The organism is Rahnella laticis (assembly GCF_015644585.1).
Classification (GTDB): domain Bacteria; phylum Pseudomonadota; class Gammaproteobacteria; order Enterobacterales; family Enterobacteriaceae; genus Rahnella; species Rahnella laticis.
The window spans coordinates 55921-286606 of the sequence record NZ_JADOBI010000002.1 but is presented as its reverse complement, the minus strand read 5'-3'; the positions used below and the strand labels follow the sequence as shown (position 1 = coordinate 286606).

At 52.9% G+C, this 230686-nt stretch carries 227 protein-coding genes and 3 pseudogenes (1 of these 230 cut by a window edge); 105 read left to right on the top strand and 125 right to left on the bottom strand.

What is annotated here, in order from left to right; all coding sequences use genetic code 11:
• Nucleotides 1-5: 5 nt before the first annotated feature.
• The 4 genes from IV433_RS04625 to IV433_RS04610 all read right to left on the bottom strand — a co-directional run bounded on the left by IV433_RS04625 (nt 6) and on the right by IV433_RS04610 (nt 4325).
• Nucleotides 6-1736: a tannase/feruloyl esterase family alpha/beta hydrolase gene (locus IV433_RS04625; protein WP_229893209.1), complete on the bottom strand. Its 1731-nt coding sequence runs from the start codon at nt 1734-1736 to the stop codon at nt 6-8.
• 238 nt (nt 1737-1974) lie between these two features.
• Nucleotides 1975-2787 carry a siderophore-interacting protein gene (locus IV433_RS04620; RefSeq protein ID WP_195813213.1) on the bottom strand — a complete coding sequence of 271 codons (813 nt, stop codon included), beginning with the start codon at nt 2785-2787 and terminating at the stop codon, nt 1975-1977.
• 57 nt (nt 2788-2844) lie between these two features.
• Nucleotides 2845-3570 (bottom strand): SDR family oxidoreductase, encoded by a 726-nt coding sequence (locus IV433_RS04615; protein WP_195813212.1) that lies wholly within the window; start codon nt 3568-3570, stop codon nt 2845-2847.
• Nucleotides 3571-3713: 143 nt separating this feature from the next.
• Entirely contained in the window at nt 3714-4325 is a 612-nt protein-coding gene (locus IV433_RS04610) for a TetR/AcrR family transcriptional regulator (RefSeq protein WP_195813211.1), read from the bottom strand.
• A 425-nt stretch (nt 4326-4750) separates the two neighbouring features.
• Here IV433_RS04610 and IV433_RS04605 point away from each other — a divergent pair, with 425 nt between their 5' ends.
• Both IV433_RS04605 and IV433_RS04600 read left to right on the top strand, forming a co-directional pair.
• Nucleotides 4751-7123 (top strand): TonB-dependent receptor domain-containing protein, encoded by a 2373-nt coding sequence (locus IV433_RS04605; protein WP_370530245.1) that lies wholly within the window; start codon nt 4751-4753, stop codon nt 7121-7123.
• Nucleotides 7124-7357: 234 nt separating this feature from the next.
• Complete coding sequence (locus tag IV433_RS04600) at nt 7358-8344, top strand: aldo/keto reductase (protein ID WP_195813209.1); 987 nt, start codon at nt 7358-7360, stop codon at nt 8342-8344.
• Between the two features lie 14 nt (nt 8345-8358).
• Here IV433_RS04600 and IV433_RS04595 read toward each other — a convergent pair whose 3' ends face one another.
• Together IV433_RS04595 and IV433_RS26120 are read right to left on the bottom strand one after the other, a co-directional pair.
• Nucleotides 8359-9114: a substrate binding domain-containing protein gene (locus IV433_RS04595; protein ID WP_229893208.1), complete on the bottom strand. Its 756-nt coding sequence runs from the start codon at nt 9112-9114 to the stop codon at nt 8359-8361.
• Nucleotides 9107-9265, bottom strand: a complete 159-nt coding sequence (locus tag IV433_RS26120; protein WP_229893207.1) for a helix-turn-helix domain-containing protein — start codon at nt 9263-9265, stop codon at nt 9107-9109. The genes IV433_RS04595 and IV433_RS26120 overlap by 8 nt, the downstream gene beginning before the upstream one ends.
• A gap of 132 nt (nt 9266-9397) precedes the next feature.
• On the opposite strand from IV433_RS26120, the gene IV433_RS04590 reads away from it, so the two are divergent.
• The 3 genes from IV433_RS04590 (at nt 9398) to IV433_RS04580 (ending at nt 12308) form a co-directional block, all read left to right on the top strand.
• A complete protein-coding gene (locus IV433_RS04590) occupies nt 9398-10225 on the top strand; it encodes an SDR family oxidoreductase (protein WP_195813208.1) in 828 nt (275 codons plus the stop codon).
• 147 nt (nt 10226-10372) lie between these two features.
• Nucleotides 10373-11410, top strand: coding sequence for a TRAP transporter substrate-binding protein DctP (gene dctP, locus IV433_RS04585; protein WP_195813207.1), 1038 nt, complete (start codon nt 10373-10375; stop codon nt 11408-11410).
• Nucleotides 11411-11648: 238 nt separating this feature from the next.
• Entirely contained in the window at nt 11649-12308 is a 660-nt protein-coding gene (locus IV433_RS04580) for a hypothetical protein (RefSeq protein ID WP_195813206.1), read from the top strand.
• Nucleotides 12309-12499: 191 nt separating this feature from the next.
• On the opposite strand, the gene IV433_RS04575 is transcribed toward IV433_RS04580, so the two are convergent.
• A complete protein-coding gene (locus IV433_RS04575; protein WP_195813205.1) occupies nt 12500-13423 on the bottom strand; it encodes a hypothetical protein in 924 nt (307 codons plus the stop codon).
• Between the two features lie 515 nt (nt 13424-13938).
• On the opposite strand from IV433_RS04575, the gene IV433_RS04570 reads away from it, so the two are divergent.
• The 9 genes from IV433_RS04570 (at nt 13939) to IV433_RS04530 (ending at nt 24528) form a co-directional block, all read left to right on the top strand.
• Complete coding sequence (locus IV433_RS04570) at nt 13939-14601, top strand: DUF3313 domain-containing protein (protein ID WP_195813204.1); 663 nt, start codon at nt 13939-13941, stop codon at nt 14599-14601.
• Between the two features lie 25 nt (nt 14602-14626).
• On the top strand, nt 14627-15244 hold the full coding sequence (locus IV433_RS04565) for a paraquat-inducible protein A (protein ID WP_195813203.1): 618 nt from the start codon (nt 14627-14629) through the stop codon (nt 15242-15244).
• Entirely contained in the window at nt 15208-15861 is a 654-nt protein-coding gene (locus IV433_RS04560) for a paraquat-inducible protein A (protein WP_195813202.1), read from the top strand. Before IV433_RS04565 ends, IV433_RS04560 begins: the two co-directional genes overlap by 37 nt.
• Nucleotides 15854-17452, top strand: a complete 1599-nt coding sequence (locus IV433_RS04555; protein WP_195813201.1) for a PqiB family protein — start codon at nt 15854-15856, stop codon at nt 17450-17452. The genes IV433_RS04560 and IV433_RS04555 overlap by 8 nt, the downstream gene beginning before the upstream one ends.
• The gene (locus IV433_RS04550) at nt 17449-18030 is read left to right on the top strand and encodes a PqiC family protein (protein WP_195813200.1); all 582 of its coding nucleotides are present in this window, start codon (nt 17449-17451) and stop codon (nt 18028-18030) included. The genes IV433_RS04555 and IV433_RS04550 overlap by 4 nt, the downstream gene beginning before the upstream one ends.
• A gap of 264 nt (nt 18031-18294) precedes the next feature.
• Complete coding sequence (locus IV433_RS04545) at nt 18295-18786, top strand: PadR family transcriptional regulator (RefSeq protein WP_195813199.1); 492 nt, start codon at nt 18295-18297, stop codon at nt 18784-18786.
• Between the two features lie 113 nt (nt 18787-18899).
• Nucleotides 18900-20042, top strand: coding sequence for an efflux RND transporter periplasmic adaptor subunit (locus IV433_RS04540; RefSeq protein ID WP_195813198.1), 1143 nt, complete (start codon nt 18900-18902; stop codon nt 20040-20042).
• The gene (locus IV433_RS04535; RefSeq protein ID WP_195813197.1) at nt 20042-23152 is read left to right on the top strand and encodes an efflux RND transporter permease subunit; all 3111 of its coding nucleotides are present in this window, start codon (nt 20042-20044) and stop codon (nt 23150-23152) included. The genes IV433_RS04540 and IV433_RS04535 overlap by 1 nt, the downstream gene beginning before the upstream one ends.
• 5 nt (nt 23153-23157) lie before the next feature.
• Entirely contained in the window at nt 23158-24528 is a 1371-nt protein-coding gene (locus IV433_RS04530; RefSeq protein WP_195813513.1) for an efflux transporter outer membrane subunit, read from the top strand.
• A 284-nt stretch (nt 24529-24812) separates the two neighbouring features.
• Here IV433_RS04530 and bamA read toward each other — a convergent pair whose 3' ends face one another.
• Nucleotides 24813-27233, bottom strand: coding sequence for an outer membrane protein assembly factor BamA (bamA, locus tag IV433_RS04525; RefSeq protein WP_195813196.1), 2421 nt, complete (start codon nt 27231-27233; stop codon nt 24813-24815).
• 336 nt (nt 27234-27569) lie between these two features.
• Between bamA and IV433_RS04520 the strand changes: the two genes are divergently transcribed.
• From IV433_RS04520 to IV433_RS04495, 6 genes are all read left to right on the top strand, one after another.
• A complete protein-coding gene (locus IV433_RS04520) occupies nt 27570-28388 on the top strand; it encodes an ATP-binding cassette domain-containing protein (RefSeq protein WP_195813195.1) in 819 nt (272 codons plus the stop codon).
• Nucleotides 28388-29209 carry an ABC transporter ATP-binding protein gene (locus IV433_RS04515; RefSeq protein WP_195813194.1) on the top strand — a complete coding sequence of 274 codons (822 nt, stop codon included), beginning with the start codon at nt 28388-28390 and terminating at the stop codon, nt 29207-29209. The genes IV433_RS04520 and IV433_RS04515 overlap by 1 nt, the downstream gene beginning before the upstream one ends.
• Nucleotides 29210-29213: 4 nt before the next feature.
• The gene (locus IV433_RS04510; RefSeq protein ID WP_195813193.1) at nt 29214-30452 is read left to right on the top strand and encodes an MFS transporter; all 1239 of its coding nucleotides are present in this window, start codon (nt 29214-29216) and stop codon (nt 30450-30452) included.
• A gap of 13 nt (nt 30453-30465) precedes the next feature.
• Nucleotides 30466-31974 carry an ABC transporter substrate-binding protein gene (locus IV433_RS04505; protein WP_195813192.1) on the top strand — a complete coding sequence of 503 codons (1509 nt, stop codon included), beginning with the start codon at nt 30466-30468 and terminating at the stop codon, nt 31972-31974.
• Nucleotides 31974-33758: an ABC transporter permease subunit gene (locus IV433_RS04500; RefSeq protein WP_195813191.1), complete on the top strand. Its 1785-nt coding sequence runs from the start codon at nt 31974-31976 to the stop codon at nt 33756-33758. Before IV433_RS04505 ends, IV433_RS04500 begins: the two co-directional genes overlap by 1 nt.
• A gap of 64 nt (nt 33759-33822) precedes the next feature.
• The gene (locus IV433_RS04495) at nt 33823-34752 is read left to right on the top strand and encodes a DMT family transporter (RefSeq protein WP_195813190.1); all 930 of its coding nucleotides are present in this window, start codon (nt 33823-33825) and stop codon (nt 34750-34752) included.
• A 13-nt stretch (nt 34753-34765) separates the two neighbouring features.
• On the opposite strand, the gene IV433_RS04490 is transcribed toward IV433_RS04495, so the two are convergent.
• From IV433_RS04490 to IV433_RS04445, 10 genes and pseudogenes are all read right to left on the bottom strand, one after another.
• Nucleotides 34766-35302: a GNAT family N-acetyltransferase gene (locus tag IV433_RS04490; protein WP_195813189.1), complete on the bottom strand. Its 537-nt coding sequence runs from the start codon at nt 35300-35302 to the stop codon at nt 34766-34768.
• A complete protein-coding gene (locus tag IV433_RS04485; RefSeq protein WP_195813188.1) occupies nt 35283-35591 on the bottom strand; it encodes a type II toxin-antitoxin system TacA family antitoxin in 309 nt (102 codons plus the stop codon). Before IV433_RS04485 ends, IV433_RS04490 begins: the two co-directional genes overlap by 20 nt.
• 115 nt (nt 35592-35706) lie before the next feature.
• Nucleotides 35707-36477 (bottom strand): ABC transporter ATP-binding protein, encoded by a 771-nt coding sequence (locus tag IV433_RS04480; protein WP_195813512.1) that lies wholly within the window; start codon nt 36475-36477, stop codon nt 35707-35709.
• 25 nt (nt 36478-36502) lie between these two features.
• Nucleotides 36503-37369 carry an ABC transporter ATP-binding protein gene (locus IV433_RS04475; protein ID WP_195813187.1) on the bottom strand — a complete coding sequence of 289 codons (867 nt, stop codon included), beginning with the start codon at nt 37367-37369 and terminating at the stop codon, nt 36503-36505.
• Entirely contained in the window at nt 37341-38246 is a 906-nt protein-coding gene (locus IV433_RS04470) for an ABC transporter permease (RefSeq protein WP_101078017.1), read from the bottom strand. The genes IV433_RS04475 and IV433_RS04470 overlap by 29 nt, the downstream gene beginning before the upstream one ends.
• On the bottom strand, nt 38243-39331 hold the full coding sequence (locus IV433_RS04465; RefSeq protein ID WP_229893204.1) for an ABC transporter permease: 1089 nt from the start codon (nt 39329-39331) through the stop codon (nt 38243-38245). Before IV433_RS04465 ends, IV433_RS04470 begins: the two co-directional genes overlap by 4 nt.
• Nucleotides 39328-40866, bottom strand: coding sequence for an ABC transporter substrate-binding protein (locus IV433_RS04460; RefSeq protein ID WP_229893246.1), 1539 nt, complete (start codon nt 40864-40866; stop codon nt 39328-39330). Before IV433_RS04460 ends, IV433_RS04465 begins: the two co-directional genes overlap by 4 nt.
• Before the next feature lie 156 nt (nt 40867-41022).
• A pseudogene (locus IV433_RS04455) lies at nt 41023-41562 on the bottom strand (enolase C-terminal domain-like protein); the annotation flags it as partial.
• 375 nt (nt 41563-41937) lie between these two features.
• Nucleotides 41938-42330 carry a HumD family translesion DNA polymerase gene (locus tag IV433_RS04450; RefSeq protein WP_195813185.1) on the bottom strand — a complete coding sequence of 131 codons (393 nt, stop codon included), beginning with the start codon at nt 42328-42330 and terminating at the stop codon, nt 41938-41940.
• A gap of 2 nt (nt 42331-42332) precedes the next feature.
• The gene (locus IV433_RS04445; protein ID WP_195813184.1) at nt 42333-42572 is read right to left on the bottom strand and encodes a DNA polymerase V; all 240 of its coding nucleotides are present in this window, start codon (nt 42570-42572) and stop codon (nt 42333-42335) included.
• Between the two features lie 945 nt (nt 42573-43517).
• Between IV433_RS04445 and IV433_RS04440 the strand changes: the two genes are divergently transcribed.
• Genes IV433_RS04440 through IV433_RS04430 form a run of 3 tightly spaced genes read left to right on the top strand, consistent with a single transcriptional unit; the run spans nt 43518 to nt 46925 of the window.
• Nucleotides 43518-43886, top strand: coding sequence for a GtrA family protein (locus tag IV433_RS04440; protein WP_195813183.1), 369 nt, complete (start codon nt 43518-43520; stop codon nt 43884-43886).
• Nucleotides 43883-45766 (top strand): hypothetical protein, encoded by a 1884-nt coding sequence (locus tag IV433_RS04435; protein WP_195813182.1) that lies wholly within the window; start codon nt 43883-43885, stop codon nt 45764-45766. Before IV433_RS04440 ends, IV433_RS04435 begins: the two co-directional genes overlap by 4 nt.
• 1 nt (nt 45767) lies before the next feature.
• Entirely contained in the window at nt 45768-46925 is a 1158-nt protein-coding gene (locus tag IV433_RS04430) for a glycosyltransferase family 2 protein (RefSeq protein ID WP_229893203.1), read from the top strand.
• Nucleotides 46926-47311: 386 nt separating this feature from the next.
• On the opposite strand, the gene IV433_RS04425 is transcribed toward IV433_RS04430, so the two are convergent.
• From IV433_RS04425 to IV433_RS04230, 41 genes are all read right to left on the bottom strand, one after another.
• Nucleotides 47312-48277 carry a hypothetical protein gene (locus tag IV433_RS04425; RefSeq protein ID WP_195813181.1) on the bottom strand — a complete coding sequence of 322 codons (966 nt, stop codon included), beginning with the start codon at nt 48275-48277 and terminating at the stop codon, nt 47312-47314.
• A gap of 51 nt (nt 48278-48328) precedes the next feature.
• On the bottom strand, nt 48329-48925 hold the full coding sequence (locus IV433_RS04420; protein WP_195813180.1) for a YmfQ family protein: 597 nt from the start codon (nt 48923-48925) through the stop codon (nt 48329-48331).
• The gene (locus IV433_RS04415; RefSeq protein ID WP_195813179.1) at nt 48922-50067 is read right to left on the bottom strand and encodes a baseplate J/gp47 family protein; all 1146 of its coding nucleotides are present in this window, start codon (nt 50065-50067) and stop codon (nt 48922-48924) included. Before IV433_RS04415 ends, IV433_RS04420 begins: the two co-directional genes overlap by 4 nt.
• Nucleotides 50068-50070: 3 nt before the next feature.
• Nucleotides 50071-50505: a phage GP46 family protein gene (locus IV433_RS04410; protein WP_195813178.1), complete on the bottom strand. Its 435-nt coding sequence runs from the start codon at nt 50503-50505 to the stop codon at nt 50071-50073.
• Entirely contained in the window at nt 50502-51086 is a 585-nt protein-coding gene (locus IV433_RS04405) for a phage baseplate assembly protein domain-containing protein (RefSeq protein ID WP_195813177.1), read from the bottom strand. Before IV433_RS04405 ends, IV433_RS04410 begins: the two co-directional genes overlap by 4 nt.
• A complete protein-coding gene (locus IV433_RS04400; RefSeq protein ID WP_195813176.1) occupies nt 51083-52144 on the bottom strand; it encodes a phage baseplate assembly protein in 1062 nt (353 codons plus the stop codon). The genes IV433_RS04405 and IV433_RS04400 overlap by 4 nt, the downstream gene beginning before the upstream one ends.
• Nucleotides 52141-53547, bottom strand: a complete 1407-nt coding sequence (locus IV433_RS04395) for a DNA circularization protein (protein ID WP_195813175.1) — start codon at nt 53545-53547, stop codon at nt 52141-52143. Before IV433_RS04395 ends, IV433_RS04400 begins: the two co-directional genes overlap by 4 nt.
• Before the next feature lie 49 nt (nt 53548-53596).
• Nucleotides 53597-55357 (bottom strand): hypothetical protein, encoded by a 1761-nt coding sequence (locus IV433_RS04390; RefSeq protein WP_195813174.1) that lies wholly within the window; start codon nt 55355-55357, stop codon nt 53597-53599.
• A 184-nt stretch (nt 55358-55541) separates the two neighbouring features.
• Nucleotides 55542-56135, bottom strand: coding sequence for a phage tail assembly protein (locus tag IV433_RS04385; protein WP_195813173.1), 594 nt, complete (start codon nt 56133-56135; stop codon nt 55542-55544).
• A 2-nt stretch (nt 56136-56137) separates the two neighbouring features.
• The gene (locus IV433_RS04380) at nt 56138-56506 is read right to left on the bottom strand and encodes a phage tail tube protein (protein WP_095921538.1); all 369 of its coding nucleotides are present in this window, start codon (nt 56504-56506) and stop codon (nt 56138-56140) included.
• 9 nt (nt 56507-56515) lie between these two features.
• Entirely contained in the window at nt 56516-58000 is a 1485-nt protein-coding gene (locus tag IV433_RS04375) for a phage tail sheath subtilisin-like domain-containing protein (RefSeq protein WP_195813172.1), read from the bottom strand.
• Nucleotides 58000-58242 (bottom strand): DUF2635 domain-containing protein, encoded by a 243-nt coding sequence (locus IV433_RS26375; RefSeq protein ID WP_195813171.1) that lies wholly within the window; start codon nt 58240-58242, stop codon nt 58000-58002. The genes IV433_RS04375 and IV433_RS26375 overlap by 1 nt, the downstream gene beginning before the upstream one ends.
• 16 nt (nt 58243-58258) lie before the next feature.
• Entirely contained in the window at nt 58259-58804 is a 546-nt protein-coding gene (locus tag IV433_RS04365) for an ATP-binding protein (protein WP_195813170.1), read from the bottom strand.
• Nucleotides 58801-59145: a head-tail joining protein gene (locus IV433_RS04360; RefSeq protein ID WP_195813169.1), complete on the bottom strand. Its 345-nt coding sequence runs from the start codon at nt 59143-59145 to the stop codon at nt 58801-58803. Before IV433_RS04360 ends, IV433_RS04365 begins: the two co-directional genes overlap by 4 nt.
• Nucleotides 59145-59447 (bottom strand): hypothetical protein, encoded by a 303-nt coding sequence (locus IV433_RS04355; RefSeq protein WP_195813168.1) that lies wholly within the window; start codon nt 59445-59447, stop codon nt 59145-59147. The genes IV433_RS04360 and IV433_RS04355 overlap by 1 nt, the downstream gene beginning before the upstream one ends.
• A 2-nt stretch (nt 59448-59449) precedes the next feature.
• Nucleotides 59450-60502 carry a major capsid protein gene (locus IV433_RS04350; RefSeq protein WP_195813167.1) on the bottom strand — a complete coding sequence of 351 codons (1053 nt, stop codon included), beginning with the start codon at nt 60500-60502 and terminating at the stop codon, nt 59450-59452.
• 109 nt (nt 60503-60611) lie between these two features.
• The gene (locus IV433_RS04345) at nt 60612-61025 is read right to left on the bottom strand and encodes a head decoration protein (RefSeq protein ID WP_195813166.1); all 414 of its coding nucleotides are present in this window, start codon (nt 61023-61025) and stop codon (nt 60612-60614) included.
• On the bottom strand, nt 61022-61666 hold the full coding sequence (locus IV433_RS04340; RefSeq protein WP_195813165.1) for a DNA primase: 645 nt from the start codon (nt 61664-61666) through the stop codon (nt 61022-61024). Before IV433_RS04340 ends, IV433_RS04345 begins: the two co-directional genes overlap by 4 nt.
• Before the next feature lie 2 nt (nt 61667-61668).
• Complete coding sequence (locus IV433_RS04335; RefSeq protein ID WP_104922366.1) at nt 61669-62520, bottom strand: S49 family peptidase; 852 nt, start codon at nt 62518-62520, stop codon at nt 61669-61671.
• A complete protein-coding gene (locus tag IV433_RS04330) occupies nt 62517-64082 on the bottom strand; it encodes a phage portal protein (RefSeq protein WP_195813164.1) in 1566 nt (521 codons plus the stop codon). Before IV433_RS04330 ends, IV433_RS04335 begins: the two co-directional genes overlap by 4 nt.
• Before the next feature lie 71 nt (nt 64083-64153).
• Nucleotides 64154-64417 (bottom strand): gpW family head-tail joining protein, encoded by a 264-nt coding sequence (gpW, locus tag IV433_RS04325; protein ID WP_095921526.1) that lies wholly within the window; start codon nt 64415-64417, stop codon nt 64154-64156.
• An 8-nt stretch (nt 64418-64425) separates the two neighbouring features.
• Nucleotides 64426-66531 carry a phage terminase large subunit family protein gene (locus tag IV433_RS04320; RefSeq protein WP_195813163.1) on the bottom strand — a complete coding sequence of 702 codons (2106 nt, stop codon included), beginning with the start codon at nt 66529-66531 and terminating at the stop codon, nt 64426-64428.
• Nucleotides 66473-67042: a hypothetical protein gene (locus IV433_RS04315; protein WP_195813162.1), complete on the bottom strand. Its 570-nt coding sequence runs from the start codon at nt 67040-67042 to the stop codon at nt 66473-66475. The genes IV433_RS04320 and IV433_RS04315 overlap by 59 nt, the downstream gene beginning before the upstream one ends.
• 262 nt (nt 67043-67304) lie before the next feature.
• Complete coding sequence (locus IV433_RS04310) at nt 67305-67949, bottom strand: hypothetical protein (RefSeq protein ID WP_195813161.1); 645 nt, start codon at nt 67947-67949, stop codon at nt 67305-67307.
• Between the two features lie 69 nt (nt 67950-68018).
• The gene (locus IV433_RS04305; protein WP_195813160.1) at nt 68019-68603 is read right to left on the bottom strand and encodes an Ig-like domain-containing protein; all 585 of its coding nucleotides are present in this window, start codon (nt 68601-68603) and stop codon (nt 68019-68021) included.
• A gap of 32 nt (nt 68604-68635) precedes the next feature.
• Nucleotides 68636-68860, bottom strand: coding sequence for a hypothetical protein (locus tag IV433_RS04300; RefSeq protein WP_195813159.1), 225 nt, complete (start codon nt 68858-68860; stop codon nt 68636-68638).
• 2 nt (nt 68861-68862) lie between these two features.
• On the bottom strand, nt 68863-69084 hold the full coding sequence (gene lysC, locus IV433_RS26450; protein WP_452598353.1) for an Rz1-like lysis system protein LysC: 222 nt from the start codon (nt 69082-69084) through the stop codon (nt 68863-68865).
• On the bottom strand, nt 68981-69400 hold the full coding sequence (locus tag IV433_RS04295) for a hypothetical protein (protein WP_195813158.1): 420 nt from the start codon (nt 69398-69400) through the stop codon (nt 68981-68983). Before IV433_RS04295 ends, lysC begins: the two co-directional genes overlap by 104 nt.
• 2 nt (nt 69401-69402) lie before the next feature.
• Nucleotides 69403-69951 carry a lysozyme gene (locus IV433_RS04290; protein WP_195813157.1) on the bottom strand — a complete coding sequence of 183 codons (549 nt, stop codon included), beginning with the start codon at nt 69949-69951 and terminating at the stop codon, nt 69403-69405.
• A 2-nt stretch (nt 69952-69953) separates the two neighbouring features.
• On the bottom strand, nt 69954-70283 hold the full coding sequence (locus IV433_RS04285) for a hypothetical protein (RefSeq protein ID WP_195813156.1): 330 nt from the start codon (nt 70281-70283) through the stop codon (nt 69954-69956).
• Nucleotides 70284-70793: 510 nt separating this feature from the next.
• Nucleotides 70794-71192, bottom strand: a complete 399-nt coding sequence (locus tag IV433_RS04280) for an antiterminator Q family protein (protein ID WP_195813155.1) — start codon at nt 71190-71192, stop codon at nt 70794-70796.
• A 14-nt stretch (nt 71193-71206) separates the two neighbouring features.
• Nucleotides 71207-72220, bottom strand: a complete 1014-nt coding sequence (locus tag IV433_RS04275) for a DUF968 domain-containing protein (RefSeq protein ID WP_195813154.1) — start codon at nt 72218-72220, stop codon at nt 71207-71209.
• 10 nt (nt 72221-72230) lie between these two features.
• Nucleotides 72231-73058 (bottom strand): KilA-N domain-containing protein, encoded by an 828-nt coding sequence (locus tag IV433_RS04270; RefSeq protein ID WP_195813153.1) that lies wholly within the window; start codon nt 73056-73058, stop codon nt 72231-72233.
• A 117-nt stretch (nt 73059-73175) separates the two neighbouring features.
• On the bottom strand, nt 73176-73541 hold the full coding sequence (locus tag IV433_RS04265; RefSeq protein WP_195813152.1) for a RusA family crossover junction endodeoxyribonuclease: 366 nt from the start codon (nt 73539-73541) through the stop codon (nt 73176-73178).
• Complete coding sequence (locus tag IV433_RS04260) at nt 73532-73693, bottom strand: hypothetical protein (RefSeq protein ID WP_195813151.1); 162 nt, start codon at nt 73691-73693, stop codon at nt 73532-73534. The genes IV433_RS04265 and IV433_RS04260 overlap by 10 nt, the downstream gene beginning before the upstream one ends.
• Nucleotides 73690-74232, bottom strand: coding sequence for a phage N-6-adenine-methyltransferase (locus IV433_RS04255; protein WP_195813150.1), 543 nt, complete (start codon nt 74230-74232; stop codon nt 73690-73692). Before IV433_RS04255 ends, IV433_RS04260 begins: the two co-directional genes overlap by 4 nt.
• Nucleotides 74229-74933, bottom strand: coding sequence for a replication protein P (locus tag IV433_RS04250; RefSeq protein ID WP_195813149.1), 705 nt, complete (start codon nt 74931-74933; stop codon nt 74229-74231). Before IV433_RS04250 ends, IV433_RS04255 begins: the two co-directional genes overlap by 4 nt.
• Nucleotides 74915-75850: a hypothetical protein gene (locus IV433_RS26110; protein ID WP_229893202.1), complete on the bottom strand. Its 936-nt coding sequence runs from the start codon at nt 75848-75850 to the stop codon at nt 74915-74917. The genes IV433_RS04250 and IV433_RS26110 overlap by 19 nt, the downstream gene beginning before the upstream one ends.
• Complete coding sequence (locus IV433_RS04240) at nt 75807-76025, bottom strand: DUF4222 domain-containing protein (RefSeq protein WP_195813148.1); 219 nt, start codon at nt 76023-76025, stop codon at nt 75807-75809. Before IV433_RS04240 ends, IV433_RS26110 begins: the two co-directional genes overlap by 44 nt.
• Before the next feature lie 183 nt (nt 76026-76208).
• Nucleotides 76209-76730, bottom strand: a complete 522-nt coding sequence (locus IV433_RS04235; RefSeq protein WP_195813147.1) for a YmfL family putative regulatory protein — start codon at nt 76728-76730, stop codon at nt 76209-76211.
• A gap of 19 nt (nt 76731-76749) precedes the next feature.
• Nucleotides 76750-76953, bottom strand: a complete 204-nt coding sequence (locus tag IV433_RS04230; protein WP_195813146.1) for a Cro/CI family transcriptional regulator — start codon at nt 76951-76953, stop codon at nt 76750-76752.
• 91 nt (nt 76954-77044) lie between these two features.
• Here IV433_RS04230 and IV433_RS04225 point away from each other — a divergent pair, with 91 nt between their 5' ends.
• Nucleotides 77045-77704, top strand: coding sequence for a LexA family protein (locus IV433_RS04225; protein ID WP_195813145.1), 660 nt, complete (start codon nt 77045-77047; stop codon nt 77702-77704).
• Nucleotides 77705-78046: 342 nt separating this feature from the next.
• Here IV433_RS04225 and IV433_RS04220 read toward each other — a convergent pair whose 3' ends face one another.
• Nucleotides 78047-78307 (bottom strand): hypothetical protein, encoded by a 261-nt coding sequence (locus IV433_RS04220; protein ID WP_195813144.1) that lies wholly within the window; start codon nt 78305-78307, stop codon nt 78047-78049.
• Between the two features lie 461 nt (nt 78308-78768).
• On the opposite strand from IV433_RS04220, the gene rdgC reads away from it, so the two are divergent.
• The 9 genes from rdgC to IV433_RS04175 all read left to right on the top strand — a co-directional run bounded on the left by rdgC (nt 78769) and on the right by IV433_RS04175 (nt 84858).
• The gene (gene rdgC / locus IV433_RS04215; protein ID WP_326838641.1) at nt 78769-79689 is read left to right on the top strand and encodes a recombination-associated protein RdgC; all 921 of its coding nucleotides are present in this window, start codon (nt 78769-78771) and stop codon (nt 79687-79689) included.
• 484 nt (nt 79690-80173) lie between these two features.
• Nucleotides 80174-80665: a hypothetical protein gene (locus IV433_RS04210; protein ID WP_195813143.1), complete on the top strand. Its 492-nt coding sequence runs from the start codon at nt 80174-80176 to the stop codon at nt 80663-80665.
• A gap of 2 nt (nt 80666-80667) precedes the next feature.
• Nucleotides 80668-81315, top strand: coding sequence for an ASCH domain-containing protein (locus IV433_RS04205; protein WP_195813142.1), 648 nt, complete (start codon nt 80668-80670; stop codon nt 81313-81315).
• Entirely contained in the window at nt 81312-81608 is a 297-nt protein-coding gene (locus IV433_RS04200) for a DUF4406 domain-containing protein (RefSeq protein WP_195813141.1), read from the top strand. The genes IV433_RS04205 and IV433_RS04200 overlap by 4 nt, the downstream gene beginning before the upstream one ends.
• The gene (locus tag IV433_RS04195) at nt 81601-82104 is read left to right on the top strand and encodes a hypothetical protein (RefSeq protein ID WP_195813140.1); all 504 of its coding nucleotides are present in this window, start codon (nt 81601-81603) and stop codon (nt 82102-82104) included. Before IV433_RS04200 ends, IV433_RS04195 begins: the two co-directional genes overlap by 8 nt.
• Nucleotides 82101-82589: a class I SAM-dependent methyltransferase gene (locus IV433_RS04190; RefSeq protein ID WP_195813139.1), complete on the top strand. Its 489-nt coding sequence runs from the start codon at nt 82101-82103 to the stop codon at nt 82587-82589. Before IV433_RS04195 ends, IV433_RS04190 begins: the two co-directional genes overlap by 4 nt.
• Nucleotides 82586-83218, top strand: coding sequence for a hypothetical protein (locus IV433_RS04185; RefSeq protein ID WP_195813138.1), 633 nt, complete (start codon nt 82586-82588; stop codon nt 83216-83218). Before IV433_RS04190 ends, IV433_RS04185 begins: the two co-directional genes overlap by 4 nt.
• A 289-nt stretch (nt 83219-83507) precedes the next feature.
• On the top strand, nt 83508-83750 hold the full coding sequence (locus IV433_RS04180; protein WP_159282929.1) for an excisionase: 243 nt from the start codon (nt 83508-83510) through the stop codon (nt 83748-83750).
• On the top strand, nt 83734-84858 hold the full coding sequence (locus IV433_RS04175) for a phage integrase Arm DNA-binding domain-containing protein (protein ID WP_195813137.1): 1125 nt from the start codon (nt 83734-83736) through the stop codon (nt 84856-84858). Before IV433_RS04180 ends, IV433_RS04175 begins: the two co-directional genes overlap by 17 nt.
• An 83-nt stretch (nt 84859-84941) precedes the next feature.
• Here the strand turns inward: IV433_RS04175 and IV433_RS04170 are convergent.
• A pseudogene (locus IV433_RS04170) lies at nt 84942-85583 on the bottom strand (enolase C-terminal domain-like protein); the annotation flags it as partial.
• 398 nt (nt 85584-85981) lie between these two features.
• Between IV433_RS04170 and exoX the strand changes: the two are divergent.
• On the top strand, nt 85982-86644 hold the full coding sequence (exoX, locus tag IV433_RS04165; protein ID WP_195813136.1) for an exodeoxyribonuclease X: 663 nt from the start codon (nt 85982-85984) through the stop codon (nt 86642-86644).
• Nucleotides 86645-86667: 23 nt separating this feature from the next.
• Here exoX and IV433_RS04160 read toward each other — a convergent pair whose 3' ends face one another.
• Nucleotides 86668-87615 (bottom strand): LysR family transcriptional regulator, encoded by a 948-nt coding sequence (locus IV433_RS04160; protein WP_195813135.1) that lies wholly within the window; start codon nt 87613-87615, stop codon nt 86668-86670.
• Between the two features lie 92 nt (nt 87616-87707).
• Here IV433_RS04160 and IV433_RS04155 point away from each other — a divergent pair, with 92 nt between their 5' ends.
• Both IV433_RS04155 and IV433_RS04150 read left to right on the top strand, forming a co-directional pair.
• A complete protein-coding gene (locus tag IV433_RS04155) occupies nt 87708-88547 on the top strand; it encodes an MBL fold metallo-hydrolase (protein WP_229893201.1) in 840 nt (279 codons plus the stop codon).
• Between the two features lies 1 nt (nt 88548).
• Nucleotides 88549-89925 (top strand): amidase, encoded by a 1377-nt coding sequence (locus IV433_RS04150; RefSeq protein ID WP_195813134.1) that lies wholly within the window; start codon nt 88549-88551, stop codon nt 89923-89925.
• 9 nt (nt 89926-89934) lie between these two features.
• On the opposite strand, the gene IV433_RS04145 is transcribed toward IV433_RS04150, so the two are convergent.
• Nucleotides 89935-90840 carry a LysR family transcriptional regulator gene (locus tag IV433_RS04145; protein ID WP_195813507.1) on the bottom strand — a complete coding sequence of 302 codons (906 nt, stop codon included), beginning with the start codon at nt 90838-90840 and terminating at the stop codon, nt 89935-89937.
• A gap of 136 nt (nt 90841-90976) precedes the next feature.
• Here IV433_RS04145 and IV433_RS04140 point away from each other — a divergent pair, with 136 nt between their 5' ends.
• Nucleotides 90977-92398, top strand: a complete 1422-nt coding sequence (locus IV433_RS04140; RefSeq protein WP_195813133.1) for an MFS transporter — start codon at nt 90977-90979, stop codon at nt 92396-92398.
• 52 nt (nt 92399-92450) lie between these two features.
• Here the strand turns inward: IV433_RS04140 and IV433_RS04135 are convergent, their stop codons facing one another.
• Nucleotides 92451-92846, bottom strand: a complete 396-nt coding sequence (locus tag IV433_RS04135; protein ID WP_195813132.1) for a VOC family protein — start codon at nt 92844-92846, stop codon at nt 92451-92453.
• A gap of 153 nt (nt 92847-92999) precedes the next feature.
• Between IV433_RS04135 and IV433_RS04130 the strand changes: the two genes are divergently transcribed.
• From IV433_RS04130 to IV433_RS04115, 4 genes are all read left to right on the top strand, one after another.
• Entirely contained in the window at nt 93000-93245 is a 246-nt protein-coding gene (locus tag IV433_RS04130; RefSeq protein ID WP_195813131.1) for a DUF1272 domain-containing protein, read from the top strand.
• A 369-nt stretch (nt 93246-93614) separates the two neighbouring features.
• On the top strand, nt 93615-94598 hold the full coding sequence (locus IV433_RS04125; protein WP_195813130.1) for a DUF1852 domain-containing protein: 984 nt from the start codon (nt 93615-93617) through the stop codon (nt 94596-94598).
• A gap of 26 nt (nt 94599-94624) precedes the next feature.
• Nucleotides 94625-95656 carry a methionine synthase gene (locus IV433_RS04120; protein WP_195813129.1) on the top strand — a complete coding sequence of 344 codons (1032 nt, stop codon included), beginning with the start codon at nt 94625-94627 and terminating at the stop codon, nt 95654-95656.
• Nucleotides 95657-95807: 151 nt separating this feature from the next.
• On the top strand, nt 95808-96077 hold the full coding sequence (locus IV433_RS04115; RefSeq protein WP_195813128.1) for a hypothetical protein: 270 nt from the start codon (nt 95808-95810) through the stop codon (nt 96075-96077).
• A 118-nt stretch (nt 96078-96195) separates the two neighbouring features.
• On the opposite strand, the gene IV433_RS04110 is transcribed toward IV433_RS04115, so the two are convergent.
• Entirely contained in the window at nt 96196-96999 is an 804-nt protein-coding gene (locus IV433_RS04110; RefSeq protein ID WP_195813127.1) for a hypothetical protein, read from the bottom strand.
• 165 nt (nt 97000-97164) lie between these two features.
• Here IV433_RS04110 and IV433_RS04105 point away from each other — a divergent pair, with 165 nt between their 5' ends.
• Nucleotides 97165-97623, top strand: a complete 459-nt coding sequence (locus tag IV433_RS04105; RefSeq protein ID WP_229893200.1) for an acyltransferase — start codon at nt 97165-97167, stop codon at nt 97621-97623.
• A gap of 60 nt (nt 97624-97683) precedes the next feature.
• On the opposite strand, the gene IV433_RS04100 is transcribed toward IV433_RS04105, so the two are convergent.
• Together IV433_RS04100 and pqqU are read right to left on the bottom strand one after the other, a co-directional pair.
• Nucleotides 97684-100077, bottom strand: a complete 2394-nt coding sequence (locus tag IV433_RS04100; RefSeq protein WP_195813125.1) for a glucose/quinate/shikimate family membrane-bound PQQ-dependent dehydrogenase — start codon at nt 100075-100077, stop codon at nt 97684-97686.
• A 191-nt stretch (nt 100078-100268) separates the two neighbouring features.
• On the bottom strand, nt 100269-102422 hold the full coding sequence (pqqU, locus tag IV433_RS04095; protein ID WP_195813124.1) for a TonB-dependent receptor PqqU: 2154 nt from the start codon (nt 102420-102422) through the stop codon (nt 100269-100271).
• Between the two features lie 753 nt (nt 102423-103175).
• Here pqqU and IV433_RS04090 point away from each other — a divergent pair.
• Nucleotides 103176-103934 carry an alpha/beta hydrolase gene (locus tag IV433_RS04090; protein ID WP_195813123.1) on the top strand — a complete coding sequence of 253 codons (759 nt, stop codon included), beginning with the start codon at nt 103176-103178 and terminating at the stop codon, nt 103932-103934.
• Nucleotides 103935-103970: 36 nt separating this feature from the next.
• Here IV433_RS04090 and IV433_RS04085 read toward each other — a convergent pair whose 3' ends face one another.
• From IV433_RS04085 to rhaS (IV433_RS04075), 3 genes are all read right to left on the bottom strand, one after another.
• Nucleotides 103971-105062 carry a coiled-coil domain-containing protein gene (locus IV433_RS04085; RefSeq protein WP_195813122.1) on the bottom strand — a complete coding sequence of 364 codons (1092 nt, stop codon included), beginning with the start codon at nt 105060-105062 and terminating at the stop codon, nt 103971-103973.
• Between the two features lie 210 nt (nt 105063-105272).
• Nucleotides 105273-106712, bottom strand: coding sequence for an aldehyde dehydrogenase (aldA, locus tag IV433_RS04080; protein WP_195813121.1), 1440 nt, complete (start codon nt 106710-106712; stop codon nt 105273-105275).
• 213 nt (nt 106713-106925) lie between these two features.
• Nucleotides 106926-107744, bottom strand: coding sequence for an HTH-type transcriptional activator RhaS (gene rhaS / locus IV433_RS04075; protein ID WP_195813120.1), 819 nt, complete (start codon nt 107742-107744; stop codon nt 106926-106928).
• Nucleotides 107745-108144: 400 nt separating this feature from the next.
• On the opposite strand from rhaS (IV433_RS04075), the gene rhaS (IV433_RS04070) reads away from it, so the two are divergent.
• From rhaS (IV433_RS04070) to IV433_RS04055, 4 genes are all read left to right on the top strand, one after another.
• Nucleotides 108145-109137, top strand: coding sequence for a rhamnose ABC transporter substrate-binding protein (gene rhaS / locus IV433_RS04070; RefSeq protein ID WP_195813119.1), 993 nt, complete (start codon nt 108145-108147; stop codon nt 109135-109137).
• Between the two features lie 67 nt (nt 109138-109204).
• Nucleotides 109205-110719, top strand: a complete 1515-nt coding sequence (locus IV433_RS04065) for a sugar ABC transporter ATP-binding protein (RefSeq protein WP_195813118.1) — start codon at nt 109205-109207, stop codon at nt 110717-110719.
• Entirely contained in the window at nt 110716-111729 is a 1014-nt protein-coding gene (locus IV433_RS04060; RefSeq protein ID WP_195813117.1) for an ABC transporter permease, read from the top strand. The genes IV433_RS04065 and IV433_RS04060 overlap by 4 nt, the downstream gene beginning before the upstream one ends.
• Entirely contained in the window at nt 111726-112739 is a 1014-nt protein-coding gene (locus IV433_RS04055; protein ID WP_195813116.1) for an ABC transporter permease, read from the top strand. The genes IV433_RS04060 and IV433_RS04055 overlap by 4 nt, the downstream gene beginning before the upstream one ends.
• Before the next feature lie 48 nt (nt 112740-112787).
• Here IV433_RS04055 and IV433_RS04050 read toward each other — a convergent pair.
• A pseudogene (locus tag IV433_RS04050) lies at nt 112788-113549 on the bottom strand (Fic family protein); the annotation flags it as partial.
• Between the two features lie 183 nt (nt 113550-113732).
• Here IV433_RS04050 and panE point away from each other — a divergent pair.
• Complete coding sequence (gene panE, locus IV433_RS04045) at nt 113733-114650, top strand: 2-dehydropantoate 2-reductase (RefSeq protein ID WP_195813114.1); 918 nt, start codon at nt 113733-113735, stop codon at nt 114648-114650.
• 342 nt (nt 114651-114992) lie between these two features.
• Here panE and IV433_RS04040 read toward each other — a convergent pair whose 3' ends face one another.
• The 3 genes from IV433_RS04040 to ptrR form a co-directional block, all read right to left on the bottom strand.
• Nucleotides 114993-115526 (bottom strand): cytochrome b, encoded by a 534-nt coding sequence (locus IV433_RS04040; RefSeq protein ID WP_195813113.1) that lies wholly within the window; start codon nt 115524-115526, stop codon nt 114993-114995.
• A 216-nt stretch (nt 115527-115742) separates the two neighbouring features.
• Nucleotides 115743-116150, bottom strand: a complete 408-nt coding sequence (locus tag IV433_RS04035; protein WP_152326686.1) for an H-NS family histone-like protein — start codon at nt 116148-116150, stop codon at nt 115743-115745.
• A 536-nt stretch (nt 116151-116686) separates the two neighbouring features.
• Nucleotides 116687-117571: a putrescine utilization regulator PtrR gene (gene ptrR, locus IV433_RS04030; protein WP_195813112.1), complete on the bottom strand. Its 885-nt coding sequence runs from the start codon at nt 117569-117571 to the stop codon at nt 116687-116689.
• A 100-nt stretch (nt 117572-117671) separates the two neighbouring features.
• On the opposite strand from ptrR, the gene IV433_RS04025 reads away from it, so the two are divergent.
• A complete protein-coding gene (locus tag IV433_RS04025; RefSeq protein WP_195813111.1) occupies nt 117672-119063 on the top strand; it encodes an aldehyde dehydrogenase family protein in 1392 nt (463 codons plus the stop codon).
• A 62-nt stretch (nt 119064-119125) separates the two neighbouring features.
• Here IV433_RS04025 and IV433_RS04020 read toward each other — a convergent pair whose 3' ends face one another.
• Entirely contained in the window at nt 119126-120457 is a 1332-nt protein-coding gene (locus IV433_RS04020; RefSeq protein WP_229893199.1) for an ABC transporter substrate-binding protein, read from the bottom strand.
• Nucleotides 120458-120476: 19 nt separating this feature from the next.
• Nucleotides 120477-122120 (bottom strand): methyl-accepting chemotaxis protein, encoded by a 1644-nt coding sequence (locus IV433_RS04015; RefSeq protein ID WP_195813110.1) that lies wholly within the window; start codon nt 122118-122120, stop codon nt 120477-120479.
• A gap of 411 nt (nt 122121-122531) precedes the next feature.
• Here IV433_RS04015 and fhuE point away from each other — a divergent pair, with 411 nt between their 5' ends.
• Together fhuE and IV433_RS04005 are read left to right on the top strand one after the other, a co-directional pair.
• Entirely contained in the window at nt 122532-124730 is a 2199-nt protein-coding gene (gene fhuE / locus IV433_RS04010; RefSeq protein WP_195813109.1) for a ferric-rhodotorulic acid/ferric-coprogen receptor FhuE, read from the top strand.
• Nucleotides 124731-124879: 149 nt separating this feature from the next.
• Nucleotides 124880-125224, top strand: a complete 345-nt coding sequence (locus IV433_RS04005) for a nitrous oxide-stimulated promoter family protein (protein WP_195813108.1) — start codon at nt 124880-124882, stop codon at nt 125222-125224.
• Nucleotides 125225-125419: 195 nt separating this feature from the next.
• Here the strand turns inward: IV433_RS04005 and IV433_RS04000 are convergent, their stop codons facing one another.
• On the bottom strand, nt 125420-125935 hold the full coding sequence (locus IV433_RS04000; protein WP_195813505.1) for a ferritin-like domain-containing protein: 516 nt from the start codon (nt 125933-125935) through the stop codon (nt 125420-125422).
• 49 nt (nt 125936-125984) lie between these two features.
• Complete coding sequence (locus IV433_RS03995; RefSeq protein ID WP_195813107.1) at nt 125985-126482, bottom strand: YciE/YciF ferroxidase family protein; 498 nt, start codon at nt 126480-126482, stop codon at nt 125985-125987.
• A 743-nt stretch (nt 126483-127225) separates the two neighbouring features.
• Between IV433_RS03995 and IV433_RS03985 the strand changes: the two genes are divergently transcribed.
• The 3 genes from IV433_RS03985 to IV433_RS03975 all read left to right on the top strand — a co-directional run bounded on the left by IV433_RS03985 (nt 127226) and on the right by IV433_RS03975 (nt 128590).
• Complete coding sequence (locus IV433_RS03985; RefSeq protein ID WP_195813106.1) at nt 127226-127486, top strand: helix-turn-helix domain-containing protein; 261 nt, start codon at nt 127226-127228, stop codon at nt 127484-127486.
• 297 nt (nt 127487-127783) lie between these two features.
• Entirely contained in the window at nt 127784-128089 is a 306-nt protein-coding gene (locus IV433_RS03980; protein WP_101078070.1) for a YdgH/BhsA/McbA family protein, read from the top strand.
• A gap of 198 nt (nt 128090-128287) precedes the next feature.
• Nucleotides 128288-128590 (top strand): TM2 domain-containing protein, encoded by a 303-nt coding sequence (locus IV433_RS03975; RefSeq protein WP_195813105.1) that lies wholly within the window; start codon nt 128288-128290, stop codon nt 128588-128590.
• A gap of 85 nt (nt 128591-128675) precedes the next feature.
• On the opposite strand, the gene gltS is transcribed toward IV433_RS03975, so the two are convergent.
• Entirely contained in the window at nt 128676-129878 is a 1203-nt protein-coding gene (gltS, locus tag IV433_RS03970; RefSeq protein ID WP_195813104.1) for a sodium/glutamate symporter, read from the bottom strand.
• A gap of 859 nt (nt 129879-130737) precedes the next feature.
• Here gltS and IV433_RS03965 point away from each other — a divergent pair.
• Genes IV433_RS03965 through IV433_RS26340 form a run of 3 tightly spaced genes read left to right on the top strand, consistent with a single transcriptional unit; the run spans nt 130738 to nt 134242 of the window.
• A complete protein-coding gene (locus IV433_RS03965) occupies nt 130738-131946 on the top strand; it encodes an ABC-three component system protein (protein ID WP_195813103.1) in 1209 nt (402 codons plus the stop codon).
• Nucleotides 131931-132395 (top strand): three component ABC system middle component, encoded by a 465-nt coding sequence (locus IV433_RS03960; RefSeq protein WP_195813102.1) that lies wholly within the window; start codon nt 131931-131933, stop codon nt 132393-132395. Before IV433_RS03965 ends, IV433_RS03960 begins: the two co-directional genes overlap by 16 nt.
• Nucleotides 132392-134242 carry a DUF3732 domain-containing protein gene (locus IV433_RS26340; RefSeq protein ID WP_195813101.1) on the top strand — a complete coding sequence of 617 codons (1851 nt, stop codon included), beginning with the start codon at nt 132392-132394 and terminating at the stop codon, nt 134240-134242. The genes IV433_RS03960 and IV433_RS26340 overlap by 4 nt, the downstream gene beginning before the upstream one ends.
• A 273-nt stretch (nt 134243-134515) precedes the next feature.
• On the opposite strand, the gene fabV is transcribed toward IV433_RS26340, so the two are convergent.
• A complete protein-coding gene (gene fabV / locus IV433_RS03950) occupies nt 134516-135712 on the bottom strand; it encodes an enoyl-ACP reductase FabV (RefSeq protein ID WP_152326696.1) in 1197 nt (398 codons plus the stop codon).
• A gap of 345 nt (nt 135713-136057) precedes the next feature.
• Here fabV and IV433_RS03945 point away from each other — a divergent pair, with 345 nt between their 5' ends.
• A complete protein-coding gene (locus tag IV433_RS03945) occupies nt 136058-137530 on the top strand; it encodes a sugar porter family MFS transporter (RefSeq protein WP_195813503.1) in 1473 nt (490 codons plus the stop codon).
• A gap of 33 nt (nt 137531-137563) precedes the next feature.
• Here the strand turns inward: IV433_RS03945 and IV433_RS03940 are convergent, their stop codons facing one another.
• Genes IV433_RS03940 through IV433_RS03925 form a run of 4 tightly spaced genes read right to left on the bottom strand, consistent with a single transcriptional unit; the run spans nt 137564 to nt 142285 of the window.
• On the bottom strand, nt 137564-138436 hold the full coding sequence (locus IV433_RS03940) for a 4Fe-4S binding protein (RefSeq protein ID WP_195813100.1): 873 nt from the start codon (nt 138434-138436) through the stop codon (nt 137564-137566).
• Nucleotides 138436-139284, bottom strand: a complete 849-nt coding sequence (locus IV433_RS03935) for a dimethyl sulfoxide reductase anchor subunit family protein (RefSeq protein WP_195813099.1) — start codon at nt 139282-139284, stop codon at nt 138436-138438. Before IV433_RS03935 ends, IV433_RS03940 begins: the two co-directional genes overlap by 1 nt.
• Nucleotides 139285-139286: 2 nt before the next feature.
• Nucleotides 139287-139907 carry a DMSO/selenate family reductase complex B subunit gene (locus tag IV433_RS03930; protein ID WP_195813098.1) on the bottom strand — a complete coding sequence of 207 codons (621 nt, stop codon included), beginning with the start codon at nt 139905-139907 and terminating at the stop codon, nt 139287-139289.
• A complete protein-coding gene (locus tag IV433_RS03925; RefSeq protein ID WP_195813097.1) occupies nt 139904-142285 on the bottom strand; it encodes a DMSO/selenate family reductase complex A subunit in 2382 nt (793 codons plus the stop codon). The genes IV433_RS03930 and IV433_RS03925 overlap by 4 nt, the downstream gene beginning before the upstream one ends.
• 292 nt (nt 142286-142577) lie before the next feature.
• On the opposite strand from IV433_RS03925, the gene IV433_RS03920 reads away from it, so the two are divergent.
• Entirely contained in the window at nt 142578-143249 is a 672-nt protein-coding gene (locus IV433_RS03920; RefSeq protein WP_195813096.1) for a GntR family transcriptional regulator, read from the top strand.
• Between the two features lie 2 nt (nt 143250-143251).
• On the opposite strand, the gene IV433_RS03915 is transcribed toward IV433_RS03920, so the two are convergent.
• The 8 genes from IV433_RS03915 to IV433_RS03880 form a co-directional block, all read right to left on the bottom strand.
• Entirely contained in the window at nt 143252-144511 is a 1260-nt protein-coding gene (locus IV433_RS03915) for an aspartate aminotransferase family protein (RefSeq protein WP_195813095.1), read from the bottom strand.
• An 11-nt stretch (nt 144512-144522) separates the two neighbouring features.
• A complete protein-coding gene (locus IV433_RS03910) occupies nt 144523-145572 on the bottom strand; it encodes a phosphotransferase (protein ID WP_195813094.1) in 1050 nt (349 codons plus the stop codon).
• Nucleotides 145565-146299, bottom strand: a complete 735-nt coding sequence (locus IV433_RS03905) for an SDR family NAD(P)-dependent oxidoreductase (RefSeq protein WP_104925205.1) — start codon at nt 146297-146299, stop codon at nt 145565-145567. Before IV433_RS03905 ends, IV433_RS03910 begins: the two co-directional genes overlap by 8 nt.
• Before the next feature lie 87 nt (nt 146300-146386).
• Entirely contained in the window at nt 146387-147226 is an 840-nt protein-coding gene (locus IV433_RS03900; RefSeq protein ID WP_370530238.1) for an ABC transporter permease, read from the bottom strand.
• A 12-nt stretch (nt 147227-147238) separates the two neighbouring features.
• Nucleotides 147239-148504, bottom strand: a complete 1266-nt coding sequence (locus IV433_RS03895; RefSeq protein ID WP_195813093.1) for an ABC transporter permease — start codon at nt 148502-148504, stop codon at nt 147239-147241.
• Nucleotides 148505-148671: 167 nt separating this feature from the next.
• The gene (locus IV433_RS03890; RefSeq protein ID WP_195813092.1) at nt 148672-149700 is read right to left on the bottom strand and encodes an ABC transporter substrate-binding protein; all 1029 of its coding nucleotides are present in this window, start codon (nt 149698-149700) and stop codon (nt 148672-148674) included.
• A gap of 268 nt (nt 149701-149968) precedes the next feature.
• The gene (locus tag IV433_RS03885; protein ID WP_195813091.1) at nt 149969-151423 is read right to left on the bottom strand and encodes an NAD-dependent succinate-semialdehyde dehydrogenase; all 1455 of its coding nucleotides are present in this window, start codon (nt 151421-151423) and stop codon (nt 149969-149971) included.
• An 8-nt stretch (nt 151424-151431) separates the two neighbouring features.
• Nucleotides 151432-152700, bottom strand: a complete 1269-nt coding sequence (locus IV433_RS03880) for a 4-aminobutyrate--2-oxoglutarate transaminase (protein WP_195813090.1) — start codon at nt 152698-152700, stop codon at nt 151432-151434.
• Between the two features lie 145 nt (nt 152701-152845).
• On the opposite strand from IV433_RS03880, the gene pdxR reads away from it, so the two are divergent.
• The 11 genes from pdxR to IV433_RS03825 all read left to right on the top strand — a co-directional run bounded on the left by pdxR (nt 152846) and on the right by IV433_RS03825 (nt 166357).
• On the top strand, nt 152846-154402 hold the full coding sequence (gene pdxR, locus IV433_RS03875) for a MocR-like pyridoxine biosynthesis transcription factor PdxR (RefSeq protein ID WP_229893197.1): 1557 nt from the start codon (nt 152846-152848) through the stop codon (nt 154400-154402).
• Nucleotides 154403-154651: 249 nt separating this feature from the next.
• Nucleotides 154652-155737, top strand: a complete 1086-nt coding sequence (locus IV433_RS03870) for an ABC transporter ATP-binding protein (protein ID WP_165059893.1) — start codon at nt 154652-154654, stop codon at nt 155735-155737.
• Between the two features lie 1466 nt (nt 155738-157203).
• On the top strand, nt 157204-157830 hold the full coding sequence (gene parA, locus IV433_RS03865) for a ParA family partition ATPase (RefSeq protein ID WP_014341720.1): 627 nt from the start codon (nt 157204-157206) through the stop codon (nt 157828-157830).
• On the top strand, nt 157827-158036 hold the full coding sequence (locus IV433_RS03860) for a plasmid partition protein ParG (RefSeq protein WP_101078106.1): 210 nt from the start codon (nt 157827-157829) through the stop codon (nt 158034-158036). The genes parA and IV433_RS03860 overlap by 4 nt, the downstream gene beginning before the upstream one ends.
• Nucleotides 158037-158632: 596 nt before the next feature.
• On the top strand, nt 158633-158803 hold the full coding sequence (locus IV433_RS03855; protein ID WP_195813089.1) for a hypothetical protein: 171 nt from the start codon (nt 158633-158635) through the stop codon (nt 158801-158803).
• Nucleotides 158804-159405: 602 nt separating this feature from the next.
• Complete coding sequence (locus tag IV433_RS03850; RefSeq protein ID WP_104925214.1) at nt 159406-160392, top strand: replication initiation protein; 987 nt, start codon at nt 159406-159408, stop codon at nt 160390-160392.
• Nucleotides 160393-160798: 406 nt separating this feature from the next.
• Nucleotides 160799-162418 (top strand): ABC transporter substrate-binding protein, encoded by a 1620-nt coding sequence (locus IV433_RS03845; protein ID WP_229893241.1) that lies wholly within the window; start codon nt 160799-160801, stop codon nt 162416-162418.
• Between the two features lie 51 nt (nt 162419-162469).
• The gene (locus IV433_RS03840; RefSeq protein ID WP_152326710.1) at nt 162470-163429 is read left to right on the top strand and encodes an ABC transporter permease; all 960 of its coding nucleotides are present in this window, start codon (nt 162470-162472) and stop codon (nt 163427-163429) included.
• Nucleotides 163429-164376 carry an oligopeptide ABC transporter permease gene (opp4C, locus tag IV433_RS03835; RefSeq protein ID WP_195813087.1) on the top strand — a complete coding sequence of 316 codons (948 nt, stop codon included), beginning with the start codon at nt 163429-163431 and terminating at the stop codon, nt 164374-164376. The genes IV433_RS03840 and opp4C overlap by 1 nt, the downstream gene beginning before the upstream one ends.
• A complete protein-coding gene (locus tag IV433_RS03830; RefSeq protein WP_195813086.1) occupies nt 164373-165377 on the top strand; it encodes an ABC transporter ATP-binding protein in 1005 nt (334 codons plus the stop codon). Before opp4C ends, IV433_RS03830 begins: the two co-directional genes overlap by 4 nt.
• 14 nt (nt 165378-165391) lie before the next feature.
• Nucleotides 165392-166357 (top strand): ABC transporter ATP-binding protein, encoded by a 966-nt coding sequence (locus tag IV433_RS03825; protein ID WP_195813501.1) that lies wholly within the window; start codon nt 165392-165394, stop codon nt 166355-166357.
• Between the two features lie 29 nt (nt 166358-166386).
• Here IV433_RS03825 and IV433_RS03820 read toward each other — a convergent pair whose 3' ends face one another.
• Nucleotides 166387-167310: a LysR family transcriptional regulator gene (locus IV433_RS03820; protein WP_195813085.1), complete on the bottom strand. Its 924-nt coding sequence runs from the start codon at nt 167308-167310 to the stop codon at nt 166387-166389.
• A 158-nt stretch (nt 167311-167468) separates the two neighbouring features.
• On the opposite strand from IV433_RS03820, the gene IV433_RS03815 reads away from it, so the two are divergent.
• On the top strand, nt 167469-168320 hold the full coding sequence (locus IV433_RS03815; RefSeq protein WP_195813084.1) for a fumarylacetoacetate hydrolase family protein: 852 nt from the start codon (nt 167469-167471) through the stop codon (nt 168318-168320).
• Nucleotides 168321-168322: 2 nt separating this feature from the next.
• Here IV433_RS03815 and IV433_RS03810 read toward each other — a convergent pair whose 3' ends face one another.
• Complete coding sequence (locus IV433_RS03810) at nt 168323-169711, bottom strand: PTS transporter subunit EIIC (protein WP_195813500.1); 1389 nt, start codon at nt 169709-169711, stop codon at nt 168323-168325.
• Between the two features lie 322 nt (nt 169712-170033).
• Here IV433_RS03810 and IV433_RS03805 point away from each other — a divergent pair, with 322 nt between their 5' ends.
• Nucleotides 170034-171233 carry an enolase C-terminal domain-like protein gene (locus tag IV433_RS03805; RefSeq protein ID WP_195813083.1) on the top strand — a complete coding sequence of 400 codons (1200 nt, stop codon included), beginning with the start codon at nt 170034-170036 and terminating at the stop codon, nt 171231-171233.
• Here the strand turns inward: IV433_RS03805 and IV433_RS03800 are convergent.
• Complete coding sequence (locus IV433_RS03800) at nt 171230-171940, bottom strand: GntR family transcriptional regulator (RefSeq protein WP_104925221.1); 711 nt, start codon at nt 171938-171940, stop codon at nt 171230-171232. The genes IV433_RS03805 and IV433_RS03800 overlap by 4 nt on opposite strands.
• A 201-nt stretch (nt 171941-172141) precedes the next feature.
• Here IV433_RS03800 and IV433_RS03795 point away from each other — a divergent pair, with 201 nt between their 5' ends.
• Together IV433_RS03795 and IV433_RS03790 are read left to right on the top strand one after the other, a co-directional pair.
• Nucleotides 172142-172438, top strand: coding sequence for a helix-turn-helix domain-containing protein (locus IV433_RS03795; protein WP_195813082.1), 297 nt, complete (start codon nt 172142-172144; stop codon nt 172436-172438).
• A gap of 4 nt (nt 172439-172442) precedes the next feature.
• Nucleotides 172443-173768 carry a type II toxin-antitoxin system HipA family toxin gene (locus tag IV433_RS03790; protein ID WP_195813081.1) on the top strand — a complete coding sequence of 442 codons (1326 nt, stop codon included), beginning with the start codon at nt 172443-172445 and terminating at the stop codon, nt 173766-173768.
• Between the two features lie 186 nt (nt 173769-173954).
• Here the strand turns inward: IV433_RS03790 and IV433_RS03785 are convergent, their stop codons facing one another.
• The 5 genes from IV433_RS03785 to IV433_RS03765 form a co-directional block, all read right to left on the bottom strand.
• Complete coding sequence (locus tag IV433_RS03785) at nt 173955-174719, bottom strand: hypothetical protein (protein WP_195813080.1); 765 nt, start codon at nt 174717-174719, stop codon at nt 173955-173957.
• A gap of 37 nt (nt 174720-174756) precedes the next feature.
• Entirely contained in the window at nt 174757-175524 is a 768-nt protein-coding gene (locus tag IV433_RS03780; protein WP_195813079.1) for a hypothetical protein, read from the bottom strand.
• Nucleotides 175508-177604, bottom strand: coding sequence for a lipase family protein (locus IV433_RS03775; protein ID WP_195813078.1), 2097 nt, complete (start codon nt 177602-177604; stop codon nt 175508-175510). The genes IV433_RS03780 and IV433_RS03775 overlap by 17 nt, the downstream gene beginning before the upstream one ends.
• A 183-nt stretch (nt 177605-177787) precedes the next feature.
• Nucleotides 177788-180274, bottom strand: coding sequence for a membrane-bound PQQ-dependent dehydrogenase, glucose/quinate/shikimate family (locus IV433_RS03770; protein ID WP_195813077.1), 2487 nt, complete (start codon nt 180272-180274; stop codon nt 177788-177790).
• Between the two features lie 421 nt (nt 180275-180695).
• Nucleotides 180696-181583 carry a LysR family transcriptional regulator gene (locus IV433_RS03765; RefSeq protein ID WP_195813076.1) on the bottom strand — a complete coding sequence of 296 codons (888 nt, stop codon included), beginning with the start codon at nt 181581-181583 and terminating at the stop codon, nt 180696-180698.
• A gap of 141 nt (nt 181584-181724) precedes the next feature.
• Here IV433_RS03765 and IV433_RS03760 point away from each other — a divergent pair, with 141 nt between their 5' ends.
• The 7 genes from IV433_RS03760 to IV433_RS03730 all read left to right on the top strand — a co-directional run bounded on the left by IV433_RS03760 (nt 181725) and on the right by IV433_RS03730 (nt 189862).
• Nucleotides 181725-183287: an ABC transporter substrate-binding protein gene (locus IV433_RS03760; RefSeq protein WP_195813075.1), complete on the top strand. Its 1563-nt coding sequence runs from the start codon at nt 181725-181727 to the stop codon at nt 183285-183287.
• 98 nt (nt 183288-183385) lie between these two features.
• Nucleotides 183386-184270: a dihydrodipicolinate synthase family protein gene (locus IV433_RS03755; protein ID WP_195813074.1), complete on the top strand. Its 885-nt coding sequence runs from the start codon at nt 183386-183388 to the stop codon at nt 184268-184270.
• The gene (locus IV433_RS03750) at nt 184267-185217 is read left to right on the top strand and encodes a nucleoside hydrolase (protein WP_195813073.1); all 951 of its coding nucleotides are present in this window, start codon (nt 184267-184269) and stop codon (nt 185215-185217) included. Before IV433_RS03755 ends, IV433_RS03750 begins: the two co-directional genes overlap by 4 nt.
• 4 nt (nt 185218-185221) lie before the next feature.
• Nucleotides 185222-186172 carry a nucleoside hydrolase gene (locus IV433_RS03745; RefSeq protein ID WP_195813072.1) on the top strand — a complete coding sequence of 317 codons (951 nt, stop codon included), beginning with the start codon at nt 185222-185224 and terminating at the stop codon, nt 186170-186172.
• Complete coding sequence (locus tag IV433_RS03740) at nt 186169-187143, top strand: ABC transporter permease (RefSeq protein WP_195813071.1); 975 nt, start codon at nt 186169-186171, stop codon at nt 187141-187143. The genes IV433_RS03745 and IV433_RS03740 overlap by 4 nt, the downstream gene beginning before the upstream one ends.
• Nucleotides 187143-188060 (top strand): ABC transporter permease, encoded by a 918-nt coding sequence (locus IV433_RS03735; protein WP_195813070.1) that lies wholly within the window; start codon nt 187143-187145, stop codon nt 188058-188060. The genes IV433_RS03740 and IV433_RS03735 overlap by 1 nt, the downstream gene beginning before the upstream one ends.
• Nucleotides 188061-188062: 2 nt before the next feature.
• Complete coding sequence (locus IV433_RS03730; RefSeq protein WP_195813069.1) at nt 188063-189862, top strand: ABC transporter ATP-binding protein; 1800 nt, start codon at nt 188063-188065, stop codon at nt 189860-189862.
• A gap of 45 nt (nt 189863-189907) precedes the next feature.
• Here the strand turns inward: IV433_RS03730 and IV433_RS03725 are convergent, their stop codons facing one another.
• From IV433_RS03725 to tssD, 3 genes are read right to left on the bottom strand one after another with little or no spacing between them, the layout of a single operon-like run.
• Entirely contained in the window at nt 189908-190246 is a 339-nt protein-coding gene (locus tag IV433_RS03725) for a DUF1493 family protein (RefSeq protein ID WP_195813068.1), read from the bottom strand.
• On the bottom strand, nt 190240-190680 hold the full coding sequence (locus IV433_RS03720; RefSeq protein ID WP_165059866.1) for an STM2901 family protein: 441 nt from the start codon (nt 190678-190680) through the stop codon (nt 190240-190242). The genes IV433_RS03725 and IV433_RS03720 overlap by 7 nt, the downstream gene beginning before the upstream one ends.
• A gap of 6 nt (nt 190681-190686) precedes the next feature.
• Nucleotides 190687-191172 carry a type VI secretion system tube protein TssD gene (gene tssD / locus IV433_RS03715; RefSeq protein WP_195813067.1) on the bottom strand — a complete coding sequence of 162 codons (486 nt, stop codon included), beginning with the start codon at nt 191170-191172 and terminating at the stop codon, nt 190687-190689.
• Nucleotides 191173-191605: 433 nt separating this feature from the next.
• Between tssD and IV433_RS03710 the strand changes: the two genes are divergently transcribed.
• Both IV433_RS03710 and metQ read left to right on the top strand, forming a co-directional pair.
• Nucleotides 191606-192817, top strand: a complete 1212-nt coding sequence (locus tag IV433_RS03710; protein ID WP_195813066.1) for an MFS transporter — start codon at nt 191606-191608, stop codon at nt 192815-192817.
• A gap of 707 nt (nt 192818-193524) precedes the next feature.
• A complete protein-coding gene (gene metQ / locus IV433_RS03705) occupies nt 193525-194337 on the top strand; it encodes a methionine ABC transporter substrate-binding lipoprotein MetQ (protein ID WP_195813065.1) in 813 nt (270 codons plus the stop codon).
• 86 nt (nt 194338-194423) lie between these two features.
• On the opposite strand, the gene IV433_RS03700 is transcribed toward metQ, so the two are convergent.
• Entirely contained in the window at nt 194424-194603 is a 180-nt protein-coding gene (locus tag IV433_RS03700; RefSeq protein ID WP_195813064.1) for a DUF2158 domain-containing protein, read from the bottom strand.
• A 146-nt stretch (nt 194604-194749) separates the two neighbouring features.
• Between IV433_RS03700 and IV433_RS03695 the strand changes: the two genes are divergently transcribed.
• Nucleotides 194750-195181, top strand: coding sequence for an OsmC family protein (locus IV433_RS03695; protein WP_195813063.1), 432 nt, complete (start codon nt 194750-194752; stop codon nt 195179-195181).
• A gap of 65 nt (nt 195182-195246) precedes the next feature.
• Here IV433_RS03695 and IV433_RS03690 read toward each other — a convergent pair whose 3' ends face one another.
• Nucleotides 195247-195771 carry a GNAT family N-acetyltransferase gene (locus tag IV433_RS03690; protein ID WP_195813062.1) on the bottom strand — a complete coding sequence of 175 codons (525 nt, stop codon included), beginning with the start codon at nt 195769-195771 and terminating at the stop codon, nt 195247-195249.
• A gap of 3 nt (nt 195772-195774) precedes the next feature.
• The gene (locus IV433_RS03685) at nt 195775-196044 is read right to left on the bottom strand and encodes a type II toxin-antitoxin system TacA family antitoxin (RefSeq protein ID WP_195813499.1); all 270 of its coding nucleotides are present in this window, start codon (nt 196042-196044) and stop codon (nt 195775-195777) included.
• A 389-nt stretch (nt 196045-196433) separates the two neighbouring features.
• Here IV433_RS03685 and IV433_RS03680 point away from each other — a divergent pair, with 389 nt between their 5' ends.
• The 7 genes from IV433_RS03680 to IV433_RS03650 all read left to right on the top strand — a co-directional run bounded on the left by IV433_RS03680 (nt 196434) and on the right by IV433_RS03650 (nt 204478).
• Nucleotides 196434-197342 carry a LysR substrate-binding domain-containing protein gene (locus tag IV433_RS03680; RefSeq protein WP_104925231.1) on the top strand — a complete coding sequence of 303 codons (909 nt, stop codon included), beginning with the start codon at nt 196434-196436 and terminating at the stop codon, nt 197340-197342.
• A gap of 146 nt (nt 197343-197488) precedes the next feature.
• On the top strand, nt 197489-198952 hold the full coding sequence (locus IV433_RS03675) for a gamma-aminobutyraldehyde dehydrogenase (RefSeq protein ID WP_195813061.1): 1464 nt from the start codon (nt 197489-197491) through the stop codon (nt 198950-198952).
• A 34-nt stretch (nt 198953-198986) separates the two neighbouring features.
• Complete coding sequence (gene ydcS / locus IV433_RS03670) at nt 198987-200126, top strand: putative ABC transporter substrate-binding protein YdcS (protein ID WP_195813060.1); 1140 nt, start codon at nt 198987-198989, stop codon at nt 200124-200126.
• Between the two features lie 154 nt (nt 200127-200280).
• Nucleotides 200281-201303: an ABC transporter ATP-binding protein gene (locus IV433_RS03665; RefSeq protein WP_195813059.1), complete on the top strand. Its 1023-nt coding sequence runs from the start codon at nt 200281-200283 to the stop codon at nt 201301-201303.
• Nucleotides 201304-201318: 15 nt separating this feature from the next.
• On the top strand, nt 201319-202251 hold the full coding sequence (locus IV433_RS03660; protein WP_195813498.1) for an ABC transporter permease: 933 nt from the start codon (nt 201319-201321) through the stop codon (nt 202249-202251).
• Nucleotides 202241-203047 carry an ABC transporter permease gene (locus tag IV433_RS03655; protein ID WP_195813058.1) on the top strand — a complete coding sequence of 269 codons (807 nt, stop codon included), beginning with the start codon at nt 202241-202243 and terminating at the stop codon, nt 203045-203047. Before IV433_RS03660 ends, IV433_RS03655 begins: the two co-directional genes overlap by 11 nt.
• Nucleotides 203048-203059: 12 nt before the next feature.
• Nucleotides 203060-204478 (top strand): gamma-aminobutyraldehyde dehydrogenase, encoded by a 1419-nt coding sequence (locus tag IV433_RS03650; protein ID WP_195813057.1) that lies wholly within the window; start codon nt 203060-203062, stop codon nt 204476-204478.
• A gap of 68 nt (nt 204479-204546) precedes the next feature.
• Here IV433_RS03650 and IV433_RS03645 read toward each other — a convergent pair whose 3' ends face one another.
• The 4 genes from IV433_RS03645 to IV433_RS03630 all read right to left on the bottom strand — a co-directional run bounded on the left by IV433_RS03645 (nt 204547) and on the right by IV433_RS03630 (nt 206758).
• Nucleotides 204547-204738: a cytochrome c oxidase subunit II gene (locus tag IV433_RS03645; RefSeq protein ID WP_101078180.1), complete on the bottom strand. Its 192-nt coding sequence runs from the start codon at nt 204736-204738 to the stop codon at nt 204547-204549.
• A gap of 75 nt (nt 204739-204813) precedes the next feature.
• On the bottom strand, nt 204814-205227 hold the full coding sequence (locus tag IV433_RS03640) for a hypothetical protein (protein WP_152326743.1): 414 nt from the start codon (nt 205225-205227) through the stop codon (nt 204814-204816).
• A 250-nt stretch (nt 205228-205477) separates the two neighbouring features.
• Complete coding sequence (tehB, locus tag IV433_RS03635) at nt 205478-206077, bottom strand: tellurite resistance methyltransferase TehB (RefSeq protein ID WP_195813056.1); 600 nt, start codon at nt 206075-206077, stop codon at nt 205478-205480.
• Nucleotides 206078-206167: 90 nt separating this feature from the next.
• Entirely contained in the window at nt 206168-206758 is a 591-nt protein-coding gene (locus tag IV433_RS03630) for a nuclear transport factor 2 family protein (RefSeq protein ID WP_195813055.1), read from the bottom strand.
• Nucleotides 206759-206866: 108 nt separating this feature from the next.
• Here IV433_RS03630 and IV433_RS03625 point away from each other — a divergent pair, with 108 nt between their 5' ends.
• Nucleotides 206867-207748 (top strand): LysR substrate-binding domain-containing protein, encoded by an 882-nt coding sequence (locus IV433_RS03625; RefSeq protein ID WP_195813054.1) that lies wholly within the window; start codon nt 206867-206869, stop codon nt 207746-207748.
• 23 nt (nt 207749-207771) lie between these two features.
• Here the strand turns inward: IV433_RS03625 and IV433_RS03620 are convergent, their stop codons facing one another.
• Nucleotides 207772-208308, bottom strand: coding sequence for a GNAT family N-acetyltransferase (locus IV433_RS03620; RefSeq protein WP_195813053.1), 537 nt, complete (start codon nt 208306-208308; stop codon nt 207772-207774).
• Between the two features lie 145 nt (nt 208309-208453).
• Complete coding sequence (locus tag IV433_RS03615) at nt 208454-208783, bottom strand: NirD/YgiW/YdeI family stress tolerance protein (RefSeq protein ID WP_195813052.1); 330 nt, start codon at nt 208781-208783, stop codon at nt 208454-208456.
• A gap of 316 nt (nt 208784-209099) precedes the next feature.
• Here IV433_RS03615 and IV433_RS03610 point away from each other — a divergent pair, with 316 nt between their 5' ends.
• A complete protein-coding gene (locus IV433_RS03610) occupies nt 209100-210131 on the top strand; it encodes a lysozyme inhibitor LprI family protein (protein ID WP_195813051.1) in 1032 nt (343 codons plus the stop codon).
• Nucleotides 210132-210148: 17 nt separating this feature from the next.
• Here IV433_RS03610 and IV433_RS26270 read toward each other — a convergent pair whose 3' ends face one another.
• From IV433_RS26270 to IV433_RS03575, 8 genes are read right to left on the bottom strand one after another with little or no spacing between them, the layout of a single operon-like run.
• On the bottom strand, nt 210149-210283 hold the full coding sequence (locus tag IV433_RS26270; protein ID WP_255533954.1) for a hypothetical protein: 135 nt from the start codon (nt 210281-210283) through the stop codon (nt 210149-210151).
• Nucleotides 210283-212379, bottom strand: coding sequence for a flagellar biosynthesis protein FlhA (locus IV433_RS03605; protein ID WP_195813050.1), 2097 nt, complete (start codon nt 212377-212379; stop codon nt 210283-210285). The genes IV433_RS26270 and IV433_RS03605 overlap by 1 nt, the downstream gene beginning before the upstream one ends.
• Nucleotides 212366-213499, bottom strand: a complete 1134-nt coding sequence (gene flhB, locus IV433_RS03600) for a flagellar biosynthesis protein FlhB (protein ID WP_195813049.1) — start codon at nt 213497-213499, stop codon at nt 212366-212368. The genes IV433_RS03605 and flhB overlap by 14 nt, the downstream gene beginning before the upstream one ends.
• Complete coding sequence (gene fliR, locus IV433_RS03595; protein WP_195813048.1) at nt 213499-214272, bottom strand: flagellar biosynthetic protein FliR; 774 nt, start codon at nt 214270-214272, stop codon at nt 213499-213501. Before fliR ends, flhB begins: the two co-directional genes overlap by 1 nt.
• Nucleotides 214272-214544: a flagellar biosynthesis protein FliQ gene (gene fliQ / locus IV433_RS03590; protein ID WP_195813047.1), complete on the bottom strand. Its 273-nt coding sequence runs from the start codon at nt 214542-214544 to the stop codon at nt 214272-214274. The genes fliR and fliQ overlap by 1 nt, the downstream gene beginning before the upstream one ends.
• Nucleotides 214544-215317: a flagellar type III secretion system pore protein FliP gene (gene fliP, locus IV433_RS03585; protein WP_195813046.1), complete on the bottom strand. Its 774-nt coding sequence runs from the start codon at nt 215315-215317 to the stop codon at nt 214544-214546. The genes fliQ and fliP overlap by 1 nt, the downstream gene beginning before the upstream one ends.
• The gene (gene fliN / locus IV433_RS03580) at nt 215314-215703 is read right to left on the bottom strand and encodes a flagellar motor switch protein FliN (RefSeq protein WP_195813045.1); all 390 of its coding nucleotides are present in this window, start codon (nt 215701-215703) and stop codon (nt 215314-215316) included. The genes fliP and fliN overlap by 4 nt, the downstream gene beginning before the upstream one ends.
• Nucleotides 215696-216364, bottom strand: coding sequence for a FliM/FliN family flagellar motor switch protein (locus IV433_RS03575; protein ID WP_229893196.1), 669 nt, complete (start codon nt 216362-216364; stop codon nt 215696-215698). The genes fliN and IV433_RS03575 overlap by 8 nt, the downstream gene beginning before the upstream one ends.
• Nucleotides 216365-216370: 6 nt before the next feature.
• Here IV433_RS03575 and IV433_RS26100 point away from each other — a divergent pair, with 6 nt between their 5' ends.
• The 12 genes from IV433_RS26100 (at nt 216371) to IV433_RS03520 (ending at nt 227779) form a co-directional block, all read left to right on the top strand.
• Nucleotides 216371-216775, top strand: a complete 405-nt coding sequence (locus IV433_RS26100; protein WP_229893195.1) for a hypothetical protein — start codon at nt 216371-216373, stop codon at nt 216773-216775.
• Nucleotides 216776-217075: 300 nt separating this feature from the next.
• On the top strand, nt 217076-218116 hold the full coding sequence (locus IV433_RS03570) for a sigma-54 interaction domain-containing protein (protein ID WP_195813497.1): 1041 nt from the start codon (nt 217076-217078) through the stop codon (nt 218114-218116).
• A gap of 12 nt (nt 218117-218128) precedes the next feature.
• Nucleotides 218129-218470 carry a flagellar hook-basal body complex protein FliE gene (gene fliE / locus IV433_RS03565; protein ID WP_195813043.1) on the top strand — a complete coding sequence of 114 codons (342 nt, stop codon included), beginning with the start codon at nt 218129-218131 and terminating at the stop codon, nt 218468-218470.
• 9 nt (nt 218471-218479) lie between these two features.
• Nucleotides 218480-220132, top strand: a complete 1653-nt coding sequence (gene fliF, locus IV433_RS03560; protein ID WP_195813042.1) for a flagellar basal-body MS-ring/collar protein FliF — start codon at nt 218480-218482, stop codon at nt 220130-220132.
• A complete protein-coding gene (locus IV433_RS03555) occupies nt 220098-221141 on the top strand; it encodes a flagellar motor switch protein FliG (protein ID WP_195813041.1) in 1044 nt (347 codons plus the stop codon). Before fliF ends, IV433_RS03555 begins: the two co-directional genes overlap by 35 nt.
• Nucleotides 221142-221144: 3 nt before the next feature.
• A complete protein-coding gene (gene fliH, locus IV433_RS03550) occupies nt 221145-221864 on the top strand; it encodes a flagellar assembly protein FliH (RefSeq protein ID WP_195813040.1) in 720 nt (239 codons plus the stop codon).
• Nucleotides 221857-223176 carry a flagellar protein export ATPase FliI gene (fliI, locus tag IV433_RS03545; protein ID WP_195813039.1) on the top strand — a complete coding sequence of 440 codons (1320 nt, stop codon included), beginning with the start codon at nt 221857-221859 and terminating at the stop codon, nt 223174-223176. Before fliH ends, fliI begins: the two co-directional genes overlap by 8 nt.
• A gap of 32 nt (nt 223177-223208) precedes the next feature.
• A complete protein-coding gene (locus tag IV433_RS03540) occupies nt 223209-223655 on the top strand; it encodes a flagellar FliJ family protein (RefSeq protein ID WP_195813038.1) in 447 nt (148 codons plus the stop codon).
• A 15-nt stretch (nt 223656-223670) separates the two neighbouring features.
• Nucleotides 223671-225116: a glycosyltransferase family 2 protein gene (locus IV433_RS03535; RefSeq protein ID WP_229893194.1), complete on the top strand. Its 1446-nt coding sequence runs from the start codon at nt 223671-223673 to the stop codon at nt 225114-225116.
• A gap of 60 nt (nt 225117-225176) precedes the next feature.
• Nucleotides 225177-226115, top strand: coding sequence for a tRNA-ribosyltransferase (locus IV433_RS03530; RefSeq protein WP_195813037.1), 939 nt, complete (start codon nt 225177-225179; stop codon nt 226113-226115).
• Entirely contained in the window at nt 226112-226528 is a 417-nt protein-coding gene (locus IV433_RS03525) for an adenylyltransferase/cytidyltransferase family protein (protein WP_195813036.1), read from the top strand. Before IV433_RS03530 ends, IV433_RS03525 begins: the two co-directional genes overlap by 4 nt.
• Before the next feature lie 36 nt (nt 226529-226564).
• Nucleotides 226565-227779 carry a CDP-glycerol glycerophosphotransferase family protein gene (locus IV433_RS03520; protein ID WP_195813035.1) on the top strand — a complete coding sequence of 405 codons (1215 nt, stop codon included), beginning with the start codon at nt 226565-226567 and terminating at the stop codon, nt 227777-227779.
• A gap of 13 nt (nt 227780-227792) precedes the next feature.
• Here IV433_RS03520 and IV433_RS03515 read toward each other — a convergent pair whose 3' ends face one another.
• The 5 genes from IV433_RS03515 to flgM form a co-directional block, all read right to left on the bottom strand.
• Complete coding sequence (locus IV433_RS03515; RefSeq protein ID WP_195813034.1) at nt 227793-228173, bottom strand: HVO_A0114 family putative DNA-binding protein; 381 nt, start codon at nt 228171-228173, stop codon at nt 227793-227795.
• 25 nt (nt 228174-228198) lie between these two features.
• A complete protein-coding gene (locus IV433_RS03510) occupies nt 228199-228555 on the bottom strand; it encodes a toxin-antitoxin system TumE family protein (protein WP_195813033.1) in 357 nt (118 codons plus the stop codon).
• A 260-nt stretch (nt 228556-228815) separates the two neighbouring features.
• Nucleotides 228816-229910, bottom strand: a complete 1095-nt coding sequence (locus IV433_RS03505) for a CDP-glycerol glycerophosphotransferase family protein (RefSeq protein WP_195813032.1) — start codon at nt 229908-229910, stop codon at nt 228816-228818.
• Nucleotides 229911-229923: 13 nt separating this feature from the next.
• On the bottom strand, nt 229924-230379 hold the full coding sequence (gene flgN, locus IV433_RS03500; protein ID WP_195813031.1) for a flagellar export chaperone FlgN: 456 nt from the start codon (nt 230377-230379) through the stop codon (nt 229924-229926).
• A gap of 39 nt (nt 230380-230418) precedes the next feature.
• Nucleotides 230419-230686 carry the 3' portion of a flagellar biosynthesis anti-sigma factor FlgM gene (gene flgM / locus IV433_RS03495; protein ID WP_195813030.1) on the bottom strand. 17 nt of this gene lie beyond the right edge of the window, so only the last 268 of its 285 coding nucleotides appear in the window; the start codon falls outside the window, past its right edge; it ends in the stop codon at nt 230419-230421.

The window sequence follows — 230686 nt, the reverse complement described above, 5'->3', positions numbered from 1 at the left end:
GGCCATTAGTTCATGAAAGTAAAAGGCTTATAGAAATCTTCGCCCAGCCAGTGATAAGCCGCAGGCTGCGTCGCCAGCGGTTTACGCACATAGCTGGCGGCTGAATTCACATCGCCTTTGCCGCTGTACACCGCGTAATCCGGGTACGGGAAAACCGGGCGCGAAGCGGCATCTGCCGGAATTTTCTCCAGACGGATTTCAGTTGCTGGCTTTTTACCGCGTTCCGGCAGCGGTTGCCCGAACGACGTTTTCTGCTCTTTTGCCGCCTGATACGTGGTGATGTTATCCGGCGCAGTGCCCTTTTCCACCCAGTTCATCATAGGTGTGAGGAAATCCACCAGGCTCGGGCCTTCACCGCCGGAGCAGTGATGCACGCCCGGCAGCAGATACAGACGCTCAAACTGATCGCGGCTCGCTGCCCCCATGACGTTGCCGACGGCCTGATGATAAGCCACGGAATTGAGCGGTGAAATGTGCTGATCCGCCCAGCCGTGCCAGATAATCAGCTTGCCACCGGCAGCTTTAAACGCCGTCAGATCCGGGTTGGTCGCGTCATAAAGCGGATGCATTTTACGCAGTTCGTCAAACGCCGCTTCGGTGAACTTCACGTCTTTTAACGTAAAATCCGCTGGCGGGTTTTTCTCGTAATTCATGTACTTAAGCGACGACAGCGCGATCATCTGGCTGAAAATCGGGTCACTGGATTTTTCCGGCACAAACACACCTTCCCACGCCAGTTCTGAACCCGGCATCGGGCCGCCGACAATCAGTTTCTTGCCGGTTTTCGGATCTACAGGCCCGGCGTATAACCGGTTCAGCGCCGTCAGTTCGGCGGTGGATAAACACGATACCTGCGGCGTGGCCGGATCGGTTTTACACGCCAGAACCGAGGTGTCGAAATGGCAACTTTGCGGGTCGGCAATCAGGCCATCGGTCTGACCATCCAGCGCGTCGCATTGTTTGAGCACGGCGTTGTGGATCAGCGGCAAACGCGCGGCCAGCAGCACCGGTTTGCCGTCAGGCCCGGTATTGGAAAGCGCCTGCCAGGCGTGATAAACCGCATTCTGCGACTGGAAATTCATCGCGGCGGCACCGGCAATAATCCCGTTGAAATCATGCGGGAAACGCTGCGCTTCCATCAGGGCTTCACGGCCACCGTCCGAGCAGCCGTTAAAATAGGAATACGCAGGCGCGCGGCCATAGAACGTCGTGATCAGCTTTTTAGACACTTCCGCCGTCAGATGCTGGCTGCGGTAGGCGAAATCCACGCGTTTCTGAGGATCCTTACCAAAGTCACCTTCCTTCATGGAATGGCCCATGTCGGTGGCGGCCAGAACAAAACCGTGGGTATTTAAGGGCGTACAACCCGCTGCTGCGCCGATTTGCAGCTGAATATTCCCGCAAAGGCCGCCGCAGCCGATTTGCATATAGCGTTGCTGCCACGATGAAACCGGCAAAATCACCTGAAAACCGATCTCAGGATGCAGATTGCCATCGACTTCACAGGCCGGTGCACCGTTCACGGTGATTTCTTTGGCGGTCGTGATCCGGCTGCCTTCGCCGCCGATGTCCGTCAGTGAAACGTCGGCAAGCTTTGCGCAGGACATCACCGGCCTGATCACCTCCCGCGCAGGTGCAGTGGGATCAGCAGCCGCACTGAAGGAGGAATATCCGGCTAACAGCAGAGGTAACAGACAAAGCGCCCGCCAGCGCCCGTTGAGGCTTTTTAATTTCATAACCATTCCTTTGAATAAAGATTCAGAATTTGTCATAAGAATTATAATGATGGCAGAAATAATAAATAATGGCGTTCAGGGCGGCTGCCGTAATGATTTGCGCGGCAGTTGCAACAAAGTATTAATTCGTGGCGACTGAGATAATAAACCGCAGATAACAGAGAAAATACGTTCTGTTATCTGCGGGAGAATTATTTCGTCACGCTTTACAGGAGTAAATCAGTCCCGGCGCGGAAAATTATTTCGCGTGCCAGTACGCCACGCAGCGGACAAAGTTTGCGTCCAGCCCGCGGGTTTCGGTGAAATAGTCACTCAGGCCTTTGACGAATTTCCCTTCGCCGGTGGCCCAGACGTAATAATCATTTTCCGGCAGCATCAGACTTTTCAGTTTCTGCACCACCGCATCGTCTTCGCGATAACCATAATGTTCATCGCTGACGATCCACTCGACGTTGAAATCTTTTTCTTCATCCAGATAACTGATGCAGCTCACGTCTTTCACTTTCACCAGTACGGTTATTTTTGCGTTTACAGCCGCCTCTTTCAGTTCACGCAGGCGGCGTTTTACTGCCGGAAGACCGGTTTCATCACAAAGATACAGCTGCCACCGGTAGGTCGTCGGAATAATCAGGGAACCGCGTGGCCCGCCAATGATCAGCTTATCGCCCGGTTTGGCATTGTTGGCCCATTCGCTGGCCACACCGCCGTCGTGAATATAAAAATCCAGCGTCAGTTCGTGGGTTTGCGCATCGAAATGCAGCGGCGTGTATTCACGGTTAACCGGACGCGGGCCTTCGCCCCAGGCAATGCCGTCTTCTGTGGCGGTCGGCGGAACAATTACGTCGCCCGGATTCGCCGGGAAGAACAGTTTGATGTGGTCATCAAAACCGCGGGACGTAAAACCTTTCAGCTCGTCGCCGTTCAGTACAATGCGTTTAAAACAGCCGGAAACTGTTTCAGCGCTTTTTACCGTGATGTGGCGGAAAACCAGTTCGTTCTTAACGCGCACCGGCAGGTTGGCGGCGGAAGATTCAGTGCGTTTGTGTTCCATATTCTTTCTCTCATTGTTCCGAAATTAGTATTCGAAATTATTATCAGTGCCAGCCCGTCAGCCCAGCATAATACCGCCGTCAACGGCCAGTTTCTGACCGGTAATAAACGTATTGCTCATCAGGAAAATATAGGCCGACGCCAGCTCATCGATGGTCGCAACCCGGTGCAGCGGAATGCTGGTTTCAAAACGCTGCCTGATAGTTTCAAACTGCTCCGGTGGCATATCGCGCCAGAACGGCGTGGGCGTCCAGGTCGGTGCCACCGTATTCACGCGCACATCGGGCGCAAGTTCCACAGCCAGGCCTTCCACTAGCGCCTGAATGCCCAGATTGCCGGTATAACTGGCGCAGGCATCCTGCGCACGGCCACCGGTTCCCGACGTGAAAATCAGACTGCCTCCGGCGTTCAGTTTCGTGGCCGCCAGCTTGCCAATCAGGACGTTCGTGAAGAATTTGGATTCCATCACGCGCCGGATTGTTGCCATATCGGCTGACAGAAAACCGCCACCCATGACGTCACCGACCATTGAAACAGCGTGGTCGAAAGCGGCCGTTTCCGCAAAAAAAGCTTCCAGCGCAGCGTGGTCGTGCGCATCGAGGATCACGGTTTCGACTTCCGCGCCGCTGGCCGCCAGCGCAGTTTTGGCCTGCGCCAGACGCTCTGCATTTCTGCCCGCCAGCGTCAGTTTTGCACCCTGCTCTGCCGCCAGTTCCGCCACGCGCAGCCCGATACCGGAGCTGCCGCCAATCACCAGAATACGTTTCCCTGATAATTCGTTCATCGCACTTTCCTTCAGAAGTGGAATCATTCTCAATTCAGTGAAAGATATATCTTAGTAATATTTTATGCAATGACTTCAAAAAAAAACCGGCCATCGTGAAGAAGGCCGGTTGGCGGTTTGTGCAGCAGAACGCACCTCGTGAATTAACGCACCGCGCCGCGCAAAAACATGTCGACAGCGCTGCTCACCATCTGGCGGATTTCCGCAATTTCCAGCGGTGCCGGATTACGCTGATAGACGCGCGTATTGGTTTGCGCCGTCACCAGCGCCAGAAACTGTAAGGCGCGCAGATGCGCATCGGCCTGCGCCAGTTGCCCTCGCTCCATCGCGCTGGCGAGGAATGTTGCCAGGATTTCGACGCTTTCCCGCGGGCCGGCGTCATAAAACAACGTGCCGATTTCGGAATGCCCGGACTCGGCGATCACCATGCGATACACCGCCAGCGCGGAGACATCATTAGTCAGCACCAGCAACATTCTTTCGCCAAAACGGGTAAGGATGGTTTCGAGACCGGCATCCGCCCACGTTTGGGTCAGATCGCTGACGGCGTCGGAAAGATGCCCGGTGGCATAGGCTTTCACCACCGCCACCAGCAACGCTTCTTTCGACGGGAAATAACTGTAGAGCGTGGCTTTGGAGCCGCCGAGACGCCGGGCGAGTTCATTCATTGACGCGCGTTCGTAACCGGTTTCCTGAAACAATTGCGCTGCGGCATCGATAATCGCCTCCCTGCGGGCTTCGGTGCGGACTTTCATCTTCCCTCCTGACGTTGCTTTTACGGCCACGGCCAAAAACGCCGCGACGAAAACTGTACAGTACAGTTCCCTGATGTCCCCACTCTAACGACGGGTTTGCGCCTTGTAAAGCGAGCCGCGTAGCCCATTTTTCAGAACCAAGTGCAAAGATTTCGTTAAGAAGCGCATTTTTATTTACCAATTTGTTGATAACAATTATCAGTATCATTATCATTCGCACAAAGCTGAAATGGGTAAGGACTGTAATTAAACCCATATTTTATAAGGACAACGGCTTTTTCACGGAAGATTAAAGCAGATGACAAGCGCGTCTGAATTTGTCGAAAGGCAGTAAATGCGAGCAGAACTTAAAAAAATTAGTGCAGGACTAAAAACAAATGTTCAAATCCTTTACACAGCAGGGTTTGGTGAAAAACGTCATTTTCATGGGGACGATTCTCACCACCACCTTTAACGTAAACGCAGCGGAAGCCGTTAAAGACAACACCGATCTGGCACAGAACAAAGCGCAATCTACAGAAACCATCAAAAAGAAACCGGTGGTGCGCAGTGCGAAGGATCTGGCACAGAACAATGAAGAAGTGATGACCGTCACCGAGACCCTGCCGGATAAAACGCCGGGCTCAAAAACCACCATCACTGCGGCAGAAATGCAAAAACGTGGCGGTAACGATTTCGGTACCATCATGCGTTATGAGCCACTGATCACCGCGACCGGCTCAAGTGGCGGTTCCGGCAACGGCAAAAGCGGCTTCGACCGCAGCGGTTACACCGGCTATAACATTCGTGGTCTGGAAAGCAACCGCGTCAGCATCGATGTTGACGGCATCCCACAGCCAAGTGCTACCGGCCGCAGCTACGCCAGCCGCGCGGGTTTAGGCACATCCGGCATCGGCCGTGATTACATCGACCCGTATATTTACGGCCAGGTGGATATCGAATCCGGCGCAACGTCAGCCGAACGCGCCAACACTTCCATCGGCGGTGCCGTTTCCTTCCTGCCAAAAACCGCAGACGATTACCTGCGTCCGGGCAAAGAAACCTATTTCGGTTACCAGTCTGATTATGATTCTTCGGACCGTTCATGGCACAACGGCATTACTGCCGCTGCCGGTGACGAAACCCTGCGTGGCCTTGTGGCGATCAGCCGCCGCGACGGTCAGGAAACCAGCAACAACAGCGGGACGCACGACGCTTATCCGGCGAACTGGCACTCTAACGCCATCATGACGTCCGGTATCTGGCAGCCAAACGACGAACATAAATTCACCGGCACGCTCGATTACTACGAGAAAATCAATCACACCCATTACGACGCGTGGAACAGCGCTGGCAGCTCCATTCTGGGTACCGCGCAGCAGCAAAGTAACACCCGCCGCTGGGGCGCAAGCCTGAAAGACGAATGGACACCGTTCAACGATTTCGCTGACGCCGTGGTCTCCAAAGTCTATTACCAGTACACCCAGGCGCACGACAACACGTACATGCCGAACGCCAGCAAAGAGATGATGAACGTCTATTCCGACTACGACGTCAGCACCTATGGCGCGGAAACCAGCTGGCTCAAAACGCTGGGTCGCCACGAGCTGAGTGCCGGGATCAACGGTCGCATCTCTAACACTGAACGTCCGTTCCGCGAAAGCCCGGATCAGAGTGTTTACACCACCATCATGCAGCCGGAAGCCAACAGCCGTTCTTACGTTCTCGGCGGTTTCCTGCAAGACACCATGAAGTTTGACCTCGACGGCCATAACTTCGGCATCGTGCCTGCGGTGCGTGTGGCTTACCAGAATACGAAAGCGACAGACCTGTCCGATTTGTCTAACAGCACCGTGTCTGAAAGCCAGGTTTCTACTCTGTACGGTAAAGCCAACTCCGATACGCAGGTTCTGCCATCACTGGCATTCACGTATGACATCACGCCTAAGCTGATGACTTACCTGCAATACCGTCGTGGCGCGCAGTTCCCGGATGCCAGCCAGCTTTACGGTTCCTGGAACCTCGGCTCTTCTTATGCCGCTTCTCAGCAATATGCGCTGATCGGTAACACCAATCTGAAAACCGAAACCAGCAACAACTTCGAATGGGGCATGAAAGGTGAAGCGACCGAAGGCGTGACCTTCAAAACGGCCGTGTTCTACAACACGTACAAAAACTTTATCGCCAATACCCGTTACACCCGCTCGGCTAACCCGGGCATGTTCACCAACGTGCCTTCCAATATTTATACGATTTATCAGGCCGAAAACCGCGATGAAGCGTTTATCTACGGTGGCGATCTGAGCACCAAAATCAACTACGGTACGTGGTTCAGCAGCGTTGACGGTCTGAGCACCAGCTTCGCACTGGGTTACGCCAAGGGTGAATCTAAATCCAGCTACGCGGGCGACAAATACGTTGATATCGACAGCGTTCCGCCAATGAAATTTGTAGCCGGTGTGGCATGGGATGATCCGTCAGGCATCTACGGCACGGCGCTGACCGCAACCTTCGTGAAGGGTAAAAAAGCCGAAGCGACCAACCGTCAGAGCTACACCAACGCCGGTACACCGATCACGGATTCCACCACGGAATACATGAATGTTCCTGGCTACGGTTTGCTTGATGCAACTGCGTACTGGAAAGTGGCGAAAAACGTAAAACTCAGCGGCGGCGTGTATAACATCACCGACCGTAAGTACTGGGATTACCTGAGCAGCCGCAACCTGACTGAAACCACCAATCAGGATGCATACAATAAAGCGCTGGCCGTGATGCCAGGCCGCAGCTTCCAGCTGGGCGTGAATGTCGATTTCTAAGCGATAATTCATCATCCGAAAACCCTGAGCGCTATGTGAAAACATGGCGCTTTTTTTATGCATTCTGCTTTTGTGATCCCGGCGTAATCGCTATTTCCACCGGTGTTTAATAACGCGAATAATTCCTGATTTGTGAATACTAAAATCAAAATAAATCCACATACAGACACAATCATCCCTCTTACACTGCATCCTTGTTTTGCTTCTGCCATAAATAACCGTAAGGAAAAGAAGATGAAATACCGTCAGTTGGGTCGCAGTGGATTGACCGTTTCCGCCCTCGGTATGGGTGCGATGAATCTAAGCTATGGCACCGGACGCGCTGTGGATGATGCGACCGGCATCAATGTTCTTCATGCAGCAGTCGATCGTGGCATCACGCTGTTCGATACCGCACAAGCCTACGGACCCTATACCAATGAAAAACTGGTGGGGAAAGCGCTTAAGCCATACCGGGATAAAGTGGTCATTGCGACCAAGTTTGGATTCAAACTGGAAAACGGTGCAATCACCGGGCTGGACAGCCGTCCGGAGAACATCCGTGCGGTGGCCGAGGCTTCCCTGAAAAGCCTGAAAACTGACGTTATTGATCTGTTCTATCAGCATCGCGTTGACCCGGCGGTACCTGTTGAAGACGTGGCGGGTACGCTAAAGGATCTGATTCAGGAAGGCAAAATCCGCCACTACGGTCTGTCCGAAGCGGGCACAGAAACCCTGCGGCGTGCACATGCAGTTCATCCGGTGACGGCAGTTCAAAACCAGTATTCATTGTGGGCGCGTGAGCCGGAAGCGCATGTCCTGCCGGTTTGTGAAGAACTGGGGATTGGTTTTGTGCCCTGGGCGCCGCTGGGAACGGGATTTTTGACGGGCACCATTGATACGCACACCACATTCGACAGGGCGACGGATCTGCGGGCGAATTTCCCGCGTTTTACGCCTGAAGCTATTCAGGCAAATATGCCGCTAATCGACATGCTCCGGGACATGGCGGCAGGCAAAAATGCCACACCGGTGCAAATCGCGCTGGCCTGGTTACTGGCCCGGAAACAGTGGATCGTCCCTATCCCCGGCATGGATAAGGTGACCTATATTGAAGACAACCTGAAATCCATCGACCTGATACTGAGTCCTCAGGATTTATCAGAAATGGAGGCAACGCTGTCCGGCATTCAAATCCAGGGCGGACGTCTGGATGATGCCTTGTTGTCTTTATCCGAATAACCCAAAGCTCGCGGCTAACCGCTGAAAAGGTCTTTGAGGATCTGATTCAGCAGATCAAACACCAGACGAACTCTCGCCGGTAACAGGGGCTGATGCGGCCGGAAAATATAAAGCTGCCACGGCTGATAGTTTAATTCCGGCAGGATGTTAACCAGTTCTCCCCGCTGCACAAAGGGGCGCACTGAAATATCCGCCAGCTGGCTAAACGTTCTGCCAGCCAGCGCTGCCGATAGCTCACTGCCAATATCGGCGGCAATAAATGAGGGTTGCGCAGGAAAAAAACTGCTGCCGTCGGCAAATTGCCAGGGCCATACCCGTCCGGAATTGCTGTTATTCAGGGCACTGAGCGGGTAATTAAATTGCAGATCACGCAAAGACTCCGGCATTCCTGTACGGGCGATAAGTTCGGGTGATGCCACAATATTGACACCCACCGGGCGAATGCTTTTTACAATGAAACGGTTGTCCGGCACCGTGCCAATCCGGATACCGATATCGACCTGTTCATCGATGATATTCAGGTGCATATCCGTGGGAAGCCACTCAATGTTGAGATGTGGGTAATCCAGCAACTGCCGCAATAAGCGACGTAAAATTTCCTGATTCTCAAACAGGGGCGGAAGCGTAATGCGAACACTGCCTGACAGGTCCTGCAACTTCTGGCTTTTGTGTTCGGAAAAAAGATTTTCACTTTCCGCCAGCAACATCCCGGCCTTTGGCCAAAACTGCTGCCCGAAAGGCGTCAGTTTCATCTGACGTGTGTTACGCAAAAAGCAGCATTTCGCCTAACTGCTTTTCGAGCTCAGCAATGCCACGGGTAACCAGTTGCGGAGCAATGCCTAACCGGACGGCAGTTTCCCTGAATTTCAGGGTTTCGGCGGCAGTACAAAATATTCTCAGCGCATCAAGTTTATCCAGCATCAGGGTTCTCGTCAGTGCGAACAGGAACATGATTATACAATAAATGGGAATTCTGAATGCACAGACAATTCATATACCAGACATAGTCAAAACAAGATAATGGTCACCATTGAAATGGCTAAGAGGCAGCAAATGAAAGAGATCATGGTTGTGACAGGAAGTGGTTCTATTGCACAGGCAGTTGCGCGCAGGGTGAGCGTCGGCAAGCATATATTACTGGCTGACATTAAACCTGAAATTGCCGAAGCGGCCGCGGCTGTCTTATCACGGGCAGGATTCGACGTCAGTACTGCGTATGTTGATACCCGTTCACGCCAGTCCATTCAGGATCTAGTCAAACAAGCCTGCACGCTGGGCGAGGTAAAAGGCGTGATTCATACCGCCGGGCTATCTCCTTCACAGGCGAAAGCGCAGGACATCATCCATGTCGATTTATACGGCACAGCGGTTCTGTTCGAAGAGTTTGGGAAAGTGATTGCGAAAGGGGGTTCAGCCGTCGTCATCGGTTCACAATCCAGCCATCGTCTTGATGTGGATGCGATTTCTCAAAAAGATGCCGATCTTCTGGCCACGCTGCCGCCGGAAGCTTTACTGGCGTTACCTTTCATTAAAACCATTGATGACAGCCTGTACGCCTACCAGATTTCAAAACGTGGCAATGCATTACGCGTGATGGCCGAAGCCGTCAGATGGGGAAAACGCGGTGCCCGGATCAACTGCATCAGCGCCGGTATTGTCTACACTCCGCTGGCTTATGATGAGCTCAACAGTGCAGAACGCGGTGCGTTTTACCAGAATATGCTGGCCAAATCACCGGCTGGCCGCGGGGGTACGCCGGATGAGATCGGCGCACTGGCCGAATTCCTGTTTGGTCCCAATGGAACCTACGTCAGCGGGAGCGATATTCTGATCGACGGCGGCGTTACTGCGTCCTATAAATACGGCGATTTAAAAGCCTGATATAACATTAAATAATCTGCGGCATTGATAAACCGTGGATTATTACCACACCGCGCACGGTTTTCCTGAATAAGTTGTTTCGACGCACGTTCACATCGGGCATCAGTAAGTAAACTCATATTTTTGCCATCCGATATGTGAGATTACATGGAATTAATCAGAAAACCGCTCGCGCTGGTGCTCGCCCTGTTACTGTCATCCGTCTGCGTAAACGCCACCCCCCTGCTGAACTACACCGATCATGAACCGCTGGGCGGTACGCGCACCCGCTTCATCAATGACGTTTTCTTCCCGGCGATTGAAAAAGAATCACAGGGTCGCCTGAAAATTAACGCGCACTGGGGCAGTGAACGGGCGACCGGTTATAACGCGCTGAGCGTAATCAGTGAGGGTTCAGCAGCGGATATGGGCACCGTTGTGCCGGAATACGCGGCCAGGGACCTGCCGCTGCATCAGATTTTTAAAAGCTTTCCCGCCGGGCCGACCGGTGACAAACAGATCGCATTCTTCCGCCGCGTTTACGCCGAAATCCCGGCTTTTCCCGCCGAGTTACATCACAAAAACGTCGTGAACATTTTCTTCGGTACCGGTTATCCGGTGGCGTTTTTCAGCACACATCCGCTGAAAAACCTGCAAGATATCCGGGGCACAACGTGGCGTTCGGCGAGTTTCTGGCATCAGGATTTCCTGCGAAATGCGGGCGCGAAGCCGGTCACGATGCCGTGGGGGCCAGAAACGGTGAAAGCGTTTCAAACCGGCGCGCTGGACGGCATTATGGTCAACGTGGACAGCGGTTATGATCTGAAAATTCAGAAAATGGCTCCGGAGATTTTAGTCTCGCGCGAGCTGTGGCTCGGCCACGTTTATCTGCTGGTGATGAATGAAAAAGTCTGGAACGGGCTGGCGAAAGCCGATCAGGATGCCATTCACCGCGCCGCAGAAACTGCCTACAAAACTGCCGGTCAGGCGATGGACAACGGCTATTTAAACCAGCTGGATGCGCTGCGCAAAGACGGCGCAAACGTCCGTGAACTTCAGCACAGCGAAGTGGAACACTGGCAAACGGTGAGCCGGTATCCGGAGATTCAGGCCGCGTGGGCAAAAGAGCAAACCGCAGCAGGCGTGACACAGGCGGCTCCGGTGCTGGAAAAAGTCCGCGCAATTTTGGCGGATGAGATGAGGTAAATCCCGGGACAATATTCGGACAAAACATAATGCTTCAGTCTGAATAATTGCACTCATACGCCACCGAAGCCCACTACCATGGGTAGTTATTTGTAGTCTCGGAAATAATGAGTTGATAGTCAGACATCCCATTAACCCAATCTATTTAATATAAGCAACGAAATTATTTCATATTAAATTGTTACTTTACTCTCGCTACTTACTTTATAGCAGCAAATTTAAATCAAGGAACAGACTGATGGACGCCCTCTCTAACATCCCCTCAATTTTTATCGAGAAGTATTATGCAACAGCTTTTATAGCTTATACCTGTTTAGCCATCATGTTTCTTGCGACGATGGTAAAGTTAGGCATTACGCCTAAGAATTTTCTTGAGTTCAAAGATTACATGTCGCGCAGAAGAATAGATGCGTTAAGAAAGTATCTCTCAGACAGCACTTGCGACAATGAAAAAATAATTATAGATAGAGAAATTGACAGGCTAAGAAAGTATCAGTTAACTGGTATCTCTTCGGAGATGATTCAAGAAGCTACAACATTGATTTTATTAAAAAATAAGTTGCCCATGAATTTTTTCAAGTTAGCTAATTCCTACATTTCCGTAAATGAAAATGGCAGAATTACTGCTAAACTTTCAACAATAGATAAGATCTTTAGATGGTTTTTCAGAATAATTGGCTTGGTTTCTTTATTGTTTGGGATTTATATCATCGCCTTTCCTTTGATACTCTCTATGCCACCTATTAAGATAGTTCCTCTTATGATTTCAGGTTTGTTAATAACCTTCTATGGGATATTCTTTTCACAATTAATACCATCTGAAAAGGTAATTTCAAAAATAAATAATGAAATTAATAGTTATTATGACAATTCAACACCAACTAAGAAATATGAATAACCCTGACTTGACCATGTTTATCTGTTGATAATTAATCAGCAGACATCGAAAAGTCCGTACAATATTGGCTGATAAGATAAAGTAGAATCCGTTCCGACAAACCAGGACGGATTCTGAGATAATTTTGAGCAATGCGTGAATGTTTATTCAGAAAACTCTCTTTGGTTCGAACTTTCTAAGATTAACGGAAACTATGCTTTTAAGAACTCGACTTCATACTTATAAGAAATAATTTCTTCTTCAACACTTTCAATTTTAAGCTCTGCGTTCGCTGATACAATATGCGACTGTAACTTAGCCTTAGCCGAGACATCTGCAGAGAAAACAGATCTTGAAGTCATCTCAACAGCAGCTTTGATACATCCACCAATTTCTCGTGCGACAATCAATGAACCCCACTGTGGTTGGAATGGTAGCCATGAATACTCTTTTCTATTTAATTGGTCTCCTGTTTTCCATTTCTTACCCACCAATTCAAAAAGCCTTACTTCATCATTATAATCCTGTTGATTTAAGCGATTATTAATACCGCCTTCAACTGTAACGGGAACTGTCCCAGAAAGTTCCATTACTGATTCAACGTGTGAAAATCTGTTACTATTCTTATTATTTTCTTTTATGATTTTTATTTTTGTAGCACCAAGGTTTATTAATATATCTAAAAGCTCCGCTTCTCTTTCCTGAAGTAATAATTCTTCATAGTAGTCATCAGGTATATAAAGTCGCTCTTTATCAGAATTTATTTTCTCAAGAGGATGTAGTCTGTAAAAAAGGCCAACAATAGGGTGCCCTGGTGGGAATCTAAGTTTTCTCCCTTTGGTCTCATCAATCGTCAATGAATACTTATTTAATGCAGCATCGAGAATTTTGGCATCTTCTTTCGTTATTTTTACATCGTTGTTTTCTTTGTTTGAAAATAAATTCAATACCATAGGGCTCACAGTTGCAGCAAACCCAATCAACTTAATTGGTAGGTAGTTTATCGTAAGTGCTGCCGCTCCGGCTTTAAAAAGTAGATCTGCATAGGATATCTCCTTCCCTTTATTCTTATTTTGAGTATTTGAGACGTACGCTTCTAGATCATATTTCTTTTCAGTGATATATATCTTTTCCATCAACTCACCCCGTTAGCATATGTTTGAAAACAGTAAATTACCCCACCTATTTGACTGAAAGCAATACAGATTAAAAAAAGTTTTCTCTTTATGTTTGAAAGTGGCAGACTTATTAGAGATTAGCGATTAGAACTAAAGTTTCTTGCATTCATGTCGATAACCATCAGATTTAGCTTTTGCAGACCCTTAACGGGTTCCTGTCGTATATTAATGCTGTTGTAACCTAAAATACAAATGAACCTAAAATGTTGAAATCTAATTTGGCATGAAACTGGTCGTATTGCGTGCTCATTCTTCAGCGAATGAAGATATTCGTCCATGCAAATTTTGAGCATCTTGTTAAGTTGCCTGATCTGATTAGCACAGCACGCACTATGTCCCCTTTCATAACTGAACCCACCTGTACATTTTCTTGACAGGAGAATTGTCTTACTTCATAAATGTACCGTACTGTACGGTTTAATGAAAAAGTAAACCGACATCCCGCTGCATTTTTTCATAAGAAGGTAAGACGTATGTCTGCGTTAACAAACAGCTATCCGCTGGCAGCTTTGATTTCTTTAGGTTTATTAACGGGGTGCGCGAGTACCCAGCCTGTGCCCTACACCGGGGTCACTTCTTCTTCCCAGATGAAACCTGACACGCAGGATGAATCCGGGCATATCGCTTTCAGCTACAACACGCCGGTCGACTGGAATAAATATTCCCGCGCCATTGTGGATCCGGTGGTGATTTATCAGGGAACGGATGCCCAGTTTGATGACGTTTCTCCTGAACAAAAACAACAACTGGCGGCGCATATGCAGCAGGTCTTCGGCAAAAGCGTGGCGGAGCGGTTCCCGCTGACCAACGCCATCACGCCGGGCACCTTGCGCATTCGTCTGACGCTGACCGGCGCGGAAACCAGTACGCCGTTTGTCGGCACGTTCACACGCTTTGACCTGATGGGCGGGCCGTACAACATCGTGCAGTCAATCCGCGGCAAACAGGGGTCGTTTACCGGCTCGGTGAGTTATGCGGTGGAAATCTACGATGCGCCGACCAATCAGTTGCTCAAATCCTATATTTCCCGCCAGTACCCGAACTCGCTGAACATCGGGGCGACTTTTGGCGCGCTGAGCGCGGCAGAAACCGGGCTGGAGAAAGGCGCGGATCAGTTGCAGGAACAGCTGAAATAACCGGCTGAATCAGAAAGGGCTCGTGATGAAAATCTATCCGCAGCAAATCATCTGCAAACACTGCGACAGCCTGTATACCCGAAAATCCGTGCGGCCTGGCGAGGCCGCACACTGCCCGCGCTGCCGGGCGGTGTTGTATCGGGGAAGCTGGCTGAGTCTGGAACAATGGTTCGCGCTCACCCTCACGGCGGCACTGTTTTTTATCATCGCCAATGTTTTTCCGGTGCTGGAAATAGGCTTCCACGGCCAGTCGCAGGCGGCCACGCTATGGCAAACCGCGATGGCGCTGGCACACAACTATGCGTCGCCGCTGGCGATCCCGGTGGCGTTGCTGATGATTGTCTGCCCGTGTTTGCAAATTTTGCTGCTCGGCTGGGTGTTATTTCACGCGTGCAGGAAAAAAGCCGCGCCCGGTTTTGCCTCCGCCATGCGTTTGCTCGCCGGGCTGGCACCGTGGAGCATGGCGGAAGTCGCGCTGCTGAGTATCCTGATTGCCGCCATCAAACTCTCCGGCCTGGTTGAAATCACCACCGGCCCCGGTACCTGGGCATTACTCGGATTATGTCTGCTGTTACCGGTGATCAATCATCAGGATTTCCAGCCGTTATGGACACTCAAAACCCTGCGCGGCTACCGCCCGTGATGCCCGTTCAGGCGTTACCGCAGGGGCTCGTCCGCTGCCATGTTTGCGGGCTGGTCTGCGAACATGTCTCCGGCGTTCATCGTTTGCCGTGCCCGCGCTGTCATGCGGCGCTGCACCCGCGCCAGCCGGACAGCCGCAGCCAGTCATGGGCATTTTTGCTGACCGCCCTGCTGTTGTATTTACCCGCCAATTTACTGCCGGTGATGTACAGCTCATTTGCCGGTCACGGCGGTGAAAATACCATTCTGGGCGGCATCGCAGAATTCTGGGCGTCCGGTTCATACGGCGTCGCTACCGTCATTTTTATCGCCAGCGTGGTCGTGCCCTGCGCCAAATTCCTGATCCTCGGCGGGCTGTTGCTTGCCGCCGGAAAAGGCCAGGCCAAAAGCCGCGTTCGCCGCGCCCGGATGTACCGCCTGACGGAATATATCGGTTACTGGTCAATGCTCGACGTCATGGTCGTGGCACTGGTCGCCGCACTGGTGCAGTTCCCCGGTTTCAGCACAGCCGAACCGCGCATCGGCATTGTCTTTTTTGGTGCCGTGGTGATTTTTACCCTGCTGGCCGCCATGAAGTTCGACCCGCGTTTGATTTGGGAAAATAACAAGAATGAGTGAACACGTTTCTCCGGCACCTGAAATCACGCCGCGCCGCTGGCGTCCGTCGCTGGTCTGGCTGGTGCCTGTCGCCGCTGCGGTAATCGGGCTGTTTTTGTTTCTTCAGATGTGGGCCTCCGCCGGACCGGAGATTTCGATCACGTTCCAGACCGCCAGCGGATTACAGGCCGGAAAAACCGAGGTGAAATACAAAGACGTCACCGTCGGTTTGGTGAAATCCATTACATTGAGCCCGGACAGCCAGCGCGTACTCGTGACAGTGTCACTGATGAAGAATGCCGAAAACCTGGCGAAAGCCGATACCCGCTTCTGGGTGGTGCGCCCGCGCGTCGGTATGGGCGGCGTTTCAGGCATCGACACGCTGCTTTCCGGGGCGTATATCAGCCTGGATACCGGCACATCCGGCAAAACCGGTTCGGTTTTTCAGGGGCTTGAATCGCCACCGGCGGTCATCAACGGCATGCCCGGCAGGCAGTTTGAAGTGGTAGCGGGCGACCTCGGTTCGCTGGATATCGGTTCCGCCGTCTATTACCGCCGCGTGCCCGTGGGCCGGGTATCGTCCTACGCGCTGCGCCCGGACGGCAAGGGCGTCAGCCTTAACGTCTTTATCGACGCCCCCTATGACCGTTTCGTCACCTCTGCCACGCGGTTCTGGAATGCCAGCGGGCTGGATTTATCGCTCGATTCCGAAGGATTACAGCTGAAAACGCAGACCATGGCGACGGTTATTGCCGGCGGCATTGCCTTTGCCAATCCACCGGACGCCGCTCCCGCCGCCACACCTTCCCCCGATCACAGCGTTTTTACGCTGGCCGACGATCAGGCGTCCGCCATGGCACCGCAGGATGGCACGCCGCAAATCCTTCAGCTGCGTTTCCAGCAATCGTTACGCGGAATGAAAACCGGCGCGCCGGTGGAATTCTCCAGTGTGAAACTCGGTAAAGTGACTGCCATCGATCTGGATTACGAGCCAGCCGGTTCACGGTTTATTTCGGTGGTAACGATTGAGGTTTACCCGAACCGGCTCGGTCAGGTGCTGGAGAAACTGCCCAAGCCAGAAAAAGATGCCCAGAAACAGGCCGCCGTTTTCCTGCAGGATATGGTCAGGCACGGCCTTCGCGCACAGGCGCGCACCGGGAATTTACTGACTGGCCAGCTGTATATTTCACTCGATTTTATCCCGAACGCCGCGCCGGTTTCTTACGATATCAATGCGCGGCCGCTGCGCATTCCGACGCTGAATGGCGGATTTGATCATCTCCAGGAACAGCTCGCCACGCTCATCGGCAAGGTATCGAAAATGCCCATTGAGTCGATTGGCAATAATCTCAACGCCACGCTGGGCAATCTCAACCAGACGCTGATTCAGGTGAACAGCCAGGTTCTGCCGCAAACCACGCAGACGCTCAGCGCGATGAATCAGACCCTGACCCGCGCCCGGTTATTGCTGGCGGAGGATTCGCCGCTGCTGCAAACGCTGGCTGAATTCCAGCGCACGTTGTATTCGCTGCGCACCCTGACCGGCCTGTTAACGCGTCAGCCGCAGGCGCTGCTGACCGGCAGACAGGATGACAAAAAGGAACAGCCATGAAACTTGCCCGAACCGCTTACGCGGCGCTTACCCTGCTGATTTTAACCGGCTGTGCGTCTTCCGCTCCGCACTATTACACGCTGACCACTGACGCCGGAACCGCCCCCGCGGCTGCCAGCGCCGCGCCTTTTGTCATCCGCGTGAAACCGGTGAACGTGGCGGAGCGGCTCAATCAGCCGCAGCTGATGGTCCATCAGCGCAACGGCGAACTGCTGATGTCGGATAATGCACTCTGGGCCGCGCCGCTGCCCGAGGAAATTCGGGCGGCGCTGACTGCACGGCTTGAACGTTCGCTGAAGACGACGGACATCCGCAGCCTGATGCAACCGGCGGGCAAACCGGTGATCGGTATCCGCGTGTCGGTGGAACAGTTTGACGTCTGGCAAGGTGAGAAAGCGACGATAGCCGCCACCTGGCAGCTGGATCACGCAAATGAAAGCGGGCAACTCACCTGTCAGGCACAACATCAGCGCGCCGTAAACGGCGGCACGCAGGAACAGGTGATGATCCGGCAGAAACTGGTGCAGGACGTCGCGGATGACATCGCTTTTTCCGTGCTTCAGCGCCGTTGCGGCTGACTTTTTCGCAATGCTTACAGTGTAAAACCGGCCTGTGTCACATCTTTTTTCAAAATGTTTTAAATCAATATGTTAGCGATAGTTAAAAGCGTTAAGTTTTGTCAGTGCGGTGAAGGTTGCTGCGAAAATGAGAATTTAAAAACCTTACAAAACAGTAACTTAACCAAAAACTTACACATGACTTTCACTCAAGAACTGTCTTGACCCTAAAACTGCACAAGATATATCTTGAGGCCATCCGGTTCATGGCAGAAGGCAAAACCGATGACAAACTCAGGGCCCACCGCCCGCCGCAAAAGTAAGCTGTTTACGCGTCAGGAACTGACGTTATTTGTGCTGCATCTTATTCAGATCAACCCGGCGCACGGTTATGAAATCATTAAAACCATCGAAGGCTACTCCATGGGCGCGTACATCCCCAGCCCCGGCGTGATTTACCCCATTTTAACGCTGATCGTCGAAGAGGGTTTCGCCACCGCCACCGACATTGAAGGCGGTAAAAAGCAGTTCACCATGACGCCTGACGGTTCGGCATTTCTGGCACTTAAACGAAAAGAAATTCGCGTCATTGAAGAAAAAATGAAAACGCGGGTGATTAAAAACAATCCCCCGCCTGCGCCTGAACTGATTTATGCCATAGAGAATTTAAAAATCACAGTACGGGCTAAATCGTATAACGGAGAAGTAACACCGGAGAAATACGCTCAAATAATTGAATACGTCAATGAGGCGACACGAAAGATCAACGAACTTTAAACTTTCCTGACCTTATTTAATTAAATCCGACGTTATCCCCGCTGCTTTATTTAATAAGCAGTGAAGGATATCCGTTGCCTTTTTTTATTTTGTTATTATTTACGGACACCAAAATGCCATCCAGACTTTTGCCATTATTAATTATCCTGGGGCTGAGCGGCTGTGATAATTCGCAGACCGCTCAGCAATCTGCCCCGCCCGTCGACGTCGGCGTTGTCACGCTAAAAGCACAATCTTTTAATCTGGTCAGCGAATTAACCGGGCGCACCACGGCAACGTTAACCGCCGATGTGCGCCCGCAGGTCGGCGGTATTATTCAGAAACGCTTATTCACCGAAGGCGACACGGTCAAAGCCGGTCAGGCGTTATACCAGATTGACCCGTCATCCTATAAAGCCACCTACGATCAGGCCGCCGCTGCGCTGAAAAGTGCCAAAGCGCTGGTGATTTCCGATTGCCAGAAAGCCAAACGCTACGCCGTGCTGGTGAAGGAACAGGGCGTGTCGCAGCAGGACGCCGAAGACGCGCAGTCAGCCTGTGCGGAAGATCGCGCCAGCGTTGATGAAAAAGCGGCGGCGCTGGAAACGGCAAAAATTAATCTCGACTGGACGCGCGTGACATCGCCGATTGCGGGCCGGATTGGCATTTCATCCGTTACGCCGGGCGCGCTGGTCTCTGCCGCGCAGGACACCGCGCTGGCTACCGTCCGTAATCTCGACGCCATGTATGTGGATCTCACCCGTTCCAGCGCGGATTTACTCAGCCTGCGCAAACGCGCGCTGGCGACTAACAGCGACACCTTAAGCGTAACGCTGACGCTGGAAGACGGTTCGGTATATCCCGAAAAAGGCCGTCTGGAGCTGACCGAAGTGGCCGTCGATGAAGCTACCGGCTCAGTGACACTGCGCGCCGTGTTCCCGAATCCGAAACATGTTTTGCTGCCGGGGATGTTTATCCGCGCTGATGTCGATGAAGGCGTGGTCGAAAACGCGATTCTCGCGCCGCAGCAGGGCATCACCCGCGATGCAAAAGGCGATGCCACCGCACTGGTCGTCACCGCAGAAAAAAAAGTCGAGCAACGTGATGTCGTGACCGGCGACGCCAGCGGCACAAACTGGCTGATCCTCAAAGGCTTACAGGCAGGCGACCGCGTGCTGGTGGAAGGCAGCGATAAAGTCTCAACCGGCGACACCGTCAAACCGGTGGAAGTGAATAACGACGCCACCGCAGCCCAAAGCACAGAAGGAGCCGCCTGATGTTTTCCCGCTTCTTCGTACGTCGCCCGGTTTTTGCCTGGGTGATTTCCATTTTGATCATGATGGCCGGTGTCATGGCGATCCGCACGCTGCCGGTCGCGCAATACCCGGACGTCGCGCCGCCTTCCGTTAAAATCCAGGCGACGTATTCCGGCGCATCCGCAGAAACGCTGGAAAACAGCGTCACGCAGGTCATCGAACAGCAGCTGACCGGCCTGGATAATCTGCTCTATTTCAGCTCCAGCAGCAGTTCTGACGGCTCCGTGGATATCACGGTGACGTTCAAACAGGGCACCAACGCGGATACCGCGCAGGTTCAGGTGCAGAACAAAGTGCAGCAGGCCGAATCGCGCCTGCCGACGGAAGTGCAGACCGCAGGCGTGACCGTCACAAAATCGCAGTCCAACTTCCTTCTGATCATGGCGGTGTATGACAAAACCGACAAAGCCACCAGCTCGGATATCGCCGACTGGCTGGTGAGTAACATGCAGGATCCGCTGGCGCGCGTCAGCGGCGTCGGCAGCTTGCAGGTGTTCGGGGCGGAATATGCCATGCGCATCTGGATGGACCCGACCAAACTGGCGGCTTACGACCTGATGCCGTCTGACGTTCAGACCGCGATTGAAGCGCAAAACGTACAGATTTCTGCCGGTAAAATTGGCGGTTTGCCGTCTTCAAATACTCAGCAACTGACTGCCACCGTGCGTGCGCAGTCGCGCCTGCAAACGCCGGAACAGTTCCGCAATATCATCGTGAAAGGCAATACCGGCGGCGCGATTGTCCGCATCAGCGACGTCGCGCGCGTTGAAATGGGCAGTGAAGATTACACCGCGACCTCCCAGCTGAACGGCCATCCGGCTGCGGGTATGGCAGTCATGTTGTCGCCGGGTGCCAATGCGCTCGACACCGCCACGCTGGTGAAAAATACCATCAGCGAATACCAGCGCAGCATGCCGAAGGGCTATGACATTGCGTATCCGAAAGACAGCACCGAATTCATTAAAGTGTCGGTGCAGGACGTGATTAAAACGCTGGTCGAAGCCATCCTGCTGGTGATCGTGGTGATGTATCTGTTTATGCAGAATCTTCGCGCCACGCTCATTCCTGCGCTGGCGGTGCCGGTGGTGTTACTCGGGACGTTCGGCGTTCTGGCGTTATTCGGCTATTCGATCAACACCCTGACGCTGTTTGCGATGGTGCTCGCGATCGGTTTGCTGGTGGATGACGCCATTGTGGTGGTGGAAAACGTCGAGCGAATCATGCGCGACGAAGGGCTTTCTGCCCGCGATGCCACCGAGAAATCGATGGGTGAAATCTCCGGCGCGCTGGTGGCAATTGCTTTGGTGCTCTCCGCCGTCTTCCTGCCGATGGCCTTTTTCGGCGGCTCAACCGGCGTTATTTACCGCCAGTTCTCGGTCACGATTATCTCCGCGATGGCGCTTTCTGTTGTGGTCGCGCTGACCCTGACTCCCGCGCTGTGCGGCGCTTTCCTGCGCCATAAACCGCAATCGACCACCGGTTTCTTTGGCGGCTTCAACCGCCTGTATTCCCGCACTGAGCATCGCTATGAGAATGGCGTCACGCACGTTCAGCGTCGCCCGGTCGCGATGGTGCTGATATACGGTGCGATGGCGGCGCTGATGGGCTTGCTGATGTGGCAACTGCCGACCAGCTTCCTGCCGTCCGAAGATCAGGGCGAGATTATGGTGCAGTACACCCTGCCGGCGGGCGCAACGGCGAACCGCACCGAAGCGGTGAATTCCCGTGTTACCCAGTGGTTTATGGATAAAGAAAAAGACAATACTAACGTCATTTTCACCATCACCGGCTTTAACTTCAGCGGCAGCGGCCAGAACGCCGGAATGGCCTTCGTCTCCCTTAAAAACTGGGACGACCGCCCCGGCACGGCCAACACCGCGCAGTCTATCGCCGGACGCGCCATGAAAGATCTCGCGGTGATCCGCGATGCAAAAGTCATTGCCATGACACCGCCGTCGGTGGACGGTCTGGGGCAAAGCAACGGCTTCACCTTTGAGCTGATGTCAACCGGCGGCACCAGCCGCGCAGAACTGATGAAACTGCGGACAGAACTGCTGGCAATGGCGGCAAAGAGCCCGGAACTGCAATCGGTCCGCGCCAATGATTTACCGCAGATGCCACAGCTTCAGGTGGATATCGACAACAACAAAGCCGTGGCGCTCGGGTTAACGCTGAGTGACGTCACTGATACGCTGAGCAGCGCGTGGGGCGGAACCTATGTCAATGATTTCATTGACCGTGGCCGCGTAAAAGAAGTGTACATTCAGGGCGACAGCCAGTTCCGTTCCAAACCGGCTGACCTGAACAAATGGTTTGTCCGCAGCAGCGACGGCACCAGCATGACGCCGTTCTCCGCGTTCGCCACCACACACTGGACCTATGGCCCGGAGAGTCTGGCGCGCTACAACGGTTCAACCTCCTATGAGATTCAGGGTGAAAACACCGACGGCTACAGCTCCGGCGCGGCCATGGCAAAAATGGAAGCGCTGGCAGATAAACTCCCGGCCGGTTCCACCTGGGCCTGGAGCGGATTGTCATTGCAGGAAAAGCTGGCCAGCGGGCAGGCGCTGAGCCTTTACGGCATCTCGATTCTGGTGGTGTTTCTGTGTCTCGCCGCGCTGTACGAAAGCTGGTCTGTCCCCTTCTCCGTCATTCTGGTGATCCCGCTCGGTCTGCTTGGGGCATCCCTTGCCGCCGAACTTCGCGGCCTGAATAACGACGTGTATTTCCAGGTCGCGTTGCTGACCACCATCGGGCTCTCGTCGAAAAACGCCATCCTGATCGTTGAATTCGCCGAGGCGGCGCTCAAACAGGGCAGCACGTTAACGGCGGCGGCGCTCTCTGCGGCGCGGACCCGCCTGCGCCCGATTCTGATGACGTCACTGGCCTTTATCGCCGGGGTCATGCCGCTGGCGGTTGCAACCGGTGCGGGGGCTAACAGCCGTATCGCCATTGGTACCGGCATTATCGGCGGCACCGTGACCGCCACATTACTGGCTATTTTCTTTGTTCCGCTGTTCTTCGTTCTGGTGAAAAAAGTCTTCACCGGCCACAAAGACGCGCAGGAGTAAGCATGATTTTTCGTCTGAGTATTATTTCGTTGTCGTTCCTGCTGGCCGGTTGTCTTTCACTGGATCCGCACTACCAGCGCCCTGCCGCGCCGGTACCTGCCGTCTGGCCTGCGCAGGGAACGCAGCCTGCCGCCACAACCGTGCTCGCCGACTGGCAACACATCATGACCGATCCGCGCCTCAGTGCGGTGGTCGCGAAGGCGCTGACCAGCAACCGCGATATGCAGGAAGCGATTGCCGATATCGAAGCGGCGAAAGCGCTTTACGGGGAGCAGCGCGCGAGCCTGTTCCCGACGGTGGATGCGGAACTGACGCAAACCCGCAGCCGCACGCAGGATGCGGGGGTTTCAAGCTCTGCCACCGCCGACGGCGCGGTGAGCAGTTTTGAGATTGATTTGTTTGGTCGCAACCGCAGCCTGAGCACGGCGGCGAAAGAAACCTGGCTGGCCAGTGAATCCACCGCGCAGAACACCCGGCTGACGCTGATTGCCGAAACCAGCACCGCGTGGGTCACGCTGGCGGCGGATAACAGCAACCTGAAACTGGCGCAGGACACGCAAAAAAGCGCGGCGGATTCACTGCGTATCACCCGGTTGCGCCAGAAAGAAGGCGTGGCTTCCGGGCCGGATGTCAGCGAATCCATGGCGGTGTATCAGTCTGCCCGCGCCAGCGTCGCCAGCTATCAGACGCTGGTTGCGCAGGACATCAACGCCCTGAACCTGCTGGTGGGGGAAACCGTGCCGCAAAACCTGCTGCCGGGCACGCTGGAAGATCTGTCGCCGGAGGCCATCGCGCTGGTGCCCGCCGGTGTGTTGTCCTCCGTATTACTGCGTCGCCCGGACGTGCAGGAAGCCGAACATAACCTCAAAAGCGCCAACGCGGATATCGGCGCAGCGCGGGCAAACTTCTTCCCGACGCTGTCACTCACCGCCAGCGCAGGCATCGGCAGCAGTTCCCTGTCGAACCTGTTCAGCCACGGCGCCAACGTCTGGTCATTCGCCCCCAGCCTGACGCTGCCGCTGTTCACCGGCGGCAGCAATACCGCGCAGCTGCGGTACGCCGAAGCCGAGAAAAAAGGCCTGATCGCTGCGTATGAAAAATCCATTCAGAGCGCATTCAAGGACGTTGCTAACGCCCTCGCCCGTCGCGCAACGCTCAGCGAACAACTGGATGCACAGCAGCAATACGTCGCCGCGTCGCAACGCAGTTATGACCTGGCGCGCCGCAGCTATGAAACCGGCGCTGGTGATTACCTGACCGTACTGACCGACCAGCGCTCGCTGTGGTCTGCACAGGTAGATCTGATTGCCTTACATCAGACCGATTTTGAAAACCGCATCACGCTGTGGCAGTCGCTCGGTGGTGGGGTGAAATAACGCGAAGAGTTTAAAGAGATATGCAGTGAATACCGCAGGGATGCGGTATTTTTTTGATTGAAGCGCAGAGTCGAAATATAAAAACCCGATATTACAAATAAAAAAAGAGGCCGTACAGGGACGGCCTCAAAGAAGGAAGAACTCCAACAATATTATAATGGCATGATGTTTTACCATAAATGGTTGCTCAATAAACATCATGCGCACATTATAATTAAATCCGTCTCAGTTTCTATCCTCATTGCGTCTGTATAAAGTAATAACTTTGTAAGTCGCTAATATTATCACCAGGTTTTACCGATATTAAACTGGAACTGTTCCGCGCTGTCGCCTTCATATTTCACCAGCGGTTGCGCATAGGAGAATACCAATGGGCCTAACGGCGATTGCCATTGCAGTGAAATACCGCTGGAAACACGAATATGTGTCGGGTCACTGTAATCCGGAATACCTGCGGCTTCCGTCGCTGCCGTATTTTGCCATTTCGTATCCCACACCGTACCGGAATCCACGAAGAACGATGTGCGCACGGAACTGGCGTATTTCTCGCTGATGAATGGCGTCGGCACGTACAGTTCTGCGCTGGCGATCGCCATCGCATTTCCGCCCACCGCGTCGCTGGATTTTTCCACCGGGCAGGTGGAATACGACGTATCCGTGGTCGCACATTTGTAATACGCCGCTTTCGGGCCGATGGTGTTGGAGGAGAACCCGCGCACCGAACTGGAGCCACCCGCGTAGAAGTTATCGTAGAACGGCACGTCGTTACCGCCCAGTCCGGCGGCATAACCGGCTTTCGCGCGGCCCATCAGCACCCAGTCGGATTTGTCGCTCAGCGGGATGTAGTGGTTGGCATCAAACGTAATTTTGTAATAACTGTCGTCCGAGCCCGGTGTCGTGACCTTTGCGCTTAAGCTGGCGCGCGTGCCCGATGACGGGAAGAAGCCACGGTTGAGATCGTTATATGCCCATCCGACGCTGGCGAAGAAGTCGTTGGTGCGCAGTTCCGCCGTGCTGTTACCTGAGGTCACCACGCCCGGCTGCACGCCGCTGGCGTTCAGATAGCGCCACACCGCCACCTGCGGTTCCATGTCGCTGAGCGTGCTGTGAACATAATCCAGCCCGAGATTCAGCGTATTGTCTTCACTGACCGGCAGGCCAAGGTTAACGCCGGTACCGTAGCTTTGCAGGTTGTACGCCGCCAGATCGTTATCTTCGGCGTCGTAGTGGTTGTAGAAGACTTTGCCGCCCAGACTCACGCCGTCAACCGTGTAATACGGGTTAGTCGCTGAGATTTCGACATACGTCTGGTAGGAGTTACGCGTACCGCTAAAACTGACCGTGTTACCGCTGCCGAGCCAGTTATCCTGTGTCACACCGAGCTGATAGCTGATGCCGCTGTCTGTGCCGTACCCCACGCCGACGTTGAATGTGCCGGTGTTACGCTCTTTGACTTTGTACACCACGTCCACCTGATCGGTGGAACCCGGCACCGGCTGCGTATCGACATCGACTGTCTCGAAATAGCCGGTCCGGTTCAGGCGGTCTTTGCCTTTTTGCACCAGATCGTTACCCAGCCACGCGCCTTCCATCTGACGCATTTCACGGCGCAGCACTTCGTCTTTCGACGTGTCGTTCCCTTCAAAACGGATCCGGCGCACCGAATAACGATTTCCGGTATCCACGTTAATATGCAGTCTGACGGTTTTATCGCCGTCATTAATCTCGCTCTGCGTGGTAACGTGCGGATAAGCATATCCGTAACGTCCCAGCATATTTTTAATATCGCCTTCGATTTTGGTGACTTTCGCGCCGTTATATAATTCGCCCGCCGGAATAGCGGTCAGCGCTTCAACCTCAGCCGAATGTCCGGCCATCGAACCGGTCAGCGTGACGCCTGAAACTTTATATTGCGCACCTTCGGTAATATTGACCGTAATATAAATGCCTTTCTTATCCGGCGTCAGGCTGACCTGCGTGGAATCCACGTTAAAACGCGCATAACCCCGGTCAAGATAAAAACTGCGCAGCGTTTCGAGATCGCCGGACAGTTTCTGTTTTTCGTATTTCTTATCGCCGATTACGTTCCACCACGGGACTTCATCACGCAGCTGGAAGTGCGCGATCAGGTCATCATTGGTGAAGGCTTTGTTACCCACGATATTGATTTGCTGAATTCTTGCCGATACCCCTTCGGTGAAGACCAGCTTCACATCCACGCGGTTACGCGGCAGCGGCGTTACCACGGCTTTCACGCTGGCGCTGTATTTGCCGACGCTGTAATAGAAATCCTCCAGGCCGTGTTCAATCGAGGAAATGGTGGTGCGATCCAGCGCATCGCCGACGCGAACCCCGGAAGCCTCGAGGTTTTGTTTCAGCATATCGTCTTTGATGGCTTTGTTACCGGAGAAGGTAATGCTGGCGATCGTCGGCCTTTCTTTTACCTGAACAATCAGCGTGTTGCCCTCTTCCAGTACTTTCACATCGTCAAAATTTCCGGTCGCAAACAGCGAACGGATCGTCTGGCTGATATCGTCATCCGATACCGTATCTCCCACCCGCACGGGAATGCTCAGCAACGCAGCACCGACGGTCACGCGCTGCAAACCTTCGACGTGAATGTCTTTGACGACAAAACCGTCAGCGGCAAAAGCCGCCGTGCTGCTCAACAGCAGCGACGCTAAGAGTAATTTTTTCATTGTCATGTGATCCGTGCACGCCGTTTTTCAACTCACCGAATTTCCTGAAAACAAAAAAGTTTTTTGCTTTCAGAAGAAATAACCTCGCTAACAGACTGTGGGAAATATCCGAGGTTCATCGGGGACGTTTTGATTTTCGGAAAACATGGGATTCTGTTACGTATTACTTACGTTATTTTCGCGAGGCGTACAGGAGAGGTTTTAATATTGATAATAAAAATCCTACATAATCGCATAAGCAAGAAATCCAAAAAAACTCACAAAACCTTTTGCATCAAATTGACACAATTTGTTATGTTATCACATATCAAATATACTACTGCGATGAACAGGTTGAAGGGAATGACTGCTGACAGGGCAAAAAATGTCGAACCGGTCCTTGAGGTTAAGGGGCTGACGCTGGAAATCGCCGGAGAACAGCGTGTCGCAGATCTGTGCTTTTCCGTTAGCGCGGGCGAGCGGGTTTGCCTGCTCGGCGCTTCCGGCTCGGGCAAATCGCTGACCGCGAAAACCATCACCGGTACGCCGCCTGCGGGCGCAAAGCTCAGCGGCAGCATTCGCGTAAACAGCATTGAAGTCTGCGGTCAACATCCGGTGGCGCGCTGCGCGCAAAGCCGCGTTGCGACGGTATTCCAGGATTCCTCTACAGCGCTCAATCCCCTGATGACGCTCGGCAAACAGCTGAATCTCGCCCTGCCTGCGGCCAGCGCGGACGAACTCGCCAAAATGCTTGAACGGGTCGGGCTGGGTGAAATCCCCAACTTTACGGCACGGTATCCGGCAGAACTTTCCGGCGGCCAGCGGCAGCGCTTATGTATCGCGCTGGCAATGCAGTCATCTTCCGCGTTGCTGGTGGCCGATGAGCCGACCACCGCCCTCGACGTGCTCACACAGCAACGGGTTTTGCAGGTAATGCGTGATGCTTGCGAAAATGCGCAACAACCGCGCGCCCTGTTGTTTATCACACACGACATCGCGGTTGCCGCGCAACTTTGCGGACGGGCGCTGGTGATGGAAAACGGGCGTGTGGTGGAATCCGCCCCGATGGCGCAGCTGCTGAATAATCCGCAACACGCCTACACCAGAAGGCTGGTCGCGGCGGCAAAACACAGCGCGGCGCTGCACCGGAATGCCTCCACGTTAAGCGCGGTGGCCGTCTGATGAATCCTTCACTGCAACTCGTCACCGAACCGTTTTTGCACCTTCACAACGTCGGCCGGAATCTGGCCGTTCCGGGCTTTTTCTGGCAGAAAAAACAAGGATCCGCGCCGCTGTTTTCACACTTATCCTTACGTATTGGCCGCCACGAGCGCGTCGGGCTGGTGGGCGCTTCCGGATGCGGAAAATCCTCACTCCTGAGAATTTTGCTGGCGATGGACGCGCCGGACAGCGGCGATGTGTTTTGCGACGGAAAATCTGTCCGCCCCTGTTCTGCCCGTTCGCTGCGGGAATACCGCCAGCGGGTGCAATACATTCCGCAGGATCCGGCCGGTTCACTGCCGCCCAATCAGAATGTCGGGCAGATTATCGCTGAGCCGCTGAAGCGTCTGGGTTTTCAGGGCGGCATAAAAGCCCGCGTGACACAGGTGATGGCGCAAACTGGGCTGCCGGAAATGCTGATGCATCGCGCGGCGGGTGTGCTGTCCGGCGGGCAGGCACAGCGCGTGGCGATTGCCCGTGCACTGGCGATCCGCCCTGAATTTCTGATTGCCGATGAGCCGGTCAGCGGGCTGGATTTACCACTGCGTGAGCAAATCAAACAGCTTTTACAACAGGTCACGCAGCAAAACGGCATGGGGCTGCTGATGGTGACGCACGATATCTCGATGGTGGCCGGGCTGTGCGAACGCCTGCTGATCATGCACGATGGCGAAATTATCGAAGACCGCCCGACGCAGGACGCGCTGCTTGCTCCGCGCCACCCGCATACCCGCCAGCTGCTGGCGGCTGTTCCTCATTTACCTTTGATCGTTAACGGATAACCCGATGTTCACCCGCTCTCAAACCCGCACGTCTGCGCCCTGGCCTCCGCTGCTGCTGGGCAGCAATCTGGTCTTTAACATCGGTTTTTACGCCGTGGTGCCGTTTCTCGCCCTGTTTCTGCGCGATGACATGCTGCTTTCCGGCTGGGCGATCGGACTGGTGCTCGGCCTGCGCACCTTCTCGCAACAAGGGATGTTTTTGCTCGGCGGCGCGTTGTCCGACCGCTTCGGTGCGCGGGTGGTTATCCTCTGCGGCTGCGTGGTGCGCATCGCCGGATACCTTTTGCTCGGGCTTTCCGACACGCTGACGCCGGTGATACTCGGTGCCTGCCTGACCGGCATCGGCGGCGCGCTGTTTTCGCCATCGATTGAAGCCCTGCTGGCGCAGGCAGGAACGCACAGCGAGAAAGCGGGAAAACGCAGCCGCGCCGAATGGTTTGCGCTGTCAGCCGTTTGTGCAGAACTCGGCGCAGTGCTCGGGCCGCTGCTCGGTTCGCTGCTTTCCGGCTACGGTTTTCAGCCGGTGGCACTGGCCGGTTCCGGCTTATTTATGGTTGCGCTGGTGGTGTTGTTTTTCACCCTGCCCGCTGCGCCGAAACGCGCTGCCGAACTGAAAATTGTGCCGTGGTGGGAGACCTTTCGTCAGCCGCGTTTCGTGGCATTTATCGTGGCTTACAGCGCGTATCTGTTCAGCTACAACCAGCTGTATCTGGCGCTGCCGGTGGAACTGCGTCGCTCCGGCGGCGGCGAGCAAGATCTCGGGCCGCTGTTTGTGCTGGCATCGGTTCTGGTGATCGTACTGCAAATGCCGCTGGCGCGGTTTTCCCGCCGTATTGGCGCGCGGATCATTTTGCCCGCCGGTTTTCTGCTGCTTGCTTCCGCCTTCGCCGCCGTGGCGATGTTTGCCTGGACGGTACCGCCGGAAGGCTGGCTGCGCCTGCTGCCGTCTGTTTTGCTGATCACATTGCTGACCGTCGGGCAGATGCTGATTGTGCCGGTAGGGATGGATTTAATTCCGCGTTTTGCCGGGCAGCACAATCTTGGCGCGCATTACGGGGCGCTCTCTTCGATGGGCGGCATCGCCGTACTGGCGGGAAATTTCCTGCTCGGCGGGTTGCTCGATGACGCACTGGTGCCGTCGCCCGGCGCCGTGATCCCCTGGCTGGCGCTGGCCGCCGTTCCGTTTTTAAGCGCGCTGGCAATGTGGCGAATCTGCCGCCAGCTGCCTCCTCCTGCAATCTGACAAGGAACTTCTGATGTCTGCGTTACGTTTAAGCCCGCTGGCCGGGCTGCTTTCTGCTGCACTTTTACTGACCGGTTGCTTTAATGAAGCCGATAAAACCACCGAAAACAGCGCAGATTCCCGTCTGCGGCTGGCGATGTTGCAACCGCCGCGTTCCGGCCTGACGCCGCTCAGCGACGATGCGTTTAAGCTCTCGCGCTGGAGTACAGCGGAAACGCTGGTGGTGCTCGATAAGCTCGGCGAAGCCCAACCGGCGCTGGCGACAAAATGGCAGCAAACCGGCGAAAACAGCTGGCGTCTCGGGCTGCGCCATGATGTGAAATTCCACGACGGCACGTCGCTGGATGCCGCGGCGGTCGTAAATTCCCTGACCGTTGCCGCCCGCGCAGCACCGAAGCCGCGCATTCTCGACGGCGTTCAGCTCGCCGCCGTGGCTGACGGCGAACACGCGGTGATTATCACCACGGCGCAGCCCGATCCTCTGCTGCCGCAGCGCCTCTCCAGCCCGCAGCTGGCGATTTTGTCGCAAAAAGCCTACAGCGCCAGCGGCGTGGTTAACCCGCGCCACACCGGTTCCGGCCCGTTTGAACTCGTACAGGTGGATGGCACCAGCAGTGCCAGGCTCGAGCGCTTTGACGGCTACTGGGGCGAAAAAGCCAAGGCCAGCGGCATCGACGTCAGTTTTGTGCCGGACGGCACGGCGCGTGGCGCGGCATTACGCACCGGTACGGCAGACATCGTCGAAGCCATCCCGGTTTCTCAGGCACCTTTGCTCGACCAGCGCTTAATCCACGAAGTGCCGATGCCGCGCACCAATACGCTGTATCTCAACACGCGGCTCGGCGTGATGCAGGATCCGGCGCTGAGGGCGGCGGTGCGCGAAGCCATCAACCGTCAGCAACTGGTGGATAACGTTTATGAAAAACGCGCCGATGTGGCGCAAGGTCTGCTTGGCCCCGCGTTGCCGTGGGCGGCGCAGTTACGCCACCCGGTCGCGCATCCGGCGGCGGCGCGTAAACCGGCCGGGGAAACCATCACGCTGGCGACCTTCAGCGACCGCGCCGAACTCCCGGAAGTGGCGGTATATCTGGCGCAACAGCTGACCGCCGCCGGATTTACCGTCAAACAGGTGGTGCGCGAGTATTCGCAAATTGAAACCGATGCGCTGGCGGGAAAATTCGACGCCTTTATTTTATCCCGCGCGACGGTGCTGGATTCCGGCGATCCGGTGGCATATCTCTACAGCGATTTCTCCTGCAAAGGGTCGTTCAACATCGCACAACTTTGCCGCCCGGAAATCGATGAAGCGCTGCAACACGCCTCCGTCATTCCCGCCGGAGAAGCCCGTCGCAAGGCCATAATGCTGGCTGAAAATCAGATCCTCGCCACCGACGCCGCCATTCCGATGCTGCATGAGCGCGTGATCCAGGGCGAAGCGGCGAACGTCAGCGATGCGCTGCGTGACCCGCGTGAACGCACGCTGATCAACGCCGCCACACAGCGCAATTCTCAGGCCGACTGATGAGCGAATCGATTTATTGCCGGACCTGCGCGGGCGTCAGCCGGTTACGCCAGCGCCCGCCGGCCACCCGGGTACCCTTGATTTCACGTGCGCTGACGCTGGCCGCCATTGTGGTGCTGATCGGCCTGCTGCCGTGGCTTTCCGGCACGGACCCGGCACTGTCATTGCTGCGCGCACGTTCCGGTGAGCAGGAAGCAACGGCCGAAACGCTGAACGCTATCCGGCTGTCGCTAGGGTTAGATCAGGGGCCGTGGCACGCGCTGGCCCGCTGGCTCGGCGGTTTGCTGCACGGCGATGCGGGCGTTTCGTGGGTTTCAGGATTGCCGGTGTTGCCGGGCATGCTGCGGGCGACCGGTGTTTCGCTGACGTTAATGGCGTCGTCCGCTCTGGTGGCGCTGGTGCTCGCGTTGCTGTTGTGTGCTGGCACGATGATTCGCGGATTACGCGGCCATACGCCGCGCCCGGCGGGCTTTTTCGCTGCCCTGCTGACCGCATTGCCGGAGTTTTTGCTGGCGTCGTTTTTGCTGATCACCGGCGCGGTCTGGCTGCAATTCTTCCCGCCTTACGGCTGGCTCGGCTGGCAATACGCTGTTTTGCCCTCGCTGGCGCTGGGGCTTCCTGCGGGCGGTTATCTGGGCAGGCTGTATTCCGATGCGCTGGCCGGAACCTTTGGCGAAAGCTGGCTGACCACCTGGAGCGTGCTGGGCATCTCACGTCGCCACACCGCGCTGGCGGTGATCGCACGTTCGCTGCCGGGCGTTATGCCGCTAACCGGTCTGGTGCTGGTTTCACTGACCGGCGGCGCCATCGCGGTGGAAAAGGTTTTTGCCATTCCCGGACTCGGACGCGCCACGCTGGGCGCGGCAGCTGCCGGAGATTTACCGGCCTTGCAGACGGGCGTGCTGATCCTGCTGTTGCTGGCGTCGCTGACAGGAATGCTGGCGGGCGGCGGACGCCGTTTATTGCTGGGCCGTGCGCTGCAACTCGGCGCGGTGCCGGTTCCGGCGCAGACGGCTCAGCCGGAAAAACAGCGGGCATGGATCCCGCTGCTGTGTCTGGGAATACTGCTGATAATGGTGCTCGCCGGTTTGCCGCGTGACCCGCTGACGTCGGAATATCTGCGCTTACAACCGCCGTCGCTGGCGCTGCCTTTCGGGGCCGATGCGATGGGACGCGACCTGCTCGCCCGTGTCGCGCACGGCACGCTCAACACCTGTTTGCAGGCGCTGGCCGTATCGCTGATTTGTCTCGCCGCCGGTCTGCTGATGGGGGCATTTCCCCGCGCGATGACCGGACCGATTGAAGTCACCAACGCGCTGCCGCCGGTGATTGCCGGATTAGTTGTCGCCGCCGTCAATGGCCCGACCGCGACCGGCGCGGCGATTGCCGTCACCGCCGTAAGCTGGGCACCGCTCGCGGCGCATACCGCTGCGCTGGTCAGTGAAATTCAGGCACGCCCGTACATGAAAATGCTGCCGGTCGTCGGCGTGGGCGCCATCCGCCGCACGGTGTTTTACGTGCTGCCCGCGCTGTGTGGCCCGCTGCTGCGCCACGCGATGTTACGTTTACCGGGGATCGCGCTGGCGCTGGCGTCACTCGGATTTCTCGGGCTGGGTGCACCGCCGCCGGTGCCGGAATGGGGGCGTGTACTGGCCGAAGGCATGCCCTATATCGAGCGCGCGTGGTGGAGTGTTCTGGCCCCTGCCGCCGCGCTGGCCGTGCTTTCCGTCATGGCCGTCACGCTCAGCGGTTTGCGGTGGAAAAAGCGCGCCACCGCACACTGAGCGTTATCTGAATCATTCGTTTCGCGATAAGCTGTCGACCTGAGTTTTTACCGGATGAATGGAAATGGAAGCGCGTAAACCGCTGGACGGAATGGCTACCAGCGTGATGGTAGGATTGTGTGTGATTTGGGGCGTGCAGCAGGTGGCGATCAAAAGCGCGGCGGCTGATATAACGCCGTTGTTGCAGGTCGCGCTGCGTTCGGGAATTGCCGGGCTGGCGGTGCTGATCCTGATGCTGGTGCGCCAGCGGAAAATTCCGTTCAGCCGTGAAACCCTGCGCCCCGGTTTGCTGGTCGGCCTGCTGTTTTCCATCGAATTTATGTTTGTCGCCGAAGGATTGCGCTTCACCACGGCGGCGCACATGGCGGTATTTCTGTATACCGCGCCGATTTTTGCCGCACTGGGGCTGCATTTTCTGGTGCCGGAAGAACGGCTGAGCGCGCTGCAGTGGTCGGGCGTTGGCATCACGTTTACCGGCGTGATTGTGGCGTTTTTGTTTGGCGGGCATGCCGCCACCGCACCGCAGGCCAGCAATATGCTGCTCGGAGATTTTTTCGGCCTGCTGGCCGGCATGTTCTGGGGCATGACCACTATCGTCGTGCGCCGCAGTAAATTATCGTCCGGCAGTGCAACTATGACGCTGTTCTATCAGCTGGCAGGCGCGTTCGTGCTGCTCGGCGGGCTGGCCCTGCTGACCGGACAAACGCATTTCCGCCTTAGCCCGGTTTCCGTCAGCAGTATGCTTTTCCAGACCGTCATCGTAACCTTCGCCAGCTACCTCGCGTGGTTCAGCCTGATGCGCCGTTATCAGGCGTCGCGTCTGGGCATTTTGTCCTTCATGACGCCGGTCTTCGGCATCATCGCGGGCGTAGTATTGCTGCACGAACCGCTGAAAGTGAATTTCATCCTCGGTGCGTTATTGATTATGTTGGGGATTGTGACCGTCAGCGCCGAAGGGATTTTGCGCGGATGGATTGCGAAACGGCGGGGTTGATCCCCCCGCGGTTTCAGGCGGCAAGAATATGCTGAATGCCGAGGAACATGGGCACTGCCCCGAATGCATTTGGCGGTGCATCCAGTTGGGCAAATCCCAACCGGGCATAGAAATTAATCGCGGCGGGATCGGCATCCAGATACACCCCTTTGATTGGCAGCGCGTTATGAATAACTTTTATTTGTTCAAAAAATGCCAACAGCAAATCCTGCCCGTACCCTTTATTTTGCTCTTTCGTGGCGACGCCTAGCATAATGAGGCGTACTACGCCGACTTCCAGAGGCAATGAACCGCTCACCACTCCTGCTAATTTCCCGCGCTCAAGCCAGTAAGCAGAGAAAGTACACACACCGAATAACTCTCCGGTCTGTGCATCAATCACCGCTTTGGCAGCGCAGTTTCCATCCCTGACACTTTTTTTCAGGGAGTTGCGCACAAAGGCATTGAACACCGGATGTCCGCAATCAAAGTGCTTATTACCCGGATACGTAATGTCAGACTGGTAACTGCATACCATCACGCCGGTTTGCTTACTCTGCAGATTTACCATTTTTCTTTCTCCGCATTAACGCCTGCAATGCCAGCGTTGGTGCAGCCGGTTCCGCCAGAAGCTGATTAATTTGCTGCCAGCCTTGTGACGAAAGCTCACGACGACGCTGGTTCTCCAGTACGTTTTCAGCCCGCTCGATAGCCGCGTTGAGGATAAAAGCACTCAGATCCAGCCCCGCAGCCGCCGCCGCTTCGCGCAACAACTCTTTCAGGTCCGGACTGGTCTTCAGCTCAACACGCGCACTCTTTATATTTCTTGCGTCAGAAGGGAACACCGCTTCTTTAGACATGATGACCTCTCGATTCAGATACGGCTATCAGCCGTATGCAGCACTGTACGCGTACCTGCCTGAAACGTCAACGTTATACGGCTGATAGCCGTATAAAATAAAAGTCAGTGCTTTTTCACAACATCACTTTCGCCGCCATTTCGCGGCTGTAATCGCGGCTGGCGTCAACCAGAACGCGGGTGTAGTCGTCCTGAATATCGCCGCGCAGAAGTGCATCGGTTTCCAGCGTTTCGAGGATTTTGCCGTATTTCATCACCGCCACGCGCTGGCAGAGATGCGCGATAACGCCGAGATCGTGCGTGACCATCAGGTAGGTCAGCCCTTCTTCTTTTTGAAGATCGAACAACAAATTGAGGATTTCAGCCTGCACGGAAACATCCAGCGCCGAGGTCGGTTCGTCGAGCAGTAACACCCGCGGTTTGAGGATCAGCGCGCGGGCAATCGCCACGCGCTGGCGCTGTCCGCCGGAAAGCTGATGCGGATAGCGGCTGCGGAAGGCGCGGTTCAGCCCGACTTTTTCCAGGATAGCGTTGATGCGCGCATCGCGCTGATCGATGCGGTGAATTTGCAGCGGCTCTTCCAGAATATCGCCGATGGTATGCCGCGGATGCAGCGAACCGTACGGATCCTGAAACACCATTTGCACCAGACGGCAACGGTCGCGGCCAATCCGGTGTTCGAGTTGCTGCCCGTCGATTTCCAGCTCCCCTTTCCAGTGGGTAAACAGCCCCGCCAGGCATTTCAGAACGGTGGTTTTTCCCGAGCCGGATTCGCCGACCAGCCCGAAAATTTCCCCTTCACGCACGGCGATATTCACCTCCGTCAGCACCTGTGTGGTTTTCGCACCTTCACCAAACGTGAGGTTCAGGTTGCGGACGTCGATCATGGTTTTTTGAGACATTTCAGTTTCCTTAATCGGTCAGCCAGCTGGCCTGACGCTGCATCACCGGCAACGGATAACGGCGGTTATCCATGTCCGGCAGCGCATTCAGCAGACCGCGCGTGTACGGATGCTGCGCGTTATCCAGATCGGTGGCAGCGATGGATTCCACAATGCGTCCGGCGTACATCACCAGTACGCGGTCGCAGAAACTGCGCACCAGATTGATGTCGTGACTGATAAAAATCAGCCCCAGACCACGCGTTTTCACCAGATCGTCGAGCAGCGCCAGCACCTGTAAACGCACCGAAACGTCGAGCGCGGAGGTCGGTTCGTCGGCAATCACCATTTCGGGATCGGTGATCAGCATCATCGCAATCATGATGCGCTGCCCCTGCCCGCCGGAAATCTCGTGCGGATACAGGCCATACACGCGTTCCGGGTCACGGATCCGCACCACGTCGAGCATGTTCAGCACTTTGCTTTTGGCGTCTTTATGTGAGCATTTATGGTGCGAACGCCACGCTTCGGCAATCTGGTCGCCGACGCACAGCACCGGATTCAGCGAGTATTTCGGATCCTGCATAATCATGGAGATGCGCTTCCCGCGCACCTGCCGCATTTGTTTCGCGGTGGCGTTGCGCAAATCCACATCGGCGAACTGCATTTTGCTGGCCGTAATCTGCGCTTTCGACGGATGAAGGTGCAGCAACGCGCGTCCGACGGTGGATTTACCGGAGCCGGATTCACCGACGATCGCCAGTTTTTCGCGCCCGAGCTGGAAGGAAACGCCGCGGACCGCGTGCGTCACCAGACGACCATTCACAAAGCTGACATTAAGGTCGCGCACGTCAAGTAACGCCGGAACGTCAGTCATTTCGGGGATCGAGGATGTCACGTAGGCCATCTCCTAAGAAGTTGAACGCCAGGCTGTTAATCAGGATCGCCAGACCCGGGATCGTCGCCACCCACCAGCACTCCATCATGTAAGTACGGCCACTGGAAATCATCGCGCCCCACTCCGGATCCGGCGGCTGTGCGCCTAATCCGAGGAAGCCAAGTCCGGCGGCGGTCAGGATAATACCGGCCATATTCATGGTGATGCGGATGATCACCGACGGCAGGCACAGCGGCACAATGTGACGCCACAACACCCGCACCGGAGACGCGCCCTGCAAACGCACCGCAGAGATAAAATCTGCCTGACGCAGCGAGAGCGTTTCGGCGCGCGCCAGACGCGCAATCGGCGGCCAGGCGGTGAGCGTAATCGCGATCACCACATGCTCCAGCCCCGGCCCGAGCGCGGCGACAAAGGCCAGCGCCAGTACCAGACTCGGAAAGGAGATGAAAATATCGGTGACGCGCATCAGCACCATGTCCGTTTTGCCGCCAAAATATCCGGCAGTCACGCCGAGTAATAACCCGAGCGGCCCGACGGTGACAGACACCAGCAGCACGATGTAGAGCGTGATCCGCGAACCGTAAACCAGACGGCTGAAGATATCGCGGCCAAACTCGTCGGTACCAAACCAGTGCGCCGCCGACGGCGGGCTGAGCGCGTTATTTAAGTCCTGCACCAGCGGATGGAACGGCGCAATCCACGGAGCGAACAGCGCCACAATCATTAACACCAGAACAATCGCGCCACCGATGGCGGTCAGCGGATTGCACGCCATCTGCCAGAGAAAATGCCCGACGCGGCCAAACGCCCGTTTCACACGCTGGCGTTTTTCGTCGCCCGCGCTGAGCACCACAGAATCGAGGGAAATCGTCATACTTTTGTCCTCGGGTCAAAGACCTGATACAGCAGGTCAGAGAGCAGGTTCAGCACCACGAAAATCATACCGACCACCAGCACGCAGCCCATCACGGCGTTCATGTCGCCGAGCATCAGGCTGCTGGTGAGATAGGAACCGAAGCCCGGCCAGGAGAAGACGGTTTCGATCAGCACCGCGCCTTCCAGCAGTGAGCCGTAGGCCAGCGCGACCACGGTCAGCAGCTGAACCAGAATGTTGCGGAACGCGTGGTTCCACAGCACATCCCATTCGCTCAGCCCTTTGACGCGGGCGGTGATGATGAATTCCTGCGAGAGCTGCGCCAGCATAAAGCTGCGGGTCATGCGGCTGATGTAGGCCAGCGAGTGAAAACCGAGCAGCGACGCCGGCAGGATCAGGTGGTTCAGCGCGTTGCGGAACACGTCCCCATTTCCGGCGATCAGCGCGTCGATCAGCATAAAACCGCTGTGACGCGTAACCTGCCCGTCGAGGCTGAAATCCACGCGCCCCGCACCGCCGACCCAACCGAGCCAGGCGTAAAACACCAGTAATCCCATCATGCCGACCCAAAATATCGGCGTGGAATACCCGGCCAGGCTGATGATGCGCACCATATAATCGGCAATGCTGTTGCGTTTTGCCGCCGCCAGAACGCCCAGCGGAATGCCGACGCCCGCGCCGAGAATGATCGCCAGCGTCGCCAGTTCCATGGTGGCCGGGAATACGCGCAGAATGTCCTGCGTCACCGGTTTGCCGGTCAGCAGCGCGTTGCCTAAATCGCCGTGCGCCAGCCCGGAAAGGTAGATGCCAAACTGCGTCCACAGCGGTTTATCAAAACCAAGCTGATGATAAACCTGCAGATAAGTGCTGTGGTCGGCGTCCGGCCCGACAATTGCCAGCACCGGATCCACCGGCATCACGCGGCCAATGAAAAACGTCAGCAGCAGCAGGCCGAACAGCGTGACCGCCACCTGAATCAGCCGTTTGCCGATACGTCCGGCGGGAATGCCGGAATGCCAGGTCCGGGTTTGTGTGGGCTGTTTTTGCGTAGTATGAGTTTGCGTTGGCTGAGTTTGCGTAGTCATAACCCTTTACCTCCCGCCGGTTGAGCGTCAGCGGCATCATCTTTGTAGACGTCGCGCAGGAAAGTGGTTGCAGACGGGTGCGGCAGATAATTTTTCACATCCGTGCGCACCACGATGGAATCGACCATTTGCGAAACCGGCACCAGCGCCGGGATCAGCGCGTCGTAGCGTTCCTGAATCGCAAAGTAATCCTGCTTTTGCTTTTCAGGGTCGCGTTCGAGCAGGGCCTGATCGATATCCGTATTCAGCTGTTTGTCGTAGAAACCGGTGCGCCAGCCCTGAAAATTGGTGAGGCGCGCCGCATCGCTGTTGTCGGGGTTATAGACCAGCGAACGCAGGCTGGAATGCGGATGCGGTTCCACGCCGCTGCCACCGCGTCCGACCAGCATGGCGAACTTACGTTCACGCATCGCACCGTAGATCTGGTTGCCGGTGCCGGTAACGATTTTGGCGCGAATGCCCGCCTGCATCAGCGTGGACTGCACGGCAATCGCGATATTAAGGAATGGCTGGTCGGCCAGCACCCGCAGCGTGGTGTCAAAACCGTCCGGATATCCGGCTTCCGCCAGCAAGGCTCTGGCACGCGGAATGTCGAGTGTGTAGCCAGGATCCGGCAGCGTGGCGGGCATACCGACCTGAATCGGACGCTGATGCACAATACCGTAACCGGTCATGAGCGCTTTACCGATGCCCTGATAATCAATCAGATAGCGCACCGCTTCGCGCACTTTCGGGTTAGCGAAGTGCGGCTCTTTCATGCTCATCGCCACGTAATAAATGGTGCCCTTTTTCACCTGATCTACAACCATCGCCGGATCATGGCTGAGCGCGGTCACGTCGGACACCGCCATATTATTGGCAATATCCAGGTCGCCTTTTTCAATCATCAGGCGCAGGGTCTGGGATTCCTGAAAATGGCGGAACACCACGCGGGAAAGCCGCGGTTCGCCACGCCAGTACTGCGGATTACGACTCATGTTCAGCACATCTTTCGCCTGCCAGCTGTCGAGGCGGAACGGGCCGGAACCCGCTTCGTTGGTGGTCAGCCAGCGGTTGCCCCAGTCGCCGTTCACTTCGTGCGCCTGCACGGTTTTACTGTCGAGCGCCACCACGCTGCCGAGCGCGGCCAGCGAGTAAATCACCAGTTTCGGGTCGTTCGGTTTAGGCAGCCGGATTTCAACGGTATTAAGCGACGGCGCGCGCACCATTTCATCGACGTTCTTTTTGGTGAATCCGTAAGACTTCCACACCGACGCCTGCGCCAGATTCAGGTGCAGAATACGGCGCATCGACCACACCACATCGTCCGCGGTGACCGGATTGCCCGAGTGAAATTTCACGCCTTCGCGCAGGTGAAACGTAATCAGATTGCCGGCATCGTTGACCTCCCACGAGGTCGCCAGCGCCGGACGCACGTGGGTCAGTTGTTGCGGATCAAGCTCAATCAGCGGGTCATAAAGATTCACCACGATGCCGACAATGTCGTTGCCGGTCATCGCTGCGGGATCGAGCGTCAGCAGGTTATTCATGTTCATGCCGATGATCAGCTGGTCGGGCGGCGTTTTCGCCAGCGCCGGCCAGCAGCTCACCGACAACAGAAGCGCGAAAAACCACGCCCTGAGGGGTGTGCCAGAGTTCATGATGTACCTTCCGGGTAGAGTCAGAGGTTTATTATTTTTTCTGCCCGCAGGTCAGTCGCGGCTGACGGTATGGGTCTCTATGTATTCAAAATTGATGTCCTCTCCGAGGCCGGGACGGTTTGAAAGATGCACAAAACCCTGTTCATCCATCGGGTCAACGATACTGTTCAGGTAGGCGGCGGGTTCGTCATATTCAAGGAACGGATGCAACAGGCCGCGTTCGTACCAGCGGCAGTTGCGGATCGCACCGACCACCGCCAGGCTGGCCGCGCCGTTGCCGTGAACTTCGCAATCCATGCCGAACGCTTCAGCCAGGCTGGCAACTTTCATGCACGGCGAAATGCCGCCCACGCCGTTTGCACCGGCGCGCAGGATGTCGCACGCGCCCGCTTTCACCCAGTCCGCACGGCTGTGATGTTTGCCGCCCAGGCTTTCCGGGCCGATCACGTCGATTGACAGGTTTTCCGCCAGCCACGCGTAGGAGGCCATGCTCTCTTCTTCCATCGGCTCTTCAAACCACGCGAAGTTAAGTTTTTCCAGTGCCTTACCGATGGTCAGCGCCTGACTGCGGCTGTACCAGTGGTAGGCATTTTAGGGGCGTTTAACCAATTGTTTATTATGATTTTTATCCGCAATTACTCACAATAATGGTGAGCATGCGCCGACACGCATTCCTATGTATTCACACAGGAAAATTTTTGTTTTGCAGAAGGGATTACTGAAGGTTTTTCATTTCTAAGCGGAGGCAAGGCAGCATAATTATCGGGGGGGTTCAAATCCCCCCAGCTCCACCAATTAAGATAGGACAGTGCAGGGACAAACTCATATAAACCAGTAATTTATGGGTAAGGTTAGGACTGAGCACTGACACCATCTGGACAGAAAAGGATACGTAAAAGATACGCGGCTCCTTCTGTTGAGAGAACCTCCGTCACCAACGGAGGTTTTTTTTCGTCTGTTGAAAAGTTAGATGCAGGGGATGTCATCGAATTCATCCGTCGTTGCATCATTGATGATGTGGGTGACAACACCGACAATTATCGTTTCCTCTCCTTCCAGATCGCCGCCTTTAATTAGAGTTTCCATATCTGGCTGGTCCAGAGACTGCAATGACAGAGTTGGGTGAAGCCTCATGCGCTTCATGCAGAACTCACCACAAACAGTCGCAATAACGATACTGCCTTCCTGCGGTTTACGCGCCGCGTCTACCACCAGAATCGCATCTTTTTTGATACCGGCGCGCCAGCTGGTATCCCCAGCGCACATCAGATATTGACCAGGCCGGCTGAACCACTTACAGGCTTCATTCGGCGTCACACTTTTTTCAATGTAGTCGCCAGCAGGTGAAGGGAATCCCATAGTTAACGACCTCCGTTAGGGTTGTAGAGAGCGAACGTTCTGGCCTCGCCCTCTTCGGTCGACACGTCGTGAAACGTATTAACGTAGATTTCGATCCAGTGGTTCGCCTCGCGCAAATCCCAGCGCCAGTTTAGCTTCGCCAGCTCCGCTACAAAATCCTCAGTCGTGACGGTCCGGCGCCCTTTCTCGCTTTTCTTGATTGCCTGCTTAAAAGCAGCATCTATTTCGTATCTGCGCGGCATAACCCCTCCAAATAATACTGTCCATACATACAGTATAATCACTTACTGCACAGGTAGGAAAGTCAGTTAAGCGACAAATCTTTTATGCCGCTGATCAACAAGGGAAGAAATTTTTAAGGGGGGTTAGCTGGTGTGTACCTTTCCAATTTGACTCAAACGCTTCAATCTTCTTCACAACTGAAAGTTTCCTGATTATCGATACAGTAGCAACCAGGTGAAAGAAACAGTTTCACGCATGATCTAAAAGTAGTATTAAATTCTAATGGCTTTAACCATCAATAGAAGTAGTTTAACTGTCTGTAATTGAGTCATATTTCAAGTTCAGATTCCTAAGTCCGTGCAGAACAAAGTCCTAAGTCGGTAAATATAGCAGCTTCATCAAACCCGTAGCAGGATAAATTCCTTGCTTCCGAATGCATGCTGATAATTTATTTAATATGTTGTTTATGTTGTATATACTTGCTAATCATTATTCTTAGGTTGTGCAAGGTCTAGCCAATGCTCATACGTATAGAGGTTGCAGCGGAAATGATAGGAGTTAGCACAGGAGAGCTTCTTCATTACTTGACAAGGACAGGTGAAATCATGGGTATAAAATTACCAAAAGCGACCAACACAAATCGAGGTGGAGTTATGCCTCGCTACATGTTCGATATGGATGAATTCATAAAGTTTTCATTAAAAATCAATCAACTAAAATAAAAATACGTATTTTATTTAATTTGTGGATATATAGGCTGGATTTTTTTGGAAAAACACATTATAATCATCGCCTTAAAAACTTAAGGCTTAGAAAAGAACATATATTATCCACAATTTGAGCGCAGCGTTATTACTCAAGCTATTCAACAGCAAGCTTTTGAACTTCATCATGATTCATTCGTTTTAATTGTAATTTCTTTAATGCATTATGACAGTTAATGAACACACTAAATGGCATAAATTATGATTAAATTATTCAGTCGTTATCTCTCCATTGGAATTGTGAATACGCTGATACATTGGACTATATTCGCTTTAATTTTTTATATGGTTTATCCCTCGCAGGCCATATCTAATTTTATTGGTTTTATTGTTGCTGTAACATTTAGCTTCTTTGCAAATTCAAAATTCACCTTTAAAAAAAAAGCAACTGGTGTTAGGTATACACTTTTCGTAGCATTTATGGGATTTATAAGTTTAATATCAGGCATGACTGCTGATTACATTTCTCTACAGCCATTTATAACAATGGTCATCTTCTCTGGGATGAGTTTATTCGTAGGCTTTTTATATTCTAATTTCTTCGTTTTTAAGGATTCTAACGAAAAATGAAAAATGTTGACCAACTGAAGCTATCGTTTTTTTGTGTGCTGCTTGCGATATTTTCCTGCTACGTTTCTTATTATACTCCAATTAGTATATTTAACTCAGCGAGTTACGATGATGCTCATTTTATTAGTCAATCATATTATTTGCTAAATGGTAATTGGCTAGGTGAATACAATAATTTAACTCTAATCAAAGGCCCTGTATACTCATTTTTTTTGGCATTAACTACAATAACACATATACCTTTGCAAATTTTTCAGCAGGCTTTGTATTGTATTTCTGTCTTTCTATTAATATTAACCGTTAAAAAAAAGGTTAATGGTTTCTGGTTATACTACGTTATCCTTTTTGCATTACTTACATTAAACCCAGTTATGACTGCAGATCGTATAATAAGAGATTATTTATATACTTCTTTATTCATTTTTTTCGCTACTTCTTTATCAAAGATAAATGACACAACAGTTAAGAAAAATTTAGGTTGGATTTTTCTTTGCGGGACAAGTCTATTTATGTTTTGGTACACGCGTGAAGAGGGGATATGGATTGCCCCACTACTGTTAATCCCAATATTTTGCTTTTACAAAAGCAAAAGAAAGTTATCCCTTTTTATTAACTATATGCTAGTGATTTTTATTTTCTCATTACTTTCATTATCTGTTTCTATTGTAAACAAGATAACATATGGAACGTATTCAATTGTTGATTTTAAAGATAAAAATTTCAAAGGCGTAATTTCAAAACTAAGTAGCATTAGAGTTAATGAAAAAAAACCAGACCACGTGCCTGTTTCAGAATCACAAAGAGAATTGGCTTACTCAGTAAGCCCTCAATTATCTAAATTAAAAGAATATCTTGAATCTGATAATCAATGGAAATCAGCCAGTTGTAATGTCTATAAAGATGTATGCGGTGATTATGCGGGTGGATGGTTTATGTGGGCAGTGCGAAGTGCGACCGAATCCAAAGGATTTTACAGCTCTCCTGATTCTGCTGAAGGATTTTATAAGAAAATTAATATGGAAATAAGTAATGCATGTGATAATGGTAAAATAAGTTGCAAGCCGAGTATCATAAGCTATCTCCCTCCCCTACCTGATAATTTCATTGAGAAATACACATCAGCTTTTATTAGAGGAATGAGGGTGATCTTTCTTTTTGATACCATGAGCTTTTCCTCTGGATTTAGTACAGAGAGTTACTTCACAACTTTGCAAGAAGTTCAAGAAAAGCTAAATATAATTGAACGAACGCCGACTAAAAATGAAACTGAGCGGTTCTTGATTTCAGGGTGGTATATCAACACATATAATCCTGACGCATGGGTATGCATGAAAACAACTAAAGGCTGCCTCAGCCTTACTAGAAAAAACAGTAAAGATGTTGCAAACCATTTTTTTATGCCTGAAAAAACAGAATCTCGTTTTGTTGCATCTGGCGAAATTGGTAGTACTGAGTTTTGTGCAGGCAATAACCTTAAAGATTGCTTAAGTTTAGAAAAAATAGTAAATGAAGGCCCCTACACTCTAAATAATGGGATTTTTTATATAGACAAAGTCGAAAAGTACGATAACAAAAACACATTATCTCTAGAAATCAGAAGTGCTATTAGCCAAGTGATTAAGTATGTTAACCTAATTCTATTATTTGCCACCTTAACTTTGTTTATTATAAAGCCATTTGTTAAAAAGTTAGAGTTTAATGTTGATGTACTTTCAATAATGGTAATAGCAACTATGCTATGCCTATTTAGGTTAGCAATTCTTGCTCTTATTGATGTGACGTCATTTCCTGGTGTTGAGCAAATATATCTGCTCCCATGTTACCCGATAATAACTTTTGTTATATTTCTTGGGTCAGTATTTATTTTAAAAAGGAAGTAAGATGACAAAGCTAACAATTTTAATGCCATGCCTAAATGAGGCAGAAACTTTAAAAAAATGTATTGACAAGGCAAATAAATGGATTGAGTCGTCAAAGATTGATGCTGAGGTATTAATTTCAGATAATGGTAGTACCGATGGGTCTCAAGAAATTGCTAAATCCTTGGGAGCAAGAGTAGTAGATGCACCAGAAAAAGGGTACGGAGCAGCTCTGCACTATGGTTCAATGCAGGCAAAGGGAGATTACATTATTATGGGAGACTCTGATGACTCCTATGATTTCAGTCAATTGGATAATTTCATCGCAAAACTTGATGCTGGATATGATCTCGTGATGGGGAACAGATTTCTGGGAGGAATCGAACCAGGTGCTATGCCGTGGAAAAATAAGTATATAGGAAATCCTATCCTATCATGGATTGGTAGGGTACTTTTTCGTTGTCCCGCGAAAGATTTTCACTGCGGACTCCGAGGCTTTAGCAAAAAAGCGTTTCTTGGAATGGATTTAAGAACTACTGGCATGGAGTTTGCGTCCGAAATGGTAATTAAAGCAAACTTGATGGGAATGCGAATTTGTGAGGTTCCCACTACCTTATCAAAAGATGGACGTTCTCGCCCACCACATCTTCGACCATGGCAAGACGGCTGGAGACACCTTAGATTTATGATGATTTTTAGTCCGAGATGGTTATTCATCTATCCTGGATTAAGCCTATTCTTTATAAGCATGGCTTGTTATTTTTCTTTACTGTTTGGACCAGTTTCATTTAATGGTGTGACCTTTGACATACATACCATGCTATATGCGCAAACTGGGGGTATGATTGGGCTAATTTCATGTTGCTTTGGGTTACTAATACGTATGTTTGGCATTAGGGAAGGCTTGTTACCTAATCATGGATTAATGGATACAGTTCAATCGAAAGCAGTGCTTGAGATAGGATGCATACTTTCTATTATATTGATAATAGTTGGTGTTTACATCGGCATGGACACTTTAGATTTCTGGGCAAATAACTCATTTGGTGATATTACTTATGGCATACTTTTAAGAAAAATAAGCTTATCAACAATGATTATGATGACCGGCTTTATGATGTTCTTTATGTCTTTAACTGCTGGATTCCTATCACTCCCCCTTAAGCGCTCAAGTAAATAGACTCTTGAGTAGAGGATCTCATAATATGAGCTCCTCTACTCAATTAAATTCAACCTAAGAAAAATCATTTTTATTCGATGTAATTAATATCTTAAAACAAACACCCTTAGAATTTTTAGATCAAATGTAAGGTGAGCTAAAATTTCATTGCTGCCTAAAATGAACATTTTTTACAATCCTTTTAAAAAGTAGCTATTCGTCAACTTGTACCATTCCATACTGCATTCTATATTTTGTCATTAGTGTGTAGTAGTCATGATAAATCTGGTCTGATGACTGCACCGTTATCACTGTTCCAAAATCCTGTGTTTCAGGGTCCCATGGTCCGAAATAGGTAACAATTTTGGTCTGATCTTCATTTAAAACCACATAGATTGTTGTGCTCATTAGATTGAGTATCCTGTGATGTTTACAGCATATGGAAATGATGACGAAGTGCTTGCAAAAGCTTCCAAATACAATTTTTGCGGGCTTGTAATCGGAATTTTGCTAAGTGGGAACGTTTGCCCGATACCGCCAGCGGCGATGGCAGAAGCATTAGTTGCACAGCGAACCCCTTGGCCGATAACTGGAAGACTTAGGATCCATATTTCGGCGGTTTGATTTGCCTGTGCAGTCACGGTCCCATATCCTGAAATTGTTTTGGCGTTAACAGGAAATGCAGCCGAGGCGAAAGTAATTACAGCGGGCGTTGTTGTAGCGGCTGAAGTTGAAATAGCCGAAAGACTGGTTGTATATATATCTCTATCAATCTGATATCCCGCAGTCAACTGAGATGATGAAACCAACCACGTGCTGACCAATGCCGATGCAGTGTAGCCGGATGGCATATTTGAACCGGAATAAATTGAGCCTGCGGATGTTCCGGTTAGTGTGGCCAGTAATGCAGAAGCCCCTGTCGTGGGGTTATAAATGGCGTAGATAGCAATATATCCACTAGTTACTGTTCCTGTATCCATTCCTCCGGCACCAGTAGTCGCAAGATTGATCGTCTTGCTGAATGAAGAAAGCCGGTATTGAAATCCACCAAGTGCTGTCTCAATAATGATTTCGTCTGCTGTGAACGTTGCTGTTGCAGACGCGGTTGGTATCGACATTTTCCCGTTTCTCATGTCCCCCACTAAACCAGCCGTACCCTGGCTGATAAAGGATTTTAATGCCGCCAGGACCTGTGCGTCGTTTGCAGGAGAAAGCGCCATGCCTGCCCCCGTCACAACATTTGCTAATTCCCGCTGCACCGTATTCATCCATGCCGCATCAAGGATAGTGGGTGGTGTTCCAGCGGCCACATTGCCATTCGTCCACTCACCATTAACATCTGCGGTTGACGTAATACTCCCAATTTTTTGCATAGAAATTCCCTCGCCAGTGAAGGCGCTTAGAGTTTGCCAGGAAAATGTTATTTAGCTGGCATAACCAAATTTAACGATCGTGTGTGATGGAGCCAGTTTTGTTAGCCGGCATTCAAGACGTTTATTTCCCCATGACCGTAAGGGATCACCGGCGTAAGACTGACCTGCCTGTGCGTAAGTAATTGTGGTTTGTGGGGCTGTAACCAGCCAGGTAAAGGGCCAGTCATCGCCATTCAGCGCATCGCCACATACAGACATGCCAGCCCTTGCCTGACGATAAAAAGTAATCGAAATTGTATATCCCAGCGCTTTGGCCACACCAATAAAATAGGCGGCTGATTGCCCTCCCGTACTGAACAGCTTAGAAACAATCGATTTTTGTCGGATTGCAATGCTGTCAATCTCACCAATCGCGCAATCATCTGGCAGGCCTAACGTTTTTTCCCAGTCGGTCAACATGATTGTTGTTGTCGCTGGAAATGCGCCTGTCAACAACGATTCCGCCGCTTGATCGCTTTGTTGATATGACTGAGCCAGCGCGCGCATAACAGCGCTCTGGACACCATCAGCCTTGCGCGTCCACACCAAACCGGTCGGTAATAAGTTTTGCAGCGCTGACGTGTAGTCTTCTAAAGTAAACCGGCTCATGTGTAGGTCACCGTACCTCTTACGGGCAACTGGCCCGTTGAAGTAGTAATATTTGCCGATGGGGATGTCAGAATGAAGCCACCTGTTCCGCTTACATTACTGATGGCAACCAACAAGTCAGAAAGATAAATCGTGGCCCCCTGCGGGTTACCAGACTCGAACAGTACCCCGTCAATGGCTGCGGAAATTGCGGCCGTTGTAGTGCTGTCAGCCGACGCCAGGCCACTTATCGTAAAATTAATGGTCGTTTTAATCGGCGAACAGACGTACACCAGTGCGGTGACTGGCTGAATAGGGTAGATATAATCAGCCACTCTTTTCTGATCTCCGGTTGCCTTCGTTCCTGACCAGCTGTCAAGCGAAGAAATACCGTCACTGCCTGCGGGAAAGCCATTGTTTGACGTATCAGTCCCGTCAATCATGATGTACACACCCACTGTGCCGGCCCCCATCAACCGGCGCACGGTCCATGCCCGCGTTACGCCCGATACGGCAAGCGCCCAGGATTCGTAATCATCATCGTTTCCGCCCTGAGGCGTATTCTGATAGGCCAGCAGTGTACGCGACCGGAAAGCATCTTCAGTTTCGATATCTGCGCCGTCAGTAATGGCGGTACTGATGGTCGCCGTCGAATCAACACCTGAAATACTGACATCCAGCGTCAGTTGGGTGCCTGCCGGGGTATTCCCAGCATCGCCGCCGCCCGTCGGGTCGTCATTAGGATCAGGAAGCACCGCGGTGATTGCGCCAGTTGCTGTGCCCGCCGGTCCGATAGCGATCTCCGCATCTGTCGTATACTGGTAACCATCCCCCCGGTTTAATACCGTCCCCGCCGGAAGAGTTGCCCCTGTTGAGCCGGTGAAAATGGTAGCGTTATTTGTCCCGACGTTGGCTGCTTTTTGCGTCACACTTTTTAACGCAGCCCATCCCGCCAGATTCTCATCCGTCGCACTCCATGGCACTGACTGCTTCGCTATCCAGTCAAGATAGCCATAATGGAGATAAGCCAGCCCCGCATCTGCCGTTCCGATAATGTTCAGATTAGAAAACCGTAACGGCGTGCCTGTCCCTTTTAATTCTGATTCAATCGCGGCGAGATTTCGCGCGCGCAGCTCGGTGAGCGTTGGCCGGTTGTATGGCATCGGTTAAGACTCCCAGACCCAGAAATAACGCTTTGACACCGCGTCCTGTCCTGGCTTTTGGTAGGTGATAAAAAGGTTAAGGCGGTTCGGATACACGATTTGTGTGACGGGAGAAATACTGGAGACCACACCGTCATCGGTAAGCCACTTCAGCGCCTCGGCGGCAAAATCCTGCGCTTTGTTTGCAACAACCAGCGTCAGTTTCTGACGGCGCAACAACCAGAGGCGTGACCCAATGGGATAATCCTGATCCTGATCGCCCCACCACCCGCGGCGGTTATCGCCATCGTATTCGTCATCTTCCCGCGCCAGCCGGTCAGTAAAGAGGCTGATTAGAATGGCCGTCTCGAGGTCGTCGCCCGACTGCAGGTCTCCGGATGCCTCAGCCCAGTCGCCGATGGATTGTTCAGCATTCCAGAGTGTTGTGATGTCCGTCATTGAACCTGCTCTCCCGGTTTTTCACTGGTTGGTGATGAGCTGCCGCTCTGCACGTTTTTCACCATGTGATCGTGATTGTTGTAGGTATCGCGCAAGTCTTTTAGGGTGGTCGAGTTACTCCCCGCGTTATCAATGATATCGCCGGAACACTTCAAAACAGGGGTATCTGCAAAAATCTCTTCTGAAGCAACGATGGTGACGGTGGTTGAATTAATGACTTTGACGGACTGACCGTTTGCATCAATTTCTATTCCCGCTTCAGTGAGTTTGATGTGCTGCCCCCACTGGTCATAAATGATGGTTTCACCCGGACTCAGGCCGGTTTTGCGGCTGCCTTTATGACCGGAGGCAATCACCACCGCGTTCGACCGGTCGCCCGAAAGGTAGGCGATCAGCACATCGGCACCATCCGGCAATGAAGAGGAGAAACCGAACTCCATCAGGCGCGGCGTATCGCTGCGCACTTCCAGCGGCGTCTGATACTGCACTTTCTGGATCCCACCATCATCATTCGTCAGCGATACGCTGCCCACGCCGAGCATCATCATCGCCCGGCGGTAAAGCGTGTTGAGCATCGTCATCTGTTCAGCTCCTGAATGACGTTGTAGAAACGATATGGCTGAACCGAGAATGCCGCCGGCGGCATCAGTACCATCTGCGCCACCGTGCCCTGGTCATCTTTGATAAAAGTGACTTCCGCCAGCAGCCACAGCACGTCATTGATGCCCATCTTGGGGATATTAACGGGGATCAGGGTGTTGGGCTCCCACAGCTTGCCTGCGCTGTCGCGCCAGTTATCAATGGTGACCTGCAGAACCTTAGAGCGGCCATAACGCCGGTTCATTTCCCAGTCAATCGCCTGCTGCGCCAGCTCGGTGGTGTTCATAGTGCTTTCGACAATGATGATCCGGTTCCTGTATCGCATTTTGGCAACGTCCGGATCATTCGCAGTGGCTTTAGTCACTGCACCATAACCGCTGTCATCGACCAACGGGTTAACCGTCATTGAGACACCGGTGTATTCCGAAAACCGCTCGTCCATCGAGGTCTCGTAGGCCGCCGCTTCAATGTTGATACCCTGTGCAACGCCGCTGGCAGCTTTTCGGGTACCGACGCGGGTCAGGTAGAGACTGCCGTCCGGCAGGTCATAGTAGAGAAGCGCCGCCCAACGCGTGATACGGTCAATGATTTCCTGCGAGCTTTCTCCCCAGTTCAGCGTGAACTGAGGGACATTTTGCATATCAGTCACGTCGCTCGACACGGTGATCCCATAGGGTGCAGCCAGACGCTGCGCAATCTGCAACGGGGTAGCGCCAGTGATCACGTTGTTATCCCATTTGGCGGAGCAGTCCACCAGGTCTTCGCACTTGCTGCGCCCCGTTGCCCGGACTTCGTGCCTCGAGGCGGAAATCATCGGCGCCCACCGGTCGATGTAGCCGGTAATGACCGTATCGCTCCCGAGTTTTACCACACAGGCATCGCCTTCTTTGACCAGTTGCTGACCATCACTGCCGGGAAATTCATCCATCAGCGAAAGGTCAAAATCGCTGGGAAGGTGGTCGATGCTTCGGGTTACGCGGACAGAGTCCCAGCCGGAAAGCACCTTGCCACCAACGGTTAACGTCATTTCATCGTTCATGAAGAAAGCGCCCTGAAAGAAAGCGGCATAAATGCCGGATGAACTGGATCGGCCATTTTTACCAGTCCTTCGGTTCGGCTCGCATCCTGATACAACCTGTTTGCCAGGTTAAGCGCAGGAAGCGCTGCGCTGAACGTCACGGTGGACACGTTCGCCAGCTGCGCCCCTTTCTCCTGAAACGTCGTTTTGACCTTTGTTTTAAGATCGGACATCTCACTGAAAACATCGTCATAACCGGCATCAGCCGCCGCCAGAGACACTGTATCGATGACGCTGACCACGCGCTGAAGAAGTTCAGCAGCATCGTCATAGCTTACGGGCTCGTAAAGAGAAGCCGCATAGGCCATTGCGCCAGCACTTAGCGTGATAAGGTAAATTTGTGCCGCCGAAGCAATGCTGCTGTCGCTGCTGTCCGGCCGGTAAGTGGTATCCGTGAACGCCGCCAACGTTTCAAACAGGCGAACCAGATCCAATCCTTTGGCCTCACTCGACAGTAATGCATTGATCACATCCTGCGCGCCACTGGCATATGCCGCGACGCTGACTGATGCCAGTAGGCTGGCTGTTACATCCTGAACTTCTGCCCGGTTTTCGACTGATGCCGCCATTTTTTGTGAAACCAGAAGGTCGTAATTATTCGTGTCTGCCGTCGTCGTCGTGGTATTTGTCGCGCCCGAGGTATTTCCGCCAACATCGCCAGTGTTGTAACGCCCGTAACGGGTGCTGCCGAACGTGGATTTCAGCGTATTACTGAGATTTGTCGCCTCATTTGCCGTGCAGGTCACCATACTGGTCCAGAATGAAACCGTGCTTTTAAGCGTTTTTATTGCCTGCGTCACCGTGCGTAAATCGGAATTGACTTCAGCAATAAACGTGGCTGCCGTTTTCGCCGCCAGCGCCAGCCAGGACGTCTGAACCGTTGAAGCAGCTGAGACCGCGCCGGTCACAGCAAAAACCCGAAGACCGGACTCAATGACAGTGAGAGAGAATTCAAAGACGCGTTCTGAATCTTTGCTTTCCCGCAGTTTCAGCCCGCCGTCAGGGATACTGACCGTCAACTCGCCCAGCGTAGGATGCACCAGCGTGCCAGCGCCCGCGCTTTCACAGGCGGCGATAAGATTATCCCGCTGAGTCATGACATCCGCAGCGTTGTAGACCGGGCTGGACTGGATAATGAATCCGTTTAAGGTCAGACGGCGGGTAGAACGCCCCAAATCTTCGACCCAGACTGTATCGCGATAGGGGTATTCATGGACGGCCTGCCGGCGGCCAAAATTGCCATCCGCATCAATAATTGCAAAGGGCACGCCGCGAAATGACGCCGGATGAATATGATCCTGCCAGTTCCAGCTGTCGCCCGAAAATCCTAACAGCGAAGACAGCGCGTTTTGTAACAGTGGCATCCTGTCCTCCAGAAAGAGAAAACCCGCCGAAGCGGGTCAGGTTGATATATCAGGGCATGGGCATTGCCGTGGTCACTTTGCCGCCGGCACCTGAGATTTTTTTACGTTCGCCAGTTCGTCCATTAATCAGCGTCAACTCAATTTCGTTCTTATTGTCTTTCAGCACCTTAGATAATACGTCAGCAACTTGTTTGACATCGATACCGCCGCCGGACGCGCCTGCGCTGGCAGATGAAGGTGCGTTGATATTGGGCTCAGCCCCCTTGCCTGATTGATTAATTCCAGCACTTTGTAAGACGCTTTGCGGCACCATCCAGCGCGGATCAGTCATCGAGGTATTAATGCCGCTATCAATATCAGCCTCGCTGTAGGGTTGGCTGCCATTTTCATGGCGGATCATGGCAGTCATCAGGCGTTTAAGCACCGCGGGGTCACTCATATTCAGTTTATCGTGTGTTCCAAAGCCGGTATCTTTCGTCACCGCATTGATATACGCCTGCGTGTTATTTTCGCTACTCGGGGCATACGTGTGAATAATGCCGTAAGGCGTGTTATTTCCCCTGCCCCCGTAAAGTTGCAGCTGCCTGCTCATAGCAGCAAGCCCGTCATTTGCGCTGCTAAAAATAGGGAAACTGCCGTCGTTGCCCACTGCATTGGGCGCCGCGCGCAAGTTCCCAGGATTATTGTTCCGGATACCCCGTGCATTCCCGTTTCCCGGCTGATTGAACGATAATGGGGGTTCAACAGAAGACGGACCCTGCACATACAGCCCTTGCACATCCTTTTGTAACTGACGGGCCTTATCCGTCGGGCCATAAAAACTGTTCAGCTTTTTGACCAGATCGCCGGAGGCATAGCCTAAACGGAGATCCAGTTTTTCATCCCACGACAGCGTTTTTTTAAACGCGTCATTTTTTTGAGCATCCCGCAGGCGGTCGGCCTGCTTTCCCCCGCTGTTCCACGTCATCAGGGAACCGACCGTTGCGGCATCGAACCCGTGCTGCATGATCTGGGAAGCATCATCAAAACTTTTCTGAACTATCGGGGCTTGCCCCAGCCACGCCTGCCCCTTCATCAGCATGCCGTCCCACGACGCTGAAATCTGATTGACCTGGTTGCGGAACGCCAGGGCATTCTGCACATCTTTATCAGAAAAAATCAGACCGTCACGTTGCGCCTGATCTTTAAGGCGCTGGACCTGTTCGGTGCTTTGCCGCAGATAGTTCAGAAGTTCGGGCGAGAACTGCCCCACCTGCGCAATCACGGACTGCCGGGCGGGGGATTGCTGAAGCATGGCCTTATTCAGGTCATCCATCAGTTTTACGACGTCGGCCATACCCTCCTTGGTTTTGCTGATCTTGACGCCCATTTGTGCCAGAAGGGCGTTAAAAGGATCATCCCGACCGTTAAGCGCATCGTTAGCACGCTGGTAAAGACCGGTAACAGAGCTCTCCGCAGAATCCCGCGTTGCCCCGTTTTCAATCATGGCACCGGTCAGTTCCTGATAGGCCCGAGTCGTTGCGCTGATGTTTTTGGCGGTCGTATCAATTTTATATCCAGAATCGGCATACTCTTTGATCCCCGTTTTGACGCCGTTTATGACCGTGGCCAGTCCGCCCAGCCCTAAAGTCAGGCCGCCCACCATTTTCAGCGGCGGTACAAGGTCCCCGACAAACTGCACACCATCCCGGGCATTTTTTGCCAGTTTATTCAGGCGGCTACTGACTTCATCAAGGCCTTCTGCGGAACGGCGACCGCCGAGCTGCACAACTTTTTGCGCATCATTGAGCTGGGGCGTCAGTTTCTTCACCGCATCATCGATGTTCTGAATAGACTGAGAAACCTGATCGTCCGCTTTCAGCTGGAAATCAAACACATTAGCCATTAATCGCGTTCCTTTACCTTATTGATGCGCAATGCCTGATCCCGCCACCAGTTGAGCTTCGACCACGTCATTCCCCAGCCCTGATCTGGCCCCCAGCCGTAGTAATACGTTACATCGGCGATACGTTCACGCCACCTCCCGCCGTCGGGGAGAAGTTTAAAAAACCCAGCATGTAACCCTCGCAGCGTTTGTAGTCCGTAAACGGCAGACGGTTAATGACCTGCGCCGGAATGCCGGAGATTTCAGCGATAAGCGCGGACATCGCCGCCAGACCGCCTTTCACTGTCTGGGTTTTATAAAACTGGTCCACCTGTTCAAGACAGGGTTCACCAAGATCTATACCTGCCCAGTTTTGCTCCCCTTTGCCATCCTGAAGGACTTTTGGCAACACGATCACCGTGCTGCTTTCAACCGTCGTGACGGGTTCGGGGAGGTAATTTAAGAAGGTGAGAAGAAATAACTCACACTGTTTGAAAGTGGTAAACGGCATGCGCCTGACAACCTGCGGCGGGATCCCCGATAGAAGCGAGATAAGGAGCCCCATCGCGGCCAGCGCGCCATCCGCCTTCTGCTTATCAAAGAACTGATTCACTTCGATGAGCGCAGGTTCATGCAGTGTAATTCTTTCCCAGACCAGTTTACCGCCGGCATCCGCCAGCGGTTTATCCAGAGGAATAACGATACTTTTTTCCTGCTCTTCCACGATCAGCTCTCCACGACTGAGAAGCTTTCCCAGCGGACATCGAACACGGCGTCTTCACTGTCCACTTCCTGCGATTCGACCGTCCACATCCCGGTGCCGATAATCGTTTTGCCGTTGGCGAGTTCAGCCACCACGGTGACATCGGTCATGTCGTTAAAGTCCGCCACCGTGGTACCACCGCTGTCGCGAACCTGACAGGAGATATACGGCGCGGAAGGCTTTTCTTTATAGCCATGAACGCGATCCATCCCGGTCAGGGTTTCACGTTTTACGGTTGAAGGACTGTATTTGAACTGCCCGGCGACCATGATTGTGACGCCATTGGTCGTCACCGACGCGGTGCCTGCCAGGCGGTTGGAGGTATCACCCATTGTTATTCCTTACGCCGCGGCTTGCAGGCGGAACTGGTTAAGAAGTGCAAATACGCGCAGCTGGTTGATCAGCACGCCGTCCCATAACACGTCTACGCGGTTCGGGTTGGTCGTGCTTTTCGTCACAATCAGACCGGCGGCGAAGGCTTTGGAATCCTGCACATAGCCGTTGTATTCCAGCTGTGTGTACTGGGCGATCAGCTCAGCCCGGATAATATTCGGCGTCACAATCGCAGATCCCGGCGCAAAGCGGGTGCCGTCAGCGGCCAGCTTCATGCGCGCAAATTTCGACGTGATCTGCGTGCGGATAAAGCGGGTAACGAACATCAGCAGGAACAACGTTTCCACCTGCAGATAGCTATCGTCCGCATCCCCGAATTTATTGGTCTGATACGTGGTGATCAGGTTTTCCACCTGCACCGTGCTGTCATCAGCCACCGTGAAGGTCGAAATGCCGCTGTAAAGCAGGTTGTTGCGCTCGGTCAGCTCGAAACGTGAAGCCAGTGGCGGTGCCAGCACGCCGGCAATCGTGAGCGTTTGCAGAGGACGCCCCGGATCGTTGCGCAGACTCCCCGCGACCGCGCCCGTTGCAGCCGCGGCCCAGACATAAGCCGGCGTTGGTGAGTCATATACCCCCAGTAAAGTGGCATGCTGATCGTTGCGGGCTTCGCCGAGCGTGGTCAGTTGTCCATAGGTGCCAGACACGGCCCCAAAGACGTGGCCGTAAAGCTGTGAAGCGTAGCTCCAGCGGCCGGTGCTGTCCGACAGAAAATTCTTCAGCGCATCGAGAGAAGTCGTGTCGGTATAAGGAGTTACAATAAAATCAAAGGTCCGGTCGCCGAGGTTTGCCAGCGCCGTCGTCATGTCCGGTGCGCCAGCCCCGCTGGTGAGGGCGGTAAGCGTAATACCCAGGCCATCAGGCGTGGCTTCCCCGCCCGCGCTGCCCAGATAATTCAGCCGCAAATCGATGCTGTTGCCGTGCGTGCCTTTGTTTTTTGCCGTCAGCGTAATGACGCCGGCAGCCGATGCAGCCGTTACCGGCAACGCAATGGTGGCATTGATTGCCGCCGTCAGGGCTGTTGCCATTGAAGTCACTGTGTCGGTGCTCAACACAGTTGTCTGCACGCGCTGACCCGCGACATACAGTGAAATTACACCGGTTTCACTCGGCGCCGTGGTCAGCGTAATGGTGCCGGTCGCCGCCACCATCGATGTTCCATCAACCAGCGGCAGCAGATAAATTTCACCGGCAATGTCGTTTGCCAGATACGCCGCCATCTGGTTATGCAACATCGAACCGGCACCATAAATACCGGCAGTGTTCGATGCTGACGATTCAATAACCGGGATATTGGGGTTTACCGCGGCGTTCGTCAGCATCTGACCGATGATCAGCGTGCGCTGAGTAGCCGTTGCGGTATTCGCCTGCGAGTTGTCAAACTCTGCATAGAAAAGCGGTGTCCGCAGATTGCTGGGGATATTTTGAAAGTTCATTAGCTCGCACTCCCGGTGTCCGTTGAAGCGGCTGATTTATCAGTGGTGGCCGTCGCGTCTGCGCCCTTTGCGGACGCCGGCGATTTCGCTGCCGGCGCGTAGGTGTCAACGGTGATCACATCCCCGTCGCGGAGCCGGCGGTTCCAGAACATACTTTCAGCGACCTCTGCCCCTTCTTCGGGCAAAAAGGTGCCTTTAACCGGGTCACGCACTGTGCGCCCGGCTGCGGGTTTTACAAACATGGGATACTCCAGAATGTTATTGAGGCAGGTCGATGGTGACGCCGACTTCCGGCGTGCCGTCAGGCTCGATAAGGGTGACATCGATCCCCTGAAGCGGATCCGCTTCGATGGGGTAAAATTCTTCCGGCCCCTGGTAATACTCGATATCCAGATCCATCAGTAACTGAGCGGTATGCCCTTCGCCAGCCGCGCTGATATCAATCGTGGAGCGCAGCTGCAAAAACTGCTGAATCTGTCGGGTCAGGTCATAACTGTTGATCACAGCCCGCTCGATTTGTTCGCGCAACTGCTCCAGCGCCTCTTCCGCTTTTACCGCCCCGTTGTCCTGATCAAGGTCATCGAGTTCCTGCAGGCGGCCGGTAATCCGGACGGTGGTCACGGTCGTAAACTGCGGTGCGTTACGCCCGAGGGAGTTTTTCACATCGAAGGGGGTTTGCACGAGAATAGCGGGATACATATCCTCAGACGTGGGCCAGTCGCGCGGGGAATAGACCCGTTCAAGAGCATCTGTCTTTCCCGCAAGCGCGCTGATAACGAGCCCCCGCAAAGCTGCTGCATTCATACCTTCACCCTGTTAAGAATAAGCTTTGAGCCGCCGTGGCTGTCCGGCTGGATATCGGCGATGGTGAACAACGTGTTCACCGTCTCGCCGCCGACCGTGCCGATAAACACCCGGTCCCCCTTCTTCGGTGGAACCCTGAACTCACTGTCCAGCACACCCAGGACGGGGGACGTCGTGTTTATCGTGCTACCGTCATCCAGAGGTTCAACCTCCTGCGTATAGGCGCGGTCGAAAATCCCGCTGATGGTATAAGCCGCACCAACCGCGGGACGGAAATCAACCGGATCACCAAATACCCCCTGTAACGGCCTGAGCAGATGCTGATCCCAGTTGATGCCCATCAGTCAGCTCCGTTCTCAGGTGGCGGGCTTGCCGGGTCTGAGGTGGTAATGCTGGTTTGACTGTCTGCCTGGGTCACAGAAACTTCCTGCGGGCCGGCGCCTTCCAGCTCCTGCTGCAAATCAGACAGAGACTTCACGAAACCCAGCGCAATGAGGCGCTTTGAATCCGCTTCGGATAACTGGACACGCGTATTCTGAGCGTAATCCTCGCCGTCATGCCGCAGATGTTTTCCCTTGAGAACAACCACGCTGACCAGGTCAGCGGCCTCTGAGGCCGCTTCGGTTGTTTTATCTTTTGCCATGATCACACCACCGTCGCACAAAGGGCCGCGTTAACCCGGCTTGGGATAACGATTGGGGAAGACTGCATCATCAGAAAACGCTGGGCGGGGTCTTCTTTCAGCCAGCTTTTCGGTGCATAAGCCATCGGGCCATAGTTGAAAGCAGGATCCATAATCGCCCCAAAAGCACGGGTACCCATCAGATCAGCGCCAGACATGATCACCGAACCATCGGCAAGCATCGGGGTTTCAATGCCGGTATCAGGGTCAATGAACCAGTCGTTGTAAAGCCAGAGGTCAAACTGACCCCAGCGCCCTTTGTATACCGCGCCCTTCTGCACGCGCGCGCCGGCGTCAATCTGATTGCCGAACGGGCTCAGTGCAGGAAACACAATGGCGTTGTCTTTGATGGTGGTATCCAGGCGAAATGCCTTCCAGGACTTGTTGGTGAAAACCAGATCAGTCGGCGCAGCGCCAGACTTTTGCAACACCAGCGTCTGCCAGGTTTCAATGTCGTCAGAGGGCTGGGTATTTGTCGCGCCAGCGGCGATACTCGTCGGCCATTTATCAGAACCGCTGAGCGCAATGGTCAGGGAGGGGTCGCGGCCAAAGTCAACGACAGTGGTCGGGAAGCCTTCGCCTTTAATGGTGACGGTACCGGTAGACAGCGCACTGCATCCCATCCACTCGAGGCGACGATTCAAAATATCGATCTGGTCGCTCATCTCGAACTGGATGTTCAGCATTTCACGCTCAGCAGCGGTGTATTCACCCCCAATGCGCTCTCCAATCTGGCGGCGGATAGGTTTACGCAGGTCAGGCGCACGCTTATCTTTGATGTAAGCAGGCTTGAACTTGTCGGTCTGATAACGGCGGCTTTCAACCAGCTTACCTTCGACTAAAGGCGAGCAAAACGGCGCCATACGACGGAGACCTACGTCAACATCGATCGCCACATATTCATCGTTGCTGGTCTCGATGTTCGGGAAGAAACGGTCGAGGATCCAGTTTTGTGACGTCATCAGGTTTGGAACCAGCCCGACGAGCGTCACCGTATCGTAAATAGATTGAGACATAGCGTGTTCTCTCTGTGTCCCGACCTGCTGGCCGGGATAAAAAATGGATGCATAACGCCCTACCCGGTAAAGGGCATGCGAAGAAGGTGATTTAAAGGGGAGTTACGTTTTAGCTGGCAGGTGCCTGAACGCTGTCACGCAGGAAAATACCGTAAGGGCGGAGTGCCGTTTTAAGCGCGGCCAGCGTCCAGCTCGCATCAAAGGTAATGCGGTTTTTATTGATTTCGGCCATCAGATATACGCCGGCTAACGTGTCCGCTGCGGTGGCATTCACATCATCGGCCAGAATGGCCTGAGGAACCTGGCTACCGTCGGTTGCTGTCGCCACGCTCAGGGTGTACTTACCCGATGCAGTAATCACCCCCAGTACGGTACCGCGCTTATAGGTTGCCGAACTTCCCGTCAGAATCGTCACCGTATCAGAGACAACCTGCAAAGGGCCGGACAGCAACTGGTCCGGAATGAAGGTGTCATGCTGAACGCCGGGCACCCAGGCGTTTTGTCCTACCTGATTCACAGTCATTGTTTTTTACCTTTTACCTGGTTGTAGAGAGCGGACGCACGAGATACCACTGAGTTTGCTGAAGGACCACCGTTGTCAGCGTTACCCAACTGGTGATTTTCAACTTTAGACATGCGTTCATCCAGTGACATGCGGCGGGGCTGAGATGCGACTGGTACAGGACCAGAGCTCGCCATCACCCGGATTGCCGCGGCGGAACTCATACCGGTGGTAATCGCCAGTGAAACGGCCAGTGGGCCTTTGCCAGCAGCAAATTTACTGCCGAGAATGCGGGAAATACGATCGCGCTCAGCGCGGCGACCTTTTTTGACGTCACGATCATCTTCATCATCGTCACCGTCGTTTTCGTCGCCCTCGTCCTCATCGGCGTCCGCATCGTCATCATCATCCTCCGCACGGCGGGATTTGGCTTTTTTAGACTTTTCCTTGTCATTACCATCTTCGTCGTCAGAATCATCACCATCATCTTCTGCACGCTGAGATTTTTTGGACTTATTTTTATCATCCTGATCGTCGTTGTCGTCCTCTTCTGCACGACGCCCCTTGGCCTTTTTGGACTTCTCTTTTTCGTCTTCATCATCTTCAGAAGCATTGGCGGAAAAACCAAACAGGTGCGCAAAACCTCGAATTTTCTTTGACATCGTTACTCTCCAACTAATTGTAATAAATCGCGGAATGCCGCATCAGGCGAGGCCACGCGATCAGCCAGCCCCAGTTGCACACCGTCGGCGCCAAGGAAACAGGCGGCTTCGGTATCCCGGACGGTTTTCTCTGTTATCCCGCGATTGCGGGAGACGGTACTCACGAACAAACGCCCCATTTCGTCAATATCTGACTGAATGGCTTTGCGCGCCGTTTCGCTTAAAGGTTCATACGGATTGGACTCTGCCTTGCGATCGCCGTAGGTAATGATGGTGACCTGCAGCCCGTCATTTTTGATTTTCTGCGACCAGTCGACGTGCATCACAATGACGCCGACAGAACCGACGCCGCCGGTACGCGGCACGATTATCTTGTCCGCCGCACTCGCCAGCGCGTAAGCCGCGGAATAGGCGCTTTCGGACAAAATGGCCCAGACCGGTTTACTGCCGCGTGCGGCATAAATCTCATCGACAAGGTCAAAACACCCCGCGACTTCGCCGCCGGGCGAATCAATGTCCAGACAGATGGCTTTCACTTCACTGTCATTCAGTGCGCGCAGGAAACAGGCACGGATGCCGTCATAGCCGGTCATCCCGCTGTAAGGCCGCAAAGTGCCGAGTTTCTGCACAAGCGTCCCCTGAATCGGGATAATGGCGATCCCTTCCACCACGTCATAGCCCGTATCACGGGCCTGACGGGAGAATGAATCATCTTCGTCATCCCAGTCAGACATGGATTGGATGCGCGTCAGGCCAAAACGGTCCGTCAGCGCCGCCATGACCACTTCGGCCTTTCGGGGATGCAGCGCCAGCGGCGTGTTAAACAGGCGCTGCGCTAAGTGCGGTAAATTCACTGTGCCTCCGGATCTTTAATTGTTTGAGGTGCAAAGGTGTCAGCCTGTCCCCATGTCGGAACCGGCAAACCACGCTCTTTGAAGGCTTCAATCTCACGGGCACGCTGATCGAGGAGTTCTTCCCAGTCTTCGCCGACGTTTTCTGAGACTTCCATTTCCAGCGTTGACATGCCGGAATCCATGCCGAGGATCGCGCCTTTTTTCTCAGCAACGGGGTCAACCCAGCCTCGACCGGGTCCCATCCACTGCGCACGGCAATACGCCGCTTTGGCCGCCAGAAATTCCGGCGCGCCAGCAGGAAGGGGCACCTCACCAATATCGTGGAGTTCTTCGATAAAGCTGCTGAAGATAGGCTGAGCAAAGCCGCTGGCAAAATCATCGCGGCGGCGCGTCAGGGTTTTCCAGGCTTCCAACATGGCTGAACGGGCGGAACTGTAATTCACATCAGACCAGTCCTGCGTTAACTGCTGGGTCGAAATGCCCAGGGCGGCGGCCACGTTACGTAATGCTGCGCTTTCGAACGCCGCAAAGTTACTGGTTGGCCGCGCTGCGTTCACGGTGTCTATCTTTTCACCCGGCGCAAGGATTGGCATCCGGGCACCACTTTGCAGAGAGATGCGTTTATCATTGTGATAATCGGTACGCATGTCCTGATAAGCCAGTACCTCATCAGTATTTAATGAATCAGCGAACAGGCCAGGGTCATAAGGCGAAGTGATGTATGCTCCGAACACGGCATTGAGGATTGAGGATTCCAGCTCTACCTCGTCGTATTTGATCAGCATTTTCAGACGCTGAACGATGGGCGTAAAAATACTGCTGCCCCGATGCTGGGCGGCACGATCGCCGTCAAAGTCATGCACGACAATTGGCCGTCCCCATGAGGTTTCACGCCTGACGCGTTCCCACGTCATCGTTTTCTCAGCACTCCACCAGTCGCCCATGTGGGCTTTGCGGATGTGATACGCCACCGGCACGCCATCGTCGTCAATTTCTACGCCGCCGCGGATGTTCAGCATATCGAATACCTGCTGTGGGTTGCTCAGCCGATCCGGGTCAATGATCTGTATGGTCGTTGCATAACGCGCACGACCGTGCCCGAGCCGGTCCGTCCGGTATTGCAGAACCGCCAGCGCATCGCCGTCCACCAACTTGTGGCGAAAAGCCAGACGCAACATCTGGGAAACCGTTTTTTTCCGCTCAACGTCGCAATAGCGGCCGGGGTCATTTGCCCAGTTACGCCACGCCGCCTCAACGGCCCGACCGTACTCATCCGCCCATTTGGCATCAAAAGCTTTCAGGCCGGTTTGAAGCGCAAGTGCGCGGTAATCCACTTTAGCGATCGGGCGAAAATTAGCCCCAACCGCATTGTCCAAAATGCGGGTTACGCTGCCTGATGCCCACCCGTCATTTCTTGCCATGTCGCGAACGCGGGAAACGATGCGGTCGCGGTAGATGTTGACTTCGTTATCCGGCGACCAAAGCGCGGGCTGCCAGTTCGCCATCGCATCGCTGAATGAATCCGCAGCGTCATAAGGCACACGGCCTGAGCCGTTCAGCATTGAGGCCTTTCGGTTCGATGGGGGTAAGGGGCGGCCGTTTGGCCCGAGAATTCTGACCTCTCCGCTATTCATCAATACCGAAACCTTAACGTCACGCGTGGACGTTTAACGATGCCTAACTGAGCCTGAAGAAGCTGGATCAGCGCTGTTAGCTGTCCAATATCTGTCTGTTGATAAGCGACCGAGCGCGTACCGTCCCCCTGCGTGTAAGAGAAAGACACGCCCTTCGCACCCGTCGAAAGCTCGAGATAGGCCTGCTGTGCGCTGGTCAGCGCGGCCTGTAACTGGTCACGCGTCATCGCACCAGCCAAAAGGCTGGAGTTGGGATTAAACATAGAGGTCCTTAAGCGAGGCGCTTATGCAAAGGTTTACGCTGAGGTTTCTCAGGTTCGGTAATAATGACACCGGGTAAACGTAGGTCCTGTTTTTCTTCAGGCTCCGGTGCCGGGGGCAATAAGGTGTCAGGGTTATTTTCCAAGGCTATCGCTTTGGCGTTCAATTTAAGGCCAGCATGGAACAAACCGCACAGGGCGGAGTAAGCGTAAACACGACAGTCTAACGCTTCGTTAGCTTTGCCTGGAGGCAACTCCCACACGCTGTAGCGCTGGCCGGCGGCTTCTTTCATGACTAACCGTTCTGCTGTTAGCTGTGTGAAATACCCCATATCCCGATCGGTTGAAAAGTGCATATAACCGGGGCCGGGCTGCTCTATGTGTAATCGTGAGCGAATGGAATCTTTTGCAGAGTTGACGCCAAGAATGATCGGACGGAATTTCGCGCGGGTTTTCGATGTCGGGCGCTTGTTCGGCCAGATAGGTGACCGCTTGCCTCCCGTCGCCGATTCACCTTTAATCGCCCAAATCCGCCGCCCCAGTCTTTCCTGAGAAAACTCATACACTTTTTGCGTATGATTACCGCCGGAGTCATGGCAGGCCGCCATGATGGTGAAACCACGACCGTCGGCGCGGCGCCATACCTGTTTCAGATAGGCATCCAGTCGCAGCCAGGGTTCAGCCGTTTCAAGGTCACCCTCAATCACATCGAACGCAACTGACCAGCTTTCCTCGTCTTTACCCCATCCCACGACCTCAACCTCGAGCCTGTCATTCTGCGTATCGATGCCAGCAGTCAGAACGGCCACACCATCCGGCACCTCCGCGCTGAATACTTCCCGCCGTGCAAGCAGCACATCAACGGGAAGACGCTTACCATAGTTAGGCCGGTGAGGCAGGCCCATCTGGGTATTCCACCAGGCCAGCTCTTTATCGGGGTCGCCTTTGGCTTTCAGATACTTTTCGGCGATATCCGACGGCTTATCTTTTTGCCACGGGCTGAATAACTTCGACGCCTGATACCCTGCATGGATGTTGTCGACGCCTAACTTTCCGCATTCGGGGCACACAACCCGGTGTACGGCATGACGCTCAGAGGCGGACCACTGCCAGACCTTGCTGACCGCGGTGACATCGTCGGCGTGCCATGCCTGTTCGTAGAGATTAAGCGGAACATGTCGGGTACCGCAGCACTCAAAAGGTTTTGTCTGATGCCACTGAATAGTTCTCAGCGAACGCAGCCTGTCACCCTCAGACCATCCTGTTCCGCAGCTTTCGCAGTGGATCATGGCCTGTTTGGTATGGTGTTTATCACCGTCTGACGGCCAGTGAATGTGCTTAAAAAAATCAGGAAACTGGCGGTGACCGCAGTGCGGGCACGCTACCGATGCACGACGCTGGTCGGAATCTTCATAACTTGCTGCTATCCGGCTTTCGTCTTCCACGGTCGGTGAACAGGCACGAACGGAAAGCCAGTTCAGACCGAAGGTTGCGGTGCGTTCCTCGGCGAGCGTGATCGGGTCACCCTCACGGGTGATGGGATATTTATCCACCTCATCGGCCAGCAACACGCGGATTGGACGGCGTGCAAGGTTGTCAGGGCTGCCCGCGCCAGCCAGCGCCAGAAATCCGCCGGTAAACGATTTATACAGCAGCGTTTCTTTGGAATTCTTCTGCTTGTTTCCCCCGATCAGGTCGCGAAGTACCGGGGTTACACGCACTAACGGTGTGATGCGCTCTTTGGAAAACTGCTCAGCCGCATCTTCTTTCGGCTGGAGTAGCAACATCGGGCAGGGATCTAGATGCGCAAAATAACCAAACAGGTTTTCAAGCAGCGCCGTCTTCATTAACTGCGTGCAGCACATCACCGTGATGATATGAACGCCTGATTCGGTGGCGGCAAGCATCGGGCCACGGGCTATCTCTACCGTTTCGGTTTCCCAGTTGCCCGACGTGCTGCCTGCTTCTTTGGCTAACTTGCGGTACCGGTCCGCCCAGTCCGGCACGCTGATACGCGGCGGCGGCGTCCATCCCTTTCTGATGCTACTTAAAAGTCTGTCACGTTTCGTCTGTGTTAAATTCAGGATCGCCGAGTCCGGAGATGTGTTTGTGGACATGTTCGATTAACACCTCGGTCATTCTGTCAGCTGGGACGTCCAGGTCAGCCGCCATCAAAGGAGCCACCCTTGACGGCCAGTTCATCCAGGCGTCGCGCTGCTGTCGAAATGCTGTAAATAAAACAGCTTCAGCAACAGAGAGCTCAACCAGTTGACCATCCTCTTTCTCGAACTCGAGCTTTGTTAAAAGCGCCAGGTAGTTTTCTTTAACCCTGCTGGCTTCTTCACGTGACATTTCAGCGCCGGTCGCCAACATGATTTGTTTAACCGCCTCGTCAGTGGCTGAATCATCTTTAAGTCCGATGTCTGCTTTAGCCGGTTTATTTTTGGCCGCATTTTTTGTCCGGGGATCTTTACCGTCACGCAGCATGACGAGAGCTTTGTCGGTGGCTTCAACATCAATGAGGCTACCGTCGAGAACGACATATTTCCCTGCTTTAACCCACCGCCCGATCGTCTTCCGGTCAACGCCGGCGTGCTTCGCATATTCAATTTGCGTCATCGTTGTCATGGGACATTTTCCTCGATGGGACATTAGGACACTCGAATGGGACATTTTTTTGTGTCCCACCTAAATGTCCCACGCAAATATCCCACGTATAAACTCGCTAAATCCGCACGGGGCAAGGGATGGACGTAGTCAGTGCATAGATATGCACGTGGGACATGGGACACAAACTGAAAAATTTATAGCTGGTGAAACTGTGCGGCGCGCAATGCCCGTGCATTAAAAAGGTCCGGGGAAGGACCCATTTTTTTATTGAGAGCAGATATCATCTCGCGGTGCGAAGTGCTTCGTCGATTGCCTTACTCAACGCGCCGGGCATCAGACCCGCCGCCATCTTCTCGGCTCTGTCCATGTATCCTAGAGTGGGTTTGACTGGGAGCGCATCACCAAACCGTATCAGCAGTTTGGGCATTGGGTTCTTCACCCGTGGGCGGTGCGTACCATTAGCTGAACGCTTCTGTCGCTTTTTGCCCTTCTTACCCTTCTTCACTTTCACACGCTGCCAGACACCATTGATGCCATCGATATCACCAATGAACACATCAGATTTTGCTTTGAGCTGGGAAAGTTTATTGCGTGACAGGTTGCCGTATTTGTTCAGCTTGACGTTTTTAGGGTTGAGCAGCGCCTGACCGTTAAGCTTATGCACGCCGCCGAACTCCAAAGGCTCCAGATATCCGGCAGCAATATCGCGAACAAATACTTTAGCGATCAGGTTATCGCGGCGCGCCCCTGCAGAACCAACCGAGTTAACAGTAAAAGGCGTTGGGTTCTCCAATTTCCGCTGAAATGCAGTTTTCTCTGCCGCAGCTATCTGCCGGGCAACGCTTGTTAGTGCCTGAGCCGTGGCAAACGGAATCTGCTTCTTGAGTTTTTGCAACTCTTGGGATAGGTCGCGAAAATCAGCCATTCCAAATCCTCAAAAATGCATCAAATTTCACTATCGATGGCTCTCACTGAAAGCCATCTGTAATGCTACTTAGAGCAGAAATTTATTTTTCAGAGCAACCAGATCGGCTTCTGCGTCTTTACCCAGGACTTCAATACCGTGCTCGATGAATGCGACCACTTTATCGAAATTAGCTTTCATCGTGGCCAGTGGGGATAACACGGTGGTTGCTGGGATAGAAGTTGCTGCAGCGTCGGCTGGAGCATTTGGATCAGACACATATAATGGTGCGGGTTCCGGAGCTGGAACGGCGACGAAATAAACCTGAATGCTCGCCGTTGTGCCGTCAGCAGCGGTTGCCGTTAACGTTGATGCGCCGACAGTGGAACTGACCAGGCTTACAGTGATCTGGCCGTTTGTATCGGTAAGTGCGCTGGTTGGAGTAACGGTTGCGCCATTGTCCGCAGTAAAGTTCACTACGGCGCCGGGCTGAATTGCATCGGCATTATCGGTGAGAGTTACCTGAACGGTGTTTGCCGCCGCGCCATTGGCCAGCATGCTGGTGATAATCGAAACGAGTGCTAATTTCACGATATTTTCCTTCGGTTGAGATTCAGCCGTTTCGGCTGGGTGGAGATAGATGCTTTTCAGCCATGCAAAAAAACGCTTAATCATTTCTGTCTGGCCTCTTTATGCCGCTTGGATAGCTATTCGGCCTTACTAAACTCAACGAAATAATCGACGCCCTGCGCAAACTGTTCGAATGCAGCTGGATTGGTGACGTGCATCCGGATATCACCAGAAGGTGTATATTTCGACCAGTCTTCATTACCGGCCTTGTCGGCGGTCACTGCGCTGAGATGAATAACGCGATGGGAGTCGTCTTCGGCTTTTTGGATTAAATGGACGCGAAATTTAGCTTTTACTGTCATGGTTATTTACCTTGTCGGGTGGATTCAATTTGGCGAATGCCGGAAATCTGTGTGTTGCAGTTCTGCAAGTCTGTCAGCAGCAACTCATTCCAGTGTACTGATGCCCCATAGGTGAGCGGGTTACTTGGTGGTGGCGACGGCTGGCACAGAACCATCAGGCTGGCGGGTATCGGCGTTACCGGCACTTTGACGTACTGCGTTGTAACGGTTGAGCACCCGGTCATTTGCGCGAGCAGGCACAACAACAGGAGCGCAAGCATCGCCCGCAAGAGCAGCTTTGATGTCAGTCTGGGCTGCCTGTGAGTCCAATGTGTTCGCATGTTGCTCATTCAAGGTTGCCCCTGCGATAGTGTTGAAGATGCTCACGGCCTCGGCCTGTGCGTTCAGGGTAAATTCCGCTGAATTTTTTGCCTGATTGGCTACTGAGATTTCTGACTGCTGGCTGATGGTCTTGCCGTAATAGTGAAAGGCAGCCCAGAGCAGAACGCCAATAACGAGAAATAACAGCGCAGTGATGACAATCCGGAACCAGTTGATCATGATTAGCCCTCCAGACAGAGCGCTTTCTCTTTATCGCGGCGGATAACCAAGCCCGGCAGTTTCTTACCGCCGCCATTCACGAAATCGGGCAGGTGGTTACACATCATCGGCCAGTTGCCGGCCTGCGCGTACTTGTGGATTGATGTTTCAAAACGAGCCTTACGTACAGGGCTGTAATACGTCCGCAAACCTGAGCAACCCATATTGAACGCCGCGGATGTCATGGCGCTGAACTGGTTATCGTTCATATCCCGGCCACGGAAATACGTGTTTATGCATTTTTCCGCGTCCAAAATATTTTTCTGCCAGTCGGCGGCTATCTGCTGATCAGTTTTTCGCGTGCCGGGTTTCACATCGTGAGTGTTTCCGATCCCGTCCGTCAGATATCCGGCAGGGCATACATACGGTTCTCGGCGGCATGCTTCGGCGTTACCCATAATCTCAAGTCCCTGTTCGTTTGTTCGAACCTGACCGCTTGAAACTACAATGGCGATGATCGCCATTACCGAGCAGATACCACCTGTAGCACCAGCTTTCTTGATAATTGCCATGGTCAATCGTCCTTAGCCGCTTCGAGAACGCTTTTTATGCCCTCGGATATCTGCGGATATTTAGCGACTGCTGGGGTATCCGTGCGATATTTCAGTGAGTCAATTGTCGCCTGCGTTAATTCTCTGTCGAGCTTAAGGCGTTCTGCGTCGTTTTTTTTCGCCGCCTTTATCGCGCTGCGTTTATCAAGATAACCAAGAAGCATGATTACGATGCCCACAAGAGCCGACGCCATGTAGACACGTTCTAAAGTTATAAAACCAGCGATCGAGGAAAGCAGAGTTAATAGTGCTCCGCCGCCCGTCCAGTTGTCAGAATGTGGATTCATTTTCATGGTCTCGCCCTCCGGTAGTCCGGTTGGGTGCGCAGTCGTGGTAAAAGAAGGAATTAGCGGCTCAGTCACTTTGCGAAAGTGGAATGGTTAGCTGATTGACTGGCCGCCAAATAAAAAAGGCCACGCAAATGCGCAGCCCTAAAATATTTTTGCCACTTTTCGCAGTGGCCGCGCCCATGCCCCTGAGTCTCTGTCGCTCCTCGCCGCTAATAACCGGTGCTCGTTTGGCTTGCGAGCTGCTCTACCGGTATGCCTTTATCTTTAATAACCCTCGCCAGCGCATATTGCAGTTCGGACCTGCATCTGGCTCCCTCTATCGGGACTCGGGGCAGCATCATTACTGCTGCGTTGGCTGACGCCTGCGGTCTATCCGTTTACTTGTGCATTTTGCTATCCCCCAGAAATGACAAAACCCCGCCGGAGCGAGGTTTGAATATTGTCTAAGTTTTGTGACTACGTGACCGACCTTATCAGATTACAAGAGTTTTCGCGTAGCGCACTAGAACTATTTTAAGCGACTTTCGCGACTCGGATTTTCTGGGTGTAGGCGTCCATTTCCAGCACCGCGCCGGTCATTGCCAGGCAACCATCAACGAAGCCTTCCGCTACCTGCAACTGCTGCCGGATCAGGCCTTCACTCACCTTACGCATCCTCGCAATTTCCCGTTTGGACAGACCGAAGCGATAATGCAGCATAATGAGCGTTACCTCTTCCGGTTTACGGACGGCGGCCAAACGTCCTACCGCTGCATCAACAATCAGACCATCATCATCACAACAGGATTCGACCTTGCTGGATTCAGTCGGCAGCAGGCCTTTAAAGCCCGCGGCAATCGGTGACCAGCTCACGCCGGAGTTATCGCGAGCCCACACACCATAACGAGCCAGTACCAGTTGAATATCACGCATTATTCTCTCCACACTTATTTTTGCTTGCCGGTAGCGATAACACCCATCGCCAGCGCGCGGTCTAATGTCTTCAGCACCAGTAATTCCTGTGTGCCATGTTCTGCTTCCCAAGCCTGGGTATTCGCATGAAGTGAGTCGTGACACCGTCTGCACAGCGGGAGCACGAACAGGTCATGCGCTTTTGTTGCCATACCGCCAAACCCGTTGCCGGTGATGTGGTGCGGATCATCGGACCCGTTGCCACAGCCACAACATGGCTGGCGCTTTACCCATTGGGTATATTTTGCGTTTTCGTACCGGCGGCGCTTTGGGATCCGGACATATGATTCCGGCGTCTCCGGGTCAATTGCGAGCGCCAGCACAGGTTTGATGTTGTTGGCCAGCACCTCGGAAGGATGTCTTTCCCACGGGTCAACATCGGCTTCTTTCCGTTGTCCGCCTGGCGGCTTGTATTTCATCCCCAGCGCCGCGCAGATCACTTCTCCCGGCAGCTGATGAACCAGCCCTTTCGAAACAGCCCACCAGCACAGCTCCGGCAGCGTCAGATGACGCCCTTCCGGTAAGCTATACCGGTGACGGATTGCCTCAGTCACGAATTCAGCGGCGTTCGCCAGCGCGGTAGCGTCCAGTTTTGGCGATTCTTTTTCCCGAAACTCATTGTCATGCGCCCAGCACAGGCAGACCACGCCGCGCCCGCGGGGCACCTGCACCAGCTCATGGTGATGAAATTCCCCGTTGTAGTCCGGACACTGGCACGCGCGGTGGCGCTTCACCCACAGCGTCAGCGCATTCATACCGCCGACACTGGAAATAACCGCCCGAGAGGATAGAAAATTAGCCAGACGTGGATCCTGCGAAAGTGATTGCGCTTCAGCCGGTACCAGACCGTCAGGAACAGTATGCAGGTCGGCGGGCGCGTCGGTGATCAGCAGGCGTTTACTGCTGAAAAACTTCATCATGTCCGCCGGCAACGCGAACTGCACGATCCCCAACTCTCGCTGGGGATACGGTTTTAACAATAATCTCATCCAATCCCCGTTAGGCCGCGGTGGCCGTTACCATAAGCCTGATCAGTTCCTGAACCTTGGATTCATAGAAATGAGGCTGCGTTTCTCTTGGGTTGTTCGGGCTGGTGATGTTCTTCCCGTACTGCAAACCCTTCGAAGTCACTGACCAGAACTGCTTTTCGCCGTTTTTGGCTTTGGCTGAGGTGCTGGGTCTGGTGCGGCGTTCGACAATGCCCAGGCGCGCGAGGCGTTTATAGGCTTCTACAGGTGTGACAGGGATTGAATATTGTTTCAGAACGGTGCTCAGTGACATTGTCGGACGGCTGGAGCCATCAACGGCATCGCTTGGGGCATCAATGGCGTAATCAGGGGAGAGATTGGGTAGGCCGACAGCCATTTGTAACTTTTGGCAGGCGCCCAAAACTGAAGAGTTGGAGAGGTTTAATTCTTTACGCATGAAACCGAGTAATGTTACTCCGGCCTGCATCATGTCGTTGGCGGTGGCTTCGCGCGCTTTGGTCAACGCCGCGTCAAAAGTGCGAATAACCTTCAGGTTGAAAGCCGGGCTTATCCACATCGCGTATGCATAAACCAACTCTTTGCACACGTAAGTTCCGCCATTCCTTCCGGGAACCGTGACTACCGGAGCGATGCGGGGATTTCCCGTAGTTTCTTTTTCGAGCAAATCAATCATCGTCAGGGTTTCTACCCGGCGCATGAATTCGTAAACTTCGAGGGATCTGGATGAGCGGGTTTCACGGGGATTAGCAACGGCGGCGCGCTGCAGGTCATTCAGGCAGAAATTACCGTCATTATGCTGACGTACGGAAATGCCTTCGATCATAATCGAATTATTCATTTTATCACTCCACACTTTACGTTTAATTGGCTCCCTGTCGGCTGCAACCGACTGCACAGAGAGCGTTCTTTGCACTGGATAACCGTACATTGATTTGAAAGAGATTGAAAACGCAAATTACACCTCCCCCACTGAAAACGTTGAAATGTTGATCTCGGCCTTGCCGCCCTTAGTTACCGGTCCCCACTCGACCGTCATTCGTTTTACCTGGCTGTCGTCCTTCCAGATCCCCGCGTGGGTCAGGCCATCAAACAGCGCCTTCTGGAAATTATCCAAATCGCGTTTTGCCCTGCTCGGCGGGAACAGAACCAGATGCACTTCCAGTTCGGTGAGCAGCGCCGGCGGGCGGCAGCGCAACTGCTGATAAATTGACGCCAGCGCGTTTGACCGGAAGATCCGCCCGCGTTCGCTGATCAGCACGCCCTTTCGGGTGGAGCGCCAGTAACCGTTGACGCTCGGCGGGAATGGCAGGGTCAGTCGCATGCTATTTCCCCCGCTTTGATCAGACTGTTCAGCACTGCGTCAGCATGTTCCCGCGCCGCGGTGTAATCTGCCGCGCAGTATTCACCAGTGATGGATATGGCCTTTAGGTAATCGCGGTAGGCATCGAGCCAGATTTTCTGGAATTCGTTCACGCGGACACCTCCTGAAGGTAATCAGCGCCAGCAGTGATCAACACGTCACGGGAAACTGTGGTGAACTGCCCGCGCGGTTTGATGAATGGGCGCCAGATAACCAGCATGCTGCCCTTGCTGTTGCCGTTCTTGCCCGGTTTGCCGGTACCGGCATTGATAAAGGACAGGCGGCCATCAGTGATAAACCGGATTTCATCGGCGGTAGTCAGCGCCAGCGAGAACCAGCCAGTTGAAGTGTCGGCGGGCAGCAGCATAACCACCGGCTGATGCTGGGCGCGGCACTGCTCGGCGGCCTTCTCAACCCAAGGAGTGATTGCGCTGTATGGCGGGTTACACCAGATTGCGCCGTAGCTTTCCCAATCAGTGGCCAGCGCGTCATCGGCTTCTGTCAGGTATCGGGCGCACAGCGCGTTCTGGTCGTCAGCTGCGGCATCCAAATAAAAACCAAACTCAAGATCCAGCGCGGTGAATACTTCCATCGGCGTCTGCCAGCGGTCTTTGTGCTCGATAGGTGTGGTGCTTGCGAATTCAGAAGTCATAACCAGCCCTTCCGTTTTTTCCGGAGATACTCGTCATACATGATCTGCGCGGGGGTCGGACCTGCTGGCGCTTTTGGCGCGGACAGCATCACAACCGGTGCCGGGACCTGCTCACCTTTCGCCAGGCGTTTTGCCCAGAGAGTCAGGTTGTGCTGTACGGATTTACGGACTTCACCCTCGGTGTAGTTATTTTGAAGCATCAACCGGCGGACGTCGGTCACAATCCAGTACATGATCGGCGCTGACCATGGGTAAGCAGCTGGTGTGCTGTAGTCGCCGCGGCGCGCGCAATACTGGTTGAACTCGGTCATCACCTCGTCGACGGTCGGCAGGCCAGCGGCCTGAGCGGCACCGGATTTACACCAGCCGATGAATTTTCCGCAGCTCGGCCAGAAGTCTGTTTCCTGCTGGCGGGCCATGCGCATACCGGCTTTCACCTGTTCCAGCGTGGTCACGCCGCTTTCAGCGAATGCCATGATCCACTGGCGTTTCGCCGCCGCGATATCTGCCGGAGTACTCAGCGCGGTCTGGCGGGCAGCAGGGAAAATCTGCATCAGGTTAGTGAACAGCACATCGACCAGCTTCTCGGCGTCTGCGTTCACGACACGTTGTGGTTTCTCTTCTGGCATCAGCTGAGCCAGCGCGGCACCGTCGCGGTTCTTAACTGCCATCATCATTTTGTTCACAGGGTGTTCTCCCATGCTTCAGCGCTGTTCCAGTGGCCGCCAGTTGAAGTTTCAGCCGGGACATTCGCGGTCAGTTTGATTGTCAGGTCGTCCCATTTCTCACGGAGTTTCGACGGGCTCAGGATGTTCTTGCACCAGAAGGTGTCGCGGTTAGCGCGGACAAACAGCTCACAGATTTGCTTGTGTGTGCGGCCGTCGGCAGAACACATCAGGCGGATTTCATTTGCCCAGAGGGTCATGTCCGGTTCTTTCGGGCGGGAAATCTCACCGTCGCATTCAGCAGCCTGTTCGTACATGCGGATGATTTTTCCCCAGATGTATTCGGCAGCGGTCAGGTCGTCGGCACCTCCCCACTTACGTTTTTTGGCATTGAACACCACCGCTTCAGGGTGAAGAGCAAGAAAACTTTCGTCACTGCTGTCGTCTGGCTGCGAAGCGGCCGGACTAAGGGGTTTAATCTCTGTTGTATTCTCTGAAGTACTCTCTGTATGAAGAACGGTTCTTTTTGAGCTCTTGCAAGGTGTCTTTTTGGAACTATGCAACGGGTCATTTTGACCTTTTGCATTGGTTCTTTTTGACCTCTTGCATGGGGTCAATTTGACCTCATCTAAAAGCGCTTGATGCTCATAGTTAATCGCGTAGAAATTAGTCATATCTCTCGGATCATCAGAGAGTTGCTCAATCATTAAGCAGCCCTGCTTTTTCAAAGAAGCGAAGCCGCGTTTGATGGTTGAAGCTGACATCCATGGGAATTGTTCAAGCCATTCACCGATGGTGTTATAAATCCAGCGGCGACCTTCATGATCAACACCAGATGTTGTTTCAGTTGCCCAGTAGTGAACCTGCTGTAGCAGCATGGCTTCGTTTAAACCAAGCTTCATTACCAGCTCAGGAATCACTACTATCGGGCGCGATGGCAATAACAGGCTCATCAATTACCCTCTCAAACCGCGACTTGAATAGCTCGACGGGCTGGGCGCACTCATGCGGGTAACCGGCGCGCATGAAGATAACGCGATCCCCTGCTCTGTCGAAGCCCACGACGTGTACCACAACACCCCGCCAATCCTTGTAACGCCTGTCCAGCTTTTGGATTTCTTCAGACATGCCGTCACCTTCTGGCTGCTCTGGCGGACGTAACCTACCCACCACGCCGCGAACTGGTAGTTGCAGGGCACCCACTCACCATCGATAATCACTTCATACGAGAAAGAGCCAGCGGTACCGCCAGTAGCTTTACCGCGCATTTGCGGAACGCCAGCTTTTACGAGTAAACTGTTCATGCGTTAATTACTCCACACACGTTTTTAATGCGCCCGACGCCTCAAGCTGCACACTTGGGGCGTCAACCTTTCCGGCTTTCCGCTTTTTTCCAAACAGCGCCAGCACAGCCCGAACTTCTGCATCACGCGCGGCTAAATGACGGCGGTGAAACTTCATGATTTCCTCAGCTTCTTTCTCATCAATCACGCCATCTTCAAGCGATGACTGAATAATCATGTCTACGTGTCCACGATGCGCAGCAGTGCGCATGCTCTTACTGAACAGCTCAACCTGATCCAGCTCTTCCAGTTGCGGGACGTCCACGAACAGTCCGCCGCGGCGCTGGGCGAAGTATTCCGCCAGGAAGCTGGTGCCGCTGATGTCTTCCATCGCCTCCAGCTCAACAATTTCGAAGAACCGGCAGCCGTTTTTTTCGTACAGATTGTTGTTGAACCCGGCTTCAGACATGCCAAGAGCGCCAGCCATTGCCGACCTACCGCCGGGATAGGCTTTGCACATCGCTTTAACTACTGATTTCAGGTCTACCATTTCTCTTTTCCTTCGGTAGTTATGGCTGAGCGCCGGCGGTGGTAGTCTTTTCATATTGAGTTGGGTCATATTTCAAAACACCGCTTGTTATGCGCTCGATAACGAAAGCCTGTTTTTCTGGGATAACATCGCCCCATCGAGAAACTGCTGGATGGGAAATTCCCAGAGCATTTGCCGTTTTGGATATTCCCCCAAAATAATTAACAACATCGGTTTTACGCATAATTCCTCCTAATAGATGACGCCTTAAAGGTAACAAAAGGTACATCAAATAGCAAACAACAGTTACCTTGATAACAGGTAACATTGGTTACATGAAAAGTGAAATGAAAGACCGAATCCGCTCTCGACGCATACAGCTTGATATAACACAGCTCGCGCTGGCTAAAAGGCTGGGCGTAAGCAGGGTTTCAGTAACAAAATGGGAAAGTGGCGCGACCAAACCGGATGGTGAAAACCTTCACAGGCTGGCGCAAGTGTTATCTACAACCCCTGAATGGCTTCTCTACGGCCAAGGTGACAGCCTGCCTGATGACACTAAAGTGGTTCCCTTGATGAAGGCAACGGCAAGGATCCCTATTATTTCAGCTGTGCAAGCTGGCGTATGGACTGATAGTTATGCTGCTGCGAGGCTCTCAGACGTGATTTCATGGACGCAAACCACTGCTGATGTTTCCGATGAGGCTTTCGGACTTGTAGTGCGCGGTGAGTCAATGACAAACCCGAATGGTTTACCATCAATTCCAGAAGGTTCAATTGTCATTGTCGAGCCTAAATACGGGCAAATAGATAACTTATATGGAAAAATTGTTGTAGCAATTTTAGATGGATCTTCCGAAGCAACAGTAAAAAAATTGGTTTGGGATAGCCCCCAGAGCTACCTAATGCCACTAAATCCCGCGTTCAAACCCATACCTATCGATGGCGATTGCAGAATCGTAGGTAAAGTGGTTCAGATCACTCAAAACCTATAATCCATTTCAATGGCCGACATCTGTTGGCTATTTTTTTGCCCACCAATGTAACTTATGGAACATTTAAACTTGACGCCAAAGGTAACTAAAGGTACATTCAACCCATCAACAGCGAACAGGCAGGACGCCCACGCAGTAGCTGCCGATGGCGCATGAAGCATCGGATGATTCGCTCAAGCATCAGGATCAACGGCAAGAACGCAGCAGCTTAATGAGGTATCAGAATGGATAAGTCACCTAAAGATAATGGGCCGATGTCTCTTGAGCAATTCCGAAATCGTGTGAATAACCCTCCTCTTAAATGCCCGCTGGAGGGTTTTAGGAAGGCCGAGACTGAAAGAATTAACCTTCTTTTGCAGATCCAAGAAGAGCAATTGTCTTCTCAGAAATCGCCCTCCCTCTTGCCAAAAGTAGGCCATTGTTTTGTGGAATGGTGGACTCGGCTAGTTGGTTAAGTTCAAAGATGGTGTCAGTAAGTGTAAGGCGCTGCTCTGTCGTTAAAGTTCGAACTAACGCGATTAAAAATCTTTTTGTTGCTGAATTTTCTACTTCGAGTTGGTGGACCAACTCACTGAGCCCTAATGGGAGTTGATTTCCTGACATTTGTTTTGCTCTTGGTTGTGTGAGAACTCCCAAGATACCACCGCCGCCTGAGGTGGAGAAGTGACCAGGCACACAACGGGAAGGACACTGGGGGTTGAGGGACTCACTTACCATCAACTCGGTCTGACTACAGTTCCAGTGTTCTTCCCGTTGTGCAAAGCATCCTGGTGATGGTCGGGTTCCCTACCCGATTGCGGGTTCGACTCCCGCCGCACTATCAGATCGACGTGGAACCTCGATAGTTGCTGTGTGTAGTTGCTTCGGCGGTGGCATGACTCTTCAACCATCCAACATCAGGGGGAGTGAAGATAATGTTTTGATCATGACCACCGCCAATTTTTTCGCAGACATAGACAAGGGTTCGCTGGCCCCACCCAGCACGCCCTGTGCATCTCCGGCCGCCCTTGTCTATGTGTGTGAGTTTCCGCCCGGTGCAGTGGGCATAAACAGGAGTGATTAACGTGAAAGAACTTTGGTTTAAGAGTTTGCAGATTTACCGCATGAGCCGTGATATGGCGTTGGATGCCGAGGAAATGCAGCGCCAGATGAGCGCCTTTATTTTCTCCCCGTGCGGCAGCCAGGATATGGCGAGAACTGGCTGGGTTTCCCCGATGGGCAAGTTCGGCGGCGATCAGTTGGTACACGTAGCTGGCCATCAGCTTCTGATCTGCGCAAAGCGTGAAGATAAAATGCTTCCGGCGCCGGTAATTAAGCAAGAGCTGGCGGTAAAAATTGAGAAATTGGAAGGCGAGCAACAGCGCAAACTGAAGAAGACCGAGAAAGACTCACTGAAAGACGAAGTGCTGCACAGCCTTATGCCACGCGCATTCAGCCGTTACAGCCAGACCTTCATGTGGATTGATTTAGATAACGGCCTGATCATGGTCGCCGCGGTCAGCACTAAAAAGGCAGAAGACATGCTGGCACTTTTGCGTAAAAGCCTTGGTTCCCTGCCGGTGGTACCGGTGACAATGGAATCGCCGATCGAACTGAACCTAACCGAGTGGGTGCGCAGCGGTCAGCCGCCATCTGGTTTTGCTTTGCAGGACGAAGCCGAGCTGAAAGCGATTCTGGAAGAAGGTGGCACTATCCGCTGTAAGAAGCAGGCTTTGGTCAGCGACGAAATCGGGACACATATCGAAAACGGCAAACTGGTTACCCAGGTGTCGATGGATTGGCAGGAACGCGTCAGCTTCCAGATCAATGACTCCTTCACGCTGAAGAAGCTGAAACCGAGCGACACACTGTCCGATCAGAATGACGACATCGACCGTGAGGATTTTGCCGCGCGCTTTAATGCTGATTTTATTCTGGTGACCAGCGAATATTCCGCGCTGATTTCGAGCCTTATTTCCGCGCTGGGCGGCGAAGCCCAAAGATAATTTAAAAGCCTCTGAATTTTATTAATTGCCGTCACTGGCAAGGGATTCGCTCACGCCGAAATCTGAGGAAAGGCTATTTCATGAAACTTGATATCGCATATTTCTTGGTGCTCGGCGTGGTTATGGGAATGACTTATTTAGGAATGCAGCCATGAAGAAATCACGGCCAATGGGCAACCTAGATACGATGACCGGTCACTCTATTTTGTACGCAGAACAACCGGACGGCGTGAAAGCGTACTGGGACGGAAAGCAGGTTACATGCCGTTGCCCTGCTTACGAATTCCCGCACCGCTTTACAGGCGGGCGGTGTAACGGATGGCATATGGCAAAGAACTGTTACGACAATCGCCTGAGCTGCCAGAACTGCAACTGTCTCCACTCCAACGGTTGCGACGTTATTAACGAAACAGAAAGCCCGGCTGAATGCCTGTATGTGCTGGACTTCTGCGCCGATTATCAAATCAATTTACCGAGGTAAATCATGAAACTTATTCAACCGGTAACACCAGAACGCAACGCCGATAACCTGGGTTTTTGGACTCACCCTGATTTCTTCGAACCGGCCAACGGTAACGAATACCCAGCGCCAGGCGAATTTGAAGCGTGGGCAAAGGCTCAGGGTGTTGAGGTTTATACCCTTTCACTTGATGCAGATCCGGCGGCTGATGATATTCAGGCAGCCTATGAAGAAGGCGACGCCGATGTTTCAGCGTGGGAGCCAACACCACCAATCGGAGAGGGCTGGTTCCTTGCTTCAGTTCACGATACCGAAGACGGCCCTTACAGCGTCTGGTTCCGCCGCACCACTGAAGAACAGGCAGAAATTGCACGCCTTAAATCCGACTTTTTAGAAAAGCACCAGGTGGCGATCACCGCTGCATATGAATATTTCAAGGCCTGCCCTGTTGGCAATGAACGCACCATCGCGCACCAGATTTATCAGATTTTGCGCACAGCGACGAGGGTTGGTTAATCATGAAAGAACGCCCTATTTTATTCAACGCTGAAATGGTTAAGGCCATTCTCAGCGGTCGTAAGACGCAGACGCGCCGGTTAGTTAAATTCCCGATTATCGATGTGAATTTGGGTTGTGAGCTCGCCGGTAATGAATTGGCTGGTGAGGTTAAAGCTGGAGATTACCGTAACTGCCCGCTCGGCCAGCCCGGCGATCAGTTCTGGGTGCGTGAAACGTTCTCATTACTTGGCAATGAAGATGGTTGCCCGGTGGATTGGAATGACAACATCGTAACCGATAAGAAGGATGCAGCACGAATTTACAAGGCTTCTTGCTGGCAGAAACCTAATAACTACGGGATTTGGAGTGTACCGGATCGCGAAATTGAATTTGACGGCGCATGGACTCCCTCCATCCACATGCCGCGCTGGGCATCACGCATTGACCTTCTGATCACTGGCGTTCGTGTTGAGCGCCTGAACGATATCAGTGTCGGCGACGTGATGCGCGAGGGCTGCAGCGCCGCCGACACGAAGAGTGGACACCGTGTGGCGGACGTGTTCGTGAAGTTGTGGGAGTCAATTTACGGTGAGGGAAGTTGGCAGGCTAACCCGTGGGTCTGGGTGATCGAATTCAAACGTGTAGCGCCAGCAGGGGAACAGCCATGAAAGTTTACATCGCCGGGCCGATGACAGGCTTACCGCAATTTAACCGCCCCGCTTTCCTCCAGGCTGCGCTGAATATGTCATTCGAAAAGCACGTTCCGCTGAATCCGGCGATCCTGCCGGATGGCCTGACCGAGGCTGATTATATGGCCGTCGGCCTGACCATGCTTCAGCGCGCCGATGCTATCTACCTGCTGACCGGCTGGGAGAACAGTGCAGGCGCCAGAGCAGAGCATGCTCTGGCCTTAAAGCTGGGTTTGGAAGTGATCGAACAGAAGGAAAGTAGTCATGAATGATGCAACCCAACATCAGATCGGCCTTCTGCAACATGCATTGGGCATCAACGAGAATCGCCGGGAACCGTACCGTAATTATTTCCTCGCCAGCGGCGTCCACAGCGACAATGCTGACCTGGAATCTCTGGTAACTGCTGGCCTGATGACATCCCGTGCGGCGCCATCTTTCTGTGCAGAGGATGATGTGGTTTATCACGTCACTGATGCTGGCCGTGAAATGGCAGTTGCTGCACTTCCTGCACCCAAGAAACGCACACGGTACGACGAATATTTACGGTCAGAAGTCTGTGAGTCATTCGGTGAGTGGCTCGGCATTAATCTCCCGCAATATGAGTACCGGAAAGAATTTGGTAAACGCCAATACCGGATGACTCGCCGCTCGAGATTCTACGGATGCGATGGAGTAAATGGCCAATGGTGCGCCACGAAGAAAGAGGCTAAAGCGAGTTACAAAGATGCTCTGAAGGCCGATAAAGCTTATTGGGAGGCTGTATGACGGAGGCAACCAGCAAACCAATCCTCGATATGTGCTGCGGCTCCCGGATGTTCTGGCTCGATAAGCATGATGACCGCGCTGTATTCAGCGACGTGCGCAGCGAAGAACACACTCTGTGCGATGGGCGCCAGTTGTTTATCAGCCCAGATGTGATCGCCGACTTCCGCCAGTTGCCGTTCGCTGATAACAGTTTCGCACAGGTTGTATTCGACCCGCCGCACCTCGAGCGGGCCGGTGAAAAAGGTTGGATGCGGAAGAAGTACGGCGCGCTGGACAAAGCAACTTGGCGTGATGATATCGCCGCCGGTTTCAGAGAAGCATTCAGAGTATTGCGGCCACACGGCACGCTCGTTTTCAAATGGAACGAAACGCAGATCCCCGTTGCCCAGGTAATCGCCCTGACTGACCAGAAGCCAACAATCTGGCAGCGCACCGGTAAAGGCGACAAAACTCACTGGATCCTGTTTTTGAAGGAGGCCCTATGACAGATAAGGCTGATATACCGGAGCTGCAACGACCAGCACGCAAGAATTACGACTGGTCAAAAGCAGTCTGGACAGATTGTGATCATTGCGGAGAAGCACACACCGGTACTGTCTTGGCAGGCGATGGGGAGCGGATCTGTGCTGGCTGCTGTGACGCTGAATATTACTCTGCGTGGGAGGATTTAGCCGAAAGCGCGATCAGAATACTCGAAGCGTTGAAAGGCGATCAGGTGCCGGTGGCTTTTGATGCTGACATCATTCGCGACGCTAACCGGTATCGATTCCTGCGCGATGAAGATGCGTGGGGTGAGGACAGCGATAGCTGGGATGTTGAAACCAGGACAGGGCTTATCAGTTCAGAGAATTTAATGGGGGGATTGAGTCCTGATCATTTCGACGCCGCGATTGATGCTCGCATGGCTGCGTCAGATATTCCTTTCCTTAATCCAGTCACCGCCCCGCAAAAGCCGAACGTGCTGTTAGGCCATATCAAAATCTCGGAGGTAGTAGCGGAAGTCTCGTTAGACCAGAACAGGAAGTGGAATGGTCGTGTCGGCTACATGGCAGGATGGAACGCATGTATTGACGCAGCAATCGCGGCTGGCGGCATCGTGAAGGATGGTGATTGATGGCACCGCACTGGCTACAGCAGCGGTTCCAGTACTGGAAATACTGGAGAGGCTTCGAACAGGCCTACTACAAAATTAAGGCAGAGAGAAAATCATGAGGGCGCATTTCGTCCGACGGATTTTCGTGAAACGAATGCTGAATCTGTGGTTTGTTCCAGTTGAGTTTGCGCCAGCAATGCCACCAGGGGAGAAAATGCTCTGGTGGCGATCTGGGAAATATTACGGCCGATTTCGGATAAGCGGGTAAGCCGGTGTGCAGCCGGCTATAACTAAACATGTGGAGTGATTTATGGCGAGAACATTAACGTTAGATGAATGGGCTCTCGAAGAGTTCTCAGCGCCAGTACCAAGTCGAGCAACATTGATGAGGTATGCCAAAAACGGAATGATTTACCCTCTTCCCGTTAAGGCTGGGCGGTGCTGGCGTGTAGAAGCGTCAGCGCGTTTCATTGGCATGGCCGAGAAGCCCGAGATCAGCAAGGACTTAGATCCACGTTTAATGAGGATTCTCGAAGATGGCACGTCCACGTAAATACAACGTGAATATTCCCGGCCTTTCCTGTTACACCGACGCCAGAACCAAGAAAGTCTACTGGCGTTATAAACACCCTGTAACTGGGAAATTTCACGGTTTAGGCGATAGCGAAAAGGAGGCGCGCGCAATAGCTATCGATGCAAATATGAAGCTAAATGAGCAAAAGATGGCAAATCTTATAAGAGTCAGAAACGATATCAGCAAGGAGACTAATAAAGGAATTACAGCGAATTCTTGGGTCGATAAATATCGGAAGATGTTGAAGGAAAAGGTAAAGAACGGAGAAATAAAACCCAAAACTGCGACCGGAAAAGAACCTGCTTTAAAAGCATTTATAGAGCAATGCGGTATTAAGCCTTTACCCGAAATTGGCGCACGGGATATCGCCAGTATTTTAGATATATATATTGAGCAGGGTAAAGGAAGAATGGCGCAAATGGTGCGATCTGTTCTAAGTGATCTGTTCAAAGAAGCTCAGCATATGGGTGAAGTCCCAGTGGGTTACAACCCGGCAATTGCTACGCGACAGCCAAAAGCAAAAGTAACCAGGCAGCGCCTTTCTCTTGAAGAGTGGAAAGCCATATATTCTAAGGCATCAGAGCAGCCGGCTTATGTTCGGCGCGGCATGATGATTGCGATACTCACCGGGCAGCGGGTCGGAGATATTGCGGCCATGAAATTCTCTGATATCTGGGATGATAAACTTCACGTGATCCAGCAAAAGACCGGGGCAAAGGTAGCAATCCCATTATCTATTCGCTGTGACGTATTGGATATTTGTCTCCGGGACGTGATCGCCGAATGTCGTTATGTCGTCTTGAGTAAATGGATCCTGCATCATCACAGATCACTGAGTAACTGCGAACGCGGTGGCCAGCTGAATCAGGATACTTTATCTCGGGGTTTTGCGAAGGCAAGAGACCAGTCAGGTATTAAATTTGACGCTAATTCTCCCCCAACATTCCATGAGCAACGGTCTTTATGTGAACGCTTATACAGTGCTCAGGGGATAGATACGCAGAGTCTTTTGGGCCACAAAACAAGCCAGATGACAGAAAAATATCACGATGATCGCGGTAAGGAATGGAAGGAAGTGGCAGTTTAATTGTTATGCAGTTTTGCTGAGGAATTTTGCAGGGGTTTTGCAGGAGGGGTGGTTTCACCAGTAATAACAGAGCCTTACCCTCCTGCGCGGCTGTACCAGTGATAACCGTCGAGCATCAGTTCGATGTCCGGCCCGACCGCTTCACGCACGGCGGCGCAGGCTTTGATGTCCATTTTCGGATCCGGCGCGAACGCCACCGGCGGCATCCAGGTGTGCAGCTTGATAGCCTGATAACCGCGTGCCACCAGTTTTTCGGCAAACTGACCGAATTCGTCCGGCGTTGACAGGCCGCCTTTCAGCTCGTCACCGCACATGGTGCTGCCGTAGGCCGGGACTTTTTCGCGGAATCCGCCCAGCAGTTTGTGTACCGGCATATTCAGCTTACGGCCGATCAGATCCCACAGCGCCTGCTCGACAAACGACAGCGCGCGTTCGGTCAGCTGATGCGCACTGCCGCGCTGCCAGTGAACCAGATCCTGCCACAGACGTTCGCGGTCAAACGGGTTCTGGCCAATCAGCACTTTTCTAAAAAATGCGTTCACGACGTGCGGACGCACCACTTCCGGCGGCGCGAACGAATATCCGCAATCACCTTCGTCAGTGGTAATCGTCAGCATCGCCATTTTTGCCTGACTTTCTTCACCCGGATGCGAATGACCTGCGCTGTCTGAAACACGACGGGTCGGATAAGTAAAAACAGTGACTTCAACAGAACTTATTTTCACAGCGATACCTGCCATTACTGAGAGAGTTAACGCTCATCAGAGCGCCCCCGGACTGCGTTCTCACCCGCTTTGTGAGCGCACTCACATTGTGTTAAAACCGCAATCCAACATAAATAAAATATCGTTTCATTATTGAAGTTAGCCAGTTTATTCGCGCATTGCCACGGCTAAAAGCCGAAAATATCCGCGTAAGTTTGGGCATCTGCACGGGACGATGTGAGCATTTTCACGAAAGCGGGGCGAAGTGTGATCTGTACAGGAAATAGGCGGAGGGACTGTGTGGGATATTTCGGGGCGTATTTTTTTGTGAAAAGAGGTGATGAGAAAAGTGGGCATGAGGAAATCATTCCGTTAGGCTAACGTTTTTAGAACGTGTCCGGCGGTCTCTGGAGTGGAATATGTTGCGAGTTATTGATACGGAAACCTGCGGATTGCAGGGTGGCGTAGTGGAAGTGGCGTCTGTTGATATTGAGAACGGAAGGATCGTCAATCCCATGAGCGATCTGGTTCGCCCCGATCGCCCGATAAGCCATCAGGCAATGGCAATCCACAAAATCACCGAGGCCATGGTGGCCGATAAACCGTGGATTGAAGACGTTATTCCCCGCTACCACGGCAGCCCTTATTACGTCGCCCATAACGCCAGTTTTGACCAGCGTATGCTGCCTGAAATGCCCGGCCAGTGGATTTGTACCGTTAAACTGGCGCGCCGTTTGTGGCCGGGGATCAAGTACAGCAATATGGCGTTGTACAAATCCCTGAAACTCGACGTGAAAACCCCGGCGGAACTGCACCATCACCGCGCGCTTTTTGACTGCTATATCACTGCCGCGTTACTCATCCGCATCATGGATGAATCCGACTGGACGCCGGAAGAAATGGTCACGATCACCGGCCGGCCTGCGCTGATCAGCACCATGATGTTCGGCAAATATCGCGGCAGGAAGATTGCCGAAATCGCCGAAGACGACCCGGCTTATTTGCGCTGGATGCTGAAAAACATCAAAGAATTAACTCCCGACCTGCGGATGACGCTTAAGCATTATCTGGATGCGCAATAGGGTTTTCTGGCTTTGCGAAGCATTCATTCATCAGCATGAATGCTTTTTGTTTTGTCCAAAATCAGCGCTTTAAGTTTGCGTAAAATCCACTCTATAGCCGGTTCCTTTTCACGCCGGTTATTCCACAAGAGTGACAGGTGATACTTTGATGTTTCTACCGGGACCTCATCGAAATCAAAATGATAGAGTTTGCACCAGACATCGACTAACCCCTCGGGCACCGTCGTCAACACGGGCAGACGCGACAAAATAAGCGGCTGTGATGCAAAATTTGGCGTGACATATTTCACTGTTCTTTGGCGTTCTGACAATGCGAGCTGGCTATCAATCAGACTTTGATTTGCGCCTCTGTACGAAACCAGAAGATGGTCATATTTTATAAAATCATCAATGCTCAGCGGTTTTTTAATATCAATCTGCTTTCTGTCCCAAACGGTTTTAAAACCAAATTGCACCAGATTTTCTCTGCCCGCTTCCTGCGTCAGATCCTTTCCGACCGAAATAATCACATCCGCTTTATCATCTTTGATCATTTGCAAATCTTTATAAGGGTCTGAGGCTAATACGGTGATTGTTATTCCCGGCGCTTCGGCACTGACTATTTCCAGTAAGTCCGCCATCAGCCAATGTTCAACCCAGTCACTCATTCCAATACGAAAGTTATAGCTGTCGGCAGCCGGATTGAATACAGGGAAATCGAAAATAGCGCGATGAAAATTTTGAAGTGCTGGCCTGAAAAGCGCGACGAGTTTCTCTGCGCGGGAGGTGGGAAGCATGCCTTCAGACGTGCGGATAAAAAGCGGATCATCAAACATCTCACGCAATCTTTTTAAAGCGGCACTCATTGCGGGCTGCCCCAGATGTAGCCGTTTCGCCGTGTTGGTAACACTGCGTTCGTCAACCATGATGACCAGTACGATCAATAAGTTAAGGTCTATTTTACCAAAATCATTTTCATTGATATCTTTCATTATTTTAATCAATTTGAATAATCATATGAGCATAATCATACTTCGACTTTTACGGGTTAACAATCAACACCACCAACATTATCGGGAGTAATATGCACATTCCAGTAACGGTCGGAAATTGTAGAATTTCAAAAATCACCGAGCAAACCGCATCATTTAAATTAACGTCGCTGTTCCCTGATCACCTTTGTGATATGGCTGACGATGAAGATAAATATATCGAACTCTCTGTGCATAGTTGGGTCATTAAAACCGCCAGCGACATTATCATTATTGATACTGCCACCGGTAATCACCGCAACAGGAATAACGTTCCGTTATTTCATCAGCTGAATACGAACTATCTGCAAAATCTCAAACAGGCCGGATTTTCACCCGAAGACGTCACCTATGTTTTATTGACGCATTTACACACTGACCATGTCGGGTGGAATACTGGAGGCCGCGACGGGAAATGGAAACCTTTTTTCCCTAATGCCCGCTATATTTGCTCCGAAACAGAATTAGAACATTGTAAGAAAGATGAAAAGCGACGCGAGTTATATCAGGACAGTATTTTGCCGCTGATAGAAAACGGGAAATTGGAAACGATCGATATCCAGGCCTCACCCCTTTTTGCCGGAATTTTAAAATTTATGCCCACGCCGGGACACAGTATCGACCATGCCTCCATCACCCTGCAATCCGCCGGGGAATACGCACTTTTTACCGGCGATATCATGCACAACCCGGTGCAGTTTGCGTACCCTCACTGGAATTCTGTATTTTGTGAGAATAAGCCTTTGGCGGAACAATCCAGAATAAAAGCCATAGACTGGTGTAAAGAACATCACGCGCTCTGGTTCAGTTCCCATTTCCCGGGCGCTTCTTATGGCCGTGTTCTGGAGATCACTCACGGCCAGAAATCATCAGCAATTTATGAGGAAAAATAGAATGACACCGGATGATTACGCTAAAGCGTCTGTCATTTCATTGCTGCGTTCTCTCGATGATCGGCTCGTCACTTCACAGGAACTTGTTGAGCTTGCCATTGCACGCATTGAAAGTGCCGATAAAACCGGGCTTGCACTCAATGCCATCACAGGGTTATTTGCAGATGAAGCCCGGCTTACTGCGTCCCGCAGTGATGAAAAACGCGCCCGCGGTGCGGCTCCGGGAAGGCTGGAAGGTATTCCCGTTCTGATTAAAGACAATATCGATGTGGCCGGATGGCCCACCACGGCCGGATCCGTCGCGTTAGAAGGGATTATCGCCAGCCAGGACGCCCCGTTGATCACCAGACTCCGGCAGGAAGGCGCAATTTTATTGGGCAAAACGGCGATGCACGAACTTGCCGCCGGGATCACCGGCGCTTCATCACTAACCGGTTTTACGCAGAATGCGTTACTCGCGGGCTACTCTCCGGGAGGCTCCAGCAGTGGTTCCGCCGTGGCGGTTGCGGCAGGCTACGTTCCGCTGGCAATCGGCACAGATACCGCTGGCTCAGTCCGCATCCCTGCGGCGTTTAATAACCTTTACGGGCTGAGAGGAACGCGGGGAAGCATCGCAATGCAAGGCATTGTGCCTTTATCCCCGACTCAGGATATTGCCGGGCCGTTAGTGAGAAATGCCGGAGACTTGTGGCTGGCAGCCGAAATACTCGCAGGAAATCCGATTGCACCTTTCAAAGGCGAAATCAGCGCCGGTTTGCTGGACGCGTGGTTTACGGGAACCACGCCAGAGAATGCCGATATCAGGAATTTAATCACGCAAGCCACAGATAAAATCACCCGCCATGCAGGCAAAGTGTCGCATGTTGAGTTTCCTGACCTTGAACAACGGGTCAATGAAGCGAATGTGATTGCTTATGAATTTGCCGAATCACTGGAACAATTTCTGGCCCTCAGAACTGAAGCAAAATTTAAATCACTTAAGGCTATTTATGAATCAAAACTTTATCATCCGCAGTTAGACGCCGTATTTAAAAGTCGCGCTTTTCACAAAGGTACATCTTCCGGTGAATACGCTCAGGCGCTGGAAATTCAGAAGCAACTTTACGGAGATCTGGAGCGGTTTTTCGCCGAAAACGGTATCAATATTTTGATTTATCCCGTCGTTCGTCATCCACCGGTGAAAATTGGAGAGCAGCAGGAAGGAAGTAATGCGTTACTTTCAGCGGTGACGGGCGCGCCGGCATTGAGCATCCCTGTCGGGTTTACAAAAAATGGTTTCCCGGTTGGGATGGAGCTGCTCACATTAAAAAATAATGAAAATATTCTGATTAGAGCAGCGTCTGTGTTTAGCCGGTGCGGATCTACTCCGGCGTTTTAGTCCCTGTTTTCATTGCGGCACGTTTTCGCGGCAAACGCCCAGCACCAGTTGTCGCAGCCAGCGGTGTGCCGGATCAACTTCTGAACGCGGGTGCCACATTTGTGAAATCGTGATTTCGCGGGTTTTCACCGGCAGTTCAAACGCGTGAAGCCCGACGGGATCAGAAATCAGGAATGACGCGGGGATCAGCGCCACCAGATCAGAGTTTTGGGCAATCGCCAGCGCGGCGGAAAACCCCGGCACCACGGCGGCGATTTTGCGTTTCAGCCCCGCTTCGGCCAGTGCGTCATCCACCGGACCGTGCGTGCCGTTACGGCGGGCAACAACAATGTGTCCGAACGAAACATATTCCTGCGCGGTAAGCGCCTTTTTCCGCGCCAGCGGATGGCCTTTGCGCACCACGCCGATGAACCTGTCGCGGAACAACGTCTGCAAACGGATTTCCGGCCCCATATCGCCGACGACGCCAATCTCGAGATCAACCCGCCCTTCGCGCAATGCGTTAGACGTTTTTTCCGGTTTAGGCGTGAACCGCAAACATACGGAAGGCGCGGCCTGCGCGGCAGCGGCAATCAGTGCCGCGCCAAACGCCACCACAAAACCATCGTTAGAGCGGATCAGAAAAGTGCGCTCAAGCCGGGCTAAATGGAGTTCTGCCGAAGACGGCCGAAGCAGCGCACGCGCTTCAAAACTGGCGTTCTGCGCACGTTCGCGGATCTCTTCGGCATACGGCGTCAGCACCATCTGGCGTCCGGCGCGCACCAGCAAAGGATCGCCTGTGGTCGAGCGCAGGCGGCTGAGCGTACGGCTCATCGCGGAAGCACTTAATCCCAGACGGCGCGCAGCACCCGCTACACTTCTTTCAGCGAGAAGCACATCCAGCGCAATGAGTAAGTTCAGGTCAGGTTCAGTCATGCGTGCAGTGTAACGCGCCATGAAACCGGAGAGAAGGCGTTTGATGCAGGTATTCAATGCAAATGCTGCGTCTTCCGCTATGTCCGGCATCCCGCTATATTTCCTGCATCCCCTGTGAGAGAGAACGGTTTTAATTATGGAATTATTTTCAGACAGACCCGGCGATGAAGGATTACCGGGCCGCGAGCGCGGTTTTGCGATGGCGGCCGTCATGACGATGGCTACGATGTCGGTTTTCGACGGTTCGATGGTGAATATCGCGTTGCCGCAAATCGCGCGGGCGCTGGATATTTCGGCGGGTGCGGCGGTGTGGGTTTCCAACGGTTATCTGCTTTCAGCGTCCATGGCGCTGGCGATTTTTGCGGCGATGGCCAGCCATATCGGCTTTCGTTCGATTTTCGTTGCCGGACTGGGCCTCTTCACCCTTTCATCTCTGGGCTGCGCGCTCTCTTCCTCTCTCGATGTGCTGGTGCTCATGCGCGTGTTGCAGGGGATCGGCGCGGCGGCCACGCTGAGTATTGGCCCGGCGATTTTACGCTCCGTCTTCCCGACCCGCCTGCTGGGCAGAATTCTTGGCCTGAACGCGCTGATTATCGCCACCAGCACGGCCATCGCGCCCGTTCTGGGCGGCACGATTTTGTCGGCGCTCAGCTGGCAGTGGTTGTTCGCGATTAATATCCCGCTGGGCATTATTGCGATGATCCTCGCGCTGCGCGTCATTCCGGCGAATCCGGCAGCCACACGCCAGCCGTTTGATTTTGCGGGTGCGGTGTTATCCGCCGCGATGCTCGGTGCGCTGATTATGGCCGCAGACGCGTTTTCACGCCCCGGTGCAGATGATTTAGCCACGGCTGTCAGCTACGGACTGATCGCTATTCTGACCGGCGTCGCGTTTGTCTGGCGTCAGCGCCGCGCGACAAAACCTCTTTTGCCGCTCGGCATTTTCGCCTCCCCGCGCTTTTCTCTGGCGGCGCTGACCTCGCTGGCCTCATTTGTCAGCCAGGGAATTACCTTCGTGGCGCTGCCGTTTCTGTTCCAGAGCGTTTACGGTTACAGCGCGTTTGTCTCCGCCCTTCTTTTCACGCCGTGGCCGCTGGGTATTATTCTCGCCGCGCCCCACGCAGGACGTCTCGCAGATCGCTATCCGGCCGCCATCATTTCCACAATCGGTCTGGCGGTCTTCGGGGTGGGATTATTGCTGCTCGCGCAGCTGCCTGAACATCCGCAATTCTGGGATATCGGCCTGAGAAGTTTCGTCTGCGGCCTCGGTTTCGGTTGTTTCCAGAGCCCGAATAACCGCGAAATGCTGTCGAATGCATCGCGCGAACACAGCGGCTACGCCTCCGGCGTACTGGCGATTATGCGCACCTTTGGGCAGTGCCTTGGCGCGGCAGTCGTCGGCGTGATCCTGTCCATCTACGCCGCCAACAGCGTGATCCGTGAAGCCCACGCCGTAAAACTGAGCCTGTGGGTCGCCGTGATTGCGACCATTCTGGCGGTTGTGATCAGCGTGAGCCGGTTGCGCGGTCAGCGACATGATTTGCAGGCAGAGAAATAATAAAGCGTGATAGCGGCGCGCAAAGCTCATTGCGCGCCGCTATCAGCAAAAATTAGCGATTCTGATACAAATCCCAGCGGTTGCCGTAGAGGTCTTCGAACACGACGACGGTGCCGTATTCTTCTTCGCGAGGTTCCTCGCAAAACGTGACACCTTTGGCTTTCATCGCGTGGTAGTCGCGCCAGAAATCATCGGTATGCAGGAACAAAAACACCCTTCCACCGCACTGGTTGCCGATGAAGGTTTGCTGGCGTTCATTTGAAGCCCGCGCCAGCAGCAGATTGCAGTCGCTGCCGGGATGTGGCGTGACGACAACCCAACGTTTTCCCGGCTGCGGCGTATCTTCGACCAGCGTAAAACCGAGTTTATCCGTGTAATACTCAATGGCGCGATCATAGTCATCGACCACAATCGCCACGTATCCCAGCCCTCTTTTTTGCATTCTCAAAATATTGCTCCTTAACATTTTTGTTCCTGTTACAGCATGCTATCCCGACGCGGGACTTTTCCCAAGCCGCCGTTTCAGGTTATGTTTACGACGATACACGTCGGTGAAAATTGAAACTTGCTCATGAAGTAAACCCACAGAGGATAAATTTCTATGCTGGAACTGAGACCTGGCTGCGAGTGTTGCAATACCGATCTGCCTCCCGCTTCAGCTGATGCAAGAATTTGCTCATTTGAATGCACCTTCTGCGTCACTTGCGCCGAAACCAAACTGGGCGGAATCTGCCCGAATTGTGGCGGAGAATTGGTTGCGCGCCCCCGCAGGCCGGAAAATAAACTCGCCAATAATCCGGCGTCGACAACACGGGTATTTAATCCTGCGGGCTGTGCTTCTTCCTGATGATTAGCCGGCACAAGGCAACGCCAGCGCTTCAGCCGCTGGCGTGCCCTGATGGAAAATCAGCTGCCAGCCGGTTCCTTTCCCCTCTCTGACCTTCAGCATCAACGCCATAAATCATCGTAATGTGCGCTCTGTCGCATTCCTGCCCTATGGCTGATCATGAACATCGTTCATGTTCGGTGAAATTAAATCACTTTTCCTCATTCAATGACTCAGGCATAAATTGTGCATACAAGAATTTTACATAATTGTTATCTGTAAATATGTTGAAGGCTACAGGATGTAGCAAGTCAGAAACGAAAAAGGTTTATTCCTGTAAGGCAAGCAACATATCAGGTTATATTTCATACATCAGGGTGCCGGAATACAATGAATAAAGAGTTTGCATTTACTGTTAAGAGCATTCGTTTCGACGAGGATTATAACCCTTCGGAAAGTACGCGTATCACCACCAACTTTGCGAATCTGGCCAGAGGTGAGAAACGCCAGGAGAATTTGCGCAACGCCTTAGTGATGATTGACAATCGTTTCAATTCTCTTGCGCATTGGGATAATCCTAAAGGCGATCGTTATTGCGTCGAACTTGAAATTGTTTCCGTTGAGCTGAAGATTGACGCTGAAGGCAATAGCGATACTTTCCCGGTCATTGAAATATTAAAAACGAATATCGTTGATAAAAAAACGAACGAACGCATTAACGGTATTGTCGGGAATAATTTTTCCTCATACGTACGTGACTATGATTTTAGCGTACTGCTTTCTGCGCACAATAAGGGAAAAAACCAGTTTACCCTTCCCGATAATTTCGGCGAATTACACGGGAATATCTTCAAACATTTCATCAACTCAGACAGTTACAAAAGAAACTTCCCCAAAACGCCCGTGATCTGTCTCAGTGTCTCAAGTAAAAACATCTATAACCGTACGGGTAATGTGCATCCTGTTTTGGGTATCGAATATCAGCAGGATGAATCTTCATTAACCGATCACTATTTCAGCAAAATGGGATTACAGGTTCGTTATTTCATGCCTGCAAATAGCGTTGCGCCATTGGCTTTCTATTTCTCTGGCGACTTACTCAGCGATTACACCAATCTCGAACTGATCAGCACCATCAGCACGATGGAGACGTTCCAGAAGATTTACCGTCCTGAGATTTATAACGCGAATTCAGCGGCAGGAATATGCTATCAGCCAAGCCTGAATCAACAAGATTATTCATTAACACGAATTGTTTATGATCGGGAAGAACGTAGCCATTTAGCCATCGAGCAGGGAAAGTTTACTGAAGATAATTTCATTAAACCCTACCAGGCAATTCTTGAGCAGTGGACTGCTAATTCCGTTCTTTGATTAACCAAAATACAGGGTCATCTATTATGAAAAAGTTATTACCCACTTCAACGGCGGGCAGTTTACCTAAACCTTCCTGGCTGGCACAACCTGAGGTCCTCTGGTCACCCTGGAAATTGCAAGATCAGGAATTAACCGACGGTAAACAAGATGCCCTGCGTCTTTGTCTGGAAGATCAGCAGCAGGCAGGTATTGATATTGTCAGTGATGGCGAGCAAACACGTCAGCATTTTGTCACCACGTTTATTGAGCATCTTAACGGCGTTGATTTTGAGAAACGTGAGATCGTTAAAATTCGTGATCGCTATGATGCGAGCGTGCCGACCGTCGTTGGCCCGGTGAGCCGCCAAAAGTCTGTATTTGTTGAAGATGCCAAGTTTTTGCGTCAGCAAACAGACAAGCCGATCAAATGGGCCCTGCCAGGCCCGATGACGATGATCGACACGCTTTATGACAACCACTATAAAAGCCGCGAAAAACTGGCCTGGGAATTCGCTAAAATTCTCAACGAAGAAGCGAAAGAATTAGAGGCCGCTGGCGTCGATATTATCCAGTTCGATGAACCCGCTTTTAATGTGTTCTTTGATGAAGTGAATGACTGGGGCATTGCCACGTTAGAGAGAGCCATTGAAGGGCTGAAATGTGAGACGGCGGTTCATATTTGCTACGGCTACGGCATTAAAGCCAATACGGATTGGAAAAAAACGCTGGGAACAGACTGGCGACAATACGAAAAGATTCTCCCGAAGCTGCAGAAATCAAATATCGATATTATCTCACTGGAATGCCATAACTCGCATGTTCCCATCGAACTGCTGGAACTCATTCGCGGTAAAAAGGTGATGGTTGGAGCCATTGATGTGGCAACCAATAGCATTGAAACACCTGAGGAAGTTGCCGCGACGCTCCGCAAAGCATTGCAGTTCGTCGACGCAGATAAACTCTACCCTTGCACCAACTGCGGCATGATCCCGTTACCGCGCGGTGTCGCACGAGGCAAACTCGATGCGTTAAGCGCAGGCGCAGAAATCGTCCGTAAAGAACTGCTGGCTAAATAACCCCGCCTGAAAAGAACGCCGTCCGGGTTGAGCATGCAAATTGCTTAACCCGGAGTCTCTGTCTGAATGCATAATAACCTTTCAATAAGTATGGATATCAAGGTCATTACTTGTTATAAACCCTCGAAGTCAACCGAAGAGGTGAGAAGGAATGAGCAGTACAAACTGGCATTGGGAAGCACATTTCAATATAGAAAGCTCAGTCCTTATGAAAATATTGGTTGTTCTTCTTCTTATCTATTGGGGCTATGCTGAGCTACAGAAAAGAAGGAAAAAAAGAGAAAACCCCGATGCTTCAATCGCTAAAGCCAACGCCAGAGAACGCAACCAATGGCGCTATGTCAGGCGCTTATTCCGGGTATTGCAGATCGCATTCGCTTTATATCTTCTGGGATCGACGATTAAATTCCTGTTCACATAGAAGCAGACCGGGCCTTTTATATCACGGCTTAACACTTTTGCTGACTCTCCCAGATTTGCCGTAACTACCCGCTGGTGACGGGGTGCCGGACATAGCGAAAACTTTGTCCGGCAATGCCTTAATTCATGCAATCATTTTTATTGTAGGAATATGATTTTTCAGTCAACCCTTGCGTATACACGTACTCAACCTTCAAACCGTATTTCTTCACCATATTGCCCGCACAATAGGCCCCCGTGAAATTATTCCGGCTCTGAGTTTCAAGTTGGGCATCGGTGATATCGGCAAGGCGGATGTTTTCGATTGTGTAGGTATAAATGAGGGTTTTGTCATTGAGCTCGGCGCTTTGCAGGACGGTGTAATAATCCAATCTGACCGGGAAGCTGCCTTTCGCATTGACTGTATCGAGTTGCTGATGGAATTCATGCCAGGCTTTCTGCGGGGAATCGGTCATCAGGTATTTCACGCCAGCCACGAATCCTATGCAGACGGCTGCACACAACGCCGTCAGGAGCAGCACTTTTGTGCTGCTGACATACTGCGAACGTGCTTTTGAGTGATACCAGAAAGTGCCCACAACCCCGCCGGAAAAAAATATCATAAACATGGCAAAGAAAAGAATGTTACTGCTGCTGTAAACAACAGGCGCGTAGACTTTATCCAGTACAAACAGCAGAAGCATCAGTACCGCGCAGGTGCGGCTGCGCCGGTAAATCCCGTATGCCAAACCACAGGCTACGAACACATAAATAAGGTTTAAATAAACGAGCACGTTTCTGACGCCGCTTGTCCAGAAATAGACATCCAGCGCGACGGTGATCAGTGCCGAAGCCACTGCGCCCGCCCAGCCATTCTTGATCAGGCGATTGATCGCCTTAGGCACCGTATTTTCTTCTACAATTTTTACATCCATGTCTGTCATTTCACATTTTCCCTGAAGTTTATGAGTTCAGTGATATTCGTTTCTTACAAAACGAACTCCGCAATAAAGTATAAATTATTGTCTGTTTTAAAAGACTAAAAAGACATCGGCACTATGCCTGAAATGTTGAGTGGAATCCTTCTGATTATTTTAAAGGAGCACCGGATGCCCTGCACATCTCACAAAGCACAGGTCAAAAACGTGATTACGGGCAACGGCGTCGTGATCATCGAACCGGCCAACGTCTATGGCTGCACACTGGGCGATGCGGTTTTTGTCGGCCCTTTTGTCGAAATTCAGGCAAACGCCAAAATAGGACGCGGAACGAAAATCCAGTCGCACAGTTTTATCTGCGAATACGTTACCGTCGGTGAGGAATGTTTTATCGGCCACGGCGTGATGTTTGCTAACGATATGTTCCGTGATGGGAAACCCAATCCGGATCGTGATTCATGGGCCAGAATTGTGGTCGGCAACCACGTTTCGATCGGCAGCGGCGCGACCATTCTGGCTGTAACCATTTGTGACGGCGCGGTCATCGGCGCGGGCAGCGTGGTGACGAAAGATATTACAGAGAAAGGCGTGTACGCGGGGAATCCGGCGAAACTGCTGCGTTTGCTATAGCCGTAAAAAAGGCCGCTTTCGCGGCCTTTCCATTCATTTCACACTTTCTTCAAACGCGGATTACTTCTCGTCTGGCAGTGCGTAAGCGATGATGTAATCGCCCAGTTTGGTGCCAAACGATCCGTGACCACCGGCTGCGATAACAACGTACTGTTTGCCATTCACAGAGTAAGTCATTGGGGTTGCCTGGCCGCCTGCTGGCAGACGGGCTTCCCAAAGTTTGTCACCGTTGCTCATGTTGAACGCGCGCAGGTAGTTGTCTGCGGTTGCCGCGATGAAGAATACGTTACCGGCGGTAGAAATCGGTGCGCCCAGCATTGGCATACCCATTTTGAACGGCAGCGGAACCGGTGAGCTGTCGCGCACGGTGCCGATACGTTTTTTCCACACGATGTCGTTGGTTTTCAGGTCAACGCCGGAGATGTAACCCCATGAAGGCTGTTTACATGGGAAGCCCAGCGGAGACAGGAACGCATTCAGGGTTACCGCGTAAGGCACGCCGTACTGATGCTGGATACCAGACTCAGAACCGGAACCGCCTTTATCGTTAGCATCTGGCTCGATCGGGTTGCCCGGGCCACGTGGGATCAGTCTGGACACGAACGGCAGAGCAATCGGGTTAGCGATAGCCACCTGACGGTCGGTATCCACAGAAATACCACCCCACTCGAACATCCCCAGGTTACCCGGGAATACCAGCGTGCCCTGCTCTGAAGGCGGCGTGAACGTCCCCTCGTAGCGCAGTTTGTGGAAGATCACACGACACATCAGCTGGTCGTAGATCGTTGCGCCCCACATGTCTTTGCCGGTCAGTTTGGCTTCAGGACGGAAAGTCAGTTTGGAGAATGGCTGAGTCGGAGACACGTGGTCGCCTTTCGCCGCGCCCTGCGGAACAGGTTTCTCAGGCGCATCAACAATCAGCTTACCGTCACGACGGTCCAGCACGAAGATGTTACCGGTTTTAGTCGGTACATAAATCGCAGGAACTTTGTTGCCGTTCTTGTCGGTGATGTCAGCCAGCGTTGGCTGAGCCGGAACGTCCATATCCCACAGATCGTGGTGAACAGTCTGGTAGAACCACGCCAGTTTACCGGTGGAGGCGTTCAGCGCCAGCAGGCCGCTCGCGAAACGTTCCATATTTGGTGTACGGTTGCCGCCCCAGATATCCGGAGTCGCTACGCCGATTGGCAGGTAAACCAGATCCAGTTTGTCGTCATATGACGCAGGAGCCCATGAGTTCGGGGAGTTCGCCACGAAGTGCTCGCCTTCAGCAGGCAGCTTGTTCGGATCAGACGCGCCCGGATCGAAGGCCCACAGCAGTTTACCGGTTTCAACGTCAAAACCACGGATCACGCCAGAAGGCTCGCGGGTTGAGTTGTTATCGGTTACCGCACCGGCAACAATGATCACAGATTTAGTGATGATTGGCGGTGAAGTCGGTTCGTAGTGGCCAGGAACCGCGTTAGGCATGTTGCTTTGCAGGTTCAGCTCACCGTTGTTACCGAATGCCGGGCAACGTGCGCCGGTTTCAGCGTCCAGTGCGAACAGACGGCCATCGTTGACAGGCAGAATGATGCGACGTGAACAAACCGCAGGCGCTGCGCCGTTGGTTTCGGTGCCTTGCGCGGCTGGCGTGGTCTCATGATAAGACACACCACGGCAGGTGACGTGCTGGAAAGTCGGGTTCGGCTTGAGCTGCGGATCAAATTTCCACTTCTCTTTACCGGTCGCAGCATCCAGAGCAAACAGTTTCTGGTGTGGCGTACACAGATAAAGCATGTCGCCGATTTTGATTGGCGTCACTTCATCCGTGATTTCACCCGGATCGTTGGCTGTTTTCAGGTCGCCAGTACGGAAAGTCCAGGCCACATCCAGCTTATGCACGTTCTGGTCGTTGATCTGGCTCAGCGGCGAGTAACGGGTACCGCCCTGAGTACGACCATAGGCAGGCCAGTCACCGTCAGGAATGCCGGAATCCGATTTGGCAGGCGCAGAATCTGCCGCTTTAATCGTGCCGTTAATGACCTGCGGGTCGTTGAAGATGGAATAACCCAGAACGATCACGGTGAACACCAGCGACAGCGCCAGTGCGCCGCGTGCGAAAGCGTTCTTAGCGATCATCTGGTTATACACAACGGGCAGCAGGATCCACAGGCCGAGGAAGAAGGTCACGTCCAGACGCGGTGTCAGCGCCCAGAAGTCTGTGCCCACTTCCCACACAGCCCAGATCGTGGTGCCGAAGAGGAACACGGCGTAAAGCAGTAATGCAGAAGAGCGACGGCGGAACAGCAGCCACGCGGTGACCAGCGAAATCACACCGGCAATAATGTAATAAATAGAACCACCTAATTTCGCCAGCCAGATACCGCCGGCTAAAAGATAAATCCCGCTTAACGCGGCGAACAAAGCGGTAATTATTACGACGATGCGTGATAACGAGGCTTTCGTTTCCATAGTTGATGACCTTACAGATTTTTATAATCGTCGATTCAGGTGCGCTGAATCTTCAAGAACACCCGGTTTACACGGGCGTCATGCCTTGCGAATGCTGCCAGCGTTAACACGTGCAGGCGTCTGGCAGCTTCGCGGGGGTACTTTTTTACAAAATTAAAACGGACTTCTTTGACTGATTGAAAACATAAAACTTATTCGAAGCTATAAGAGAGCGTAGCTCCGCCACCGTAGTTCCTGCCAGGTGCAGGCTCGAAATAGCGGCCATTGCCTTCGTTGACGATCACGGAACCGACGTAATTTTTGTCGAACAGGTTATCGACGCGGGTGAACAGGTCGAGCGTCACTTTGTTCCAGTTGAAGCGGTAACCCGCACTCACGCTGGCGACGGTATAGGCCGGCGCCTGCTCGCTGTTTTCATCATTGACTTCGATATCGCTCATGTAGCGGACATCCGCGCCCGCGTGCCAGCCGTCAACCGGTGCCCATTCCAGCGAGGCGTAACCCATGTTGCGTGCGATCCCCGGCAGACGGTTACCCGCTGGCGTGCAGTCGCCCGCGCCGCAGGTTTCGTTGCGGAATGTCGCATCGAGCAAGGTCCAGGCCATTTTCAGACGCCAGTTCTCTTCGAATTGCTGATCTAATGACAGCTCCAGCCCGCGACGACGGGTTTTCCCGGCGTTCATGTAGCTCGAACGGCCCCCGACGCTTTCGGCAACAATCAGCTCGTCATCGGTATCGGTCTGGAACACGGCGGCGGTCACTAAACCGTTACCGACGCGCCATTTGCTGCCGACTTCAACCGTTGTGCTGGTCGCCGGTTTCAGATCCAGGTTCAGGCCAGACTTGCCGTCAGTGCGGTAAGAAAGCTCGTTAATGGTCGGAGTTTCAAAACCACGGCCCGCAGAGATATAAGTATTCAGCGTTGGCGTCACCGCGAAGTTCAGGGACGCCATCGGCAACAGTTTGTGATAACGGCGTGAACCGCTGTCATCCGGGTTGCTGCCGGTGATGTAGTAATCCGTTGAATCGAAATTAACGGTGCTGTAGCGCGCGCCGACATCCAGCGTCCAGCGTGGCGTCAGGTTCCACGTGGTTTGCAGATACGGATCCAGGTTCCACATCACGTTCTTTTCGTTACGGCGTTCATTGCCCTTCACGCCAAGATCGCCATCAGAATCGAAGTTCTCATAACCGAAACGACGCTCGGTCATGGTTTCATAATCCAGGCCACCGGTGACGGAGAACGGCACGGAACCTATCTGATCGTCATGTTTCCAGCGTGTATCTACACCGGAATATTTACGCTCCAGCACAATCACACCGCCTGCGTTCAGCGGGTTTTTCTGCGACGCGGCAGGAATGGTTTGGTATTGCGTGGTGTGACGCTCGCCGTGGTAAGTCATCAGGCTGAACTCGTCGTTCTCGCCCATCTGACGCTGGTAGCGCAGGCCGACTTGCGTCTGATCCAGCGATTTACGCGCATTGTACTGATCGGCGCGGGTCGCCTGTTTCGGGTTGTCGTGCCATTCGGATTCGGTCAGACCGCCCGGATCGTTCGCATCCACGGACACGCTGTTAAACATCAGCGTCAGGGTGCTGGCGTCATCGATACGCACGCCCAGTTTGCCGTTACCGAGATTTTTTTGCGTACCGCTGTGGTCGCGGTAGCCGTCGGTGGTGAATCGCGAACCGGAAATCAGGTAATTCACGTCGCCCGCATGCGTGCCGTCGCCGGTTGCGCCGCTGGCTTTTACGCTGTTACGGAAAGAACCGTAACTGCCAAAATAGGTGCCGGCTTCAAGTTTGGCGGGCTGGGAACCGGTTTGGGTATCCACGTTGACGACACCGCCGGAAGAGTTGCCGTAGAGGGCTGAATACGGGCCGCGCAGCACTTCCACGCGGTCGACCGAGTTCAGGTCGATATTGGAGGTCTGACCCTGCCCGTCTGGCATGGTGGCCGGAATGCCATCGACATAGATGCGCACGCCACGCACGCCATACATGGAACGGCTGCCGAATCCGCGAACGGAAAGTTGTAAATCCTGCGCGTAGTTCTGGCGGTTCTGAACCTGTAAACCCGGAACGCTGCCGAGGCTTTCAGACAGGTTGACCTGCGCTTTGCTGTTTCTGAAATCGTCGCCATCAATCACGCTCACCGCCGCAGGGGTATCCAGCTCGGATAATCCGCCGGTGCTTTCACGCCTGATGACCATCAGCGAAGAAGAATCTGACGAATCGTCGGAATCTTTCGCGGAAGTGCCCGGCGCTGACTGTGCGTAACTGACTGATACTGGGTTCAAAACTGATAAAAACGTGATGATAAAAGCAGAGGTTTTGGCGTTCACTTTATGAGTTCTTTTGTTTTAAGTTAAAAGGCTGAGTCAAAAAAGACGACGCACATCTCAATTTTAGACATTAGAAGTAGACACAAATCGACCAATCTGATTGAGAGCGGTGAAGAGCGTCACTATAGTTTTTTTCTTCCTGTTAGTACATACGCAACTTTACAAATATAACTTTTTAACAAAATACCGCACGCAGAGTACATCTGAGGGCCATTCTCATTTTAAATCTCCGCGCAAAACCTGCGTGTATATACAACCAGTGGCGTTTTTTCTCCCATATGAAATAAACGGCTTGTTTCACATGAAAATTAACCCGATAACGACGGGGTTATTAATTATTTATCATGGTAGCGGTTACAGTAAATTCAAGGCATTGATTAAAAAGTAATTTATAAAAAACCTGCATAGCCTGAGAACACGATAAATTCTGTTCAGATAGCGCCTCATAATTCGGAATATCCTGTTTCATTTCCCTCAGAAAATTCCGCTTACTGAATGAATATAGACCACGATTTACGCAAGCGGGAATAAGTCGCGGCATTTTCGTACGCGCAATGTTCCGATATATGGCCCCGCCCTGCCTTTACAAAACAAATAGAACCGGATGACGGGTGACGCGCAGATTTGATGAGGGAAAACGTTTTCACACATGACGTTTTTGTCATTAAGCCGTCACCCGCCTGTCAGAGCCGCGGGCTCAGAGTGAATCACACATCCGATGTTCCTTCTGATTTAAAGCAAAGAGGTCATGCCATGCGTTTACGTTTAGCTTCTACATTACTGGTTGCCGCCGCAGCCGCGTTCGGTTCTCAGGCTGCACTGGCCGCGCCGGTCAAAAATATTGTGCTGGTTCATGGCGCATTTGTCGGCGGTTCGGGCTGGCGTCCGGTGTACGACATCCTGACGCATGACGGTTATAAAGTGACGCTGGTACAGGAACCGCTGACGTCGTTCCCGGAAGACGTCGCTGCCACCAAACGTATTTTAGATATGCAAGACGGCCCGGCGATCCTGGTCGGTCACAGCTATGGCGGCGCGATTATTACGGAAGCGGGTAACGATCCGCACGTCGCGGGGCTGGTTTATATCGCGGCGCATGCCCTGGATAACGGCGAAACCGAAGCGATAAACGGCAAGAAATTCCCGAACTCCGCGCACCCTTTTGCCAAAACGCCGGACGGTTTCCTTTACATCAACCCGGCGAATTTCCCCGCTGACTTCGCCGCCGATTTACCTCTTAAACAAGCCGAATTCGAAGCGCAGGCGCAGATGCTGACATCCGCCAGCGTGTTCACCGCCAACATCCCGGATCCGGCATGGAAGGTGAAGCCAAGCTGGTACATGGTCGCGAAGTCCGACAAGATCATTAACCCGGATTTAGAACGGATGTACGCCAAACGCGCTCACAGCCACACCGTTGAAATCGCGGGCGCCAGCCATTCCGTGTACGAGTCACATCCAAAAGAAGTGGCCGCACTGATCGAACAGGCGGCGAAAGGCGCAGTGAAATAAGCCTGTTCAGCCGGTGAAAACCGGCTTTTACGGAGGTTATGCTTTTCGGGTGTACGCGATCATGTGGGATAGCGCGTACACCACGCAGCCGAGGAAGGCGGCGGGGGCGAGGCTGTCATAGAGATGTCCCGGCTGGGCGCCGGTATAGAGTATGACCGCCGAGACGGCGATGCCCATCATGGCGCCGGGCATGTGGATCCATCGGCTGAAACGTTCTTTTTTAGCTTTGTACGCCGCGAACTCCTGCTGCGTGCGTTCCAGCGCGTTGCCTAACCTTTCGCAATCTTCTTCATTCTGGCGAAAACCTTCGGTTAAACGGGCGTTTTCGTCATCCCGTTCGGCCAGCAGCTTTTTCAATTTCACCAGATTCTCTTTCGCTGACTGCCCTTCAAACTCTTCGCGTTTCAGGCTGACGCGCAGCTGGGCGATTTTCCGGTTCGCCTCGCAAGTGAGTTCTTTTTGCTGTTCGAGCAGCGCGTAATTGCCATCGGCGCGACGGTTAGCGGCATGGCGTTTACTTTCTTCTTCGCCGACGCGGTGTTCTGTATCACTTTCCATCTGATTTAAACGCTGTTGCAGTTTATCGCGCGCGGCCGCCATCGCAGCCATCTGGCTGCCGGTGTAACTTATCAGCTTATTGGCGGCGTCCAGCTCAGCCGAGGTCGAAGCCCCGGCGTTGCGCTGACGTGAACGGAGCAGCGCCAGTTCATCCGCGTGCTGGATCCTTTGAATTTCAGCCTGACGTTGCAGCTCAGAAATCCGGGCATTCAGGCGAAATGCTTCATCCCTCATTCGCCCGATTTCTTCTGTATTACCACTGGCAGAATTAACGGTGGCCGGTTTATTGCGCGCAACGGCCAGTTCGTTAGTGAGGCTGCGCACCTGTTTTTCCAGCGAGGCCAGTCTTTCCAGCGTGACGGCGGTGTCTTTAAAAACGGTTTTAACCTTTGCCTTATCTGCATCAGAGCGGCCGAAACTGACGCCTTTCAGCGCACTTTCCACCTCGCGGGCGATGGTGGTTTTGTCCATCGCCTTCATCCGGTTACAGGCGCTCGCCAGAAAGCTCGCGGCTTCATTACTGTTTCCGGTTCCAAATGCTTGTTTGATAAGGCTCTGTATCACGCTCATTTTGTCGTGCTCGCTCGCAGGATGTATTCAGGACACGCATGATGCAGACCTTAGGTGCATCAGATTCTAATTACTCATTGTATCAGATAGGATTTGTTTTATTTATCGAAGTTATTTTAAGCGGATGTTTTGAAGGATTAGTGGCCGTAGTCTTAAGATAAAAAAGCCGAAACACGGTTTCCCCCGGCTCCGGCTGTTTTCATGCGGGAATTAATGGAATTGCAGATACGCGACATGGGTTTGCAGATATTCCTGCAAGCCGTGTTTGCCGTCTGCGCCGCCGACGCCGGATTTGCGCCAGCCCGCATGGAAGCCCTGCATCGCTTCGAAGTTTTCGCGGTTGATGTAGGTTTCCCCGAACTTCAGCTGTTTCAGCGCTTTCATCGCGGTGTTGATATTGGAGGTGTAGATCGAAGACGTCAGCCCGTATTCGCTGTCGTTGGCCATCGTGATGGCTTCTTCCAGCGTTTTGAATGTCGCGACCGGCAGCACAGGGCCGAACACTTCTTCGTGCATGATCTGCATGTCCTGTTTCACATCCACCAGCACCGTCGGCTGATAGAAGAAGCCTTTGTCGTCGTGACGTTTGCCGCCCAGCAGCACTTTTGCGCCTTGTGAAACGGCTTTCGCCACTTTGTCCTCGACGCGTTTTAACGCCGCACCGCTGATGAGCGGCCCCATATCCAGCTCTTTTTGCTCGGCGGTATTGCCGAAGGTCACTTTTTTCATCGCCTCGCTGATCCGCGAAATGAATTCGTCGTACACGCCTTCCTGCACGTAAACACGTTCCGCACAGTTACACACCTGCCCGGTATTGATCACGCGTGAACTGACGATGGCTTTAACGGCCAGATCCAAATCCGCGTCGTCCATCACGATGGCCGGGGCTTTACCGCCCAGCTCCAGCGACACTTTCGTCACGTTCTGCGCGGCGGCGGTCATGGTGGCGATACCGGCGGCGACGCTGCCGGTCAGGCTGACCATCCCAACTTTCGGGTTGGCAGCCAGTTCCTGTCCGACGGTTGGCCCGTAGCCGGTCACAATGTTCAGCACGCCTTTTGGCAGGCCGATTTTGTGGATGATTTCAGCGAAAATCACCGCGTTATTCGGCGTGATTTCACTCGGTTTAATCACGATGGTATTGCCGGTGATCAGCGCCGGTGCGGCTTTGCGCGCAATCAGGAAGAACGGGAAGTTCCACGGCAGAATGCCGGTGGTCACGCCGATGGCTTTGCGGAACACAAAGATGTTTTCGTTTGGCCGGTCACTCTGAATGATTTCGCCTTCGTAACGGCGCGCCCATTCGGCCATGTAATCGAGATAATCGGCGGTAAACAGCACTTCGGTTTGCGCCAGGCCGAAGGTTTTGCCGCCTTCCGCAATAATGGTTTCGGTCAGTTCGGCTTCACGTTCGCGGATCCCGGCGGCGATTTTATGCAGCCACACGCCACGTTCCACCGCAGGCAAGGCTTCCCAACCAGGCTGCGCGGCTTCGGCAGCATCAATGGCTTTTTTCGCATCTTCCGCAGAGCCTTCCGGGATCTGCGAAATCACCTGTTCTGTCGCCGGATTGACCACGTCAATCCATTTACCGCCGGTGTTTTCAACGAATTCGCCGTTGATGTACATACGTTTTTGAACTGTGCCCATGTCAGAAATCTCCAAAGAACGGATAGAGGGATGATGAACGAGTTGTTAAAAAATAAGCTCTTTTTTGTAAAGTTCTAACAGCCTGTTCTATCCGTGACGTTTTTACCTTTCCGTGATTGCCAGTTCGTTTTGAGAAATGGCAAAAATGTCATGGTCGGTCTGCCCGACATAACATTTTTGCAAATCAGAGGGGGTTATTAAGAAGAGCGGAGATCACTGCCTGATGCTGCGCGGCGCATACCCAAATTCGCGCTTAAAGAGAGTTGAGAAATAATTGCTGTCGCAGAAACCGCACTGATGGGCGATGTCCGTGATCGAGCTGTCGCTGAAACGCAGCATGTTGCGCGCATTGAGCAGGCGCAGCCGGTTGAGGTAATTGAGCGGCGTGCAGCCGGTTTGCTGTTTCATCTGGCGATGCAGCGTGCGCAGGGACATGGAGAATTGTTCCGCCAGCACCGGCCAGTTGATCTCTTCGTCATAATGCTCGTTCATCCAGTCCAGCAGATTATTCAGGTCGCCCCCCTGCCCGCGATAACCAACATCACGGCTGCCCTGACGCAGCAGCAATAAAAGCTGCATAAAATACAGCTCATGCTGAGCCTGCGATTCCGGCGTCTGGCTGACGGTTTTGCGCGCCAGCAGGTCGATGAGCGTTTTGGCCTGCGTCACCTGATTCGGGCTGATGCGCCAGTGTGCCGGATAAATGCCATCCACTTCCTGCGGCAATAAATCGCTGACGCCGTTGAGGAAACGAAACGCATTCGGGCCACGGTACAGGACGTTGGTCAGATGCAGATTGTCGGTATCTTCGTAAAGATGGTGGTCGCAGTGGCGCACAAAGCAGACGCTGCCTGCGCTGAGGATCAGCGGATGGTCATTAAAAACGTGCGTCCCGGTGCCCTGTTCGACCAGCACAATTTCGTTGAAATCCTGGTGATGATGCTCAGGAAAAGTTTCCTGCGGGAAACGGGGTTCAATGGCGACCGGGAAATTTCCTGAAGGGAAATAATCACTACTGCGTAACACGGTCATTTCCGACTCCTTATTAACATTATCGTAATATCTTAGTCGTCACTGACGCCGCCATCGGGCTGAAATTGTGATCTGCCAGCCGCTTTTGAACAAAACCTTTCTTTCCCGGCACAATCTTGCGCAATCCGGCGTATGACGCAGGTTTACGCCCTCTTTCAGTGCGGTTTTTCCCGGCACGAAATCGGTTTTTTTCGGGGCATTTCCGTGGGTCTGCACAAGATTGTTATCAATTTGTGAGGTTGTTCTCTTAAACCTTTGCAGCTTTGCCATAGTTAGCGCAGAACTGGCACTCGCGGAAAGGTCAGATCCTCAGCAACCTCCTAGAGTCGTGATCATGCGCCTGGCGCGTCGGCAATTTTTGGTCGTTAAACTTTATGCAGACTTATACGGAGTACAAACAATGAAATTAAAACACGTACTGAGCCTCACCCTGATCGCGAGCAGCATCCTGCTGGCAGGCGCGGCAACGGCAGAAGTGAAAATTGCGCTGGTGGCAAAGTCACTGGGCAACGGTTTCTTTGAAGCGGCAAACGTTGGCGCGCAGCAGGCAGCGAAAGAGCTGGGCGATGTGAAAGTGATTTACACCGGCCCGACCACTACCACCGCCGAAGCGCAGATTGAAGTGCTGAACGGCCTGATTGCACAGGGCGTTGATGCGATTGCGGTTTCCGCCAATGACCCGGACGCGCTGGTGCCGGTGCTGAAAAAAGCCATGCAGCGCGGCATTAAAGTGGTGTCCTGGGATTCCGGCGTCGCCAAAGAGGGCCGTCAGATCCACCTGAATCCGTCCAACAATGCGCTGATTGGCGAAACCAACGTCAAACTGGCCGCCGATGCACTGAAAGCGCTGAATGTCGAAAAAGGGGATGTCGCGATACTGAGCGCCACACCGACCTCGACCAACCAGAATCTGTGGATTGCCGAGATGAAAAAGGTGCTGCCAAAGTACCCTTCCGTCAATCTGGTGACTGTGGCATATGGCGATGATCTGTCAGATAAAAGTTATCGCGAAACTATCGGCTTATTGAAATCTTACCCGGATCTGAAAGTCATTATTTCCCCGTCTTCGGTCGGGATTGTGGCCGCCGCACAGGCGGTGAAAGATCAGGGCAAAATCGGCAAAGTTTACGTCACCGGCCTCGGTCTGCCGTCTGAAATGGCGGGCGCGGTGAAATCCGGCGCGACCAAGAGTTTTGCCATCTGGAACCCGATTGATCTTGGCTACGCGGCAACCTATCTGGCCGACGATCTGGTCAAAGGCACCGCCACCAAAACCGAAGCCAGCATGGGGCGTTTAGGTAAAGTGAAACTGGACGCGGACGGCAGCGGCGCGATGGCTGAACCGTTTGTTTACGACGCCAGCAACATCGACAAATTCTCGAAAATATTCTGATCCTGACGGCGGCTCATCGTTTTGCGGTGAGCCGTTTTGTTGTGCTTAGCCAGACAGGGGAAACGAAATGACAGATTCCACGACTCCGCTTTTGTCATTACAGGGCATCAGCAAGGTCTTTCCGGGTGTCAGGGCGCTGAATAACGTGCATGTGGATTTGTATCCGGGAAAAGTGACGGCCCTGATTGGCGAAAACGGCGCGGGTAAATCCACGCTGGTGAAAGTCATGACCGGCATTTATCAGCCGGAAGAAGGCGAGCTGCGTTATAAAGCGATTCCGATAAAACTGCCCAATCCGGAATCCGCGCATAAAGTCGGTATTACCGCCATCCATCAGGAAACCGTGCTGTTTGACGAACTTTCCGTGACCGAAAATATCTTCGTCGGCCACTACGTTTACGGCGGGATTTTTAAGCGGCTGAACTGGCCGGCGATGCATCAGCAGGCGCGCGATATTCTGACGCGTCTGGAAGTGAACATCGATCCGCATGCCATTTTGAAAGAGCTGAGCATCGCGCAGCGCCATATGGTGGCGATTGCCCGCGCGCTGTCGTTTGATGCCCAGGTGGTGATCCTCGACGAACCGACGGCGGCGCTGTCGCAGCATGAAATCGTGGAGTTTTATCAGATTGTCGAACGCCTTAAACACGAAGGAAAAGCCATCCTGTTTATCTCGCACAAGTTCGACGAAATTTTCGCGATTTCCGATTACTACACGGTGCTGCGCGACGGCAGTTATGTCGGCTCCGGCAAAATCTGTGATATCAGCGAGCCGCAGATGGTGACGATGATGGTCGGGCGCGAAGTCAGCCAGGCGTATCCGAAAGTGAACTGCGAACCGGGTGAAACGGTGTTACAGGTGCAGAATCTCAGCCATCCGACCGAATTTGCGGGCATCAGTTTCTCACTGCGCAAGGGCGAAATTCTCGGGTTCTACGGGCTGGTTGGCGCGGGACGAACCGAGCTGATGCAGGCGCTGTTTGGCGTGACACAACCGGGCGGCGGCAAGATTCTGATCCATGGCAAAGAACATCATTTCACCCGCCCTTCTCAGGCTATCCGCGCGGGCATTGTGTACGTGCCGGAAGAGCGCCAGAAACAAGGCGCGATTATCGATTTGCCGATCAGCCAGAACATCAGCCTGCCGCAGCTCAGCCAGCTCAATCCGCGCGGCGTGCTCAATGATAAAAAAGAGTGGGCGCTGGCCGACGATTATGCGCGCCGGTTGCAGGTGAAAGCCTCGAGCTGGAAACAGCCGGTGGGCACGCTCTCCGGCGGTAATCAGCAAAAAGTGGTGATCGCAAAATGGCTGGCGACGCAGCCGGACATCATCATTCTCGATGAACCGACCAAAGGGATTGATATCGGTTCGAAAGCAGCGGTGCACCAGTTTATGTCCGAGCTGGTCGGACGCGGGCTGGCGGTGATTATGGTGTCTTCCGAATTGCCGGAAGTTATGGGCATGGCGGACAGGATTATTGTGATGCACGAAGGGCTGATGGTGGCGGAATTCAACGCGGGTGACGCGACCGCCGAAATGATTGTCAGTGCCGCCAGCGGCGCGGGCGAGGAGGCGGCATGATCAAGAATTTACTCAAGTACCGTGAGCTGTTGCTGGCGGTGGTGATTGTCCTGATGGTGCTCGGCGTCGGCGCACGCTCACCTGAATTTATCGGCGCCGGAAACCTGCTGGAGATGTTCAACGACACCTCGATTCTGATCATTCTTGCACTCGGTCAGATGATGGTGCTGCTGACCAAAGGCATTGATTTGTCGATGGCCGCTAATCTGGCGCTCACCGGCATGATTGTTGCGCTGATCAACTTCCATCACCCTGACATTCCGGTGTGGTCGCTGGTCGTGCTGGCGACGGTTCTCGGCCTGATCATGGGCGCGATTAATGGCCTGCTGGTGTGGAAAGTGGGGATTCCGCCGATTGTGGTGACGCTGGGCACCATGAGTATTTATCGCGGGATTATTTTCCTGCTCTCGAACGGCGGCTGGATTAACGCCCATCAGATGAGCCCGGATTTCCTCAGCCTGCCGCGCGCACCGTTTCTTGGACTGCCGCTGCTCGGCTGGTGCGCGATTGTCGCGCTGATTCTGGTGGCGTATTTCCTGCGCTACAGCCGCACAGGCCGCGCGTTGTATACCGCAGGCGGCAATGCCACGGCGGCGTATTACACCGGCATCAACGCGGGCAAAATGCAGTTCATCAGCTTCTGCCTTTCCGGCGCGCTGGCGGGTTTCTGCGGATATCTGTGGATTTCACGTTTTGCCGTCGCCTACGTGGACGTCGCTAACGGCTTTGAATTACAGATTGTCGCCGCCTGCGTCATCGGCGGGATCAGCACCATGGGCGGCATCGGTTCAGTGGTCGGCTGCCTGCTCGGCGCGCTGTTCCTCGGCGTCATCAATAACGCCCTGCCAGTGATTGAAGTGTCGCCGTTCTGGCAGATGGCCATTTCTGGCGCGGTGATTGTTATCGCGGTGATCCTCAACGAACGCGGCAATAAACGTAAAGGAAGACTGATTTTACGCCATTCTCCTTCCGTCCACGCATCAGGACCTGAATCAGAGGCCAGATCATGAATAAGACCTTAACTTCGCGCACACCTGCACGGGAAAGTGCGCCGATGGCCGTGACACCTTTCTTCCGCCGCCTGATGTGCTGGGAGGTTTTTTTGCTGGGGGTGACGCTGCTGGTGTTCGTGGTGAACGCCCTCGCCTCGCCGTACTTCCTCAATATCTGGAATCTGTCGGACGCCACGTTCAATTTCACGGAAAAGGCCATTATTGTCCTGCCAATGGCGATGCTGATTATCGCCCGTGAAATCGATTTATCCGTCGCCTCAACGATGGCGCTGAGTTCCACCATAATGGGATTCTGTGCGCAGGCCGGGCTGCCGACACCGGCGCTGGTGGGCGTCGGGCTGAGCGTGGGATTATTGTGCGGGCTGATTAACGGGCTGCTGGTGACACGCCTGAATCTCTCATCGATTGTGATCACCATCGGGACCATGAGCTTGTTCCGTGGCATCACGTATGTGCTGCTCGGCGATCAGTCACTGAATAAATATCCGGCCAGCTTTGCGTGGTTCGGGCAGGGTTATGTCTGGGGGCCGCTGTCGTTTGAGTTCGCGTTATTTCTGGTTTTGGGTGCCGTCTTTTACTTCCTGCTACACAAAACCAACTTTGGACGCCGTACCTACGCCATCGGCAATAATCCGGTGGCGGCCTGGTATTCCGGCATTAACGTGAAGCGCCACAACCTGACGCTGTTTGTGCTGGTCGGCGTGATGTCCGGGCTGGCGGCGGTTCTGCTGACGTCACGGCTCGGCAGTACGCGCCCGACGCTGGCGCTTGGCTGGGAACTGAGCGTGATTACGATGGCGGTGCTCGGCGGCGTCAGCGTGCTGGGCGGTTCAGGCAGCATGACCGGCGTCATTATTGCCGCCTTCCTGATGGGCCTGCTGACCTTCGGCCTCAGCCTGCTCAACGTGCCGGGGATCGTGATGTCAGTCATCGTCGGCGCGATGCTGATTGTAGTGATTTCGCTGCCGGTGCTCTACCGGAGGATTATGGCAGCGCGGGGGAAATAGCGTCTGGCCTGCAATTCCCGCTTACGGGCGGGGATTGTGGGGAGAGAGTTGGGTTTCAATGCCTTCGCGTAATGCTTCAACCAGTTTTTCCAGCATAAATGCAATAAATGCCGTGCAGTCACTGGCGCGATCGCATTCACCCAATACGCGGTAATAATCCTGTTGCTGATTATGGATCAGGGTTTCAACCGGCAGCCAGGCGAGTTCAGGACGCCACTGGCTCAGGATCAGCGTTTGCCACAACCGCCCCATTCTTCCGTTGCCGTCCGCAAACGGATGGATGAATTCAAATTCGTAATGAAAAATACAGCTGGCTATCAGCGGATGAATCTCGGTTTCCTTCAGCCAGTTCAGCAAATCGGCCATCAGGCGCGGAAGCTGCCCGACCGGCGGCGCCATATGAATCAGCTGATTATCGCGATAAACCCCGACATCACCACTACGCAGGTGGCCCGGTGCATCCACCAGGCCGGTCATCATCAGCCGGTGAGCTTTCAGGACATCGTCGAGAACATAGCTTTTCCACATGGGTAGCTGTTCGTAAGTCAGGATCGCGTTACGAACTTCCTGAATATCTTTTTGCGGCGCGAGCACGCGCTTGCCTTCCATAATAGCCGTCACCTGTTGGGTGGACAGGCTGTTATGTTCAATCGCCAGTGAAGCCTGAATGGTCCGGATGCGGTTTTCTTTTCGCAGCAGCACCGATGATTGTTCCGCATGCGCGGCCCAGCGCCCGAGTAATTCCCCAACCTCAACGACCCGGTTCAGAATGGCAGGCGTAATACTGTACGGTGGCTGATAACCTGCCATTCAGTGCTCCTTTTAGAAATAGTGATGCGTAATAGTATCACGCGACAAAATCATCAAAAATTCTTCTTTTCTCTCCAGCCACTGAATCCTTTGTGCCGCCGCCTCTTGATTAAAAGGCTATGACTCCCGTAGTTTAAACCCACAGCTTGGTTTCTGAATGTCTTGAAACAATGGGGAAAACATATGCGGATTTTAGTGGTAGGCGCGGGTGCGACGGGCGGATATTTTGGTGCGCGACTGGCTCAGGCCGGGCAGGACGTGACGTTTTTACTGCGCGAGAAGCGCGCGCTGGCGGTGGAGAAAGACGGACTGACAGTTCACAGCCCGCACGGTGATTTTCACCTGCAACCCGCCGTGGTACAAGCTTCTCAGCTGACCGGCCCTTATGATCTGATTCTGCTGACGGTGAAAAGTTTCGGGCTGGAAGCAGCCATCAAGGATATCGCACCGGTCGTGGGCGAAAATACGCTGGTCATGCCGGTGCTCAATGGTATGAAGCATATGGAAACGCTCAGCCAGCGGTTTGGTGAACACGCGCTGATCGGCGGACTGTGCAAAATCAACGCCACGCTGGATGCCGACGGCCATATCCACCAGATGACACCACTGCACCAGATTATCTATGGCGAGCTCTCCGGCGAGAAAACCGAACGCATTCTCAAAGTCGATCAGGCATTTCAGAGCGCGGGTATCGATGCCATCCTTTCAGAAACCATCATCAGCGATTTGTGGGAGAAGTGGCTGCTGCTTTCAAGCTTCGGCGCCATCACATGCACCATGCGCGGCAACATCGGTCAGGTCGCCTCTGCGCCGGGCGGAACGGAGTTCGCGCAGGCCATCGTGAGCGAAGCATTAACGACCATGAAAGCCTTTGGCTACGCGGAACGCGCGGCGGCGGTGGCAAAAGTCAGGGAAGCGGTGACCGACAAAAATTCGCCGCAAACGTCGTCGATGTATCGCGATATGACGCAGGGATATCCTATCGAAGCCGACCAGATTATTGGTGATTTAGTCGAACGCGCAACGCGTGTGGGGATCAGCATTCCGCTTTTACAGGCAGCGTATACGCATTTGTGTGTGTATCAGAAGAACCGCGAATAATGTCTGAATCTGTCAAATCTGAAGGCCAGAGAAGCTTCAAACGATAAAAACAAAAAACCCGCCAAAAGGCGGGAATTTTGTGGTGCTTCGGTTTGCGGCCTGACACCAAACAGGCGACCTGCGGGGAGGTGATCAACTCAAATTCACGCACCCGGCTACAAATCGCACGAACTCATTTTTCTGGCATATCTTTCATGGCTTTAATTTGAGTTAAGTTGAGCCATAAATTCAGTCACTTGTATAAATAAAACAGGTTATTTCAATAAACCGCCTGACGTGATATCCAGTACAAAATCCACCGCGGGAAATTTTATTCTTTCGGATTCTCTTTTTTATTGCCCGCTAATTCTCCCCCGGCAACATACGTATCAACGTATTATCGCGGCGGCGGTAATGGTGCCAGAGGGCAGCGAAAGCGTGCAATCCGATCAGATAATATCCGGCATTCGCCAGCCATTCGTGCAGGGTTTTTAACTGTTTTTGTAATGGCAGATCGGCCAGATAGCTTTTAGGCATTCTGATGTTAAACATCGTCCAGTCATGGCCGCCAAAATATTGCGACAAAATGCCCAGAACCGGTAAACCAATAAACATCAGATAAACAAAGCCATGCGTGATGGCCGACAAACAATGTTGCCAGCGCGGCGGAGCGGGTTTAATGGCGGGTGTGACGTACATCGCGCGAACAAAAAGGCGTACGCACATCAGAAATAATACGCAAAATCCCAGGCTGTAATGCGTAAGCGTTAATAGTTCTCGTACCAGTGAACCTTTGGCGAACGCGTCTTTTATATCCATCGTGGTATAGGTCAGAACGACCAAAACAAACACCAGCCAGTGCAGCACAATTTGCGGATAAGAATATCGGGTACGCATAGAAGTTCCGGTAAACAAAGTTACCGTTACCTTACTTGTTGAGACTTAAGCTTACATTAAGACGGCGGTTAACGCGCCGGAGGAAAGGATCCGTGGAAAGAAAAATTAACAGCCTTTGCAGTAAATGAATAAGAGATTAAAAAGCTGAGAAGTTGGATAACGCTACCTGCCCGGTTCATAACCTGACAGGTAACGCCCCAACACATCACGATTTAATTAACGCGCGATCAGGAAGCTTTCCAGCGCAGCGCCTTTATCCAGAGCGGCTTTGATAGCTGAAGGAGTACGACCCTGGCCGGTCCAGGTTTTTTTGGAACCGTCAGTGTCGGTGTACTCATACAGCGCAGGGCGCGGCTTACGTTTTGCTTTGGTGGTTTCTTTCGCCGCCTGATGGCCCAGCAGGTCATCAATTGCGATGCCGTCATTTGCCAGCATTTCGCGGTATTTCAGCAATTTCTCATCACGTTCTTGTTGTTGCGCGCTGCGTGCTTTCACGTTCTCGCGGGATTCTTCAACAATAGCGGTCAGTTTTTCCAGAATTTCTTCCAGAGTGCTTAATGGGGTTTCGCGAGCCTGAGCCCGAAGTGTACGGATATTATTCAAAACGTTTAACGCGTTGTCCATGATGTGCTCACTTTAGGGGGTATCATTAAATTAGTGACACTGATTCTACACAAACAAATAATGATATCAATTGCGTCAGGATAATATTACAACCGATTACACAATTCCTTTGCCTGCCGTTTAGTTTCATTGAATGTTAATACGCTATTTTTATAAGGGCTTGCTGTCTGAGAATAAATAAAATTATCCACTTTCCGCTTTAGCCTCTTGAAATAGGTTGCGAATTATTAACCTAAATTTAGGCATCTTCTTAATAGTATCGCAGCGTGAATAACCGATGTTGCTATTATGTACGATTGACACAAGTTCTTTTCTTTTCGTGCGAACCGCCACGGGGAAAATAGCGTTTTGATAGAATTATCCGATTTTTCCCCGCCTGAACGCATTTCCTGCACAAGAAATATGGCGCGATTTAACAATTTTCGCCTTAGACTGTGACTTCGGTCACAAACAGGATTTCCCTCATATTATGTTCAAAACCATTTTTTTTGTCTGCGCCGCCTGCGTGTTACTCAAGCTGGCGCTCGACTGGCAGGTTATTTTACAGACGGTTGAAGGCTGACCGCAGCGACTTTCGCCATCCCGACGAATTCCGACAGATTGCGCGTCAGCGTTCCCCGGCGCCAGATTAGCCACGTCGTCAGAAAGCGGTAGTTATCTGCCAGCGGCCAGGCGCTGACCGTCGTGCTGCCTGGCATACTTTCCAGCATACTGCGCGGCATCAGCGCCAGGCCGCCGCCCGCAATCACACACGCCAGCATTCCGTGATATGACTCCATCTCGTAGATTTTTCCCGGTGCGGCACCATCATCGGCAAACCAGCTTTCGAAATGCCGGCGATAGGAACAGTTCGAGCGAAACGCATAGATAATTTCGCCGTTAACCTCTTTCCCCCGCGTCACCGCCGCGTGATTGAGCGGTGCCACAATCACCATTTCTTCCTGATAAACCGGGATCCCGTCGAGTACCGGATGCAAAACCGGCCCGTCGACAAACGTCGCTTCCAGCTCGCCTTCCACCAGTTTATCCAGCAGTTCGCCGGAAGGACCGGTGCTCAGCGCCAGTTCAACTTTGCCAAATTCCTGATGATAGCGCGCCAGTAATGCCGGGATGCGCACCGCCGCCGTGCTCTCCAGCGCGCCGAGCGAGAAAATTCCCTGCGGCTCAGTGCCGGACACCGACACGCGCGCTTCTTCGACTAAATCCAGAATGCGGTTGTTGTAACTGAGAAAATTCCTGCCCGCAGGAGAAAGCCGCAAGCGCTGGTTTTCGCGGATAAACAGCTCCACGCCCAGTTCTGATTCAAGCTGTTTGATGCGCGTCGTCAGGTTCGACGGCACGCGGTGAACGCGGTGCGCGGCGGCGCTGATACTGCCGGTTTCAGCCACGGCGCGGAACATCTCAAGCTGGGACAGGTTCATAGGCTTTCTCAAAAAGTGAACGGTTTGCTTATTTTTATTCATTTTTATTAAGTCGTGCAAGCCTCTATTCTTAACGCACTGGCTTAACGAGGACACCGAAATGACGACAGCAAATTCGAACACACATGCAATCTCAGTCAATCCGTTTAACGGCGAACGCATCGCAGATTATGCGTACGACACCGATCTGGCACTTGAAGCCGCCGTTGCGCAGGGCTTTTCTGCATTTAAACAGTGGCGCAAAACAGACGTCAATGAACGCGCGGCCCTTCTGATCCGCCTGGCAGCCGCACTGCGCGAGGCCAGCGAAGACATCGCCCGCAGTATTTCTCTTGAGATGGGTAAACCGGTGAAACAGGCGCGCGCCGAAGTGGAGAAATCCGCCGGTTTGTGCGAATGGTATGCCGAAAATGGCCCGGCGATGCTGGCACCGGAACCGACTCTTGTCGATAACGGCGAGGCGCACATTCATTACCGCCCTTCCGGCATGATTCTGGCGATTATGCCGTGGAACTTCCCGGTCTGGCAGATCCTGCGCGGCGCGGTTCCGGCCTTGCTGGCGGGGAATACGTTCCTGCTCAAACCTGCGCCGAGCGTCATGGGCACCACATATCGGGTGAAACAGGCCGTGCTGAAAGCCGGTTTCCCGGCGGGTGCGTTTGGCGTGATCAATGTCGGCACACCGGCCGTTGCCACATTGATTGCCGATCCGCGCGTGGTGGCGGTAACGGTCACCGGCAGCGTGCGTGCCGGTGCGGCGATTGCGGAACTGGCAGGCAAACAGGTTAAAAAATGCGTGCTGGAACTTGGCGGGTCTGATCCGTTTATCGTTCTGAACGATGCCAGTCTCGACGAAGCGGTGAAAGCCGCCGTCGCCGGACGTTATCAGAACACCGGGCAGGTTTGCGCCGCAGCAAAACGTCTGATCATTGAAGAAGGCGTTGTCGACACGTTTACTGCGAAATTTGTGGCGGCTACCCAGGCGCTGGTCGTAGGAAATCCGCTGGATGACGACACTTATATCGGCCCGATGGCCCGTTTCGATTTACGCGATGAGCTGGATCAACAGGTTCAGGACAGCCTGTCCGAAGGCGCGACGTTGCTGCTGGGCGGTGAGAAAATTGCCGGAAACGGTAACTTCTACGCACCGACTATTCTCGGCAACGTTACACCGGAAATGACGGCATTTCGTCAGGAACTGTTCGGGCCGGTCGCAGCGATTACGGTTGCCCGTGACGCAGACCACGCGGTCGAGCTGGCCAATGACAGCGATTTTGGCCTGAGCGCCACGATTTTCACCGCTGATGCAGAACGTGCAAAGCAGATGACCGCAGAACTGGAAACCGGCGGCGTGTTCATCAACGGATACAGCGCATCGGATCCGCGCGTGGCGTTTGGCGGCGTGAAGAAAAGTGGCTATGGCCGCGAGTTGTCGCACTTCGGCCTGCGTGAATTCTGCAACGTGCAGACGGTCTGGACTGACCGCAAGTAATCACTGAAGCCGGTGGTTAAAACAAGAATCACAGGATTTCATCATCCTGTGATTCTTTGCATTTAATTTCCCTGCGACGTCGCCGCGTAAATTGTGGTGACCACCTGCTGATTGGCGCTCAGCGTTTCATCCAGCGTTTTCTTGCCTTCCAGCAAATCCGAAATATTCCGCCCGACCGCATCCCCCATCTGATCAAAGCCCGGAATACTCACGTACTGCACGCCCTGATACGGCACGGGATATAACGTCGGCTGTTCCGGCGTCGCGGTTTCCACCGCCTGTTTTACACCGTCTGCGTAAGGCGCGAGTTTCTGGTATTTCACCTGCGCGTAAGAAGAATAGCGGCTGCCCGGTGGAATAGCGCCCCAGCCCACGGTTTTCGCGACGTCCTGAATATACGCCTGCGACGTGGCCCAGGTGATAAATTGCTGCGCTTCGTCTTTGTGGCTGGCGCGCTGCGGAACGGCCAGCGCCCATGCCCAAAGCCAGTGCGAACCGTTGCTGGAAAGTGCCGTCGGCGCGGGTGCAAAACCGGCGCTGTCGGCGACAGGCGAAATCTGCGGGTTAATCACCATTCCGGCGGCGACGGTGCTGTCGATCCACATCGCGCATTTGCCCTGCGCAAACAGTCTCAGGTTCTGACCAAAGCTGTTGGATTTCGCATCCGGCGGGCCGTAATCATGCATCATCTGCACGTAATCGGTGAGCACCGAACGCCACTCGTCGCTGTCGAGACGCGGATGCCAGTTTTCATCAAACCATTCCGCGCCATAGGCATTGGCCATCGTGGTGATAAATGCCACGTTGTCGCCCCACCCCGCCAGCCCGCGCAGGCACAGGCCGTAAACGCCTTGTGATTTATCAGTCAACTGCGCCGCAAACGCTTTCACTTCATCCCAGCTCGGATTTTTCGGCATGGTCAGATTTTTTTTCGCGAACAGATCTTTGCGGTAATACGTCATGCTGCTTTCGCCGTAAAACGGCAAGGCGTACAGCGTGCCCTGCCAGGAAAGCGCGCTGCGGATGGGTTTGAGCAAATCATCAACATTGTAATCAGCGGGCAAATTGTTGAGCGGTTGCAGCCAGCCTTTTTTGCCCCACAGCGGCGCTTCATACGTGCCGACGGTGATCACATCGAAATTCGCCTGCCCGCTGTTCATGTCGCTGAGCACCTGTTTGCGCAGCTCGCCGTCGTCCATGACGTGCCATTCAAGTCTGATGTCCGGGTGTGATTTCTCAAACTCACCGGACATCTGCTGCATGATTGTCATGTCACCGTTGGCGATGGTGGCAATTTTGACCACGGTTTGCGCCTGCGCGCTGGCGCAAAAGGCCAGCGGCAGCAAAATACTGAGGATCCGTCGCTGAAAAAGACCCGGCATGAGACCTGACATGTTCGTGCTCCTTTTCGGCTCAGGCATTCGCCAGACGCGGTTGACGGGGCGCTGTTTCCGGCGAATTCAGCGCAGGCAGCGGTTCCAGCACGCCTTCCACGGCACCTGGCGCAAGCTGTGCTGACGGACGAAGATGGAAGAACGACATTTTCTCAACCAGCCGCGCCGCGTGTTCGTTCACGGTATGGCTGGCCGCGCTGGCCTCTTCCACCAGCGCCGCATTTTGCTGCGTCGCGCTGTCCATCTGCACGATGGCGACATTGACCTGATCGATACCGCTGGACTGCTGACGGCTGGCGACGGCGATGTCAGCCACGTATTCCACCATTTTCGCCATGCCGCCGTTGATTTCCTGAAGCGTTTCGCCGGAACGCAGCACCAGTTTGCTGCCCGCATCGACTTTGCTGACGCTGGTCTGGATCAGGGTTTTGATTTCCTGCGCCGCCGTGGCAGAACGTTGTGCCAGCTGACGCACTTCTGAGGCGACCACCGCAAAACCGCGCCCCTGTTCGCCAGCCCGCGCGGCTTCCACCGCCGCATTCAGCGCCAGCAGGTTAGTCTGGAAAGCAATTTCGTCGATTACACGGTTGATATCGGCAATTTTATTGCTGGATTCTTCGATGTCGCGCATTGCGTTCACCGCATCGTCCAGAATTCCGCTGCTCTGCTGCGCCTGTTTGCGGACGGTCTGCGCCAGTTCGCTGGCCTGCGCGGCATTGTCGGCGTTGAATTTCACCGTGGCGGTCATCTGTTCCATGCTCGCCGCCGTTTGTTCAAGCGAGCTGGCCTGCGCGTGCGTGCGCGAGGACAAATCATTGTTACCGTCGGCCATTTGCCCGGCTGCGCTGCTCAGCGCCAGCGCGCTTTCCCCGACTTCGCGCACAATGCCGCTGAGACGAGCGTCCATTTTCGCCAGCGCCTGCATCAGTTCGCCCATTTCATCTTTCGGGATTGCGCCCAGACGGTGATTCAGGCCGCCTTCGGAAATGGATTCAGCCAGACGACGTGCGCGACGTACTGCGCCGGTAATCGAACGCACCAGTAACCAGCCCGCAATCCCGGCGACCAGTAAACCGACGGCCAGGATCGCCGCCATGCTGTTGCGCATCGTGGCGTAAGCCGCTGAACTGGTTGCGTAATTGTTTTCGGCATGGTTTCGCATCAGGTTATCCAGTCCGTCGATATCCTGCTGCAATGCCTGACTGCCATTTTTCAGACGCGTTTCGATAATGACCAGCGCACCGGACGGATTGCCTCCGGCGACCAGTTTTGCAGCATTGCTGATGGCGGCCTGATAACCGTTCGGGTCATCGAGAAAAGTGGTGCGGAGTTTTTCGCTGCCGGGCACGGCAAACGTGGCTTCATACGCCTTGCGCTCGGTGGCAATTTGCCTGCCGTAAGCATCAATCTGCGCGACACGCTGATCGACTTCTGCCGGATCGGTCCAGTAGCGCAGCGATTCAAACAGCGTCGCCGATTGCATCTGTGCCAGACGGTATAATTTTGCTGAATGCTGTAACGGTAATAACTCGGTGCGGTAGGTCGAAATCGCCCGCTGATCGGCGGCGCGCAACCCTAAAATGGCCCAGACGGCGGCGACAGTCAGCAGAACGCACAACAATCCCACGATGCCAATCAACCGGCTCTTGATGGTAAATCCCATATCAATTCCTCTGATAACAGCGGTAATCCAACAGGAAGGCGTCAGCATCGCATGGAAAATGGATGATCGCCCTTTGCACGGTTTATCGGCAGGCGTTGAAGAATGTTTAGTCAGTTATTTCAGTCGCCTGTGTCCGCGCCGCAATGACGACTTTGGCGATTTTAGATGGCAACGGTTTACGTTTAATCAGGGATTTATGCTGCCGGAAAGACGCAAACATATTTTGTTACTTTACGACGACAAAAGATTTTGAGACGGATAAAACACAAATGATTACTATTCACATTCTCATTGCGTGCGCTTCTTAAAATTTGCGATTCAGGCTGATGGCTGCGGTCAGATGATCCTGTTTAAAGACAATGAAAAGAAGCGGCGGCGCTTTCTATTAATGTGGTTTTTACGGGATACATTATGTCTTTCAGTGGCAGGGATTACGGCGCGGAAACGTCTGCGCCGGAGAACAAAAGTAAGCTTTCAACCTCATTGTCGGCACTGGCGATCCTGGTCATGACGGCTTCTTCCGCTGCTCACGCCGCAGCCACCACCAGCACCTCGTCCGCTGCGCCCGCCGCCGATGAGAATATGGTTGTGGAAGGAACAACGGGCGGAACCGCCGATGAGTCACAGGATTACAACGTCAAAACCACGCGCGCGGGCACAAAAATGTTGCTGACGCCGCGAGACGTGCCCCAGTCCGTCAGCGTGATCACCAAACAGCGCATGCAGGATCAGAACCTGCAATCGGTGGGCGACGTGATGGATAACACCACCGGCATCTCGACGGAAGTGATCGACAGCGAACGTGTTTCCTATTTCTCACGCGGCTTTTACATCAATAATTACACCTACGACGGCATTCCTTCTTCCGTCAGCGATACCTGGAACTTTGGCGATGCCGCCGAAGACACCGCCATTTATGACCGTATCGAAGTCGTCCGCGGCGCGACCGGGCTGATGACCGGTGCCGGTAATCCGGCGGCGTCCGTCAATATGGTGCGCAAACAGGCGGACAGCAAAGAATTCACCGGCAATATCAGCGCCAGCTACGGCAGCTGGAATAAACAGCGTTACGTGCTCGACGTTTCCGGCCCGCTCAACGAAGAAGGCTCAGTGCGCGGCCGCGTCGTGGCCGGTTATCAGGATCAGGACAGCTGGCTCGACCGTTACCATAAAACCAAAAAATTCATTTATGGCGTGGTCGATGCCGACGTGACAGATAACACCACGGTGTCGCTCGGCTACGATTATCAGGAAAATAATACCGGCAATCCGACGTGGGGCGGGCTGCCGACCTGGTACAGCAACGGCGCACGCACGCATTTCGACCGCAGCACCAACACTTCGGCAGACTGGACGCACTACAACACACAATCGCGCAAAGTCTACGCCAACGTGAAACATGATTTCGATAACGGCTGGACATTCCGCGTCAACGGCACGCACGGCGAACAGAAATTCGACGACAAGCTGCTGTATATCGAAGATTTCCCGGACGCGACAACGGGCGAAGGGATTTCCGGATTCGGCAGTAAAGACCGCGGAACGCGCAAACTGGATTCGGTGGATACTTACGCCAGCGGACCTTTCCAGCTCTTTGGCCGCCAGCATGAAATGGTCGCGGGCGTCAGTTACAGCCGTCAGCACAACTCGACGTACAGCGCCAACGGCCCGATCGACAGCGACACCATGGGCAGTTTCAACAACTGGAACGGCGACGTCGCAGAACCGGAATGGGACGACTGGTATCTGAACGCCGACGACGTGGTGCGCCAGAAAGCGGGCTACCTGGCGACCCGGTTCTCGCTGGCCGACCCGCTCTCACTGATTATCGGCGCGCGTTATACGCAGTGGAGCACCGCCGGCAGCAGCGGCAACATGAGTAAAAATAACCTCACGCCTTACGGCGGCCTGGTTTACGACATCGACGATACCTGGTCGGCTTACGCCAGTTACACTTCCATCTTCCAGCCGCAAACCTACCGCACCCGCGACGGCCATTATCTGGCACCGGCCACCGGGAAAAACTACGAAACCGGCCTGAAATCCAGCTGGATGAACGACCGCCTGACCGCCACGTTCGCCGTTTTCCGCATCGAACAGGATAATGTCGCAGAAGCGGACGGTGACAACTTCGTCAATGACACCAGCGAACAGGCCTACTACGCCGCGCAGGGCACGGTCAGCAAAGGCGCTGAATTCGAGATTAACGGCGCAGTGACTGACAACCTGCAAATGACTTTCGGCGCCACGCGCTACGTTGCGCGGGACAACACCGGCGGACGTCTCAACAGCAATATGCCGCAGACGCAGCTCAAACTGTTCAGCCGCTATCAGTTGCCGTGGATGCCGGATCTCACCGTCGGTGGTGGCGTGAACTGGCAAAACCGTACCTTCCAGGATGCCACCGGGCCAGAAGGCAACACAGTGCGCGTATATCAGGGCAGCATTCCGCTGGTTAATTTGTTCACCCGTTATCAGGTCACGCGTCAGCTCGCGGTGCAGGCGAACATCGATAACCTCTTTGACCGCAGCTATTACTCATGGCTGAGCGATTACGCCGTTTACGGCCAGCCGCGCAGTTATTCCGTCAGCCTTTCTTACGCGTTCTGATTTGACCCTTTGAACGTTCTGCCGCAGGTATCGTGCCTGCGGCTTTCTTTTCTCCTGAAAGCATCCATGAACCGAATTATTGAGTCAGGTCATCTGCGGGAAATCTTGAACAGGTATTATTAATACACCTTAACTTTCAGGTTACGTCTATGTCCGGCAAACGCATCACCCGCGAAAAACTCACTATCCGCAAAATGATCTACCTTTATCAGCGCGCCTGCCCGCAGGCACAGGAAGACGCCGCGTACTATCAGGCGCTGAATGCCTATGCCGATAAACGGCTGGATAAATGTGTATTTGGCGAGGAGAAACCGGCCTGCAAACAGTGCCCGGTTCACTGCTATCAGCCCGCAAAACGCGAAGAGATGAAGCAAATCATGCGCTGGGCTGGCCCGCGAATGCTGTGGCGTCATCCGGTTTTAACAATCCGCCATCTGATCGACGATCGCCGCCCCGTGCCGGAGCTTCCGGAGAAATACCGGCCAAAGAAATAATGAGATTTCAATACTCAAAATGCTTTCACCTTTCGGACGCCATCGCGCAATTAACCCCTTTTTGATGCGCGCAGCCGTTCTCAGATGATCATGGTAAGGGTGAATATCGGATTCTGAGGCGTTTAAGAAATGAGTTACAGGGCGCGAAAGCGCCCTTTTTTTATGCGGAATTTGGTGCGTGGTTTAGGCCGGGAACTAGCGACTTGCATCGACGTCCGGGTTTTCAAGCAGAGCGAGATAACGCTTCGTTACCGCAGGAAGATTCTCCTCCAGCCATTTCGCCATTTGCTCTTCCTGAATTTTGATCGTCTTAAACGTCTGCGCGCCTTGCAGGTCACCCACGGCTTCGGCGGCAACAATCAGGGCACTGTAACAGGCAATTTCGAAATGCTCGAACACATAGCCGCTGATCCCGCCCTTCACCACTACATCGCTGACAAACATTCCGCTCAGCGACTGTCCCATCGCCGTGGCTTTCGCGGCAACGTCTTTGATCACCGAATGGGAAGTATCGAGGCGATCCAGCACATCCTGAACCAGTTTCTGCTGGCCCTGCGTTTCCACAATATGCTCTTTAATGCGGCGCTGTAAAAGCGGGTAATGTTCAAGCCGGTCAGCCATTTTAGTCAGCATGGTTTCAGCTTGTTTTTCCATTGCATGCGCGTCACGCACCCAGTCAATATAATTTTCCTGCGCTTTAGATTTGCTCAGTGTTTATTCCTAACATTATCGGGGACGTTACGTAATAATTTCTGCGCAATTAACTTTTTGCAGTTTTGGTTGCAGATTGTGATCCCGCAATAACCGTTAATTTTTTATCGGTGTCTTTTTCTTCCTGCAATGTTTCTTCAAGTAATTTCGCAGCCTGAGAATATCCCAGCTTTTTTGCTAACGCGGCTAGGGTGCCGTAAGTCGCAATTTCATAATGCTCAACTTTTTGGGCAGCGCCGATAAGGCCGGCGTCCAGCACTTCGCCTTTTTCAACAGAATCAATCAGCTCCTGCGCTTCTTCAACCAACCCTTCCATCGCGTGACATTTCATACGTTTAAGGCGAATTTCATCAGAAGACTCAACGACTTGATCTAATCTTTCAATCTGTCCCTGCGTTTCTTCAAGGTGTGTTTTAAAAGCATCGACCAGTTTAGGGTCTGTGGCAGCACGGGCCATTTTAGGCAGCGCCTTGGTTATCTGACGTTCAGCACTATAAACATCAGATAAATCATGAATGAATAATTCTTTTAAGGTTGTAATAGACATTATATTTCCTTTTTACAGCGGCGGATTTATTGACTCATTAAGCGTAGTCCCTTTGAAGGTCATAAATTTCGTTTGAGACTTATCTCATCAGAAATATAAAATAAAAATCTATTTTTATTCATTCATAAATACGCTAACTCCCTGCCTGCTATGACGATAATATTATTTACCGACAGCCAAAAAAAATTTCATTACTTTTATATTGAAAAGTAAACATCCACTCATGACGTCATAGATTCAGGAAGTGCGTCCGTTTTGTTTGTTCACCGTCAAACGCATTTTCTGCAATGGGAAGTGCAAAATGTAACTCACTGCAACGCTTGAAATTTCTCTGGAAAGCAAACCTCAATTTCGCATTAAGCCTGTTGGTTTACTTCTTTGTATTACGCTATAGTGCGCCCGCTGCGGCAAAATCCGCAGCCGGGTTTCGCAGCTCGGTTAACTCTATAAGGACGTACTTAATGCCATGCATTGAGTGCCAATGTCTTTGCTCATCTGTTATTTGTACGGCTAACGCTGTCTGATAACATCAATGGTGGCTCAGACGGGGCAGCCTTCGGGCTGGCCGGTGTCCTTGTAGGCCGGTACTGCGAACCTTGTCTGAGCTACCACCAAAGAGTTTCGCAGCTCTCGTGGTAGTCGTACTTACTACAAGGAGATGTTAATGAAACTATCGCATAGCCCCACTTTTCTGCCCTTCTGCACCACGTTTACTGCGCAAGCCAGCACAGGAGCAAACTGTTATGACTAATCAGGACTGGCATCAGGCCGATATCATTGCCGCGTTACGCAAGAAAGGCACCACGCTTGCCGCCGTTTCCCGCGCTGCCGGTCTGAGTTCCTCGACGCTTTCAAATGCGCTTTCCAGACCGTGGCCCAAAGGTGAAATCCTGATCGGTCAGGCGCTGGGTATTCCCCCGTCCGTCATCTGGCCGAGCCGCTATTACCATCCTGCCACCCATGAGCTGATGCAGCGACCACCGCGCGCGGCGAACCGGATTTAAAAACAGGTCGAGGGAATAAGATTAAGGGTGCGAAATGCGCCCTTTTATTTGTTCATGTCAAAAACACCGAACCTGTAACCCACTGTAAATATCCTCTTTGAATATTGCGTTAATTGTGGCGGAAGTTTGCTTAACAATGAATTAGCAATTAAAGCTAAAGGTCGCAACATGAAAAGGTGTTTATTGGCAATGTGCCGGATAAATATCTCAAGTGCGCAATCACCTCTGATTATTACGGCACATTCTGAATATCCGAATCATCCGGGTATAGAGACTGTATTAGTGAGGAGTAAATCCATGAAAGGCTTAGTAAATGATGTTTTATCCATATTCTATCCAAAAGCTGTTAAGCCTGTTTTGGTGCGCGCCGGATTATCGCATCGTGAAATAGCCTCCCTGCAAGCCGTCGGCGTGACCACGGTTTCCTGGGCTACGTCCATGGAAGAACTCAACAGCGCGTTTGTTAAAAAAGCGTTAGACGCCGGTGCTGTCGGCTACCACATCACCAATGTGGAATCGCACAAACCGGGCAAGGAAGATCAGCACGTTATGGCCGCAACGGCGACCTTCTACCATATCAACCACAAAGTGGCTTATGGCTGATGGATTACGACAGCAGTGATGAAATGAAAATGCCGCAGGCCGGGAAGGTTTGCGGCATTTTTTAATTATCAGAATGGCGATTTGAAATCAATTGAAGGGAACTCTCTGCGCCATCAACGCCCATCATTCTCTTTTTCTTAATGTAAAGAACGAGTAAGATTAGCCCGAATAACAACAAATAAGGGAAAGGAACAGGAAATGGGATCGATGGTTTTTTGTAGAGGATGCGGAAAGGAGATCCACGAGTCTGCTAAAGCATGTCCTCACTGCGGAGCCACTCAAGGCATTAATACGCAAGGGACTAAAAGCAGAATTGCGGCGGCTTTATTAGCATTCTTTTTAGGTGCCTTTGGCGTCCACAAGTTTTACTTAGGCAAAATCGGGCAAGGTTTCTTATACCTCATTTTCTGCTGGACGTTTATTCCGTCAATAATCGCATTCATTGAGTTCATTATTTACTTATGCGATTCAGATGAGAATTTTGCCAAAAAATACGGCTGAACTGACTCATCCATTACGACAAAAGCCACTGATTAAGTGGCTTTTTTTGTTTGGTGCCGAAAGCATTGTTCATCTGTTTTTAACGCTAAGCATATATAGGCAGCAGTAAAAATAACTTAATCACGATGACATTAACGATATCGATAAAGAACGCGCCCACCATCGGCACAACCAAAAAGGCCAGATGCGAAGGCCCGAACCGTTGCGTGACCGCCTGCATGTTGGCGATCGCCGTTGGCGTCGCGCCCAGCCCGAGGCCACAGTGTCCGGACGCTAAAACAACCGCATCATAATTTTTACCCATCACTCGGTACGTAATAAAAATAGCATACAGCGCCATGGTGACGGTCTGAACAAGCATGATCGCCATAATCGGTAACGCCAGCGAAGCAATCTCCCAGAGTTTCAGGCTCATCAGCGCCATCGCAAGAAAAAGAGACAAACTCACATTCCCGAGAATCGAGACAGCGTGTTCAAAAACACGATAAAAACCTAACCAGGACAACGTGTTGCTGAGTATCACGCCGATAAATAAAACATAAACGAAAGTGGGCACCTCAAGCGAGGAGCCTTGCATAAGGTCTGATACAAACCTTCCCGCGCTCAGACAAATCGCGATTAACGCGATGGTTTCCACAAATATTAACGGCGTGATCTCGCGCGCGGCTCCCGGTTTTTCAAATAACATCGGATCCGCGGTATCGTCCGCGACGCCGCCGGGAACGGCGCACCGGCTCAGCAGAAAACGTGCAATCGGCCCGCCCAGAAGACCGCCCAGCACCAGCCCGAATGTCGCACACGCCATCGCCACTTCCGTGGCATTACGGAAACCATATTGTTCGACAAAGACTTTACTCCAGGTCGCGCCTGTACCGTGGCCGCCCGTCAGTGTGATTGACCCGGTCAGAAGCCCCATCAGCGGGTTCAGCCCCAGCATTGTCGCCATGCCAATGCCGATTATATTCTGCAATACCAGCAAGCCGGTGACGACGCAGATGAGGAGGATCAGCGTCCGCCCGCCGGAACGAAGGCTGGCCAGATTGGCGTTTAACCCGATGGTGGCGAAAAACGCCAGCATCAGCGGTTCTCTCAGAGACATGTCGAAGTCTATATCTGTGCCGGTAAACTGGTTGATTGCCAGCAGCAATAACGCCACCAGCAAGCCGCCCACCACAGATTCAGGGATCGTGTATTTACGCAGCACGTCGACGGACTGCACGCATTTGCGCCCCAAAATAAGCACCAGTGTGGCGGCAACCAACGTGCCATAAGTATCAATCTGAATCATAAGAGGGTCTCACTTTCATCATCTCTGAAATGAGGGAAGAAATGCGCAGGCAATAGACAGCAGACGACGCCCGCATAAATCAATGATAGTCGGTCTTTGACCTGAGCTTCACTCCTCAAGAAGAAACCTTCTTTCACTCTAAAAAGCACCCGTAACAAGAAACATTTAAGCTGAGAAATCCGCATCGTCAATCACAAAACTTCCTGTGAAACCATCAATTCATCGCACGATAATTTGACTTAAGATGAGATACAGCAAGCATTCACTTAGCATCTGCAGGCTTAAATTGACTTAATGCAAAATGAATTCAGTTTTGAAAAACTTAGTTCTTTATGGTTATCTAGGCATACAACATTAGTCATGAACATGCCTTAACTAACAAAGGTTTAAAATTTTTTTGTGCTTAAGGTGTGAGTTTATCAGCGCTTGCATCAAGAATATGGGTTCAAGGGAAGTTATCATGAACATTTCCATCTAAGTCACATATTGAACTCGAAATTTTAAAAACCTCGTTAAAGGAACCGGCTATAATTTTATTAATAACCGCTATCCATCACGAACGAACTCCACACAAACTTAGTATATTGGTTCATCATTTTTAGCCTTATAACTTCTCTCTATACTTTCTGTTTTTTAGTAGATGTCGTATCATCCAACTTTAAAACAATATACATATAAAACAATTGGTTATGAAAAAAAGAATATTCATGCTCTGTACATATGTCTTTCGGAAACATAACATAAATCCCAAAAATCTTGCAGAGAAAACATTGACGTGGTTTTATATAAAGATATCTACCCGTTAAGCATGGAAACCACCGAGTCATAAAAATATGACATATGCAAAGGAAAAGTATATATGGTAATCCAAACGAGCTTCACAGATAAAACTAATGATGATGATAAGGAGATCGGATTTCGCTATCAATATTATTACTTTCTCTATCGATTGTTAAATATAAAAGCAGGTCAATCTGTTGGTTTAGAAGTAAAAGATGACGTACATACAGAGTTAAACAATGATAGCCAGATACTCTTTCAACTCAAGCATACAGTCCAGACTGATGCATCTGGGAATCCTATTTCATTAACAGAGTTGGACATAGATCTCTGGAAAACATTACATAATTGGGTAAAAATAATAACTGATCCGATTGATGGAAGAGGTGACAAAACAGAGCAAAAAGCATTCATTAATAAAACTGAGTTTCATCTAGTGACAAATAAATCTGAAAGTTTAAGGAATACACTCCTTATTAAATTTGAGAGTTACAAGTCATCAGAAATTAAATTAGAAATTTTGCATGAGTATATAAAAAGTCTATATAAAAAAACTGAAAACTCTAAAATAAAAACGTATATTAATACACTTCTTGCACTTGAAAAAGACGTGCTTAAACCGTTTCTAATGAAAGTAAATTTTAAATTAGACGAAATCGATGTTATCGGGTTGATAAAAAAATCTATAAAAGAAAAGATGATTGATGACTCCAAAATAGATTTAGTGTTCCAAAAATTAGACTCATCAATCAGTACTGATAACTTTATAGCAGTTAAAGAAGGCCGTAAAATAGTAATTGACTTCGATTCATTTTATAAACGCTATAGAAACATTTTTGCTGCATCAAGAGAACGTTTATCTATTAATAGAAGTTTTTCATTTTCATACCCGACTGATATTTATTCTCAAGTATTTATAAAACAACTTATCGATATTAATGCACTTAAAGTTGGTGATACTGAGAAAGCTTTAGAGCTTACTACTAGTAAACTAAAGATTACACGCTTACTGGATGAATGGATTCAACAAGGTGAACTAGTATCCTTCGAAATCTCTGATTTCCATAATGATGTAAGAAAAAAATGGCTCAATGCATTTGAACACTGGTGCGAAAACTGTAATGAAGAACATATTGTTTCTCACGCCAAATCGCTATTGTATGATCTTAGACAAAAAGAATTCATCTTAATTGAAAATAACCTTAGCACAGAGTTAAGCAATGGAGAATTATATAAACTCTCCGATGAAAAACTAATTGGATGGCATAGAGATTGGAAAATAAAATAGAAGATATCTTCTCATGGGACGGATATAACAATATCGGAATAGGATCAATAGCTATTGCATCTGTGCTGAATTATCGAAAAGTTTTATCCGTACCCAAAGCATTGTTAGTAATCCCTATGATTACTCACACGCCAACGCTGTCATATATGTCTAGTAAATCAACGCTAAACCGTAGCAGTGCAGCCTTGACTTCAGGATTCCCTAATTTATTTACAAACTTTAATGAAAGATTTGAGGACTCTTTACCACTCTCTTTAAATTCAATCCAATACTTGGTTCATTTAGGATACGCAAAATTTGATCAAAATTTGATTTTTTTAAAAAAATTAGAAATTGATAATGAATTTGGAACGCGAGCAGAAAAAATATTCATTGCCTCTAAAAAAATATCTCAACTGCTTAACGATGATTCTGAAGAACTTTTTTTAAATTTAAGGATAAAACTGTGAACTTTGGATTAGACTCTATAATTATTTGGTCACATAAAGATGAGATCAATGAATTAAAATTCGAGAGAAATAAAGTCAATGTTATCACTGGAGAAAGCCAGACAGGAAAATCGACAATAATAAAAATTATTGATTATTGCTTTCTTGCAAGTGAGCATGATATACCACATGATGTGATCAATGATAATGTTAACTGGTATGGCTTGAAATTTTACATTAACAATAAAAATTATTTCCTTGCAAGAAAAAGTCCTCATGGAAATAGGGTATCAACAGAGTACTTTTTCTCCAGTCTTGGCGAATATTCATTAATACCTTACTCAAACATTAACGAGAACGATCTTCGCTCCATCCTTGAAGCAGAATTTTCTATAGATGAAAGAGTACGAATGCCTTTTGGTTCCAGAAATATTAAGTCTGGTGCTAAAATTTCATTTCGTTATTTCTTTCTTTTTAATACCATATCGGATGATATAATTTTAAATAGTAAGATTTTTTTTGACAAGCAAGATATTGATAGATATAGAGATGCTCTTCCAAGGATATTTGATATTTCTTTAGGTATTGATACTTTGGAAAATATAGTTGCCCGTGAGAAAAAAGAGAACTTACTCAGGGAAATAAATAGACTTGACAGAAAAAAAGCTGACTTACTGACTAACAATAATATTTACAGTGAAGAGATTAGCTATATTTCAAAAAAATCATCCGAGTATGGGTTAATCCCTTATACGGATGGGAGTAACGTAGATAACGATTTACTAAAATATTTACATTCACCAACTATTGGTGCCAATTATTCTGCTTCGACTAAGAAATATTCAGATTTAAAAAAGAAACTTTATTCGGTAAATAGGCAATTGAAAAAATGTGAAATTTTTAATGAAGAGTATAAAAGCTATAGAGATATTCTTAAAAATAATTCTGATAGTCTTAGACCGTTACAGGTATTAATAGATAGAAGTGATAAAGTAGTTAAATCTGATTTTTTTGATGAACTTATCAGCAGTCTAAAATTTGATCTGATTTCAATTAAAAAATCTCTTGGAAGTCGACAGCCTGTTGAGGTTCAGCTACATAGTTATGTAAAAAAACTTAAGGAAGAAAAATATAATCTAGTTAATGAAATTAGTTCTCTTCCAGAGCAATTACGTTCTTTTGAAACATTACAAGATATGTGGATATTCATAGGGGAAGCAAGAGCAAAATTAAGTGTCTATAAAGACTCAGGATCTCTATCATTAGATAGCAGTCATAGTGATATTGATGATTTAAAAAAACAATATGAAGAAATTACTATACTAGATGTTGAATCTGAAAGAGGAGAAACGATAAAATTGATTGATGAAGTAGCCTCAGGATTAATGAAACAAACTAATAATGCACTAGAGAATTACTCAGATTGGTATGCAAGTTTTAATTATAATGAGAAAAGAATACAGCTTAGAAAACCAAAATCAACACTCATTGAAAATGTTGGTAGCAGCTCAAATCATATGTTTTTACACCTCATACATTCACTTTCTCTCCACGAGGTCGCTATAAATAAAAAATCTGCATTCATTCCAAGCTTTTTGATTGTCGATCAACCTAGCAGACCGTATTGGGGTGATGAAGAAGACATAGATCCAGAAAATATTGAACACAGTGATAAAGCAAAGATTAAAACTGCTTTCAAAATGCTAAACGACTTTATTAGCACCATAAATGCTGAATATGACAGTGAGTTTCAAATTATCATTTTTGAGCACGTTCCGACTAAAATGTTCGATGAACTAAATAACGTGCACATACTACCTATTTTCAGAGATGGAAATGCTCTTATTCCTTTATCTTGGAAAAGTTAGAGTATATTCTTAAAATACCGTATTTTGATGCCATAACTTGATTCTAGGTTGCGGCATCATCTCAAATCATTATCGTTATCTAGATAAATACTTATAAAATAATATTAGTTATTTTCTTCTCAACCATTGAAATAATAATAGCCCTCGCATATTCAATAAAAACTAGGCTAGAACATAATAATACAAAAGGGAATTCTATATGGCCCACAAAAAAACCCAGCCCCGCCTTTCGGCAGGACTGGGTTTTCAGCAATCGTTGCGCGTTAAATCAGTTTACATCTGGATCAGATGTTTGATTTTCACGTCCGGATTGGTGTCGGCGGCGTAATCAACGCCGTTCAGGCCGAAGCCGAACAGGCGCATGAATTCACTTTTGTAGCCTGCGAAGTCCGTCAGTTCAGCGATGTTATCGTTGGTGACTTCGTCCCACAGTTTACCGACTTCTTCCTGCACTTCTGGCGCGATCTCTTTCAGGTCAGCGCGCAGACGGCCTTCGTTGTCCAGCAGCGGAGAAGCACCGTACAGGCTCTCTTTGTACAAGCCGTAAACCTGCTCGATACAACCTTCGTGGGTGCCCTTCTCTTTCATCACTTTGAACAGCAGGGAAAGGTACAGCGGCATCACAGGAATGGCAGAACTCGCCTGAGTGACAACGGCTTTCAGAACGGAAACGCGTGCGTCGCCGTGCTGTTCTGACAGTGAGCTGCGGATATCCAGAACACGTTTGTCCAGATCCTTTTTCGCTTCGCCGATAGAACCGTTCCAGTAGATGTCCTGCGTCACTTCTTCACCCAGGTAGGTGAAGGCCGTGGTTTTCGCGCCATCCGCCAGCACACCGGCCGCTTTCAGGTCTTCAATCCACATCTGCCAGTCTTCGCCACCCATCACCGCAACAGTTCCGGCGATTTCTTCCGGCGTTGCAGGTTCGAGCGTGGTTTCGTTAATGGTTTCTTTATCGGTGTTGATGCCACGGATAGTCACTTGCTTACCGATTGGCTTCAGGGTGGAGTTGAACACTTCACCGGTTTTCGGATGGGTACGGCGTGGCGCTGCCAGGCTGTAAACCACCAGATCAACCTGACCGAGATCCTGTTTAATCAGTTCGATGGTTTTCTGTTTTACTTCATCAGAGAACGCGTCGCCGTTGATGCTTTTGGCATACAGGCCTTTTGCTTCAGCGAATTCTTCGAATGCGGCAGAGTTGTACCAGCCAGCGGTGGCGGTTTTAGATTCATCGCCCGGACGTTCGAAGAAGATGCCCAGCGTGGCAGCGTCAGAACCGAAAGCAGCGGAGATGCGGGCAGCGAGGCCGTAACCGGTTGAAGCACCGATCACCAGGACTTTTTTCGGGCCGCCGTCGATTTTACCCTGTGCGGTCACGTAATCGATTTGTTCTTTAACGTTCGCCTTGCAACCTTCCGGATGGGCAGTAACACAGATAAAGCCACGGATGCGTGGTTTGATAATCATATAGACCTCATTGTTGCAACTGTCTCAGTAAATTGGCCGATAGAATATAGGTTTGCGCCGTTTCAGGCAAAACCTGCTGCTTTATCCCATCGTAAACAGACTTCTCTTAAGTGAAAACTGATTCAATTTTACCCGAATGGACAAAAAAACCACCGGACAATGCTCTGTGAGCAAGTGTAATCCAGTTCCCACCCTTCTCCTGCGCGCTGGTCAGTATTTTCCGAAATTTCAGCATCCGGCGTGCCACAAACCACTCATTTTCCCTTTTTCCTACCAAAATCCTCAACATGCGTTACGTTTAATAGTTGTGTGATCTGCATCACACTCCATAACGACAATAATGAAATACAGGGAGCACTTGTGACTGACAAACTCAAAGACGGACAGGAAAGCGAGGCGAAAAAAGCGCCGCAGCCGACCGAACCGCTGGTAAAAGTAATCGCGTTCATCGCCACCCTCGGTGGTTTGCTATTTGGCTACGACACCGGGGTGATCGCCGGCGCGCTGCTGTTTATGAAGCACGACCTTCACCTGACCTCAGTGACCACCGGGATGGTCACCAGTTTTCTGATACTGGGTTCTGCCATCGGGGCCATCTGCGCCGGACGCGTCGCTGACCGGTTTGGCCGCAAGAAAATCATCCTCGTAATGGCGCTGATTTTCATGCTCGGCTCGCTGGGTTGTGCGCTGGCACCGAACGTCGTGCTGATGATTATCTTCCGCTTCATTCTCGGGTTGGCCGTCGGCGGCGCAGCGGCGATTGTGCCGATTTATATCGCCGAAATTGTGCCGTCTAACCGTCGCTGGCAGTTTGTGACCTTGCAGGAACTGATGATTGTTTCCGGCCAGCTGATTGCTTACACCAGTAATGCGGCGATTAACGAAGTCTGGGGCGGTGAAACGACGTGGCGCTGGATGCTCGGTGTGGCGTGCGTTCCGGCGGTGATTTTGTGGGTCGGCATGTTATTCCTGCCAGACACACCGCGCTGGTACGCCATGCACGGCCGCTACCGCGAGGCGCGCGACGTGCTGGAGCGCACCCGTAAAGCGGGCAAGGTCGAGAAAGAACTGAGCGAAATCCGCAGTTCTATGAGTTCTAAAAGTGAGAAACACTCACGCCGCCAGAAGACCATTTCCGTGTGGATGAAGCGGCTGGTGGCGCTGGGGATCGGGGTCGCGATGCTTCAGCAACTCTCGGGCGTAAACACGATTATGTTCTACGCGCCGACGATGTTGCAGGCCACCGGGCTGAGCACCAATGCGTCGCTCATGGCGACCATCGCGAACGGCGTGATTTCGGTGATCATGACGTTCGTCGGGATCATGCTGCTGAGCCGTTTCGGGCGGCGTCCGCTGTTGCTCACCGGGCAAATTGGTTGCACCTTAACGCTGCTTGCCATCGGGCTGGTGACCTGGCTGATGCCGGAAACGGTCAACGGCCATCCTGATGCGGTGCGCAGTTATCTGGTGCTCGGCGGGATGCTGATTTTCCTGTGCTTCCAGCAGGGCGCGCTGTCGCCGGTCACCTGGCTGTTGCTGTCGGAAATGTTCCCGATGCGCATCCGCGGTATGGCGAACGGCGTCTCGGTATTTGCCATGCAGATGACGAACTTCTCCATCGCGTTTATGTTCCCGATCATGCTGGAAAGCATCGGACTGACCTGGTCTTTCTTCACGTTCGCCGCCATCGGCGTGGCGGGCGGGATATTCGCGGTGATTTTCGCCCCGGAAACGCAGGGTAAAACGCTGGAACAGATCGAGAAACACTTCAAAAAGCATTTACAGGATGACCCTGCGCCAGAGAAGGCAGGCGTTTAAACCCTTTCACCGGCGCAGGGATGCGCCTTTCACTCAAACCTCACGCATATTAAAACGGTGCTTCCGGCAGACCGGGCACCGTTTTTCATCTGCTGACCATGCCGTAAACGGGCGGCGGCACGTCATACACACCCCGCCCGTTGTTTCCAAAATTTCTGAACCCGCCGCAATATCCTTCTCCACGCCGATCGTTTTTTCGAAGCACAGGGTTTCGCAGTTGCCACAACCCGTGCATTTTTGCGCATTCAGCGTAAAAAAAGTGTCACTGATATGAATCGCTGATTCGGGGCAAACCCGCGCACAAGCGCCGCACAGCGAGCACTTTTCGCGATCCAGCACGATGCGATATTCGGTGACCTGCGGGAAGCTGGCGCGTCGTGCCCTGCCGCCCGGTGTAACGTGGCCGGTCTGGCGGGAATCGTCTTTGATGCGCAGCCAGTGACGGCGCGCCCCCTGCTGAGTCTCTTCAGAAGCTGGCTGTAGATCCCACAGCGGTTCACCGGTTTTTTTCAGCCAGATATTCAGGGCGGCAACCGCCATCAGCCAGCCGGAATGCGAACCGGCCACCATTTCGACGGCGCGTATCTGGTATTGCGCGTGCCACATCAGCAGTTCGTTAACTGACGGCGCACTCAGGCTCAGCGGCACCGTCAGACAGCCGTCGCGGTAAGCACGTTCCGCCGGCGTAATGCCTTCTATCGCGCCAGCCGGACAGGCAAAAAGACAGGCCCCGCAGGCCGTACAGCCTGCGGTTTCTATTTCAATCTTACCGTTGTTTACCTTTATGACGCCCGCGCCGCAGACATCCACACAAGCCTGACAAGGGTTGCCGGGCAGAGTATTGCGAACGCAGGCCCGTCCGGCACCGGCTTCGGGCGGACGGGCATCGAGCGAAAACAATTTCATTATTGAATACTGAAAAAGTTAAAGCGCAACATCACTTCGGCAATCAGGATTAGCACCGCGCCCGCCAGCAACCGCAGGCGGCTGAACCGCTGCGTGTGCAGACATAATGCCGTCACGCACACGCCTGCAATCAGCAACGCCCAGGCCACAAAACGCGTGACCGCCATCTGCCCGTACGCCTCCAGAGGCTGATGCGGGAACGTCATCAGATCCGCGCCGCCCAGGCTGGCCAGATAGTTGCCGTACACCGGCTGAACCAGCAGGCGTAAAACGGTGACCGCGATCAGCACGCCAATCGACATCACTGCCAGCCTGCGCACGGTTCCCCACGCCAGCAACGGACGCGCCGCCAGTGTCCACAATCCGCTGACCGCGCCGAGGGTCAGCGCGGTGCCGCCAAACATCACGTAGGTGTTGAAGTGCATCCACGTGACAACGGAAGCGTGAACGTAAATCGCGCTCATGCAGAAGATATCCACCGCGCCCGTCGCGACGGCAATCACCATTAACAGCGCGATCACCCGTTTGGTCAGAAGCGCAATCAGCGTCGCCAGCCCCAGCGCCGCCAGATATCCACTGGCAAACACGATTTCACGGCTCAGCCACGAACTGCTGAAATGGCTCAGCGCATGCAACGCGTTAAGCGGATACCCGAGATGCGCGGTGGACACGATAAGCCCGAGCGCACCGGCAATAAACGCCGTCAGCATGGCGGGCAGCGCAAGACGATGCTTTTCTCTGGCACTCAGTTTGTCCGCGCCGGAAATCAGGATCAGCGTGGTGAACAGCGTGATGCCGACGGAACTCTGGATCAGCAAAGTGAAAATAATAAGTGGCCATACATGCATGATTATTTACCTCCCTTTTCAGCGCCCTGATGCGGTTTAATGACAAGATTCGGCTGCGTCAGCGTGGATCCCGGCAAACCCTGAACATCGCACAGGTCGCCGTATTGCGCGCGTAACTCGTCAATTGGCCCGAATTTGATCGCGCCCAGCGGACAGGTCGCGACGCAAACCGGTTGTTCTCCGGCGGCTTGCAGATCGACGCAAAAATCGCATTTCGACATCTGGCCGGTTTCCTGATTTAACTGCGGCGCGCCGTACGGACACGACCACGCGCAGTAGCCGCAACCGACACATTTGTCGGTATTGACGCGCACAATGCCGTCGCCCGGACGTTTGTGCATGGCGGTAGTCGGGCAGTTTTTGGTGCAGATCGGATCTTTGCAGTGGTTGCAGGAAATCGACAGCGTGTAGGCGTAGACGTTGTTGTAAACGCCGCCCTGCCCGGTGGGTACGAATCCGCCGCCTTTCACTTCGTAAATACGGCGGAAACGGCGGCCCACTTCCAGATTGTTTTTATCCTTGCAGGCAACCTGACAGGCCTTGCAGCCCGAACAACGGGAAGAGTCGATAAAGAAACCCAGCTGGCGGTCACTGACCGGCGCGTAATCTATAAATTGGTTCATGCTTTCACAACCTCCACCAGCATGGTTTGATGAGAATTCCCTTTTGCGAGCGCGGTAATGCGCGCCGAACTGAGCACGTTGGCGCAACCGCCACGGTCAACGCCGTTTTCGTCCGGCTGCCACCACGCGCCCGCCTGTAAAGCCACCACACCGGGCATGATGCGCTGCGTCACTTCCGCCGGGATCAGCGTCACGCCGCGATCGTTGTGAATGCGCACGCTGTCGCCCTGCGCAATGCCGCGCTGCGTGGCATCAGCCGGGTTGATCCACAGCTTTTGCTCCTGCACTTCCTTCATCCACGGGTTGGGGTACTGCGTCGAGTTCGCGCGGTTTTTGCCTTTCCAGGTGATCAGCTGCAACGGGAAGCGGGCAGAAAGTTCATCTTCCGGGCCTTCGTGCGCCGGAACGTAATGCGACAAGGCCGGGATTTCCGGGTGATGCATGTCGTACAGGCGCTTTGAGAAAATCTCGATTTTGCCGGAAGGCGTCGGGAACGGATTGTTTTGCGGGTCACTGATATTCGCTTCGAACGCGATATGCGGTTTGTCTTTGAAAAGATAACGGCGGGTGACCAGCAACTCGTCAAAGGTCGGCAGTTTCTCCTCCGGCATTGATTCACGGGTTTTTTCCCAGATGCTGACGATCCAGTCTTTTTCTGTGCGTCCGAGACTGAATTCCTTTTCGACGCCCAGTTTGGCCGCAACTTCGCGCAACCAGTCGTAGTCGGTACGGCTTTCAAACTGCGGTTCAATCAGTTTTTCTGAGAGGATCAGGTAGTTGCCGGTTCCCCACGATTCGCCAATATTCCAGCGTTCCATAAAACTGGTTTCCGGCAGCAACAGATCGGCATATTTCGCGCTGGGCGTGAGGAACAAATCGCTGGCCACAATGAATTCAATTTTCGATTCATCTTCGAGAACCTTCACGGCCTGATGAATATCCGGGTTCTGGTTTGCCAGATAATTTCCCGCCAGCGAAAACAGGATGCGGATATTGCTGTCCAGTTTGTCGCCGCCGGTCAGCCCGTCCGCTGACGTGATTTTGCTGGCGTCATCCGCCGCCTGCACCCAGTTCATCACCGAGATTTTCTTCGTTACCGGATTGTCCGGCATTTCCACGCCAGCGGTGAATTTACGGCTGCTGTCACCGCCATAGCCACCCGCCCAGCCGCCCTTCACGCCGACATTTCCGGTGATCGTCGCCAGTATTGTTGAACCGCGCGCAGTGCGTTCGCCGCAGTTGTGACGCTGCGGCCCCCAGCCCTGGATCAGCGCCGCCGGTTTGGTGGTGGCGTAATCACGCGCCAGCTGGCGGATGGTTTGCGCAGGCACATGCGTAATTTTTTCCGCCCACTCCGGCGTCTTTTTCACGCCGTCTTTCGCACCGGTCAGGTACGCCACCAGCGATTCATTGGCCGGAACGCCTTCTGGCATCGAACTTTCGTCAAAGCCCAGGGTATAACGCTCAACAAACGCTTTATCGTGCAGGTTCTCCGTGATGATGACGTACATCATCGCGTCCATCAGCGCATTGTCGGTGGAAGGCAGCAGCGGGATCCACTGATCCGCCAGCGAAGCCGCCGTGTCCGAATAGCGCGGATCCACCACGATAAACCGGGTGCCGTTCTGTTTCATTTGCTGAAAATAGTGATTGGTATGCCCGAATATGGTCTCGTTCGGGTTATGCCCCCATAAGATCACCAGCGGCGTGTCCGCCAGCGTATCCAGCGTATTGCCGCTGGCTGCCGCGCCATAGGTGTAAGGCGTCGCCGCCGCCGTATTGCCCATACTCACCGAGTGATAAGTATTGAGATAGCCGCCGGTCTGGTTCAGCAACCGCCGCACCATGGTATCGCCGGAGAACGGGCTGCCGCTGACCGCCGTGCCGACGTGAACATAGCGCGATTCCGGGCCATATTTTTCCGTGATGCGTTTGAGGTTATCCGCAATGAGTGTCGTGGCTTCTTCCCAGCTGATCCGTTCGAATTTGCCTTCGCCGCGCTTGCCGACGCGCTTCATCGGGTATTTCAGCCGGTCAGGGTGATAGACAAATTTCCGGTAACTGCGCCCGCGCACGCAGGCACGCATGATGGGCATTTCCGGGTCGAGATCGGCATCCGGACGGGTGGAAATGCGGGTAACGACGCCTTCCTGAACATGGGCGCGGATATCACATTTGCCGCCGCAGTCGAATGAACTACAGGTGGGAACGATTTTTTCCGGTGAGGAGGGTAACTCCTGAGAGGCGACGGAGATTTTCCCGCCTGCGTGTGCAAATTTAAAGCCGATCAGAGGAAGTGCAGCCACCATGCCGCTGAGTTTGACAAAATCCCGGCGGTTGACGCCTGAGGGATCCTTACAATCTTCATTATTTTTCATAACATTAGCTCGCAAAAGAAAAAATCATCTCATGCTTAAGTCAAATTTTTCCTTGTGTGATATCAACGCGCATGCAGGTGGCCCCTCCTTTCGGGGTATACGCGCTTTATTTTTTAATTTCATAAGGTTATGTATTAATTACCGTGATGTATCGCACATTACTCATCACCCGGAATAGGTATCAAACTTCGCGGTATTTCTGCCCATCACATTTGATGCATCATGTTGTATAATCGGCTTCCACGAATTCTTCCTTAATCCGGGTGCGCGCACTCTATTGCTACGGTGAACTTTGAATTATCCCATCAGCTCAATTAACCACGCCTATCTGGGCAGCAGCGTCTACGCCACCTTGCGTGAAGCCCTGATTACCGGCCGCCTGAAACCCAATGACCGCCTGCGGATCCGCGAACTTGCGGAACAGGTCGGCACCAGCGTGACGCCGGTGCGTGATGCGATTTTGCAGCTGGCAAAAGAGCAGGCGCTGGAAATGCGCACACCGAAAGATATTCGTGTTCCGCAGCTGGATGAACAGCAGTATCAGGAAATCCGCACGTTGCGTTTAGATCTCGAAGGCCTTGGGGCGGAAAAAGCGGCGCAGACAGTTACCGAATATGAGTTACAGCGCATCGCACAGAACATTGAAAACAACCGAAAAGCCATCAGCAGCGAAGATTTGCCGGAGGCGCTGCGGCTTAACAGTGAATTTCATCTGATGCTGGCCGAAAGCGCGCGGATGCCGCTGCTGAGTAATTTCATCGACAGTTTATGGATGCGAACCGGCCCGCTGATTGCCCAGGCGTACGCACATTTTTCCGAGCGGATGGCGATCGAACATCACGAAGAAATCTTGCGCGCACTGCGCAAAGGCGACAGCGCAACGGCAAGAAAAGCCATTCAGGAAGACATTCTCGACGGCAGCCAGAAGATGGTCGAATTCCTGGCCGCCAGCCGGGACAGGTGATTTCAGAGCGGGATATCTGCCAGTACGCCCGCCAGCGTTTCCAGCAACAGCGTGGCGTGTTCGGGCTGAAAGACCATCGGCGGGCGGATTTTGAGGACGTTCGCCGCCGGGCCGGTGGCGCTGATCAGGATCTGTTTGTGCCGCATCTGGTTAACGACAAACGCCGCCAGCTCAGGCGCGGGCGTGTTGCGCTGATCGCTCACCAGTTCCACGCCGATGAACAAACCGTCACCGCGCACATCGCCGATCACCGGGTAACGCGCCGCCAGTTTCAGCAGCCCTTCCCGCAGAATTTCCCCCGTCCGTTGCGCGTTTTGTTGCAGCTCTTCACGGCGTAAAACCTGCAAAACCGCATGCGCCGCGCGGCACGAAACCGGATTGCCGCCGAAGGTGTTGAAATAACGCTGACGGCGGCCAAATTCCGCGAACAGTTCCGGCCTGCCCACCAGCCCGGCGACCGGATGGCCGTTGCCCATCGGTTTGCCCAGACTCACCAGATCCGGCATCACGCCGTAACGGGCAAAGCCCCAGCGCTGGCTGCCGGTGCGGCCAAAACCAGGCTGCACTTCGTCGGCGATAAATAACCCGCCCGCCGCACGAACCTGCGCCACCGCACGCTGCATTTCGGCCGGTTCAGGGCTGAAAACGCCGTCGCTGGAGAAAATCGTGTCTACCAGCAGCGCCGCGGGTTTTACGCCAGCCTGTTTCATTTCTTCCAGCGCCCGTTCCACGCCACCGGCGAAAGCGCCCTGACGGCGGAAGGTGTCCGGCGCATCAATGAGCCAGACATTTTTGCCCTGCTCAAAACCGTCGCAGAGCGATGGCGAAAGTTCGGCCAGTGCGCTGGTGACGCCATGATACGCCCAGCGCGTGACCAGAACGCCCTGCCCGCCGGTGATTTGCCGCGCCACGCGCAGCGCCAGATCGTTGGCTTCGCTGCCGGTGCAGGTCATGGTGAGATTGCGCAGTTCCGGCGGAAACTCTGTCAGAAAATCCTCGGCAAACTCCACAATGGCGTCATTAAGATACCGCGTGTGCGTGTTGAGCTGCGCCGCCTGCGCGGCAATCGCTTCCACAACAGCCGGATGGCAATGTCCCACGGACGCCACGTTGTTGTAAGCATCCAGATAGCGACGCCCTTCGCTGTCGAACAACCAGACGCCTTCGCCGCGCACGACGTGCAGCGGTTCCTGATAAAACAGACGATAACCGCCGCCCAGCCACTGCTGGCGGCCTTCCAGAACCTGTTGCTGAGTCAGCATTTTTGCTCCCTTTACGGCAATTCAGACGTACAAGACTGACTGAAAATCTCGCCAGTCTGCGAAAACGACAGCGCCATCAGACGCGATAAACTGCCCCACGCGTGCGTCTGATTACGCAAAATATAATCACGATTTTGCGGATATAGCACGGCACGGTGCTGGGCAATCAGCAGGCTCAGCGCCAGCCGCGAGGCCACGAGTTCAGGCAAAACGTGTTGTTCCGCCTCACTCAGCGGCTGGCGGGCGGTGTACGCCGCAATCATCGGACGGCAATACTGGAAGAGATTTTCGCCCTGGCTGTCGAGCTGATACGCCAGCGCCGTCGCCAGTTCATTGATCAGCGGCGCACGCAGCGCATCGCCAAAATCGATAATCCCCGCCAGACGCTTCGGGTCTGCGCTTTTAACCAGTACGTTGTGCGCGTTCAGATCGTTGTGGATCACCTGTTTGCGCAAAAAGCGGCTGGCGGGCACCACTTTTTGCTGATGGATATCCAGCACGCGGCTGATAGTGTGGCGCTGCACCGGGTCAGTCAGATGCGGGATCCAGCCTTCAAGGCGCGACATATCGCTGATATCCCACAGCAAATCCCGTTTCGCCCCGGGGTGTTCAAAATCGCTGAGCGCAATGTCAAGACGCGCCAGCGTGTCGCCGAGTTCGCGCATCAGTGTCTGAGACCGTGGCACCTGAAATTGTGCGGTACCCGGAAGATAACTGACGGCGCGCAGAGTCAGGTTCTGCCCGGCGACGCTGACCTGCGGCGTCAGTTCGCCGCTGCGGCTTTCCTGCAAACGCGGCACCGGCAGCTGGCTGTCGCGCAAGGCAAGATGACTGAGAATGGCGGTCTGAAAATCGACCTCTTCCGGCACTTCTGCCGGATTCACAAACCGCAGCATGTAAGCGCGGCCTGAAAGCGTGGTCAGGCAAAAATTGCTGTCGCGCTCTCCGCCCAACACCTGCGCGGAACCTTCCAGCCCGTAGACCTGCGCGGCGATGTTTTCGGCCTGCGACGGGCTGACGCGCGGCACTTCGGTAGTCAGCAGTGAAGGCGCTTCAGACATGCTGACCGCCGTTAACGTGGATCTCCGCGCCGTTCACATAGGACGCGCCCGACGTGCAGAGGAAATAAATCAGAGACGCCACTTCTTCGGCCTTGCCCAGACGCTGTAACGGCACGCTGCGCTCGACGATTTCCTGCGTACCCGGCGACAGAATGGCGGTATCGATTTCCCCCGGCGCAATCGCATTAACGCGCACGCCGTGCGGGCCAAACTCATGCGCCATTTCACGGGTCAGCGTGGAAAGTGCAGCTTTGGAACAGGCATACGCCACGCCCGCAAAAGGGTGCACTTTGCTGCCCGCAATCGACGTAACGTTGATGATGCTGCCCTGCGCGGCCTTAAGTTCATCAAATAATCCGGTCGCCAGAATCGCCGTCGAGAACAGGTTGACGTTGAACACCTGCAACCAGGTGGCGTAATCGCTGCCGAGCACGCCCATGCGCCCGCCCGTCGGCGTTTTTGGCGAAATCCCGGCGTTATCCACCAGCGCATCAAGCCTTCCGCCGAGGCGCTCTTTAATCATCGGCAACGCTTTTTGTACGCTGTCGATGTCTTCCAGATCCAGATGAATATGGTTGAGAAAACCTTCTGCCCACGGACATTCGTCCACCCAGTTCTGACGCGACGCGGTGAAAATCCGCCATCCTGCAGCATAAAAATGTTTCACCGTTGCGTGACCGATACCGCGGCTTGCCCCGGTCAGCAGTAACGTTTTTTTCTCTGTCATGATGAAGGTCCTTGTCGTTTTGATATTTGATGCATCAGAAATAATCAAAAAAAGAGGACCTGTAAAGTCCTCGGAGTCATTTAATGTTTACTGTGCGGCGGAAGAATGGCGCAGGCGTTCGCCACGGCGACGCAGCAGTTCCATCACCAGCAGTAAAATCAGCGATGCGCCGACCATCAGCGACGCCGCAGCGGCAATCGTCGGGTCAAGGTTTTCGCGGATACCGGCGAACATCTGGATCGGCAACGTGCGCTGACGCGGGCTGGCGAGGAATAATGTCACCACCACTTCGTCAAACGAGGCCGCAAACGCAAACAGCGCACCGGAAAATACGCCGGGCGCAATCAGCGGCAGCGTCACTTTACGAAATACGCGCCACGGCGAAGCGCCCAGACTGGCGGCGGCGCGTGATAAATTGCGGTCGTAGTTCTTGAGGATTGCCGTCACGGTAATCACCACAAAAGGCACGCCGAGCAACGCGTGCGCCAGCACCAGCCCCAGATAACTGTTGAGCAGGGAAACGCGGGCAAAGAAGAAGAACATCCCGACGGCGATGATGACCACCGGCGCAATCATTGGCGAAATCATAATTGCCATCACCAGCGATTTGCCGCGAAACTCACCGCGCACTAATCCGACAGAGGCCAGAACGCCCAAAACGGTGGCCAGAATCGTCGCCAGCGGTGCAATCAGCAGGCTGTTCCCCAGCGAACTCAGCCATTCGTCCGAGTGGAAGAATGTGTGATACCAGCGCAGCGAAAAACCGGTCAACGGATAGCTCAGAAACGAGCCGGAATTAAACGACAGCGGCACGATAATCAGCACCGGCACAATCAGAAACAGCAAGATTGCCGCGCTGTAGAAGTTGAAACACCAGCGCCACAACCGCAAAATCAGCGCCCCTTTTTGTTTCATACTGTGTTTCATGGTCGGGCTCCTTTAGTTCGCAGCCACTTCGGCTTTGGTGCGCGTCACGCGGATATAAACGATATAAAGCAGAACCACAATCACCAGCAACTGGCTCCCGAGCGCCGCCGCCATTCCCCAGTTCATCGTGGTATTGGTGAAGAACGCCACAAAATAGCTGACCATCTGATCGCCCGGCCCGCCGAGCAGCGCGGGCGTGATGTAGTAACCAATCGCCATCATGAACACCAGCAGCGCACCCGCCGTGACACCGGCATAAGTTTGCGGCACGTACACCCGCCAGAACGCGGAGAAAGGATGCGCGCCGAGTGAAATCGCCGCGCGGACATAGTTCGGCGAAATGCCTTTCATCACGGCATATAAAGGAAGAACGATAAACGGCAGCATGATGTGCGTCATTGAGATGTAAACGCCGAGACGGTTGAACACCATCACCAGCGGGTGGTCGATGATGCCGGTGGAAAGCAGCGCGCGGTTGATCAGGCCACCGGATTGCAGCAAAACAATCCAGCTGGCAGTGCGGACAATCAGCGATGTCCAGAACGGCAGCAACACCAGAATCATCAGTAAGTTGGCGCGACCGGCCGGTTGTTTCGCCAGCCAGTACGCCAGCGGATAACCGAGCGCGACGCAGCACAGGGTGACGACCAGCGCCATCCACAAGGTGCGAAGCAGCACGTTAACGTACAGCGCCTGGTCCGGCGGCAGCGCCGTAATTTTGCCGGTATCGACGTCAACTTTGCGGTCAAACGCGGCCAGCAGATAATAGGAAGTCAGCGGTTTCGCCGCGCGCTGCAACGTCTGCCAGGTGCTCATTTCGCCCCACAGCGGCATGCTCTGGATCAGCGCCTCTTTGACCGGCGCGGTGCCTTCGGGAACATGGCGTAATGTGCCGGTGATCAGGCTCCGGTAGCGGTTATCCTCATAGCTCAGACGTTTGGCGACAGTCGCCATCTGGCCGCTGTTACGGGCGTTGCGCAGATCCGTCACCAGCGCGGAAAACGTCGCTTCATCCGGCACGGTTTTGCCTTTCCAATGTGCAAGCTGCGCCACGGTTTCCGGGAGGGTTTCGCCAAGCTCCGGGTTGGTCACGCTCTTGCCCAAAATGGACGCAATCGGGAACAGGAAGCTGATAATCACAAACAACAAAAGTGGCGCAATCAGCAGCAAAGAACGTCGCGTATACGCCGCTTCTACTTTGCGCAGGCGCTGACGCAGCGTCGGCCCTGAAGCGGCGTCGTCAGGCACCGGTGTCGTCAGCATTTCGGTCTGGCTCATAATTTTCTCCCGCGGCAAATTCTCTGGTATTACCTAACTCAAAGCACAAAATCATTCAGACTGAATCAGGGCGGCAAGCGAAGCGGATCCCCGGCAACAGTCAAAAGACTGTGACCGGGGCGAGCATATGAAGCCAACGCCGGGTCAGACCAAAGGATGACGGGTATTTACTTAGCAGCCCAGGCGTTGAAGCGCTGTTCTAAGTCTTCGCCATGCTCAATCCAGAAGTTAGTATCTACCTGCAAAGCGCCTGCCAGGTTTTTCTCGGCGGTTGGCAGGTTCTGCGCATATTTAGGGTCAATCATGCCGGTGACTGATTTTTCAGTCGGGCCGTAAGGGATGGTTTCGGCGAAGACTTTCTGGTTTTCAGGTTTGTTGGCGAAAGCGATGAACTGTTCGGCCAGATCTTTGTGTTTGGACCCTTTCACGATGGCCCAGCTGTCGAGGTCATAGAGGCTGTTGTCCCAGACCATTTTGAAATCATGGCCTTCACCCTGCGCGGCGCTCACGCGGCCGTTGTAGGCGGAAGTCATCACAACATCGCCGGACACCAGCCACTGAAGCGGTTGCGCGCCAGATTCCCACCACTGAATGTTCGGTTTGATTTGATCGAGTTTTTTGAAGGCACGTTCCACACCGGCTGGCGTGGCGAGCACTTTATAGATGTCTTCACGCTTCACGCCATCGGCCAGTAAAGCGATTTCCAGCGTGAATTTGGCGCTTTTGCGCAGTGCGCGTTTGCCCGGAAAATCTTTTACATCCCAGAAATCAGCCCAGCTGGTCGGCGCTTTTTTCAGTTTGCTGGCGTCATACGTCAGCACGGTTGACCACAGGAAAATGCCCGCACCGCACTCGGTGACCGCGCCCGGCACGTACTGCGTTTTGTCGCCCAGTTTGCTCCAGTCCAGCGGTTCAAACAGCCCTTCATCACAGCCACGGATCAGTTCCGGGCTTTCGACTTCCACCACGTCCCAGCCCACCTGTTTGGTTTCTACCATGGCGCGGATACGGGCCATTTCACCGTTGTATTCGCCCGGCTCGATGTTACCTTTACCGGCGGCTGCAAAAGGTTTGTAAAACGCTTTGTCCTGAGCGTCTTTATTCAGACCGCCGAAAGAGATCACTGTCAGAGATTCAGCCTGGGCCTGAAACACCAACCCGGCGAGAAGAGTGGTAAGGGCAATCTTTTTAAACATGCTGTGACTCCTGGGTTAACTAAAAAGTAAGGAAAGCGCTAAGGTAACGGCATTGTTAAAAACATGATGCATCATATTTTATAATGAAGCATAAACCATGCCATTACTGTTGAGTCCGTCCGCCACGCCGTAAATGGCGGGCGGACAGGTTTTGCAGAGGCGTTATGTGATTTTTTTGTGCCTCACGACCACTCAGTTTCTTTTTATTGTTGAACCTTGCACAGCTGACGTGCATTTCTGCACCCTATCGGGACGTTGTGCGTCAGGATTACTCACCCAGTTCGATGCACAGATATTTCATTTCCAGATAGTCATCCATACCGTGGCGGGACCCTTCCCTCCCCAGACCGGACTGTTTGATACCGCCGAACGGCGCGACTTCGTTGGAAATCAGACCGGTATTGATGCCCACCATGCCGTATTCCAGAGCTTCCGGCACCCGCCACTGGCGCGCAGCGTCACGCGTGAAAATATAAGCAGCCAGCCCGAATTCGGTATCGTTCGCCATCGCCACCACCTGCGCTTCATCGGTAAAGCTGAAAACCGGCGCGACCGGCCCGAAGGTTTCTTCACGGGCAAATTTCATCGCGGATGTCACACCGCCGACCACGGTAGGCTGGAAGAACGTGCCGCCCAGCGCGTGTGGCTCGCCGCCGGTCAGTATTGTTGCCCCGTGTGACAGCGCATCGTCGATATGCTCACGCACTTTGCTGACGGCTGCGTCGTCGATCAGCGGCCCCTGCGTGACACCGGTTTGAGAGCCCTCGCCCACTTTCAGTTTTTCCACTTCTTCCACCAGCCGTTTCACCAGCGACGGGTAAATCCCCTGCTGGACATAAATCCGGTTAGCGCAGACGCAGGTTTGCCCGCTGTTGCGGAATTTCGAAGCCATAATACCGGCCACGGCGCGCTCGAGATTGGCGTCATCGAACACGATAAACGGCGCGTTACCGCCCAGTTCGAGAGAGAGTTTTTTAACCGTAGGCGCACTTTGCGCCATCAGGATGCGCCCGATTTCGGTGGATCCGGTAAAGCTCAGTTTGCGGACCACCGGGCTCGCGCACAGCACTTTGCCGACTTCCTGCGCGGAACCGGTGATCACCTGCAATACGCCCGCCGGAATGCCCGCTTCCACCGCCAGTTGCCCGAGCGCTAAAGCGCTGAGCGGCGTTTGCTCTGCGGGTTTCACGATCATCGCGCAACCTGCGGCCAGCGCCGGTGCAGCTTTACGGGTGATCATCGCCGCCGGGAAATTCCAGGGCGTAATGGCCGCGCACACACCAATCGGTTGTTTCAGAACCAGCATGCGTTGTGACGCCTGAACCGGTGCCAGCACGCTGCCTTCCACGCGCTTCGCCTCTTCGGCAAACCATTCGATAAACGATGCGGCATAGACGATTTCGCCTTTTGCCTCCGCCAGCGGTTTGCCCTGTTCAGCGGTCAGCAATGCGGCCAGATCGTCCGCATGTTCGAGCATCAGCTGCGCCCATTTCTGCATCAGCGCGGCACGTTGTTTGGCCGTTTTTTCCCGCCAGACCGCCTGCGCCTGTTCGGCGTAAGCAATAACCTGCGCCGTTTGCGCGGTGGTGATCTGCGGTACGCTGCCGATCACCGCGCCCGTTGCCGGGTTGATGACGTCCTCGCGTTCGCCATTTTCGCTGTCGGACCATTCACCGTTGATCAGGCATTGCTGGCGCAGGAGTTCAGTATGTTTGAGTTGCATAACGTTCCTCAGTCAGCCAGCACGCGGGACAAAATAGCCAGTGCGTCTTTGAACTGCGCATCAGGAATGGTCAGCGGATACAGGAAACGGATCACGTTGCCGTGGACGCCGCAGCTCAGCATCAGCAGTCCGGCATCCAGCGCTTTACGCAGATACTGTTTTGTCAGCTCAGCCGACGGTTTGCCTGTCGCCGGATCGTTGAATTCTGCCGCGACCATGGAACCGCGCGCACGCACATCAACCAGCGCCGGGCATTTCGCTTTGGCTTTTTCCAGCGTTTCAACCAGTTCCGCACCCAGACGACTGGCACGTTCGCAGAGTTTTTCTTCTTCGATGATTTCGAGAACCGCCAGCGCCGATGCCACCGCCAGCGGGTTGCCCGCGTAAGTGCCGCCCAGACCGCCCGGTTCCGGCGCGTCCATCAGTTCAGCGCGGCCGGTCACGCCTGAAATCGGGATCCCGCCGCCCAGGCTTTTCGCCATAGTGACTAAATCAGGTTGAGCATTCGGATAGTAATCTGACGCGAACATTTTACCGGTGCGCGCAAAGCCGCTCTGCACTTCATCCGCAATCAGCACGATGCCGTGACGGTCGCAGATGTCGCGCAGACCTTTCACAAAATCTTCCGGCGCAATATTAAAACCACCCTCGCCCTGAATCGGTTCGTAAAGAATGGCGGCAACCTGCTGCGGGCTGATATCGCTGCGGAAAATTCGCTCGATGCTGTCCAGCGCCATTTCTGTGCTGACGCCGTGTTGCGCATTCGGATACTGCCCGTGGAATACCGACGCCGGGAACGGACCGAAACCCACTTTGTACGGCACAACTTTCCCGGTCAGCGCCATGGTCAGTAAGGTGCGGCCGTGGAATGCGCCGGAGAAAGTGATAATGCCGGGGCGACCGGTGGCAGCGCGGGCAATTTTTACCGCGTTTTCTACCGCTTCGGCACCGGTACTGAAGAAGGTGGTTTTCGCTTTTCCTGACACCGGCGCGATTTCGTTGATGCGTTCAGCCAATGTGACAAAGCTTGCATAAGGCACAATCTGGTAGGCGGTGTGCATGAACAGGTCGAGCTGTTTGCGGATCGCTTCGACAATTTTCGGATGGCGGTGGCCGGTATTCAGCACGGCGATCCCGGCGGTGAAATCGATATATTCACGGCCCTGCTCATCCCACAACGTCGCGTTTTCCGCCTTCGCTGCATAGAAATCACACATGACGCCGACACCACGCGGTGTCGCTTCTTTACGGCGTTTTTCCAGTTCGCTGTGACTCATCTTTCGCTCCTGCCTGAAGGTTATGTTTTGAAGATTGCCGGTTGCAAGGTGAACAATTTGTCGAAATAGCAATCCGTCCTTGTTTTTTATCCCGCCAGCGGTTCTATAATCCAGAACCAGTTTCAATTATTTTGAGGATCCACTTTTGCGCTCATTGCTCTCTGACCTCATTTTTCAGCGTCTCACCGGGCTTTCTGAATCTTCCGGAGGCACGCTGAACAGGCGTGTTTATCAGGCATTACAACAGGCTATCTTTGACGGCAGCATCAGCCCCGGCAGCCGTTTGCCTGCATCCCGGGACCTGGCCAAAGAACTGGATATTTCGCGCAATACGGTACTGGCGGTCTACGAGCAATTGCAGGCCGAGGGTTACATTCAGACACGTGCCGGAAGTGGTACCTTCGTCACATCAGATTTACCGGAAGACGGCGTGATTGCGGACAAAACCATTACGCGCTGTGCCCCGCACCGCAGCCATGTTTCACTTTCCAAACGCGGTTCAAATTTGCTGACGCGCACCGGCGTGGCGTCGCACCAGTGGGGCGCATTTATGCCGGGCGTGCCGGATGTCACAAAGTTTCCTCACGACATCTGGCGCAAGCTGCAAAACCGCCTGAGCCGCCGTCTGCATCCGGAATATCTCACCTATTCTCGCCACGGTGGCTGCCCGGAACTTCAGCATGCGCTCGCTGATTATCTGCGTATTGCACGCTCGGTGGACTGCACTGCCGACCAGATCCTCATCACCGCCGGTACGCATCAGGCACTGGATTTACTGGCAAAAATGCTTTGCGACCCGGGCGATGTCGCCTGGATTGAAGAACCCAGCTACTGGGGCATTCGCAATGTACTAACCATCAACGGCGTGGACATTCAGCCGATTCCGGTGGATGAAAACGGTATGGATCCGCCTGAAAATCCGCCAGAAAACCGCGCGCCTAAACTGATATGCGTGACACCGTCACATCACTATCCGCTGGGTGCGGTAATGAGTCTGGCGCGCAGACAAAAAATTCTCGCGATGGCCAGCCAGCAAGGCAGCTGGGTGGTGGAAGATGATTACGACAGCGAATTTCGTTATTCCGGCAGTCCGATCCCCGCGTTGCAGGGACTGAGCAGCGATGCGCCGGTGATTTACATCGGGACGTTCAGCAAAACGCTGTACCCGGCGATGCGAATCAGTTACGTCGTTTTGCCGCGCCCTCTGGCTTCGCGCCTCAAGATTGCGCATTCCGAGTTGTACCGGGCGGGTAACGGACTGACGCAACTGACGCTGGCGGAATTTATACGCGAAGGCCATTACGCGGCACATATCCGCCGGATGCGGCTGATTTATGGCAAGCGGCGTAATGTGCTGACGAAGCTGATTGAACAGGAGCTCGGGCCGGAGTTTTTAAGCGAAAACAGTAATGCCGGATTGCATCTGATTTTGTCGTTGCCGGATTCGATTGATGACGTGGCGCTCAGCGCTGAGCTGGAGCAAAAGCATGTGCTGACCCGCCCGCTTTCCGCGTATTACCTGCGTCCTGCCCCGCGGCGCGGGCTTTTGCTCGGTTATGGCGGTGTTTCGGAGGAAGAAATTGTGCCCGCGTTTGGGCATATCGTGGATTGTTTGCGGCGCAGGCTGCAATCTTGTAGTGCGCAGGAGGCGCTGATTGAGATCACCGAAACGGAAGCTGATGACTTGCCTGATCCTGCGTAACCCCTCTTTCACATTGCTAGCAATAAGCAAATAAACTTTTAAAATAGCAATAAAATTCATAAGCCTGCGAGATTTCTCTCAGGCTTTTTTTTTGTGGTTTTTTGCTAAAAAATGCTTGTTAGCGTTTCGGACGGGTGGTAAAGATTTTTAATAACGCCACACAAACACTCCTTCTGAGGATGTTTTATGCATGATTTGTGCCGGGTTGCGTCATCCACTTTCCAGTATTTTCTTTGCGGAGTACCTGTTATGAGAACGTATGTCAGCTTCAAAAATATCAAGAAGAGCTATGACGGCGATAAACTGGTCGTTAAAAACCTCAATCTTGATGTCCATGAGGGTGAATTTTTGACGCTGCTTGGCCCGTCAGGTTCCGGCAAGACGACCAGCCTGATGATGCTTGCAGGGTTTGAAACGCCGACTCAGGGAGAAATTCTGCTGCGCGATAAACCTTTGCATAATTTGCCTCCGCATCAGCGTGATATCGGGATGGTTTTCCAGAATTATGCCTTGTTCCCGCACATGACGGTGGCTGAAAATCTGGCGTTTCCGCTGACGATACGTCGTCTTAACAAGACGGATATCAAGGAGAAAGTTGACCGTATTCTGGATATGGTCAAACTGAAACCGCTGGCTGATCGCTATCCGGCGCAAATGTCCGGCGGGCAACAGCAGCGTGTCGCCCTCGCCCGCGCTCTGGTGTTCGAACCGAAACTGGTGTTGATGGATGAGCCGCTCGGGGCGCTGGATAAACAGCTTCGCGAACATATGCAAATGGAAATCAAGCAATTGCACCAGATGCTGGATCTTACGATTGTCTATGTGACACACGATCAAAGCGAAGCGATGACCATGTCTGACCGCGTTGCGGTATTTAACGACGGCGTTATCCAGCAGATGGACAGCCCGAGTGTGATTTATGAAAAACCGGATAATGCGTTTGTTGCGCAGTTCATCGGAGAAAATAACAGTCTGCTTGCAACCAATACGGCAGCCGAAGGTGATTTTTATCGTGCATCGCTCGATGACGGCACAATTCTGCGCGCCGTTAAAATTCGCCCGAGTTCACCCGGTAAGAAAATCTTGCTCTCAATCCGCCCCGAGCGGATCAGTATCAACAATCCTCAGCCGGGTATGGAACAGGTCAAAGCGCGGATTAAACAGTTCATCTATCTGGGCGACCATGTTCGTATGATGACTGAAGTTGCTGGTCAGGATAATTTCATGGTTAAGCTTTCTGCCGCACATATGAATCCGGACTGGAAAGCCGGATCAGAAGTTCTGCTTTCCTGGCTGCCTGAACATCTGCGTGCCCTTGATGTTGTGACCCATTAATTCCGCCTTTCAAATTCCTGAATCTTACAATCCTAAAATCCTGAGATTTTATAATCTTGGGATTTATCATTTTCACATATTGTCATCTTGTCATCTTGTCATCTTGTCATCTTGTCATCTTGTCATCTTGTCATCTTGTCATCTTGTCATCTTGTCATCACAAGATAAATCCCAGAATCTTATAATCACAACATCCTTCAGGCCTGTATTTCATAATCATAAAATCACACAATCCTGAATCCCATCATCCCAACATCCATCGCGAACCTTGATGATTCTGAGATTTTAAGATCCTGCTAAATGCAAGAATCCCAGAATCCTTTAATCTTAATATTCTGCATACATTATCTCCATAATCATGGAATTTCTGAATCCCCGCGCATCATGAGAATCCTACAATCCCGAGATTTTTTATGGATATCCTGCAATCTCAAAATCCTGTAGAAAATCATGGAATCCTGACATCCTCTGATGGCTAATTATACTCAGCTTCGCGTTGTGTAGATAAATAATTGATTTAAATAGTATGATTATGGAATCACAGAATCCCAAAGCAGTATCATGTAATCCTGAGATTCACTCTAAATCCCAGGATTACATGATACACATAACAAGATAAGTCCAGTGAGCACTCATCAACGTGTAATCCTGTAATCCTCTCTAAGATTACGGAAGCATGTCATCCTGGAATCCTTAAGTACCGTAGATACCTGTGTGTTCTTCTATTGATAACTAATGATTCAAAGATTACTTAATCCTGTAATCCTACAATTCATATACGCACGTTTCAGGATTTTGTAATCTCAGAGGTGTCAGAATCATTCTATCCTGTAATCATAAAATACAGAGCTGATATCACATGCTTCTGAAATCCTAAGATGTACAAATCCCTGAATACAGGAATCATCAGATGGTGAGATGGTGAGATGGTGAGATGGTGAGATGGTGAGATGGTGAGATGGTGAGATGGTGAGATGGTGAGATTTTCATGGCTACTGTTTTGAACGTCAACACCAGCCGAAACTTTTTGGCGTTCTCAATGGCATGATGCCTCCCTGCGAAAATCCCAAGATTGCAGAATCATTAAATCACATGATGGCGTAATCCTTAACGCTTCATGTTGTACCCTTATTCTCTGAGATCGATACTTCAGCCTTATCCGCCTGCAATCCTGATATCCCAAAACCCTGGGATGATGGGATTCAAAAATCACAAAATCCTGAACATTATGTTACCGGCGTAATCAATCAACCGGTAATCACGAAATCCTGAAATCACAGGATAATATAATTCGGTAACCCTAAAATATTGAAATCATCGGATGTAAACTTTATAGTAGTGCTTCAATCCTGTGATTCATGGATTTTTAAATCCCAGAATCCTATGATTACATAAATAATGAATCCCCAAACCTTATGATTCCGGGATTCGATAATCTTCATTTAGCGCTTCATCAAGAGGTTGTTATGGCAGCGAAAATTATTTCTTTCCTGAACGGGAAGGGCGGGGTAGGGAAAACCACGACTTCTATTAACATCGCAACCTGTCTAGCCCGGCAAGGTCATAAAGTCGTGATGGTCGATACCGATCCACAGGGAAGCATCAGCAACTGGTACGACGAAAGTAAATGCCAGTTCGACCTGGCGGAAGCCGCATCAGAAAAAGAAGTCTATACCGTACGCAAGCAGTTGAAAGAATATGACTACGTGGTCATCGACGGTGCAGCAGCAATCTCGGCAATTTCATCAGCAGCCGTGATGGTCAGTGATTTAGTATTGATTCCCGTGACACCGTCACCTTTAGATTTTGCAGCCTGCGGCGCTATACTTGCCGTTGTTGAGGCGCGTGAAAATTTACAGCCTGTCATCGCGCGTTTTCTGATCACCAAGAAAGTCGCATCCGCTAAGATGCTGGAAGTCTTGAAAGAATCGATTGCTGATACAGGCGTTCCGGCACTGCGCACAGGCACCACTCAGCGCCAGGTTTACATCCGTACCATGATGGATGGCGGAACAGTCTTCGATACAACGGACGGTAATGCGAAAGGCGAGATTGAAATTATGACCAAAGAAATTACGGAGTTGTTGAAATGAAAATGAAACTTGGCCAGCACAGACAACTGACTACAGCACTGGACGCTGTAGCAAAGCCGCCCGCTTCAGTGAAGAAGTTACAGACTAACATCGATGAAGAGTTGCATCGCCGTTTCAAAACCAGCTGCTTCCTGCAAGATCGCGAGATGAAAGACGTTCTGACAGAGCTGATCAATGCCTGGCTAATCACCAACGAACGTTCCTGATCGTTTGTTCCGTCCGGATCGGGCCTTCTCAGGCCCGTTTCTGTTTCTAAAGCCTGCGCAACCTTGTCCCGTCTGGTGTTACCTCTTCTCAATCCTTTACGTAATAACGTCGCCAGTCCTTACCAGGATCCCAAGATCAAATAGTGTTTTGTTTTATTTATAAGTTTAGATCTTTCTCTTTAAGGGAGGTTTTTTTCTATGTAAATCAGCAGAATACAACGCGTCTTGTGGAGGTATTTCCTGCCCGGAGTGGAGATCCTTCCTGTTGGATGTGGATCCTTTTCATGATCAATGTAGAGCTTTTTCCTGTGGATAATTTCCTTACAGATCAGTCCACTGAATACGTGGAGTTTTTTTCTGTGGACAGTTTTCCATGGGAACCTCTGTCATGAACATCAGCTTAGATCTAACGCTAACATATTGCCACAACTCATTTTTCTGATAAGTGGAGTGATTTCCTGATCCCTTAACAGGCACTCATGTGGAGACATTTCCTGTGACAGCGTCACGTTGTGTCACGTAACAGGGAGAGGATCATCCTGGCCAGGCATAATCAGCTTCAGAAATCGGTATCCGGGCAGCGGAGCAGGGCATATGTGGAAGCTTTTCCTGATCCAATCAGCGGTTATGTGGAGACATTTTCTGATCTGATTAACGCTATTCAAACGAACTCTGAAAATATAATGCTTTATAAACAGCTAGTTGGAAATTATGTGACATTGTCACTTGCCGATATGTGGAAGAATTATCTGATCAAACGTGCGTGAATTCACGGTAACTGTCCGGTCAGTTAACACTTTACGATGGAATACGTGGAAGCATTTCCTGATCCCGCGCATTGCTATACGTGGAAAGATTTCCTGAGATCAGAATAACCCGCATATGTGGAGTTATTTCCTGATCACCGATCGTGTATTCCCAAATGTGGAGACATTTTCTGATCCGCGGGCACATATACGTGGAAACTTTTCCTGTAGATCCCGTTTCAGACAGGGAACGGGCCGGAATGATGAAATGAGAAGGGGATCACAGAGCAAGTTCCGGTCAGTTAACGTGCAATATGGACTTATATGTGGAAGAATTTTCTGATCGGCAGGGAAGATCAGCGCGTATCTCAGACATTCCGGGTTGGAGATCTTCAGCTCGATAAGTGGAGTAATTTCCTGTAAAAAGCGAGCCGATCCAGCATGTTAAAAAAAGGATCCTGAAGGCGGCGGAAAATCATATGTGGAAGTTTTTCCTGATCGATGTTTTAGGATCCCCTGATAACAATTTGAAAATAAAGGAATAAATAAGCCTTGTTTTTACTTTACGTCAGTATTTTTTATGTGGAATAATTTACCTACTTTCCACTTATGGATCCTGCTACATGGAACTGAATAAACTCACCGTAGTTCAGGGGAACGATCTTCTTGAAGGCGCCTACAGCGTCACTCTGGATGAAATGCGCTTGCTTAACCTGGCGCTGGCACAAATTGATAGCAGGAAACCTCAGCCGGACACGCTATATCGACTTTTCCCTCAGGATTACCAGCGGATCTACGGGGTAAACCCGACCAGCAGCCACCGCCAGTTGCGTGAAGCTGCAGAAAGCCTGATGAAAAAGCCGGTCACCATCTACAAACCGGATACGAAAACCGGAAAGGTCCGTACCGTTCAGCTTTCGTGGTTCTCGCGGCTGGAATACGTCAGCAGTGATGATCACAGCGCCGTTGTACTGAGATTCGGCCAGGACGTTGCACCGTATCTGTATGAATTAAAAGAGTCTTTTACCAAACTCAATTTTGCTAATATTGCCAAACTGGATACGCCGTTCTCCGTGCGCCTGTATGGCTGGTTAATCAAAGCCAAAAACCTCTACGGGCGACGCAGCGGTAAAGCCATTGAAGTGACCCTGGATCTCAACTGGATGCGCGAGAAGGCCGGTCTGGCGGGCAAATACGAGGATTACCGTGACTTCCGCCAGAAGCTGCTTGAACCGACGATCAACCGGATCAACGCCAATACCGATATTTCCGTGGTCTGGGAGCCGGTGAAGCAGGGCAGAACCGTTGTTTCGATCAAGTTCGCCTATGTCGATGAGTCAGCGCCGGAAGCCAGTAAACCCCTGCGCCCGCGCTTACCGCGCCGTCCACGCGCTGTAGCAGGCTCTGCGCTGGAAGGCGAGTGGGCACGCCGCTGTATCACCATCTTCGAAGAGTATCGTGAGAAATTAAGTGCTTACGACGTAGAAGAAAAGGCGACGTTGCCGGATCTGCGCAAGCTTTCAGGCTGGTACAAGCTGATCGGGGAGAAGAGTAAACAAAAAGAGATCCTCTCTGAGGTCAGTTCCCGCAGTAAGAAAACCGCTGCCTGACAGCCCGGCCGGAAACCATTCCGAAATGAACGGCGTATCTTCGATGAGATACGCCGTTTTTCTTTGTACGGATCCGGAGGATTCCGACGTCCATTACAGTTAAATCACTGATTATCATGCCCAGAATTGTTAGTGAGTGCTTACTGGGTATGAGCAGGAAATCATTCCACATTACCCGTTTTGGCGGCTTTTTCAGCGTACTGCCCAAAAGCTATAAGCCATATTTTTTCGTTGTTAGACAATGACAAACCTCAACCTTACTCTTCGTCATGTTTTGTAAACCTATTGCACACTTATTGATGAGGGATGTCACTTGGCTACGTTACTCACTTCTGCCCCCGCGCAATCAGTCTCCCGCGCGCGCCGCACCACTTCTTTTAAAATCGCATTGCTGGCCAGCGCCGTAATGTTTTCTTCTTTATCCTTTGCGGACGATGTTCTTAAAGAAGGCATCACGCCGGCCACAGACGCCAGTCAGGTGCCTGCTGCCGCGAAACTGCGTACGGACACCGTGATCGCCGGGATCTCCGAACCGCAGGGCATTTTTAACCCTTACTTCTTCGTGAATGGCTGGGATGAAAACGTCACCAACGTGATCTTCGCCCGCCTGATTGACTGGGACAGCCAGGGCAAACTGGTTCCGGGTCTGGCGGAAAGCTGGACGGTCAGCCCGGACGGCAAAACGTATACCATCAAATTGCGTCCGAACCTCAGGTACAGCGACGGTTCTGCGCTGACGGCGGAAGATGTCGCGTTCACGCTGACCGTGCTGTATGACCCTAAATATGACGGCGATACCGATATCACGCTGGCACACATTGCCGGTGGCGATGAATACAAGCAGGGCAAAGCGGACAGCGTCAGTGGTCTGAAAGTTATCGACCCGCTGACCCTTCAGGTGACGACCACGCAACCGAGCGCGACCACGCTGCAAAAAATCGGCGGGCCGGTGCTGTCGAAAGCCTATTACGGCAAAGATTATCAGCGCGGAAATCTCGATACACTGCGCACGTTGCACGGCAAACCGCTGGGTAACGGCCCGTACGTTTACGACAAATACATTCCGGGGCAGGAGATCCGTTTCCACGCCAACACAAACTATTACCGCGGTACGCCTCCGACGCCCCGTTTCATTTATCGTGTCACCAATCCGTCGACGAACTTCCAGTTATTCCAGACCGGCGATACCGACTACGACGCCTTTACGTCGCGCCCGGATGATATCGAACAGCTGAAACTGCTGGGTTTTGCAAACATCAACCTGTATGGATCCAGCGATTACAGCAAGATTGAGTTCAATCTTCATCGCCCGGTATTGCAGGACGTGAAAGTTCGTCAGGCGCTGATCTACGGTCTGGATCGCCAGAAACTGATCGACGTGGTGTATCAGGGCTACGGCACCGTGGCTATCGAGCCGATCGCGCCAATCTCCTGGGCGTATAACACCGACGGCGTGAATCCGTACAAATTCGATCCGGCGCAGGCCAGCAAATTACTGGATGAAGCGGGCTGGAAAACCGGTACGGACGGCATTCGTGTGAAAGACGGCAAACGTCTGGAACTGACGCTGCTGGTCAGCAAAAAAGTGCTGAACGACGCGCTGATCCCGATTGCCAAAGAGGATTACCAGAAAATCGGCGTGCTGCTGAAACCACAGGTCGTAGATTTCAACGCGCTGATGTCGCAACGTAAAGCGGGGAATTACGATCTGGCGTCATTCAGCACCAGCACGCTCAACGATCCGCACGACGGTGTCTGGGATTACTACAGCACAGAGGCCACGGAGCAGGGTTACAACAATCCGGAAGTGGATAAGCTGATCAACGAAGGTAATGCGACGCTCGACATCGAAAAACGTAAGCCGGTTTACCACGAATTGTACAAAGTTCTGGCGAACGATCCGCCGGTGATCCTGCTCGGCAACCGTAAGATTTTGTCGGCCAGCAGCGCCCGCGTGACCGGTTTCAAACCGGATATTTACAACGGCCTGACCGGCAGCCTGCCGGATGTCAAAATCGTCAAATAATCAGAAATCACGTTGCTGCCGGTCTTTACCGGCAGCTTCAATGAGAAAGTCATGAGAAATTTCATTCTGCGTCGTTTGCTTCAAACCATCCCGATGTTGTTCCTCGCTTCGCTGCTCATCTTTATGCTGTTTGCCAAAACGCCGGGCGATTTTATCGACGGAAATATTACCCTGACCGCACAGCGTGCCGCCGAACTCAAAGCGTTATATGGCCTCGATCAGCCGCTGCTTAGCCGCTATCTGCACTGGCTGGGGAATCTGCTTCAGGGCGATCTGGGTTTTTCACTGCAATATCAGATCCCGGTGAGTCAGTTGCTGAATCAGTACATCTGGAACTCCTTCCTGCTGGCGACCATCGCCATGGTGCTGTACTGGGGTATCGCGCTGGCGGTGGGCATTGTTTCTGCCATGAAACCCTATTCGCTGTTTGATCATGTCGTCAGCGTGGTGATATTCGCGGCGATGTCATTCCCGACGTTTTTTCTTTGCCTTCTGCTGATCAAATGGTTTGCGGTTGATCTCCACTGGCTGCCGGTTGGCGGCATGACCAATACCGGCAGCGACGCCACGGGCTGGGCCTGGGTGATGCAGGTCGCGGCGCACCTGGTATTACCGGTGATTGCGCTGGTGATGCTTCAGGCGGGCAGCCTGACGCGCTATTTCCGCGCCAGCATGCTGGACGTCGTCCGCATGGATTTCATCCGCACCGCGCGCGCCAAAGGGCTTCGCGAGCGCACCGTCATCCTCAAACATGCACTGCGAAACGCACTGCTGCCGATTATCACGCTGTTAGGATTCGAGCTGCCGGGGCTGTTTTCCGGTGCGCTGATCACCGAAAAGGTCTTTAACTGGCCGGGCGCGGGGCACATTCATATTGATTCGCTGGCAGCGCGCGATTATCCGGTGCTGATGGGATTTACGCTGTTTCTGGCGGTTCTCACCATTCTGGGCAACCTGATTGCCGATGTGCTTTATGCGTGGGCTGACCCGCGTATTCGTGTGAGGTCGTGATGTTTGGATCATTATTTTCAGCCAACCGCCGGCTTCGTCAGGCGGAAATTCCGGCGATGGCGCAGGTGACACCGTCACCGTGGCAGCAGGCCTGGAAATCGTTGCGCCAGAACCGGCTGGCGATGTTTTGCCTCATCCTTCTGCTGGTCATGGCGGTCTGGTGCATAGTGGGCCCTTACTATTCGCCATGGCGCGATGACGCCACCGATGCGCTGATGATTAATAAAGCGCCAAATGCCGATCACTGGCTGGGCACCGATTTTCTGGGGCGCGACGTTTATACGCGCCTGCTTCTGGCCGGGCGTATTTCGCTGATCATCGGCCTGCTCACTATGCTGCTCTCCGTGACGCTCGGCTATCTGATGGGTGCCGTTTCGGGGTATCTGGGCGGCGTTGCTGACAAAATCATCATGCGTTTTGCCGATCTGGTGATGACCATTCCGAGCCTGCCGCTGCTGATTGTGATGGGTGCGATGCTCTCGGAACTGGATTTTTCGCCGGATTCGCGCGTCTACATGGTGATCGTGATGCTCAGCTTACTGGAATGGCCTAAGCTGGCGCGTCTGGTGCGCGGGCAAATTCTGTCCCTGCGCGAGCGTGATTTTATGCTGGCGACGCAGGTGCTCGGGCTATCAGCGCGCCGTCGTCTGTTCGGCCATCTGTTGCCTAATACCGTGCCCATTCTGGTCGTGATGGCGACGATGGCGGTGGCAAACGCCATTCTCAGTGAATCGGCGCTCAGCTATCTGGGGTTGGGCGTGGTGCCACCGACGCCTTCATGGGGAAATATGATGGACGCGGCCAACAGCCTGATCGACTTCCAGCGTCGTCCGTGGTTGTGGATGCCGCCGGGCGTAGCGATTTTTATCACCGTTATTGCGATTAACGTACTGGGCGATGGCCTGCGCGATGCGCTCGATCCCAAGATGAAACGGAGCAAAAAATGACTGAACCGTTGATCCGTTTTAATCAGCTTTCGCTGTCTTTTTCCAGCGATCAGGGGCGTGTGCGTGCAGTGCAGGATGTCACGTTTGACGTTCAGGCCGGGCAAACCGTCGGCATTGTGGGCGAATCTGGTTGCGGAAAAAGCGTCACGGCGATGTCGCTGATGGGATTATTGCCGCCACAGGCCGCGCGCATCGATGGCGGCGAAATCCTGTTTCAGGGACGTGATTTACTGAAATTGCGTCCTTCACAAATGGCGGATTTACGCGGCAACCAGCTGGCGATGATTTTTCAGGAACCGATGACTGCGCTCAATCCGGTGCTGACCATCGGTGAACAACTGGTTGAGCCGCTGATCCGCCATCTCGGGGAATCGCCAAAACCGGCCTGGGAAAAGGCAACGAAGATGATCACTGAGGTCGGGCTGGCGCGTGCAGAAAGCCTGATGACCAGTTATCCGCACCAGCTTTCGGGCGGTATGTTACAGCGCATCATGATTGCGATGGCGCTGAGTTGTAAGCCGCAACTGCTGATCGCCGATGAGCCCACGACGGCGCTGGACGTCACCGTACAGGCGCAGATCTTACGGTTGTTACGCGATCAGGCGCGGCAAAATCATATGGCGCTGATGCTGATTACGCATGATCTGGGCGTGATCGCGCAGATGGCCGATCACGTGGTGGTGATGTACGCCGGGAAAATTGTTGAGCAGGGCGCAACGGCGGAGGTGCTGCGTAATCCGCTGCATCCGTACACGCAGGGGTTGATCGCGTCGCGGCCCACGCCGGGCGAGCGTCGCCGGCGGTTGTATTCCATTCCCGGTCAGGTGCCTGATCTGGCTGCGCTGCCGCCGTACTGTGCTTTTACCGACCGTTGTGAACGTGCCACCGACCGCTGCCGTCAGGGGATCCCGCCGCTGGAAGGGCGGTCGCGGCAGGCGGCCTGTTTTTACAGCGGGCTGAGTCCGGCAAATGAGATGATGCAGAAGGAGTTGCAGCCATGAGTACCGACAATCTGATGAGTACTGACTACCTGATAGAAGTGGATGGTCTGAAGAAACACTTTCCGATCCGCGACGGCGTATTCGGGCAGGAAACCGGCCAGCTGCGCGCGGTAGATGGCGTCAGTTTTAACATCCGCAAAGGCACGATCTTCGGGCTGGTGGGCGAATCCGGCAGCGGCAAAACCACCGTCGGCAGAACGCTTCTCGGGCTCTACGATAAAACGGCGGGCAGCGTGAAGTTTCGTGGTGAAGACCTGCACCGGCTTAAACCGAAACAGCTGAAAGCGCTGCGACCGAAAATCCAGCTGGTTTTTCAGGATCCTTACAGTTCGCTGAATCCGCGTATCCGTATTGGTGACGCGATCGGCGAAGCGATGCTGGAACATAAACTCTGCTCACGTGCTGAACTGCACGGCAAAGTGCTGGAAGTGATGAAAATCTGCGGGCTGTCGCCGTTGCATTACAATCGCTTTCCCCATGAATTTTCCGGCGGGCAACGCCAGCGTATTGGTATTGCGCGGGCGCTGATCCTGCAACCGGAATTCATTATTGCCGATGAGCCGATCTCCGCGCTCGACGTCTCGATTCAGGCGCAGATCATCAATTTATTCTCGGATTTACGCGACGATCATGGCGTGACGTTTCTGTTTATCTCGCACGATCTGGGGGTGGTGGAACATCTGTGCGACGACGTGGCGGTAATGTATCTGGGGCAACTGGTGGAAACCGCGAGCCGCGATGCTTTATTCCGCCAGCCTTTGCATCCGTATACGCAGGCATTACTGGCCGCCGTGCCGACGCTTGATCCTGACAGCGAGCCGGTGGCAATGGTCAGCGGTGAAATTCCGGATCCGTCAAAACCGCCGCCCGGCTGCCGTTTCCATACCCGCTGCCCGCGAGCGACCGAACGTTGCCGCGCTGAAGTTCCGTTACTGCGTGAAGTGGAAAGCGGCCACCGCGTCGCCTGCCATCTGGTGTAATTTCCGGCTCTTTCCCGCCGCGGCTGGCCTTAGTCTTCCAGCATGCGGCGGGCTTCACTTTGCATTTTCTGCCCGACGTTTTGCGTCACTTCAATCACCTTTTGCGACGCGGGTGAAAGAAATGCGCCTTCCCGCCAGGTAATGCCCACACGGCGCGGCATCATCAGCTGATCGTTATCAATCCGGATCAGCCGGGAAATAAACTCTTCCTCGACCAGAATGTTTTCAGAAAGAAAACTGAGCAGGCCACTTTTGGCGATCAAACCAGGCACTGACGCCAGCGAGCTGATTTCCACTTTAACGTCCGGCAGCGGGCAATGATTTTCATAGAACATCTTGTCCAGCCACTGGCGCATCGACACGGTTTTGGCCGGTAAAATCCAGCCGTAACGGCTCATGTCGCGCAGCGAAACTGGCCTGCCCGCCAGCGGATGATCGCGGGACGCCGCGACAACCACGCGATCGGCGGTAACCGGCACCTGAACCACCGGGCTTTCATAGTTCACCAGCGGCCCGATAATAATGTCGATGACGTGGCGCTCCATCAGCGTGAACAGCACGTCGTTCATGCCGATCTGGATTTCCAGTTTTACGTTGGGAACCTGTAATTGCAGCGTTTTGCAGATTTCCGGCAGTAAAAATTGCGTCGCGGAACCCGACACGCCGACACGCACAATCCCGCCCGCGCCACTGCTCAGTTCCGTCATGACTTCTGCCATCTCATGATAGGAATTTTGCAGCGCCAAACCCCGCTGATAAAGAATGCGGCCCGCCTCGGTCAGCTCCAGACCCCGGCCGACTCTTTTAAACAATTTAATGCCGAGTTCTTTCTCTAAACGGGTGATGGATTTCGATAGCGCGGGCTGCGTAATATTTAAATTTTGTGACGCAAGTCTCAAATTTATCATCTCCGCAGCGGTGACGAAATAATCTAAGTCCCTGTTATTAATCATACATTCCTGAAATTCATCGGTTTGGTAAAAAAATATAGTAGAAGGCATGAGAGGCGCGGTCAATAATCTCGCGATCTTTGCAGGGGCGTGAGCGCCTCCGCAATCTGAACGCCAGTGAATTCACCTGTTTTATGTAAAATAAGAAACTAAGCGCATCTATGAAAATTGTTAATTTCACCCTCAGTAAAGACCACACCAAAAGCTTCGGCATCTTCCAGACAGACGGCATTATTGATGTCGGCCGTCACTCAGGTTGCCGGGATATTAACGAATTCATGGCGCATCATCAGCTTGACGAATTGCAGCGCTATGCGCAGCTTCCGGCCGATCTTCAGCTGAGCGACATCAGCTTCCTGCCGGTGATTGACCGCCCGGGCAAAATCTTCGGCGTCGGCATGAACTACGCCGAAAAGCGCAAAGAGTTCAATGAAACCAGCGATGCGCCGACGTTATTTGTCCGCTTCGCGGATTCGCAGGTTGGCCATAACGGCATCATCATCAAACCCGCCTCTTCCAGCCAGTTCGATTACGAAGGGGAACTGGCGATCATTATCGGCCGCACCGGCCGCAATATTCCGGCTGAAGAAGCGCTGAATTTCATTGCGGGCTACAGCTGTTATATGGATGGCTCGGTGCGCGACTGGCAGCATAAATGGTACACCGCCGGGAAAAACTGGCCTGCCACCGGCGCGTTCGGACCGTGGCTGGTGACGCCGGATGAAGTCGGCGATCCGCAGAATCTGAGCATTAAAACCTGGCTGAACGACCGGCTGGTACAGAACGACACCACGGCTAACATGGTGCATACCATTCCGCAGATGATTGCCTATATCAGCACGTTTACGCAGCTTTCGCCGGGGGATGTGATCATGACCGGTTCACCGGGCGGCGTGGGCAAAAGCCGCGTACCGCCGCTGTACCTGAATGACAATGACACGATTGAAGTGGAAATTGAGAACATCGGTCGCTTGACCAATAAAATCCAGGCAGCAGCCAGCGCCGCCGCCTGAATTTAACGCACCTGATTGACCAGAGGCACCGATTTTTCGGTGTCTTTGTTTTTAACGACCATCAGATATGTCAGCGTAAATGACAGCCCCAGCGATAACACCACGCCCATTACGATATAAATAAAGTACGGACCGATGTAGGCGGGCAGGCTGAAAATGCTCGACAGAATATAGCCGTACAACCGCACCCCGAAGAACGCAATAAATGCCGACGCCACAGAACTGCTGATCGTGGTGGCAATAAACGCTTTTTTATAGCGTGTCAGCACGCCAAACAGCGCCGGTTCTGTGATCCCCAGCAGCCCGGAAATCGCCGCCGACAGCACCACAGATTTTTGCTCGCGGGTTTTCACGTGGAAATAAATTGCGAAGGTCGAACCGGCAATCGCCATGTTGGCCATGAACATCATCGGCATCAGCATGTCCCAGCCCTGATCGGTGAAGTTCTGCAAAGCAATTGGCGTCATGGCGTGGTGCATTCCGGTGAGGATCGCCACCGGGCGGATCGCGCCAACGATGAAACCGGCAAACACCGATGACACTTCAAACAGCCCCTGAATACCCAGCGCCAGCAGTTTACCGAGGTAAATTCCGGCCGGGCCAATCACTGTCAGCGAAACCAGCGCTGCAATAAATAACGTCAGCGTTGGCGTGAAAACGGTTTTCAGCACGTCGGGCATGATTTTGTCCACCCAGCGGTGGATGTAGCTCAGCGCCAGCACCGAGAAAATCACCGGAATAACGCTGGCCGAATAGTTAAATACCGAAACCGGCAAGATATCCATGAAATACAACGCCGTTGGCGCACCCGCAGTATGGCTGGCGAGCGCTTTTGCGGCGTCAATCAGCGTCGGATACATCAGGCAGGCGGCGACTGCGGCGGCCAGATATTCATTGGTTTTGAAAATTCTGGCGGCGGAGACTGCGAGGAAGAACGGCAGAAAATAGAAAACACCGCTGGCAATCAGGTCAATGATCATCACGGTTTCGCTTTTCGCTGAAATCACCTTGAGGGCGATTAAACCGGCCAGCAAACCTTTGATCATCCCTGCGCCCGCAATGGCCGGAACGATCGGGCCAAACACGCCGGACACCGTGTCCATGAACATCGAGATCAGACTTTTGCGCGCATTTGTGGAAACATTTCCTGTTGGCTTTGACGCCGGATCCAGCTGCGAAACAATCGCTTCGTACCAGGTATTCACTTTCGGGCCGACAATAATCTGCACCTGACCGCTCTGGCTTTGCGCACCCAAAACGCCGGGCAGATTTTTTATCTCATCCCACGCCACTTTATTTTCGTCGGCTAAATCAAAACGCAGACGGGTCATGCAATGCCAGACTTTATTAATATTTTCTGCACCGCCGACGCCTTTAATAACGGACTGCATTATTTCTGTATTCACCCTGAACCCCGCGACGGAAATTGTATTTTTATTCTCAGATGGGAAGGGAGTGTAATGAGCGTGGTTTTTAAAAACAAACCAATAAAACAGGATCTCGGTCACACAATCCGCTATTTAAGCCTTATCAGACTGGATTTTATGATAATTGGTCTGGTTTTTTGCGGTAATTGGCCGGTCTTTCATACCAAAATAAATGCATGAAATTAAGGTTTACAGCCGGGCGTAAAATACGGTGAAATAACCGCAATACGAATATTCCCGCACTCTTTTCCATAAAAGAGCTGAAGGCCATTATTAAGGATTTTCCATGAAACCTGTGCTGATTACGCATATTGAATGCCAGATAACGCGCCCCGATCGCCATAATCTGGTGGTCGTCAGAATTGAAACTGACTGCGGTGTTTTCGGCCTCGGCTGCGCCACATTCCAGCAGCGTCCGCTGGCGGTGAAACTGATGGTCGATGAATACCTTAAACCGCTGCTGTTAGGCCGCGATGCAAATCACATCGAAGATATATGGCAGATGATGATGGTGAACGCGTACTGGCGTAACGGGCCGGTGATTAACAATGCCATCGCGGGCATCGATATGGCGCTGTGGGACATCAAAGGCAAGCTGGCGAATATGCCGCTGTATCATTTATTCGGCGGTAAATCGAAAGATGCGGTCACCGCGTACAGCCACGCGGCGGGGGAAACGCTGGAAGATCTGTACGGCGAAGTGGATCGTCTTCTGGGCGAAGGTTATCGCCACATCCGTTGCCAGCTGGGCTTTTACGGTGGTAACGCGCGCGATTTCCACACCACGCGCGAACCGGCGGCGGGCGCGTATTACGATCAGGATCAGTACATGGATAACACGCTCGCCATGTTTAAAGCGCTGCGTGAAAAATATGGCAATCAGTTCCACATTCTGCATGACGTTCATGAGCGTCTGTTCCCGCAACAGGCAGTGCAGTTTGCCAAAGCGGTGGAACAATATCGCCCGTATTTTATTGAAGATATTTTGCCGCCAGATCAAAACGAATGGCTGACGCAGATCCGCAGCCAGACCGCCGTACCGCTGGCCACCGGCGAGCTTTTCAATAATCCGGCGGAATGGAAGGATCTGATCATTAATCGCAGGATCGACTTTATCCGTTGCCACGTTTCGCAAATCGGCGGTATCACGCCTGCGCTGAAACTGGCGCATTTCTGCCAGAGTTTTGGCGTGCGTCTGGCCTGGCATTGCCCGCCGGACATGACGCCAATCGGCGCGGCGGTGAATACGCACCTGAATATTCATCTGCATAATTCTGCAATTCAGGAATTTGTTGCTTATCCGCCCAATACGCAGCAGGTTTTCCCCGGCGCGCAGACACCGGTGAACGGGTATTTTTATCCGTGTGAAGAAGCCGGGATCGGCGTGGATTTCAACAGCGAGGCGGCGAATGAATTTCCGGTGGTGTATCGCCCGCATGAATGGACGCAAAGCCGCCTGCCCGACGGCGTGATCCACACGCCTTAAGTCTGGCGAAACGCCAGATTATCCTGATTAAACGGGATAACGTAAGTGCATGAATAATCGATATCGAGGATATCGCTGAACGCGTAAACACGGCCGCCCTGCAAAATCCCTCTGTTGGTGATCTGCATGGCGGCGATGCCTTTCTTGCAGCCCAGCAACTGCGCCTGCTCTTTGCTGACGGTGACCGCCTGATAACGGGTGAGGGAATGCGAAATCGCGAAGCCTTTATTCAGAACGTATTGCTGAATGGAATGCTCGATCGTTTTCTGATTCAGATCCGCAAAACCTTCGGCGGGCATCCGTGAATACTCAATCTGTACGTTGCGCTGGCTGATGCGCCGCAGACGGGTAAACGCCCAGATAAAATCATCCGCGGTTAAATCGAAAACCTGCTGTTCTTCGCGGTCAGGCCGCCGCTTGTGCAACTCCAGCATTTTGAAACTGATGTCGGTGAATTTCTTCTCGGTAATCGAGTTGTACACCAGCGGATTACTGCTGACGCCCGCATTGATATAAATCCCCGAGCCTTGCACGATGCGCACCGCGCCGATACTCACCAGTTTTTCCAGCGCCTTGCGCACGGTAAACCGCGACACACCATACTCTTCCGCCAGCTGGCGCTCCGGCGGCAACTTTTCCGGCAGGGATCCGCTGTGCTGATAAATCTTGCTCAGCAAATCCTGAGCGATAAATTCACTTTTTTTCATCGGCGCCTGGCTTATTTGAGACCGGAAGATCGGGAACGCATTGAAACATGCGACAGGCAGAAAGGGCAAATTACAGCCTGAAGGCTGTATTGGATTTTTACAGCTTATAGGGTGTATTTAGCAATTACAGCTTTTAGGGTGTATTTTATAAAATACAGCTTATAATCTGTATAACGCCCGCTTTACGAAGATTCAAGACCTATGAAAACTGTCTATCCGTTAAAAACACTCAGCCAGTTACGGCCAATACTCGTTGGCTTTCGAAAAGCCAACGGGCTGACACAGAAAGAGGTGTCTGAAAAACTGGGTATCACGCAGCAGACCTATGCCCGTCTGGAAGCGAACCCTGCTTCCGCCAGTCTGGACAGATTGTTCCGTGTATTTAATGTGTTAGGCATTGAAATAGTCTTTTCTTCCGAATCCGATCCTGAGGTTCTTTCAGCAAATGAAATCACGCAGGATTATTTAAGCTCGCCCGCCAGAAAGGAACAGTGGTGATGAAATGCGTCGTGTGCAACAACGTTTAGCGATATGGATGAACGGTATTCCTGTGGGGTACTGGGAAAAGCAAAAAGGTGAAGATCGGTTGCACTATTTATCCAAATGGATGGCGGACGAACAGGGCAGACCGTTGTCGCTTTCACTGCCATTTACGCCAGGAAATCAGGTGCATCGCGGAACTGTCGTGCGCGACTACTTTGATAATCTGTTGCCGGACAGCGAAGGGATCCGGCGGCGTCTGGCCATTCGCTATCAGGCCGAAAGTCTCGAACCCTTTGATTTACTGACCGAGCTGGGGCGTGATTGTGTGGGAGCGATTCAGTTACTTAACGAAGAGGATGTACCTTCGGGGATATTTACGATCAGGCAACGTCCTCTTTCTGAAGGGGACATTGCCGCTCTGCTTCGAAATACCGTTTCCACGCTGCCGGGGCGAAACGATCAGGATGAAGATTTGCGTTTGTCCATCGCGGGTGCACAGGAAAAAACGGCACTTCTGTGGCATGAAGGACGGTGGTGTCTGCCGGAAGGAAATACGCCAACCACGCATATTTTCAAACTCCCTTTGGGGTTAGTGGGAAATATGCAGGCGGATATGAGCACTTCTGTAGAAAACGAATGGATTTGTTCTCTTATCATTGAGCAGTACGGTTTGGCTGTTGCAAAAACACGGATTGCACAATTTGAGGAGATGAAGGCACTGGTCGTTGAGCGTTTTGACCGGAAACTATCTTCTGACAAATCATGGTGGATACGTTTGCCGCAGGAAGATATGTGTCAGGCGATGGGGGTTTCACCGCTTCGAAAATACCAGTCGGATGGGGGGCCGGGAATAACGGATGTCATGGAAATACTCAGCCGTTCTGAACGGTCACGGCAAGATCAGTATCAGTTTTTCAAAGCGCAGATAGTCTACTGGTTGCTGGCCGCAACGGACGGGCATGCCAAGAATTTCAGCATTGCGCACCAGCCGGAAAATCAGTACCACATGACGCCGTTGTACGACATATTATCGGCCTGGCCGGTGATCGGGCATGGCAATAGCAAGATTGCGTGGCAGAAATGCAAACTCGCGATGGCGGTTAGGGGTAGCAGCAATTATTACCTGATCAGCAAAATTCAGCGACGGCATTGGGTTAAGCATGGAGAGCTGACCGGGGTTGGGAAACAGCAAACTGAAGCAATGATTGAGGAAATAATTGCCGCCACGCCGGACGTTATCGAAAACGTGGCAGCACAACTTCCTGCGTCATTCCCGGCTGAACTTGCAGACTCTATTTTCACCGGAATGAAGCTACAACTTGCAAGACTGACGGCACAACCATAACGCTTTCATCATCCCCAAACAAAAAAGCCCGCCAGTTCACACCGGCGGGCTTTTTTGTCAGACTTAAACGACTTCTATATGAGGAGGTCATTGTGCTTAGCAAGATATTAAGTTGAAAGCAGAACAATTATTTTATTTAGAAAATTCAATTTCTTCCTCCGTGAAGTTAGCACTGTGATTACAACGTCATTTCATCGACAATAATTTTTCATAATCCGGAGAAATGTGTGGAATTTCTTCACGACTGCCATCCGGGTACGTTGCAATTATATTTCCAGGTCTATCAGGCGGATCTAAAGTCACAACCTTCGTAAAGTGAAGGGTAGGTTCGATGAAGATGGTTTGGGTGTTATTGAGCATGAAACGCCTGCGCCATTTCTCAAGCTCTGTATCTCCCCCAAAAAACTTTAAACTCGCACTATTGCCAATGTGATGGCTCACCATAGGAAAGAAATCAGCCTTCAAATCAAGATTTCCATTTGCCTTTATTGCCCTGCCTGTTCCATAACCGTCGCTGAGTCCATAATCTCCAAAATCAAATATATAGCTCGTTTCAATGACCTCTTTGCCCTTCACGAGAGGATTGTCGTCGGCGATCCTGAAGCTGACCTTTATGGAATTCAGCTGCCACTGGCAGGGACCGCCGCCGTCAATGGCGATACGTTGTTGTCGGATACCATTACTTCCCTGCGTGCTGAAAGCTTGTTTGAAACCGTTGTATCCCCGGATTTCATAAGCTTCATTGCTTGAGTCGTAACTCTTGGTTTTGCATCGCTCTGAGCGATAAAGCATTTGCATCGGCAGCAGCGTGATACCGTCAGGAACCTTTACAGAGACCGTCACGCGCCGGGCATTTTCCGGTGGCGACAGCGTTTGGTCTGTACGGTCATAACATCCAGAAAGCAGCACGAGCACTGGCAGAAAAATCGTAATTTTATTTAGAAAATTCAATTTCTTCCTCCGTGAAGTTAGCACTGTGATTAAAACGTCATTTCATCGACAATAATTTTTCATAATCCGGAGAAATGTGTGGAATTTCTTCACGACTGCCATCCGGGTACGTTGCTGTTAAATTGCCAGGACGTATTTCAGGAGGATTTAACACAACTACTTTATTGAAATGAACTACAGGTTCTATATAAATATTTTGGGTATTTTTAAGTCTAAATCTCCTTCTCCACTGTTCATATTCTGTATCTCCACCAAAAAGAGCCAAATCAACATCATTATCTAAATGATTAATTAACATAGGGAAAAATATAGTATTTAAATTTATGTTTCCGTTTATTTCTTTCGCCCTTCCAGTGCCGTAGCCATCACTGAGCCCGTAGTCATCAAAATCAAAGATGTAATTAGTTTCGATAACATTTTTTCCCTTCACTAGTAGGCTGGACGGGGGCAATGTAAAGCTCACCCTGAGAGAATTAAGCTGCCACTGGCAGGGGCCGCCGCCGTCGATGGCGATACGTTGTTGTCGGATACCATTACTTCCCTCCGAGCTGAAAGCTTGTTTGAAACCGTTGTATCCCCGTATTTCATAAGCTTCATTGCTTGAGTTATAACTCTTGGTTTTGCACCGCTCTGAGCGATAAAGCATTTGCATCGGCAGCAGCGTGATACCGTCAGGAACCTTGACAGCGACCGTCACGCGCCGGGCATTTTCCGGTGGCGACAGCGTTTGGTCTGTACGGTCATAGCATCCAGAAAGCAGCACGAGCACTGGCAGCAAAATCGTAATTTTATTTTGAAAATTCAATTTCTTCCTCCGTGACAGCAGCAAAACGGATCAAGGCGTTCTTGCCTGTTTCCTCTGATCGGGTACGGTTTAGTGTCACCGGCAGCATATCCTGGAGTGCAATAAATTCCCGGTTTCGCTGGATTTCATCCTGATTACCCTGCGCTGAAGCGCCTTTTTCAATTTCCTGACTGAACTCTGCCCGCTTCTCCTTTCTGCTCATGGGAAGGTCCGGGTTTGCCAGTTCAAGCACCTGATTATGGATATAGGGCAGGTAACGATGTGCCATCGAATGACTGAGGGGATTGCTTAAAAGTCCGTCCAGTGAGGGATTAGTATTACGGGGAAAAGTATTTCGCAGGCTGGCAACATCCAGGCACCCGATAAACTTCGCCTGGTGCTCGCCGGTTGCATTCAGGCATTCATCATTGAGTGACGGAACCAGAAAGAGTTTCACTGACTCCTCGTTGCAATAATACACCACGCCGGGTGCCGGATTATCGCTACCGCCTCCGCCTATCCACGGCACATTCTGATGACGGGATTTCATCACACACTGCTGAGCCTGGAAAAATATCACTGTTTTACCGTGGTGCCAGTAGGGATCTTTCTTCCCGGCAACGCCTGCTGACTGAAAAGCGAGATCCCGCACAGCGACCCCGAGGCCTGCTGCCGTTGTCAGTGACCAGTCAAACCCCAGCTTGTCGCCTAACGGTCCCCATTTTTCATAGAATCTATTATCGAGATCGGCATCCGGGGGTATTTGCGTGACCGTGTCATTGTCGTTGACGTGCCGGTAGTGCGTCACGGTGTCCAGAGCCTGAACTGCCGTCCGGGTGAACGTTCGCGGCATCCCGTAGGTATACAATACCGGATGGCTGTTTTTCATTTCTGCCGCATAGGTTAGCGCCAGTGCACCACCCAAACTATGGCCGCAAATGAATAGCGATTTCCCTTTATCTAACGATGTTTGGATTGCTCGGAAATCAAATCGCTTAGCAAATTTCCGCTTTGCCAGTTCGTAAGCCTCTAAAAAACCGCCGTGGATATTGCCGACACCACCAAGTTCTGACAGACATTTTTTAGGCGCAAACGAGATATCTGTTAACCCGTTCAGCAAACTGTCCGTACCGCACCACGCCACGATAATGTGAGCGCCGCACTCAACTATGAACAGCCGGGTATCGCCTTCAGGCTGTTCACTTTCAGTGGTACTCAGATAGACAGGCGCAAGGTAGCGTTCCCGAAAGGGTACATCCACTGCCAGCGTATGAAAGAAAGAGGGGAACTCCGCAAAATGGGGGATTGCAGACAGATCGAGGCATTTTTGCCCGAAAAAGTATGCCACGGTTTTATTCTCTTTTTCAGCTGAGTAGGCGAGGTCAGCCATAATGCCGAGGTTGAGTCCGTTAGCAAGATCGTAATCCGTGGTGTCATGCAGCGCCAGCACCCAGGCACGGAACGGGCAGATTTCAATGACGTGCCGCTTATTGAGAAACTCGTGGCTAATCTCCGTTCCTTTCAGCGCACGCCCCGCAGGAAAATGAAACTCCGGAGGCTGCGGATCCGTCCAGCCTTCCATGTGTGGCAACCGGTCGCAAAGTTCACCAATGGTCACGTAGCGATGTTTGTATCCGGCCGGTTCGGCAATTTCCTGTACGTCAGAACGCCAATTTTTATCCCGCGTTTCCCGGTGAAAGGCGTTTTTGCTTACCGGCTGGCTGTTAGGGTTGCGCCGGAGCCCCAGAGGACGCTGTTCCATTTCATCGGCTAACTGCTGAGCGTCTGCTTTTACATCGACCGTGATCCAGTACATGTCGTCAAACCTGACTAAACCCTGACTGTCGGTAATACCGGCAGGAGGATTCGGCGGCGGTGTGGGATTAAACGGGTTGTTGCCAAATTTGCCCCAATGAGCCACCTCCTCTGATGTGGCCAGTGGATGGTATTCCAGAGTTACCTTTAACCCGGTGACGGGTTTATTTTTCTCATCAACAAACTGGAGTTCCAGCCAGTATTTTCGGGGCTCACCGCGGCAATAAACGACTTTGCCTTTGGGCATAATACTGGTCATACAGGTGTTGTCACCAACGATTTCCATATCAATTCCTTGTGATGGGTAAGGTAATCGCCACATCATAGTCGCCATTTGACTTAACCAAAATTTTTTTATTTGAATTGGTTTTAAATTACGACCTCATTCGGATATTTTGCGGGATCCCCAAACAAAAAAGCCCGCCAGTTCACACCGGCGGGCTTTGTTTTTCGACAAAATTAAATCGAATTACTTCTGATCAGGTAATGCGTAGGCAATCACGTAGTCGCCGCGTTCTGCGGACTGACGTGCGCCACCGGCGCTGATGATGATGTACTGTTTACCGGTTTTCGGGGAAACGTAAGTCATCGGGCCGGACTGGCTGCCCACCGGCAGGCGGGATTTCCAGATTTCTTTACCGGTTGCGGTATCGAACGCGCGCAGATAGAAATCCTGCGTACCGGCGAAGAACAGCAGGCCGGATTGCGTTGACAGGCTCGCGCCCAGCGTTGGCATACCGACTTCCATTGGCATACGCATTTTGATGCCCAGCGGACCGGTGTCTTTCACCGTACCGACAGGAACCTGCCAGACGATTTTACCGGTTTTCAGGTTAACCGCAGACATCGTACCGAACGGTGGTTTCTGGCAGGGAATGCCCAGCGGAGACAGGAAGCGCTCGCGAACTGCGCCGTACGGCGTACCGTCCATCGGCACCATCCCCATCTCAATACCGCTTGCGCCGGTCGGAACCTGTGCACGCGGAACCATGTAGTTCGCCAGACCCAGACGCATATCATTCACGAACATGATAGCGTTGTTCGGGTCAACCGACACGCTGCCCCAGTTCATGCCGCCCAGAGAACCCGGGAATTGCAGGGAACGATCCAGACCCGGAGGCGTATAAACGCCTTCGTGACGCATGCCTTTAAACTCGATGCGACACAGCAACTGATCCATCGGCGTTGCGCCCCACATGTCAGACTCTTTCAGCGTCTGGTTGCCGATGTTTGGCATACCGACGGAGAAAGGCTGCGTTTTGGAGTAGCGTTCGCCAGGGACGTTACCCTGCGGCACTTCGCGGTTTTCAACTTTCGCGACCGGCTGGCCGGTTTCGCGGTTCAGCATGAAAATCATGCCTTGTTTGGAGGTCTGCACCAGAACCGGCGTGCTGCCACCTTTACCGTCCGGCAGGTCATACAGCAACGGCTGAGACGGCAGGTCAAAGTCCCACAGATCGTGATGTGTGGTCTGGAACGTCCAGCGAACTTTACCGGTTGTGGCTTCAACAGCGACCACGGATGAACTGTATTTATCATCCAGCTCGGTACGCGTGCCGCCGAAGAAGTCAGGCGTGGCGTTGCCGGTTGGCATATAAATCAGACCCAGTTTCGGATCATAAGACATCGCTGACCAGACGTTTGGCGTACCGCGCGTGTACGTCTCACCTTCCGGTGGCAGTTTAGTGATGTTCGGATTACCCGGATCCCACGCCCAAACCAGTGCGCCGGTGTGAACGTCAAACGCACGCACCACGCCCGGAGGTTCGCCGGTGGAGAAGTTATCGGCAACACGGCCACCGACCACGACCACATTACCCGCGACGAGCGGGGTAGAGGTCTGCTGGTAGTAGCCCGGTTTCACTTCACCCATGCCGACTTTCAGGTCAACCACGCCGTTGTCACCGAAATCAGCACAAGGCTTGCCGGTGTCGGCGTTGATGGCGATCAGACGCGCATCAATGGTTGGCAGGAACAGACGACGTTCGCAGGTTCCGCTCACGGTACCGCCGGTGGCCGCAGGTGCCTGTGGCGCATCAGAAACCGGAGCAGCCGCTTCGGAAGCCGCTGGTGTTACCGGCCCGGCCGCAGGAACGGCTGCCGGTTGAGCTGCCGGAGCCTGTGACGCCGCGCTGTTCTCGCTGCTGTTCTCGTAATAGCCCAGACCACGGCAACGCTGCCAGTTCGGTGCAGTAGAGTTGGAGTCGTAAGCCCAAAGTTTTTTACCGTCATCCACAGAAAGCGCGATCACTTTGCTATACGCGGTACACACAAACAGCTTGTCACCGATTTGCAGCGGTGTGTTCTGGTCTTCTGCACCGGAACCGTTGCTCTGCGGGATATCGCCGGTATGCGCAATCCACGCAACCTGCAATTTATCGATGTTGGTTTTGTTGATCTGATCCAGTGCAGCAAAACGGTCGCCTGCGGTGGTGTTACCCCAGTTCGCCCAGTTTTTCTGTTCCGCACCTTTATCAACCGGTTTAACCGGAACCTGATCGTTGTCGGCGCTGATGATTGGCGTCGGGACGAACGTGTTACCGAATGCCGCGATCAGGGCAACTGCCAGCACGGCGGCGAGCGTAAAGCTCGGTCCTTTGCGGGCAACAAGGCCCGCGCGCGTTTTCAGCAGCGGATACGCCAGTGCGACGAGGAAGGCCAGAACACCAAAGGTGAACAGGCGGGAGAACAGCGGCCAGAAGGTGAAGCCGGCGTCCCAGATAGCCCAGATAACAGAAAGCACGAAGGCGATGGCATAGAGCCACGCGCCCGAAGGCTTGCCTTTGAAAATTAAAACGGCGGAAACGACGAGCGCCAGACCCATCAGCAGGAAGTAAATGCTTCCTCCCAATGTGGCCAGATACGCACCGCCGATGCCGAGTGTCAGGCCGATAACGGCCATCAGCGCACTCAGCAGCCAGAGGAGCCAGGTCCATTTACTCTTAGTTGTTGGCATGATTTATCTCACTGCACTTATGTTGTCGACAAAAATATTGTAGTCAAGATGTGGGAAAAGCTGGAAACACGTAATGAACACCCGTTATCAAATGAACCAGATAGGACAATTTCGCGCAAATAGTAATACTTCTCATCGGGGTTGTGAATGTGTAACGAAGAGTTTGAAATTAGGTAAATTATTATAAGTGAGATTACTCTTTGTGCGGCTATGAGATAGGGTATTGATATTTATAGATTAAATAATTTAACTTATTCAAATAAATGATGTTTAAACGATGATTTATAGCTTTTAAGTCTATGTGGGCGCACTATTTGCCCACGTGAGCGTCGTTTGGCGTGAGGAATGTGACAGAGATCACTAAGAAGTATGATTTTGTGTGAACCTTCTGGGGCGTTTTACTGGCGTGGGCTGCAAATAGCTACAGATAGCCTTCGATTAACGTCTTCATTTCTTTAGTAATATGTTCTACCAGACGACTTTTCGGGATCTGCGGTGGAAATACGGCAAGATAGGCAATACTTATATCTGGCGTAAATGGCTTGAGCACAATATCGCTCTTGTGGCTGCGCGCCGTAATGTAATCGACGATGCCGATGCCCAGATTATTCCCCGCCATGATGCAGCAGTTATTAAGCGACGTTTCGATAGGGTTGTTCATATACAAGTCGAGACGGCTCATGACCTGATCCAGCTGTTCGCGCAGCGGCGTTTTCCGGCCGGGAATAATGGGGCGATAGCGGGTCAGATCCATGGCGGTGACCACATCCTGTTTCGCCAGCGGATGCCTCGGCGACATCACGGCCACGGCTTTGGCGGTTGCCAGCTTCTCGGCTTCAAGCCCCTTTACATCGGGCTTTCCGAAGATAAACCCAACGTCGTACTGGTTGCCGGTCACCACATCCATAATGTGCGTCGTGCTTTCGATATCGAGAAACAGCGAGATATCCGCAATCTCTTCAATCAGCGGCGGCAGAACGTGTTCGACGCACAACGGCGAAAGCGCCGCGACGCTGCCTATGCGCAAAACGCTGCCTTTTGAATGACGGATTTCGTCGGCGATACGTGAAATATGTTCAAGTCCGAGGTAAAGACGTTCGACTTCACGGTACAACTTGATGGCATCGTCGCGCGGGATCAGCCCGCGTCCGTCGCGGTCAAACAGCTTCAGATCGATGGCATATTCAAAGTCGCGGATCAGCCTGCTGACCGCGGGCTGCGTGACATTCATCATATTCGCCGCCGCCGTAATCCCGCCAGTGAGGATCACTTTGTGAAAGGCTTCGACCTGTCGGGGATTAATTTTCATAATATTTCCTCAGAATCCATAACATTTGTTTATGGATGTAACACAAAATACAATTTTCAATCCAGAAGTCCACCCCCTAGACTCCAATTTACGATCTGTCACACATTGCCTGAAAATCTAAAAAAATTAAGGGTTAAATGCATGAGAAAGTCCGTTCTGGCCGCAGTGTTTTCCTCGGCGCTGGCCACCATTTCCGGGTTTCAAACCTTTGCAGCACAGGCCGCTGACCTGAATATTGGTCTTGCTGCGTCAACGACTTCGATGGATCCTCAGTTTTACGTGGGTGGCGCCAACAGCGCGATGGCCCGCAACATCTTTGACGGTCTGGTGAATCAGGACGAAAAACAACACATTTCGCCTGCACTTGCCGTCTCGTGGAAAGTTATCAACGACACCACCTGGGAATTCGCATTGCGTCCCGGCGTGAAATTCCACGACGGCAGTGACTTCACCGCCAAAGACGTGATCGCCAGCATCAAACGCGTGGCGCTGGCCTCTAAAAACAGCCCGAGCGCCTACACGCCTTATGTCAACGACATTGCTGACGTCACGGAAGTGAACCCGTTAACGGTGAGAATTGTCACCAAAACGCCGACACCTTTATTGCTTAACAACCTGAGCCGCGTGGCAATTTTACCGGCGCGTCTGGAAACGGTGCCGTCGCAAACCCTGAACGAAGGGAAAGACGTTATTGGCACAGGGCCGTTCAAATTTGTCAGCTGGACGCCGGACGACAACGTGGTGCTGGCGCGCAATGACCAGTACTGGGGCGGAAAATCGCAGTGGGACAAAGTCACGTTGCGCGTCTTCAAAAACCCGAGCGCCCGCGTGGCCGCGATGCGTTCCGGTGACGTGGATTTAATTGAAAGCGTGCCGACGGCGGACGGGCGGGATCTGGCGAAACAAACCAGCCTGCATCTGGAATCTGTCGCCGGTAACCGCATTTTGTATTTACACCCAGATCAGGATCGCGATGTGTCGCCGTTTGCCAAAGGGCCGGACGGCAGCAATCCGCTGAAAAAGCGGGAAGTGCGCGAGGCGATGTCGCTGGCGATTAACCGTCAGGCAATCGTTGACCGCATTATGGACGGGCAAGGCGTTCCGGCGTCGCAGCTGGTGCCGAAAGGGTATTTCGGCTACACGCCATCGATTGCCGCACCGGTTTATGATCCGGCAAAAGCCAAACAGCTGCTGGCGCAGGCGGGATACCCGGACGGTTTTACCCTGACGTTCCACGCGTCAAACGACCGTTATCCGAACGATTCTAAAATTGCGCAGGCGCTGGGTCAGATGTTCAGCCGCGTGGGCATCAAAACCGATGTCGTCACCATGCCGGGCAGCGTCTATTTCTCGCGGGCGTCAAAGCGTGATTTCAGCCTGATTATGGGCGGCGCGGCGATTGAAACCGGCGAAGCGTCGGGCGTGCTCGGGCCGCTGCTCGAAACTTTCGGGCCGAACGGCGGGCAGGGTAACCGCGGGCGTTACTCGAGTCCTGAATTTGATAAAACGCTGGCCAAAGCGCGGGAAACCCTCGACGACGGTCAGCGCGAAAAGCTGTTGCAACAGGCCACAGAGATTGCGATGAAGGACGAAGGCACCATTCCGCTGCTGTTCCTCTCGTATACCTGGGCGATGAAAACGCCTTACAGCTACACCGGCCGATCTGATGGCTACACATTGCCGTACTTTGTCCATCAAAAGTAAGTGTTCAGCGGCATAAGAACACGGACAACGTGCATACCGAACCAAGGCGGGAATAGAGCACCAACACCAGGGTTGTTCTAAGAAAAGAGAGAGAAGCTATGACTTCTTTTAGCGGTGTGTATCCCTATCTGGTTTCGCCGGTTACCCCCGGCGGCCAGATAGACAAACCGGTGCTCACGGCACTGGTCGGGCATCTGATTGATAGCGGCGTGCACGGTCTGACGCCGCTGGGCAGTACAGGTGAGTTTGCTTATCTCAGCGCAGAGCAGCGCACTGAGATAGTCAAAACCGTCGTCGAAGCCGCTCGGGGCCGCGTTCCGGTAATCGCCGGAGTCGCAGCCACCACCATCCAGGACGCCGTCGCGCAAACCGCTCGCTACGCCGCTCTGGGTGCCGACGGTATTCTGGCGATCCTGGAGGCGTATTTCCCGGTGCCCGAACAGGGCGTGGAAGATTACTTCCGCGCCATCGCGCTGGCCGCCGGAAAACTGCCCGTTGTGCTCTACACCAATCCGCAATTCCAGCGTTCCGATCTCAGCCTGCCGGTGATTGAGCGGCTGAGCCATGTTGAAAACATTAACTATATTAAAGATGCGTCGACCAATACCGGGCGGCTGCTGTCGATCATCGAACGTACACAAGGGCGAATGCAGGTCTTTGCCGCATCGGCGCATATTCCGGTGTGTGTGATGATGATTGGTGGCGTGGGCTGGATGGCCGGACCGGCCTGTATTGTCCCGAAACAGAGTCTCGCGCTTTACGAAGCCGCACGTCAGGGCGACTGGAAAAAAGCCATGGAACTGCAACGGCCGCTGTGGCGCATCAACGAAATCTTTGCCAAATATTCTATTGCCGGATGCATCAAAGCCGCGCTGCAATTGCAGGGATTTGAAGTCGGTGATCCGCTCCCGCCGCAAATTCCGCTCAGTGAGGCGGCGCGTCAGGAAATTGCAGAAGTCCTGCGTTCGGTCGGTGCCTTATGAAAACGCTGCCGGTGATTATTGACTGCGATCCGGGCATCGACGATGCCATTGCGCTGCTCAGCGCGTTCGTTGCGCCCAAGCTCAAAATCCTCGGAATTTGTACCGTTTGCGGTAATCAGCCGCTGACAAATACCTTACGCAACGCGCTGCAAATTACCGAACTCGGTTACCGCGTGGATATCCCGGTATTTGCCGGATGCCATCAGCCGATGCTGCGCGCGCCCATCCACGGCCAGTTCCACGGTGAAAACGGCCTGGGCAATACCGCGTTTCCGGCACCTAAAAAGCAGCCTGAATCTCAGCACGCAGTTAACTTCCTGACCGACAGCTGCGAGCAGGCGATTGCGGATAATCAGCCGCTGACGCTTTGCGTACTCGGGCCGCTGACCAACCTTGCCACGGCGCTGCGCATCAAACCGCACATTGCCGCCGGTATTTCCCGCGTGGTGCTGATGGGCGGCGCGTACCGCGAAGCCGGTAACCGCACCATGACTTCCGAATTCAACATGCTGGCCGATCCGCACGCCGCGCATATCGTTTTTTCCAGCCCGCTTCACATCACGGTTTTACCGCTCGACGCGACGCATCAGGTCATTTTGACGCCGGAACATGTGGCGAAGTTTGTGAAAGTTTCCGGCCGTATTTCTGCGCAACTCGGTGAGCTGATGGCATTCTGGGATCGCAACGACGTGCGCCGTTATGGTTCCCGCGGCGGGCCGTTGCACGATCCGCTGGTGATCGCGTATGTCCTTGCGCCGGAGCTGTTCGGCACGGAAAAAGCGCGGGTCTTTATCGAACATAACAGTGAGTTATGTATGGGGCAGACCGTCGCCGACTGGTACGGAAAATCGGGCGAAACCCCGAACGTCGATATTGTGACACGCGTGGATGCGAACAAAGTCTTCGCGCTGTTTTACGAACTGCTCTCACGCTATGCCGGGAAATAATCCTATGACGCAGCGCATCATTATTGATACCGATCCGGGCGTGGATGACGCCATTGCGCTGTGGCTGGCGCTGGCTTCGCCGGAGCTGGACGTGGTCGGCGTGACGGTGGTCGCCGGAAATGTGGCGTTGAAAGACGCCGTACAGAATGCCTGCAAAATTGTCGCGCTCTCGGGAAAAACCGCGACGCCGGTGTTTGCCGGTGCGCCCGGTCCGCTGGTGCGTGAACAGGTTTACGGAAAATACGCACATATCGGCGCGTTCAGAAATGAGCTGGTGCCGGATTGCGAACTGCAACACCAGGCGGAACACGCCGTCGATTTTCTGGTGCGCACGCTGAGAAAAGCTGCCGGAGACAACGACCCGGTGACGTTGTGCGTGATTGGCCCGATGACCAATATTGCGCTGGCGCTCGGGATGCACCCGGACGTGGCGCGCGGCATTAAACAAATCGTCACCATGAGCTGCGCCTTTACCGCGCTCGGGCACCGCGTGCCCTGGGCTGAATTTAACGTCTACGCCGATCCTCACGCCGCGGAAAAAGTGTTTAACAGCGGCGTTCCGCTGGTGATCATGCCGCTGGATATGACGTTTCAGGCGCTGATTAGCACCGGTGATATCGACGCACTGAAACAGGACGGCGGCCTTCCGGGGCAGGCTATTGCGGCGCTGCTGGGCGCGTTTGATCGCAGCGATTTACGCCGTTTTGGCCGCGACGGCGGACCGGTTCATGACGCGACCGTGATCGCCTGGCTGCTACAGCCGGGGCTGTTTGACGGTTTACCTGCCCGCGTGGGCGTTGAGATCTCCGGCAAAACCGCCGGTTATACCTATGCTGATTTCTGGCAAAAACTGGCGACACCGCCCAATGCGCACGTCATGCAGACCGTCGATGAATACGGATTCTTCAGCCTGCTGCGCCGCGTGATTTCCCGCTACGGCTCGGCGCAAAAATGAGCCGGTATCTGCTCGGGCGCTTCGGGCAAACGCTGCTCACGCTTTTTGTGATGTCGCTGCTGGTGTTTGGCGGCGTCTATCTGGTGGGGAATCCGGTGGATCTGCTGCTCAGCACCACCGCAACCCCTGCCGAGCGGCTCAGCGTGATCCAGTCTTTTGGCCTCGATAAACCGGTGTGGGAACAGTACGGCCTGTTTTTGGTGAACGCGCTGCACGGCGACATGGGCAACTCCTTTATCTACAACCAGCCTGCGCTGCATCTGATTTTCCAGCGGATGCCCGCTACGCTCGAACTGGCGCTGGTGGCGTTTGTGCTGGCGCTGGTGATTGGCATTCCGCTCGGCGTCTATGCCGGTTTGCGCCCTGACGGCTGGCTTTCCAAATCCATCATGACCGTCTCGATTTTAGGTTTCAGCCTGCCCACGTTCTGGATCGGGCTGATGATGATTATGTTTTTCAGCGTCAAACTGGGCGTTCTGCCCGCGTCGGGGCGTGGCGCGACGGTGGACGTTTTTGGCGTACCCGTCAGCCTGTTTACCGCCGACGGCCTCGCGCATCTGATCCTGCCAGCGTTCAATCTCGCATTGTTCAAGATCTCGCTGATTATCCGCCTGACCCGCGCCGGTGTGCTCGAATGCCTGCAACAGGATTTCATCCGTTTTGCCCGCGCCAAAGGGCTTTCTGAAAGCCGCATCGTGCTGGTTCATGTTCTGAAAAACACGCTGATCCCGCTCATTACCGTCATCGGTCTGGAGCTGGGATCACTGATTGCGTTTGCCGTTGTTACCGAAACCATTTACGCCTGGCCGGGAATGGGCAAACTGATTATTGACTCGATTGCGGTGCTCGACCGGCCGGTGATTCTGGCGTATCTGATGATCACGGTGGTGATGTTCAGCCTGATCAACCTGCTGGTGGATGTGTTGTACGTGCTGGTCGATCCGCGCGTGCGGCTTGGGGGCGAAAGCTGATGGCGTCAGATTCGGTAGATACGCGAACCGTCGTGCAGGGCAAAGTGCATTCGGCGTTTTACCATACCGTGCGTGCGCTGCTGCGCAATAAATTCTCCCTTTGCGGCCTGATTATTTTAGGGATCGCCATTTTGCTGGCGGTGTTCGCGCCGTGGATTTCGCCGCAAAATCCGTACGATTTATCGCAGCTCGACATTATGGATGGCCGCCTAAAACCGGGCACGGCCAGCATGAGCAGTATGATTTACTGGCTGGGCACGGACGATCAGGGGCGCGATTTACTGAGTGCCATTCTTTATGGCATGCGGACCAGCCTGCTGGTCGGCGTTTCAAGTGCGCTGATCGCCCTGACTATTGGCGCAGCGCTGGGGCTGACCAGTGCGTATGCCGGCGGTAAAACCGATGCGCTGATCATGCGCGTTGTTGATATCCAGCTGAGTTTCCCGCCGATTCTAATCGCGCTGATTTTGCTGGCGGTGCTCGGGCAGGGCGTCGATAAAATTATTCTGGCGCTGATCGTTACTCAATGGGCGTACTACGCGCGCACGGTGCGCGGTTCGGCGCTGCTTGAACGCCGCAAAAGTTACGTGGACGCCGCACGCAGCATGGCGCTGTCGAATCCGCGCATTCTGTTTCGCCACATTTTGCCCAACTGCCTGCCGCCGCTGATTGTGGTCGCGACGATGCGCATTGCCTACGCGATCATGCTTGAGGCCACGCTCTCGTTTCTTGGCATCGGCCTGCCGGTGACGGAACCATCGCTGGGCTTACTCATCGCCAACGGCTTTGATTACCTGATGTCCGGCGACTACTGGATCAGCGTTTTCCCCGGCGTGACGCTGCTGGTGCTGATTGTCGCCATCAACTTAGTCGGCGATGCGCTGCGCGACATCCTCAACCCCCGGAATAAGGATTGAAGATGCACAATCCGGTTTTACAGGTCGAAAACCTTAATACCGCTTTCAGCGCAGACGGCGAATGGCTGAACGTAGTGCGGGATCTTTCCTTCTCGATTGGCCCGAAAGAAACGCTGGCGCTGGTGGGCGAATCCGGTTCAGGGAAAAGCGTGACGGCGATGTCGGTCATGCGTTTGCTGGATGAAAAGCAGACCCGCTATTCGGGAAAAATTCAGTTCGGCGGGCAGGATTTGCTCAGCCTGAACGCGCGCCAGATGCAGAGTATTCGCGGCAACCGCATCGGAATGATTTTTCAGGAACCGATGACCAGCCTGAATCCGGTGCTGAAAATCGGTGTCCAGATTACCGAAGTGCTCAAACGCCATCGCGGCATGGATGACGCTACCGCGCGCGCCGAAGCTGTTCGTTTGCTGGAAAAAGTGCGTATTCCGGCGGCCACCTCCCGGCTCAATGAATATCCGCTGAGCTTTTCCGGCGGCATGCGCCAGCGTGTGGTGATTGCCATCGCGCTGGCCTGTAATCCGCGTTTGTTAATTGCAGACGAACCGACGACGGCGCTGGATGTCACTATTCAGGCGCAAATTCTGGCGCTGATAAAATCGCTTCAGGAAGAAGAGGGGATGTCGGTGTTGTTCATCACACACGATATGGGCGTGGTGGCGGAAGTCGCTGACCGCACGCTGGTGATGCATCGCGGCGAAGCGGTGGAACAGGCGTCCACGCGCGAAATTTTTCATCTGCCGCAACACGCTTATACCCGCGCGCTGCTTTCGGCGGTGCCACGGCTCGGCGCGATGGAAGGTACGACGTTGCCCACCCGTTTTCCGCTGACGGACACGCGCACCGGAGCCCCGCTGACGGTGGCCGAACCGGTTAACACGTTACGCGCCGGGCCGCCGGTGCTCGACGTAAAAAACCTGATCACGCGTTTTGATGTGAAATCCGGCCTGCTGCGGCGTGTGACGGCGCGCGTACATGCGGTTGAAGATCTCTCGTTCAGCCTGCAACCGGGCGAAACGCTCTCGCTGGTCGGGGAATCAGGCTGTGGAAAATCGACCACCGGCCGCACGATTTTGCGTCTCACCGAAGCCACCTCCGGCGACGTGCTGATCACCGGTCAGGACATCCGCCGTGCCGATCCGGCGCATCTGGCGGAAATCCGCACGCAGGCGCAAATGATTTTTCAGGATCCGTATGAAAGCCTGAACCCGCGTATGCGAATCGGCCAGGCGATTGCCGAACCGATGATCAGTCTCGGCCTGCATAATGCAGAAGGCGCGAAACGCCGCGTCTCGCAACTGCTCGAACAGGTCGGGCTGCAAAGTAATATGGCGTCCCGATTTCCGCATCAGTTTTCCGGCGGCCAGCGTCAGCGGATCTGCATCGCGCGCGCACTGGCGCTGGAACCTAAAATGATTATCGCCGATGAAGCCGTCTCGGCGCTGGACGTCTCCGTAAAAGCGCAGGTTATCAATCTGATGCTCGATCTCCAGCAGGAACTCGGGCTGGCGTATCTGTTTATCTCACATGATATGGCAGTCGTGGAACGTATCAGCCATCGCGTGGCGGTGATGTATCTGGGGGAAATCGTGGAAATGGGGTCACGCGCGGATATTTTTGAAAACCCGCAACACGCCTATACCCGCAAACTGCTGGCCGCCGTGCCGGTGCCCGACCCGGATGTCCGCCGTAAACGAGCCGTCGCGCCGGAAGAACTCGCCAGCCCGCTGCGCAGCGCCAGCTATCTGCCGCCCGCCCGGCATTACCGCGAAGTCAGCGCGGGGCATTTTGTGCAGATTTGAATGAAATATCCGATCAGATAAGAGGGGAGGACTAAATTTAATTTTTTAGTCATACAGCCACTTTCCCGCACGCGCTGATTCAGCCAACATTTTGAGCGTTAATGGTAGTGGCTCCTCGTAATCATCTCCGCATGTGCATAACGCAAAGATTGACAGGCCAGACGCCTCAATTGGCCAGTACTTCAAGAAATCGAACCCCTGAGGTTCAACCTGGAATTTCTCGAAATATTCTTTCATGATGTCGTCCCCGGTTTCACACGCCCAGACATAACGGCCGGTAGAAAGGCTGGTATCAATAGTGACCGGCCAGCGTTTTTTAGAGAAATAACCCGGTTTGTTAAAACGCTCATTGTACCAATTTATGATTTCCTCATTACTTACCATAGGCGATCTTTCTCATTGGCAATGGTGTTAAAACGGTTAGTGGTTTTGCAGGCAATTGTAGCAACATCGTCCGCGAGTATTACCCAACCAACAAAAGGGATCCATCGGCCAACAAATGCCCCGAGATTTGTTACGTAGGAGAATTTTAACCGCCGGATACTCCCGTTAGTTAGAGTAGGCCATTGCTTAACCTCTATATTAAGCCATTGCCTCAGATGATAACTTAATATCGAGGTCCCAGGTGTTGCGCCAAGAGGTTTGGCGCGTGTCGCTTTCATGGGCTGGCCGAGAACAATCAGAGCAAGGTTTGCAAAATCGGTAATCCCTACCTGTTTGCCGGTTTCATCCAGAAAAACCCAAAAGAACAGTTCCCCTGGTGATAAGTTAGATAACCCGTTGAAGTAGTAGCCACTGGTTTGTTCGGTAGTATCCATATTTTGTTACCCGGTTATGCGCTCATTCCATGCATCACTGTACTGGATATTTCCATCCAAATATTTCCATGTGATTTTCTGATAGCGCAGTTGAATGGCTTCTTTATGGCCAACATTTATCACTGCTTTTGTGTCATGCATCATCGGGACGACAGAGACGATCTTCACGCCTTCCATGAACATGTTGAAATATTCAACTTCATGACCCGCGTCATTGATCCAGTACCATTTCAATTCAGCTGAGTTCAAGGTCTGGCCGGTGGCCACAGCTTTGTATAGGTAAGGTGAGGAGGAATCAAAATCCTTCTCAACCTGCATTGCTCCATGTACCCGCGTACCCGTGAGTTTTCCCGTGCCACTATCAGTGGGAATACTGAGGGAATGATTGAACGATGTGATTTCGATTGAGTGCTCGCGACCTCTGACATCGACTGACCCCTTAATCAGTGCACCGCCGTCGTCTTTGAGCCATAAGTAAGCTGGAATAGCCATATTTAACTCCCTGTTGTTTGTGTGACAACACCGTATGCTTCCCCGTGTATATTAACAATTAGTGATTGATTATTAATGTTATTTTCAGAAAAGTAGTACATAAAATCGATAACTTAGCCCAGAAGAAACCAGCAACTTTTACTCTGCACATTTCAGCGGATGCCAGCCGGGATCCGCTCGTTACGTAACTTAGTTACAACATACTTTATATGTGGAGAGATTTTCTGTCCGCGTTATCTGTATGTGCCCTGCAAACCGGCGGCATAAGATCCCTCTGTAAGCCGCATCGCAGGCGGGCTCTGGCTTAGTCCAAATGGTCATTAGAGATACCCTAACGATCGTTATAAATAATCTTGACCCGGTGACGGCGATCACGTTTTATTACGATCAAACTACATGTCCGTAATAATTCACCTCACTAAGGATAACAATAATGACTGAGTGCTCATCGCTGGACACCCGGCCAGAGACGTCTGCTTTTCGCCGCTGGCTGGCGGTCTTTTCACTGGCCTGCGGCACCTTTGTTCTGGTTAACACTGAATTCCTGCCTATCGGCCTGCTGTCGCCGATTGCGCAATCTCTGGGCGTGACGGAAGGCCACGCCGGGCTGGCGGTGATGTTGCCGGGATTAATCGCGGCAATTTCTGCGCCGCTGATTATGCTTTTCGCCAAAAAAATGGATCGCCGGAATCTGCTTTTACTGCTCTCGGCGTCAGTGATTCTGGCAAACGGTATCGCGGTGATGGCCGAATCGTTCAACGTTTTGCTGATCGGACGCATTATTCTCGGCATCGGTGTCGGCGGTTTCTGGTCGTTTGCTATTCCGTCCGGGCGCAGACTGGTGGCAGAAGAGCAGGGCGCACGCGCCATTTCGTTGATCACCGCCGGCGTGGCCGTCGGAACCGTGGCGGGCGTTCCGGCAGGGGCGTTTATCGGCGATCTTTATGGCTGGCGGATGGCGTTTACCCTCAACTCCGCGCTGGCGCTGGTTTTCTTCGTGCTGCAATGGCTGGCGCTGCCTTCTTTACCGGCGCAGCAGTCCATCGGACTGCGCGCAATGCTTGGCGTGACGAAAGTGGCGGGGATCCGTTATGCGCTTATCATCGGCGTCTTTATGGCGGGCGGCCATTTCGCGGCTTACACCTATCTCGAACCCTGGCTGCGCTTTAATCTCAAACTGCCTGCCAGCGATATTTCGTTATTGCTGATGGGCTACGGGGTTGCAGGGCTGATTGGCACGCTGACCACGGAAATCACCGTGCGCGAATTTGGCGTGAAGAAAGCTTTCATGCTGAACATGTTGCTGCTGAGTCTTTCGGTGCTGGCGTTGTCGCTGTTTAACCTGCCGTTGCCGCTGGCCAGTGCGCTGGTGATCCTCTGGGGCCTGGCGTTTGGTGCGCTGCCGGTGTGTCTCAATATCTGGACTTATCAGGCATCGCCCGCATTGTTTGAAACGGGTTCGGCGTTACTGGTTTGCGTATTCCAGACCTCGCTGGCGCTGGGCGCGCTGTTCGGCGGGATCCTCGCGGACAACGCCGGTGTGAGCAGTGCGTTTCTGCTCGGTGGCGCGCTGACGCTGCTCGCGGGCATCACCATTTTCCTGTCACGCCCGCAGCCTGTTGCGCTGCATTCCGCCAAAGAATGATCGTTTGCGATCAGGAAATCTTTCCACGTAAGCGATTCTGACCTCCCCGAAGCTTGCCTTTGGCGGGCTTTATTTGATTTAAGGCAATTTCAGCTCAATTATTGTTCGCATGAACTTCGCAGCCCTGCTATTTTTTTAACGGGGTTTAACCGGAGGGAGTGCGTTATATGAGAGTGTTGAGGAGCGAAAAGGACTATATATCGTGGATGTTTGAAGACTACTTTAAGTTTTCGGATTCCGTCATCTCACCATTAATGAGTGATGAGGAAATTCAGCAGGTTTTGGTTGAATTGCACCCTGATTCTTTTCCCTGCATTGGATATTTAACATCTTCACCAAGTGGTTGTATTTACGATGTAAATTTTATTTCTCCTGACACGGTTTCAGCATGGGCGACGGAATTGAATGTAAGGTAGTCCTATTTTATTGATAATGATATACACCATAAAAAACATGGTCTTAAGATTAATCCTAGGCCGTGTTTTGTTTTTACTGAAACAAAACCCGTGGAGGTTAAACAACAAATTAACAACACTCAGGTTACCGTTTTATAGAATTTAAGAATAAATGTCCGCCAAAAATTCCGCTTTTTGCATTAGGTTATTTCTTTTTCGTATTTGCTCATGTGAAAACGTTTTGAAACACTGTGTCTGTAAAGCTACGGCTTCAATTTGAACACTTATTTATTCACGGAAAGAGTAAACCTCATGCGCACCGCAATAAAAATTTCACTCCTGGCGTTATCGCTGGTTGGCGCTCTGGCGCTGACGGCTTGTGATCAAAAATCCAAAGATAACCACATCAAAGTGGGCATCAGCGCGGGTATCGATCAGCAGATGTGGGAAACCATCAAGAAAACGGCCAAAGATAAATACAATCTGGACGTCGAAGTGGTGACCTTCAACGATTTCGTGCTGCCTAACTCTGCACTGAGCAGCGGCGATATTGACGTCAATTCCTTCCAGCACCGCCCGTATCTCGACAAACAAGTGAAAGAGCGTGGCTACAAACTGGTAGAAGTGGGTAAAACCTTTGTTTACCCGATCGCGGCGTATTCCCGCAAAATCAAATCCATCGATCAGCTGAGCGACGGCGCACAGGTTGCCGTACCGAACGATCCGACTAACCTTGGCCGCTCGCTGTTACTGCTGCAAAAACAAGGGCTGATTAAACTGAAAGACGGCGTGGGTTTGCTGCCTACTTCGCTGGATATCATTGAGAACCCGAAACATCTCAAGATTGTTGAGATTGAAGCCCCGCAGCTGACCCGCGCAATTGACGATGACAAAATTGAACTGGCGGTGATCAACACCACGTATTCCGGTCAGGTTGGCCTGACGCCGGGCAAAAACGGTTTGTTCGTGGAAGACAAAGATTCGCCTTACGTGAACATTATTGTGGCGCGCGAAGATAACAAAGACAGTCAGGCCGTGAAGGAACTGGTTGAGGCTTATCAGACGGATGCAACAGTTAAGGCGGCCGATGCCATCTATCACGGTGACGCGGTAAAAGGCTGGTAAGAATACAATCGCCAATAAGTAATCATTGAATCCTGAGATTTTATAATCTCAGGATTTTTTTGTCTCTGTAAAATCAAAAGCCGTTTTCAGCAAACGCCGAAATCACCGTCTAAGTGATACAGATTCACGGAATCAGCGCTCACTTCGATCTCTTTTTTTGCAAAATCATCCGTACGCGCACACCACAACGTCTCGCCTTCCACGCGCAGCACAATCATTTGCGGTCCGCCGGTTTTTGACTGAACCAAATCCTGGGGTTTGAACATGTTTGTCTCTCTTTATTTTTGTGGGGGTGAATGAATTCCGTGATTTGCGATAAAACCGCGGTGAAGCCGCATAGCCGGGCGATCCTCGCGAATCACAGCGCTAAAGCTATACTTATAGCCAATGTAATACAAACCGGAGGAAAAACATGACCATTCATAAGAAAGGATCGGCGCACTGGGAAGGCGATATTAAACACGGTAAAGGTTACATCTCGTCTGAAAGTGGAGCGCTGAAGGATCAGCCGTACGGATTTAATACCCGTTTTGAAGGCAAAGCCGGAACCAACCCGGAAGAACTGATTGGCGCCGCGCATTCTGCGTGCTTCTCAATGGCATTATCGCTGATGCTCGGCGAAGCAGGGCACACGCCGGAAAGCATCGATACCGTCGCAGATGTGTCACTGGATAAAGTGGACGGCGGATTTGCCATTACTAAGATTGCGCTCGACAGCAAAATCAAACTGCCGGGTATCGATAAAGACAAATTTGACGAAATCATCAAAAAAGCCAAAGCCGGCTGCCCGGTTTCACAGGTGCTGAAAGCGGAAATCACGCTGACTTATCAGCTGGAAAACTGATGTCGGGCTAAAGACGTCAGCGTTTTGAAATGAACAAAGCCACGCGTTTTTGCGTGGCTTTTGTATTATTCATCAGCAAAAAATTCTTCTATCGATTTTGTCGGCAGGAAAAGCGAATTTGCGTTATCACCGGTGAGTGAGATGAAATCCAGTTTCAGATAGAACTGTTTCGCCCGCTCGTCGAGCGCGTCCACAAACATCGCATGGACACCGACAGCCTTCGAAGCACGAAAGACGACGCTCATCGCATGTGTGACAAGTGTGGTGCCCCATTCCTGCCCCTGAAAATCTTTATGAACCGCTAAACGGCCTAAGGTAATGGCTGGAACGTTTTCATAAGGTACTTTTCGCTTCTGGGTATTCGAGGGAAGTGTTTCCTTTTCAAAACAACTTCCGGACAACGTGTAGTAGCCGACGACTCTTTGTTTCGGCTCTTTAGTCATGAGCAGATAAGCGCGTAAAATCCGGTTTTTATGCTGACGAGCCAGATGAGCGGTAAGAAAATTATTCAGAGACTCTTCGCCACAATCGAAATCCAATAAATCATATTCGTCATCTTCAGAAAAAATTCTAATGGTTAAATCAGCCACGTCTTACTCCATGTTTTTAAGACGTTTTGCCGCTCGTTTTAGCCTGTCATTCAGCACTGGCGGGTTACTAATTGCATCCATTACCAGATTCCACGATTCGTTGTTTAGGATCAGACGTCGATGCTGTTCAATAACTTCCGCTGCGCGTTTAGAAGCGCTGGCAACCATAAATTGGGTAATTGTCTGGTTGGACATTGCCGCCGCTTCTTCGATCGCGCTCTTGTCGTCGTTACTTAACCTGAGATCGATGCGCTGTTTCTTTGGTGCTGGCATGATGAACCCCTCAACTGCTAACCCGGAGGCAGCGGCCATGCTATTTGCTTTCAGATATTCAAAAAGATTGAGACTTGCGGTATGTACGGTTTTATTCCGTACATTGACTATAGGTTTAATCAGCGAATGTTTCAATTGATATGTCCTCTCCGTTGCTGCTGGTGTGTAATTGCCTGATCGTGCGTCCATTTTTTACCCGGAGTCACTGCCGTAACTTACTCCTTTGCGCGTAACCGTTCGAACGCGGGATTACTGTTTTCCATCACACCTCGAAAACTTAATTCTCCGCCCGTTTGACAAAAATCCGCCGCCTGCCATTACTTGATCATTCCTTTAAACCGAATGCTGAGCGATTGCGTTCGATTATATGTAGAGGTCTTGATCGCGCCATGTTGACGTTACGCCAGATCCGCCATTTTATTGCTGTCGCTGAGACCGGTTCGATTTCTGCGGCTGCGCAGGCTTCTTTTGTTTCGCAATCGTCGTTAACCCAGGCGATTCAGCAACTTGAAGTGGAAACCGAAGCGAGGCTATTTGACCGTCACGCGAAGGGAATGACGCTGACGCATCAGGGGCATCAGTTTTTGCGCCAGTCGTATCTGATCCTCGCAACCGTTGATAACGCCAAACGCAGCCTGCAACTGGGTACCGAAAGTGTGACCGGGCAAATCACGCTGGGCGTAACCAGCCTGGTGGCGGGGTATTTTCTGGTGGATTTACTCAAGCAGTTCAACGCGTATTACCCTAACGTCGAGGTGAAAGTCGTCGAGGATGAGCGCCAGTACATCGAACATCTGCTGGTCAGCGGCGAAATTGATATCGGTGTGCTGATCCTCTCAAATCTTGAAGACCGCGATGCGCTTCAGACCGAAGTGCTGACCCATTCCTCTTACCGCTTGTGGCTGCCGCCGCTGCATCCGTTGCTGGAGCGTGAAAGCATTTCGCTGGCGGATATCGCCAACGAACCGCTGATCCAGCTCAATGTGGATGAAATGGAAAAGCACGCGCAGCGGCTGTGGGCACGGGCGGGGCTGAAACCGAATATCGCGATGAAAACTGCCTCGACCGAAGCCGTGCGCAGTCTGGTGGCGGCAGGGCTTGGCGTGTCTGTTCAGCCAGACATGGCGTACCGCGCGTGGTCGCTGGAAGGCAATATGATCGAAGCCAGTAAACTGGAGGATTCCATCGAACCGCTGGATATCGGGCTGGCCTGGCGGCGTGGCAGTGCGCGGCCGGAACTGGTGACGCCGTTTCTCACCATTGCGCGGGAAAACAGCGCCAAGCGACGTCCGGCTTAACGGAGCATTCGTTTTTTCCGAATGCAGCCTTCAGTAATTGCTATTTGTTGCCCTCAGAGAAATTACCTAATGTGAATAGACGAATTGTTACTAACAAATAACATTTTTGTTAATTCACGATGATTGTCTTCTCTGTGGGGTAAGCGATGTCGGATGCAGAATTTGTTGCCCGTTTTTCTGAAAAACATGCGATTAACGGCGACCTCCGGACCGGCGAGGGCGCCACGCAAAGTATTTTCAATCCCGCCACCGGTGAAGTCATTGCCGAAATCGCTGAAACCTCGCTTTCTCAGGTCGATCAGGCCGTCACCGCCGCCAACAATGCTTTTCTGCGCTGGTCACGCACCACGCCGGCTGAACGTGCATCGGTGCTTTTGCGCATTGCCGACGCTATCGAAAAACAGGCGTCGTCACTGGCGCAGCTGGAATCTGTTAACTGCGGAAAACCGCTGCATCAGGCGCTGAAAGACGATCTGCCTGCGGCCATCGACGTTTTTCGCTTCTTTGCCGGTGCGGTGCGATGTCAGCAGGGGCAGCTTTCCGGCGAATATCTTCCCGGCCACACGTCAATGGTGCGCCGCGATCCGCTGGGCGTGGTGGCGTCTATTGCGCCGTGGAATTACCCGCTGATGATGTCGGCGTGGAAGATTGCACCGGCGCTGGCCGCGGGAAATACCGTGGTCTTTAAACCCTCCGAACACACACCGCTGACCATTCTTGCGCTGCTGCCTGCGTTACAGGAAATCCTGCCGCCCGGTGTGCTTAACGTGATCACCGGCAGCGGCGAGGGCGTCGGTAATGCGCTGGTCAGCCATCCGCACGTTCGTCTGATTTCCCTGACCGGCGATATCGTCACCGGCCAGCGCATTCTTCAGGCTGCGGTCAAAACCGTGAAACGCACGCATCTGGAACTGGGCGGTAAAGCGCCGGTAATTGTGTGCAATGACGCCGATATTGACGATGTGGTGGAGGCGGTCAGCCAGTGGGGATATTACAACGCGGGGCAGGATTGTACGTCCGCCTGCCGCGTGTATGCGCAGGCCGGGATTTATGAGCGTCTGGTAGAAAAACTGGGCGAGGCGGTCTCGCAGTTATCTTTCGCGCGCAAAAACGACAGCGAAAACTTTATGGGGCCGCTCATCAGCAGCCGCCAGCGGGATCGCGTGTCGAGCTTTGTAGAGCGGGCGCTGAGCCAGCCGCACATCGAGCGTATTACCGGCGCAGCGTCGCATTCCGGCCCCGGTTTTTATTACCAGCCGACGCTGCTGGCAGGCTGTCTGCAAAGTGATGAAATCGTCCAGCGCGAAGTGTTCGGGCCGGTCGTGAGCGTGACGCGGTTCGACACTATTGCGCAGGTTGTCAGCTGGGCGAACGAATCAGAATACGGGCTGGCGTCGTCGGTCTGGACACAAAATATCGACCTTGCAATGCAAATCTCTTCCCACCTGCAATACGGCACCACCTGGATTAACACCCACTTTTCTTTAGTCAGCGAAATGCCCCACGGCGGATTAAAACGCTCCGGGTACGGCAACGATCTTTCCAGTTATTCATTACAGGATTACAGCGTAGTCAGACACATCATGGCGAAGTTCAAACCACAATTCTAAAAACATATCTATGACGACAGGACAGGAGTAACCGATGAAAAAGCTATCTGCTATTTGTTTGGGCCTGCTGAGTTTTTTAAATACCGCTCTGGCCGCGGAAACACCGGCAAGTTTGGGTAAAGGCGAAGGCCAGTTAAATATTGTGGCCTGGCCGGGGTATATCGAGCGCGGTGAAAGCGACAAAAATTACGACTGGGTGACCCAGTTTGAAAAGCAAACCAGCTGCAAGGTGAATGTGAAAACCGCGGCAACGTCCGATGAAATGGTCAGCCTGATGGCGAAAGGCGGCTATGACCTGGTGACGGCGTCCGGCGATGCGTCGTTACGCCTGATTTACGGTAAACGCGTCCAGCCAATTAATCCGGCGCTGATCCCCAACTGGAAGAGTATTGACCCGCGTCTGACGCAGGGCGCATGGTTTAACGTTGGCGGAAAAGTGTACGGCACGCCGTATCAGTGGGGGCCAAACCTGCTGATGTATAACACCAAAACTTTCCCGACCGCGCCGGACAGCTGGGCGGTCATTTTCGTTGCGCAAAATCTGCCGGATGGCAAACCGAATCAGGGACGCGTGCAGGCGTATGACGGCCCGATCGCCATCGCGGATGCCGCGCTGTATCTGAAAAGCACCCAGCCGGATCTGAAAATCGACGATCCGTACCAGCTCAATGAAACCCAATATGCCGCCGTGCTGAAACTGCTGCGCGCGCAACATCCGCTGATCCACCGCTACTGGCACGATGCGTCGGTGCAGATGAGTGACTTCAAAAACGAAGGCGTGGTTGCCAGCTCTTCATGGCCGTATCAGGCCAATGCGCTGAAAGGCGAGAAACAGCCGATTGCCACCGTGTTCCCGAAAGAGGGCGTCACCGGCTGGGCGGATACCACCATGTTAGCTGCCGATTCTGAGCATCCGAACTGTGCGTATCAGTGGATGAACTGGTCGCTTGAGCCAAAAGTGCAGGGCGACGTTGCCGCGTGGTTTGGTTCCGTGCCCGCAGTTCCGGCCGGATGCAAAGCCAGCCCGCTCTTAGGCGCGGAAGGCTGCGAAACCAACGGTTTCAATAAGTTTGCGTCCATTTCCTTCTGGAAAACGCCGCAGGCCGAAGGCGGGAAATTCGTTCCTTACAGCCGCTGGACACAAGACTATATCGCCATCATGGGCGGCAGATAATCCGCTTCATCCTTTGAGCCGTCTCTGCGTTGGCTGCGTTCGCGAACCCAGGTCACTTACTTCAGTAAGCTCCCGGGGATTCACTCAGTTGCCGCCTTGATACAACTCAAATGATTTTGCGTTTGGTTTCGGTGAAAACATCCAGGAGCACTTTATGCCTGCCGTACAGTTCATCAATGTTTCCCGTTTATTCGGGGATGTGAAAGCCGTCGATAATGTGTCCATTGATATTCAGGACGGCGAGTTCTTTTCTATGCTCGGGCCTTCGGGCTCGGGGAAAACAACCTGCCTGCGTCTGATCGCAGGTTTTGAAACGCTGACATCAGGGTCCATCCGCATTCACGGGCAGGAAGCGTCGCAGCTCGCGCCGTATGAGCGCGACGTGAATACCGTTTTTCAGGATTACGCTCTGTTTCCTCACATGACGGTGCTCGATAACGTCGCTTATGGCCTGATGGTCAAAGGCGTGGGGAAAAAGGAGCGAACGCACAAGGCGATGGAAGCGCTGGAACGCGTGGCGCTCGGTTTTACCGCCTCCCGTAAACCGGCATTTTTGTCCGGCGGCCAGCGTCAGCGCGTGGCGCTGGCACGGGCGCTGGTGAATCAGCCGGGCGTGTTGTTGCTCGATGAACCGCTCGGCGCGCTGGATCTCAAACTGCGGGAGCAGATGCAGGGCGAGCTGAAAAAGCTGCAACGTGAGCTGGGTATCACCTTTATTTTTGTTACCCACGATCAGAGCGAAGCGCTGTCAATGTCGGATCGCGTCGCCGTGTTCAACAATGGCCGCATCGAACAGGTCGATACGCCGCGCGAGCTGTATCTCAACCCGCGCACTGCGTTTGTCGCGCAGTTTGTTGGCACCGCGAACGTGCTCACCTCTGATCTCTCCCTCAAACTCACCGGCCTTTCCGGCAGCCGTTCCATCCGCCCGGAACATATCCGCCTGACGCCGCAACCGGTGGCCGGAACGGATACGGTGCAGGTCAGCGCCATTCTCAAAGATATTCATTTCCATGGCGCCGCAACGCGCTACGAACTGGCGCTCGAAGGCGGTGAAAAGCTGTTTGTCAGTGAGGCAAATAACCTTTCGGTCAGCGTGAAAAACACCTTCCATCAGGGGCAACCGGTGGTGGCCTGTTGGGACAAAGATGCCATGGTGGCGCTGCTTGAGGGTTAAACGATGGATATCAGCATGACTCCTTACGAGAAGCGATCGCGGCGTGGCCGGGCGCTGGTGACATTCCTGCATCGCCGCCCCGGATTTTATCTGGCGCTGCTGCTGGTGCCGCCGCTGCTGTGGTTCGGCGCGGTGTATTTAGGCTCGCTGTTTGCGCTGTTGTGGCAGGGTTTTTATACCTTCGACGACTTCACCATGACGGTATCCAATACGCTGACGCTGGCCAACTTGCGGGCGCTGTTTGATCCGGTGAATGCCGACATCATTATCCGCACCGTGACGATGGCGCTGCTGGTGTCATTTTTCAGCGCGGTGCTGGCGTTTCCGATTGCGTATTACATGGCGCGCTACATTACCGGCAAGAAAAAGGCGTTCTTTTATATCGCCATTATGATGCCGATGTGGGCGAGCTATATCGTCAAAGCCTATGCGTGGACGCTGCTGCTTTCCAAAGGCGGCGTGCTGCAATGGTTCCTGGAACATCTCGGGCTGGAGCCGTTATTGGCGGCGGTGCTGAGCCTGCCGGGGATTGGCGGGAATACGTTGTCGACGTCCGGGATTGGCCGCTTCTGGGTCTTCGTCTACATCTGGCTGCCGTTTATGATTTTGCCGATTCAGGCCGCGCTCGAACGCCTGCCGCCGTCGCTGATCCAGGCATCGGAAGATTTAGGCGCCAAGCCGTGGCAGACGCTGCGCTACGTGATTTTTCCGCTGGCGGTGCCGGGCATTGCCGCCGGGTCGATTTTCACTTTCTCGCTGACGCTGGGCGATTACATCATCCCGCAACTGGTGGGGCCGCCGGGGTATTACATCGGCAACATGGTGTATTCACAACAAGGTTCGATCGGCAATATGCCAATGGCTGCGGCGTTTACGCTGGTGCCTATCGTGCTGATCGCGCTTTATCTGTCGATGGTTAAACGATTGGGGGCTTTCGATGCACTCTAAACGCGCACCCTGGTTACTGAAACTTTCCGCGTGGGGCGGGCTGGTTTTCCTGCATTTCCCGCTGCTGATTATTGCCGTCTACGCCTTTAACACCGAAGACGCAGCGTTCAGTTTTCCACCGAAAGGCTTCACGCTGCACTGGTTCGCCGTGGCGGCCGGGCGTCACGACATTCTCGACGCCGTCTGGCTCTCGGTACAAATCGCCTGCTACGCCACGATTATCGCGATGGCACTGGGCACGCTGGCGGCTGCGGCACTGTATCGCCGGAATTTCTACGGCAAAAACAGCATCACATTATTGTTCATGTTGCCGATCGCACTGCCGGGGATCATTACCGGGCTGGCGCTGCTCAACGCCTTTCACGCCGCGCAGATCGAACCGGGCATGCTGACGATTGTTATCGGCCACGCCACGTTTTGCATGGTGATTGTTTATAACAACGTGATTGCGCGCTTCCGGCGGATTACGCACAGCCTGATTGAGGCGTCGATGGATCTCGGGGCGGACGGCTGGCAGACCTTTCGCTACATCATTTTGCCCAACCTCAGCACGGCGCTGCTGGCGGGCGGAATGCTGGCGTTCGCGCTGTCTTTCGATGAAATCATAGTGACGACATTCACCGCCGGGCACGAACGGACATTACCGATCTGGCTGCTCAATCAGCTGGGCAGGCCGCGTGAAGTGCCGGTGACGAACGTCGTCGCGCTGAGCCTGATGGTACTGACCATGTTCCCGATTTTAGGGGCGTGGTATCTGACAAGAAACGGGTCTGATGTGGCCGGTGACGGCAAATAATAAGGAAAAATGATGCAAACGAACATGCTGATTAATGGTGAGCTGGTTGCCGGAGAAGGGGCGTCATTGCCGGTTTTCAACCCGCATAACGGACAGGAAATTGTGCGCCTGGCGCAGGCCAGCGAGCAGCAGACCAAACAGGCCGTCGATCTGGCGCATCGCGCATTCACGCAGTGGGGACAAACCACGCCGAAAACCCGCGCCGAACTGCTGCTGGCGCTGGCCGGTCGCATCGAAGCCAACGCCGAAGCGCTGGCAAAACTCGAGTCCCTGAACTGCGGGAAACCGTATCATCTGGCGCTGGGCGATGAGATCCCGGCGGTGGCCGACGTGTTTCGCTATTTCGCCGGTGCCAGCCGTTGCCTGAACGGTCTGACCAGCGGGGAATATCTGGCCGGACATACGTCGATGATCCGCCGCGATCCGCTGGGCGTGGTGGCATCTATCGCGCCGTGGAACTATCCGCTGATGATGGCGGCGTGGAAAATCGCGCCCGCACTGGCGGCGGGCAACTGCGTGGTGATCAAACCTTCCGAAATCACGCCACTGACGGCGCTGAAACTGGGCGAACTGGCACAGGATCTCTTCCCGGCTGGCGTGCTGAACGTGCTGTTTGGCGACGGTCAGACGGTGGGTAACGCGCTGACGCATCACGATAAAGTCCGCATGATTTCCCTGACCGGTTCGGTCGCAACGGGCGAAAAAATTGTTGCGCAGGCCACCAGCGGCATCAAACGTACGCATATGGAACTCGGCGGCAAAGCGCCGGTGATTGTATTTGATGATGCGGATATCGACCAGGTGGTGGAAGGCGTGCGCACCTTTGGTTTCTACAATGCCGGGCAAGACTGTACCGCCGCCTGCCGCATTTACGCGCAGAAAGGCGTTTATGCCCGGCTGGTCGCAGCACTGGGTGAAGCGGTTTCCACGCTGAAATTAGGCACCGATGAAAACAGCGAAATGGGCCCGCTGGTTTCTGCGGCGCATCTCGAACGTGTCGAAGGTTTTGTGCAGCGCGCAAAACGGGTGCCGCATATTGAGGTCGTGACCGGCGGCGAACGTGTCTCCGGCGAAGGGTATTACTTCCAGCCCACGGTACTGGCAGGCGCGCGGCAGGAAGATGAAATTGTTCAGCGCGAAGTGTTTGGCCCCGTCGTCAGCGTGACGGAGTTCGATACCGAAGAGCAGGTTCTCGACTGGGCCAACGAGTCAAACTACGGGCTGGCTTCGTCAGTCTGGACGCAAAACATCGGCCGCGCGCACCGCCTCAGCGCCCGCCTGCAATACGGATGCACCTGGGTGAATACGCACTTCATGCTGGTCAGCGAAATGCCACACGGCGGCCAGAAACAATCCGGCTACGGCAAAGACATGTCGGTGTACGGGCTGGAGGATTACACGGCGATCAGGCATGTGATGATAAAACACTGAGAAGGCGTTGATTATTCAAATGCAGAAGGCCGCCATCGGGCGGCCTTTTTGCGTTTCTGAAGCGGAGTCTACGATGAACTGCTCAGGAATATGATGGCGATAATGAACGAGACGACCGTCAGGGCAGCGAGTAAGCAGTTGCCGGGAGTCAGCAACTTGCTGTTGGTCTTGCTTCGGTGGTTTCGGAACAGTATCCAGATCATCACAATCGCGATGAGTATGAATATTATCCCGCCGGTCAGACTGGCAACTGAAGTCATGTATGAGCCCTCATCAGTTAAACCCTAATGATAGCTCATATTATTGAATCTATTCCCGAAGCCGGCGTGCGGGCGTTATGCCTCGCCGGACGCCGCGATTTTTTTGCGGGCAATGTCGATAAACAGAATGCTGGCCGCGAACGAAATTCCGGAGCCGATGATCATGGAAAGCAGATAAGAAGTGACGTAATTATATTCTTTATCTATTAATGTCTGTTGTTCAGAAATTAAATCAATGTTGTCCATGACATAGCCACGGGATAAAAAGAGACCGGCCCATAGCGCGCCACAAACAATGAAACAGGTGTAGCAGACGTACGAGAATTTTTTATCAATATAATCAAGGTAGAATTTGGGATCTGAATAGGCCATTTTGAGAAGACCCAAAAAACAGCCCAGATAAATACCAATCAACCACTTCATTACGTCCCAGTTCATAGATGTCTCTGAATGTTGCCGCTGCGGCAGTAAACGATAGATAGAAGCCATCTCCGGATGCTTTGTTACACATCGCTCAATAGCCGTAAAAACCCTAACAATTTGATTTTACGTTGTTTTTGTCGCAAATAACGCGGCGTATTATCACACACACTTCGACATTCTGGCAAGATTGTTCACGCTGCTGAAAGAGTGGAACAGGTTAAAGGAAGTCCTAAATTGCGCAGCGTAAACGGAAATAAAAAAGAGCCGGAGATTTCTCTGTCGGCTCTTTTTTGGCAATAAACGTTTTAATGCTTAATTAACGCTTTCTCGCCAGCAGCGTGGCAAAACGCAGTTTGTAACGGTTGCCGTTTTCGTCGCGTTTATGCAGTTCGCCGACGTCTTCGTTGTATTTAACGATTTCCCAGCCTTCGTAATAATTACGCAATTCTTCCGGTTTGAAGGTAAACGGGAAAGGCAACGGACACGGATAATCCGGGCTGTCCATGGCCGCGACAATCAGGTTGTAGCCGCCGGACTTTGTCGCCGCGTGCATATCTTCGATGATGTGCGGGATGCTGTCTCGTTCCAGGAACATCATCACCACGGTGGAGAAAATGAAATCGTACTCGCCGCTGAAACGGTGTGAATTAAGATCCGCCTCGCTCATTGCGATGTTTTGCAGTGATTCCGCAGCGATGATTTCATTCACTTTTGCGACGCTCATCGCGTTGTGATCCCAACCGGTGACGTCGAAACCTTTCAGATTCAGATAAAGCGAGTTACGCCCGCTGCCGCAGCCTAAATCCAGCGCTTTGCCCGGCTGGACATAATTTGTGGCGTTGATGATTTCAGAGTGCGTGCGGGTCAGGCCGTATTTTTCGGTGTAATAATCTTCGTGCGCAATGGGCTGAGTCATCCCTGGTTTCCTCTAATAGTGAATCGAATATCCGCTATTATCCTCCAAAATGACTCCGGCACCATTACCCTTAGTGATCAGCTTTATCGACTAAAACGCATACACCGCCAGCCAGGCCTTCGCGCTGGCTTTCATTTTTTGTTCCAGTTCACTGCCACGTGTGGCAAAGATGCGGCTCAGCGGGAAACCGCTTTTTTCCAGCAGATAAGCCAGTGCGGCATATTCACGCGGATACTTCGTCACGACGCCCTGGTCTATTTCCACCGGGCCCAGCGGGAAAGTGAATGTACCCATATCGTAAACACTCTGACGGTGGAAGAGTTTCCAGACGCCGTCGCGTTTTTCGGCCAGATCGTAAAAACGGTTATGGCATTCACAGCCCAGATTTAGTTTTACGTTTTCGCCCATGATTATCGCGTTGGTTTCCAGAATCGCTTTGTTTCCGCTGGCATTAAACGTGACGGCGGGTTGTGCGATGAGGTGTTTGGTGCGCAAATCCGACGCGCCCATACGCATTGAGCCATCGACAAAATCGCTCGCCAGTCCTTCAAACCAGGTGATTTCAATCGTGCCGTCCGGGTGGAATAAATTGCGAAGCCCTTCCCAGTTACCCAGATCGCGGTGCATCCAGCCATTCATCAGATCATTAAGTTGCTGACGGTCTTCAAGTTGATTTTGCATTTCGGTGACTCCTGTAGGTTGACGGTGTTCAGTTTGGTCGTGAGAGGCGTTAAACTCAAATATATAGATTTGACTGAACAATCAATTTTAATGATTGATGGAGCGATTATGGATTTGCGTCATCTGAGGTACTTTCTGGCCGTCGCCGAAGAACGGCATTTTGGCCGTGCGGCTGAACGGCTTAACATTGTTCAGCCCGCGTTAAGTATGCAAATCAAAGCGCTGGAAGCCGAACTGGGCGGCGCATTATTTATCCGCACCAGCCGCCACGTAGAACTCACGGAAGCCGGGATTCTGCTGCGGGCAGAAGCACAGCGTACGCTGGATCAGGTAGAACATACCCGGCTGACCGTTGAGCGCTCCCTGCGCGGGGAAACCGGGCGCGTCAGGGTCGGATTCGCGGGCAATGCCATTTTCAGCGGTAAAATGACCAGCGATTTACGGCGTTTCCATAAAGCTTATCCCGATGCGGAGATTGTGATTCAGGAAGTCGCGCCGCAAAAACAGGTGGAAGCGATCCTCGCCGGACAACTGGATATTGGCTACACGCCGGATAACAGCACGACGTCCGTCGCTGCCATCCGGGTGCAAAAGGCCGGAAGCTGGGAAATTATGGTGGCGCTGACGGACGATCATCCGCTGGCGGCATACGCCTGCATCACCCTTGAGATGCTCGCGGAGCAGCCGCTGATTTTGTACGACGCCCACGACACGCACGAGCACGTCTATCTCATGTTTGCGAAGCAACTGGGCGATAAGTTCCGCGTTGCGCACCGTTCCGGCAGCACCCTGAGCGTGCTGGCGATTGCCGCCGCCGGGCTCGGGCTGGCGCTGATCCCCGCGCCGGTTCAGCAGGTGAATATTCCCGGTCTGCTCTACCGCCGTCTTGATGCGCCGGAGATGATGGCGAACCTGGTAATCATCAGTCGCGTCTCAGAGCCGGGTCATGCGGTCACGGCTTATCTTGAGATGGCGCTCCCGGCGTTGTGACGGATCCTGCCGCCGGTATGGCGTTAATTTCCGCGCCTTCCGGTCTGGTGGTTTGTCTGCCGGAAAATATAACTGCCGACACCGTGAACCGGATCGCCCTGAAAACCGACTTTCTGCATACCGATTTTTTCCAGAACGCGCTGTGACGCCAGATGATTTTCACGCACGGTGGCGGAAATCTGCGGGATCCCAAAATGCTCGAACCCGGAATTCAGCGCCGCGCTGGCGAATTCGGTCGCCAGCCCTTTTCCCCACGCGGATGTGGCGAACCGGTAACCGAGAAACACCCGGTGATTTTCGTAGCCTTCACGAATGCTTAGCCCGCCAAACCCGATAATGTTGTCCGGCTGCGTATTCAGCGCAACAGCCCAGTGTCCGAACCCATAATCGGGCCATTCGCGCAGCCAGCCGTTCAGTTTTTCACGGGCATATTCAAGGTCAGGATAGGGGCCGCGCGGATTGAACTGATGAGTCTGCGGGTCGCCATAGATCGCGAAAAGGGAATGGACATCTTTGGCCTCAACCGGCCGGAGCAATAACCGCGATGTTTCGATGAGCATAGTGAACGTTTTCCTCCCGTTAGCTGAAATAAATCTTAGCCTGAGCGGAGAACTCTGCCACTGTTTGTAAGGAATAAGTGACCTTATTATTATCTCCCAACAATAAGGTCAGGGTAATACGCGGGTTACTGATGAAGGGGGGAAATTAATTACCGACTACAACGTGGTCGACATCGATTTCTACGCGACCGTCATCTTTATCCACATCACCGATAATATGCACGGTTTTGCCGATTAATCTGCGTTCATCGTCGTCGTCATCATCGTCCACGTCGATGCGGATTTTGCCCGTGCTGTCCTGGAACCAGTAGCGGTCGTCGTCTCCGGCGTAGCTGATAATTTTTCCTGTCAGCATCACCCGTGCATCGTCGCGCAGTGTTTTGGCCTGTGCCACGGTGACTTCACGGGTATGTGAATGATTTGCCAGGGCAATCATGGGAAACAAGAAAATAAGTAATGCACTTTTTTTAACCATTAAGGATCCATCCTTCCCTGCGGGAATGCTATTCCGAACCGGTATGACAATGAGCAAAAGCAACCGGTTTACGGCGGAAGCGGATTCTAATCCTGAACAGAATGTAAGTTAATCCTGCGGGGGAATTATCAGAGATTTCTATCGTGAATATTGGATTTATCCGACGCAAACGATAATCCGATAGCGGAAAATACCCCTAAAGGAGTAGCCCTGTTTGCCCGAAATTTGTTCTGTATTAAGAGAACGTTTAATTCCAGCAAAAGCGCTTTTTGGTTTTGATTTATCATACGCCAGTCATATCAATCAGGCTCAAACAATGCCCTCAAAGAATATCTCGTTATACTCCGTGCTGCGCATACTTTTACTGCTTTCTCTGACCGGGCTAGCCTTGCCTGCGATGGCGATTAACTGCCAGCGGGCAGCCACGCTGGTGGAAAACACGCTGTGCAGCAGCCCGGAACTGCGCTGGCTGGATCATAATCTGAACTGGATTTATCAGACTGAAGTGGTGAAAAACCCGCAAAGTATCTGGAAACAGCAACAGGAATGGCAACGTGCACGCAGCAGTTGTGTCAGTGACAGCTGCATTCAGCGCGCTTATTTACTGGGGTTAAGTTCGCTGGCGCAGGTCGACCGCAACCAAAGCATGGAAGGCAAATGGTGGAATAAAACCGCGCCCAACGGCAGCGGCGGCATGCTAACGGTTTCGCGGGTATCGCGCTGGGGCTATGAACTGAATGCCACGTCGTGGGCGGGCGTGAACAAAGTCTCGCTCAGCGGAGAAGGGCGACTTTATTACGGCGTCGGTCTGGTGGACGATCTGAAAGATGCCAGCGGTTGTAAATTACTGATGATCCCGCGTCCGGACGGAACCCTTGAGGTTGCCAGCAATACTGACTTTGGCTGCAAGCTTTTCCTGCCGGAAGGTATCGCGGTCGACGGCGTGTATGTGCGCGGAGAAACCGATCCCCGTCCTCCGGCAACCTTACTTTCGCTGGGCATTTTTCCGACCGAGGCGCTGGATCAGAAATTTCGCGCGCTGGTGGGACAGGATTACGCCGAGTATGTCAAAACGGCCAATACCTACACGTACAGTGACGATCTGGATAATCAGGGTGCCACGGTCATGACGCTGACCGTGAAAGGGATGGCGAACCGCAAAGCGGCGATGATTCGTTATACCGCTGAAGGACAAATCTGGGCGCTGCGCATCGAACCAACTTCTGCGGGTAAAGTGAAGATTGGTTACGTGACGACCGAAGCCGACAAGTCAGCCATTCCAAAATCCCTCTCGACCTGGTGGCTGAACTTCCCGGATGCTCCGGAAATCGTCCCCTCACAGAAATAATCTTCAGCGCCGGGCAGTCAGAACAACATACTGCCCGGCCACCACAGCAATCCCAGCACGACGGCCACTCTCAGTAAAAATCCGCCTGTTATCACGGCCAGATGCGCCGCCACCGGTAAGGAGAGGGCACGCCGCCACTTTTTGCTGATCATCAGCTGAGCTGCCCGACAATTTTCAGATCCACATCATCCGGCACTTCGTTATAAGAAAGCACGTTCAGACCGGCTGCAAACAAACGCCCGTACCGGGCCAGAAGCGGCCGCAACTGTGGCGCAACCAGCAGACAAGGTGACTGATTCTGCGCTTTCAGTGTCTCGAGGATCACCGGCATATTGGTTTGCAGTTGGGTCAGAATATTCGGGTCAACCGGGAAACTGTCGAGACTGACTTTCCCCGCCTGCTGGGCCTGATTCAGCGCGCTGAGCAGCAGATTTTCCACCTGATTATCCAGCGTGAAGGCCGAAAGCGCTTTTTTGTCCTGCGTCATCGAAGCAATGATGGCGCGACGCAGGGCATAACGCACGTCAGAGGCCAAAAGCAGCGGATCTTTGGTCACGGCGGCGCTTTCCACCAGCGTGGTGGCGATGGTGACGATATCTTTCAGCGACACCTGTTCGGTGAGCAGAATTCGGTAAATGCGCAGCTGCTGGCTGAAATTCAAGCTGCTGTTCAGGTCTTCTGCCAGTTTTGGAGCCAGTTGCGAAAGACGCTCATTGAGCAGCGTAATGTCGTCATAGTTGAACAGTTCGGGCAGGCTTTCCCGCGCAATTTTATTCACATGCGTGGCGACCACGCTGGCGCAATCCACCACCTGATAACCCAGATTAAGCGCGCGTGCTTTCTGGTCCGGCGTGATCCACACCACCGCCAGCCCCCAGGCGGGGTCGATATCCATCACGCCGTCGACTTCGCCGTACTGTTCGGCGGTAGGAATAGCCATCAGCCGGTCGGCGTGAACTTCGCCCAGCGCGCTGCGGATCCCGTTGATGTGAATGGCGTACTGCGCCGGTTTCAGGCGGAAGTTTTCACGAATGCAGATTTCCGGCAGCAAAACACCGCTGGTTTCAGACACCACCTGGCGCACGCCGCGCATACGCTGCGTCAGGGGGCTGCCTTTAGATTTATCCACCAGTGTGACCAGCTTGTAGCCAAGATTGAGGCCAATCGGCTCAATCACCGGAATGCTTTGCCAGCAAACGGCTTGCCCTTCCGGGTCTTCCAGCACTTCGGCAATGGCGGCCATGTCAGTAACCGGCGTCGCCTGTTTTACCTTCTTGCTTTGCTGCCACGCGGTGAACAGCAGCAGGGCGGTGAACACCAGAAAGACCACATGCGGCATGCCCGGTACGACGGCCAGAATAAACATCACGAAGGCGGCGGTATACAACGTCGCAGGTTTTGCCAGCAGCTGTTTTTTGATGTCATCGGACATCTCGCCGCCGTCACTGACGCGCGTCACGATAATCGCCGCTGCGGTGGCGAGCAGCAGGGAAGGGATCTGCGCAACCAGACCGTCACCGATGGTCAGCAGCACATACAGTTCGAAGGCGTGACTGGCGTCCAGACCGTGCTTGAAAATACCGATGCAAATCCCGCCGATGACGTTAATCACCAGGATCATGATCCCGGCGACGGCGTCCCCGCGCACGAACTTGGATGCCCCGTCCATCGCGCCGTAGAAATCAGCTTCGTTCGCGACGTCTTTGCGGCGCTGGCGGGCTTCTTCCTGATTGATCAATCCGGCATTCAGGTCGGCGTCAATTGCCATCTGTTTACCGGGCAGGGCGTCGAGGGTAAAGCGTGCTGACACTTCCGAAATACGTTCGGCACCTTTGGTCACCACCACAAAGTTGATGATCATCAGGATGACGAAAACCACGAAACCGACGACAAAGTTGCCGCCGATCACCACCTGGCCGAAGGCTTCAATCACCTGACCGGCAGCGCCCGCGCCTTCATGCCCGTTGAGCAACACCACGCGGGTTGACGCGACGTTCAGACACAAACGCATCAGCGTGGTGATCAGCAAAATGGTCGGGAATAGCGCGAAATCCAGCGGCCGTTTGCTGTTCACGCTGACCAGCAGCACCATGACCGCCAGCACGATATTGAAGGTGAACAGAATATCGAGCACCATTGGCGACAGCGGCAAAATGACCATTGCCAGCATACTCAGCAGAAGTATCGGTACACCGACGTTGGCTTTTTTCAGCATCGGGATGATGCCTTTAATGTCAGGACTTGCCATGAGTTTCCAGTACCTCTTTCGGAATAGGGATCCGGGTGTTCAGCGCCGGTTTTTCTCCCTGACCGGCACGCCAGGATTTCAGTTGCATCACGTAAGTCAGCACATGGGCGATGGCTGCATACAACGGTGCGGGAATTTGCTGATTTACCCGCGTGGTGTGATAAATGGAACGGGCGAGCGGCGGAAACTCAACGATTTCCACCTGATTTTTAAGCGCCACTTCGCGGATATACAACGCGACTTCGTCGACCCCTTTCGCAACGATGTAAGGCGCTGCGGCGCGGTCGGCGTCATATTTCAGCGCCACGGCAAAATGGGTCGGGTTAGTAATAATGACGTCGGCATCCGGCACGGTGACATTGATTTGTCCCATGGCCATCTGCCGCTGTAACTGGCGGATCCGCCCCTTGATTTGCGGGTTGCCGTCATTGTTTTTATGTTCCTCCTTCACCTCATGCTTGGTCATGCGCATCTTTTTGGAGAACAGGAACTTGCTCAGCGGAATGTCGATCACCGCGAAAGCCGCGATGATTAACACGAACGTCAGCATGATGTCTTTGTACATCAGCAAACCGTGGTTCACGGCCTGACGCAGCCAGAGCGTTTGCAGGGAAAGCAGGTCAGGCAGTTCGCTCTGCACCGTGTTGTAAAGTACGGCCAGCAGCACGGCGCACTTGGCGATCATCTTCAGCACGTCGGTAAAATGGCTGGGCGAAACCAGTCGTTTTATGCCGCTCAGCGGGCTGATTTTCTTGAAGTCGGGTTTGAGTTTTGACAGCGTAAACTGCCAGCCGCCGGGGATCAGGCTGCCGAGAATCATCGCCAGCGGCACTGGCACCAGCGTCAGGATAAACTTCATGAGGATCAGCACATGCGTGAGCATAAACTGATGCAGAGCACCGTCGTCATTGAGCCGGTCAGCCATCTGCCCGACCGCAACAAACGACGCGGCAATCAGGCTTTTGTAGTAAGGCAGAAATGCGCCGAGCGTCATGAAAGACGCGATTAAACCCACCGCCACCGTGACATCTTTTGAACGCGGAATATCGCCTTTCTGGCGCGCTTTTTTCAGCTTGCCCTGCGTGGCCTTTTCGCTTTTATCGCCGCTGCTCTCCGCCATCAGGCCTCCCGCAGCCGGTCTAACTGCGCCAGCACGTCATTGGTCAGATGCAGATAGTGATCAGGCATATTGCTGACCAGCAGGCCGATACAAAACAGCCCGAACAGCATGCTGATCGGGAAACCGAGCGAAAACAGGTTCAGCGCCGGAGAAACACGGTTCAGCAGTCCGAAAACGCCCTGCACGATCATCATGATAAATACGGTCGGCATCGCCAGCAGCAATGCGCCGGAAATCAGCCAGCCCACGCCGCTGACTACGGTTCGCAGGGTCAGATCGCTGATGGCGTGACCAATCGGCCAGAAAGTAAAACCTTTATAGAGAATGGTGACCAGCAGCAGGTGCCCGTCCAGGGAGAAAAACATCAGCACGCAGAAAATAAAAATCATCTGCGCAATCACCGTGGTCGAGACGCCGTTGCCCGGGTCATTCATCACCGCCATGCCCAGCCCCATGTTGAAAGACAAAATATGCCCGGCGGTTTGCAGTGCGATGAAAACCCATTGCAGGATCGCGCCAAACATAAATCCCCACAGGATCTGTTCGCCCACGAGCAGAAATGTTTGCACCGAGAGCAGGGCGGTCAGCACCACAACATTGTGCAGCATTGGCGAGATCACGGCGGTCAGCGCCAGTGCCACCGCCACGCGCACGCGGCGTGACACGGATTTTTGGTCCAGTACCGGGCAGAAATGCAGAAAAGCCAGAATGCGGACAAACGGCAGAAAACCGGCCAGCAGCGGGGCGAATAACTCGCGGACGTCGATACCCATCAGCCGGCCAGATGCGCAGCCTGCTGAAAAATCAGCTGGGCGAAGTCGATCAGTTGGGTCAGCATCCATTTTCCGGCGAAAATCAGCACGGTCAGGGTCGTCACCAGACGTGGGAGGAAGCTCAGCGTTTGTTCATTAATCTGCGTGGTGGCCTGAAAAACCGCCACAATCAGCCCGACAACCAGGCTCGGCACTATCGCGACCATCGAAATGATCAGCACCAGTTTTACGCCCTGCGCCACAATGTCGCCGGCGACGTCGAGAGTCATCATTATCCCAGCCCCTGAATACTGCTGGTCAGCGTACCGACCACCAGCGACCAGCCGTCACACAGCACGAACAGCATCAGCTTGAACGGCAGCGAAACAATCAGTGGTGACAGCATCATCATCCCCATTGCCATCAGAATACTGGCGACAATCAGGTCGATAACCAGAAACGGGATGTAAATCATAAAGCCAATCTGGAAGGCCGTTTTCAGCTCGCTGAGCACAAAAGCGGGCACCACGATGGTCAGATCCTGATCTTCCGCCGCGCCTTCGACTTTGGCGATAGTCATGATTTGCTCGAGCGCTTTGGTACTGGTATTGGCGAGCATGTAACGTTTTAACGGCACCGTGGCGGTGGCCAGCGCGACTTTCAGCGTGATCTGGTCATTCTGAAAAGGCACGATAGATTCGTTGTAGATATGCAGCCCGACGGGGCGCATCACCAGCATGGTTAGCGCCAGCGCGATGCCGGTAAGGACTTTATTGGGCGGACTTTGCTGCAAACCGAGCGCCTGACGCATAACGGCCAGCACGATGATAAACCGCGTAAAACTGGTCATCATCAGCACCATGATCGGGATAAGCCCGAGCAGCGTCATGAGGATCAGAATTTCGATTTTGACGTTGTAATCCTGTCCGGTCGCCGTATTTGCCGTACTGAAAAGCGTCAGGCCGTCACCGGCGGCCTGCGCCACGGGCATGAAAAACAGGCCGCCGAGCAGCAGGGCAATCAGCCCGCCGCTCCGGGAAAAACGGAAGAAAAGTACCGGGTTCATAACGCCAGTTCACCCAGTTCTTTGTTGTTGAATTCAATAATGCGCAGGCCGTATTTATCGTTAAGCACCACGACTTCGGCCTTGCCGAACAAAATACCGTTCACTTTGATATCCAGAGGTTCACCGGCCATTTTGTCCAGCTCGATAACGGACTCGTTATTCACGGCCATCAGGTCCGCCAGTGAAATATTTACGGAGGCGACTTCCAGCGTCAGCGTCACCGGAATGCGGCTGAACAGTGAAAGTTTGCGCTTTTTCTCGAAAAGTTCAGATTCACTCATGCCGCCGGACCGGGCAGCGGAAGCAGGCATCGCCGGTGCGAGGGTGTCACTCAAATCGAAATTCAGGTCGAGATCCTGCGGCAAGTCATCCTGATGGTCAGTCATGTTGATCGTTAATCCTGTCGGTAAATTCTGAGAAGAAAAGTCTGCCGCGGTCTTCAGACACCACGGCATTAAACAAGGGCTGTGAACCGACGTGCAGCGGGAAACAGTCCGGCAACGAAATCGGCAACACGTCGCCGGTTTTCAGCGCCGAAAGCTGTGCGACCGTCATGGCCACGCTGGCCAGATGGCCGGTCAGTTGCAGCGGCAGGGTCGAGACCATGGTTTCCAGCTGCCGCGTCGTGAAGTTCTCCGGCTTGCGCGCCAGCGTATCCTGCGAGCTGCATAACGCGGCCAGCAGGGCATCGATATGGTGGCCGTCGAGCAGCAGGGAAAAGCTGCCGTCCTGATATCCTTCCAGCGCAAATGTAATCCGGTATGACCAGTGGCCGATCAGGGCGTTATAGTCATTTTTAATATCCAGCGGTTCGCTGAATAACGTGTCATTAAGAATAAATTCAGCCAGTTCCAGCCCGAGTTTATTCTTTAAACGTTCTTCCGTTTTGGTGACCGGCGCAGAAATGATCTCTTCCGGTCCCATCGATTCTTTTGCCAGCCCGTAATAATCATGCAAAATATTCAGCAGTAAAGGGCGTTCAATCTGAAACGCGATATTACCCAGCCGGGTAGACATGATTTGCGAATACTTTTGAAAAGAGTCCATTTCAAAATGCATCTTGTTCAGGGCGATATTGACCCGGAATTTTTTCAAAAAATAAATACTGATGTGTGCATCAATCAGGTCGAAGCGTTCGTTAAAAATCTGCGGGACTTTATGCCACGGGCGACCCAGCTTATTTGCTTTGAGTTCTGTCAGTTCAGGCAAGTTGTCTTTGTTGTATATCCGGATTTTATTTTGCATTGCCTGTCTTTCTCATGCTGGGAATCATTTATTCCAGAGTTTTTTGAAAAGAATTTAAGTGCTGAATATTTTTTGTCGCTTTTCATCGATGACCCGTATCAGCATATTTCTGGTGGCCATTTTTTCGAAGATGAATTAAACCCGTATTTGTACAGTCTCGCAACCCTGTTTGAGTTATTAATGGCTTATTTAAATGTCATTAATAATGGTTAAATTTATGTTTAACACGATGTTTTTAATAGGTTTATATTTTAATACTTGATTAAACCTCGCGCCCGGCCCTCATTTCCGTATACTCCGCTGAAATTATCAATCTCATCCCGCATTTATACCGGTGAAATGGTGCTGCGGTGATTTCTACCTAATCAGAGTATTGATGAACAGGCCGGTAAGTTTTGTGCTGAAAAGAGTCATCTCTTCAGCCATTTTTCATCGGTGATATTTGACTATTGCGCCACAGCTTTTTTCAGAATCAATGCTAATCCGCGCATATTAACTGGGACCACACTGATGATGACCCGAATGTTACAACAGGATGACTCTCCGCAGAGCGATATCTACGACAGTAAATATGTCGCCTGTTCGCCGTCGAGTATTAATGTATTCGGCCTGGCGAAGCGTGTTTCCCGTTTTAATGTGCCCGTTCTGATCACCGGTGAAACAGGAACCGGCAAAGAGTGTGTGGCAAAATATATTCACCTGAACGCCTTTGGTGAAGATGCGCCTTATATCGCAGTGAACTGTGCGGCTATTCCTGAAAACATGCTGGAAGCGATTTTATTCGGTTATGAAAAAGGCGCATTTACCGGTGCCATTAATAGCGTGCCAGGGAAATTTGAAATGGCGAACGGCGGAACCTTATTGCTGGATGAAATCGGTGATATGCCTCTGGCGCTACAGGCCAAATTATTACGCGTGTTGCAGGAACAGGAAATAGAGCGCCTCGGCAGCCATAAACGTATCCCTCTGGATATCCGTCTGATTGCCGCTACCAACAAAGATCTGGAAAAAGAAATCGCCGAAGGGCGGTTTCGTCAGGATCTTTATTACCGCCTTTCTGTGGTGCCGATGCATATCGCGCCGCTGCGCGAACGCCCTGAAGACATCATCCCGCTGGCGCAGATTTTCATGCGCAAATACCCGTCTTTCAGCCAGACGCCGGTACGTCTGACGCAGGATGCCTGCATCGCACTTGAGCAGCACGAATGGCCGGGCAATGTGCGTGAGCTGGAAAACGTGATTCAGCGCGGCTTGATCATGTCACCGGGTGGCGATATTTGCGCGCAGTCATTCGGCCTGAGCGTTGCCGGTGACGTTTCACCGGTCTGTGCCGGCACCCCTTCCACCGCCGCACCGCGCCACATAAAACAGCGCGGACGTCAGGCGGAATATCAGTACATCGTTGATTTACTTAAGCGCCACGAAGGCAACAAATCCCGCACCGCCGAGTTTCTCGGGATCACGCCGCGCGCGCTGCGTTACCGGCTGGCCTCCATGCGCCAGAAGGGTTTTGACCTGGGCTTTTGTACGACTTCGCCTAATTCGCACGGATAAAACGGATTTCACATGAACAAAATTGATGCCATTGGCATAGGACAGACGCAGCGCCAGCTGATTTCGCAGATGCAAAGCATCAGCGCACAGGCAGGCGCGCCGGTCATTGCGCCCGCCACCGGAAAGGCGGAAACAGTCTCCTTCGGCAATGTGCTGGATAACGCGATTAACAGCGTTGACCAGCAGCAGCACGTCGCCAGCGCAAAACAGCGCGCGGTGGAAATGGGCGAAAGTGATGACCTGACCGGCGCGATGCTGGAAAGCCAGAAAGCCAGCGTGTCTTTTTCGGCCATGATGCAGGTTCGCAACAAGCTGACGTCCGCGCTCGACGAACTGATCAACATTCCGCTGTAAGGACAGACCGTGCTTGAACAACTGAAACTCAAACTGAGCCGACTGCCGGTCGAAAACCTGCGTAAGTGGGGCGTCCTGGCGGGCGGAGCAGCACTGGTCACTGCTCTGATTGTGGCCGTGATGTGGGGCAGCAGCCCGAACTACACGGCGCTGTTTGGCTCGCAGGAAAACATCCCTGTCGCGCAGGTGGTTGAAGTCCTCAGTGGCGAGAAAATCGCGTACCGGATTGAGCCGGCAAGTGGCCAGATCCTGGTGGCTGAAGGCAAACTGCCGCAGGCGCGCATGGCGCTGGCCGCCAAAGGCATTGCGGCGCTGCACCCTGCCGGTTACGAGCTGATGGACAAAGAAGAAATGCTCGGCAGCAGCCAGTTCGTTCAGAACGTGCGTTTTCGTCGCAGTCTGGAAGGTGAGCTGGCGCAGAGCATTATGGCGATTGACGCCGTGGGCAGCGCCCGTGTGCATCTGGGCATCAGCGAGGCCAGTTCGTTTGTCCTGAGTAACCGCCCGCAAAGCAGCGCGTCGGTGATGGTACGTCTGAAGTACGGACAGACGCTCAGCGCGGAACAGGTCGGGGCTATCGTTAATCTGGTGTCGGGCAGCGTGCCGGGCATGGACGCGGCAAACGTGCGCGTGGTCGATCAGCAGGGGCAACTGCTTAGCGCTGATCTGGAAGACAGCAGCGCCGTCACCGGAAGTAAACGTATCGACGAACGCGTGCAGCACATCCGCCAGCAAACCGAACGCAACGTGGCAAATCTGCTGACTTCCGTGGTTGGCGCGCACAACTTCCGCGTGAGCGTGGTGCCGCAGGTGGATTTCAGCCAGATTGAGGAAACGCAGGAGCGCTATCTCGGCGAACCGCGCGTGAATTCAGAAAGCCTGCAACAGGAAAATACCACTGACGAAATGGCGATTGGCATTCCGGGCTCGCTGAGTAACCGGCCCGCCAACGCCGCGCCCGCCGCCAATACCAATCCGCAGGGCTTAACCAGCCGCAATCAGGCGCAGCGCCAGTTTGCCTATGACCGCGATATCCGCAGCGTGCGCCATCCGGGTTATAAGCTGGAAAAACTCTCCGTGGCCGTGGTGCTTAACGAAGCCGCACCGGCGCTGGCGGGCTGGAACGCCGACAAACAAACCGCCATGAACCAGTTGCTGACCAACGCCGTGGGCATTGATGCGCAGCGCGGTGACGTGCTCAGCCTGAGCCTGATGAATTTCGCCGAGCGCGATACGTTCGAAGAGCCGGTACTGAAATGGTGGGAAAAACCGGCGGTCATGAACTGGGCCGAACGCGGTGGTATGGGATTGCTCGGTTTGCTGGTCATTCTCTTTGGCATTTTGCCGCTGTTACGCCGTGTGGCACGCAGGCCGGAACAGCCGGGTGTTGGCAACGGTTTGCCTGAAATGCTGGCCGACGGCGTATTCGTCGATGACACCGGCGAAGAGTCTAAATCCGGCGATGAAGCCACGCTGAACAACGCCCTGCCGCGCAGCGCGCTGCAACTCGACGATAACTTACCGGCCCAGAGTTCCGGGCTGGAAACCAAAATCGAATACCTACAGATGCTTGCCCAGAGTGAGACCGACCGGGTAGCCGAAGTCATTAAACAATGGATCAGCAGCAATGAGCGAAGCACCAGCAGCACCAAATCGTCCTAGCGGCAAAGGCAGCAACAATCCGGGGCGAACCCGCCTGGAACAGGCCGCTATTTTGCTTCTGAGCATTGGAGAAGAAGCCGCAGCGACGGTCATGCAGAAATTCACCCGCGAAGAAGTGATGCGCCTGAGTGAAACCATGGCGCGCCTGCATGACGTCAAACTGACGCAGGCACGGGATGCGCTGAACCATTTCTTCAAGGAATACCGCGAGCAAAGCGGAATTAACGGCGCGTCGCGCAGCTACCTGAAAGGGATTCTGGAGAAAGCGCTGGGCGGTGAAATTGCCCGCAGCGTGATTAACGGGATTTACGGCGATGAAATCCGTTATCGCATGGCGCGCCTGCAGTGGGTTGATACCCCGCAGCTCGCGGCGCTGATCGAACAGGAACACCTTCAGTTACAGGCCGTTTTCCTCGCCTTTCTGCCGCCGGATGTTGCGGCACTGGTGCTCACGCACCTTGACGCTTCACGTCGAGAAGAAATTTTGTTCCGCGTTGCGCGTCTCGATGACGTTAACCGCGACGTGGTTGATGAGCTGGATCGTCTGATTGAACGGGGCGTGGCGGTACTTTCTGAACACGGTTCGAAAGTGAAAGGCATCAGGCAGGCGGCGAACATCGTGAACCGCATCGCCGGAAATCAGCAGGAATTGCTGGATCAGATGCGTGCCCGTGACGAAGACGTCGTGGATGCGCTCAAGGATGAAATGTACGAATTCTTTATCCTCAGCCGACAGACGCCGGTCACGCTGCAACGTCTGCTTGACGAAGTGCCGATGGAAGACTGGGCGGTTGCGCTCAAAGGAACCGAACCGGTTCTGCGCGCCACGATTTATGACGTCATGCCAAAACGGCAGGCCCAGCTGTTGCAAAACACCACCAACCGTCTGGGGCCGGTGCCGCTGAGCCGCATCGAACAGGTGCGCAAAGAAATTATGTCGCTGGTGCGGGAACTCGCCGAAGAGGGCGAAATTCAGGTGCAGCTGTTTGCCGAACAAACCGTGGAGTAAAGCATGACGCTCAAACGCAACACGATCCCCCGCCACGGCGTCGTCCGTGTTCACACCTTCCCGCCGCTGCGTAAAAACCGGCACGGTGAAATGGCGCACGGCGGTGCATCGCTGGATCCGGCGGAATATCAGCAACAGCTGATGAACGGTTTTCAGGAAGGGCTGAACAACGGCTACGAGCAGGGGCTGGAACAGGGGCGCGAAGAAGGCTATCAGGCCGGGCATCAGCAGGGCTATGACGCCGGTCTGCAAAAAGGCCGCAGCGAAGGAAAAATCGCCGGACGCCATTTGTTTGAACAGGCATCGCAGCCTTTTGCCGGGCTCAGCCAGCAGTTACAGCAGGTGCTGGACGAGCATGAACAGCGCCGCCGCACCGAACTTTTGCAACTGGTAGAAAAAGTGACACGACAGGTGATCCGCTGCGAACTGGCGTTGCAACCTACACAACTTCTGGCGCTGGTGGACGAAGCGCTGAGCAGCCTGCCGGAAGCGCCTTCGCGGCTGAAAGTGTCGCTCAACCCGCTGGAATTCGCCCGCATCAGCGAGGCCGAACCACAGAAAGTGGCTGAGTGGGGCATGGTGGCTGACGAATCGCTGGAGCCGGGCGAATGCCGGGTAGAAACAGACACCAGCGACATGGATGTCGGCTGTTCGCACCGTCTCGATCAATGCATGGACGTACTGACGCAAACCCTGACCGCGACGGAAAACGCGGATGAGTGAAATGACCGATTTCGACAAAGCGCTGGCGTCGCTCGAAGGCATTAATCTGGCGCGCGTTGCCGGACGCCTGACCCGCGTCACCGGCATTTTGCTTGAATGTGTCGGTTGCCGTCTGGCGATCGGCCAGCGTTGTCAGGTCGAACAGGCTGACGGCGAAATGATTGATGCACAGGTGGTGGGTTTCGACCGCGAAATCACCTTTCTGATGCCGTTTAAACACCCCGACGGCCTGATTGCCGGCGCGCGGGTTTTTCCTTCCGAAAAAGAGAGCGAACCGCCGGTAGGCGATGCATGGCTCGGTCGCGTGGTGAACGGGCTGGGCGAGCCGATCGATGGCAAAGGCCGTCTGGGCGGCGACACGCCGCTGCCATTACAGCTGCCACAAATTAACCCGCTGACCCGTAAACCGGTGCATGAACCCCTGGACGTCGGCGTGCGCGCCATTAACGGCTTACTGACCATCGGCAAAGGCCAGCGCGTCGGGCTGATGGCGGGCAGCGGCGTGGGGAAAAGCGTGCTGCTCGGTATGATCACCCGTTACACGCAGGCTGACGTGGTGGTGGTAGGGCTGATTGGCGAGCGTGGCCGTGAGGTTAAAGAGTTTATCGATAACGCGCTTAAATCCGCAGGCATGGCGAAATCCGTGGTCGTGGCGGCGCCGGCGGATGAATCGCCGCTGATGCGTATCAAGGCGACGGAAATCTGTCATTCCATCGCCACCTATTTTCGCGATCAGGGCAAAGACGTTCTGTTGCTGGTGGATTCCCTCACGCGGTATGCCATGGCACAACGTGAAATTGCGCTGTCGCTGGGCGAACCGCCGGCTACCAAAGGGTATCCGCCGTCAGCGTTTGCCGTGATCCCCAAACTGGTCGAAAGCGCCGGAAACAGCGAAAGCAACGGCTCGATGACCGCCATTTATACCGTGCTGGCGGAAGGTGATGATCAGCAGGATCCGATTGTTGACTGCGCCCGTGCGGTGCTCGACGGCCACATTGTTCTCAGCCGCCATCTGGCGGAAGCCGGGCATTATCCGGCCATCGACATTGGTCAGTCGATCAGCCGCTGCATGAGCCAGGTGACCGAAAAAAGTCATCAGCAGGCGGCGCGGATATTCAAACAAATGTACGCCGATTACCAGGCGATCAAACCGCTGATCCCGCTGGGCGGCTACGTGGCCGGTGCCGATGCGCAGGCTGACCGCGCCGTGCGTCTCAGCCCGGCGGTGACGCAATACTTGAGTCAGGACGTCGAGCATTGCGCGGAGATCCCGCAGTGCATTACCGAACTTGAGGCGCTGAGCCGTGCCTGATTTTTAACGATGTTTAACCCGCAGGGAAGATCATGAAACCCGTCAACACTATCGGCGTGCTGGAACAGCTGCGCCAGATGCGCGAACGCACCGTGAATGAACTGACCGGTCAGCTTGCGCGGCAAAAACAGCTTTGCCAGCGTTATATAAACAATATTAATTCACTGAATGCGCTGTGCCACGACGGACTTTTGCAAAATCAGGGAGCCGTGGAGCGGATGAACCAGATGCATTACAAAGCCAATATTCAGCGCGTGATCGCCTGGCAGGAACAGGAACAGGCGCTGGCGGACATGCGCGCGCGCGAATTGCAGGCTGATCTGACCGTGGAAGCGTGTCGTGAGAAAACCGTGGATCTGGTGCTGTTACAGCAACGTGAAGCGCTGGCGAAAGCACGTGGCGCGCAGGAACAGAAAAATACCGACGGGCTGGCGCTGCAAAGCTGGCTGCGTAACCGCAACAACCGCCGTAAGCGCTGACAGGCAGGTTTATCCATGATGCAAAAGACTCCGTTAAACAGGACTGCCAGCCCGCTGATATCGGGTCTGCTTGCCCGCTCAGCGGCGAAACATGCCGATGCGAAGGCTGCATTGCCTTTTGTCAGCGTGATTACCCCAACCTGGGAACGCCGCGCGTTTTTGCCTTATCTGATTTACATGTTCCAGTATCAGGATTACCCGGCTGACCGTCGTGAACTGGTGATCCTCGATGATTCAGCGCGCAGCAGTCAGGATTTGGTCGACCAGATTAACCGGACGCAAAACCGCGACAATCCCATCCGCTACTACCACGTCAGCGAACATCTGGATCTCGGCGAGAAACGTAACCGTCTGAATGAACTGGCGCAGGGCGAATACATTATCTGTATGGACGACGATGATTATTATCCGCCGGATAAAATCAGCTACACAATTGGCGAGATGCAGCGGCATAACGCGCTGTTTGCCGGATGCGACCAGATCCCTATCTGGTACAGCCACATCGACCGGATCTATAAAACGCAGGCCTTTGGCACGCATCACGCGCTGAACGGGACGTTTGCCTATCACCGCAACTTTCTGAAAAAACACCGCTACGAAGATTCCGCCAATCTCGGCGAGGAAGAAGGTTTCCTCAACGGATTTAGCGTGCCGGTTTTACAGCTGGATCCAATGCGCTCGATTTTGTGCGTCTCCCACAGCAGCAACACGTTTGATAAAGATTTCCTGATGGGGCAGTGCGAGGCGGTGGACGCGACTGTCAGCGATATCGTCGGCGATGGCCTGCTGCGCAAACACTATCAGCGGCTGAGTCAGGCTCCGGTGAGAAGCATCATTAACTGGGGCTTTTTCAGCCGCATCGTAGTGAATTCGCTGTCCGGCAATGACGCCACGCGGGAGGCATTTTGCCAGACATTGCTGAGTCTCGGCGTCAGCCCGCAACAGCTGGAAATCTGGCCGGCGGGACTCGCCGGAGAACCGCTGGCGGTAAGCCATAAAGCCGTGGCGGAAAAAGCGCAGGCCGAAAACTGGCCGAATTATCTGCTGCTCGATGACCGTCTCAGTCTGGTCCGGCAGGAAAAAACGGTGGCCAATATTAACCGGATGCTACAGGCGATGGAGCAGCTTGAATGGAGCGTGAGTTTGCTCGGCTGCAACCTGCACCGCCTGCATCTGCTCAAATCATTACCCGGAACGGTCCGTGCGCTTGAAGCCGGGCAGGCCGTGGCCTACGCCGTGAATCAGCCGTATTACGGCCAGCTCATCGATAACCTTTCGGAGGGGCTTCTCGGGCTGGAACAACAACCTGATAACCCGGATTTTGCGCTCGATTCTCACTGGCTGCCGCTGATGCAAACCGGCCTTTGGCTGGCGCTGTATCCGGGCTTTGCCTACCGGCGTGAAGGCGATAACGGCGAAGATCTTACCGCCAAATTCTTCCGCAAGGTTCAGGCCGGTTAGCCCTTCATCAAAGCCACTTCTGATGTCAGAACAGAAAGTATTATGAAAACGGAAAGCATTTTGAAAACTGAAACTCCCCTGATTGACAGTTATTCGCCGGAATTTGTCCTGCGTCTGCATGAAATGAAAACGCCTTGCACCTGCGAAAGTTGCCAGAAAGAACCGGCGCTGAGCCAGCTGAACTGGGCGAACGAAAGCCGTCACAGCGCACGGCTGGAATGTGACCACGTCGCGCGCGACATGTTGCTCGATCCGCAATCTTTTGTGCTGCACAGTGCGAAAATTCCCGTGCAGGAAGGGGCGATGGAGCCGTTGTCCGGCTGGCACCGCGCGGTGAACCAGGGCTGCATCAATCTGCTGATTTGCGGTGAGCTCAATACCGAAGAAAAGCTGTACGCCACGGGGGTTTTCCTCAGCAAAATGCAGCGCGTCGCCGGTGATAATGATCTGAATGCGGTCAGCGAATGCTGGCAGCAACTGCTGGAAATGGTGGAGAACGGCGCGCTAAGGCAGCAGTTCCGGCAGTTGCCGGAAATTGAAACCTACAAACTTGAGCAATTACGGCATATCAGCCAGCAACCGGTGGATGCCGCGCTGGATCCGCTCAGCGCGATGGCGCTGACGCTCAAACTCAATGAACTGAACGTGTTATCTGATGATTATCTGACCGACAGCCTGCATGAAATTAAACAGGACAACAGCCTGGCGCTGTTTGCAGAAGTGCACCCGTCGCTGTGGACGAACTACTTTATTTACCGCTGTTACCACGACGTATTCCCGGGCCGCGACCCGCAAAATTACAGCCATGCGTTTATGTCGCTGTGCGTCGATTATTTCTCGCTGAATGTGTTGTGCAGCCTGCTGGCACAAAGCGACTGCCCGCCGGACGAAGACAATGTTCCGGCGTTATTTGCCGACTGGCGGCGCACCGCTTTGCAGCGTGATTCCGCCGCACTGAGTGCCGATCCGCTGCTGATGGGGCTGTCTCTGCTGTCATGAAAACCGACCATCACGCCTCTAAAACGGTGATCACCTTTGGCACGTTCGACGTGTTTCACATCGGTCATCTGAATATTTTGCAACGCGCCAGCACGCTGGGCGGTCGTCTGGTCGTCGGGATTTCTTCTGATGCCCTGAATATCGAGAAAAAACAGCGTGCTCCGGTGTATTCCCAGCAGGAACGCATGGCGATCGTCAGCCAGATCAAAGGCGTGAGTGAGGTCTTTCTGGAGGAGTCACTGGAAGCTAAAGCTGGCTATCTGCGTCAGTATCAGGCGCAAATTCTGGTGATGGGAGACGACTGGAAAGGGCGTTTCGATCATTTTTCAGACCTGTGCGAGGTGGTGTATTTCGCCCGCACACCGTCCGTTTCGACCACGTCGATCATCGAAGTGGTGAAGGCGATTACCTGATCCTCACTCAACATCCACGCTCATTCCGGGGGAAAAATGTCTACGGAACTCGCTGTACTTACGCAATTTGGCACGATGATGAAAGCGGTATCAGAGCGCACGCCGAAGCGCCGCACCGTGCTGTTTTTTGGCCGGGAAACTTTTTGCGATAACAGCAAATATCTCTTTCTGCACATGGTGGAGCGCTGCAAAGATGCCGAAGTCATTTGGGTGAGTACGGAAACGCATCTGATTGAGCGCCTGCGCGAAAACCAGCTGCCGTGTTTTGATCTGACTGAAAATTACGACCGCTCCGTTGATTTGCTGCTGCATGCGGCGGTGGCGGTTTTTTGCGTCAATCCGAGCCAGAGCCTGGTAGGGAATTTGCCCCTGTTTTCCTGCCTGAGCGGCGCGGTACATATTCAGTTGTGGCACGGCGTTTCGGTAAAAAAACTGCTGTTGCAGTTGCTGCCTTATCTGTCCACGCAGGATGAAACGTTTTTACGCCCGGTCAGCTGGGCGACGCGTGCGGATTATGTGCTGAGCACTTCGCCTGAACTTGACGTTTACTGGCACCATGTCTTTGGCGCAAGGACACTGCTGCGCGGCGGGTACCCTCGTAATGATGTCATCCGGCGGCCAGCGACGGCGGGCGAAATGATCGACGCCGTGATGCCGGAAAGCGCCCAAAAAGCGCTGGCATCTTCCCGGCGGAAAGTGCTGCTGGTGCCGACGTGGCAGCGCGGGAAAAACACCGTGCTGAGCGACGCCAAATTTCTGGTCCGGCTGATGACCTATGCCCGTAAACATGACCTCGAAATCTTCTACAAAGTGCATCCGCTGTATGTGTACCAGGCGCAACCCGCGGGGAAACAAGTCGATCATCTGCACATTTTGCACGCCGGTGTGGATGTCTACCCGTATCTCTCGCAGTTTGACGCGCTGATCACCGACTATTCCTCGATCATGTTTGATTTTCTGCTGACCGGAAAGCCGGTGCTGACACTGGATATCCGACACGGAGATCACCAGCTTTTCGAGCCAGATTACAGCCTGCTGCCGGGCGACGAAGACTTTCGCTATCTCTTTACGCTGGATAATCTCGGGGAAATCTTGAGTGAGGCGCTGAACGCAGACACTAAACAGGCGGGACGTCAGGCGCTGGCGGGCAGGTTATTCCCCGAATGCGAAGCCAGCCCGGCGCTGCATGACAAAATTCTTAAAATCCTGGATGAGAAATGCCGGGAATCATCGACGTTTGCAGTGGAGTGAAGAACGGCGCGACTTATGCCGCTTCGCTCTTTTCCTGAGGCGGGAATTGTTCAACCCGGATTTCAAAATCTGTAAAAACGGCAACCGGCATAATGGTATTTTTACTTTTCACTTTTTTAGCGAAACCATAGCCTTCCAGCGTTTTCATCGTTGTAGAAAGATTGCTGATATTACGACCGGCAAGCCTGGCAAGCTCAGACAGGCTTTCGGGTTTTTCGCGCGCCATCATCCTCAGGAGTTCGATATTCTCGTTACTGAGGATTTGGCCAAGCGCCAGCAGGGAAGTGAACCAGATTTTAGGGGCGTTTTCTTCCGGTACATATTCGCCTTTTACGACAGCCATAATCCGTTGTCGAAACATGTGATCCGGCATAATTCCGATCAGTGCTTTCATAAGTCCTTTATGTCCTTGTCATTTATTACCGGGCGAAATCACCCAGAATCAAATCTACGGCTTTAAAAAAATCATCAATCAACTGCTGCGCATTCACGAACTGATAAGCCGTTCCTTTAAGGTTCAAAGCGGGGTGAATATGATCCCACTCTAGCCGCTTTTTCTTTCCAGGCCCCGACTTGTCCGATACCGACGCATGCGAGTTATCAAGGCCGAAAATGCGCTGGCAGTGACGATCGTGCAAGGTCAGTGAATAGCGGATCCCGTGCGGGCGTTGCAAACTTTTTGCAACCTGATAGGCGATGATTTCGTACCAGTAACCGTTCCGGTAAGTAAACTTCACGCCATGCAGATTCAGCAGCAATTCTAATCCATGATCCATCAATGACAGACTTCCTTATGACCTGATCATAATCTCATTCAGGCGAACTATCAAGCCGGTTAATAAAGGCGTCTTTATCGGCCAGAACATCGGGCATCACAATCTTAAGTTCAGAGAGTTTTTACAAGTTGCGCAATGGATTACGGTGATTTGAAAAGCCGGGAAGTGAGACATTTTTTGATGGAAGGAAGTGCACAAGACTGGAAGAAGGAGGGGAGATCCCCGTCTGTTAAGAAGGGGATTTCAGGCTGAGCACGGTTTCAGAACAACCGTTCCCGCAGGCTTTGCAGAAGAAAATTACGCTGGGGTCTTTGTGCATCATCCAGCAAACGGATAATTTCGTTTGCTGCACGCTTTCCGGCATTGCCGTCCTGAAATGCATCGCAGACGTTCCGGCGGTAATCACTCAGCTCCGGCCAGAGGGTTTCTTCACTGAGCGCGCGGCGCAACTCCGGCAACGAAGCGGCCTGTGGCAGGAATTCGCGTACGGTCTGATCGGTACTGTAAACATCAGACAACGTGCGGTTGTCGTGAAGTAAATTGCCGAGACCTTTCCATCCCAGCAGCAGGGTCTTTTTATCCGCATGAATTGCATCGAAAATAAACCCGCTGTTGTCAGTGACGACCATATCCGCGGCTTCCAGCAGGCTAAAGGTGGACGCGTGGCTGACCAGATTTTTGCGAAAATATTTTTGCACCAGTGCGCGGGAGGGCGCTTCTTCGCTGCGGATAAGCGTGCCGTGGTGAAGTTTCACCAGCAGGGTGACGTCATTTTGCAGCGCATTGAGCGATTCCGCCCAGTGCGGCAGCGAGGATAATTCGCCAAAGGTCGGTGCATATAACAAGGTCGGACGTTTTTTGCGACGGTTGAGCAATTCTGCCAGAGACCGGTCATATTTCGCGTTATGCCAGTCATCAAAACGCGGATTACCGACCACCACCGCGTTGCCACCTATATCGATGCGCTGACGGGTGTGTTCTGCATAACACAGCACGCAGTCATAAAACGCATTCCACCATGCGTGTCCCCAGCGGTCTTTCGCCAGACCGTAAAGTGCCCGGACATTCAGCGGCGCAAGGTTATTAAGCAGTGGCGTGTAATACGGGCTGACGAGGCAGGAAAGTTGTGACGGTTTTCCGGTCAGAACCGAGACGCGCAGCAAAGGTAAATCGGTGCGTTGCAGTTTTTGCAAATAGCCGACCATTTCACTGACAAAAGTCGCTTCAATGACGTCGCTGATCACCAGCGCGCAGGGGATATTTTGTGCCTGCAGGGCGGCAATAACGTTTTTGTACACCTCAAAGTGAAATGAGGTTTCCATATAAAAGCCGACAGGTTTACGTGTGATCGTCATTTTTCGCCGCCTGTTAGCGGGAATACAGGAAATCAGCCTGACCGGTTTTTACCAGCGGCTGCATGATTTCCTGCTGCATGGTCAGCAGCAATCCGTTGCGTTCATTCAACGCCTGGCATGCCTGCGCCTGCTGTTGCAGCGCTTTCCATTGCCCGCGTGTCTGGCCGGCGAGATTTTCCGGCAGACGTGAAAAAAGGAAATCTACGCCGCGCGTATCGGCAGGAAGCCTCAGCGTTTTCAGGCAGCGATAGCGCTGGCTGGCGGACTGATTCAGCGCCTGATAACAAACCATCAGTGCCTCGTTGACCGCCGTGACGGTGTCGGCCTGGCAGGCGATCATGGCGTCGCGCTGTTGTTCGAGCAAACCGCTGAGTTGCTGATAACGTGCGTGGTCGTGGACGATCCCGGCCAGCAGACCTCTGATTAAAGTGGTCTTGTCGTTCTGGCCGTTGTGACTTTCACTGTTCATGAATGATTTTCAAAACTCTGATTTTCAAAACTCTGATTTTTAAGAGCGGAAGAAATCCCGCATGGACTGCGCCAGTTCGTCGCAGTTCACCTGAAGTTTTCCCTGACTGATGGCTGCCTTGAGCGCGCTGACTATTTCCATGTCCACGTCCGGCATCGCGTGCAGCTGGGTTTTCGCTTCATTGATCATCATGCTGTCGCGGGTTTCAGGCACATTCTGCGGCTGTGCTGCTTTTTTGCCGGAGGTCGCTGCTTCATTGCGCGTTTCCTTCGTCGTTTGCAGTGGCGCAGTGGCGGCAGTGTGCTGA

Bases quoted from the DNA above. Each gene is read 5' to 3' on its own strand.
- IV433_RS04105 (WP_229893200.1), top strand. From the start codon at position 97,165: ATGCCCTGCACATCTCACAAAGCACAGGTCAAAAACGTGATTACGGGC.
- IV433_RS03680 (WP_104925231.1), top strand. From the start codon at position 196,434: ATGTTGACGTTACGCCAGATCCGCCATTTTATTGCTGTCGCTGAGACC.
- IV433_RS04345 (WP_195813166.1), bottom strand. From the start codon at position 61,025: ATGACTGTGAATCAGGTAGGACAAAACGCCTGGGTGCCCGGCGTTCAG.
- IV433_RS03895 (WP_195813093.1), bottom strand. From the start codon at position 148,504: ATGAGCCAGACCGAAATGCTGACGACACCGGTGCCTGACGACGCCGCT.
- IV433_RS04500 (WP_195813191.1), top strand. From the start codon at position 31,974: ATGAGCGAATCGATTTATTGCCGGACCTGCGCGGGCGTCAGCCGGTTA.
- IV433_RS03535 (WP_229893194.1), top strand. From the start codon at position 223,671: ATGATGCAAAAGACTCCGTTAAACAGGACTGCCAGCCCGCTGATATCG.
- tssD (WP_195813067.1), bottom strand. From the start codon at position 191,172: ATGGCTATTCCAGCTTACTTATGGCTCAAAGACGACGGCGGTGCACTG.
- IV433_RS04450 (WP_195813185.1), bottom strand. From the start codon at position 42,330: ATGGGATTCCCTTCACCTGCTGGCGACTACATTGAAAAAAGTGTGACG.
- IV433_RS03675 (WP_195813061.1), top strand. From the start codon at position 197,489: ATGTCGGATGCAGAATTTGTTGCCCGTTTTTCTGAAAAACATGCGATT.
- IV433_RS04060 (WP_195813117.1), top strand. From the start codon at position 110,716: ATGATCAAGAATTTACTCAAGTACCGTGAGCTGTTGCTGGCGGTGGTG.
- IV433_RS04085 (WP_195813122.1), bottom strand. From the start codon at position 105,062: ATGAGCGTGATACAGAGCCTTATCAAACAAGCATTTGGAACCGGAAAC.
- IV433_RS03555 (WP_195813041.1), top strand. From the start codon at position 220,098: ATGAGCGAAGCACCAGCAGCACCAAATCGTCCTAGCGGCAAAGGCAGC.
- IV433_RS04150 (WP_195813134.1), top strand. From the start codon at position 88,549: ATGACACCGGATGATTACGCTAAAGCGTCTGTCATTTCATTGCTGCGT.
- rhaS (WP_195813120.1), bottom strand. From the start codon at position 107,744: ATGACCGTGTTACGCAGTAGTGATTATTTCCCTTCAGGAAATTTCCCG.
- fliE (WP_195813043.1), top strand. From the start codon at position 218,129: ATGAACAAAATTGATGCCATTGGCATAGGACAGACGCAGCGCCAGCTG.
- IV433_RS04510 (WP_195813193.1), top strand. From the start codon at position 29,214: ATGTTCACCCGCTCTCAAACCCGCACGTCTGCGCCCTGGCCTCCGCTG.
- IV433_RS03755 (WP_195813074.1), top strand. From the start codon at position 183,386: ATGACTTCTTTTAGCGGTGTGTATCCCTATCTGGTTTCGCCGGTTACC.
- IV433_RS03525 (WP_195813036.1), top strand. From the start codon at position 226,112: ATGAAAACCGACCATCACGCCTCTAAAACGGTGATCACCTTTGGCACG.
- IV433_RS04330 (WP_195813164.1), bottom strand. From the start codon at position 64,082: ATGCTGAACGGCTCAGGCCGTGTGCCTTATGACGCTGCGGATTCATTC.
- fliR (WP_195813048.1), bottom strand. From the start codon at position 214,272: ATGGGTATCGACGTCCGCGAGTTATTCGCCCCGCTGCTGGCCGGTTTT.
- IV433_RS26120 (WP_229893207.1), bottom strand. From the start codon at position 9,265: ATGCTGGATAAACTTGATGCGCTGAGAATATTTTGTACTGCCGCCGAA.
- IV433_RS04340 (WP_195813165.1), bottom strand. From the start codon at position 61,666: ATGTCAAAGAAAATTCGAGGTTTTGCGCACCTGTTTGGTTTTTCCGCC.
- IV433_RS04425 (WP_195813181.1), bottom strand. From the start codon at position 48,277: ATGCAAAAAATTGGGAGTATTACGTCAACCGCAGATGTTAATGGTGAG.
- IV433_RS04430 (WP_229893203.1), top strand. From the start codon at position 45,768: ATGACAAAGCTAACAATTTTAATGCCATGCCTAAATGAGGCAGAAACT.
- IV433_RS03620 (WP_195813053.1), bottom strand. From the start codon at position 208,308: ATGCTCATCGAAACATCGCGGTTATTGCTCCGGCCGGTTGAGGCCAAA.
- IV433_RS04210 (WP_195813143.1), top strand. From the start codon at position 80,174: ATGAAACTTATTCAACCGGTAACACCAGAACGCAACGCCGATAACCTG.
- IV433_RS03655 (WP_195813058.1), top strand. From the start codon at position 202,241: ATGCACTCTAAACGCGCACCCTGGTTACTGAAACTTTCCGCGTGGGGC.
- IV433_RS04420 (WP_195813180.1), bottom strand. From the start codon at position 48,925: ATGAGCCGGTTTACTTTAGAAGACTACACGTCAGCGCTGCAAAACTTA.
- IV433_RS04305 (WP_195813160.1), bottom strand. From the start codon at position 68,603: ATGATTAAGCGTTTTTTTGCATGGCTGAAAAGCATCTATCTCCACCCA.
- IV433_RS03845 (WP_229893241.1), top strand. From the start codon at position 160,799: ATGTTTTCTTCTTTATCCTTTGCGGACGATGTTCTTAAAGAAGGCATC.
- IV433_RS04550 (WP_195813200.1), top strand. From the start codon at position 17,449: ATGAAACTTGCCCGAACCGCTTACGCGGCGCTTACCCTGCTGATTTTA.
- opp4C (WP_195813087.1), top strand. From the start codon at position 163,429: ATGTTTGGATCATTATTTTCAGCCAACCGCCGGCTTCGTCAGGCGGAA.
- IV433_RS03625 (WP_195813054.1), top strand. From the start codon at position 206,867: ATGGATTTGCGTCATCTGAGGTACTTTCTGGCCGTCGCCGAAGAACGG.
- IV433_RS03765 (WP_195813076.1), bottom strand. From the start codon at position 181,583: ATGAAAATTAATCCCCGACAGGTCGAAGCCTTTCACAAAGTGATCCTC.
- IV433_RS03935 (WP_195813099.1), bottom strand. From the start codon at position 139,284: ATGCATGTATGGCCACTTATTATTTTCACTTTGCTGATCCAGAGTTCC.
- rhaS (WP_195813119.1), top strand. From the start codon at position 108,145: ATGAAATTAAAACACGTACTGAGCCTCACCCTGATCGCGAGCAGCATC.
- IV433_RS03915 (WP_195813095.1), bottom strand. From the start codon at position 144,511: ATGCTGACTCAGCAACAGGTTCTGGAAGGCCGCCAGCAGTGGCTGGGC.
- IV433_RS04435 (WP_195813182.1), top strand. From the start codon at position 43,883: ATGAAAAATGTTGACCAACTGAAGCTATCGTTTTTTTGTGTGCTGCTT.
- IV433_RS04365 (WP_195813170.1), bottom strand. From the start codon at position 58,804: ATGAATGCAGCAGCTTTGCGGGGGCTCGTTATCAGCGCGCTTGCGGGA.
- IV433_RS03720 (WP_165059866.1), bottom strand. From the start codon at position 190,680: ATGGATACTACCGAACAAACCAGTGGCTACTACTTCAACGGGTTATCT.
- IV433_RS04535 (WP_195813197.1), top strand. From the start codon at position 20,042: ATGTTTTCCCGCTTCTTCGTACGTCGCCCGGTTTTTGCCTGGGTGATT.
- IV433_RS04350 (WP_195813167.1), bottom strand. From the start codon at position 60,502: ATGTCTCAATCTATTTACGATACGGTGACGCTCGTCGGGCTGGTTCCA.
- IV433_RS04625 (WP_229893209.1), bottom strand. From the start codon at position 1,736: ATGAAATTAAAAAGCCTCAACGGGCGCTGGCGGGCGCTTTGTCTGTTA.
- IV433_RS03860 (WP_101078106.1), top strand. From the start codon at position 157,827: ATGAAAATGAAACTTGGCCAGCACAGACAACTGACTACAGCACTGGAC.
- IV433_RS04295 (WP_195813158.1), bottom strand. From the start codon at position 69,400: ATGATCAACTGGTTCCGGATTGTCATCACTGCGCTGTTATTTCTCGTT.
- fliH (WP_195813040.1), top strand. From the start codon at position 221,145: ATGACGCTCAAACGCAACACGATCCCCCGCCACGGCGTCGTCCGTGTT.
- IV433_RS04035 (WP_152326686.1), bottom strand. From the start codon at position 116,150: ATGGACAACGCGTTAAACGTTTTGAATAATATCCGTACACTTCGGGCT.
- IV433_RS04445 (WP_195813184.1), bottom strand. From the start codon at position 42,572: ATGCCGCGCAGATACGAAATAGATGCTGCTTTTAAGCAGGCAATCAAG.
- IV433_RS03540 (WP_195813038.1), top strand. From the start codon at position 223,209: ATGAAACCCGTCAACACTATCGGCGTGCTGGAACAGCTGCGCCAGATG.
- IV433_RS04480 (WP_195813512.1), bottom strand. From the start codon at position 36,477: ATGATCGACGTCCGCAACCTGAACCTCACGTTTGGTGAAGGTGCGAAA.
- IV433_RS03610 (WP_195813051.1), top strand. From the start codon at position 209,100: ATGCCCTCAAAGAATATCTCGTTATACTCCGTGCTGCGCATACTTTTA.
- IV433_RS03820 (WP_195813085.1), bottom strand. From the start codon at position 167,310: ATGATTAATAACAGGGACTTAGATTATTTCGTCACCGCTGCGGAGATG.
- IV433_RS04100 (WP_195813125.1), bottom strand. From the start codon at position 100,077: ATGGAAACGAAAGCCTCGTTATCACGCATCGTCGTAATAATTACCGCT.
- IV433_RS04220 (WP_195813144.1), bottom strand. From the start codon at position 78,307: ATGTCAGGAAATCAACTCCCATTAGGGCTCAGTGAGTTGGTCCACCAA.
- IV433_RS04495 (WP_195813190.1), top strand. From the start codon at position 33,823: ATGGAAGCGCGTAAACCGCTGGACGGAATGGCTACCAGCGTGATGGTA.
- IV433_RS03575 (WP_229893196.1), bottom strand. From the start codon at position 216,364: ATGGACTCTTTTCAAAAGTATTCGCAAATCATGTCTACCCGGCTGGGT.
- IV433_RS04395 (WP_195813175.1), bottom strand. From the start codon at position 53,547: ATGCCACTGTTACAAAACGCGCTGTCTTCGCTGTTAGGATTTTCGGGC.
- IV433_RS03965 (WP_195813103.1), top strand. From the start codon at position 130,738: ATGGTAATCCAAACGAGCTTCACAGATAAAACTAATGATGATGATAAG.
- IV433_RS04560 (WP_195813202.1), top strand. From the start codon at position 15,208: ATGGACACTCAAAACCCTGCGCGGCTACCGCCCGTGATGCCCGTTCAG.
- IV433_RS04405 (WP_195813177.1), bottom strand. From the start codon at position 51,086: ATGACGATGCTCAACACGCTTTACCGCCGGGCGATGATGATGCTCGGC.
- IV433_RS04605 (WP_370530245.1), top strand. From the start codon at position 4,751: ATGGGGACGATTCTCACCACCACCTTTAACGTAAACGCAGCGGAAGCC.
- fhuE (WP_195813109.1), top strand. From the start codon at position 122,532: ATGTCTTTCAGTGGCAGGGATTACGGCGCGGAAACGTCTGCGCCGGAG.
- fliP (WP_195813046.1), bottom strand. From the start codon at position 215,317: ATGAACCCGGTACTTTTCTTCCGTTTTTCCCGGAGCGGCGGGCTGATT.
- IV433_RS03850 (WP_104925214.1), top strand. From the start codon at position 159,406: ATGGAACTGAATAAACTCACCGTAGTTCAGGGGAACGATCTTCTTGAA.
- IV433_RS04285 (WP_195813156.1), bottom strand. From the start codon at position 70,283: ATGAAAATGAATCCACATTCTGACAACTGGACGGGCGGCGGAGCACTA.
- IV433_RS04180 (WP_159282929.1), top strand. From the start codon at position 83,508: ATGGCGAGAACATTAACGTTAGATGAATGGGCTCTCGAAGAGTTCTCA.
- IV433_RS04250 (WP_195813149.1), bottom strand. From the start codon at position 74,933: ATGGGAGAACACCCTGTGAACAAAATGATGATGGCAGTTAAGAACCGC.
- IV433_RS03710 (WP_195813066.1), top strand. From the start codon at position 191,606: ATGACTGAGTGCTCATCGCTGGACACCCGGCCAGAGACGTCTGCTTTT.
- IV433_RS03900 (WP_370530238.1), bottom strand. From the start codon at position 147,226: ATGAAACACAGTATGAAACAAAAAGGGGCGCTGATTTTGCGGTTGTGG.
- IV433_RS04195 (WP_195813140.1), top strand. From the start codon at position 81,601: ATGAATGATGCAACCCAACATCAGATCGGCCTTCTGCAACATGCATTG.
- IV433_RS03650 (WP_195813057.1), top strand. From the start codon at position 203,060: ATGCAAACGAACATGCTGATTAATGGTGAGCTGGTTGCCGGAGAAGGG.
- IV433_RS04520 (WP_195813195.1), top strand. From the start codon at position 27,570: ATGACTGCTGACAGGGCAAAAAATGTCGAACCGGTCCTTGAGGTTAAG.
- IV433_RS04160 (WP_195813135.1), bottom strand. From the start codon at position 87,615: ATGAAAGATATCAATGAAAATGATTTTGGTAAAATAGACCTTAACTTA.
- IV433_RS04185 (WP_195813138.1), top strand. From the start codon at position 82,586: ATGACAGATAAGGCTGATATACCGGAGCTGCAACGACCAGCACGCAAG.
- IV433_RS03885 (WP_195813091.1), bottom strand. From the start codon at position 151,423: ATGCAACTCAAACATACTGAACTCCTGCGCCAGCAATGCCTGATCAAC.
- IV433_RS03760 (WP_195813075.1), top strand. From the start codon at position 181,725: ATGAGAAAGTCCGTTCTGGCCGCAGTGTTTTCCTCGGCGCTGGCCACC.
- IV433_RS04565 (WP_195813203.1), top strand. From the start codon at position 14,627: ATGAAAATCTATCCGCAGCAAATCATCTGCAAACACTGCGACAGCCTG.
- IV433_RS03980 (WP_101078070.1), top strand. From the start codon at position 127,784: ATGAAAGGCTTAGTAAATGATGTTTTATCCATATTCTATCCAAAAGCT.
- IV433_RS03505 (WP_195813032.1), bottom strand. From the start codon at position 229,910: ATGACGATCACACGTAAACCTGTCGGCTTTTATATGGAAACCTCATTT.
- IV433_RS03940 (WP_195813100.1), bottom strand. From the start codon at position 138,436: ATGAAATTGTTTTCGCTCGATGCCCGTCCGCCCGAAGCCGGTGCCGGA.
- IV433_RS03910 (WP_195813094.1), bottom strand. From the start codon at position 145,572: ATGTCTGAAGCGCCTTCACTGCTGACTACCGAAGTGCCGCGCGTCAGC.
- IV433_RS03815 (WP_195813084.1), top strand. From the start codon at position 167,469: ATGAAAATTGTTAATTTCACCCTCAGTAAAGACCACACCAAAAGCTTC.
- tehB (WP_195813056.1), bottom strand. From the start codon at position 206,077: ATGACTCAGCCCATTGCGCACGAAGATTATTACACCGAAAAATACGGC.
- IV433_RS04110 (WP_195813127.1), bottom strand. From the start codon at position 96,999: ATGACAGACATGGATGTAAAAATTGTAGAAGAAAATACGGTGCCTAAG.
- IV433_RS03520 (WP_195813035.1), top strand. From the start codon at position 226,565: ATGTCTACGGAACTCGCTGTACTTACGCAATTTGGCACGATGATGAAA.
- IV433_RS26270 (WP_255533954.1), bottom strand. From the start codon at position 210,283: ATGATCAGCAAAAAGTGGCGGCGTGCCCTCTCCTTACCGGTGGCGGCG.
- IV433_RS26100 (WP_229893195.1), top strand. From the start codon at position 216,371: ATGCATCTTGTTCAGGGCGATATTGACCCGGAATTTTTTCAAAAAATA.
- IV433_RS04115 (WP_195813128.1), top strand. From the start codon at position 95,808: ATGAGCAGTACAAACTGGCATTGGGAAGCACATTTCAATATAGAAAGC.
- IV433_RS04470 (WP_101078017.1), bottom strand. From the start codon at position 38,246: ATGACGATTTCCCTCGATTCTGTGGTGCTCAGCGCGGGCGACGAAAAA.
- IV433_RS04265 (WP_195813152.1), bottom strand. From the start codon at position 73,541: ATGCGACTGACCCTGCCATTCCCGCCGAGCGTCAACGGTTACTGGCGC.
- IV433_RS04300 (WP_195813159.1), bottom strand. From the start codon at position 68,860: ATGACAGTAAAAGCTAAATTTCGCGTCCATTTAATCCAAAAAGCCGAA.
- IV433_RS03735 (WP_195813070.1), top strand. From the start codon at position 187,143: ATGGCGTCAGATTCGGTAGATACGCGAACCGTCGTGCAGGGCAAAGTG.
- fliQ (WP_195813047.1), bottom strand. From the start codon at position 214,544: ATGATGACTCTCGACGTCGCCGGCGACATTGTGGCGCAGGGCGTAAAA.
- gltS (WP_195813104.1), bottom strand. From the start codon at position 129,878: ATGATTCAGATTGATACTTATGGCACGTTGGTTGCCGCCACACTGGTG.
- IV433_RS03805 (WP_195813083.1), top strand. From the start codon at position 170,034: ATGAAACCTGTGCTGATTACGCATATTGAATGCCAGATAACGCGCCCC.
- IV433_RS04410 (WP_195813178.1), bottom strand. From the start codon at position 50,505: ATGACGGACATCACAACACTCTGGAATGCTGAACAATCCATCGGCGAC.
- IV433_RS03645 (WP_101078180.1), bottom strand. From the start codon at position 204,738: ATGACTTCAGTTGCCAGTCTGACCGGCGGGATAATATTCATACTCATC.
- parA (WP_014341720.1), top strand. From the start codon at position 157,204: ATGGCAGCGAAAATTATTTCTTTCCTGAACGGGAAGGGCGGGGTAGGG.
- IV433_RS04540 (WP_195813198.1), top strand. From the start codon at position 18,900: ATGCCATCCAGACTTTTGCCATTATTAATTATCCTGGGGCTGAGCGGC.
- IV433_RS04020 (WP_229893199.1), bottom strand. From the start codon at position 120,457: ATGTCAGGTCTCATGCCGGGTCTTTTTCAGCGACGGATCCTCAGTATT.
- IV433_RS04280 (WP_195813155.1), bottom strand. From the start codon at position 71,192: ATGCGTGATATTCAACTGGTACTGGCTCGTTATGGTGTGTGGGCTCGC.
- IV433_RS03975 (WP_195813105.1), top strand. From the start codon at position 128,288: ATGGGATCGATGGTTTTTTGTAGAGGATGCGGAAAGGAGATCCACGAG.
- IV433_RS04620 (WP_195813213.1), bottom strand. From the start codon at position 2,787: ATGGAACACAAACGCACTGAATCTTCCGCCGCCAACCTGCCGGTGCGC.
- IV433_RS03930 (WP_195813098.1), bottom strand. From the start codon at position 139,907: ATGAACCAATTTATAGATTACGCGCCGGTCAGTGACCGCCAGCTGGGT.
- IV433_RS04065 (WP_195813118.1), top strand. From the start codon at position 109,205: ATGACAGATTCCACGACTCCGCTTTTGTCATTACAGGGCATCAGCAAG.
- IV433_RS04575 (WP_195813205.1), bottom strand. From the start codon at position 13,423: ATGGAAAAGATATATATCACTGAAAAGAAATATGATCTAGAAGCGTAC.
- IV433_RS03515 (WP_195813034.1), bottom strand. From the start codon at position 228,173: ATGAAAGCACTGATCGGAATTATGCCGGATCACATGTTTCGACAACGG.
- IV433_RS04090 (WP_195813123.1), top strand. From the start codon at position 103,176: ATGCGTTTACGTTTAGCTTCTACATTACTGGTTGCCGCCGCAGCCGCG.
- IV433_RS04240 (WP_195813148.1), bottom strand. From the start codon at position 76,025: ATGTCTGAAGAAATCCAAAAGCTGGACAGGCGTTACAAGGATTGGCGG.
- IV433_RS03995 (WP_195813107.1), bottom strand. From the start codon at position 126,482: ATGTCTATTACAACCTTAAAAGAATTATTCATTCATGATTTATCTGAT.
- IV433_RS03630 (WP_195813055.1), bottom strand. From the start codon at position 206,758: ATGCAAAATCAACTTGAAGACCGTCAGCAACTTAATGATCTGATGAAT.
- IV433_RS04610 (WP_195813211.1), bottom strand. From the start codon at position 4,325: ATGAAAGTCCGCACCGAAGCCCGCAGGGAGGCGATTATCGATGCCGCA.
- IV433_RS03905 (WP_104925205.1), bottom strand. From the start codon at position 146,299: ATGACAGAGAAAAAAACGTTACTGCTGACCGGGGCAAGCCGCGGTATC.
- bamA (WP_195813196.1), bottom strand. From the start codon at position 27,233: ATGACAATGAAAAAATTACTCTTAGCGTCGCTGCTGTTGAGCAGCACG.
- IV433_RS03605 (WP_195813050.1), bottom strand. From the start codon at position 212,379: ATGGCAAGTCCTGACATTAAAGGCATCATCCCGATGCTGAAAAAAGCC.
- IV433_RS04005 (WP_195813108.1), top strand. From the start codon at position 124,880: ATGTCCGGCAAACGCATCACCCGCGAAAAACTCACTATCCGCAAAATG.
- IV433_RS03730 (WP_195813069.1), top strand. From the start codon at position 188,063: ATGCACAATCCGGTTTTACAGGTCGAAAACCTTAATACCGCTTTCAGC.
- exoX (WP_195813136.1), top strand. From the start codon at position 85,982: ATGTTGCGAGTTATTGATACGGAAACCTGCGGATTGCAGGGTGGCGTA.
- IV433_RS04290 (WP_195813157.1), bottom strand. From the start codon at position 69,951: ATGGCAATTATCAAGAAAGCTGGTGCTACAGGTGGTATCTGCTCGGTA.
- ydcS (WP_195813060.1), top strand. From the start codon at position 198,987: ATGAAAAAGCTATCTGCTATTTGTTTGGGCCTGCTGAGTTTTTTAAAT.
- IV433_RS04230 (WP_195813146.1), bottom strand. From the start codon at position 76,953: ATGCGTAAAACCGATGTTGTTAATTATTTTGGGGGAATATCCAAAACG.
- IV433_RS04460 (WP_229893246.1), bottom strand. From the start codon at position 40,866: ATGAACATGAATAACCTGCTGACGCTCGATCCCGCAGCGATGACCGGC.
- IV433_RS04270 (WP_195813153.1), bottom strand. From the start codon at position 73,058: ATGAATAATTCGATTATGATCGAAGGCATTTCCGTACGTCAGCATAAT.
- IV433_RS04570 (WP_195813204.1), top strand. From the start codon at position 13,939: ATGTCTGCGTTAACAAACAGCTATCCGCTGGCAGCTTTGATTTCTTTA.
- IV433_RS03790 (WP_195813081.1), top strand. From the start codon at position 172,443: ATGCGTCGTGTGCAACAACGTTTAGCGATATGGATGAACGGTATTCCT.
- IV433_RS03870 (WP_165059893.1), top strand. From the start codon at position 154,652: ATGAGAACGTATGTCAGCTTCAAAAATATCAAGAAGAGCTATGACGGC.
- IV433_RS03925 (WP_195813097.1), bottom strand. From the start codon at position 142,285: ATGAAAAATAATGAAGATTGTAAGGATCCCTCAGGCGTCAACCGCCGG.
- IV433_RS04545 (WP_195813199.1), top strand. From the start codon at position 18,295: ATGACAAACTCAGGGCCCACCGCCCGCCGCAAAAGTAAGCTGTTTACG.
- IV433_RS04415 (WP_195813179.1), bottom strand. From the start codon at position 50,067: ATGCCATACAACCGGCCAACGCTCACCGAGCTGCGCGCGCGAAATCTC.
- IV433_RS04275 (WP_195813154.1), bottom strand. From the start codon at position 72,220: ATGAGATTATTGTTAAAACCGTATCCCCAGCGAGAGTTGGGGATCGTG.
- flhB (WP_195813049.1), bottom strand. From the start codon at position 213,499: ATGGCGGAGAGCAGCGGCGATAAAAGCGAAAAGGCCACGCAGGGCAAG.
- IV433_RS03640 (WP_152326743.1), bottom strand. From the start codon at position 205,227: ATGGCTTCTATCTATCGTTTACTGCCGCAGCGGCAACATTCAGAGACA.
- IV433_RS04190 (WP_195813139.1), top strand. From the start codon at position 82,101: ATGACGGAGGCAACCAGCAAACCAATCCTCGATATGTGCTGCGGCTCC.
- IV433_RS04580 (WP_195813206.1), top strand. From the start codon at position 11,649: ATGGACGCCCTCTCTAACATCCCCTCAATTTTTATCGAGAAGTATTAT.
- IV433_RS03890 (WP_195813092.1), bottom strand. From the start codon at position 149,700: ATGTTTAAAAAGATTGCCCTTACCACTCTTCTCGCCGGGTTGGTGTTT.
- IV433_RS04380 (WP_095921538.1), bottom strand. From the start codon at position 56,506: ATGGGTGATACCTCCAACCGCCTGGCAGGCACCGCGTCGGTGACGACC.
- dctP (WP_195813207.1), top strand. From the start codon at position 10,373: ATGGAATTAATCAGAAAACCGCTCGCGCTGGTGCTCGCCCTGTTACTG.
- IV433_RS26375 (WP_195813171.1), bottom strand. From the start codon at position 58,242: ATGTTTGTAAAACCCGCAGCCGGGCGCACAGTGCGTGACCCGGTTAAA.
- ptrR (WP_195813112.1), bottom strand. From the start codon at position 117,571: ATGAACCTGTCCCAGCTTGAGATGTTCCGCGCCGTGGCTGAAACCGGC.
- IV433_RS03665 (WP_195813059.1), top strand. From the start codon at position 200,281: ATGCCTGCCGTACAGTTCATCAATGTTTCCCGTTTATTCGGGGATGTG.
- IV433_RS04615 (WP_195813212.1), bottom strand. From the start codon at position 3,570: ATGAACGAATTATCAGGGAAACGTATTCTGGTGATTGGCGGCAGCTCC.
- IV433_RS03810 (WP_195813500.1), bottom strand. From the start codon at position 169,711: ATGCAGTCCGTTATTAAAGGCGTCGGCGGTGCAGAAAATATTAATAAA.
- IV433_RS03570 (WP_195813497.1), top strand. From the start codon at position 217,076: ATGACCCGAATGTTACAACAGGATGACTCTCCGCAGAGCGATATCTAC.
- IV433_RS04310 (WP_195813161.1), bottom strand. From the start codon at position 67,949: ATGGCTGATTTTCGCGACCTATCCCAAGAGTTGCAAAAACTCAAGAAG.
- IV433_RS04490 (WP_195813189.1), bottom strand. From the start codon at position 35,302: ATGGTAAATCTGCAGAGTAAGCAAACCGGCGTGATGGTATGCAGTTAC.
- IV433_RS04555 (WP_195813201.1), top strand. From the start codon at position 15,854: ATGAGTGAACACGTTTCTCCGGCACCTGAAATCACGCCGCGCCGCTGG.
- IV433_RS04055 (WP_195813116.1), top strand. From the start codon at position 111,726: ATGAATAAGACCTTAACTTCGCGCACACCTGCACGGGAAAGTGCGCCG.
- IV433_RS03510 (WP_195813033.1), bottom strand. From the start codon at position 228,555: ATGGATCATGGATTAGAATTGCTGCTGAATCTGCATGGCGTGAAGTTT.
- IV433_RS04505 (WP_195813192.1), top strand. From the start codon at position 30,466: ATGTCTGCGTTACGTTTAAGCCCGCTGGCCGGGCTGCTTTCTGCTGCA.
- aldA (WP_195813121.1), bottom strand. From the start codon at position 106,712: ATGGGCACAGTTCAAAAACGTATGTACATCAACGGCGAATTCGTTGAA.
- gpW (WP_095921526.1), bottom strand. From the start codon at position 64,417: ATGTTTAATCCCAACTCCAGCCTTTTGGCTGGTGCGATGACGCGTGAC.
- IV433_RS03750 (WP_195813073.1), top strand. From the start codon at position 184,267: ATGAAAACGCTGCCGGTGATTATTGACTGCGATCCGGGCATCGACGAT.
- IV433_RS03840 (WP_152326710.1), top strand. From the start codon at position 162,470: ATGAGAAATTTCATTCTGCGTCGTTTGCTTCAAACCATCCCGATGTTG.
- IV433_RS03880 (WP_195813090.1), bottom strand. From the start codon at position 152,700: ATGAGTCACAGCGAACTGGAAAAACGCCGTAAAGAAGCGACACCGCGT.
- fliN (WP_195813045.1), bottom strand. From the start codon at position 215,703: ATGACTGACCATCAGGATGACTTGCCGCAGGATCTCGACCTGAATTTC.
- IV433_RS04175 (WP_195813137.1), top strand. From the start codon at position 83,734: ATGGCACGTCCACGTAAATACAACGTGAATATTCCCGGCCTTTCCTGT.
- IV433_RS03770 (WP_195813077.1), bottom strand. From the start codon at position 180,274: ATGCCAACAACTAAGAGTAAATGGACCTGGCTCCTCTGGCTGCTGAGT.
- IV433_RS03825 (WP_195813501.1), top strand. From the start codon at position 165,392: ATGAGTACTGACTACCTGATAGAAGTGGATGGTCTGAAGAAACACTTT.
- IV433_RS04600 (WP_195813209.1), top strand. From the start codon at position 7,358: ATGAAATACCGTCAGTTGGGTCGCAGTGGATTGACCGTTTCCGCCCTC.
- IV433_RS04515 (WP_195813194.1), top strand. From the start codon at position 28,388: ATGAATCCTTCACTGCAACTCGTCACCGAACCGTTTTTGCACCTTCAC.
- IV433_RS04140 (WP_195813133.1), top strand. From the start codon at position 90,977: ATGGAATTATTTTCAGACAGACCCGGCGATGAAGGATTACCGGGCCGC.
- IV433_RS03795 (WP_195813082.1), top strand. From the start codon at position 172,142: ATGAAAACTGTCTATCCGTTAAAAACACTCAGCCAGTTACGGCCAATA.
- IV433_RS04040 (WP_195813113.1), bottom strand. From the start codon at position 115,526: ATGCGTACCCGATATTCTTATCCGCAAATTGTGCTGCACTGGCTGGTG.
- IV433_RS03695 (WP_195813063.1), top strand. From the start codon at position 194,750: ATGACCATTCATAAGAAAGGATCGGCGCACTGGGAAGGCGATATTAAA.
- IV433_RS04255 (WP_195813150.1), bottom strand. From the start codon at position 74,232: ATGACTTCTGAATTCGCAAGCACCACACCTATCGAGCACAAAGACCGC.
- IV433_RS04315 (WP_195813162.1), bottom strand. From the start codon at position 67,042: ATGACAACGATGACGCAAATTGAATATGCGAAGCACGCCGGCGTTGAC.
- IV433_RS04400 (WP_195813176.1), bottom strand. From the start codon at position 52,144: ATGAACGATGAAATGACGTTAACCGTTGGTGGCAAGGTGCTTTCCGGC.
- IV433_RS04200 (WP_195813141.1), top strand. From the start codon at position 81,312: ATGAAAGTTTACATCGCCGGGCCGATGACAGGCTTACCGCAATTTAAC.
- IV433_RS04590 (WP_195813208.1), top strand. From the start codon at position 9,398: ATGAAAGAGATCATGGTTGTGACAGGAAGTGGTTCTATTGCACAGGCA.
- IV433_RS04225 (WP_195813145.1), top strand. From the start codon at position 77,045: ATGAAAAGTGAAATGAAAGACCGAATCCGCTCTCGACGCATACAGCTT.
- IV433_RS04375 (WP_195813172.1), bottom strand. From the start codon at position 58,000: ATGAACTTTCAAAATATCCCCAGCAATCTGCGGACACCGCTTTTCTAT.
- IV433_RS03830 (WP_195813086.1), top strand. From the start codon at position 164,373: ATGACTGAACCGTTGATCCGTTTTAATCAGCTTTCGCTGTCTTTTTCC.
- IV433_RS04235 (WP_195813147.1), bottom strand. From the start codon at position 76,730: ATGGTAGACCTGAAATCAGTAGTTAAAGCGATGTGCAAAGCCTATCCC.
- flgN (WP_195813031.1), bottom strand. From the start codon at position 230,379: ATGAACAGTGAAAGTCACAACGGCCAGAACGACAAGACCACTTTAATC.
- IV433_RS26110 (WP_229893202.1), bottom strand. From the start codon at position 75,850: ATGAGCCTGTTATTGCCATCGCGCCCGATAGTAGTGATTCCTGAGCTG.
- IV433_RS04120 (WP_195813129.1), top strand. From the start codon at position 94,625: ATGAAAAAGTTATTACCCACTTCAACGGCGGGCAGTTTACCTAAACCT.
- IV433_RS03985 (WP_195813106.1), top strand. From the start codon at position 127,226: ATGACTAATCAGGACTGGCATCAGGCCGATATCATTGCCGCGTTACGC.
- IV433_RS04205 (WP_195813142.1), top strand. From the start codon at position 80,668: ATGAAAGAACGCCCTATTTTATTCAACGCTGAAATGGTTAAGGCCATT.
- IV433_RS03725 (WP_195813068.1), bottom strand. From the start codon at position 190,246: ATGGTAAGTAATGAGGAAATCATAAATTGGTACAATGAGCGTTTTAAC.
- IV433_RS03800 (WP_104925221.1), bottom strand. From the start codon at position 171,940: ATGAAAAAAAGTGAATTTATCGCTCAGGATTTGCTGAGCAAGATTTAT.
- IV433_RS04125 (WP_195813130.1), top strand. From the start codon at position 93,615: ATGAATAAAGAGTTTGCATTTACTGTTAAGAGCATTCGTTTCGACGAG.
- IV433_RS04320 (WP_195813163.1), bottom strand. From the start codon at position 66,531: ATGTCCACAAACACATCTCCGGACTCGGCGATCCTGAATTTAACACAG.
- IV433_RS04355 (WP_195813168.1), bottom strand. From the start codon at position 59,447: ATGGCAAAAGATAAAACAACCGAAGCGGCCTCAGAGGCCGCTGACCTG.
- IV433_RS04015 (WP_195813110.1), bottom strand. From the start codon at position 122,120: ATGGGATTTACCATCAAGAGCCGGTTGATTGGCATCGTGGGATTGTTG.
- IV433_RS04360 (WP_195813169.1), bottom strand. From the start codon at position 59,145: ATGGGCATCAACTGGGATCAGCATCTGCTCAGGCCGTTACAGGGGGTA.
- fliI (WP_195813039.1), top strand. From the start codon at position 221,857: ATGAGTGAAATGACCGATTTCGACAAAGCGCTGGCGTCGCTCGAAGGC.
- IV433_RS03660 (WP_195813498.1), top strand. From the start codon at position 201,319: ATGACTCCTTACGAGAAGCGATCGCGGCGTGGCCGGGCGCTGGTGACA.
- IV433_RS04485 (WP_195813188.1), bottom strand. From the start codon at position 35,591: ATGTCTAAAGAAGCGGTGTTCCCTTCTGACGCAAGAAATATAAAGAGT.
- IV433_RS03700 (WP_195813064.1), bottom strand. From the start codon at position 194,603: ATGTTCAAACCCCAGGATTTGGTTCAGTCAAAAACCGGCGGACCGCAA.
- IV433_RS04155 (WP_229893201.1), top strand. From the start codon at position 87,708: ATGCACATTCCAGTAACGGTCGGAAATTGTAGAATTTCAAAAATCACC.
- IV433_RS04465 (WP_229893204.1), bottom strand. From the start codon at position 39,331: ATGACTACGCAAACTCAGCCAACGCAAACTCATACTACGCAAAAACAG.
- IV433_RS04130 (WP_195813131.1), top strand. From the start codon at position 93,000: ATGCTGGAACTGAGACCTGGCTGCGAGTGTTGCAATACCGATCTGCCT.
- IV433_RS03775 (WP_195813078.1), bottom strand. From the start codon at position 177,604: ATGGAAATCGTTGGTGACAACACCTGTATGACCAGTATTATGCCCAAA.
- IV433_RS03685 (WP_195813499.1), bottom strand. From the start codon at position 196,044: ATGCCAGCACCAAAGAAACAGCGCATCGATCTCAGGTTAAGTAACGAC.
- IV433_RS03740 (WP_195813071.1), top strand. From the start codon at position 186,169: ATGAGCCGGTATCTGCTCGGGCGCTTCGGGCAAACGCTGCTCACGCTT.
- fabV (WP_152326696.1), bottom strand. From the start codon at position 135,712: ATGATTATCAAACCACGCATCCGTGGCTTTATCTGTGTTACTGCCCAT.
- metQ (WP_195813065.1), top strand. From the start codon at position 193,525: ATGCGCACCGCAATAAAAATTTCACTCCTGGCGTTATCGCTGGTTGGC.
- IV433_RS04145 (WP_195813507.1), bottom strand. From the start codon at position 90,840: ATGACTGAACCTGACCTGAACTTACTCATTGCGCTGGATGTGCTTCTC.
- IV433_RS03745 (WP_195813072.1), top strand. From the start codon at position 185,222: ATGACGCAGCGCATCATTATTGATACCGATCCGGGCGTGGATGACGCC.
- IV433_RS04025 (WP_195813111.1), top strand. From the start codon at position 117,672: ATGACGACAGCAAATTCGAACACACATGCAATCTCAGTCAATCCGTTT.
- panE (WP_195813114.1), top strand. From the start codon at position 113,733: ATGCGGATTTTAGTGGTAGGCGCGGGTGCGACGGGCGGATATTTTGGT.
- IV433_RS04440 (WP_195813183.1), top strand. From the start codon at position 43,518: ATGATTAAATTATTCAGTCGTTATCTCTCCATTGGAATTGTGAATACG.
- lysC (WP_452598353.1), bottom strand. From the start codon at position 69,084: ATGACCGGGTGCTCAACCGTTACAACGCAGTACGTCAAAGTGCCGGTA.
- IV433_RS03615 (WP_195813052.1), bottom strand. From the start codon at position 208,783: ATGGTTAAAAAAAGTGCATTACTTATTTTCTTGTTTCCCATGATTGCC.